Raw genomic sequence first — 178769 nt, forward strand, 5'->3', positions numbered from 1 at the left:
TACACCAGCAATCATGATGTGATTGCCGATCCGAAAACCGGCGCGTTGAAAGGCTTTGCCCTGCACGCCGTCGACGCGACTGCACTCGTTCACGCCTTGCTGCTTCGGATTCAAGCTCTGCTGCTGCCGATCAAGACGCTGGTGTTAAGCGGTCACTGAAGGGCGCGAACAGGGAGACGGCATATGAAACCGGACTGTAAGCTTCGCGCAATCGTGGTGACGGGCATGATCTTCGGATTGCCGGGTTACGCGCACGCTTTCGATCTCACGGGCGCCTGGGCCACGAGCGCCGAGCAATGCCGAAAGGTGTTCGCCCACAAGGGCAGGGCGAACCAGCTGACCTTCACGAACTTCTCAGGCGTCTATGGCGGCGGATTCATCGCCGAGCCCGATCGCCTCCGGAGCAAGTTCGAGAACTGCAAGATCAAATCGCGCAAGGACGACGGCCAGACCATCAACATCATCGTCGGCTGCGCGTCCGGAATCATGGTATCGAATGTGCAGTTCTTCCTTAAGGCCGTCGACGACGATACCATTACGCGCCAGTTCCCGGGCATCGAGGGGATGGAGGTCAACTATCATCGTTGCAAGATCTAGAGGCGTCCGCTCCCCGCGCTGGCTCAGCGCCGCCGGACCGTTGTCGGCTGACGCCGGACCGATTGGGTAGCGCGCCGTGGATCCGAGCAGGTTGCCGAGGTCATTCCGCATCGCCCTGGTGGCCGGCCTCACCCTTTTGGTTGGGGGCGCAGGTTTGCTGGCCTATCGCTGGTATGAGCGGCCGACGACCTTGACGATCGCAGTCGGGTCGCTGGACGGCGAGGCCGGGAGGCTGGTCTCGGCGATCGCCGGAAAGTTCGCCCAGTCGAAAGCGCCAGTCCGGCTCAGCCTGGTCCAGACGCCGGGACCGCTCGAGTCCGCCAAGGCGTTTGCTTCCGGGAAAGTGGACCTCGCGGTCGTCCGTGGAGACGTCGGCGATCTCTCGCAGGCCCAGGCCGTTATCGTGTTGGCCCACGCCACCGTCCTGTTGGTCGCGCCGCCCGGCGCTGCGATATCCGACGTAGCGGAGCTGAAACGCGCCGCGATCGGCGTGATCGGCGCCGAAGCCAATCAGAAGCTGATCAAGGTGCTGACCGACGAGTACGATCTGACGCGCGCGGGCGTGACGTTCAAGCCGCTCGCCCCCGCGGACGCGCGCCGGGCGCTCGACACCAAGGAGGTACGGGCGATCCTGCTCGTCATGCCTTTGACCGAAAAATATCTTTCGCTGCTGCGCAACGTTTTCTCGCACACCACGCGAGCCGGCCCGGTGATGATCGCCATCGAGTCCGCCGGAGCGATCGCCGAAAAAGAGCGCGCCTATGAAAGCTTCGACGTACCGAAGGGGACCTTGCGCGGCTCGCCACCGGTTCCTGCTGACGACCTGACGACGCTGCAGACGTCGTTCTATCTGGTGGCACAGAAGAAGCTCGGGAATGACCTGATCGGCGACCTGACGCAGTCGATCATGAATGCGCGACGGGATTTGCTTGCCGAGCTGCCGGCACTCTCCCAGATCGCTACGCCCGATACCGACGCAGGCGCCTACATCCCCGTGCACCCGGGGGCGGCGGCGGTCTATGAGGGGACCAGGGAGAGTTTTCTCGACCAGTGGGGCAATGCGATCTTCCTGGCGCCGATGATCGCCGGCGGACTTGCGTCCGTGCTTGCGGCAGCGTGGAAATTCCTCCGACCGGTCGAGACACCGAGCCGCGAGGAGGCGCTCGACACGCTCTATGCTCTGGGGCCTCGGGTCCGCGCGGCCGGGCGTGAGTCGGAGCTGGAAGAGATCGAGCGCGAAATCGACCAAGTGCTGCGAACGCAGCGCGACCAGCCTGTGGAGGACGACAAGGCCGAGCGCGCCGTCACGGCGGTGAACGTTGCGGCCCATCGGCTCGAGAACCTGATTCACGATCGCCGCATCCACCTCGCGTCACGACAGCCGGGCCAAGCCGAAAGCCAAGTCGAAAGCCGAGCCGAAAGCTGAACGGAAGGGCCGTTTCCTTGATCTTGATCAAGGAGGGGACGGGACTGCGGCCGATGCTGTCGACCGTTGGTGTCGATGGAGGTCGCGATGTTCCGTTGGGGCAAGACTCTGCTTGCGGTTGTGCTGGTTTCGGTGACGTCCGTTGCCGCAACCGCGCAGACTGCTGACAAGCCGCCGGCCCAGGCCAGCCAGCCGGCCGCGGCAACAACGCAGCCTGCCGATCAGCTCCTGAAGCCGGAACAGCTGGAAGCCCTGGTGGCGCCGATCGCGCTGTACCCGGACTCGCTGCTCGCCAACGTGCTGGCGGCGTCGACCTATCCGCTCGAGGTCGTGCAGGCCGATCGCTGGCTCAAGGAGCGCAAGAGCTTGAAAGGGGATGCGCTGAAGGCCGAGGTCGACAAGCAGGCCTGGGATGACAGCGTGAAGGCGCTCGCGAGCACCGCCGACGTGCTCGCGATGATGAGCGACAAGATCGATTGGACGAAGAATCTGGGCGATGCCGTGCTGGCGCAGCAGCCCGACGTCATGGATGCGATCCAGCGGCTGCGCAGCAAGGCGCAGGCCAACAACAAGCTGGTGACGACCAAGCAGCAGAAGGTCAGCGTCCAGACTCAGGAGAGCAAGCAGGTCATCGTCATCGAGCAGACCGATCCGAACACGGTCTACGTGCCCTATTACGATCCCGCGACGGTCTATGGCGCGTGGCCCTATGCAGACTATCCGCCGTATTATTTCGGCTATCCGTCCTATATCGGCGCCGGGGTGATCGCGGCAGGTCTTGCCTTCGGCGCCGGATGGGCGATCGGACGCTGGGGTAATTATTGGGGCGGTGGCTTCAACTGGGGTAATCGCAACGTCTATGTGAACAATTTCAACAGGGTCAATAATATCGGGAACAGCTGGCAGCATAATCCGGCGCATCGCCAGGGCGTCCGCTACAACAACAGCAACGTCCAGCAGCGCTTCGGCGGCAACGCCAATCGGGCCGGTGCCGGCGATCGGATGGATTTTCGCGGCCGCGATGGTCAGCAGGTTCTCAAGCCCGGCGGCGATCGCCCGGGCGCAGATCGCGCCGGTGACCGGGCAGGAGACCTCGGTGATCGCGCCGGAGATCGGGCGGGAGATCGGGCCGGAGACCGTGGAGGCGACCGCGGCGGAGACCGTGCGGGCGATCGCGGCAAAGGTGGTGACCGTGCCGGTGCCGCCGATCGCGCCAAGGGCGGCGACCGCGCCGGTGCCGGCAACAAGGCCAAGGGCGGCGGCGATCGCGCAAAGGCCGCCAACCGCGGCAATGCCGGTAACCGCGCAGCTGCGGCGAATCGTGGCGGTGGCAGTCGCGGTGGCGCCATGAACGTATCGTCCGGACGGGCAGCTGCGGCGGCATCGGCGCGCGGGCGGTCGAGTATGGCCAGCATGCCGCGCGGAGGCGGCGCAAGCTTCGCCGGCCGCGGTGGTGGTGGAATGGGCGGGGGCGGCTTCCATGGCGGCGGCGGAGGCGGCTTCCGCGGTGGTGGCGGCGGTGGACGACGCTCCGACATCGCGCTCAAGCACGACATCGAGCTGCTTGGACATCTCGCCAACGGCCTCGGCTACTATCGCTTCAGCTATCTCGGCAGCGACAAGAGCTATGTCGGCGTGATGGCGCAGGAGGTCGAGCAGGTCATGCCGGCGGCGGTGACGCGCGGCGCCGACGGCTATCTCAGGGTCTATTACGACAAGCTCGGACTCAAGTTCCGCAGCTACAACGACTGGCTTGCCGCAGGCGCGAAGATTCCATCCCCGTCGGAGGCATCACGATGACAGGCCCCTCGTACTCGCGACTGGATCGTATTGCCTCCATCGGCGTGGCCGCGGCAACAGCACTTGCTCTGCTGCTGTCTCCTGCGTGCGCCCAGCAAGGTTTTCCCAATCCGGAAGACGCGGCGTCTGCCTTGGCAACCGCGGTCAAAGCCGGCACCAGTCGGGCCATGCTGAAGGTGCTGGGCCGCGATGCCGCCGATATCATCGAGTCGGGCGACGATGTTGCCGACGCCAATGCGCGAGAGAGCTTTCTTTCTGCCTACGACGCCAAGCATTCGATCAAGGCTGACGACAACAAGAAAGCCACCTTGATTCTGGGGAGGGACGATTTCCCGTTCCCGATCCCGATCGTCAACAACAAGGACGGCTGGAGTTTCGACGCGGCCGCGGGGCGGCGCGAAATCCTCTACCGCAGGATCGGCCGCAATGAGCTGGCCGCGATCCAGACCAGTCTTGCCTATGTCGACGCACAGAACGAATACGCAGAGAAGGATCGCGGCGAGGGTGTGGGCGCCTATGCGCAGCGCATCGTCAGCAGGCCGGGCAAGACGGACGGGTTGTTCTGGCGCGACGACAAGGATCCAAGCCCGCTCGGCGAGCTGGCGGCCCAGGCCGCTGCGGAAGGCTACAAGGTTGGCGAGCAGAGCATGCCGTACCACGGCTACTACTATCGGATCCTGAAGGCACAGGGCTCCGACGCCCCGGGCGGCGCGCTAAACTACGTTGTGAAGGGCAAGATGATCGGTGGATTCGCCCTGGTCGCCTATCCCGCCGAATACGGTAATTCCGGCGTCATGACCTTCCTGGTCAACCACGCAGGCACGGTCTATCAAAAGGATCTCGGCCCACGAACCGATTTCCTCGCCAAGCGCATGATCGTTTTCGATCCCGATCACACCTGGAAGAAAGTGGACCCGACAAATCCCTGAGCGAGGAGGGGGCGCAGTGACGCGATCCATGATCCGTTCCGTCATACTGGCGCTTGCGGCGATGGTCCTGTTGGTCGCGCCATGCTTCGCGCAGGCCGTGGGCCACGTCCAGGTCAAGTTCGTGAAGGCGGCGCTCGTCGTGGGCGGCGGCGGCGGCAGCGGCACGTTGACCTACCGCGGGCGGCACTATCGGTTCATCGCGTCCGGCTTCAGCCTCGGCGTGACTGCCGGTGCGTCGGTGACCTGGCTGGAAGGCACCGCCTCAGGCATCAGGGACGTCAACGATTTCGCCGGCAGCTACACGCTGGTCGGAGCCGGTGGCGCATGGGCTGGGGGCGTAGGCGGGGTGAGCCTGCGAAATGAACAGGGCGTTGTGCTCATGCTCAAGGGACCGAAAGCAGGATTGGAATTCGCCGCCAATCTGGGCGGACTCACGATTTCGCTGCGGTGAACCCGCGGTCGATTCGCCTGCCTCAGATGGGCCGCAGGTGAAAGGCGGCTCCGCCGAGCGACGATCAGCGTCCGGGGTGCGGCGCTGAGCGTGGATTGATCTATCTCAAGGCCAGGTCCGAGGCTCAGGTTCAGCTTGCATTTGGCGGGCGGCGATACGTCGTCCATATAACCGGGAGGTGAAGGCATGTACCGGCACATTCTCATTCCGACAGATGGGTCGGAACTGGCGGAGCAAGGGGTGAAGCAGGGGTTGGCGCTGGCGAAATCCGTCGGAGCCAAAGTATCGGTCATCTTCGTCGTTGAGCCGCTCTCGGAAATAGGAGGGCGGTACCGTGATCTGCTCGCGAGATTTGCCGAGATACGCAAGGAAGAGGCCACGAGCGCGCTGGATCGCGCCGCACACGCGGCCAGGGAGGCCGGCGTTCCCTGCGAGACAAGCCAAGTCGAGAGCGGGCAACCCCATCAAGCCATCATCGCAGCAGCCGAGGATAAGGGCTGCGATCTCATCGTTATGTCATCGCACGGGCGCAGCGGACTCTCCAAGCTTCTCATCGGCAGCGTGACAAACAAGGTGCTGGCGCAAGCAAAGACTCCGGTCCTTGTCTGTCAGTGAGGGCGCAGATCGCCGGATAGAAATCACTGTGCACGGAGCTTGGGAGAAATCGAATGAACAAAATCACTGTGTGCCTGGCTCTTGCCGGTGCGGCGTTGTCGGGCCCACTGCAAGCGCAGACGAGCGTCGATATGGCGCGGATAACTTGCTCGCAGTACCTCGCCATGTCCCCGGGCGATTCTTCCGTATTTTCTGCCTGGATGAGCGGCTGGTTCAATCAAAAGAAGGGATACGCCTTTGTCGATCTCAACGCGTACGCGCGAAACGTCGCAAGCGTGAAGGCGTGGTGCGCGACCAATCCCACTCAGACCGTGATGGCCGGCCTTGAGCGCTCTACGGACGGCCAGTGATCAAACAGGGTTGGAAGATAACAATGAAACCATCGATTCCTGCCATTGCGACCGTTGTACTCCTCGCCACGAGCGTCGTGGCCAAAGCGCAGGTCGTCGTCGATCTGTCCCTCATTACCTGCAAGCAATTGCTGGAGGCGGACCAGGAAAGACAAACGCTGATCAGCTCCTGGATGTCGGGCTATTTCAGCGCATCGAAGAACCTGACCGTCGTCGATTTTCGCTACGTTGAGCGAAACGGCAAGGTAATCGGCAAGTACTGCAAGTCGCACAAGGCAGACACCGTAATGAATGCGATGCAAAAGAACTGGCGCTGATCATCGTCCTTGCGAACGCGCAGGCATTGGACGGCATCCTTGTCCTTCTCGGGTCGGAGGTGAAGCCCGCGAGCCTACGGTCGGCAGGCTCGTCGCGGTTCACTCGCGCTTCTGATCGAACCGCTTCTCCCTCAACTCGGGCCGCGGCGCCCGTATTTTTACGGTCCGGGCCCTTGACCAAGGTCAAGGCGCGGCCGCTGGCCAGATGGTGTGTCGCTAGGGCTGTTCGCTCTCGCCCGGTGTCGCGGTGTCGGCCATCTGGTATGTCACTTATGAAATTCGCCGACGTGGTCTGTTGGCTCGAAGGGCGCGCAGCCCTCGCGAGACCAGGACATTTGCAAGCGAATCGGAAGCCAAGGCGTTCGCGCGATCAAAACTGGACGAAGGGCTGGTCGTGTTTGCCGGCACCATCAATCCGCACCTCCCCAGGCAATTGATCCCCTCGCAGAACATTGCCGATTGGCTCGTCGAACAGTGAGCCGGCTCGGCGCTGCCTCTCCGGCAGAACGAGCTTCGTGCTGCACCGAAGTTGAAAGCAGAGCCCGAGCATGGTGTTCGTTTGCCCTTGAGTGTTGCCATTTTGGCACGCGCCTATTCGTGACTCACATCTAGGCTTCGACCACTGCCCCGATTGGGCGAGCGCAAGGACTGCTTTTCTCGATTAACGCGAAGAGACCCGGAGATCATTCCATGAAGAGATTTTTGCTTACTGTCGCCGCGATTGTCGGCATGGCCACGCCGGCGTTGTCTGCTGACATGGCCGTCAAGGCGGCGCCTGTGCCGGTCCCTCCGCCGGTCTACAACTGGACCGGCTTCTATATCGGTGCGAATGGCGGTTGGGGTGAGAGCCGCACCTGCTGGGATTTCCTCCCCGCCCTCGGAGGTGTCGTGGCCGACGGATGCAGTTCGCGCTCGGGTGGCGTTTTCGGCGGACAACTCGGCTATCGCTGGCAGGCCGGCCAGTTCGTGTTCGGGCTGGAAGGACAGGGTGATTGGGCGGACCTGAAGAGCTCGCGCCTCAGCCTGATCGATCCGAGGTTCTCGACGACAACGAAGACCGATGGACTGGGTCTCTTCACCGGCCAGCTCGGCTGGGCCTGGGATGCCGCGCTGTTCTACGTGAAGGGCGGTGCAGCGGTCACCAGCAATCGCTATGACATCTGGACCACGGTCGGGGGAATTGGGGTCGCGTCGGCGACATCGACCCGTTGGGGCGGCACGGTCGGCGTCGGCTTCGAATACGGCTTCACCCCGAACTGGTCCGTCGGGCTCGAATACGACCGTCTGTTCATGGGCGATGCGAACAACACGTTCTCGGTCGTCAATCCCATCGTGGCGGGTGCTGCCAACCGTATCGGACAAGACGTGGATCTGCTGACGATACGCCTGAACTATCGGTTCGGCGGACCGGTCGTCGCGAGATACTGATCTTCGTGAGCCCATGTAATTTGAGCCCCGGCACCATCGCCGGGGCTCTTCCTTTGCTTCAGCGCTGCCGGATCAGACGCTCGATGCGCGGCAAGCGCCGCTGTCAGCGCTTTGCGGCTCCGCCCTTTGCCGCTTCGTAGGCGTCGCGATAGCCTCTGGCGATCGTCCGAACGCCGCGTCCGATGTCGTCATAGACATCGTCAGCGAGGTTCGCGAGCGACACGCGAAGCGACCATTCGGGCGCATCGAATCCGCCGCCGTTCAACAGCACGATCCCGTGGGCTTCGGCCAGCCTGAACGCGAGGTCCAGCGGATGGACGTTCTTCTTCAGATATTCAACCGCATCGTCGCCGATGTTCTTTCGGGCCCAGAACTCGAAATCGATCAGGGCGTAGTAGGCATCGTAGTTCGGATTTGGGCTCAGCTTGTCGGCCAGACCGAGCCCGTCGAGCAGCGACCACAGCCGCTTGTTGACGATCTCCATGCAGGCCGCCTGATAGGCCTTTTTCACGTCCATCATCTCCGCGAGCGAGAACAGGCTCATCATCACCTGCTGCGGCAACGACAATCCCGCGGTGTGATTGAGCGCCACGTCGCGGCTGTCGGCGACGATGCGGTCGATCAGCTTGAGCTTGCGCGGTTCGAGCGTGAGCGGCCCGTAGCGCTTGTCGAGCGCCTTCACGGCATCGTCCGGAAGCTTGGCGATCATCTTGTCGAAGATGTTGTCCTCGTTGATGGCGATGGCCCCCAGCCGCCAGCCCGTGCAGCCGAAATACTTCGAATAGGAGTAGACGCCGATGGTGTTGTGCGGCAGTTCGCCCAGCAGCGAACGGAAGCCGTGCACGAAGGTGCCATAGACATCGTCGGTGAGGATCATCAGGTCGGGGCGCTTGGTCCTGACCAGATTGGCCAGCTTGGCAACCGTCTCCTTGCTCAACGCCATCCCCGGAGGGTTGGACGGATTGACCACGAAGAAGGCCTTGATCTTCGGATCCTCCAGCTTCTTGATTTCCTCGTCGGTGAACTGGAATTTGTTCTCTTGCGGAGCCCTGATCTGAACCACCTTCAGGTCGTAGTCTTCCAGGTGCGTCATCTCGATGTAGGGTGTGAAAATCGGCGTCGCCAGCGCGATCGTATCGCCAGGCACCAGCAGCCGGTTGGCTTTCAGCGACTTGAACAGGTAGCACATCGCCGCCGTGCCGCCCTCGACCGCATAGATGTCGAACTTCCCGGCCGGCCGGGGCTCGCCGCAAACCGCCCACATCAGGTATTCGTGCACGATCTTCTCGTTGTGCACCAGCATGCGGTCCGGCACCGGGTAATTGTCGCCGATGATCGAATCCACCAGCTCGTGGACGAAGGCGTCCGGGTCGAAGCCGAATTTCTTGACCGCAAACGGCAACATCTCGGTCAGGAAGCTCGCACCCGGCATGTCCTTGTGCTGTTTGAGCCAGGCCTCGAACCGGCCGGCGATGCCGTTTGCCTGGGGCATGCCGCCGATTCCCGCCGGGTGCTCCATGACCCGCTTGCTCTCGGTGATAGCGAACTGTCCGAGCAGGAAGAAACCTTCGCGCGGCGTCGTCGCCACCCAGTTCGGATTGCCCCGCCCGGCGTTCAGGAAAGGCATCTGGCTCCGCTTCGAATTGCTCTTCGCGAGGTTGATCAGCTCGTCCTTGATCTCGAAGGGGCTCAGCGCCTCGAATTTCTTCAGGGTCAGTAGATCGGCCATTTGACACTCCCGGGGCGATGCAAGCTGTTGGAATGGAGGCGACAGGCTCTGTTGCCTGCGCAGTCGCGCGCAGCATGATCGGCGGCCGGTGACGAGCCTTGATCTATGTCAACGGTCGCGCGCTAGCGATGCGATCGCTGCGACGGATTGCCGCTCACGATGCAATGTGCGCGGCACGCGCGTGGTGTCGGCAAGATCATGAAATCGCAAGGCTCTCGCAGCTGCGGTTGACATAGATCAACATCCTGCTCGCCAACCGCCATCTGATGTCGGCCGATACGGTTGCTCGCCCTTTTCGGCCACCCCTGCACGAGATCGAAGCGGGCGCACGCCGAAGCCCCGGGACAGCATGAACGGGTGACATCATGATCGATTGGCTCTTCCAGACGCTCCGCACCTATCCCGAAATTGCGATCTTCCTCTCGCTGGCCCTGGGCTACTATTTCGGTTCCTTCACCTACAAGGGTCTTGGACTGGGCGCGGTCACCGCGACACTGGTCGCCGCTGTCATCATCGGCCAGATCGGGATCACCATATCAGGGCCGCTGAAGCCGTTCTTCTTTCTGATGTTCCTGTTTGCAATCGGTTACGGTGTCGGACCGCAATTCGTGCGCGGCATCGCGCAGGACGGCGTTCCGCAGGCCGTTTTCGCGGCGGTGGTCTGCGTCTTCTGTCTGCTGTCTGCGTATCTCGGCGCCAAGCTCGCCGGTTACGACGTCGGATCGGCCATCGGGCTCTATGCTGGCTCGCAGACGATTTCCGCGTCTATGGGGCTCGCGACCGACGCCATCAATCGCCTTGGTCTGCCCGCAGACGAAGCCAAGAAGCTGCTCGATGCCATGCCGGTCGCCTATGCCGTGACCTATATTTTCGGCACGGTTGGGTCGGCGATCGTGCTGGCGCTGCTCGGGCCCGCGTTGCTCGGGATCGATCTCGAGACCGCATGCAAGAAATACGAGGAGGAGCATGGCGGCAAGAAGGAACTGGGCGGCCCGGGTACGGCCTGGCACCAGTTCGATTTGCGTGCCTACCGCGTCAGCGAGCGTGGGCCGGTCGTCGGCAAGACGGTCGAGCAGGCCGAGGCGCTGATTCCCGATCATCGCGTCTTCGTCCTCCGGCTTCGGCGGGGCGGCAAGATCGTGGAGGCAACCTCCGATACCGTGATTCATGCCGGCGATGTCGTCGCCGTCGCCGGGCGCCGCGATGTGCTGGTGCAGCTGATCGGCGAGCAGGCCGAGGAGGTTGACGACCGCGAGCTGCTGGCAGTGCCGATCGAAGGCGTCGATGTCTACGTGACCAGCAAGGACGTCGACGGCAAGACGCTGGAGCAACTGGCGAAGGAACCGGGCGCTCGCGGCGTATTCCTGCGCAGGATCGCCCGGGGCGCGATCGCGACCGAGATTCCGATCCTGCCGAACACCAAGATCAATCGGGGCGACATCCTCACCTTGGTCGGCCGCACGTCCGATGTCGCCGCGACCACGAAGCTGCTGGGCCGGCCGGATCGGGCGACCGACGTTGCCGACGTCGCGTTCATCGGCGCCGCCATCGCGATCGGCGCCCTGGTCGGCGCGTTCGTCTACAAGATCGGAAGCGTGCCGCTGACGCTGTCCACCTCCGGCGGCGCACTGATCTCCGGTTTGTTCTTCGGCTGGCTCCGGTCCGTGCATCCGACCTTCGGCCGCATCCCGTCACCCACCGTGTGGTTCATGAACTCGGTCGGCCTGAACGTCTTCATTGCCGTGGTCGGAATCTCCTCGGGCCCGGGATTTGTCGCCGGCCTGCAAAAGCTCGGCTTCAGCCTGTTCCTCTGGGGCGTCGTCGTGACCACCGTGCCGCTGATCCTGGCGATGTTTGTCGGCAAATACGTTTTCCGCTTCCATGACGCGATCCTGCTCGGATGCTGCTCCGGCGCGCGCACCACGACCGCTTCGCTGGGCATGATCAACGACCGCGCGAAGAGCCAGATTCCCGGTCTTGGCTACACCGTCACCTACGCGGTCGGAAACACGCTGCTGACGATCTGGGGCATGGTGCTGGTGATGATGATGACATAGCCGCGGCGCGGGACCGTGTTGAGACGATGTTGACCTGGCTGGCGCAATTTCTCGTTCGTTATCCGGAGCTCGCGCTGTTCCTGGTGATCGCGGCGGGCTACTGGATCGGGAGCTTCAGGATCGGCGCTTTCAGCCTTGGCCCGGTGACGGGCGCGCTGTTCGCAGGACTCGCGGTCGGCGATTTCGCGCATGTGCCCGTCTCAAGCATGACCAAATCGTTCCTGTTCCTGCTGTTCCTGTTCGGGGTCGGCTATTCGGTCGGTCCGCAATTCGTGCTGGCGATGAAGCGCGACGGGCTGAAGCCGATGCTGATGGCCGTTGTCGTGAGCCTCACCGGCCTTGCGGCAGCGATCGTCGTGGCACGCGTGCTGCGGCTCGACCCCGGCTTTGCCGCCGGGCTCATGTCGGGCGCGCTCAGCCAGAGCGCTGCAATGGGTACGGCGACCGACGCGGTCAATTCCCTGCCAGTGTCCGAGGCACAGCGCGCGCTGTTTGTCTCGCACATCGCGGTGGCGGATGCGGTCTGCTACATCTTCGGTTATGCCGGCGTGATCACGTTCTGCACGATCGTCGTTCCGGCGCTGCTGAAGATCGATCTGAAGACGGAAGCGCTCAAACTGGAACAGGCCCTGGGCATCACGCGCGCCAAGCCCGGCCTGGCGTCGGCCTGGCGCAAGTTCGAACTGCGCGCCTACCGGCTGGATGCTCACGCTGCGATCGTCGGGCTGACAGTTGCGGCCGCCGAAGCTCGCGTGCCCGGGCAACGTGTATTCATCCACCGTATCCGTCGCGGCGAGCGCATCCTCGAGGCGGAGCCTGCAACGGTGCTCGCGGCAGGCGACGTGATCGCGCTGTCGGCGCCGCGCCTGATCATCGTCGAACTGATCGGACCGCGCGGCGAAGAGGTCGAGGACCGGGAGCTCCTCGATATCCCGCTGATCTCGGCTGACGTGTTCCTGATCAACGCGAAGCTCGCAGGCAGCAGTCTCCAGCAGGCGTCGGAACAAGACTGGACGCGCGGCCTTTATCTGCGCTCGGTGAGCCGGGGCGATGAAGCGCTTCCGATCGCTGCCGGCACGGTTCTGGAGCGCGGCGATATGCTGCGTATCGTGGGTCCTGAAGCTGTGGTGCAGAATGCCGCCAGGAGCATCGGCGTCATCGTTGCGCCGAGTGCCACGATCGATTTCGTGGTGCTCGGGCTCGCGATTTTCCTCGGCGGCCTGCTTGGCGTTCTCGTGAGTTTTTCGGTTGGTGGCGTCACGATCTCGCTGAGCACCAGCGTCGGTACGCTGCTCGCCGGACTTCTGGTCGGCTATCTCCGCACACGTCTGCCGTATTTCGGCCGGATCCCCGACGGCGCCATCAGCCTGATGACGTCGCTCGGACTGGCGGCGTTCGTCGGCCTGACCGGGATTCATGCCGGGCCGATCTTCCTTTCCGCGATACGCGAGTCGGGCATCGGGCTGCTGCTGGGTGGCATGATCGTCACCCTGTTGCCGCAGATCGTCGGCTTCTGCTTCGGCCATTTCGTGTTGCGCATGAATCCGATCCTCCTGCTCGGTGCACTGACTGGAGCACAGACGGTCACGGCCGCGATGGCGGCCATTCAGGAGCGCTCGGGCAGCTCCGTGGTGGTGCTTGGCTACACGCCCGCCTATCCGATCTCCAATATTCTGCTGACAACCTGGGGATCGATCATGGTCGTCGTGTTCGCTGGATAACGGGGCAGGGACGGCCCTCGCTTACCTCGCCATTGAGAGTCGCGCATAAGCGAGCCTCCCCCGGATCCGGACGGCCGTATTCCGCTTGTTTCGAACTGAACTACGGTTTCCAACGAGTCCCTGCGGCTGAAGGGTCAGCGCGACCGGTGGGGCGCATCTTGAGGTCCGGATCGATGTCTTGATGAAGTCGCTCCGCTGGCCGCGTGGCCTAGATTGCGCCGATGTTGCAGGGGACTAATGCGCATTTCGGAGCGAAACATGAAGATGAATGCTGAGGCCGATGAGTAGCCCAGCCGCAACGCGATCTCCGTGATCGGCAGGTCGCTGCCCAACAATTCGATAGCCTTGAGCAGGCGGAGACGCTGACGCCATGCGCGCAGGCTCATGCCGACTTCGCGCTCGAAGTGCCGCGTCAAGGTTCGCGGCGACATGCCGATCTCACGCCCCCATCTCTCGGCATGGCGCGGATTCGCTGGATCGGCGTAGAGGGTCTCACAGAGGGCCAGCAGGCCCGGGTGGGTGGGCCAAGGTAACGCTGCCGAGATCGGCGTCGCCCGCCGCAACTGATCGAGGATGAGCGCGATAACGCGAGCGGCGTAGCGACGATCCTCGCTTTTCAGCGACGCGGCTTCCACGATGAGCGTCCGCAGGAGCGGGGACACATGGATGACGGTCGTGCCGGAAGTCATGCCTTGGCTGGCAGCATTGGCGACCCAGAGGCTCCGGAATTCCGCTCCCATCAGGGAGCCGACCGAATGCTTCGTACCGGCCGGCAGCCAGACGGCCTGTTCCGGAGAAATGACGACGCTCCGTTCATCCGCCTTCACGGTGAGCGCGCCTGAGATCGCGTAGACCAACTGATTCCAGCCGTGACAGTGTTCGGCGAAGTAGCTCCTCGCAGGAAGAGACTGCACCCGAACGATCAAAGGCTTCGGTGATCCGAGGCCGTGCGGGGCATCGACCGTCTTCCAGCCGGCATTCCTTGGCGAAATGTGACGTTTCATCGACATAAATTGGCAATCTGTAGAAGGAAAAGTCCAGCGATTTCTCCTTAACTCCAACGCGGTGATCCACGGCCCGCGGACCGGCCACCGGTCCGATCGTCGACGTCCCGTCGACGGACATCTAACGGCGGAGCAAGCCGCAGCGTGAACTTCAATTTTTCCGTTCCCAGCCATGAGGCGCCGACCGCTATTCGCCGCGAGCGCAACAATGTCGCAAGGCTGGCTGTCGCCCAGGCCCTCGCGGGCGCCAATTCCACGGTCGTCTACGCAACCGGGGCCGTGGTCGGCGACATGCTGGCGCCCACCAAGGCACTTGCGACGCTGCCGGTCTCGGTTTTTGTCGTCGGCATGGCTCTGTGCACGCTGCCGGCGGGCGTTGTCGCGCAGCGCTATGGCCGGCGCACGACATTCCTGCTTGGTGCCGGCAGCGGCGTCCTCGCGGGCTTGATTGCGCTCCTGGCGGTACTCAACGCGTCATTCCCGCTATTCTGCGCCGGGACCTTCTTTGGCGGCGTCTACGCGGCCGTGGTGCTCTCTTTCCGCTTTGCGGCGGCCGATTGCGCAGCACCTGAACGGCGTCCGCGCGCGCTCTCGGCCGTGATGGCTGGCGGTGTGTTCGCCGGTGTGATCGGTCCACAGCTTGTGACGCACACCATGAATCTGTGGGCGCCCTACCTCTTTGCTGCGACGTTTGTCGGCCAGGCGGTGGTTGCCGCGCTCTCCGCGGTTATTCTGGCGGGCGTTGAGCTTCCTCCGCTGACTGCAACGCATCTCAACGCCGGAAGGCCGCTCGCTGTCATTGCCCGGCAGCCGCGCTTTATCCTGGCCGTGATCTGCGGGGTCGTCTCCTATCTGCTCATGAATTTCCTCATGACCGCAGCCCCGCTGGCGATGAAGCTCTGCGGGCTGCCTCAGGAATCGGCCAATCTCGGTCTGCAGTGGCACGTCGTCGCGATGTACGCCCCGAGTTTCTGGACGGGCCGCCTGATCACGCGCTTCGGCGCATCCGCGATCGTCGCGGTCGGGCTGGTGCTGATTGCGGCCGCTTCGTCGGTGGGCCTGCTCGGGATCGATGTCGTGCATTTCTGGGCGACGCTGAGCCTGCTCGGGATCGGCTGGAACTTCGGCTTCATCGGCGCGTCGGCGATGGTTCTGGAGTGCCATCGCCCCGAGGAAAAGGCGCGCGTTCAGTCGCTCAATGACTTCGTGGTCTTCGGCACGATGACCGTCGGCTCCTTCCTTTCGGGCGGGCTGCTGTCGTCCTTCGGCTGGTCGACCGTCCTGCTGCTGTCGTTCGTACCATTGCTCGGCGCGTTGCTGGCACTCATCGGCTTTTCAATACCGGCCCGCCGCACGACCAAGTTAGCGTCTCGAGGAGAATCCACATGAGCGTAGCGGAAACCCCGGTTCAATATATGGAGCGAACGCGCCAATATTACCGTGCCCTTGGTTACGACAACGACTATGTCTGGGCGAGCTTTGATGATGTCCCTTTCACCAAACCTGCCAAACCATCATCGGACCTGCGTATCGCACTGATCACCACGGCCAGTCCGCCGGATTTTGACGGCGTGAAGCGGGTGTGGTCAGGTGTGGTTTCGCCGCCGCCCGGGAAGCTGTTTACCGACAACGTTGCTTGGGACAAGGAATCGACCCACACCAATGATCCGGGCAGCTTCTTGCCGGTAGAAGCCGCTTTCGGACTGGTCGGCGAAGGCGCCCTCGTCGGACTGACCCGGCACTTTCACGGCGTGCCGACAGAATACAGCCAACGGAAAACGAACGCGGAGGATGCACCTGAAATCCTGGCACGGGTTCGAAAAGACGGGGCGGATGCTGCGATCCTTTGCCCCCTTTGCCCCGTGTGTCATCAGACCGTAAGCTTGGTGGCCCGGCATCTGGAAGCGAACGGCATTCCGACGGTCATTATCGGTTCGGCGCAGGATGTCGTGGAGCACTGCGGCGTGCCACGGTTCTATTTCACGGATTTCCCGCTGGGCAATCCTTGCGGGCATCCCTGGCGACCGGACATGCAGCGCGAAATCATGCGCGAGGCGCTCGCCCTTTTTGACACGACGACGGCGCCGCGAACGACTGTGAAAGCGCCATTTGCGTGGAAGGAGGACGGTTCCCTCTGGCGGCCCCGCTATGGAAGAGTAAATCCGGAGGATCGAGAGCGGCTGCTCAAGCTGGGTGATGAGCGCCGCCGGCGGCAGGCGAAAGCCAAGCGGGTTTCCATGGAGGGAGTGTCATCAAAATGACCGAGAGTTCGATGGGAAATCGGGTGCGCGTTCTTGAAGACCGGTACGGTAACCCCTTGAGCACAAGGTCTGCCGCCGCCCGCGATGCATATGTCGCCGGCGTCGATAAGCTGCTCGCGGCCGGCTCGGGAATTGACCAGGCATTCCGCGACGCGATCGCCGCCGACGAAGGTTTTGCGCTGGCGCACGTCGCGCTTGCGCGAACCCTGCAACTGCTCGGTCGCGGCAACGAAGCCAAAGCGCCGCTCGAACGCGCGATCGCGCTGGCGCCGGCTACGACTTCGCGCGAGCAAGGTCATATTGCGATCTTTGCCAAGATCCTGAGTGGTCAAGGCGCTGCGGCGGTTTCGGCGATCGCCGAACATATGAAGCACTGGCCGCGCGATGCCATGGTGCTGGCACCGGCCACCGGTGTGTTCGGCTTGATCGGCTTCTCGGGCAAGTCCGGCCGCGAGATTGAGCAACTGGCGATGCTGGAGCCGCTTGCAACCCATTACGGCGATGACTGGTGGTTTCGAACGGTGCTCGCGTTTGCGGAAATCGAACTGCACAGGCTCGACAGTGGTTTCAGGAATATCGAGACCGCACTTCGTGGTTGTCCCCGCAACGCTCACGCTGCGCATATCAAGGCCCATCTGTTCTATGAGAAAGGACAGCGCGAGGAGGGGCTAGCTTACCTCGAGCAATGGAACGCCGTCTACCCACGCGAGGGGCAACTGCATTGCCATATCAGTTGGCATCTTGCCCTGTGGTCGCTGGAGACCGGCAGGCGGGATCAAGCCTGGAAGATCTATCGTGAGGCGCTGCATCCGGGCGGCTCGTGGGGGCCGCAAATCAATGTCCTCACCGATTGCGCGTCGTTCCTTGCGCGCGCGGAGATGGCAGGCGAGCCGCGACATCCGGAACTGTGGAGCGAGATCAGCCAGTATGCGGCGAAGTGGTTTCCCAACTCGGGGATCATCTTTGCCGACATGCACAGCGCGCTCGCCTTTGCAATGGCCGGCGATGCGGAGGCTCTGGCTGGCATCATTGAGAACCCGAAGGGACCCGCCGCGGACATGGTGGTGCCCATCGCGCGCGGCTTCGATGGTTTGGCCAAGGGCGACTGGGCACGGGTCGTCGATGAGCTAAGGCCCGTCCTGGCAACCCATGAAAGGGTTGGAGGCAGCCGCGCCCAGCGCGACCTGCTGGAATACTCGGTGACTTGCGCCTTGCTGCGCAGTGGTCGAGCCGACGAGGCGCGGCGGCTGATCGCGTCACGACGACCGCAGAATGCGGTGAGTGGCGTTCCGCTCGCGGGGATCTAAACCTGTCCTGGTTGAGGGACCTGCACTGGTCAAGCGATCTGAAATGGCAAAGCGGTGGGTTTTGGATGGTGCCACCTGAGGGAGAGTAACGATGCGCATCAACGATGATCTGTCGAAGCCCGTTATCGTTCACGCTTCGAAACTGGACTGGGTGGCCAGTCCGTCGGCCGGCGTGGATCGGCGCATGCTGTTCCGCATCGGCGGCGAAGTCGCGCGCGCCACCTCGATCGTGCGCTATGCTCCCGGTAGCGCCTTCCCGCGTCATACGCATGGCGGCGGAGAAGAGATTGTCGTCCTTGAAGGTATTTTTCAGGATGAGCATGGCGACTATCCCGCGGGCAGCTACTTCCGCAACCCTCCGGGGACGTCACACGTCCCCGCCTCGAAGGACGGCTGTACCATCTTCGTGCGGCTCTGGCAGTTCCGGGACGAGGACCGGACCCAGGTCGTGCGTCAGCCAGGTGAGGGCCAACAGGTTGCGCCGCGCCCCGGTGCAAGCAGCGTCAGCGTGCTATTTGACGACGGCCACGAGGAGGTCCGCCTTGAAGACTGGCGGCCGGGTGAAGTCATCAGCCTTGCGAACGCGCGCGGGCTCGAGTTCTTTGTTCTATCGGGGGGGCTGACGATCGGGGGCGAGACGCTGCAGCCGCAGGGTTGGGGTCGGCTACCCGCTGGCGTCGACCTGAAAGCGACGACTGGCCCGCAGGGCGCGAAAATCTGGATCAGGGAGGCGCCGCTGCTGCATCCGGATGTCTGTCGACTTCCCGGGTAGCCGGTACAATCCTGACCGCCTCTGCGCTGAGCTCCTCGTAATGGCGAAGCTACTTTGCATGGGGTTGTTTTCGATATTTTGGTTGGGCCGGGCCTGTTCCGCCGGGGCAGCGTTCCGAAACATCATGTTGCATCGAACCGATGTTACGGCTACGCAATTGAGATGACATGGAAATTTTCCGTCGCCCCGATGATGGATTGGAGCGAGAGTTCAAGTTTATCAATCGGTTAGTGTGTGGCGTGTGCACGACGTGTGCACCGGGAGATCAAGAAAAATCTTGAGACGGTCAACGCGAGCAGATTTGCATTAGTTATTGATGGGCCCGGAGGTGTACATGCCGATGTCGACATGCACCATTTGACGATGGGGCTCGATCTTTGCGAGCAGGTCGCGCCAAACTCCACGAAGGGGCAGCTCTATCACCGCACGCTGTGGCAATCCGCCACTCTCTTCCACCAGATGCTTAGTTCCTGGGTCGGTGATCGGGTTGAGCCAATTAGATTGCTTGCCTAACCGGACTAGGTCGCCGAAGGCAATCATTAAGTGACCGGTGCACGTCCGCGGAGGCCTGACCCATGGCGAGGCGCTCGTCCCCCCAACTGCGTCGGAAGTGGAGACGTTGCGCGAGTGAAACTCCCGGGTTGGTCGCCAATTGCCTCGTCAGACCCGCTCTACCGGAACGGCGAATACATATCCGACGCCGCGCTCGGTCTGGATCACGCGCGGCGCGCTCGGGTCGCGCTCGAGCTTGCGCCGCAGGCGAAGAATCTGCACATCAATGCTGCGGTCGAAAACATCTTCGTGAACGCGGGTCGCCTGCAATAGGTGCTCGCGGCTAAGCGGACGTTGTGGCGCTTCGAGAAAGGCCAGCAGCATCGCGTACTCGCCCTTTGTCAACGCGACGGGGGCACCAGCCGGGTCGGTAAGCTGCCGGATCCTGCGGTCGAGCTGCCAGCCAGAAAATCGAAATCGGCCGCGCTCTGGATCGCGCGCCGGCGTGGCCCTTCCGGCATCGAACCGGCGCAAGATCGCGCGAACACGCGCGAGCAATTCGCGCAGGTTGAATGGCTTCGTCAGATAATCGTCGGCGCCAAGCTCGAGACCGACCACGCGATCGATGTCGTCGCGGCGGTGACCCGTGATGATGATCACGGGCACTTCGGAGTTCAAGCGGATCTCCCGCAGAAGATCCAGTCCATCTTCTAATCCAAGCCGGAGATCAAGGATCACCAGATTTACCTCGGCACTGCCAAGCCGACTGACCATTTCCTGCCGATTACTTGCTGCCAGGGTCCGGATGTTGTTCTCCGCGAAATAGTTTAGGATCATGCGCTGCAAGGCAGGATCATCTTCCACGACGAGGACGCACACTTGGCGATCAGCGCTTCCGCGAGGACCCGGGTCATTCAGTGATGAGCCGATCATTGCATCCAGTTCCTTCAACGGCACCGCCGGTGACGACGGCAGCCGTGTACGGCTGCGGTTTCGCGTGTCTACTGCTGGCGCTCGTTTGTCCCAGCGCGTTCTCGCCGGCAAACGCTCAATCGCCGAGCTTCGAGGCGCGCGCCGACCGCGAGCCTATCACGCCAATTCCCATGCCACGTGCACAAGAACCACAGCGTGCCCTGCTCGGAGAACGATTGTTCGGCGACCGGCGTCTGTCTCATGATAATACACACAGTTGTTCATCATGCCACGATATAGCAACCAATGGGGCCAGCGCCAGGATCCACGATACGCGTGAAGGCCAACCGATCGCCCTCAATACGCCGACGGTTTTCAATGCGAGCCTGAACTTCCGCCTGAATTGGGAGGGAAATTTCCGCTCGTTGGAAGAAGGAATTGAGGGCAGTCTTCGCAATCCAGCGATTATGGCGTCGAGCGTTGACGAAGCCCTCGGCAAACTGCGTGCTGACCCCGAAATCGTGGGGCAGTTTCGTGATGCCTACGGAAGGGAGCCTGATGTCGCCGCCATACTGGATGCGATCGCGACATACGAGCGGACATTAGTTACGCCAGATAGCCGCTTCGACCGATGGCTTGCCGGGGAAACCACCGCCATGACGCCGGACGAGTTGTCGGGTTATCAGGTTTTCAAATCGCTCGGCTGCATCGCCTGCCATCAGGGTGTCAATGTTGGCGGCAATTTGTTTCAGCGGCACGGCATCTTCCATCCGTTGGGCTCGCCGGAGCCGGCATTGGTTCGCGTGCCCAGCTTGCGAAATGTGGCGACGACAGCGCCATACTTCCACGATGGCAGCGCGGCCACGTTGCCGGAGGCGGTCAAAGCGATGGGCGTCGCCCAACTCGACCGCATTTTAACCGATCAGCAAACTACCGCCATCGTCGCCTTCCTCAACACGCTGACCGGGACATATCGAGGTCGAGCCGTAAGGCCGGCCACGGCCACACAGCGCACTGGCTCGCCGATCCCATGAGGAATCTGCCGTTCATTCTCGGGGTTTCATTTCTGCTCGCGCTGCTAACCTGGCTTTTGTTGCGCGGCATAGATACCAACGCGTCCGCCTATGCAGTGACGCTCCAGACGCTCGACGAATATGCGCTTGCCGAGGCCTCGCTTCACCGCGACGTGCTTCAGGCGCGAGCTGGCCTGCTTCGTGACTACGATGCATTTACTGCCGATGCGCGAGCGATGGACGATGCGCTCAGTCGGCTCCGGTCTCACGCACGGGCCGAAGGTCTCGATACGAAGCCAATTGACCAGCTAGCGTCGGCGGTTGCCGAGCAGGAAGAGCTGCTGGAGCGTTTCAAGACCAGCAACGCATTGCTGCAGAATTCGCTCTCCTATGTGGGCCTGCTCAGCACGAGCCCGGCGTTCCTTGCCAACGACGTGCAACTCGCGCCGGCGACGGGCGCATTGGCGGCTGCGATCCTCCACCTGTCGCGAGACACTTCATCCGGCGCGATGCGAGCGCTCCAGGAAAGGATCGACCAGTTTGCGCAGCAAACGCCCACCACTGGACCGGACGCGGAATCAGCGCGCGCGATGCTGGCGCATGCACGGCTGCTCTATGAGCAGCTCCCAGCGGTCGATGAAACGCTGAAGGCCTTCATCGCCGTGGCAAGCACGCAAGCCTTGGAGAGAACTCGCGAGCTGTTTTCTCGCCATCGATCCGTGGTTGAGTCTGGAGAGCAGCGCTATCGGCTGCTGCTCTACGTTGCCTCCCTGCTGTTGCTCGTCATGCTCGTCATTCTCGGCCTTCGGCTGCGAGCTCGGGCGGTGGCGTTGCGTCGGCGGGCAGAATTCGAACACGTCATTGCCGAGAATTCGACGCATCTAATCAATTGCTCCCCGGCCGAAACCGGGACGCGATTGAAGCAGGTGCTGGCTGAATTCAGTCGGATCATCGACGCGGATCGCGCGTATGTGGTTTTGGACGAGAGGCCGATCCGGGTCCACGCATGGTCGAAGGACGGAGTGACGTTTCCGCCAGGTTGGCCTCGGCGGGCGTTGGCGGTAGCCGAGCAGCCCGGCGCAGGAGACGGCGTCACGATTGCCGACGCGAGCGCCTTGCCGCCCGGCGCTATCAGGGATGCATTGGCCGGTACCGGCGTGCGCGCGTGGGCCTGTTTGCCGCTGATTCGGCCAGGTCGGGTCCGGGGCATCATGGGTTTTGACCGCTTCCGCCCGATACGGAACAAGATCTCTCCTATCCCCCTCGCGAGGCTTGCCAGTGACGCCGTAGCTAATGCGCTCGAGCGCGAATTTCTGGAGCGCGAAAGGACCAAGCTTGCCGTGCGGCTGGAGCGTGCACGTCGCATGCAGATGATAGGATCGCTGGCCAGCGGGATCGCGCATAACTTCAACAATATCATCGGTGCCATCCTCGGCTATTCGGAGATGGCGGAGCCGCAAATTACCCGCGGTTCCAAACCGGCACAGCACATCGACGAGATACGCCGGGCCGCCGAGCGCGGTCGCAACCTCGTCGACAATATCCTGACCTTCGGCCGTCGGACCGACGGGCGTGCTCGTCCAGTTCAGGTGTGCACTTTGCTCGACGAGGCGGCCTCTTTGTTGCGTGCCTCGTTGCCGTCGGATGTAGAGCTTGTCTTCGAAGATGTTCCGGCCGACGTCGCCGTGTCCGGCGAACCGGCGCAGCTCCAGCAGGTCATCCTCAATCTCTGCACCAACGCTGCGCAAGCGACGAACGATGGCGGTTGTGTCCGCGTGGCCGTGAAACAAGAACAGATGGCCGCTTTCGTGGAGATGAGCGACGGTGGGCTCTCTCCGGGGCGCTACGTATGCGTTTCCGTCAGCGACAACGGGAGCGGAATCGATGAACGCGTGGCGCGGCGGATGTTCGAGCCGTTCTTCACGACACGCGTGGCAGGAACTGGCCTTGGTCTCGCAACGGTTCGCGAGATCGTCCGCGATCATGATGGCGCCATTAACGTTCAGAGCGAACCCGGCTGTGGAAGCCGGTTCGAAGTGTGGCTGCCCGCCGTGGCGGCGGACTCCATCGCGGCTGACGAGTTGCCGGCGCTTTCGCTTGGACGCGGCGAGACGGTGTTGATCGTCGAAAGCGAGCAAGATCGTTTGTTGCGCGATGAAGAGAAGCTGGCGGCGCTCGGGTACGAGCCGGTCGGGTTTGAGCTGGCGGCGGATGCCCTTGCGGCATGTCGTTCCGACCCCGCTCGATTCGATATCATCCTGGTCGGTCAGGCCTCGCGGCCCCAGGGCGGGGTGGAATTGGCGCGAGCCCTGCACGAGGTATCGCCGTTGCAGCCTGTGCTGCTTGCCGTCGCGACGGCCGCCGATGTCAGCGTCGATTTGCTGACGGACGCCGGCATCTCCGAAGTGCTGCACTGGCCACTGGATAACGCCGAACTTGCTGCGGCATTGGACCGCTGCCTGCGTACGCACGCCAGGTTACAGCCGTAACACGATTACCCTTGCCTGAAATACTTCCGTAGCGCAGGGCCGCCATTTCTGGTGGCCCGCAGCCGTGCATGCGCGCGTCAAGATTACGGAGGTGACAATGGCTACCAGATCGAGCGTTTTGCCCGGCCCATGCCTTCTGGGCGCCTTCCACGGTCTCCGCCGCGCTCACCCGCGTCGGGACAGGTGGAGACGCATACCACGACGAGAACAGATCCGTACGAAGCACCAACGAAACCACCACCCCAGGAATGAGCGTTCGCGCTGATTCATCAATTCCCGAAAGGACCGCTACGATGGCAATCACAGCCAGTTTTTCGGCAGGCTCCGGCGTGCTGACGGTGTTCGACGACGCCCTCGACAACTCCATCGTCGCCAGCCGCGATGCGGCCGGCAACATTCTCATCAACGGCGGCGCGGTGACCATCCTCGGCGGCCGACCGACGGTTGCCAACACCGCGACGATCCAGGTGTTCGGTCAGGCCGGAAACGACACGATCTCGGTCGACGAAGCCAATGGTGCGATGCCGGCCGTGCAACTATTCGGCGGCGCGGGTAACGACATCCTGATCGGGGGCTCGGGCACTGATCAGCTGTTCGGCGGCGCCGGCAACGATATCCTGCAAGGCAAGGGCGGGGACGATCTCCTGTTTGGTGGGGACGGCAACGACACCCTGACCGGCGGCACCGGCAACGACCAGATGTTCGGCGGGGCCGGCAACGACCGCATGATCTGGAACCCGGGCGAGGGCACCGACCTGATGGAAGGCGGCGACGGCATCGATACCGCCGAAGTCAATGGCGGCAACGGTGCCGAAGTCTTTTCGATCACGGCCAATGGCACACGCGTGCGCTTCGATCGGATTAGCCCTGCGCCGTTCTCGCTTGATATCGGAACCACCGAGAACTTCGTGCTTAACATGAGCGGCGGTGATGACGTTTTCACCGCAGGAAACGGCCTCGCCAACCTGATCCATCTCACCATCGACGGCGACGATGGCAACGACACCATTACCGGCGGTGACGGCATCGACACGCTGATCGGCGGAGCCGGTAACGACGTCATCATCGGCGGCCGCGGCAACGACAGCCTGCTCGGCGGTACCGGCGACGACACCTTCATCTGGAATCCGGGCGACGGCAGCGACACGGTCGAAGGCCAGGACGGCACCGATACGCTGGTCTTCAACGGCGCCAACGTCAACGAGAACATCAACATCACCGCCAACCATGGCCGGGCGAAGTTCAGCCGCGACGTCGCCAGTATCACGATGGATCTCAACGGCATCGAGCACATCGATTTCAACGCGGTCGGCGGCGCCGACAACATCAATGTCGGCGACCTCACCGGAACCGGCGTCACCCAGGTCGCGATCGATCTCGAGTCCACGCCTGGCAGTGGCGTGGGCGACGGCGCGGCCGATACCGTAACCGTCAATGGCACCAACGGCAGCGACAACATTCAGGTGGCGGGAGCGGGAGGCTCGGTCACGGTCGCCGGCCTGCCCGCAACGGTTACCCTTGCCGGATCAGAGGGGGCCAACGACCAGCTCATCGTCGAGGGTGGTGCTGGCAACGACGTCATCACCGCCGCTGGTCTTGCGGCAGGTGTCATCGGCCTCACCATCGATGGCGGTGTCGGGAACGACACCATCACCGGAAGCCCGGGCGACGACAGACTGATCGGCGGCGAGGGCAACGACACCGTGATCGGCGGTCGCGGCAACGATGTCGCGTCGCTTGGCAACGGTAACGACACCTTCGTCTGGAATCCGGGCGACGGCAGCGACACGGTCGATGGCGGGGCAGGCACCGATACGCTGGTGTTCGACGGCGCCAATGTCGGCGAGAACATCGACATCTCGGCTAATGGCTCGCGGGTGAGGCTGTTCCGAGATGTCGGCAACGTGACCATGGATCTTGGCGGCATCGAGCACATCCAGCTCGCTACCCTCGGCGGCGCCGACACGGTCACAGTCAATGACCTCTCCGGAACCGACGCCAAGCAGGTCGCAATCGACCTGTCGGCGACGCCGGGTAGCGGTCAGGGCGACGGCGTGGCCGACACCGTGAACGTCAATGGCACCGCCGGCGACGACCGCATCAGCGTCGTCAGCACGGGCTCGTCGGTCGCCGTCAACGGATTGGCGGCGCAAGTGAGGGTCAGCGGTATGGACGCTGGGCTCGATCGGCTTGTCGTCAATGGCGGCACCGGCAACGACATCATCAACGCTTCCGGAGTCCACGGCAGCCAGATCAGTCTCACCCTCAACGGCGGCGATGGCAACGACACCATCACCGGCAGCGTGGGCAACGACACCGTCATTGGCGGGCGCGGCAATGATCTGGCGAAAATGGGCGCCGGCGATGACACCTTCGTCTGGAACCCCGGCGATGGCAGCGACACCGTGGACGGAGAGGCCGGCAACGACACGTTGCTGTTCAACGGCGCCAACGTCAACGAGAGCATGGATATCTCGGCCAGTGGCAGCCATGCGATCCTCAGCCGCGACATCGGCGTCGTCACCATGGATCTCGATCACATCGAGAACATCGATGTCAACGCGCTGGGTGGTGCGGACACCATCGCGGTGGGCGACCTGTCCAAGACCGACGTGAAGCGCGTTGCGATCGACTTGTCCGCGCCTATCGGTAGCGGACAAGGCGACGGTCAAGTCGACACGGTCGTGATCAACGCCACCAATGGCGACGACGCGATCTCGATCAACGACAACAACGGCGTGATCACGGTGTCGGGTCTGGCTACCGACGTCACGATCACCGGCTTCGAGGCCAACGATCGCATCGTGATCAACGGCCTCGAAGGCGATGACGTCATCAACGCCTTCGGGCTCGGAGGGGCGATGCAGTTCATCGCCAATGGCGGCGACGGCAACGACATCCTGATCGGCAGCCGCGGCAGCGACACTCTGAGCGGGGGCGCAGGGGATGACACCCTGATTGGCAATGGCGGAACCGATGTTCTCGACGGTGGCACCGGCAACAACCTCCAATTCCAGGCGGTGATGCATCCCGGCAGTGCCATGAGTAACGCTTCGTCTATGGCGAGCGCTGCCCTGCTGGGCCAGTTCATGGCCTCAAGCCTGGTCTCGACGGGGGCTGCACTCGGCGGCATGCCGCTTGCCGATCCTACACCTGGCCAGCAGCCGCCGCTGACGCAGCCGCACGCGGCCTGACGCAACATCACCTGGAGAACATCCGTGAGCAACGAAACCAACAGCACGGGGCCGGTCGATCAAGGTCTCGAAGCCCTTGTGACGCTGCTGCATCTCCAGGGGATTGCGGCCGATGCCGGACAGATCGCGCATCGGTTGGGCACGGAGAAGATCAGCACACCGGAGATGCTCCGGTGTGCTAAAGGCCTCGGGCTCAAGGCACGTGCCTGCCGGACCGACTGGTCTCGGCTCGGCAGCACGCCCTTGCCCGCCATCGCGGCCCTGCGCAACGGCGGATTCCTGGTGGTCGCCAAGGCCGCCGAAGGCAAGGTTCTGGTGCAAGCGCCGGCGTCCCGCCCCGCACTGATGACGCGGGACGAACTGGTTTCGGTCTGGGACGGTCAACTGATCCTGATGACCCGTCGCGCCGGTCTGTCGGATATCACCCGCCGCTTCGACATCGCCTGGTTTCTGGGCGCGATTCACAAATATCGTCATCTGCTCGGTGAGGTGCTGGTCGGATCGCTTTTCCTGCAGCTGTTCGGCCTGGTTTCACCGCTGTTCTTCCAGGTGGTGATCGACAAGGTGCTGGTGCACCGGTCGCTAGCCACCCTCGACGTCCTGGTTCTCGGACTGGTGTCGATTTCGGTGTTCGAGACCGTGCTGGGGATCTTGCGCACTTATCTGTTTTCCCACACCACCAACCGGATCGACGTCGAACTCGGCGCACGCCTGTTTCACCATTTGCTGGCTTTGCCGCTGGCCTATTTCCAGGCCCGTCGTGTCGGAGATTCGGTGGCGCGGGTGCGCGAACTGGAGAACATCCGCAATTTTCTCACCAGCTCGGCGCTGACCCTGCTGATCGACCTGTTCTTCACGTTCGTCTTCCTGGGCGTGATGTACTTCTATTCGCCGCTGCTGACGTGGATCGTGATCGGCTCGTTCCCCTTCTATATCGCGATATCGGCCGGGGCGACGCCGCTGTTCCGGCGGCGGCTCGACGAGAAATTCCGGCGTGGTGCCGAGAACCAGGCGTTTCTGGTCGAGAGCGTCAGCGGCATCGAAACACTCAAGGCGATGGCGGTCGAGCCGCAGATGCAGCGCCGCTGGGAAGAGCAACTGGCCGGCTATGTGGCGGCAAGCTTCCGGGTCCTCAGTCTCGGCAACAGCGCGAGCCAGACGGTACAGCTGGTCAGCAAGATCGTCACGGCCAGCATCCTGTATTGCGGCGCCAAGCTCGTCATCGGCGGCGATCTCTCGGTCGGCGAACTCGTCGCCTTCAACATCCTGGCCGGCAGGGTGAGTGCACCGGTGCTGCGCCTGGCGCAGATCTGGCAGGATTTCCACCAGGCACGGTTGTCGATCGCGCGGCTCGGCGACATCCTCAACACCACCGCCGAGTCGACCTATTCGGCCGGGCGGGCGCGGCTGCCGTCGATCCGCGGCGACATCAAATTCGATCACGTCTCGTTTCGCTACCGCGTTGACGGACAGGAAGCGCTGCACGATGTCTCTTTCGAGGTGCCGGCCGGCCAGACCGTCGGCATCGTCGGACCCTCGGGCTCGGGCAAGAGCACGTTCGCCAAGCTGGTGCAGCGGCTCTACATCCCGGAGCGAGGGCGGGTGCTGGTGGACGGCATGGACCTCGCCATGGCCGATCCAGCGTGGCTGCGCCGCCAGATCGGCATCGTGCTGCAGGAGAACGTGCTGTTCAACCGTTCGGTGCGCGACAATATCGCGCTTGCCGATCCGGCGATGCCAATGGAACGTATCGTTGCGGCGGCGCGGCTCGCCGGCGCGCACGACTTCATCCTCGAACTTGCCGAGGGCTACGACACCGTGGTCGGCGAACGCGGCTCGACGCTTTCGGGCGGTCAGCGGCAGCGCATTGCCATCGCGCGGGCGCTGGTAGGCGACCCGCGCATCCTGATCTTCGACGAGGCGACCAGCGCGCTGGACTACGAGAGCGAGCGCATCGTTCAGCAGAACATGAAGGACATCGCCAAGGGGCGGACGGTGCTGGTGATCGCACACCGGCTCTCGACTGTCCGCGGGGCGGACCGCATCGTCACGCTCGATCGCGGTCGCCTGGTCGAGGACGGCAGCCACGACACGCTGATCAAGACCGGCGGCCGCTACGCGTCGCTGCACCGGTTGCAAGGAGGGTTCCATGAAGTCGTCTGAAGCGGCTGTTGCCGCCGGATCCGCGCCACGCGTGATCCCGTTCCGCCCTGCGCAACGCAGAAGCAGCGAGGAGCTGGCGTTCCTACCGGCGGCGCTCGAGATCGTAGAGACGCCGCCGTCGCCGGTCGGCCGGGCGACCGCGGCCAGCATCGCCCTGGTGTTTTGCGCGGCCTTGCTCTGGGCCTGGTGGGGCACCATCGACATCGTGGCTTCGGCGACCGGAAAAACCCTGCCGGGCGGCGGCACCAAGGTGGTGCAGCCGTTCGAGACCAGCGTCGTGCGGTCGATCAGGGTACAGGACGGGCAGGTGGTCAAGGCCGGCGACGTGCTGATCGAACTCGACCCGACCGTGAACGCGGCGGAGCGCGATCATTTGCGCAACGATCTGCTGGCCGAGCGGCTCAACATCGCGCGCGTGCGCGCCGCGCTCGCCGGCAGCGACGATCCCGCTGCCGACTTCATGCCGCCCACCGGTGCCGACCCGGAACTTGTTGCGACCCAGCGTCAGTTGTTGCTAAACCAGGTGACCGAGCATCGCGCCAAGATCGCGGCACTCCTGCGCCAGCAGGCGCAGAAGGAGGCCGAGCAAGCCACAGCATCGGCGACAATCCACAAGCTTGAGACGATCATTCCGGTGATCCAGTCGCGCGTCGACATTCGTAAGACGCTGGTCGAGAAGGAGCTGGGTTCGAAGCTCGGCTATTTCGAGGTGCTCCAGCTGCTGGTCGAGCAACAGGAAGAGTTCAACGTGCAGAATAGCCATCTGCATGAGACCGAGGCGGCGATCGCAGCGATCCGCGAGACCCGCGGGCAGGCGGTGGCGGAGTATCGGCATACGCTCTCCGACGAACTGGCCAAGTCCGAGCAGAAGGCGAACGGGCTCGCGCAGGACCTGATCAAGGCCGAGCAGAGGACCAGGCTCCAGCAGCTGACGGCTCCCGTCGACGGCGTGGTGCAGCAGCTCGCGATCCACACCATCGGCGGCGTGGTCACGCCGGCGCAGTCGCTGCTGGTGGTCGTACCGAGCGACAGCCGGCTGGAAATCGAAGCCATGGTGTCGAATCACGACATCGGCTTTGTCCATGCCGGGCAGCAAGCCGAGATCAAGATCGATACCTTCAATTTTACCCGCTATGGGCTCTTGCATGGTCAGGTGCTTTCGGTCTCGCAAGATGCTGTAGTCCGCGATCGCCAGCACGATCGCGCCAACGATCGGAGTCTGGTGACGCAGAGCGAAACCAGCGAGCCGAAGGGACAGGAACTGAACTACAGCGCGCGCATTTCGCTCGATCGCACCGAAATGCAGATCGACGACAGGGTCGTTAATCTGTCGCCCGGCATGGCGGTGACCGTGGAGATCAAGACGGGATCGCGGACGGTCCTGAGCTATCTGCTTTCGCCGCTGCTGCGCTATCGCCAGGAAGTTTTGCGCGAGCGCTAGACTAGGTCGGCGGGCGCACCGGCTTCGCCCCCGGCAGGCGACCCATACGATTACTGCAACCAAGTCGAGAAAACCGATGAAGATTTCCAAAGCGTTGTTCAACGCCGTTTCGTTTGCTGCCCTCTGGCCCGTCAGCAGGGCAGCGGCGCAAGAGCCGTTGGCGATTACGGTGCGCGACAGGACCGTCATCACTACTCTCCATGCCGAGGGAGCACAGGTCTACGAATGCAAGCCGGACGCTGGGAAATCCCAGTCGAGAGTTCGCGCGCTGACTTGGCAATTGCGCGAGCCGATTGCGACGCTCATGCTGGACGGAAAGTCGATTGGACGGCATTACGGTGGACCGAGTTGGGAGCTCTCGGACGGTAGTGCCGTGAAGGGCAAGGTCGTCGCTAGCGCGCCCGGCGCGACCTCGAACGACATTCCGTCGCTCGAGCTCAAAGTGATCGACCGGCATGGTAATGGCGTGCTATCGGCCGCGACCGTTGTCCAGCGCATCAACACCGAGGGCGGTGTCGCGCGGGGATCGTGCGAGAGCTGTCTCTTATACACATCTGACGCTGCCGACGAACTATGTGTATAAGAGACAGGAACTAGACTCGCCCTTTCTGGCGTGCACGGTTGGAGCATAGGTGCATCGGCGGCCGACCATTGATCGCCACATGTGAAATATGCAAGCTAGCTGGTCGAACCTGCGCGGGGCATCGCGCGCGACAAGGCGCCAGCGTTACGGCTTGCGGATCACTGAACTCGGGGGAGAACCTCGAATTCGTGGAACCTCGGCGGTGAGGACAGCGTCCATTCCAGCGTAGTCGCGCCGCTGCCCCACGGGTTGGCGGCCGCCCTTGACTTGCGGACGAAGGCGTAAACGGTGCCGACAAAGAACACGACGAGCCCGGCTGCGGAGATGTAGGCGCCGATTGAGGAAATCAGGTTCATTCCCGCGAAAGCGTCTGGATAATCGACGATGCGCCGCGGCATTCCCGACAGCCCGAGGAAATGCATCGGGAAGAAGGCGAGATTGACGCCGACGAACGTCAGCCAGAAGTGCAACTTGGCGTGCACTTCGGAATACATGTAGCCCGTAAATTTCGGAAACCAGTAATACCAGCCCGCGAAAATCGAGAACACGGCACCCAGCGACAGCACGTAATGGAAGTGCGCCACGACGTAGTAGGTATCCTGGAGCGATCGGTCGACGCCCGGATTGGCCAGGACCACGCCGGTCACGCCGCCGATCGTGAATACGAAGATGAAGCCGATCGCCCACAGCATCGGCGATTTGAACTCGATCGAGCCGCCCCACATCGTGGCGATCCAGGAGAAGATCTTCACGCCGGTCGGAACCGCGATCACCATGCTAGCGGCCGCAAAGTAGGCTTGAGCGCTGCTGGTCATGCCCACGGTGTACATGTGGTGCGCCCAGACGACGAAGCCGATGAATCCGATGGCCACGATCGCATATGCCATTCCGAGATAGCCGAACACGGGCTTTCGGCTGAAGGTCGAGACGATCTGGCTGACCATGCCGAAGCCGGGCAGAATCATGATGTAGACCTCCGGATGGCCGAAGAACCAGAAGAGATGTTGATACAGCACGGGATCGCCGCCACCCTCCGGCGCGAAGAACGTCGTCCCAAAGTTCCGATCGGTCAGAAGCATCGTGATTGCGCCCGCGAGCACCGGCAGCGACAGCAGCAACAGAAACGCGGTCACGAGCACCGACCAGCAGAAAAGCGGCATTTTGTGCAAGGTCATTCCGGGGGCGCGCATGTTGAAGATGGTGGTGATGAAATTGATCGCGCCGAGGATCGAGGACGCGCCAGCCAGGTGCAGGGACAGAATGACGAAATCGACGGCCGGACCAGGGTGGCCGGCGGTGGAGAGCGGCGCGTAGAGCGTCCAGCCCGTGCCAGCTCCGGACGAGCCGGGTTCTCCTTCGACGAACATCGAAATGATGAGCAACGCGAACGACGACGGAAGCAGCCAAAAAGACACGTTGTTCATGCGCGGGAAGGCCATGTCGGGTGCGCCGATCATCAGCGGCACGATCCAATTGCCGAAGCCGCCCATCATGGCCGGCATCAGTGTGAAGAAGATCATGATCAGGCCGTGCCCCGTCACGAAGACGTTGTAGGTATGGGGGTTGCTGAAGATCTGCAGTCCCGGTTCCTGCAGTTCGGCCCGGATCACCACCGATAGAATCCCGCCTATCAATCCCGCGCAGATTGCGAACACGAAGTACATCGTGCCGATGTCCTTGTGATTGGTCGAATAGAGATACCGCCGCCAGCTCGTTGGCAGGTTATGGGCATGCCCGTGGGAAGAGACATCCAGGGAAGCTGACATTTCGATCTTCCTTGAGGTTCAAGATGAGCCGAGCGGGTCTAATCCCAGTCTTTCGAGCCAGTTAGCGAGGTGATCCGGCTCATTGCCCGTGAAAGCGCGCTGCCTAGCAATGTCGTCCATGAGGCACGCGCGTCCATTGGAGCGCCGTCTTCCGGGTGGTCGTCCGATTTCGAATCCGACGTCGGAAAGGCGAGGGGCAACGATCCGAAGTAAGCCGGGTCGACCTCGTGCATGTAACAGGGGGGCGACGCGCATTCGTGTGGGGTATTGTGCTCGTCATCGTGTCGGTCGAAGCATCCGCGGTTTCTGGTCATCTTCCGGCCTCCGTCGCGATCAGGCGCCATCTGCTGCTTGGCAGGACGCAACCGAATGTCCAGACGTCGACCCTGTGCCGCCCTTCGCGCCTCCCGTGGTCACCTTCCGAAAGCTCGTAAGAGTCGGCGATGAAGCGGATGGAGATCTCGGCATGGGCGTCGTCGATGCGCGCGGCAACGACCTCAGGGGGCGTGACCAGAGCAAACACGGTGTCTGTCTTCTCGATCCGATCCTCTTTCGCCGCGATCGCGTCCGAAAATGCGGCATAGACCGCAGGGGAAACGTGTCTGAGAAGCGCCATCTGGTCGCCGGCGTCGAACGCCGCGACGATGGCCTCGTAGGCTGCAACTCTTTCGTCGAGGAACTCGTTGACGGCGAGCCCGCCGCAACGCGCGAGGATACGGGATGCCAACGCTTCGAGATTTGTGCAGCGTGCTGGCGTGCTCGGTGCCGACGCACAGGAGGACGAAATCGCTTGCCCCGATCTTTGTGCGGCTTTTGCCTTCGCAAGCGATGAAAAATGCACAAACCAGAAGGTGAATAACCCGTAGACCCAAAGCCCCCACAACAGTGCGACGATTTCCGAACCGTTGCCGTCCTCTGGCATAGCGACCTCCTGGTTGGCAGAAGCCTCGCTCCCCTCGTCCGGACAAACAAACGAATTTAATCGTCCATACGAACCACAAAAATTGCTATGAAGGTCGGGCGATTGCTGCGATCAGGCAGGCCGGGTGAACTAGCCAAGAGTCGAGGGTCGGCAGTCGCTGCGCCGGGTAGGGCGGAAGCGTCAGCCCACGGTCCGAGAAGGATAAGGCTGCCAACTGCTGGGTTCGATCGATGTGGCACGGAAACGTCAGTCTTTGGCGATCCTCGCGTTACTGCTGTTCCGCACGGGATCTGTTCTGATGGAGTAGCTCGTGGAGACGCCATCCGCCCTGTGGTGGTGATAGGTCGAGACGGCGGTTGCGAGCAGGAAGCCCCACCAAATCACGAGGCAAAAGAGCAGACGAAGGCTGATCTCCGAAGCCGGTGTGGAATTCGCGGTTCCCTTGAAGGACGGCAGCAGTCCGAGCAACCTCGACGCCACCTCCTCCTTCTGGGGACCGCTCCAGTTCTGTCCGGAGACTTTGTCGAGCACCGCAACGAAGCGCTTCCGTGCACGAGTCCCGGCCATTCCGTCGAGACACGCCGCTTCCTCCCAGGGATCGACATCGATTCGCGTCAATGCGGAAAGGACGCTGATCTGCATTCCGTTGCCGTCTTCGCAGATCACCGCGAACAGAAACTCGTCATATTTGGGCGACAATACGGAGGTTTTGCCGATCTCCATTTGATCCTCCCTTGTGCTCAAGTCGAAGGTGCCGGAGATGGATACATCGCGAAGGGCGTTCACCTCTTCCGGCCTAGCAACGCCATGGTTCGCGACGGACGATCGGGCTTTCGTCCCGCTCATTGCGCCTTCCTTCGCTCGTCTTTGGCAAACGATAAATTATGCCCGTTCATATCAAAGAAACGAACGCTGCGACTTCTCCACGACGCGTGGAATTCCCGACGAGCGATCAGATTTTCTGCTTCGAGCACGCAATATTTGTCGCTTGCCATGCCGGATCGAACGTCGCCAACTCTTAGGCAGCATGTGCCCTCCGGGAACGAGGACGAACGTGGTTTACGCAAAATCCGACCATTGGCTGTCGCCAGAATTGCCGCCGGTAATGATCTCGGAGACCGACCGGGCAAAGCTGATCTCCGTCGCCACTGCAGCATTGACCGACCGCTGGCGGTCCGCGGCCGCTTCAAATCTTCTGCGAGAACTCGCTCGCGCCACCATTGTCCCGGACGCCGAACTTCCGGCCAATGTCGTCGCCGTCCACTCCCGGGTGCGTTTGCGCGACAATATCAGCGGAAAAGAGAGCCAAATCACTCTCGTGCTTCCTGAAGAGAGGGTCACCAAACCGAATGCCCTTTCGGTGTTGACGCTCTTGGGAGCCGCCTTGATTGGCTTGTCCGAGGGCGCGTCTATCGATTGGTGCACTGCCAGCGGAGATCACAGCAGCAAAACGGTTCTTCGTTGCGAGTAGAGGGGCCGCACGGATGTCGAAGGGTCGGCTCCGACAGGGAGGCATGTCGCTCAAAACCCCGCCGAATCCATGCACCAGAAAACGATTTGATCACGAACTCTTCTGCTTCTCTTTGGTCTTGGGTCTCTCAAACGGCCTGACGCTGTCCGCGCGGTTCTCAGGCTTTACGGCGACGAGCACGCTGCAGGGCGGCTTATGCAGGATAGTTTCGCCAACCGAGCCGTTCAACCAGCGTGCAAGGGTTCCCTGATCGCGATGGCCGATCACGATCAAATCGGCGTTCATCTCCCTGGCGGCCAGAACGATCTGTTCGGATGGCCTGCCGTACCTCATGGCACCCATTGTTGCGCAGCCGGCTTGATGCAGGCGTCGCACACCCTCGTCGATCACTGCCTGGACCGCAAACCGCTGGGCATCGGAAACGACGAACGACATCGCCTCGCCGACTGGCATGCTTTCGGTTCTGTCGACGATCGCGAGGAGATGAACGGTGGCGCCGCATGACAACGCCAGGCCTTGGGTTTGAGCGAGCGCTTCGCGGCCATCCGCCGAGCCGTCAAAAGCCAATAGAATCCTCTGGTACATGCGCGATCTCCCTCTTTGCGAGCGGCCGTCTGCCGTCACGCCGAATGTGATGAACGACGAAAACCGCAGGTCGGCATCAACATATTCCGGAGGCTAACGGCGACAAACGAAAAGTCTCGTCATTTGACGGCAACATTATTGATAGCTGAGCCACCTGACCCAGGAAGATGAGGAGGACGAGAGCATTCTCTCCGGCGTCTCACATATCAACGTCATTGCTGAAAGCCGACAAATCTTCTCATTTGCAAACGACGCGCGGAAGTCGCCAAGTCAGGGTGGCCGGGACGCGCCGTCGATCGCGCAGTCTTGACGGCCAAATCCGCGTTTGAGGGAACGACATCATGAACAAAACCTCGTTGCAGGATGGCGTAAACAATGGCAGCGGCAAACTCGCATCATCAACCTATGGAATGAGCGATGGCGACCCCGCTTGCATCGGTTATTGGTCCAGGGGAGAAGTGCTGCTTTTTCTTCAAAAGCTTATCGAGGGCGAGCGTGCAGGCATTGGAGCCTTTGCATCTGTTGGCCGTTCCATCAAGCAGCATCTCGCAGACCTGATCTTCGAGTCCGAACTTGCGCAAGCTGCGATTTGCGTTCTGCTCAAGAAGGAAATGATCAGGAAAGGTGGTGCGCACATGGTTCGTCGGAGTAGGGCAGCCGTTGCGTCCGATCCGGGGAGTATCGTCGTCCGGAATGCCGTCGCATTCGCCCGCGCCCATCAGGCCGGGTTGGCGGATATGATCGAGAATGCCGTTGTGAACATTTTCGATTCAAAGCTGAACGCAAAGCTGATGTATCTGCTGCTGCTTCACCGCAAACAAGTCGAATTTCTCGATACGATCGGTCCCGGGGCCGCGAACGGAAGCCCCGATCCCTATGCGTGCGGTCATTGATGGTGACGCGAACTCCCGACGGCAAGCTCTCAAGGGACGACAGGTTGATGCTTACCGCTCCGACCTTGACATTCGTTCTCATCGCCGTTGCCGTCGGGCTTGCTGCTGCATTCGTTTGGCTTCTTTGGGAGGTCGACCGAGCATCCGATGCGCGGCGTGACGGGAAGCGTCACCGCCAGAAGGGCGGGTGATGTAGCCCTGGTCAACGACGGCGCAATCGGCGCGTCATGCTTGGGCGAGATGGTCGGCTCTTTCCGACCTCCAGCACTGCAATGCTTCGTTCCCGGCCGTGCTCTGTCCAGTGGAACGACTGTCCGGGACCAAGGCCAATAAGAGCGCTTCCAACCGAGGTCAGGATCGACAGGCAGTGGCGTCCGCTGGCCTGCTCCGGAACGACAAGACGGGCATGTCGGGCAAACGAATTTATGTGCTCGACGAATGTCACCTCAGATCCAAGTCTGACGACCGAATTCGGCGCGACGCCCTCCGGAACGATGTCGGCGCGATCGATCTCCTCGCGAAGAAGACGCGCGGTGTCTGTATCGATTGTTCGACCTCGAAGCAATCCAGACAGGATATCTCGATCCATTTCCGTAAGAATGATGGGCGGCCGTCCTTCAAGACGACGTTCCTTCGAGCAGGCCATGGCACTCCCTCCTAGCCGGCGCTTATGCCCTCCCGATTTTCGATACCTTCCGACAGGAATCGTTTGACACACGCTGTGCCACTATCTCGACGAATTGTACGTTGGGCAAACGAGTTAATTTGCTCAATTGATGCAAAAACGCGACTGCATATAACTCTCGGGGCTCCTATTTCTTCGCGACCGTCGCAGCACGCAAGGCGGCAAGCGCCACCTTCAGCGCGGCGGCATCAACGTTCGTGGAGTACGTTGCATAGACCGGGAAGGAAAACCGCGGTGCTCCCGGCACCAGATGAAGGTCTCCGGTCAGCAAGTAGGGTTGAATGGCGTGCATTCGAAAGTATCCGGAGCCTCCCTCCAAGAGGGTGTAGGACAGGGCAAACGGACCGAGATTGGTCAGCAGGCTCGGGACCGTATCCGGAAAGCTCATTGCATGATGAAGGGAGAACTCCGACCCCCATTCAACATGGACATACTGGAGATCGCCGTTGCGATGTTTCTCGGGATCGGTTGTCACGAGTACGAGTTCTTCTTCCATCAGCAGATCGACGCCGACTCCCGGTCGATGATGCGGAGCGTACATGATGGCGATATCCACCAGTCCTTCCGCAACGTGCGAGGCCAGATCTTGGGGAACGTCGACATGAACGCGAAGCGCGATCTCGGGATGGGAGCGCCGCATCATCCGGACCCAATCGACCAAAAGCGGTTGCCATAAGCTGACCTCGCTCCCGATCGTCAAAACGGCGCTGTGGCCATCGGGCACCGCCACTTGCTGCTTTGCACGTTGCCACAACTGCACGAAATTAGGGGCGAAGCGCAAGAATTGCTGACCGGCTGGAGTGAGGTTGGCGCCGGTCTTGTTTCGAACGAACAGAGGCCGCCCGAGTTGCTGCTCAAGGAGACGGATGCGTGCGCTGACCGTGGTCTGCGCTACATTCAGGCGATCGGCGGCCTTGATGAAGCTGCCGCTCGAGACGATCTCGACAAATGTTCTGGCGAGCTCGATATCCATGCAATGATAGCAAGATCTTTGCAGGGAAATGTCAATTCAATTCGCTTGCGTTGACCGCACCACCTTTGGCGTAATGCGAACAGAGGGTGAAGCGATCTATCGCCTGAATCAGCGTGTGCGCTTTCGCCGCAATGCCGAGCTCCGGACAACAGACTATGCTCGACAAAGGCCGTGACTTGGGTCGTCGAAATCTATCCACGCATCGCGTGCCGGTATCTCAACGCGGGCCGCCGTTTCGTAGGCCTTTTGCCGAGCCGCTACCTGCGTCGCTCGGGCTTTTTCACTCCTTAGAATCTTGGATGCCGGCTTCACTTTTAAAGCCGATCGATCTCGAGCGGAAGGAGGTCGCCGTGTTCTCTCTTCCGAAGGTTGCGTTGACAGCGTCGGACTATCCTCGCCTCGATCGGCTCGCGCGCGCGGCTTGGAATCGAGGGGATCTGGCCGCACTTTTCCTGATGGGCGAGGTCAATCGGGCGGAGATCGTGTCCGACGACGCAGAGGATGTCGGCTCGCTGGCGAGGATAGGATCATGGGTCACCTACCGAACGAACTGGGGCGGGTCGAGAAGGTCGGTTCAACTTGTCTGGCCTGAAGACCAATCTTGCGGTCGTGGCCGCATCTCCGTGTTGTCAGCACTAGGGGCCACGCTGATCGGCCTTAGGAGCGGTGACCGGATGCCTTACTTCGCCGCCGGTAGCCTGGACTTCATCTTGATCGAGAACGTGGAACGATCGCGTTCGAACGTTGTGCCGTTGTTCCGTGCCCCAACATTCGCAAAGGCAAGGACGTCGGATGACGATCCGGGCCCGGCAGCAGCATAACCGCAAGAGGGCACTCATGACGAACAAGGAGGCCCGCCTCTGGACAGAGGTGGAAACGCAGGCACCAATTTGAGAGGTATCGTCATGACGGGCCGCATGTGAGCTATCGTGACGAAAGCACAGGTGGCGTCCGTGAGGTGGTTTTCCCGTATCTGCACCGGGTGAACATCGAGACGAGCCGAATCTCGGTCTTGACGCCAGTCGGTGCTGCACGCACGCATTAGGCTATCGGTCGGACCACGGTGCCTAAGTATTGACGGCCGAAGCTGGTCTCCTATGGCTTCAGCCCATTCTTCCTGTTCGGCGCGATCCAGGCCGGTGTCATGATTCCGCCGTGGCTCGCCGTATTTGCCGGGGACATCTCGTTGCCAACGGCTTTCGCGCCGCTCGACTGGCACGTGCACGACATGCTGTTCGGCTTCGTCGGGTGCGGTGATCGCCGGCTTTCTGCTGACCGCGGTACGGAACTGGACGGTGCGGCTGCCAATCAATGATCCAGACTGGCGGTCCGGTTCTCGACATGGCTGGCGGGCCGTCTCGCCTTGAGCTTTTGCGAAGCGATCGGATGGAGGCAGCGATAGTGGCGGACGCGTTGTTTCTGTTTCCTCTTGTTCGCGCCGCGATGCATGGGATCGCAGCGGGCCCAGGTGCGGCAATCCGATGATCGTGGCTGATCGGCCTCGCGCGACGTCTGGTCTAGTCGGCCGATAGCGGGGCGCCGGTCAAGGACCAGCTTTCTCCGTCGAATGTCGCAATCCGCAGAGCTCTGAAGGGTGTGTAGTCTCCGGGCCGGGTGCTGATCGCGACGCCTGGGAGCATCATCGGCAATCGTTCGCCATTCAGCGAGGTGGCCTGCTTCATGAGGTTCTCGCGGGTCAGGTCGTCGCCGCATTTGCGCAACGCCAACTCCACGGCGTGCACGTTCATATAGGCAACGAGCACAGAATAGTCGTCCGGGTTGGCTGAAGGTGCGTACGCCTTCAGGAACTCCTTGTAGGCCTTGACCTCCTCATCATTGGCCCAGGCTGGGTCGCCCGGTTGCTTGAGGAATTGCGTTGTAACCAGTCCTTTCGATGCTTCGAGGCCTGCGGGCTTCAGGATCGTTTCGACCGATGCGGTCGAGCCGCCGATCACGTGCAGCGGCTTCCAGCCGAGCTCGTAAACCTTGCGGATCGATTGCGCGGCGGCCTTCGATGACGACTGCTCGATCAGGGTGTCGACGCCGGCGGCCTTCAGCTGCACGATCTGCGAGTCGATCGTCGGATCGGCGAGCTCGTAGGAGGCCTGGGCAACGATCAGCTCGGCCTTCGGACCGAGGCCGGCGCGGAGGCCCTTCAGGTAGTCCTTCCCATAGTCGTCATTCTGATAGAGGACGCCGATCCTGGCGTCCGGCTTTGCAGTCAGGATGTACTTGGCGACGACGCGGCCTTCGGTTTCGAAGTCGGGATAGAGCGGGATAGTCCAGGGAAATGCCTTGGGATCGTTGAAGCGGCGTCCGCCGGCCGTGATGAACAGCTGCGGCACCTGCTTGGCGTTCAGGTACTTCTGGATCGCGACGTTGGGCGCGGTGCCGATCGTGCCGACCTCGGCCAATATGCCGACGTCCTCGATCAGCTTGCGCGATTGTTCGACCGCTTTCGGCGCGCTGTAGGCATTGTCGAGCTGCGTGAAGTTGATCTTGCGGCCGTTGATGCCGCCTTTGGCGTTCAGCATCTCGAAGTAGCCGACCACCGCCCGCCCGGCGCCCGCGCCGAACGCGGATGCGGGGCCACTCAGCGGCGTCGATTGGCCGAGCTTGATCTCGGTATCGCTGGCACCGGGACCGTAGGCTTTCTGAGCATAAGCAGGTACCGCCAGCAGTGCTGAAAGCGCGCCGGCCATCAACGCCCGGTTCATGATATGGTTCAAGGTCGTCCCTCCCTGTAATTGTTTCTTCTTGAAATCGATCCGCGCTATCGCAGCAGCTCGCGGGCGATCACCACGCGCTGGATCTGGTTGGTGCCTTCAAAAATCTGGGTCAGCTTGGCATCGCGCATCATGCGTTCGACCGGATAGTCCATCGTGTAGCCATAGCCGCCGAAGATCTGGACGGCATCCGTCGTCACCTTCATGGCCATGTCGCTGCCGACGCATTTGGCCATGCTGGCGAGCACGTTGAGGCGCTTCCAGTCGCCAGCATCGCCGGCGCGGGCGCATTCGTAAACCAGTGCGCGGGCCGCCTCGATCTGCATGGCCATGTCGGCGAGCATGAACTGCACGCCCTGGAATTCGGCGATCGGCTTCTTGAATTGCTTGCGCTCCTTGGCGTAGGCGACGCAGGCATCCAGTGCGCCTTGCGCGAGGCCGACGGATTGCGCGCCGATGGTCGGTCGGTTGAGGTCGAGCGCGCGCATCGACGCGCGAAAACCCTTGCCTTCCTCACCGACGAGGTTTTCGGCCGGGACCCGGACATTGTCGAAGAAGATCGGCGTGTTGGGCGCGCCGCGAAAGCCCATCTTGCGCTCGTGGCGGCCGAACGTGATGCCCGGCATTATCTTCGGCTCGACGATGAAGGCGCTGATGCCGTCCGCACCGGCGCCGTCACTGGTTCGCGCCATGACCACGATGTAGTCGGCGGCGACACCATAGCTGCACCACTGCTTGCGGCCGTTCAGGACATAACTATCGCCGTCCTTGCGAGCGCGGGTGTTGAGCGCGGCGACGTCGGAGCCGGCCTGCGGCTCCGAGATCGCGATTGCCGTGACGACGCCGCCCTCGGCGATGATCGGCAGATACTTCTTGCGCTGCTCCTCAGAGCCGAAATGCAGCAGCGGCATGATGAACATGGTGTTGAGCGCGGCGATCGACGCACAGGCAGGGGAGACCTTCGAGATCTCCTCGCGCGCGATGCAGGCCATAGTCAGGTTGCCATTCGGGCCGCCATAGCGCTCCGGCACCCAGAGCTGCATCAGTCCCATCTCGCCGAACAGCTTGACCAGTTCGAGCGGGAAGCGGTCGGTTTCGTCGATCTCGGCGGCGATCGGCGCCACGTGCCTGGCGACCATTCTGCGCACGTTGTCGCGGAACGCGACCTGCTCCTCGGAAAAACTCATGCGAACTCCCGTTTCGTTTTCTTTGCCGGAAGCTAAAAAAGGGCTTCCATTGAATGGGTGATCCATTTAATAATTCACCGCATGAGCACCAAGTCAAGCCCTCGCGCGCCGCAGCGCTCCCGTGCCGCCTCGCCGAGCCGCCGGGAGCGGGCCACCGATCATCGTGCGGCCGGCTCCCCGGCCGCGCCGACATTCAAGCCAATTCACACCAGGCGGACGTTCGAGGAGATCTGCGAGCGCATTCGCGAGCAACTGGCGCTCGGCGTGCTGAAGCCCGGAGACAAGCTGCCGGCCGAGCGCGAACTGGCTCAGCAGCTCGGCGTCAGTCGGAATGTGCTGCGGGAAGCATTGCGCAGCCTCGAAATGGCCGGCGTGCTGCGGCTGCAGAAGGGCGTCAAGGGCGGGGCTTTCATCCAGCAAGGCGACACCCGCCGCATGAATGAGGTCATGCGCGACATGCTGAGCCTCGGGACGATTTCGGTGCGGGAATTGTCGGAGGCGCGGGTCCACGTCCTCGACCTCGTGGTGCAGTTGGCTTGTGCCAATGCCCGCCGGGCCGATCTCGATGCATTGGAAGCCAATATCGAGCGGACGGAGCTTGCGACGAAGGAGGGGCGGCTGCTCGACCGGGTCGAATGTTCGCGCGAGTTCTACAAGCTGCTGGCGGCCTCGACCGGCAACAAGGTGATTGCGATGATCGTGGACTCGGTCACCGAGATCCACATGCGCTTCGTCTACGCCAAGGTCGCTTCAAGCGGGGTCGCGATGGCACGGCTGGCCGAGAAGCGGCGGCAGTTCCTGGCGGCGCTCAGTGAGCGGAACGTGGCGCTGGCGAGCCGGCTGCTGCGGTCGCACCTGGAATCCGTGCAGCGCATGCTGGAACAGGACCCGGGGGCCATGTCGCTTCACGTCGCATTGGCTGACGTGCAGCCGGGCATGCGCCGGTAGCGCGAAGCTACGCGAACAAATCAGCACTCAAACAGCAATAACAATGGAGGCAAACGTGTCCAATTACGCCAAGTATGAATGCCTGACGGTCGAGGTCGCGGACAAGGTCGCGACCGTGACCTTGAACCGCCCGCAGGCGCGCAATGCCATCAATCAGAAGCTGATCCGCGAGTTGCGCACGATCTGGGACGACCTCGCCGACGATCACGCCGTTAATGCCGTGGTGCTGACCGGGGCGGGCGACTTCTTCAGCGTCGGTGGCGACGTCAAGGCGATGTCCGAGCGGCCCGGCGGCGACGTGCTCGAAGAGGGCGAGGTACACGATCCCATGATCAGCCGCCGCGGAGTCACCCGCCAGCTCGAGCTCGACAAGCCGATCATCGCGGCGATCAATGGCGATGCCATCGGCCTTGCGGCGACCCATGCGCTGCTTTGCGACATCACGGTGATGGCGGAAGACGCGCGGATCGGCGACACCCACGTCTCGCGTGTCGGCCTCGTCGCCGGCGACGGCGGCACAGTGATCTGGCCGCTGCTGGTTGGCATCAACAAGGCCAAGGAATTCCTGATCCGCGGCACGCTCCTGAAAGGAAATGAGGCGGAGCGGATCGGGCTGGTCAATCATGTCGCGCCGCGCGCGGAGGTGTTGGCCAAGGCCCGCGCGATCGCGGTCGAGCTCGCGAACGGTCCGACCTGGGCCATTCGCTGGACCAAGCTGTCGATCAACCAGATCGTCAAGGAGCGCGTCAACATGCTGCTGGAGGCGTCGATGGCGCTGGAGCAGGTGACGTTCGAGACTGCCGACCACAAGGAAGCGACTATGTCGTTCAAGGAGAAGCGGAAGCCCAGATTCGGCCGGGCATAGCGCGGGCCTCACCATGGCGGCGATCGAAGCGTCGAATGACGATGTCGCAGGAATGCTGCGCGTTTCCTTGCGCGGTTTCCTGGACGAGCATTGGCTTCCACTCGGTTTAACCGCATCGTCCTCGCCGGACGAGGTGTCGGCGATCTGGCGCAAGCTCGTTGGGCAGGGCGTCGCCGCGCTCGGTGCGAAGAGCTGTGAAGGCGGGCTCGCAGAAATCCTCGTCGTCATGGCGGAACTCGGCCGGGCCGGCTGCGCGGCGCCGATGTGGTCTGCGGCGCTCGCCAATCTTGCGATCTCCGGATCGCAGGTCGACGTCGCGGTGGATCTGCTGGAGCGGCTGCATTCCGGGGAGGCGACCGTCGCCTTCTCATTCGGTGCGCTGGATCCGGACGCCGGCACAGGAGCGGTTGAGGTCACGGACCTCAAGGCAAAGGGCGTGCTTCGTTTTGTCGAGGCTGCCGGAGGCGCGACGCATCTTCTGGTCGTTCTAGACCAGGCCCAGCTTGGGCTGATCAATCTTGACGGTCCCGGTGTCGAGTGCGTCGCAACCCGCGCGATGGGAGCGTGGGGGCTCTATGAGGTCCGACTGAACGAAGCGCCGCTCACGTGCATTCCCATAGATGCAGTCGATGTCGACCATCTCCGCATCAAGGGCAGAGCGATGTTGACCGCGCGCGCTCACGGCGCGGCGCGGCGTGCCTTTGAGCTCGCCGTGGACTACGCCAAGGAACGGCACCAGTTCGGGCAGCCGATCGGCAGGTTCCAGGCCATCCAGCACAAGCTGGCCGATTGCCTGATCGCGCTCGAAGGCGTCAGGTTGATCCTCGACCATGCCGCCAGACTGCATGACGGTGGCGAGGGCGGCTGGCGCTACTTCGCCGATTGCGCATCGGCGTTCTCCGGTCATGCGCTGCGGCAGGTGTCGCTGGAGGTCCAGCATACGTTCGGTGCGATCGGCTATGCCGAAGAGCACGAGGCGCCAATCCACTTCAAGCGCGTGCATCTCGATACGATCGCGCTCGGCGGCGCCTCGGATGCCAAGAGCAGGCTGGCAGCGCGGCTGCTGGATGCGGGCGGCGTCGGGCTGCCGCAATATGACATCGGGGCCGCTGGAAATGCGTTTCGCGAGCAGATCCGGCTCTGGCTCGAGCAAAACTGGACTGGAGATGCGAAGCTAGCATTCGACGGAAGGCCGTTCGCCAAGCGTGAGTTCGATGCGCCCTTCGCCCGCGACATCGGCGGGACCGGATGGATCGGGCTCGGATGGCCAGAGCAATTCGGCGGCCAGGCGCGCTCGCCGCTGGAGCAGATCGCCTTCATGGAGACGATGGAGCGGGGCGAGGCGCCGCGGATCGGTGCGGCGATCCAGGCCAATGCGCTGATGATGTTCGGCACGGCAGCGCAGCAGCAGAAATACCTTCCGGAAATCCTGCGTGGCGAAGCGATGCATGGCATGGGCTACAGCGAGCCGCAGGCAGGGTCGGACCTTGCGGCGCTGCGCACCAGTGCGGCCAGGGACGGCGATCACTGGGTGATCAACGGCCAGAAGATCTGGACCACCACCTGGTGGGGGAAATACATGTTCCTCGCCGCGCGGACCGACAAGGACGCGAAGCCGCCGCACGCGGGCATCAGCATGTTTATCGTGCCGATGGATGCGCCGGGCATCACCATCCGTCCGTCTGCGACCATGTACGATGGCACGTTTGCCAACATCTTCTACGACAACGTCCGCATCCCGTCCGAGAACCTCGTTGGCGAGGTCAATGGTGGTTGGAAAGTGTTGACCGGCGCGCTGGCCTTCGAGCGCGGGCTGGTTGGTGGCGGGATCGTCCTGAAGGTCGCGCATGCCTTCGAGCAGCTGCGTTCGCATGTGATGGCGAAGCAAGGCGATCGGTCTCTCGCTGATGATCCAATCATCCGCGACAGGATGGCGACCTTGGCGTCAGAGATCGAGATCGGCCGTCTCTTGATGATGCATTGCGCCGAACTTGCCGCCGACGGCGTGACGCCGCCGGAATATGGCGCGATCAGCAAGGTGTTCTCCAGTGAGCTGATGGAGCGCTTCGGCGAGACTGCGCTCGACATTCTTGGCATGCGTGCCGCGCTGTCCGAGCAGATGCCGGGCGCGATCGACAACGGTCGCTTCGAGCAAAACCTGCGGCATTCGCTGATGTGGGTCATCAGCATCGGGACCAACGAGATTCAGCGCAGTCTGATCGCGCAACGCGCGCTCGGGCTGCCGAGATAGGAGAGATTGGATGCAGAAGGATGGCGACAGGGCGCCGCTCGCCGGCGTGCGCGTGCTCGATTTCTCGATCATGGTGGCCGGGCCGTACTGCGCGCGGCTGCTCGCGGACGTCGGCGCCGAGGTCATCAAGATCGAGCCTCCGGAAGGCGACGACATGCGGCTGCGAACGCCGCTGCGCGAAGGCCACAGCACCTATTTCGGCCAGCTCAATGCCGGCAAGCGTAGCCTGGCGCTGGACCTGAAGAATGCCGACGCCATCAGGCTCGTGCATCGAATGGTCGCGGAGGCGGACATTCTCGTCGAGAATTTCCGCCCTGGCGTGATGGACCGCCTCGGTCTAGGCTACGAGACGCTCTGCGAGATCAACCCGCGCCTCATCTATTGCTCGATCTCGGGTTATGGCCAGTCAGGCCCAGCGGCCGAGCGCGCGGCCTATGCGATGATCGTCCATGCCGAGAGCGGATTCGATCACTCCCTGATGCGTTATGCCGGTGACCGGGAGCGTCCCGCGCCGGGCGCGATCTTTGTCGCCGATATCCTCGGCGGCATCTTCGGCTATTCCGCGATCCAGACCGCGATGGTCCAGCGAACGCGTACCGGGAAAGGACAGCGCGTCGATGTAGCCTTGATGGACTGCATGCTGAATCTGCTGGTCTATGAGCTTCAGGAAGCGCAATTCCCGATCCTTGCGCCGCGCCCGACCTATGGGCCGGTCCGCACGCGCGATGGCGATATCCTGATCGCCCCGGTCACGCCGCGTAATTTCGCGGCGCTGTGCGAGGTGACCGGGCAGGAAGAGCTGGTTAACGATCCGCGCTTTTCGACCATTCCAGCGCGCGGCGCCAATTGGACCGCCATGATGCAGGTGATCGAGAAATGGACCGAACGCCACACCGTTGCTGAATGCATCGCGGCGCTGGATCGCGCCGGTGTTCCCTGCGCCGAGTACCGGACGCCGGGCGCGGCGCTGACCGATGCCCATTTGCGCCAACGTGGGGTGTTTGGGACCGTCTCGGACGGGGCCGGTGACTTCGTCGGCGTCAATGCGCCATGGCAGATGTCCGGGGCCGATACGCCGATGGGACGTCAAGTTCCCGGGATCGGCGCGCAGCGGGACGATGTGCTGTCGCGGATCCTGGGCCTGTCGCCGGACGCAATCGCGACGCTTGCCGCTGCAGGTATGTTCGGGAAGGTGCAGGCCTAGGGCCGCTGGACGCCGGCGATTTCAGGTATCGGCCGGACTGTCCGGCGGCGGAGCCTTCGCGATCGCCAGCAGGCATTTCAGGAAATGCGCGCGGTCCTCCTTGCGAAGGGGGGCCAGCATGATGTTTTGCAGCTCGGCGGCGGCCGGAATGACGGCGAGAAGCGCATCCTCGCCTTTAGCCGTGATTTGCACCTGGAGCGAGCGGCGGTCGTCCGGATTGTCTTTCTTCGAGACCAGTCTGCGCGCAACCATGCGCTTCAGCATTTCGCTGAGCGTGTTGCGGTCGCAACTGATCCGGTCCGCTAGTACGGAGGGGGTTAGGGGACCTAACTGATACAGCGCCATCAGCACACCGAACTGCCGCGGCGTGATATCGCTCTGGCGCGTCATGCTTTGATAGAGCCCATCGTAGCGGGCCTCCAGCAGACGCAACAGGAATCCGACACCACCCTCGAGCTGCCAGTCGCGTGCAACGTCTGCCGCCGAGGTTGTCTGCTTGCCTTTATCGGCTGCCATGCCGTTGTCGGATCCCAGCTGCGTTCTGCGAATTGCGCCCTAGCCGTTAGCAGCTTGGCTGATCGTCCTCAACCCCGTGGCGAACCACGTCACCAGCCTCTTCTGAGGAAGACAGGGTCGCCCTCGGCTCTTGTCAGCCTTCCGATGATGTAGTACGTATACGTATCAAATGCCATGCGAAGACGTCGTTCAGGGAGGTTGAAACTTGGACCTGCGTGAGCTGCTGTCGATTCCCTATTTGCTTGAGGCGGAGGCGGTCGAAACCGAGCCGGGGCAGTGGCGGGTTCGCCTTGCCTATCCGGAGCTGCCGGGGTGCACGGCGGAAGCCGCCGTCGTCGAGGAGGCTCTGCGCGAGCTCGAGCGGCGGCGCATCGAATTGATCGTCGGCCTGGTGGAGGAGGGCAAGCAGCCTCCGATCCCACGCAAGCCGCTCACCGCATCCGATCCGCTTTGGACCGCTCACGATCTCGGACTGTCTGACCGTGTCGCCACGCTTCTCGGCGGCGCGGCGGGCCCGGCCACACGCAACTGAAGGAGGCAAACCCATGCTCTCGCGCGAAGACAATGAACGCCTGGTGAGGGTCGGCAAGGGCACGCCGCTCGGCGAGCTCTTTCGCCTGTACTGGATTCCCTTCCTGCCGTCGGCGGATCTTCCCAAGGACGGACAGCCGAAGCGTATCCGGCTGCTCGGCGAGGACCTGGTCGCTTTCCGCGATACCGAGGGGCGCGTCGGGTTGGTCGACCAGGCCTGCCCGCATCGCGGAGCGCCGCTGATTTTTGCGCGAAATGAGGATTGCGGGCTGCGCTGCGTCTATCACGGCTGGAAATTCGACGTCACCGGCGCCGTGACTGACATGCCGGCAGAGCCAGTGCGCAGCCGCCTCAAGGAGCGGGTGCGGATCAAGGCCTATCCCTGCAAGGAGCGCAACGGGATGATCTGGACCTATATGGGCCCCGACCAGGCCGAGCTCCCGCCGCTGCCGAACCTCGAATGGAATCTGGTGCCGGCCGAGCAGGTGCACATCTCGGTTCGCGTCCAGGAGTGCAATTGGCTGCAGGCGGTCGAGGGTGAGATCGATTCGGCGCACGCGCCGCTGCTTCATGGACGGCTGGATGCGCAGGGCACGACGAGCGCCTGGATCCAGAAGCGCGACCTGCGCCCGACCTTCGAATGCATCAAGCAGGATTTCGGCATGAGCATCGCCGCGCGGCGCAATTACGATGCCAACACGCTGTACTGGCGGGTCAACCAGTTCCTGCTGCCGTTCTATACGCTGGTGCCTCCGCTGTCGCCGTTCCCGGATTTGAGCGGGCACGCCTGGGTGCCGATCGATGACGAGAACACGCTCTGCATCATGTTCTCCTATCATCCCTCGGAGCCGCTGCTGGAGAAAACCCGGCAGGTCTTCGCCGAAGGGCACAAGGGCCGCGAGAGTGGTCATGCCAGCCGCCACGCGCTCGTCCAGCACCCGGTGACGGTCCCGTACGCAGGCTACTGGACGAAATATAATCCGAACAACGGCTTTCAGTTCGACTATGAGGCGCAGCGGACCACCTGGTTCTCGGGCCTGCCGGGGCTCTGGGTGCAGGACGGCGCCTGCCAAAGCGGCGTCTCTCCGATCTTTGATCGTACCAAGGAGACGCTCTGCTCAAGTGATACCGGCATCGCGATGACGCGACGTTTCATTCTTGAAGCGCTTGGCGCCTATCGTGATCACGCGATCAAACCCAAAGGAGTCTTGGACCCGGACGTGTTCATGGTGCGAGCGGTCTCGCTGCGGTTGCCGCCGGAGGATTCCTGGGTTGACGTCGGCGCGCCGTTCATGCGCGCGAAGCTTGGCGCCGATTTCGGGTACGAGCTGTGAGCGCATTCAAACATACGGCTGGTACGCTGGAGGTCCTGGTCAAGCGTATCGGATATGAGGCTGAGCGGATCAATTCGTATGAGCTGATTGCCCCGGCGGGCGGCGAACTGACGCCGTTCACGGCCGGGAGCCACATCGACCTGCATCTGCCGAACGGCATGATCCGCAGCTATTCGCTGGTAAACGACCAATGCGAGCGGCACCGGTATGTCATCGCGGTGAACAGGGATGGCGAGAGCCGGGGTGGATCCAGCTTCGTCCACGACACCGTCAGGGTCGGGAACATCATAAGGATCTCCGAGCCGCGGAATAACTTCGCGCTCCATGAGGAGGTCGACCATTCTGTCCTGATCGCCGGGGGCATCGGCATCACGCCGCTGCTGTCGATGATCCGACGGCTTGAGGCGCTTGGACGTCACTGGGAGCTGTTCTATGCCGCGAGGACGCGCGCCGCTGCCGCATTCCTCGACGAACTCGGCACGTATCGATCGAGGGTACATCTCGATTTCGACGACGAGCGATCGGGACGGGTGTTCGATCTCCCGGCGCTCGTCAGGAATGCTCCGCCTCGCGCGCATCTCTACTGTTGCGGTCCGGTGCCCATGCTCGAGGCGCTCGAGGCGGCGACGGCCGGTCGCCCGGCCGATCACGTACATGTCGAATATTTCAAGGCCCGGGAAGCGCCAGCCACCGAAGGTGGCTTCGACGTCAAGCTGGCGCGAAGCAACCGCACCATCGCGGTCGAGGCCGGCAAGACCATCCTCGATGCGCTGCTGGAGGCCGGGATAGCCGCGAACTATGCCTGCACCGAAGGTGTCTGCGGCACCTGCGAGACGCGCGTGCTCGAGGGCATACCCGATCATCGCGACCAGTTCCTGAGCAACGATGAGCAGGCGGCGAACAAGAGCGTCATGATCTGCTGCTCGGGCGCCAAGTCCCGAACGCTAGTGCTCGATCTCTAACACAACAACATACGACGGGTGGAAACAATGAAGTATCTTTCGCAGATAGCCGGAATAGCTCTCCTGGCCTTTTGTGCCGGTTCGCCGGCGTCGGCGGTCGCCGCGCGGTCCCTGAAAATCGGCGTACTCAACGACGCGTCCGGCCCTTACTCGGACAATGCCGGCGAAGGTTCGGTGACAGCGGCCAAAATGGCGGCCGAGGACTTCATGCGGCTTCATCCGGATTTCAAGGTCGACATCGTCTCGGCGGACCACCAGAACAAGGCAGATGTCGGCGCCGCCATCGCGCGCCGCTGGATCGATCAGGAGAAGGTCGATGCGGTCGCCGACGTGCCGAACTCGGCCGTTGGGCTGGCGGTCAACGAGGTCGTGCGCGGCACCAAAGCGGCGCTGATCGCATCGAGTGCGGCGTCGTCCGACCTGACCGGGAAATACTGCTCGCCCAATACGATTCAGTGGACCTTCGATACCTGGGCGGCCTCTCACACCATCGGCGCCTATCTCGTGCATCACGGCGGCAAGAAATGGTACTTCATCGCCACCGACAACGCGCTCGGCAAATCGATGGTGCGCGACGGGACGGCGGTGATCGGTGCCGGTGGCGGGACCGTTCTCGGATCGGTCAATGTGCCGATCAACAATGCGGACTATGCCTCGTTCATCCTGCAGGCCGAAGGCTCGGGCGCTGACGTGATCGCGTTCGCGACCGCCGGTGGCGACACCGTCAGCCTGATCAAGCAATCCGCCGAATTCGGGCTGAAGCAGAGCGGGCGTACCTTCGCCGCGTTATTGACCACCACCAACGATGTCGAGTCGAGCGGGCTTGCGGTCGGGGAGGGGCTGATCATCACGCAGCCGTTCTACTGGGACCTCGACGATGCCAGCCGCGCCTGGTCGGCCAAATTCAGCGAGCGGCAGCATGGGCAGTCGCCGACCGCCTTCCACGCCGGCGTCTATTCCTCCGTGCTGGCCTATCTGAACGCGGCGCTGGCGGCGGGAACCAATGACGCGCCGGCCGTGATCCAGAAGCTGAAGGAGAAGCCGATCGATGACGCATTGTTCGGGCCGGTCGTGGTGCGCGCCGACGGCCGCGCCATTCACAACATGTACATCCTGAAGGTGAAGAGCCCCAATGCGTCGAAGAGCAAGTGGGATCTCCTCGAGAAGGTCGGCGTGCTGTCCGGGCCGGAAGCCTTCCGACCGCTCGACCAGGGTGGTTGCTCGCTCGTCGACCCGCCGAAGAGCAATTGACGACGACGGCCGCGATCCTTGGATCAACACTTCTCAAATTTGACGGATATCCCGATGCTGGATCAGCTTGTAGCCGACTTCCCCGAGCACACGCCTCGTCCCGCTGGAGCGCCGGCGGCGCTCGAGGGGATCCGGGTGATCGATTTCTCGCATTTCATCGCGGGGCCGTTTGCGACCATGATCCTTGCCGACATGGGGGCCGAGGTGATCAAGATCGAAGCGCCGGGCCGCGGCGACGATCTGCGCCGTTATCCCCCGGTGCATCCCGATCTCAGACACGGCGCGCCGTTCCTGTGGACCAACCGCAACAAGCGCAGCATTGCCCTCGATCTCAAATCGGCCGAGGGTCTGAAGGTCGCGCGCGAGCTGATCGCGACGGCGGACGTCCTTGTCGAGAATTTTTCTGCGAGCGTGATGGCACGGCTGGGGCTCGACTACGAGAGCTGCCGCAAGATCAAACCCGAGATCATCTACTGCTCGGTGTCGGCCTATGGCCGCGACGGGGCATTTTCGGACCGGCTTGGCTTTGATCCGATCGCGCAGGTCGAGAGCGGCTTCGTGTCGATGAACGGCTATGCCGATCGCGAGGGCGTGCGCGCATTGTCGCCGGTGATGGATATCAGCACTGCAATGATGGCCAGCAATGCGATCCTTGGCGCCTTGTTCGCGCGCGAGCGTAGCGGGCACGGCCAGGCCATCGAGGTGTCGTTGTTCGAGGACGCCGTCCTGATGACCGGCTACGCGACCACGCAGTCGCTCTTTAGCGGTGCCGATCCGAAGCGAAGCGGCAACACCAGCCCGGACACGTGTCCGTCCGGTGTGTTCCAGGCCAGCGATTGCTCCTTCTATATCAACTGCGGCAATGACAAGATCTTCCAGCGCCTGATGGCGCAGGTTCTCGAGCGCGAGGATCTCGCGGGGGGCGAAATCTATGCAACCGGCCCCGATCGAATCCGCCGGCGCGAGGAGTTGTTCGCGATCCTCGGCGATGCCTTTGCCCGGCAGCCCTGGTCGCACTGGCAGTCGCGGATGCGGGCGGCCGGCGTGCCCTGCGGCCAGCTGCGCACCGTCGGCGAGGCGATCCGTTCGCCCGAGGCGAGGGAGCGCGGGATCGTCACCCGGATCCCGCATGAGACGGTGGGGTGGGTGCCGAACGTGAACCTGCCGATCCGGTATTCGCGGACACCGATCGTGGATCCCGTTGCGGCACCGGCAGTTGGGCAGCACACCGAGAACGTGCTGCTTGAGTTGCTCGGCTACGACAAGAGGGAGATCGCGCGCCTTGCCGGAGGCGGTGCGTTCGGCAGCGAGGCTTCGCGACAGGATGCCAAACCGTGACCGGGCGCGCGCGAGACGAGCGGACGCTGCGGGGGCGTGTGGCCGTGATCGGGATCGGTGAAACCGAATATTATCGTCATGGCGCTTCTCCCGATCCGGAATTCAAGCTCGCGCTGAAGGCGATCCTGGCGGCTTGCGAGGATGCCGCGCTCGATCCCCGCGAGATCGATGGCTTCTCGTCCTACAGCGACGATCGCAGCGAGGCGGCACGGCTGGCTGCGGCGCTGGGTACGCATCGACTGCGCTCCGCGACCATGCAATGGGGCGGGGGCGGCGGCGGTTGCAGCGCGGCGGTTGCCAATGCGGCCGCCTCGATCGTCGCGGGCCTTGCCGATTGTGTCGTGGTGTTCCGCTCGTTGGCGCAGGGCCAATATGGCCGTTTCGGACAGGCGGCCGGGATTCACACCGTTTCGGGCGAACGGTCCTATCTGATGCCCTATGGGGTGCTGGCTCCCCCGCAGCGCTTTGCCATGCGGGTGCAGCGCTACATGCACGAGCATGGCGTGCGACAGGAGGCTTTGCGCGCGATTGCGCTCGCCTCCTATCATCATGCCCAGGCCAACCCGCGCGCGGTGATGCGGGGCAAGCCGCTGGATGTCGAGAAATACGATGCCTCGCGCTGGATCGTGGAGCCCTTCCATCTTTACGATTGCTGCATGGAAAATGACGGCGCAGCGGCATTGGTGCTGGTATCGGCAGAGCGCGCCAGCGACTTCCGGCACAAGCCGGCCTATCTGCTCGGTGCGGCCTTCGGATCCGGGCATCGTGCGGCGGCAACGGCGCACAACGCGCCGCTGTACGCCACCGCGAACTTCGACACTGTCGCGCCCGATCTGTACCGCATGGCCGGGGTAGGGCCGTCAGATGTCGGTGTGGTCCAGGCGTACGAGAACTTCACCGGCGGTGTCGTGATGGCGCTGGCGGAGCACGGCTTCTTCAGGCCCGAGAAGGCCAACGACTTCCTGACTTTCGACAATTTGATCGCTCCATCCGGGAGGCTCCCGCTCAACACCAGTGGCGGCAACCTTGCCGAATGCTACATGCACGGCTTTGAGCTGGTGCTTGAAGCGGTTCGTCAGGTGCGTGGCGCGTCGGCGAGTCAGGCTCGCCGAAATGATGTGGCGCTCGTGATCGGCGGCCCGATGGTGACGCCGGCCAGCAACCTCATTCTGGGTTCAGAGGCGACGCTATGAGTGGGTCTTCACGTGCGCACTATCTTCCTGCCGGGTTGCCCATTCCGGTCAGTGACCCAGATGGGCTTTCGGCACCCTATTGGATGGGCCTGCGGGAAAACCGCCTGCTGGTGCAACGCTGCGCCGGCTGCCGTTCCTGGCAATTCGGCCCCGAATGGATTTGCCACAATTGTCATTCCTTTGACCTTACGTGGACTGACGTCGAGCCGACCGGCCGCATCTACAGTTGGGAACGCGTGTGGCATCCGTCGCACCCGGCGCTAAAGCAGCACGGCCCATATCTCGCGCTGCTCGTCGAGCTACCACACGCCGGTGGCGTGCGCATGGTGGGTAATCTGCTGGGCGACCCGCGCCAGACCGTGATCATCGGAACTGAGGTTGGAGGGGTCTTCGAACATCACCCGGAGTCCGATCCATCCTTTTCGTTGCTGCAATGGCGGCTGAAGCAAGGCGCTGACCGGGTGGGCGCTCACTCGACCGGCTAACAAGTTTTGTGGATCGGCAAGAATAATCCAGACGCAGACGAGCCGGACCTCGGTGTGTCGACGTTTATTCCTTGGTTTAAGCTAGCCCAAACAAGCGCACGATGGATGGCGCGAAAGTTCAAGTATTGCCGTGACTTAGAAGATCGCCTGAGCAGCGAGAGATCAAGATAATTCCATCGCCGGATAGACGACGTTGGATGCAGGACCGAAAGCGGGCAATCAATAGCGGCCACCGTCGCGCTTCTGCTGGGCGATCCAATCCGACAACGTCTTTTTCGGCGTCGGCGCTGAGGTCCGGCTTGGCGATGTTCTCGGATTCTCGCCCGCGCCCCTTGCCGAGCGGGCTCGCTGCTTATCCGTCCGGTTCAAGGCAGCACTCGAACTTTCTGCAGCTTCCTTCTCGAGACGCAGCTTTTTCAATCGCGCCATCTTGTCGCGTTCTGCATCTGCTTCGGGTCCCTCGGACAAGAGCGTCCTTTGCTGAGCATCCTCCGCCGAGACCACGATGCCCACAACCGTCGTCTCTCCAAGCGCCTTGCAAGCTTCGAGCCGCTGTAGTCCCTCGACCAGAACGAAGCGGTCTTCGTCGGGCCTGACGAGAATGGGGGTTTGTTGTCCGATTTCCAGAATGCTTCCAGCGATCTCCTCGACGACTTGAGGCTTGATTGCCTTCCTTCTTTTCACGGGAACGTAGATATTCTCGATTGGGAAGCTTTCCGGCTTGGGCATAACGTCTACTCCGCTGTACAGGCCCGTCCGAAACGCATGCCGGGGAGGCAGGATTTTAAGAATGAACCGCGCGGCTGCAATGGCAATCTTAGCGCGCCGAGGCTTGATCGGTGTGGGACCCGGGCGCATTCTGAGCGGTGCAGCGCCAACGCGTGATTGTCCGGCGAGCGGTTGCGGTGAGGGTAGGCTATGCCCCTTGTTTCCATCCAGGATCGCGACGCGGTCCGTGTCATCACCTATGCTAACGTCCCATTCGGCACCATGACGGCCGCCGGGGCGGCTGAGATGTTCGATGCGGTCGCCGCTGCAGGAATAGCCCCATCGGTCCGGGTCATTGTCATTACAGGGGGCCTACCCGGCATTTTCATCCGTCACTACGACGTTGCGGAACTCTCCGAGGCCGCAGATGCCATTGAGCGCGGAGCGTCTCGCGCCCCGTCGTCGCTTGGTCCTCGGCCACCTGGTTTCCACGCGCTGACGGATGCGATTGCAGCCGTCGACAAGCCGGTCATTGCGGCAATCAATGGCCTGTGCATGGGAGGTGGCTTCGAGCTTTCGCTGGCATGCGACCTGCGCATCGCCGGGAGCAGTGTTACGGCGATCGGACTTCCGGAAACGCGCATCGGCATCTTTCCGGGTGGTGGCGGTACACAGCGTTTGCCCAGGATCGTTGGAGAGGCCAGGGCGCTCGAGATGATCCTTCGTGGCCTGACAGTGACGGGACAGCGCGCGCACGAAATCGGAATTGTGCATGAGGTCGTCGCCGATCCGCTCGCGCGTTCCCTTGAGATCGGCGCTGAGCTGTCGGGCCGAGGTGCCGAAGGCCTGGCCTTTGCCAAGCGCCTTACCCGGTCAGCTCTCGACCGTCCGTTGGCCGAAGGCCTGGCTGACGAGCGCAAAAGCTTTTCCACCGTGATGAGGACAGCTTCGGCTCGGGAAGGCCTGCGGGCCGGCCGGCCACCAGCCGAAATCCAGAAGCTCTAATGTCACACGGCTCCGCTTGAGGTAGCCGGACGCCCGAACTCGAGGGCTTCCCGGTGAGCTTGAAACGTGGCCCATGAGGGCTGAAAGGTTTTAATCTCCCAGTGAGGGCACCTTGCAGCTATGCTTGAGCGGGGATGGCGCCATGGCGTAAGGGTAGACGACCATGCTCATGATGAGGTCAGTCCTCAGGTTCATGACGCGGCGTTATCTTCAGCGCAGGAGCTTCAAATTGCCCGTCAGCGACCGAACCCATTTTTCAGGCCCGTAGAAGCCCAAGCCGTCGATCGTCTCGTTCGAGAGCGCGCGCAGCGGAAATTCGGCGAGATAGTCCTCAAAGCGGTGGAGCCCCCTGGCGAATTGCGGGAAAGGTACCAAAACGGCGCCGCTCGCCAATGGCTGCGCGCGCGTCAGCAGTACGGACAGCGCTTCGGGCGAGGCTTGCAGAATTGGTACCGGACGGTTTGCGCTGGTCCGGACGGTGAGCCCGTTGCCGTCGGTCAAGAGGTTTCCTCCAAGGTCCGGCTCTGCTGCGCCGATACCGATGCTCAAGGCCGCAATTGTGTTCGCAATCAACCCAAGCGGCAAGGCTGGATTCACAATAATGGCGATGCGCGCGCTGGCGGTATTCATTCGGAAGCCATTCCTGCAGCCGGGTAAGTCCGAGTACCCCGATGCTTCCCTGCCGGGAAGCTTTCCCTGATCGTTGCTGCAGTCATTCGATCAAGATGTCTGGCGCAAGCTGGCTGGCAGGATCTATTGCATAGACCGACAGGTCGTCGACACCCTGCAAACGCAAAACCTCCTCGTCGATCAAGGTCTTGCCCGAGAATGCGCGGCTGTCTTGCGTAACGATGAAGTGTGCCGCATCGGCCATGATTGAAGGCGAGCGGCTGCGGCGATAATCCGACTGGTAATGCACGCGCACGGCGTCGGTTGCAATCATGGTCTTTGGCCAAAGAGCATTGGCGGCAATTCCAAACGATCGAAATTCCTCGGCCAGCGCCAGCGTGTACATCGTCATGCTGTACTTCGAGGTGGCGTACGCCGGATACTTGCCGAGCCAGATTGCCGACTTCGGCAGTGGCGGTGACAAGGTGAGAACGTGGGGATTTGACGACCGCTTCAGGTGCGGTACAGCATGATAGGCACAGATGTAGGTCGCCCTGCCGTTCACCGCACTCAGCAAATCGAACTTCCTGGCCGGCGTATCGAGCAGGCCGGTCGGACTGATGGCGCTGGCATTGTTCACGAGGATGTCCAATCCGCCGAATTCCTGAACCGTCCTTTCGATGGCGTTTGCGAGTGCGTCTGCGTCGCGCACATCGACACGGAGCGGAAGGGCGGCGGTACCGAGCTTACGGATCTCCTCGGCCACTGTATGGATAGTTCCGGAAAGGGTGGGATGGGGCTCGCTCGATTTGGCTGCGAGCGCAACTCGCGCTCCTTCCGATGCGAATTTGAGCGCGATCTCCCGGCCTATGCCGCGGCTCGCGCCTGTAATGAAAACGACCTTACCGTCCAGGGATCCCATCTTCTCACTCTCCTGCGAATATTGGCGGCCGCCTCTCGTTGAACGCCTTCATGCCCTCGCGAAAGTCCGCCGAGGAGGCGCAGTCGACGAATGAAGCTAGCTCGGCCGACAATTGTTCGTCGAACGTTGCGGTATCGGCGCTCCAGACCAGGGCTTTCACCGCACGGCTTGCGGCGGGTGAGTTATCGGCTAGCGCCCGCGCCATTCGGGTCAGCTCGGCCTCGAGCTCCTGCTCTGCACATACTCTCGTGATCAATCCGCGCGACAGTGCCTCGCTTGGGCTTGTGCGGTCAGAGAGGAGCATCAACTCCAGCGCTCGTCTTGGCCCCGCCAGGCGCGTCAGCGAGTGACTCATGCCGCCATCGGCGGGAACGCCCAGCCGCCGGTACGCCACTGAAAAATGTGCCGTGTCGGCGGCTAGAACGAAATCACAGGCCAACGCCAGGGACATTGCTCCACCGGCGCAAGCCCCGTGCACCGCGGCGATAGCCGGCTTTCCTGAGCGTCTCAGTGAAACGAGTGCGTCGTGGAAAGCAGTGATGATGTCCATTGCAAGCCGCGGGAAGGTGGCGCCGGCAGCGGAGAAAGCTCGAAGATCTCCGCCGACCGAGAAATTTGCTCCGCGGCCTCGGATGACGACGACCTTGACGCTGGCGTCACGTTCGAGGTCGAAGGCAGCTGCCCTGAGCGCAGCCGCCAGCCCGAGCTCGATCCCATTGCCTCGCTCCGGCCGGTTCAGCCAAATCGTCGCGATCATGTCGGCAACGACGAGTTCGATTGGAGATGATGCTGTGGTCACGAACTGATCGTCCTTCCGATGTTCGGCAATGATTTGCCTTACTTGTTTCCCAAAATCCGCCCGGCCAAGCAGTGGCCTTCGCTCGCTCTTTGCGCCGATCAGGTCGTTTCACTTCCTGAGAAGCGCGCACTTCGATTCGCTGACAGGCCGATAGGCGTCTTCACCCCGGATTGTCTTGACGATCTCGAGATAGTCCCACGGCTCCTTCGAATCTGATGGCTTCTTCACGCGCGCCAGGTACATGTCACGGATCACCCGCCCGTCCTCGCGCAGCCTGGCGCCATGTACGAAGGTGTCCTCGACCGGAAGTTCGCGCATCTTGGCCATGACCGCGGCGGGATCATCTGTGCCGGCGGCCTTGATCGCCTTGAGGTAGTGCAGCACAGAGCCGTAGACGCCGGTGTGAATCATGGTCGGCATGACGTTGGTCCGGGTGAAGAACCTCTTTGACCAGGCGCGGGTCTTGTCATCCATGTTCCAGTAGGAGGCCGTCGTCATGTAAGTGCCTTGTGCGGCCTGCAGGCCGACAGCGTGCACGTCGGTATCGAACATCAGCAGGCCAACAAGCTTCTGGCCGGCCTGAACCAGGCCGAATTCACCGGATTGCTTGATGGCATTGTCGGTGTCCTGGCCAGCATTGGCAAAGGCCACAACATCCGCCTTGGAGTTTTGCGCCTGCAGTACAAATGACGAGAAGTCGGCTGTGTTGGTCGGATGCCGCACGTTGCCGAGTACCTTGCCGTCCAGCTCCTTGATGAAACGCGTCGCGTCTTTCTCAAGTTGCTGGCCGAACGCGTAGTCGGCGGTGACAAAAAACCAGGACTTGCCACCCTCCTTGATAACAGCCGACGCCGTCACTTTGGATAGCGCGTAGGTGTCGTAAGAAAAATGTACGGTGTTGGGGCTGCACAATTCGTCGGTCAGGGAGCTCGCGCCCGGGCCGGACAGCAGCGCGATCTTGTTGCGCTCCCGCACCATATTGTGAACGGCGATCGCAATTCCCGAGTTCGGAATGTCCGCTACCGCGTCGACCTTGCCGTTGTCGAACCAGTCGCGAATAATCTGCAGGCCGACGTCGGTCTTCATCTGGTGGTCGGCGCTGACGATCTCGATTGGCTTTCCGAGCACTGTCGGGCCAAACTCCTCAACGGCCAATTTCGCCGCCTCGACCGAGCCGGGACCGCTGTTGTCGCGTCCCCAGCTTGACAGGTCGGTCAGCACGCCAATCCGGACCACGTCATTCGAGATTTGGGCGGAGGCGGCTGACGCCGTCGCAATCAGGATGGCCAAGGCCAGGAAGTTCCTCCTCACGTGTTCTCCCTCATTTTTTTATCGGACAGTGGAATGGTCGGCCGCCCAGATGTCTGCGCGATGATGTGGTCGGGCCCAACGCAGCCGCTACAGCTACGTCTTATCGAATCGCGGCTCGCGCTTTTCCCGGAATGCATTGATGCCTTCGCGTGCATCGGCGTGCATCAGCAGGAACGGAAACCCATCGATCGCATGGCGCATCTCGTTGCCGCCAAGACCGCGATTGTAAAAGGACTTGGCCATCTGCACGGCAAGGCGAGGCTGTGAGGCGATGCGTTGCGCGAACGCGATTGCGTCGACGAGAAGACGTTCGTCGGGAACGACGCGCGATACGAGTCCAAGACGACTTGCTTCCGCGGCGTCGACAGGGTCGCCGAGGATGCTCATTTCCTTGGCTTTTGCGCGCCCCACGATGTCCTGAAGCCGAACGATAGCGAAGCCGGGCAGCAGCCCGAGCTTGATCTCGGGTACGGCAAAGCGAGCGCTCTCGGCCGCCAGGATGAAGTCGGATGCAATGGCGAGCTCAAATCCACCGCCATAGGCTATTCCGTTGACCGCGGCGATCACCGGCTTGAGGGCCCGTTCGGGAGCGCTCAGGACCTCCATGGCGTCGATGAAGAACGCGCGGGCTTTCCCCGGATCGAAATCGAAGGTGCCGATATCGGCGCCAGCGCAGAATGCCTTGCCACCGGCGCCGGTGATGATGCTGACACGTACCGCATCGTCCTGGTCGGCGCGCTGTAGTCCTTCGCGGATGCCCATGCGAATGCCGCTGGTCAGTGCGTTCAGCTTGTTGGGTTCGTCGAGCGTCAGGATCGCGATGTTGCCCTGAACATCATAATTTACACTTCCCAATCGTAACATGTGCTTTCCTGAAGGGTTCGTGAGGTGGCTACTGCGCGATGAGGTCAGGCTCGACGACGGCGACGACGGCGTTTCGCTCGACGGTGTCGCCGGGTTTGAAGTGGACGGCGGTCACGACGCCGTCCACTTCGCTGGCAATGCGCAGTTCCATCTTCATGGATTCCATGACAACGGTCGGATCGCCTGCCTTCACGCGGCTACCGACCGTGACGTTGATCTTCAACACCACGCCGGTCATCGGGGCGCGCAGTTCGCCGCTGATCTCGGCGTCGGTGCTGATGTATCTGAGGTAGGGGATCGCGGTCATGGTATGGGCGCGACGCGGATCGTGCACGAAGATCGCCTGGTCTTTCTGTACGATCCGCACGGTCTCGCAGCGCGCGTTGGTTGCGGCTGCGAACATGTCATCGGCAAGCGGCGACAGCTGCACCCGAATCCTGTCATTGTCGACACCGATCAGCATCGAGCCATCTCGCTGCAAGGGCGCAAAGCGGATCTCCGCGCTGTCGCCTGCGGCCTCGAGGTGGAGAATGGGGATCGGTGACAAGCCGTCATCGGCTGCCGCCATCTGCCAGCCGGTCAAGCTGCTGGACTGCCAGGGGTTGCCGGAAGCGGCGGCGCGCTGGCGCATCATCCAGAAATACGCACCAACCGCCAGCGCCTCCGGGTCAATGTCGCCAGCGGTGGGCGCGAGCGCATCGATCCGTTCGTCGATCAGACGGGTATGAAAAGTCGCGGCCCGGGTCGCGGGCAAGGCGATCAATCGCCGGAGAAAATCCCGGTTGGTGACGACACCGAAGATCGAGGTTTCACCGAGCGCGCGATCGAGTTGGTCGAGCGTCTGATCGCGGGAGGCGGCATGAGCAATCAGCTTGGCGAGCATCGAGTCGTAATAGGGCGTAACGATCGACCCACTTTCGACGCCGGTCTCGACGCGAATGCCGCTGGACGGGAACCTGACATGGGCGAGCTCTCCAGTGGATGGCATGAAGCCGTCATTCGGATCTTCGGCGCAGATCCGCGCCTCGATCGCGTGGCCCTGGCACAACACTTCGCCCTGCTTCACCGGCAGGCCTTCGCCAGCGGCGATGCGGAGCATAGCCTCGACGATGTCGATGCCGGTAACCATCTCGGTTACGGGATGCTCGACCTGGAGCCGGGGATTGACCTCTAGGAAATAATGGTCGGTGCCGGTGACGATGAATTCGACCGTGCCGACGCCACGATATCTGAGCCTGCGTCCGAGCCGGACAGCATCGTCGAGGATACGCTGGCGTAAGGCGGGAGCCAGGTTGGCAGCTGGCGCTTCCTCGATGAGCTTCTGGTGGCGACGCTGCAGCGTGCATTCACGTTCGAACAGGTGGATCACGTTGTCGTCGCCGTCACCCGCGATTTGCACCTCGATGTGCCTGCCTTGCAGGATCAGTTTCTCTACGATCAGCCTTGCGTCGCCGAAAGCATTCCTTGCCTCACGCATCGCGGACTCGATTTCGTCGGCAAGTCCGTCATAGGTCGAGATCGCCCGCATTCCCTTGCCACCGCCGCCGGCCGCGGCCTTGAGCATGACCGGCAGTGCGAGCCGGCGGACGCTGCGTTCGACTTCGAGGCGATCCTCGCTCGGAGCTTCGCTTCCGGGTACTGTGGGGACACCGGCGGCGACGGCTTCCCGCTTCGCGGATGCCTTGTCGCCCAGCCGCTCGATGGTATCCGGCGTCGGTCCGATGAATACCAGTCCGGCTGCTTCGACCGCGCGGGCAAAGTCGGTGTTTTCCGCCAGGAAGCCGAAGCCAGGATGGATCGCCTCCGCGCCGGTGGTTTTCGCGGCGGCGATGACGGCATCGATCCGCAGATAGCTTTCCGATGCCGGCGCGCCGCCGATCCCGATGGATTCACCGATCACCCTGACGTGCAAGGCGTCGGCATCTGCGGTGGAGTGCACGGTGGAGACCGCAACGCCGAGCCGTTGGCAGGTGCGGGCGATGCGGCAGGCGATTTCGCCTCGATTGGCAATCAGAATTTTCCTGAACATGGCGGGCCCCTTCGTCTACATCCGGAACACGCCGAAATCGGTGTGCTGACGCGGGACGCGCCCGGCGAGGTCAAGCAACAGCGCCATCACGCTGCGGGTTTCGAGCGGATCGATCACCATGTCGCACCAGGTGTTGCGGGCGAAATTGTAGGCATTGGCGAAATCCTCGAACGTTCGCCGGGTCGGCGCCATGTAGGCCTCGCGCTCAGCGTCCGTCCAACTCGTGCCCTCGCGTTTGTGCACCTCGTCGCGAACCATCGCGAGCGTGGTCGCGGCCTGGTCGGGACCCATGATGGCGGAACGGGCATTTGGCCACATCATCATGGCGTTTGGCCGGAACGCCCGGCCGCACATCGCGAGGTAGCCCGCGCCGTAGGCATTACCCATGATGAGCGTGTATTTCGGGACATTGGCGCTTGCCATTGCCGTGATCATTTTTGCGCCGTTCTTGGTGATGCCGCCTTCCTCGGCTTCACGGCCAACCATGAAGCCCGTGACATCCGCCATGAACAGCAGCGGGATGTCGCGCTTGCAGCACAGCTCGATAAAGTGCGTCGCTTTCAGCGCGCTTTCGGAGAACAGCACGCCGTTGTTGCAGAGAATGCCGATCTCGAAGCCCATGATTCGCGCAAAGCCGGTCACCAGCGTATCGCCATAGAGCGGCTTGAACTCATGGAATTCACTGCCGTCGACGAGACGCGCAACGACATCGCGATTATTGGTGGGAATGCGCGGATCCGAACTGATCAGGCCGTAGATTTCGTTGGGGTCGAAGTGTGGCTCGCGCACCGGGGCGACGGTCCGGGTTTGCCGGGGAATCTCGCCGAGACTGGCGACGATCTCGCGCGTGATGGCAATTGCATGGGCGTCGTTTTCGGCGAGATGGTCAGTGACACCGCTCACGCGGCTATGCATCTCGCCGCCGCCGAGTGCCTCGATGCCGACCTCTTCGCGGGTCGCCGCATAGACCAGCTGCGGCCCGCCGAGGAACATGGCGCCCTGGTTTCTGATGATGACGGTCTCATCGCTCAACGCGGGAATGTAGGCGCCGCCCGCGGTAGAGGGACCGTGCACCACCGCAATTTGCGGGATGCCTTCAGCCGACATCCTGACCTGGTTGTAGAAGATCGAGCCAAACTGGCCATCGTCAGGGAAGATATTGGGCTGGTCGGGCAGGTTGGCGCCGCCGGATTGGACCAGGGTCACGCAGGGCAGGCGGTGCTGCCAGGCGAAGCGCTGCGCACGAACATGCTTCTTGCAGGTGATACCGTAATAGGTGCCGCCCTTTACGGTGGGCTCGTTGGCGATGATCATGCAGGGACGATCGGAGAGCATTCCAACGCCGGTAATGATGCTGCCGCCGGGCGGTACGCCTTCGTAAAGGCCGTCGCCGGCCAACTGACAGAATTCGAGGAACGGTGATCCGGGATCGATCAGCGCCGCGATCCGCTCGCGCGGGAGCAGCTGATCGCGTTCCTTGTGAAGCTTGCGTGCCCGTTCCGGGCCGCCCAGTGCTGCCGCGGCCCGGCGCCGCCTGAGATCCGCAACGCGTTCGGCGTAGGCGCTGCGGTTGCGGGCGTAGTCCTCGGTCGAGGTGACGACGTCCGATTTCATGATTGCCATTGCGGGTGGTCCTGGCGGCTGCGCGGCAAGTCCGTCGGTGACCTGCCGCTGGTGTAAATCGACCGGTGGGTCGGCGGTGCGAGCGCCACAAAATCGAGGTGCTGCAAAATTCTAACAATTGTTAGAATTGATCGCGCGCGGATGCAAGCAGAACTCATGCGGATCCCTCAGGCTTTCCGGAAGCGCGGCAGAGTTATGTCGTCAGAGACCTGGTCGAATGCGAGCTCGACCTCCATGTCGAAGGTGACGTCCGCCGGATCGCTCCCCGTCAGGGTGCTGATCATGCGCGGCCCTTCGTCGAGTTCGACGAGCAACACGGCAAAGGGGACATCCACCTTGAATGCGGGGCCGGGAGCCCGATAGACCACGCTGAAGGAGTGCACTTTGCCGCGGCCGGTCGCGGGCCTGTGCACGAGCTTATCGCCGCCGCACTCGCGACATGTGGTTTGCTGGTAGTACTGCACGTTCCGGCATCGGCGGCAGTGCTGCAGCAGGAGCTTGCCGTGGCGCAAGCCATGCCAGAATGCGGTCGTATCGGCATCCGGAGCGGGCAGGGGCTTTCGGGTGGAATTCTCGGATGCCATCACAGCGCTCCCTCAGTGCCCAGAATGGCCGTGGCATTGGTGGCGAATCCCGCTCCGAGGCTGTGCACCAGCCCGAGCGCGGCGCCGTCGACCTGCCGCTCGCCGCATTGGCCACGCAGCTGCGCGATCACCTCATGGAAGTGGAACAGGGCGCCAGGCATTCCGGAATGCGCGAATGACAGCAGGCCGCCATGGGTGTTGGAGGGTATTTGGCCGCCGTAGCTCATTTGTCCGTCGGCGACGAACGGGCCGCCTTCACCCTTCCGGCAGAAGCCGAGGTCCTCAAGCATCATCACCACGGTGCCCGTGAAGCAGTCATAGATGCCGGCGACATCCATATCGCGCGGCTGGTAGCCGGCCATTGCGTAGGCCCGCCGGCTGGATTCGACGGCACCGGTCGTGGTCAGGGACGGCATCAGGAAGATGTGTTCGTGGGTGTAGCATTCGCCGCAACCGAGGACGAAAATTGGCTTCTCGATCCCGAGGGCCTTCGCATGCTCGGCCGACGTGAGGACAAATGCCGCGCCACCGTCCGAGATCAGCGAACAGTCGAGCTTGTGATAGGGCGTGGTGACCATAGGCGAATTGAGCACGTCCGCTGCGGTGATCGGTGTCGTCTGCTGCGCGCCGGGGGTCCGCGCCGCGTGACGCCTGTGCACGACGGCGACCTCCGCCAACTGCTCGGGCGTGGTGCCGAACTCCCTCATATGCCGGTGCGCGGTCATTGCGAAAGTGTTGGCAACCGGAATGCCGAACGGCATCTCGTATTGCTGATCCCGGCTTTCTGTGAGCGAACGAAGCGCCAGATCAGGCGTCAGCCCCGTCATCAGACTGTCGGCCGCGACCAGCAGCACTACCTTGGCGAGGCCGCCGTGAACGGCGGCCGCACCAATGCTGAACATCGTTGCCGCCGTGGCGCCGGACACCTGCAACGTGTTCGAGAAGATCGGACGGATTCCAAAATATTCGCTGAAGGCAACGCTGAAGCGATGGAACGGGGAGGCGAAGGCATGGCTCGACAGTACGCCGTCCACCTGGCTCTTGGCGAGGCCGGCGTCGGCGAGTGCGTTTGCCGCGGCCTCTGCCGCAAGCGAGAGTGGACTGCGGCCTGGCACCTTGCCGACCGCCGACAATCCGATGCCGATGACGGCAACCTTTCCTCTCAGGCTGGTGTCGCTCATGTGGAAGCTTTCAACAGGCGTTCGAGTTCGTGGCGCTGGACCTTGCCACTTGTCGAGCGAGGGAATTCACCGAAGGCAATGAAACGGAATTCGCGCGGCCGCTTGTAGCTCGCCAGCTCGCGTCGGCACAGTTCGGTGAGCTCGGCTACCGTCATTGCAGCCCCTTCGCGGCACGCGACAAAGGCGACGGGGGCCTCTCCCCACCTCGGGTCGGCAGCGCGGACCACTGCGACTTCCGCGATCCGATCGTCGCCTAGCAGGACGCGTTCGATTTCGGCGGGATAGATATTCTCGCCGCCAGACTTGATCAGGTATTTGGCGCGGTCGACGAAATCGAGCGATCCGTCGGCGTTGCGCCTGAACACGTCGCCCATGTGAAACCAGCCGCCGCGGAAGTCGCGCGTGTTGGTCTCGTCCGCGCGCCAATAGCCGGAGAATAGTGTCGGGCTGCGGATAGCCAACTCGCCGGGCTCGCCGGGCGCGACCTCGTTGTCGGAGGTGTCCACCAGCTTGATTTGGCAGAACGCATTTTGCCGCTTGGACAGGCTGGCCGGCACATCGCCTGGCGCAATCAGCGCCCGCGTCGCCGGCGGCAGGCCGGTCTCGGTCGAGCCGAAGCTGTTGAGATAGGGGGCGCCGAGCATTTCGGTGACCTCGGCAATAGCGTGCGGGGCGACCAGATCCGCCATGGCTCCGCACACCCGCACTCCCTTCACCTTGGTGCGTTGTGCTTTCAGACCATCGATAAGCGCCTCTACCATGCCGGGAATTAGGACCAGCCAGCCGATGTCGTGTTGAGAAACGGCCGTCAGCAGCGGTTCAAGCTGGAAGCCGTCGATCACAACGACAATTCCGCCGCGCAGCAGGGTGGCGAGGGCATGATCGGTCGAGGCCATGTGGAACAGGGGGGCCCATGCGACGAATGTGTCGTGCGGAGCGATACCGAGTTCGGAGGAGAACACCAACGCCCGCATGACCATCGCGCGGTGCGAAATCACGGCACCTTTCGGCAGGCCGGTCGTTCCGCTGGTGTAGAGAATGACGAGCCCATCTTCCGGTTCGGCGACAGACGGGGATGCCCGTCCGTCTGCTCGCGTAAGCTCGCTTTCGTATTGAGATCCGATCTCCAGGATTGGATTTGCCTTCGCGGCCGGCGGGAGGCCTGCTGCGAGGTCGGCCTCGACCAGCAGCAGCTTGGGCGACACCAGTTCGATGCAATAGGAGAGTTCGCGCTCCGACAACCGCCAGTTAAGGCAAGCCGTGGTGATCCCGAGATTGGCGGCCGCCAACTCGATCTCGAGATATTCGGGACGGTTGCGCGACAGCAGGCCAAGCCGGTCGCCACGTTGCAGGCCCCGCGCGGCAAGCAGGACGGTCAACCGACGGACCCGGTCGCGCAACTCCCCATAAGTCACGTGCCGGCCGCGGTATTCGATCGCAGGCCTGTTGGCATGAAGCTCCGCACAGACCTCGAACAGTGCACCGACGGTTCCGATGCCGGATCCGCCGCCTGTCTGGATACTGAGCCCGGTTTCCATAAACGTTTCCTCGAGCGCTGTCTTTCGACATTCTTGTTTCGAGCCAGTGCTTGCGCCGGCCGACTACAAATTCTAACATCTGTTAGAAATAATTGGTAGCGCTTCTTAGGCGCCAAAAGCGGGAAGATCAATATGTCCAATCGGTACGCGGCCTATACGAAGTTGAAGCTCGACTATCCGGCTGAACGGATCCTTCGGATCACCTTCGACCGACCGGAGACCTATAACTCCGTCGACGCCGAGACCCATACACAGCTCACTCACATCTGGAGAGACATCGACAGCGATCCCGACATCAGCGCCGTGATTGTCACGGGGGCGGGCAAGGCATTCTCGGCGGGCGGCGATTTCGAGCTGATCAAGTCACTGCTCGACAATCCGGCCGCGCGGATGGCGACCTGGAAAGAGGCCAAGGATCTCGTCTACAACGTCATCAACTGCAACAAGCCAATCATCTCGGCGATCAATGGCGTCGCCGTGGGCGCCGGCCTCGTCGTCGGGATCCTTGCCGACGTGTCGATCTGTGGCAAATCGGCGCGGATCGTGGACGGCCACACCCGGCTCGGTGTCGCCGCTGGCGACGTCGCCTGTATCATCTGGCCGCTGCTCTGCGGACTGGCGAAGGCAAAGTACTATCTGCTCACGTGCAAGCCGCTGTCGGGTGAGGAAGCCGAGCGGATCGGCCTGGTTTCGCTGTGCGTCGAAGATGCGGAGCTGCAAGGCATCGCATTGGAAACGGCGCAGGATCTCGCCACCGGCGCACAGAGTGCGATCCGCTGGACCAAATATGCGTTGAACAACTGGCTTCGCGTCAACGGGCCGCTGTTCGACACGTCAACCGCCCTCGAAATCCTCGGCTTTGCCGGCAATGAGGCCCGCGAAGGCCTGGCCTCGCACCTTGAGAAGCGCAAGCCAGCTTTCCCCAAGGATTGCCCGATCTAGGATCGTCTGATCGACATCAAGGCAACCGACCTGAGTGGTTGCCTTGCTGTCTCACTTCACACCATGCGTCGTCGCCTGGTCCGGGCCAATCCGGGCCGGCAGCTATCCCTTGAGCTTCTGACGGATATGGTGGATCGCCTCGGGGTTGGCGAGCGCCGACAGATCGCCGGGGTCCTTGTCTTCGAAGACTGCGCGAAGCACGCGGCGCATGATCTTCATGTTACGCGTCTTCGGCAGGTCATCGACCAGCAATACCCTTTCCGGGCGGTACGAGGTGCCCATTCCGTGCACCAGGGCCTGGGCAAGCTCTTCCGACAGCGCGCGGGGGTCTTTCGCACCAGGACTCGGCACGCAAGCACAAACGATAGCGGAGCCTTTGACCGGATGCGGGACGCTGAAGACGGCAGCTTCCGCGACCTTGCCGGTTGCGGTCAGCACGCCCTCGAGCTCTGCCGGACCGACGCGCTTGCCCGAAATCTTGAGGGTGTCGTCCGAGCGGCCAAGAATGTAATAGAGACCGTCCTTGCCGCGCATGGCAAAGTCGCCATGCACCCAGATTCCCGGAATCGTCTTCCAGTAGCTCTCGAGATAGCGCTGGTCGTCCTTCCAAAGGCTCTTGGTGAGCCCGATCGATGCATGACGCAGCACCAGCTCGCCGACCTCGCCGTCGGGGACAGGGTTACCCGCCATGTCGACGATATCCGCGCCGACTCCGAGGGCAGGCCGGGAGAACGAACATGGGTTCATTGGATGGTTCGGGGTGCCGGTAAAGATGCAGCCGCCGACTTCCGTTCCGCCGGAAATATTGATGATTGGGATCTTTGACTTGCAGACGTGTTCGAAGAACCATCGCCACGGTGTCTCGGTCCAGGCCTCGCCGCCCGAAGCAGTCATTCGCAGGCTCGAGAGGTCGTACCGCTGGACCTCCTCGCCATGGCGCATCATGCCGCGCACGATGGTCGGTGAAACACCGAGATAGGTGACCTTGTGATCGGCGATCAGGCGCCAGAAGCGTCCCGTATCGGGATAATCGGGCGTCCCCTCGGCCACGAGGAGTCTGCCGCCAGCGAAGCTTGGAATGCAGGCGCACATCGCGCCCACCATCCATCCCATGTCGCTGAAGAAGAAAAACAGGTCCGTTGGCTTGAAGTCGCCGCAGATGATCATATCCCGCGTCACCATTGAGCCAATGAAGCTGATATGCGTCCACACGCAGCCCTTTGGTTCGCCGGTCGTACCCGACGTGTAGAGAAGGATGGCGGGATCTTCCGCGTCCATCTCGACGGTCGGGAAATTTGCTTCCTCCTTTGCGATCTCATCCCACCAGTGGTCGCGTCCCGCCTGGATGGGTGTGTCGATGCCGAGCCCGCCGCGGTTTGCCACGATCACATGCTGGACGGTTGGTGCGGTCTCCAGGGCCTCGTCGAGAACCGATTTAAGCGGAGCAGGAGCGCCCCGGCGCCAGGTACCGTTCGCTGTGATGACGGCCTTCGCCTCACCATGGTTGAGCCGCGCCCGGATCGGGTCGGGACCGAAGCCGGAGAACAGGGGCATCACGATCGCCCCGATCTTCAGGATTGCAAAGAAAGCCATAAAGGTTTCGGGCAGGTTGGGCATGTAGATCGCGACGACGTCGCCCTTGCCGATGCCGAGCTTGCGCAGGCCCGATGCCAGCCGTTCGACAGCGGATGCGAACTCGGCGTAGCTCAGTCGCCGCTGCTCGCGCCTGTCTTCGCCTTCCCAGACCAGGAATGTCTTGTCCCAGACTTCAGTTCCGCGGTGCTTGTCGATGCAATTGAGGACGATGTTCGTGGTCCCGCCAACGCACCAGCGCGCCCACGGTTCGCCCCGTGCAAGATCAAGGATCTTCTCGGGCTTGCGATAGAAGCGAACGTCACAGAACCCGAACACTTCCTGCGCGAGCCAGGCTGGATCGATGTCGGCCTTGGCCGCCAGCGTGTCGTAGTCCGGCTGCCCGGTGGCGCGAAGAAACGCGCTCAGGTTGCTCTGCTCCACCAGTTCCGCGGGGGGCGTCCAGAGATACGCCATCTTGCTTCCTCCTGCCTCAAGAGCTGCGCCATGTTCTTGCATCTGGCGTGCGGCGATGTATTCTAACAAATGTTAGAATTCAAGGAAGAAGATATCGTGGCTGAAAAAGAGCAAGTCCGCTATTCCGTCGAAGACGGCATCGCGACGGTGACCATCGACCGTCCCGAACGCAAGAACGCGCTCTCGGTCGAGGCGATGAACGGCCTGACCGACGCCTGGGACAGGGTCGAAACCGACGCCTCGGTCCGCGCGATCATCCTGACCTCAGCGGATTGCGGGGTATTCTGCGCAGGGCTGGATCTGAAGCAGGCCGCGGAAATCCGGGCGAGGGACGGGGTGGATATCCTGACGCTGATGCGTGATCCCATGCAGCACGCGATGCGGAAGGTCTCCAAGCCCATCATTGCTGCCATGACGGGATCTTTGATGGCCGGCGGGATGATGCTTGCGCTGAAGTGCGACTTGAGGATCGGGCTGCGCGGCACCCGTGCGGGAATAACCGAGGTCAAGATGGGGCGCGGGTCCCCGTGGGCGGTGCCGATGCTTTGGATGGTGCCGCAACCCCTACTGATGGAGATGGTTCTGACGGGCGAGACGATCGCGATCGAACGGCTCGCGGAGCATGGTTTCGTGAACTCGCTTGAGGATACACCAAAGGCCGTGCGCGAACGTGCGCTTGAGCTGGCGCGGAAAATCGTCGAGGGCGCGCCATTGTCGGTCAAGGCGGCCAAAGCGAGCATGCTTGCCGCGATGGACCTGGGGTTTGCGCAGGGCCTCGTCGCGGCCGAGCGCCTGCATGAGGAGGCCTATGCCAGTCTTGATGCGATCGAAGGGCCGAAAGCGTTCGCAGAGAAGCGCAAGCCGGTCTGGCAGGGCAGATAGATTGGGATCAGGGCTTATTGACGCCTTCGAAGATCAGCGTCTCCGTGCGACGGGCCAATTCAAGCACGGCATCCCTGTTTTCCAGCCTGAACCATTCGATTGTCCAGTTGAGAGCTCCGATCACGAACATACGCAATGGCACCACCTCCATGTCGGCGCGGATCTCGCCGGCGCGCCGGGCATCGATGAAGAGCTGGTCCCAATATTCCGCGTATGCGCGCCGCAGCGGCCGGTGCGGCTTCTTCAGTTGCTCCGGCAATTGCCCGTAGATTCGAATGTTGGCTGAAGTGAAATCGCTCGTCTCGAGGAGCGCGACGAGGTGGGCCTCGATCGCAAGACCGATCTTGCGCCGGTGCGATACTTTTCCGGCGCGCTCGACCGAGTTCTTCACCGTCTCGAACACGTGGCGGAGGCCGCGGTCCAGCACCTCGTCGAGAATCTGCTCCTTGGAGTCGAAATGGTAGTAGATGCTACCGGCCTTTATCTTGGCCCTGGTTGCGATCTGGCGCAGCGTCGTTGCCGAAAACCCCTGGCGGCGAAACAGCTGGGCCGCGGAATGCAGGATGAGGTCCCGCGACCGCTCTGACTTGGGCGTTGCGGCCGCAGAGCCTTTGTCGGACTCGGCCTTGCGTCCGCGGCTTGCGGACGGGGCTTTCGGCCGACGTCCCGCCGGCCTCGGGCCAGACCGGTCACCGGAACGCAAGGATGACCGCACCGTTTTCATACCTCCCGCAAGCTCCGTGTCGACATACCAGGCTGCCGGCTCGTGCAACCAATGATCGTTGTCGAAGCAGATTCCGCGGAGCATGGCAATATCCGGCAGGTAACAGCCCGATGGTACCTGACGGCATCAAAACACAGGGCCCGCAAGCCGCGCGGCTGTGGCGGCTCGCCTGGCAGGCGGCAGGCGACATTCGGCACAACCTCCGATGCCGCGGGAGTTGAGAAGTCATTCCTGGCTAAGCGGCGTTTCTGTCGCCGTCTCTTTCGCGTTCAGCTAAGTTCAACGTTGTCACTCACTTAAGATCGGCTTTTCACCATCCCGCGGTGGTGACCAGTTCCTGATGTCAGCGCATGGAGTGGCCGGCTCGGGGGCGGCTATCGCTTTGATGCACCTTTGGGCGTGCCGGCGTCAGGCTTCGGCGAGGCCCCCGATCGGTGCGGGAAATAGAACCGATATGAGATCAGCGCCTGCCGGCAAATTGATCGGGTGTGTGATTGGATCGATGATTTGCCCAACGGCAAAGAGAATATTTTCAAAGTTGGTTTTGGGGCATGGCAAAGATGGAGTAAGCTGGCCTCGTCGGGGTGCCCATGGCAAATGCACTTACGATAAGGAAGGATCACCTTCCAAAAGGTGACATGGAACGGCGAGCGGCGCAGTACGTTCGCATGTCTACCGAAAAGCAAGTCTACTCAATCGCAAACCAGATGGCAGTGATCGCGGCTTACGCCAGCGCGCACCGTCTGGCGATCGTCAAGACCTATGCGGACGAAGGCAAAAGCGGCCTTCAGATCAAGAACCGAGCAGGCCTTCGACGGTTGATAAGCGATGTCACAACAGGCGCAGCCGATTATGGTCAGCTTCTCGTATACGACGTGAGCCGGTGGGGGCGGTTTCAAGATCTAGACGAAGGTGCTCACTACGAGTTCCTCTGCCGGCAAGCCGGGGTGGAGGTCGAATATTGCGCCGAGGGATTCAAGAATGACTTCAGTTTGGCCTCTACCTTGGGAAAGTATCTCAAGCGAACGCAGGCCGCCGACTTCAGTCGCGATCTATCCGCCAGGGTGCATGCCTCCCACTCGCGGGTTATCCGGCAAGGGTTCTCGGTAGGTGCTCCGAAGACCTACGGTCTCAGACGCGAGCTGGTTGACCAGAAGCAGCGGCCGAAGATGTTTCTGGAGAAGGGCGAAGCCAAATTTTTGCAATCCGACCGCGTGAAGATCCGGCCGGGGCCTCCGGATCAGGTCACCATCGTCAAATGGATTTTCGCGCAATGTCTCAAGGGAAAATGCGATGCATGGATAGCGAGAGAGCTGAACCGCCGCAATGTGGAGACATCCACGGGGCACCCTTGGAATCCTGCGCTCATCTATCGCATTCTCAAAAACGAAGCCTTTATCGGAAACCTCCTTTACAATCGAGTCTCGCGCAAACTCAAGGGGCCAAGAGTCATCAATCCACCCGACCAGTGGATTCGCGTGGAACGGTGCATTGACCCGGTGATCAGCGTGTCCACCTTCGAACGCGTCCAAAAGATTCTTGCTAACCGGCGTGTCGAGGTATCAGAAACTGAAATGCTAGTTCGATTGCGCCGGACCCTCAAAAAAAGAGGACGGTTGAGCACCGGTATCATCAATAGCACTGTCGGATTGCCGAGCTTCTACACTTTCATTCGCCATTTCGGAACTATTCGAGAAGCTTACCGGTTGATCGGTTATACTTCCGAACGGGACCATACATACATTGATGCGAAAGAGCATTGGGCAGAGGAGATAGGAGCGCTGCGCCGGGAGATCGTGGCGGATCTCAAAGCGCTCGGCATAAAAGCAAACTCATCGGGCGACCAAGTCCTTATCGGAAGGGAGGTCTTGCTGGACTTTCGCGTTGCTCGCGCATACCGCTATCCCGGGTGTCTAAACCAGTACCGCATTCCATTCATTCGAAAGGTGATCGGCCGGTGGGTCGTCGTCATCAGGCTGACCAACGACGCCAAGTCGGTGCTCGACTACGTGCTGATCCCGAAAACAGGCTTGGTCAAACCAGATACGAGAGATGGCGTAAGAATAAGCGATGCCGCGCGAGACCGCCTTGGTTTTGAGATCTTCAAGTCGCCGCATACCCTGTCGATGGGGATACATCGAAAGCTTTCGCTTGGACGAACGGGAACTCGCAAGGTCAAATAGCTGGCGCCGCTTCCGGAGCGCTTGCCAACAGCAAGGCTCATGACGTAGCCGGGTCCTCGTTCCGTCCCCTGGTTCACAGTCGCAAAGCGTTTCGTCCCGCAAAGGTCGTTGCAGCGCTCTTGCCTCATCTCACGGCGTCGCATCCATACGTCGCGCTCCTCGTCTGTAGTGAGGACAACGGGCATGACCTAGAGGTGGATTGACTCAACGACAGCGTTCGCCGGCCTCGCCAAAAAGCCATAAACGTTGTGAGAACCTGGGATCGACTTTGACTTGGTGCCCGATCACCCCCTTGATCGTGGTCCAGACCGGCGAAGGCCGTCAGCTGCCGATCGTCGTCAAGCGCGAACCAAACCACGTCCTTTTTCTTGGTCTCCAGGTTCGGCTCCGGAGCACACCGAAGCTATTGAACGGCACTAGGGAGCGGTTCTCCGGCTTAAGCCAGCCCGCAGCACATCGCTCAAGCATGAGGCTTTCCGCCTTTGTCGTCGAGGGCCTTGTCGGCTACGCGACCTTCGGCCATTGCCTCGACAGCCTCGACAACGTTTCGCCGCGCGGCTCGATCCTTAATCGCGCGGAACGCCCGTAGCAGTCGGAAGATGTCTGCCGCGTCTCGAGCGAGTTGCTCCTTCGTCAAAGGTGAATCCCCGCAATGGCCGCTGAAACGGACCGTGGAATCGAAAAGGACCGTCCAAGGGGCGGTCCTTTCCGGCCGGCTGCAATGGGCCTGTAAAAACTCGAAAGGTGAAAAATGCTCTGCAAGTTACGATAACATCGGCAGGGATTGTATTACGGCCGTCCTGCCTCTCGCGAAATCCGGATCAATACGGTGTTCTGGCCGTCGAACGAGACGTGGCTGGGACAAGTGCAGTATGCGGCGATCCGACAGCTGCAGCCGCGGCGGCAGAAGCCTAACAGGCGCTTGGCGGGACCCTCACTGGAGGACCTTCGGTAGCACGACAACGACATCGATTTCCCGGCCGACGATCTGCGACGCAACGATTGCGATGGGCAGAACGAAATTGTCCTCGATTTCGGCTGCGCTCGATTCGTCTCTTGCGTAGACATACAGAAGATACCCGTCGATCTCCGCAAAGCGGATGCCGGCGAACACGCGGTCAAACGTTCCCGCGCCAACGATGAACGCCATTCTCGCCTGTATCGCGTAGTTCTGGATTTCGGTCAGGTCCATCTTGTTACCGTTAGGGATATTGCGTTGCTTGACATGATAGATGTTTACGCCTCCTGCTGGTGGCAAGGGCTGTTTTTCAGAATCGAGCCGAAGGGCGAGCTCCGGACTGGGTGAAGGCGGTCCGCTTTGAGTTACCAACGGAAGGGCTCCTGGCCTATAAGAGGATGAGGTCACCGGTTAAGCCCGGTTACCTTTGACCGTCTCATGGTTCAGCAAGGCGCGCAGAGTGAACAACCCAGAAGCCGTCGCCGCAATCGTGTCGGCCCTCCGGGAGGCTCACGGGGACAACGTTGCTCGCGCCTTCCTTGCTGATGGGGTAACCCTTGCGGCGCTTGTCGACGCAGTTTTCTCCCTCCCGATAAAGAATAGTGTGGCAGTCAGAACGATCGCCCGCGCGCTCGAATCCGGAGATTTTGTTATCTCACCCGACGTCGGGCCGCTTTGGCACGTCAGATATGTGTACAGCCACCCGGGCTCGATGACCGTCGTAGACATGGTGGTGCTGACACCCGAGAGGACGTTCACGAGCACCGAGATCTCGTTGCAGCTGCGCGGGTGATCCCCATTGCGGTTCGGGCCTCAAGGACTCTATCGCAATTCCTGGATATGGCCGGTGCTGTCGACGAGAATGGACCGTTCCTTCCCGTCCCGTGTGGCCTTGAACGTCTTGATCTTGCCAGATGGCACTTCGCGGATTTGCGAATAGCCAGCTGCTTCAAGCCTTGCCTTGATATTTTCCAAGGTGAGGGCAGATGCTGCCGCTGGGGCGTTGAAAACCGTCAGAAAGCCAAGGGCAGCGAGCTTTTGCGCTTTCATGTCCATTAGTCGATCTGAGTTGCCGATGATGCCGTCTCCTTGTCCCAGCAGAATTGGACCAATTCTGCCCACTGTCTAGCGAGAAATGCATGGAAAGCGCTTAAGATGATTCAATGGGAAGCGGCGGTCGTTCGATGGACTGAGCGCGGAAGGGGCCGGCGAGTTCTGCGTGAATGCTACCCATGAAATTTCGCCCGAAGGGCGGTTTTCGCTCGGTCAGGTCATCCGGGGCCGGCTTGCGCAGCAGGCGCGATCTGAAATTAGAGGTGCGTCTATCGAGAGTGCTAAATCGGGAGATCGAGTTGAGGTTCCGCTCGGTCTTGGTCATGGAGCGCTGACAGCGACACGCCCAGCAAGCGTACGGATTTTGGCAAGGGCATCTCGTGCCCTAACAGGTCGATAGCCAGACGCTCGAGGTCAGCGCGGTTAGATACCGGGCTAGACACCGATCTGCTGCGGGTAATGATCTCGAAATCGAAGAACTTGACCTTTAACGTCACCGTGCGCCCTCGGCTGCCGGTGCTCTCGCAATGCCGCCAGACTTTGTCGATGAGCGGCCGGAGCTCGACCGCCAGGGCGTCGAACGCTGTCAAATCGTTCGAGAATGTATTCTCTGCGCCGATGGACTTTCGTATCCGGTTCGCTCGAACCGGACGCTCGTCGACGCCGCGCGAGATCCAGTAGTAGTAGGCGCCCGATTTGCCGAAATTCGCGTTCATGAACTCGAGCGTCTGGTTGCGGATGTCGAGCCCGGTGAAGATGCCGAGGCCGTTGAACTTGGCTGTCGTCGCCGGGCCGATGCCGTGGAATCGGCCAACGGGGAGATTCTCCACGAAGGCAGGCCCCATCCTGGGTGTGATGACGAACTGGCCGTTGGGCTTACGATGGTCGGACGCGAGCTTCGCCAGGAACTTGTTGTAGGAGATTCCGGCAGAGGCCGTGAGGCCGGTTTCGGCGAGGATTTTGGCCCTGATAGCGGTAGCGATCTCGGTTGCGAGCGCGATCTTCTGAATGTTCTCGGTGACGTCGAGATATGCCTCGTCCAGCGACAGCGGCTCGATGATTTCCGTGTGCTCGGCGAAGATGTCCCGGATCTGCCGGCTGACGGCCTTGTAGACCTCGAAGCGCGGCTTGACGAAAACCAGCTCCGGACACTGACGCTTTGCGGTGACCGACGGCATTGCTGAGCGGACCCCGAACTTGCGGGCCTCATAGCTCGCTGCGGCCACGACGCCGCGTTCTGCGGAGCCACCGACGGCCAGTGGCTTGCCGCGCAAGTCGGGATTGTCCCGTTGCTCCACCGACGCGTAGAACGCGTCCATGTCGATATGAATGATCTTGCGCGGTCGGGCCTCGCCGCTGTCCCGCGCCTGGTCTGGCGAATTCATTCGGAGACAGTACTCGAGGCCGTCGCGCGCGGGAATGGCGGGGAAAACGGGGAAAAGTCCGGTTCCGAACTGGCCGGTCGGACGTCGTGAGCCTCATGTTACCAACTCGCTATTGGACTTCGGCGATATCGCCCAGGCTTGGACGTTTTGGCCTTCGCCCGGAGTGTTTGTCTTCATTTCGTTGCGAGCCTTTTCATGAAGCAGTTTGACGAGCGGACGACCGCTAACCTCGACGTTGTTCTGGATGAAGTCTGCCGCGATCTCCCGAACGGCGGTGGCGATCACGAAACCAGGAAGTTCATCGCGCGAAAGCTGGTGCGGGCCGCCCAGCAGGGGAAAAAGACGCTTGGGGCTCTTGGGCGCGTTGCTCGACAGGCCTTGCAGGGGATTCCGGAAGACCGTCCAGCGTAACGCGCTGGGCAGGGTCTGCTGCTTCGCAACCAGGCGTTGATTGGACTTTACGGCAAGTAAGCGGGGAATGTTATGTACGATGTTTATTTGAACAGGAGCAACGAGCTTCTGGTTGTTATTCGGGGTGGCTCTATCCCTTCGGCAATCGCCGGAAGGTGGCGCAAACAGAAGCGTGTCGTTCGATCTGTCAGCCACGGTATTCGCGACGACGTCCGGCAGCATGGTTATCATCATCGCAATCTGGCGAAGCGATTGGTCGCCTCGACGAGGGCGGGGCTGCAGTAGGGATTATATTGCGTCGCACGGTGGGTGCTTGATCTCACCACAGTTTCGGGCTGACGCTATTCGACTGGCGTCTCAGGCACGATCGGAGATTGCGCCAATCGCAGGGAGATAAACCACCAGGAATCGCGCCGGGAGAGCGGGCCAACTAGTAGTGATCAGGACCGAACGTTGCTGCGCCCGTGATTGATTTTTGCCGAGATCTCCCTGCGAGATGCCTCGCATGAGGCCGTCGCGAAAGATACCCAATCAGCGCCGGGCCTCTTGCTCCGACTTCGCTGAATTGCAGCCATAGCAACGAAACACATGGACCGCTTCGTACTTACCAACGGAGGGTAGTTCGGCCAACAGGGCCATATGGCGACCGCAAACGTCACATTTGCATGCGAGCGCTTCCGTCTCTTGCCTGGACAGTGTTGGCATAGCGAACGTCCCATGCGCTATCCGCCGAGGGTTCGATCATGGGCCTCAGAACACGCTCGTTGTATCCGTGCGAATACGGGCTCTTCGTTTCCGGCGACGCTCTCCGCGTCCTTGATGGACCTTATACGTTATTGTCATGCCCCAAATGGGCTAAGCCTCCGTCGCAGTCGCGGCGTGTGGAATGTTGGACATCAACATCGCATACTGAGTGGCATGACGACCAAGACGCCTCATTTTCAGCCGGAGAAGACAAAAGACGGTCGCTGGTTTGTAGCGGTCAAGACCGGCAATGGGCCGGATTCTCACATCGGAGATTTTGATACGGAAGCCGACGCGGAGCGCTGGATTGCAACCAAAGCGAAGTACTGGCCTGGCAGAGAGAGCTGAAGTGCCGGGCTCCACTCTCCTGCGAATGCAGGCAATGCTAGCCAAATACCGGAAAATGGTTTGCATCGTTCCTGAAGCTTAACGGGAAAAACCAACGTGGTTTTTGCGATCCGGCACCTTGCTTCAGCGCAAAAGCTCTCACATGGGCGCGGGTGCGAAATTGAATGGACATTCAAAGAAATTCGATGATTTAGTGTGCCCGGTGAGCCGGGAAGAGGAGATCGTTGCTTGCAGAAAGCGGAAAAACGGGCGCGGGGACGCCCGGTGGGATCGTCCGATCAGGAAGCAAAGCGACATGAGTTCGTGATCGCAGTCATGAAGGCGATCGCGGAGCGCGGCTACAAGGACGTGACAGTCGCGACCATTTGCGAGGCGGCCGGCTTTTCGCGCGGTCTGATCGGGCACTATTTTCCTGGGAAGGACGCGTTGTTGCTTCACGCGGTAGGGGAAGTGGCCAAGGATTTTGAACTGGCGACGAGAGCTGCGGCGGAGGCGGCCGGCCAAGATCCGCTTGACCGCTTGCACGCTATCGTCAGCGCAAGTTTTCGGGCGCCCGTGTTCACGCCGGAAAGGGTCCTGGTCTGGGTCGCTCTGGCCAGCACGTCGCGCTGGTCTCCTGATCTTGCCGAGATTTATCACAAGCTGAACCGGCCGTATCGCCGTGGCTTGGCCAACCTTATGCAGCGCGCCGCGAATGCGCGGGGTGCCAAAGTTAATCCCGACCGTCTTGCGATCACGCTCACTCAGCTTACCGAAGGTCTGTGGTCCGGCTGGGCTGCCGATCCAAGAACGATATCCGCCGCGGAGGGAGAAGCGGCTTGTCACGACCTTCTCGACGCGTTCTTTCCGCCAAGAAGAGTGGCAAACTGAGGAGCTTGTAGCTAACTGCGCTTCTTCATTCCGCGCAGGTCAATTGCGCCGGTGAGGGTCCGGGGATCCAAGCCGGGTGCGAAGATTTGCGCCTTGTTGATCTTCTGAGTAGCGGTGACTGGCATCCGATCGAGGAACAGAATCCATCCGGGAGCCTTGTAGTAGGCGAGCTGCTCCTTGCAATAGTTGGCGATGTCGTGCGCAAGCTGATAGTCGGCCATACGGTTCGGGGCAGGGACGACGCAGGCAAAGATCTCTTCTCCCGCCTTCTCGTCAGGGACAGCCAGAATCGCAATCTGATCAACCGCGGGGTGCCGGCAAAGTACGGTCTCCACTTCGGTGGCCGCAATGTTTTCGCCAGAGCGCCGGATCATGTTCTTGCGCCGATCGACGAAATAGATGATCCCGTCTTCGTCCTGGCGAACAATGTCGCCCGAATGCCACCAGCCTCCGCTCCACCCGGCCTCGGTTGCGGCCTCGTCATCGAGATAGCCGGCAAAGAAGCCTTTGCGAGGATTTTCGCCGGCCAGCCGGACGACAAGCTCGCCTTCGGCTCCTGCCGCAACGTCGCTGTTGTGTTCGCCGACGACCCTTGCCTCGAGTGGACCAACCGCACGCCCGATCGCCCGCACGCCGATTGGCCGCGGATCCTGATCGTTGGCCGTCCAGCGTCCAACCTCAGTCATGCCCCAGACCTCGAGATGAGGGATGCCAAAGCGTTCCTCGAATTCGCGGTGAATGGCAGGCTCCATTCCTGCGCCAAAGCCAAATCGGACGCCATGCGCACGTTCGTCCGGCGAACTGTCCAGGGCGACCAATGCCTGTGGTACGGCTCCGATGTAATGCACGATGGTCGCCCGGGTGGTTGATACCTCGTTCCACCAACGCTTCGCCGAAAAATACTCGGGACGGATTACGCATCCCTGCGACAGCAGCATCGGCATCAGGGCGACCACACCAGCATGGACGTGGAAGACCGGCATCGGGTTGAATAGGCGATCTTGGCCAGCCGCGATCGAAAAGCGGCCGCCGCTTCTTGCAAGAGTAAAGAACCATTCGCCGGCGGAGAGCCAATAGTCGTTTGTGGTCAGGCAGCCTTTCGGGCGGCCAGTCGTGCCGGATGTATAGAAAATCCCTGCCTCGGTTTTTCGATCGAGCGTGCCGGTGGCCGCAGGTCGTGCCGGCGAGGGCAGCCGTTCCGGCAAGCTGTCCACGGTGAGGACGACGAACTGACCTGCCAATTCGTCCGCAACTGCAGTCAGCCGTTCAACGTGATGGGGAAGGGCGACCGCAAGGACCACGCCGCTGTGCTGCATCTGATAGAGCAGTTCGGCGTGTCGGTGATCGGGGTTAACCGGTACCACGCTTGCTCCCACCGCATTGAGCGCTAACAAGTGCAGAAAATAGTCGGGTCTGTTCTCGACGAGCAAGGCGACGCGATGTCCAAGCCCGTATCCGGCGCGCCTGTAGCATTCGGTGAGAGCCGCCACGCGCCGCATGACATCTTGATAGGTCCACTCAATTCCATCGGGGGCGTAGGAGGTGCCGGCCGGCACGCAGATGAAGGCGTTGTCCGGCGCTGCGGCTGTACTCGCGCGAAATGCTTCGAAGATCGTCTCGGCCACTGTCGTCCTTCTCCCAGGCCATTGCGGGCAAGTTCGACCAGCCGCCGCTTGGGCCGGTCCCAGGCCGCGACTAGCCGCGATTTTGTCTACCGATCGGGCACGCCCGACTTGCGCGTTCCATGGCGGCAGGTCGCATCGATCGCCTTGTTCCGCTTCTTCTGGCTCCCAGAACGATCCTAAGGGGGCGGCGGAAGAAGGCAATAATAATTTTGTTGAACGTCCGACAAATTATGCCATCATGGCGATGGAAGCCCAATAATCAAACAACGGTGGGGAGGTGAGCATGCTTTGGAGATGGACCGGGATTGGGGTCATCGCGCTGCTGGTCGTGGGGCCGGTGGCCGCGCCGGCCAGCGAAGATACGCCTGTCAAGATCGGCGTTCTCGGCGACCAGTCGTCGGTTTATTCCGCTGCCGGGGGGCGAGGCAGCGTCGAGGCGGCAAAGCTCGCAGCCGAAGATGCCGGGCCGGTGCTCGGCAAGCCGGTCGAGATCGTCTCGGCGGATTTCCAACTGAAGGTCGATGTCGGCGTTGCGCTCGCGAGGAAGTGGTACGACGAGGAGAATGTGGACGCGATCATCGACGTACCGTTCTCGGGCCTTGCCTTGGCTATCGCCGACATGACCAAGAGCAAGAAAAAGCTCGCGCTGTTCAATGCGGCGGCTAGTTCGGAGCTTACCGGCACGAAATGCTCGCCCTATGTCGCGCAGTGGACTTACGACACGTATTCGTTGGGGCATGGGCCGACCACTGGTCTCGTCAGTCGCGGCGAGAATTCATGGTTCTTCCTGACCAACGACACCGTGTTCGGCGCGAGCCTTGAAGGCGATGCGTCCGCGGCGGTCAAGGCCGGCGGAGGCACGGTGATCGGCTCGGTGCGTACGCCGACAGGCGCGACGGACTTCTCGTCGTTCCTGCTGCAGGCGCAAGCATCCAAAGCGAAAGTGATCGGCGTCGTTGAGGCGGGTGCCGATCTTGCCACCGTTCTCAAGCAGGGCGAGGAGTTCGGCCTTAAATCACGGGGCCAGCGTCTCGCGGCGCTGATGGCCACGATCGACGCCATTCACGGCGTCGGTCTGAAGGATTCCCAGGGCATCATCGTTGCCGAAGCGTTTTACTGGGACCAGAACAACGAGACGCGCGCATTCGCCAAGCGGTTCTATGAGCGGATGAATGCCATGCCGACGCAAGTGCAGGCCGGCGCCTACAGCGTCGTCAATCACTATCTGAAGGCAGTCAAGGCCGTCGGCTCCAAGGATCCCGATAAGGTGATGGCCAAGATGCGGGAGATGCCCATCAACGACTTCATGTCGCACAATGCCAAGCTGCGGGCCGATGGCCGCGTACTCCGCGATCTCTACCTCTTCGAGGTGAAGTCGCCGAAGGAATCCAAGGCCGCCTGGGACTATTATAAGCAAATCGCCGTGATCCCCGCAGACAAAGCGGTGCGGCCGCTCGATCAGGGCGGTTGCCCGCTGGCAAGTCAATGACCCCGGATCAGCGCATGACCGCGACGCGTGATCCCGCCGAACTTGATCTCTTCCGTGAGACTGTTCGTCGCTTCCTTGCAGAGGAAGTCGCACCGAACGCGGATGCGTGGCGTGCGAGGGGATACATCGACCGCGATCTGTGGCGCAGGGCAGGCGCGCTCGGCCTGCTTTGCGCCAGCTCTCCGGAGGCATATGGCGGTGGCGGCGGCGATTTCTGGCACGAGGCCGTCATCATCGAGGAGCTGGCGCGGATCGCATTCCCCGATTTCAGCATACCGCTGCAGAATGTGATCCTGGCGCCTTATTTGACTCAGTACGGCACCGAGGAACAAAAGCGCCGCTGGTTGCCGCGCATGGCCAGCGGCGACCTTGTGGCGGCGCTCGCGATGAGTGAGCCGGGCGCCGGATCCGACGTCAGGGCCATCAGGACCCATGCGCGTCGGGACGGCGACGCGTATGTCGTCAACGGGCAGAAGACCTTTATCACGCACGGCCACACCGCGGATCTGATCTGCCTCGCCGTCAAGACCGATGCCGCTGACGACAACGGCGTTCGCGGCTTCAGCCTACTGGTCATCGAAACCGCGAACACGGCCGGATTCCAGCGCGGACGCCGGCTCGACAAGGTCGGCCTCAAGGCACAGGACACGGCCGAGCTGTTCTTCGATGATGCGCGCGTGCCGGTCGGCAATTTGCTTGGAGGCGTTGAGGGCCGCGGATTCTATCAGCTGATGGAGCAACTCGCCAAGGAGCGCATCAATATCGCCATGCAGGCGCTTGCCTTGAGCGAAGCTGCGCTGTCCGAAACCGTCACCTATGTCAAAGAGCGGAAGGTATTCGGCAAGCGTCTGATCGAATTCCAGAACACGCGGATGGTGCTCGCCGAAGCCAAGACTGCCGCTTCCGTTACGCGTACATTTCTCGAATCCTGCATCGAACGGTTGATCGCCGGAACACTCGACGCGGAAACCGCGGCGATGGCGAAATGGTGGGCGACCGAGAAACAGTGCGAGATCATAGACCAATGCGTGCAGCTGCACGGAGGTTACGGCTACATGCTGGAATATCCTGTCGCGAGGATGTGGTGCGACGGTCGTATCCAGAAGATTTGGGGCGGCTCCAACGAGGTCATGAAGGAATTGATTGCGCGGGCTTTGTAACCAGAACGACGGGACCAGACCCGGCCGCGCGAGAGATCAGAGAACAACCATCCTGATTGGAGTCGACGATGAACCAGTACGCCAAATATGAATGCCTGAAGGTAGAGGTTGCCGACAAGATCGCGACCGTGACGTTGAATCGGCCGCAAGCGCGCAATGCCATCAACCAAAGACTGATCCGCGAGCTGCGGACGATCTGGGACGACCTCGCCGACGATCATGCCGTCAATGTCGTGATACTGACAGGCGCCGGCGACTTCTTCAGCGTCGGCGGCGACGTGAAGGCGATGTCGCAGCGACCTGGCGGCGACGTGCTTGAGGAAGGCGAAGTGCATGACCCCATGATCAGCCGGCGCGGCGTTACCCGCCAGCTCGAGCTCGACAAGCCGATCATCGCGGCGATCAACGGCGATGCCATCGGGCTTGCGGCGACCCACGCGCTGCTCTGTGACATCACCGTGATGGCGGAGGATGCGCGGATCGGCGACACCCACGTCTCGCGTGTCGGCCTGGTCGCCGGCGACGGTGGCACCGTGATCTGGCCGCTGCTGGTCGGTATCAACAAAGCCAAGGAATTCCTGATCCGTGGCACGCTCCTGAAGGGCAGGGAAGCGGAACGGGTCGGGCTGGTCAACCATGTCGCGCCGCGCACCGAGGTATTGGCCATGGCCCGCGAGATCGCCGTCGAGCTTGCCAACGGGCCGACCTGGGCGATCCGCTGGACCAAACTGTCGATCAACCAGATCGTCAAGGATCGGGTGAACCTGCTGCTCGAGGCGTCGATGGCGCTTGAGCAGGTCACGTTCGAGACCGCCGACCACAAGGAGGCGACGATTTCGTTCAAAGAGAAGCGCAAGCCGAAGTTCGGTCAGGCTTGAACCGAACCTGCAACGCGTAGACTGGAGTGCCGATGCGCAACCGTATTACTGAAATGTTCGGGATCGAGGTCCCAATCTTCGGCTTTACGCACAAACCTGAGGTCGCGATCGAGGTGACCAATGCTGGAGGAATGGGCGCGCTGGCGGCCAGCTACTATCAGCCGGACGAGCTCGAACGCATCCTCACCGACATGGATGAGAAGACTGGCGGACGCCCTTATTGCATTGATGTTCTGTTCGCTAACAAGGTCGGGCAGGTCACACCAATGTCGGAACGGCTTAAGGCGCTGCCAAAGGAGCACATCGAGTTCGTCGAAAAGCTGTTGAACAACGCAGGAATCCCGCCATTGCCGCCGGAAGTCGAGGCGGAGATGCTACGCGAGAAGCCGCCGGGCCACGGGCACACCGAAGAGGGTGTTCTCGAGGTCCTGGAGATCGTGGTCCGGCATCCGCAGGCGAAGTTCGTGCTGAGCGCTATGGGCGCGCCGCCGGCCTATGTCGTCGATAGGCTGCACAGCCGCGGCATCAAAGTCGGTGCGATGGCCGGCAGCGCCGAACATGCGCTCAAGCATGTGCGGGCTGGCGTTGATCTGATCGTAGCGCAGGGAAGCGAAGCAGGAGGACACACCGGTACGATCTCCTCAATGGTACTTTGGCCGGAAGTGGTCGAAGCGGTCGCGCCGATTCCGGTGCTGGCCGCGGGGGGAGTCGGTAGCGGCCGGCATGTCGCAGCCGCGTTTGCGCTGGGAGCCGAGGGCGTGTGGTGCGGGACGATCTGGCTCGGCGCTTCCGAGAGTGAGCTGTCTCCCGACATGCGTAAGAGGTTCGTAGCGGCGCGCTCCCAAGACGCCATCCAGCGCAAATACGACACCGGGAAGCCGCTGCGCGGCTTGCGCAGCAAGTGGACAGACGCGTGGGATGCTCCTGACGCACCAGAGCCGCTGCCGCTTGCAGCGCAAAAGCTGCTTGTGGCACCTGCGCTCAAGCGGCTCGAACTGGCCAACGCGGTCGACTACATGGGTTACATGTCGGGGCAAATTGTCGGCAGCATCAAGGCTGAACGGCCCGTTCGCGATATCATGAAAAGCATGACATCCGAGTGCCTGGCCGTCCTGAAGACTTTAAGCTCAAAATCCCAGCTGTAGAATCTGCGCGGAATCGGCGTACGCCGCAGGCAGCAGCTAATATTGATCGCCGATGCGGATGGCTCCGAGCCATCTTGCGCTTGTGCGAAGCAAGGACTGCCCGGCCGTTTGCCGCAGCATCCTGTTGGCCGCGAATGCACGCTGGCCAACCGTTCGACGCTTCGAAGCTTGTTTCCCGTCGCCCATTTGGCGCCTCGGCAGTCCGAGCATGGTCCGAAAGGTGATCGAGTATCGCGGGGTCTCAACCGCCAGAAATGCTGTGTCCCATATCCGCCGAGCTTCACCGGCCAAGGTTGATCCCGTCGAGCGCGAGGAAGGCTCGCTCTTGAGCTACCACGTTGGCGCGAAGATCGGCCGCGGTTGGAGCAACGACTGATCAATGGGGCCGCAAGAAGCTCGCGGATGAGTCCTTCGCCAATTTCGCGCGAGCATTATAGCGGGACTGCCGGGCTGAACGCGCAGCAACGCGAGCAAGGAATTGTTAGCGCGCGCGACCCGATTTTGCGCCCCACATACAAAGGCTTGAGGGTTCGAAGCCGAACTGTCGAGGGCGGTGCGTCGCTTCGTCCTCGATCTCATCAACGCCGACTGAATATTCGAACACCATCCCGTCTGGGCCCTGGAAATACAGAAACCGCGCGCCCGAGGTCGGGTGGCGGCCCGGACCAAAGACGATCGGAACGCGCTGGCCAGACAGATGATAATATGACCTCAGCACATCGTCGTTGCTTTCGACCTGATGGTTGATGTGGTGGACACCCGGCCCCCGACCGGGGGCGAGCGCGACAGTGTGATGGATCGCGTTAACCCGCATCAGCGCGATGTCGCCGATGCGGTCGCTGACCCGCGCGTTACACACTTGGGTCCAGAACAGTTCGTCCCGCACGGGATCAGTCGTAAATAGTCCTACATGACTGAATCCGGTAATTCCCGCATCGCGGGTGGCGAAATATCGCTTGCCGCTGCGCTCGGGGCGCACCACCAGCTCGATCTGATTTCCGGTCGGATCCTTGAAACCGATGAAGGCCCTGACCTTGCGGAGCGCGCACTCATCCGGCGTACCGGCGCGGACGGCATGTCCCAACGAATCGAGGACCGCGCCGGCAGCGTTGAGCTTGTCTTCATCGGTGACTTCGAAAGCCACCGTCTGGTCCTGCGGATCGCCCTCGAAATAGCAGAGCGTGTGGGCCCGGTCGTCGGACCGCAGATAGAGCGCTGCCTTCGCCTGCTCGCCAACCTGCAGGCCGAGGCTCCTGGTTGCGAAACTTTGCGCGTCCTCGAGGTTGGAAGCGCCCAGCCGTACATAAGCGAGATCCCGCAATTCAATCATGTTGCGCCTCCATATCTCAGCGTACGTCAATCGCTAGCCAGCTGTATTTCGGGGATGCCCTGGCATGGACTGCCCCATTCGCAAAGCGAGGAGGGGTGCGCGGAGAACTGCCGTGGGTGGTGATCGGGATCGACGTCCTTGAGGCCGTGGGTGTAGGAAAACACATACCCCTCTGGCCCTTCAAATCTCAGAAAGATCTGTCCGGATGCGGGCTCGCGTCCGGGACCGTGCAGGATCTTGATCTGGCGTTCCTGCACGAAATAGTGGCCCTGCATGATCGCATCCAGGCTTTCGACGCCATAGCTGACATAGAGAATGCCGGCTCGATCAGACGGGTAGAGGGCAAGGCGGTGGTGCTTCCGGTCGAGCCTGAGGTAGGTCACGTCGCCGGCCCAATCGCTGATCCGGGCGCCAAGAATGGAACTCCAGAATTGCTGGTCGTCCTTCAATGTGAGACTGCGCAGTCCCACGCCCTGCAGTCCGGTAATGCCGGCGTCTCGGCTGGGAAAATAGCGGCGGCCGCTTTGCGCCGGCCGTAGCACCAGGTCGATCTCGTTGCCGCTGGCATCCCGCACGATGAGTGCATCGCGCACGAAGCGCTGCCTGCACTCGTCGGGGTCTGCCCGGCGCGCCGTGAAGCCGCTCTTCTGAAGTGCTTGCTCCACGCGATCGAGAGCAGCCTGACCGGAAACCTCGATGCCGACCGAGGATGATGCCGTCGCCGGCACAAGCGACAACGTGTGATAGCGGTCGTCCGATCGGAACAGCAGGGCCTGTTTGTCGGGCACCGGCTGCAGCCCCAGGATGTCGGCGGCGAATGCTGCCGCCGGCTGCGGCTCGCGGACGGCCAATCTGACGTAGCAGAGCCCGATCAGTGAATCGTGCGGCGTTCCTTCTGCCGAAACCCGTCCCGTCATGTCCGCTTTCTCGACTGCGTGGGCATCGCATCCTCGATGTACTGCCGGACGATCGTGCGCCAGACACCAAGAAGGCGCGAAAAGCGATCCGGATCCTTCTCGATCAGCATCCTGACCGAGAAGCCGCGAACCACGCTCAGGGTCAAGGCAAGTACATCCTTCGCGAGCTGCTCCGGAATTCCCGACGATATCAGCGTATCGAGCCAGGTTGCCTCGATCGAGAAGCGCGTCTGCCGGGCAAACTGGTGCGTCTCGCGCCTCAGCTGCCGGGTACTGTCATCGCTCATTGCGACAGCGAGCTCGATGAAGAAATAGTCACCGAAGAAGAAGTCCTGAGCGTCCTTGATGATGCCGTCGATCGGATCGCCGCCGTCGTGCCGCGCCGATTGCGCACGGCGCATGCTCTGGGTGAACGTGACCTCGTTGACATAGGCCAGCACAGCCACCACGAGCTCGTGCTTGCTGGGAAAGTGATGCATTAGTGCACCGCGCGAAACGCCGGCGAGGTCGGCAACTTCGATGGTGCGCAGGCCGCCGAGGCCGTTCCGGCGAATAAGCTTGACGGCGGCTTCCATCAGTTGCTTACGCGTAGTCTCGCTGCGCTCTGCCTGGGTTCGCCGAGGCGAGTATTTCGGCTCGGCCGTGCTGTCCCGGCGCGATCTCAGCTTTTGCCGGGGTGCAGGTGCCCTGGGTGCCTGGGGGCCCCGGCGAGAGGTCAGCTTGGAGTCTTCAGAGTTGGACATAGACGCCGTCTTCAATCACCTTGACCGTGAAGGTCTTCAAAGGAACCGTACACGGCATGCCGGTCGGCTCACCGCTGGTGACATCGAATGTACCAAAATGCCAGGGACATTCGACGATGTTTCCCGTCAGGATGCCTTCGTCGGATAGCGAGGCCTCGCCATGGGTGCACAGGTCTGCAGTGGCGTAGATCGCTCCGCCGACGTTGTAGATGGCGAGATTGGTACCGTCCGGCATCGCCGCGGGACGAATCTCCCCCTCAGGAAAGTCCTCAACCCTGCCGATGAGAATGCCGCTGGTCGTGATCGTCATAGCATCGTACTTCCGCCATTGACGCTGATAACCTGTCCAGTCACGAACGATGCCTCCTTCGAAGCCAGATAGCATACCATCGATGCCACTTCGTCCATCTCGGCCGCGCGTCCCATCGGCACCACGTCGATGAAGCGTTGCAGTGCCTTTGGCGCCTTGAGTGTAACTTGCCGCACCTGGGGGGTGTCGACGATGCAGGGGGCCACGACATTCACAGTGATGCCGTCCTTGGCAAATTCACGCGCGAGGCCGGTCGCCATCGCGTGCACGCCACCCTTCGCGGCATTGTAGGCGGCGTGATCCCAAAGCCCGTTGCGGACCGAGTCCGCTCCGATGTTGACGATGCGGCCGTAACCCTTGGCCTTCATGATCGGGACGGCGTGCCAGGTGCACCACAGCGTTGTCCAGAGATTGCGATCGATCGTGGTCCGCAACGTGGCCGGCGTGTGATCGAGGAACGGCTTGATAATCCCCCCGCCGGCGTTGTTCACGAGCACGTCGAGAGTTCCAAATGTCTCGACGGCAGCCTTGATGACGCCGCTTGCGACGTCCTCCCGCGAAAGGTCGCCGGCTCTTACGACCGGTCGCTGGACATCGCTCCTGGAGATGTCGTCGGCGACTGTCCCAAGGCGCTTCTCGTCAATATCCGAGAGCACGAGGTTGGCGCCGGCATCGGCAAAATGGCGAGCGATGACGACACCGATGCCGCTGGCAGCACCGGTGATCACGACCGTCTGTCCTTTGAAGCGGGAATTCATCTAATCTGACCTGTCAAAGAACGATACTGATGCGGCCGCTCGGCCGCAGGCCTTCGCCGCCGAGCAGGCAGCGCTTTTCCCGGATGCGAAAGCCTTCCCCTTGCAGCGCAAGGCGATATTTGTTCGTCCCGAAGTAGAGATCGGTGACGCCGTCCTTGGTCCGTAGCGTCTGGAACACGGCGCTGACGTCGAGCTCATCCTCATGTCGCGACTGAATGCGGACGTTGCCGACGATCCGGCTGGTCTTCGAATGCGGAAACTCCGCATGCGCGGTACGCTTCATCAGCCGTTTGACCCGCTCGCCAAGCCGCATGCGGTCGTCGGCGATGTAGAACAGACTGCTGTCCGACGATGCATCCGCCGGCAGGTCGGTGCAGGGCACTTCGTACCTGGCGTCCTCGGTGAAGAGTGTCAGCCATTCCGGCAATCGCCATTGATCGAGCAGCTCGGCCTCGTTGAACAGAAAATCTTCTACTTCGGTGCGGCTTACGGATTGCATTTCGTTCTCCTCAGGCCGCGACACTCTTGATGCCGGATGCCGGTGCGGGGAACATCTGCTTGTTCCACTGCGTCCAGAACGCACGCATCTGTAGCTCGTCGTCGTGATGGGCCTTGTCCTTGCCCATTCCCTTCGAGATGTCGTTCCAAAGAGCTTCCTTGGAGTTCTCGAAGCCACGTTGGCAATGCTCCAGCGCCTCGGCGTCGTCGGGCGTGGCAAAGCCGCCGGGGCCAAGGAACTCGAGAAAGTTATTGAGCCGATACTTTCGCGCCCACGCGGATTCGTCGTTTGGCGCTAACGCCCATGCATTGATGACCATGTAGTCGGGGGCCATTGGGTAATAGGTGCGCACGGTCAATGCCATGATGTCATTCACGACGAGATTTGGGAAAATGAAAAGGTTGCGGTTCTTGCGCGCGATCCGCTCGGCACGCGCCTCGCCGTGACGCTGGACGAGATCGGCGTAGATCCGATCGATCTCGGACTTGCCGGCTTCTCCCCAGCCGGGGATCCATTGTGCGACCGGCCGTCCCCACGGCGCACCATATTCAAGCACCGCGTGGCCATTGCCGAGATCGTAGCCATAGCCGCCGCCGCCCATTCCGGTGGCAAGATTATCGGTCGAGCTCATAAGGATGTCAAAGTACGTCGCGTGGGTTGTCGCGGCATGATAGCCGTCGATGCTGTTTTCGGTGAGCAGCTTCCAGTTGGCCCGGATCGAATATTCCTGGCTGCCCGCGACAATCGACATTCCGGCGTCGGTCTGATCGCAGATCACGTCGAGGTATTCCTTCGCGCCGGCGAGGTAGTCGACGAGCGGAATAATGTCGCTATCGAATGAGACGAAGTTGAAACCGCGGTAGGTCTCGAACCGCGGCACCGGTTGCATGTTCGAGGTGTCGCGGCCCTTGAAACCCTCGGGGTAGGAGGCCTCGCCCGGCTGGCTACGGAGCTTGCCGTCCGCGCCGAACACCCAGCCGTGATAGAAGCACTGGAATGACTTGGCATTGCCCTTGCGCTCGCGGCAAACCTGAGCGCCGCGATGCGGGCAGGTATTGAGCAGCGCACGCAGCTCTCCCTTGCTGTCCCGGGTGAACAGGATGCCCCGGCCGGCCACCTTGCGGGTAACGAAGTCGCCGGGCTTGGGAAGCTCGGACGAATGCCCGAGGTATAGCCACGAGCGGTCGAATATCTTTTCCTTCTCGGCCTTGAAGATCTCGGGATCGACGAAGTTGCGTCGCGCCACCTTGAAAATGCGATGGACCGGATCGACGAGCAGCGCGGGCTGCGGGTGTTCTGCGTTCATTGCGGTGTCCTCTTCCCTAGGCGGCGAGTAAGCGCTTCAGCTGAAAGGCGGGATTCTCAAGTTCGTTTTTTCGAACCGGCTTTCGTGCGGCGACGAGACGGCGCAGTACCGCCATGTCTCGCGCGGCATTGACGGTGGTGCCGCCGATGATCTCGTCATCGCGGACGCTGATCGTCGTGAAGCGCCCGGCGTCAACGTCGCCCCTGACTATCTCGTGTCCGCCGGCTGGATTGCCGACAACCTGGATGTTGGCGTCGTACTGGTCGGACCAGAACCAGGGCGGTGCGTCATAGGCGGTCTCTATTCCAGCCATGCACCTGGCGGTGGCGATCGCCTGGTTCTGGGCGTTTGCCCAGTTCTCGACGCGCATCCAGCGTTCATGGTTTCGGCTCCATTGCTCAGCGACGTCGCCTGCGGCAAAGATTCCATCGGCGGCGGTGGCGCCGGTCGGCGCGACGCGAATCCCGTGCTGGGACTCGAGGCCCAATTGGGCCGCAAGCTCGGTGACCGGTTCGACGCCGACTCCCACCAGGGCGATATCGACGGGAATGGTTCGGCCGTCGCCGAGCTCCAGTCCGTAAGACGTGGTTCGCACTACCACGGCGCCGCAGATAATCTCCGCACCCTTCGACGAATGGAGGTGGCGAAGAAATCGGCCGAGCGAGGGGGAGCCAATCTGAGGCAACAGGCCCTCGGCTCTCTCGATGATCGTGACCTGGCAACCCCGCCCAGTTGCGGCGGAGGCGACCTCGAGGCCGACGACCCCGCCGCCGACAAGCGCCACTCGCCGTCCCGGCTGCAATTCCCGGCGCAGAGCGAGCGCATCGCCGATGCCACGGAGATAGCGGACGGGAAGGGGGCCATTGTCGAGTTCGGGCAGTCGCCGCACCCGCGTCCCGGTCGCGAGCAGCAGTCGGTCGAACGAAAGCTCTTGCCCGTTTGCAAGGACGACAGCGCGCCGCTGTGCATCGGCGGCCACCACGCGCGACGAGGTGAGCAGGGCTATGTCGAGATCACGCCACTCCCGAGCCTGCCGGATCAGGGCCGGAACGGCTTCGCGGTCGATCAGCATGGCCTTCGACAGTTGCGGGCGCTCGTAGGGAAGATGCTCTTCTTCGCCGATCAGGCTGATCGGGCCGCGATGTCCGGCTGCACGCAATGCCTCGGCGGCCCGGGCACCGGCCTGTCCGGCTCCCACGATCACGATGCGCGCTTGCTGCGAATCCAACGTTGTTCGCTCCCTTAGCCGCTTCTCGGCTTGCGGCATTTTCGCTGCCGCTGCTTTGGCGTCTTGACAGTGAAGATAAAAACAATCATTCCTGTTTGTAAAGTGAATTCTGCCACCAGCCGGATGGCGCGGGCAGGGATCGCGACAACAAGCTCGCAAGCGGGCAACAGGGAGAGCGTGTTGGGCGCCGTGATCGATATTCACACGCATGTTGTGCCTGCGCGGCTCGCCGCGGACCCAAAGCGGGATCCACGCTGGCCGAGCATCGAGCATTCTACCGGCGATCAGGCGTCGGTGATGATTGCCGGGAAAGTCTTTCGAAGGATTGATACCAGATCGTGGGATGTGCAGCGGCGGCTTGCTGACATGATCGAAGATGGCACCGACATGCAGGTGCTCTCGCCGATGCCGGAGCTGCTGTCGCATTGGCTACCGCCTGACGACGCCGAGTATCTTGCGGCAGCCATGAACGATCAGATCGCGGGCATGATTGCGCAGTCGCCGCGCAATTTTGCGGGCATAGGCATGGTGTGCATGCAGGATGTGCCGCGCGCCGTCCAGCAGCTGGAGAAAATCAAGGCGCTCGGCTTCGCGGGGATCGAGATCGGAACGCACATCAACGGCGTGGCACTCGGTAGCGAAAGCCTGTTTCCGGTCTACGAGGCTGCCCAGTCGCTCGATCTCGGCATTTTCGTGCATCCGCTGCACCCGAGCGGCATGGAGCGCGTGGGCAGCAGCCCGGAATTCGCTGCCACAGCCGTGTTTCCGCTCGAGACGGCGCTTGCCTCGGTATCACTGCTGGCCGCCGGCGTTCCGGAAAGGTTTCCACGGCTCCGGATCCTGCTCAGCCATGGCGGTGGAGCGCTGACATGGATTTTGCCGCGAATGGATTTTGGCTGGTTGCTGGGCGCAAAAGGCAAGATGACGCGGACACCTTCCGAACTGGCCAGGCAATTCTGGTATGACACGCTTCTCTACGATCCGGCGTCGCTGTCGTTTCTCGGCAACGCGGTAGGCGAGAGTCGGATCGTCGTGGGATCCGACTATCCCTATACGATACGGCAGAAGCAGCCCGGCACGTTCGCCACGCGGGCGCTCGGCAGCGATGCCGTGCTTGCCGAGAATTCCTTCGGTTTCCTCGGCCGGCATTATGACGTGGCAGTGCTCCGAGCCACGGAAGCGCCAGGGACGAGCGAGGCGGGGCCAGCCCATGGCTGACTGTCGTTCACTGCCGCAGATGTGCCTGCTGGGTCCAATTCCGCCGAGAACTCCGGGCCGTAGCGATGCCCAGGTGCCATCTGACGCGGCGCGGGGCGCAAGCAAATACGGCCGTATCCCCTTCGTCTACTTCTATCAGACTGGCGCGGCGGCCGACCCGGCATTCGGCCTGCTCGACATCGAGGTCGCAGTGCAGCGCCGTGAACCGGGAAGCTTCGCGTGCGAAGTCTACGCCATCGGAGACGGCTATCAGGCTGGACGTGGCGCAAGCACACACGAACCGATGGTGTTCGAATTCCGAGGTCGCGGCCGGACGATCGCGAGAGCGGAATGGCACTACCCGACAATTCTCAGCGGCCACATGGATGCGTTGACTTTTTCAGTTCCGCTTGAGCTCACGGAGGATGAGTTCGCCCTGCTCGACAGCGTCTTGCTACCGCCAGCGCGTGCCGAGGTGACAGTGTGTTTGGAGTGAGTACGATGGCCGACAAGACGATCCTGATCGGAAATCGCTATGTTGCCCGCCAGGATCTGCTCGACCGCGGCAGCCGTGCCGCCACCGCGCTTGAGGCAGTCGGCGTCCGCGAAGGCGATGCGATCGCGCTCCTGATCCGCAACGATCCCTGCTATTTCGAGGTCCTGCACGCTGCCGCGCTGCTCGGCGCCTATGTCGTCCCCTTGAACTGGCATAGCAAAGCCGACGAAATAGCCTACATCCTGGCGGACTGCACGCCACGGGCCCTGATCGGACACCGCGATCTGATCGGGGCGGTCGCCCAAGCCGTTCCTGCGGCATTGCCGACCTTTGTCATCGACGACCCCGCCGCTTCTGTCGCGCCGTCGGCGCCATCGGCATCAAACAATCAGAATTGGCAGGCATTTCGCAATAAGGCTGCGCCTTGGGTGCAGCCGGCTCGCGCGCCGTGGGGCACGATGATCTATACGTCCGGCACGACGGGACATCCGAAAGGTGTACGGCGTGCGCCGATGACACCGGAGCAGATCAAGAAGAACGCGACGCTGCTTCGTGAGATTTACGGCATCGAAGCCGGCATGCGGGCTTTCGTCTGTGGTCCTCTCTACCACGCGTCGCCCGGTGCATTCGCGCGACAGGCCTTCCAGCACGCCGACCTCACGGTATTGCAACAGAGCTTCGATCCCGAAGATCTGCTGCGTGTCATTGCCGAACATCGGATTACGCATCTGACAATGGTGCCCACCATGTTCGTCCGCCTTCTACGGCTTAGCGACGCCGTTCGCAGCACCTACGACCTCTCGTCGATCCGCTGGGTGACGCACACCGGTGCTGCCTGTCCGCCCGACGTGAAGCGCGGAATGATCGAATGGTGGGGGCCGGTGATTCACGAGACCTACGGCGCGACGGAGACCGGCGCCGCGGTCGGCTGCAATACGGCAGAATGGCTCGCCCATCCAGGCACGGTCGGCCGGCCTATGACGGGGACCAAGCTCAGAATCTACGACGAGGAGGGGGGCGAGGTTGCTGCGGGCGGCGTCGGCGAGATTTATCTGCGGACTGAAGCCTATTCGGATTTTACCTATCACAGCCGCCCAGAGCAGCGCGCACAGGTCGATCGCGCAGGGCTCGTGACGTGCGGGGATATCGGCTATCTCGACGCCGACGGCTTCCTCTACATCTGCGATCGCAAGCGCGACATGGTGATTTCGGGCGGAGTTAACATCTACCCGGCCGAGATCGAGAACGTGCTGGTCAATTGCCCCGGAGTGCGGGACTGCGCAGTGTTTGGCGTGCCCGACGCTGAATTCGGCGAAAGCCTGATCGCGGCGATCGAAGCCGAGCCGGACGGCTGGCCCGCACCGGATGATGTCACGGCTTTCCTGGAGCAGCGCCTCGCACGCTTCAAGGTTCCCAAGCGGTTTGTTTTCCACGATGCCCTGCCGCGGGAGGCGAGCGGCAAGATCTTCAAGCGGAAACTGCGCGACCACTATCTTCAAACCGGCGTTCGGCCGGTCTGAGTACCTATTGCCAATTACAGGAGATGAAGCGTGGATCTGAGTGACAAGTTCATCGACGTCGGAGGGACCCGCACGCGCTATCATGACGTCGGGCAGGGTGAGCCGACGATACTGATTCATGGTGGCGGACCGGGTGCGTCGGGTCTCAGCAATTATCGTAAGAATGTCGAGCCGCTGGCAGCAAGCCGCCGGGTCATCGTCGTCGATCTCCCCGGCTTTGGCGAGACCGAAGGCAAGCTGCAGGACGGACCGATCTTCGCGGCCATGGGTGAGTTCGTCCGCAACTTCATGGATGCGATTGGCGTTCAGAAGGCAAGTTTCGTCGGCAATTCGCTCGGCGGCGCGACCTCGCTGATGGTCGCGCTTGAGGCTCCGGAGCGGGTCAACCGCCTTGTCCTGATGGGCACCGGAGGCAGCCAGGCGATCTTTACGCCGATGCCGACCGAGGGGCTGCGCCGAATGGCAATGTTCCATGGTGGCGATGGACCGTCAATGCAGAAGCTGAAAGGCGTCATCGAGCTTCTGGTGTTCGATTCGAAATCGATCACCGATGCGCTGCTAGAGGAGCGGTTGAAGGCCGCGATGCGCAAGGACGTTATCGACATTTTCAAGCGCCCGCCGCTCGATATCTGGCGCGAAAATCTCGCCCGGCTGAAGCATCGGACGCTGATCGTTTGGGGACGGGACGATCGCGTGGTTCCGCTCGACTCTGCCTTCATCCTGCTCAAGACAATGCCGAACGCCGAGCTCCACGTTTATCCCAAATGCGGTCATTGGGCGCAGTGGGAAAAGGCCGATGAGTTCAACGCGCTGGTCGCCGACTTCCTGGATCGGCCATGAACGCGATCGTTGATAACCTAGCAACGCGCCTGCAGGAAGCGGAATCGGCGCGGCGTCCGATCGACCCGATCGCGGCCGAGATCGGCACTGGCAATATCGAGATTGCCTATGCCGTGCAGTCCGAGGTGACCCGCCGTGGCCTGTCTGCCGGCAGACGGCTGGTCGGCCGAAAGATCGGCCTCACCTCGAAGGCGGTGCAGCGGCAGCTCGGCGTCGATCAACCCGATTATGGCGCTCTGTTCGCCGACATGGAAGTTCCGACCGGGGAGGCGATCGACACTACGCGGCTGATCCAGCCCCGCATCGAGGCGGAGATCGCACTCGTCCTGGAGCGCGACCTTTCCGGCGAGGACGTCACGCTCGGCGAATTGATGCGATCGACGGCCTACGCCGTTGCTGCGCTCGAAGTGGTCGACAGCCGGGTACGGGATTGGAGAATCAGTATTCTTGACACCGTTGCCGACAACGGCTCGAGCGCGCGGTACGTGCTCGGCGCATCGCCGCGCCGATTGACCGACCTGGATCTCGAGGGCTGCGGCATGACGATGACACGGAACGGTGTGATCGCATCCCTCGGCTGCGGCGCGGCCTGCCTCGGCCATCCCTTGCGTGCCGGGCTCTGGCTAGCCCGGGCGATGGCACGCGCTGGCCAGCCCCTGCGAGGTGGCGATGTCGTGCTGACGGGCGCGCTTGGTCCGGTATCACCGGTGTCGGCCGGCGAAGTTTACGAGGCGAAGATCTCCGGCTTCGGCCCAGTTTGCGTGACCTTCACATAGTCGCCGGGGATCAGGAGGCTATCAAGAGCCACTTCAAGACTTCAAATCACCAACAAACGATAATCGGGAGGATTGAACATGACGTTGATTTCGCGAAGATCCGCCATTGCGGGGTTGGGAGCGAGCGCGCTTGCAATTGGAAGTACGTCAAGGGCGCGCAGCGGAAACTATGGACCCGGCGTTACGGATACCGAAATCAAGCTTGGGACCACTGCACCTTACAGCGGCCCCGCGTCCGGATACGGCGTCTACGGGCAGGCGCAGACGGCCTATTTTCAGATGATCAACGACAATGGCGGTATCAACGGGAGGAAAGTCAACCTGATCTCGCTCGACAACGCGTTCTCGCCGCCGAAGGCCGTCGAGCAGACCCGAAAGCTCGTGGAATCGGAGGAGGTGTTTGCGATCGCTGGCTTCCTGGGAACGGCGGCAAATGCGGCCGTCATGAAATATCTCAACGCCAAGAAGGTGCCGAACCTGTTCCTGACCTCCGGGGCCGAACGCTTCAACGATCCCAAGGAATATCCCTGGATTGTGCCGTTCTATCCGATCTATGTCGCGCAGGGAGCCGCGCTGGGCGCACATATCGTGAGCGAGAAGCCCGATGCAAAGATTGCGATCCAGTATGTGAACGACGATCTTGGCAAGGACTTTCTCCGCGGCTTGAAAAAAGGTCTTGGTAGCAAGGCCGGCGCCGTCATCAAGGAAATCAGTCACGAGATCACCGAGCCGACCATCGACAACCAGGTCGCCGATTGCAAGGGAGCAGGTGCCGACGTCTTTGTGCAGTTGACCTACTCAAAATTTGCGGCGCAGGGCATTCGCAAGGTGGCCGCGCTTGGGTGGAAGCCGTTGCACATCATCAATTCGAACTGCAGCTCGATCGGAGGAACGTTGGCGCCAGCAGGGCTCGACAATGCGAAGGGGCTAGTCTCGGCGTGGTGGGAAGTCATAGCCACTGACCCACGCCAGCAGGACAAGCCTCGCGTCAAGGCCTATGTGGAGTTTATGAAGAAGTACATGCCGTCAGTCAGCATCGACGACAACACGGCAACGCCTGGCTACAACAATGCCTATATGATCGAGCAGGTCCTCAGGCGATGTGGCAATGAGCTCACGCGAGAGAATTTGCTCCGGCACGCGACCTCGCTGAAGGACGAGCAACCGCCGCTGTTTCTTGATGGCATCAAGGTCGGCAATTCGGCGACTGACTATCGCGCCGTCCACAACCTTCAAATCACCCGTTTTGACGGTGCCAACTGGGTCCCGATCGGTGACATGGTTGATCTCGACGGCATCGCGTCGTGATTGCAGTGGCGTCGGCCCAATGCGCGGACCGCGGGATCATAGACATTAGACGCTGAGGTCAGGCTCAGCTGCTACTTCGTCACCGGAGGCGCGCAAGGCCAAGAGGGGCAGCGTCATCACAACCGTTGAGTAGTCCTACTCGTCCGTCGACATCCGGACATACTTCGCTGCGCGCGATCCATTCGGCGTGGCCTTTCTCCAGTCGGGCGCTTCCCGCATGTCAGTGACCTTCAAGGGTAGCGGTAAGTTAGGGCTCAAAAGGTGGAGATTTCCTCTCTAAGGTGCCGAGGAATTAGGGTGAAATGCGAGCGAACGGAAGCGGGTGCCAACACTCGGCCGAATCGTAATGCTCCGAAGCTTATTGTCGGGTAAGACGGGGCAACTGCTTTCGGAATCGCCGGCTGATGGACTGCTAGCCTTGGGGCTTCATTCCCAGGCGTTGGCCGCAAATGCTGCCATACATGCCGACGACTCCACCGAGGCCATGTCCGGCATTCGAATCTTCGGTATTGAGTTGTTCGACAATTCCGGTCGGCGAGGCGATCACGCTTACCGTGCAATAGCGCGTGCTCGCGGTGCCCCAGCCTCGATCCGTTGCAATATCGGTCACGGCTGAGAGCTGCCAGACATAGGATGATTGGCCGCTGTTCATTCTGAATGTGCTGGTTGGCGGCCCGAACTGCACCACAAGTCTATCGATGTTCTGGCCGATGTATTGATCACCGAGCCTTGCTACGACGTCCTGCTTGGATGCGGCGCAGCCAGCAAGCACTGCGCAGGCGGCGGCGACACTCAAAAGTCTAATTCTTGATTTCCCCCAGCGATCGGGACACCAAGCGCGACCAGAGGGCGAGATCAATGCCGATGTGACTAAAGTCTTAGGGACGTCGTGGATCCCTGTTGGCGGACTCAGCCGCATCGCGCGATAAGCATGCGACCGCTTGAGCGGGGTAGAGGATCAGATCCTCGCGGAAAAGCGGTCGAACGCAGTCAGGATCTCGGTTCGGATTCCGGCGTCCCGTTGATAGATCGTTTCCTGCAAGTATTTGATTTCGGCAGCTTGATGGCCATCATCGACGTCGATGTACCAGGACCGCGGCCGGCCATCGGCACCATCGCTCCAGCGGTAGCCGCGCCGCTTGAGCTCGTCCTTGAGTTCGAAGGGCGACTGCTCGGCCCAGACCCGGACCGTCTTGCGGCGGGCGCGCTCGAGCAGCACCGAGAGCACGGTGCGATTGAGCTCGGGCAGGGCCATCGCCAGGATCTCGAGCAGCGCCTGGCAGTCGTCGACCGCCCGGTGCGCCTCATGAAACAGCCCGGCTTTCATCAAAAGATAGGACAGGCGCGATCCCTCAAAGCCGTGGCTGCGCCATTCGACCTCGCTGACCGAGCAGGCCCAGGCCTTGTGCGCGAACAAAGACGCGTAACGCTCCATGAACTTGCGATCGAAACCGGCATTGTGTGCGATGACGATGACCGCCTCGGAAGCGAACGCGTTGATGCGGTCCTCATCGAGACTGTGACCAGCAACCATCTCATCGGTGATGCCGGTCAGCGCGGTGATCTCGGCGGGAATTGCGATCGACGGTTGGTTGAAGCCGCTAAGGGTGTCGATGACCCGACCGATTCTGCCGTCGGCAAGATAGCTGAACTTGACCATCCCGAGCTCGATGATCTCGTCTTTGGTGGTATCGAGGCCGGTGGTTTCGACATCGAGCAGGATCGCGGTCTTCTCTGGCTGTCCGTGTGGCGTGAATTCGGCGCGTGGAACCAGCCGTCGCAGCACCCGGTAGTCGGGCGACTGTTCCAGCATGGCGGCGGTCTCAGCGAGGGTCGGTTGAACGGTCATTATCGAGCGTGATCGGGGTGGGGCCTTGTGGCGGCGGGCAAGCTTATCCGATCAAGCCGGAACCGGCATCGTTGCGCCTGTGGATAGGTCCCGGCTCACTGCCGGCACCCGGCAAAGAGAAGGCCTTGCGTGAAATTGGCCTGGTGATGGAGCAGTTTTGAGCGCCGGCGGATGCGGGCGGCTCTCGTGACCGTGCCGCTTCGCGTCACGGCCTAGCGGCTTTGATCTCTCGCGCAGCAACCGGGCGCGCCTCGATCACAAAATTCGGAAAAGACGAAATAAGACTCGACGAAACACCCAACTCACTTTTATCATGGTGCCTTCGGACGGTTAGGTGGTCGTGATGGCAGATCCGCAAGTCAGGTCTTCGGACCTCGTCGAAATCGCTCGCAGAAGCGGTGAGTTTCGCAAGCACTATGGTGTCGTGCTCGGAGCATTTCTGTACCTCAGTTCGATCAGCGCCGCGCGGCCGCGCTCGATCTGGTGGAGTGGAGTGCTGACGGCCTTGGTCGGTGCAATGGCCCTGTGGATCAAGAGCCGTAGCGGCGGTGGCTGACCTGCGGTCTAGAGTTCAAGGGGGCGGCCGTGACGTCCTCCTTATCAGGGCCACGCATTACGATCTGCAGCAGATCATCGGGCAGGGGGCGCTGCAGCGCCTTCGCCTCATCCCAGGAAGCGCGCATCCAGACATCACGCTGCTCCGCGGTGGTCAGGATGACAGGCATTGCCTTTGGATGGATCGGCTCGACAATCGCATTGGGCGACGTCGTCAGGAAGCCGTAGACGAGGTGAGGGCCGGGGATCGGCTTCGACTTGGTGCCGCGGTCGCCTCTGAACTCGGTCCAGATCCCGGCGAAACAGAACAGCGGCCGGCTTTGCTCGAGCGCGAACCAGACGACGTCTCTTTTCTTGGTCTCGGGATTTGGCTCGGGGGCGTACTCCGCGAAACTGTTCGCCGGCACGAGACAGCGATGCTCCGGCTTCAGCCAGCCGCGCCAGTGCGGCGAGGAGGTGTTGCGGATGTTGGTCACCGGCGGCCCCCCGGTCTTGGGTGGAGGAGGCATGCCCCAGCGCATCAGCATCATTTCCGCGGCGTCGCTGGCATTGCGGATCACCGGTGCAGGGTAGTCTGGAAACACACCGGGCATCGGCGCAAGATTGCCGACATAGCGATTCATGTGCCTGAACAGGCCGGCGATCGCCGCCTGGTTGGTCGTGATCGAATAGAGATTGCACATCCGGCGTCGTCTATCCCGTGTGGGTCCGAAACCGCCCCCGCGTGAAGGCGTGCGAAACTGCCTTTCTCAATTCTACAATCTCGGCTTCCAGGAAATTGTTCGCAACGATCTGGGCACGAATGGTCGCGCGCAGATCGCCGCCGCAAACAGCGATCGCCTGGTCGACGGCAGCCTCAAGTCCATCGTCCTGTTCGTTCGGCTTGGAAACCGAGGACATTGGTCTTGTTTCCGGGTTGACCGTCGATGGCTCATGTTCTTATTTTGTTCTCATGGAGTCAAGCGGTGCCGTCCGTATTTAAGCCCCGGTGTCCTAAGCTGATTTTGGGAGTGTCCTAGTTCGGATTAAGCGAACGGAAACCGTAGCTTGGCCGCTGTTCTCAATAGGACCACCGAGAGCGCCATTGGATGTTCTGGCCCCATCAGTTTCCATGGGACGCCATCCGTTCTTGATTTAGCTCAACGAGCGGAACAGCGACGGTGTCCGGGGTTCTCCGTGGGTGAACGGAGTGCCAGTCCCCCAGTTAGCGCGGTTTGTATACCGCGATGACTTGGTGGAATTCGTCGTCGTCGTCGACGGTCAATAGACCAACGACCATCCAGCCTGCGCACAAGCCGAAAACCATCAGCGCCATTTTTAGCCACGGTCTCATAAAGGCTAATATGCTCCGAGAACCAGCTATTTACCACCTCACGGCGCTTTGCCATGGCACAAATTGCACTAGCGGCCATCCGGCATTCGGGAATAGGATTTCAACCCCCAACCGTAGGGGTTGTGTCATGGGCAGTGACATACTTAAAGGCGCTTGCATTGTTCTGTTCGGACTAAGTCCACTCATCATCGTCGGCATAGTGATGTTCGCGCCGTGACGGCGCTGATACTGAGCCCGCGTGAAAAGAAGCTCCTGAGACGCATGGCTCTCGGGCGGCGCGATGCTGAGATTGCCGTGCAGATCGGCGGCACCGAAGCGCAGGTATCGGTTCAGCGCCTTCGCTTGCTTAGGAAGCTAGAAATCCACTCTCAAACTCAGATCGTGGACGCAGCGAAAAGATTGGCCAGTTGGCCAGCAGTAGCCTTTCACAAACCTGGCTCGGAGCATCGGGCTCGGTAGATGGCCCCAGCAACGGCCCCCATGCCCCCAAAGTTGCTGGGGCCGCTCAATAGTAAGGCCGCCTCAGTTGGCGGCCTCTTCGTCAGATCCGGTCATACCACGAGCGGGCAACGCCCTTAAGAGAAACGGCAAGTCGACGCCACCATGGCGCGAGCCCGGAATACCCCGCAATCGGCCTTAAGGGGCCGTCGAGCGGGTCAAGATGCTTGGGTTACCGACTGATACCAAAGTCACAGAGATTTCTGGGTGGTGCATACAGGGCACAGCTCCGCCAGCGCCATCATCGATGGCACGGACCCAAGCAACCACAGGCTAAAGAAAGCCGCCTAATCCGAAAGCCCGCCGCGATGGCGGGCATTTTCTTGCACCAAAGAAACGGCCCCAGCGAGGGCCAAATGAAAAGGGGCCGTGTCGCGAGACGGCCCCTCTACCGGAAATTTGAAAATTGCTTCGGAATGAAATCTAGCCCCGGCAAGAGCAAAGTTAGCGCCCAATGACGTAGAGGTGGATTCCGTAGAATCCCGGTGACGAGATGTCGCCCAAAGAAAAGGCCCTAGCGCCCGGGAGAGCGCTGAGACCAAGCTTGAGTCACATCCATGAGGTACGACAGTTCGGCCGATCAGAAGCCAGCCTAAGCTGACGATGAACGCGACGAGCGCATCCGTCTCCGGGGAATTGACGCGCCGGAGAGCAGCCAGCTCTGCCGCGGCGAGGACAGTCTTCAGTATCGCTGTGGCGCGCCGGCGGCAAACGACCTCGACGCCTGTATCGGCCGACGATCGGTCGACTGCATACCGCTCAGCCTCGATCCATATGGTCGGACGGTGGGGACCTGTTCGGTCGGCGGTGCCGATCTCGGGGAATGGCTTGTGCGCAGTGGCCTTGCACTGGATTGGCCTCGATACTCGAAGGGCAGATATGACGCAGCTCAGCAGGACGCAGAGCGCGCCGGTCGAGGTATCTGGAAGGGGAGCTATGTGGAGCCGTGGCTCTATCGCGCCTGCGTCCGGGCGAATGGTAAGCCGTCCTCCTGCTCGGACGATGCGAACGCGCATCCTTGATACAGGCGGACAATCCGGTTGTTGGCGGAAGTGACGCTGGCCTGGTTCGGGCGACTCACGTTACCAAATCGCCCTCGATTGCCTTCATTGCACGACGGGGACGACATGGTTGCAGCCACTCCTAAATTGCCAACTTCGGGTTACGGGCTCGAAGTGGATGGCCGGTTGAAAGTCGAATTCTCAACCCAGGCCGGCGCCAGGGCAGGTGGCGAAGAGCTCAAGAAGCGTTTTCCAAGGCTTCAGGTGAGAATCTATGACGCGGAAACCAAGGCTCGGGAGGAAATCCGGATTCCCTGAACCCCGCGTCTTCTCAGGATTTAGTTTGCGCGCGTGCGGCCGTCGCCGCGGCGGGCCCTCGTGAACCGAGCCGCGTGGCGTCTCGGCCATCCGGCTTCGATCCCCCGCGCGCCATCATGTGTCGCTCGCCGGAGGCACTCGCCCGCGGGCCCCGCCGTCTTGGCATGCCGGCGTCGTTATCACTGTCCCGCGCTCGGGTACCTTGTTGACCGGTCTTGCGACTGCAGTCGCCTCGGGGCCCGCGGCCATTGCATGCCCGCGTCGCTATCACTGCCCCGTCGGCGGCTGCCTTCCTTGGCTTTCTCACTCTCACCTTGAGTCCCAACCTCTGCCGAGCTGTCCAGCGTTCTCATCGATGAGAGGGAAGGGGCTCCGCCCCTCGCGCGCGCCAGGGTAGCGCGCCGGCTATGCCGGCGCCGCCCCGAGAGGTCTCCCCGGTCTTCCGCGCTTTGCTCATTTGCCGACCTTGGACGACGTGAGATGCGCTTGTGCAGACCCGCTCTTGCGAGCGGCCCTGTTCGGGCGGGCGAACCCCCTCCACTCGGGTCGCCCTGGCACTTGCTACCCCCGGTCTCGCCGACGGGCAGGGTTGCAGCGCAGTGCTGCGCTTCAACCTCAGTCCCTCAGGAGAATGACCGTGAACATGCTGAACCTTTCCCAGAGCGAACAGTCTACGTCAGGCGGCTTCCGCGTGGACGTATCGCGCGGCCAGCGGATTGGCCGCGTATCGTCCGAGTGGTTTGCGCGTCCGGATGACGAGCGGTTTCTAAATTTGCCGAACCTCTATGAGGTCGTGCGGAGCCGCGCCGAACGCGCGCAGGCGCGGACGGTGGAGACCCGGGCCATCCGGGTAGAGGCGAGGCGGGATAATTTGGAGCGGCTGGCCCTGACCGTGCCAGGAGGCGACGGGGCGGTGACGCCGACGCATTGGAGCTTTGGTCAGTTGTGCACGCTCGTTGGTGCGCCGACATCCTATCTGCGGCAGCTTCCTGCGGCGCTGGCAGCGATCAACCTGCAACACGGCTTGCTCTCGCACCGCGCCGAGCTCGTGAAAACCTTGGAGAGCAACAGCGGATGCGTCGAGCTTCGTGCTGTGACCGGGCCGGACTATGGCCGGATCTGGGACCACGAACTTGTCGCCGCGGTGATGACGATCGCGGGTAACGGCACAGGCGATACGCGGTGGAAGGTGCCGGGCGTGCTGGATTGGGCGACCATGACCCATAATCCCTTTGTAGACGTGACCAGGGACACGACGACGCTCTACGCCAGCGACCGCGACGTGTTCCTATTCCTGGTCGACGACACCAACCCGATCGAGGCGGGGCGTTTAGCGGACGGATCGCCGGATTTGTACTTCCGGGGATTCTATTGCTGGAACAGTGAAGTCGGCAGCAAGACGCTCGGGATTGCAAGCTTCTATCTCCGCGCCGTCTGCATGAACCGCAATCTATGGGGCGTGGAGAATTTCGAGGAAATCACGATCCGGCATTCGAAATTCGCCGCGCAACGCTTTGCGCGTGAAGCGGCACCCGCGCTGACGAACTTTGCCAATTCGTCGCCCGCGCCCTTCGTCGCAGGGATCAGGGCGGCCCGGGAGCGGATTGTTGCTCGCACTGACGAGGACCGGGCGAGCTTTCTGCGCAGAGGCGGGTTTTCCAGATCCGAAATCTCGAAAATCATCGAGACCGCCCTCGGCGAAGAAAATCGCAAGCCGGAAAGTATCTGTGATTTTGTGCAGGGCATCACCGCGCTTGCCCGCGGCAAGGCGCATCAGGATGCTCGGCTTGAACTGGAGGGCAAGGCAAGGCGCCTGATGGAACGCGCAATTTGACGACATGAGCTGCGCAACCAGTTGCCGGTTGCGTGGCCTTGTCGGCCTGGTGCATCGTCGCCGATTTCGGCAAGCCGGATCGACGACGATGACGTGTCCTCCGCGCCCGACGCTCGCCCGGCCTTCGGCCCGGCTCGCCGCCAACAGTGCCGCACTATCGGGCCCAGATTATCCATCGACCATGGCTCATGTTTGGCGCTTGAGAAGATCGGCTGCCCAGAGGCCATCAGACGGCGTTGTCTCGCGGAGTATTTCACCACGGAGACGTTCGGCGGATGGAAGTTGCACCGTGGTCGCTGATGATGAGTCAGCTGTGCGATCACACCTTCGAAGATTTCTGCAGGATATGCACGAAACCCGCGCTGCCCAGGCCAGCGTTTTGTTGGAGCCCGGTGCGAGCTCCTTCAACCTGGCGCCGACCAGCGATGCCGCGAAGCTGCCATGTGAGTTCCGCGATCTGGGCCAGTCCTGTAGCCCCGAGCGGATGGCCCTTGGACAGCAGGCCGCCGGACGGATTTACGACAATGTCTCCTCCATAGCTGCCCCGGCCTTCGATGATGAATCGTTCGATCTCGCCTTCGGAGCAAAAGCCAAGCGCTGAATACATCAGCGCCTCGTTGCTGGTGAAGCAGTCGTGCAGCTCGACGACGTCGATGTCCTTCGGCCCGACCCCGGCATTCTCATAGGCCTTATCTGCAGCGTCCCGACCGAGCGCACGGAACATAAGATCCAATGGATCGCCCGAAAAATGTTCAGTGCGATCGCTTATCCACCCAGATCCGATAACGCGCACATTTCTCTGCAAGCCGTGCCGCGCTGCGAACCTTGGCCCGCATAGGACCGCGGCCGCCGCGCCACAGCTTGGCGGACAAGCGAACAGCTTGCGCAGGCCTCGAAAGAGCAAAGGGCTCGCCAAGACGTCGTCTTCCTGTAACGGTGTCCGAAACAAGGCGTATGGATTGGCTGCGGCGTGACAGCGTGCCTTAACCGCAATCTTGGCCAGGGCTCGATCGTCGACGCCGCAACGCTGCTGCAGCAATTCGACCTGACAACCAAAGAGCTGGATCGCCGGCGGTTTTGCACGATCATCGACGGTCAGGTCCATCATTTCCGCCACACGGGCCAGGTGCGGGCCAACCGGATTGGGTCGATCAGCGAATACCACGTCCAGTGCGCCGGGAGCCATTTGCTCAAACCCCAGTGCCAGGATGCATGCGTCCGGCTGATTGCGGATCGTCTCGACCGCAAGCGCAAATGCGGTCGAGCCACTGGCGCAGTTATTGTTCACGTTGATGATCGGTATTCCAGTTGCGCCCAGGTGACCGAGCGCAGCTTGGCCGGCGCAGCTGTCACCATACACGTAACCCGCATAGGCCCGTTCAAGGTCGGCATATGCGATACCGGCGTCGTCCAGAGCGGCGCGCGCGGCTCCGGCACCCATAAGATCGTAACTTTGATTTTGACCGGGCTTGGCGAAGGGGATCATGCCAACCCCAGCGATCAGGACTTCAGCCATGCTGCTCCACCTCAATTCACTGCGCGTGTCCGCCCGTGCCAATAGGTTGCCCTCAGCTCGGTCTTGAGCACCTTCCCGGCCGCGCTGCGCGGCAGGTCCTCGACAAAATCCACGCTCTTGGGTGCCTTCACGCCGCCGAGGGTTCGCTTGACCAGGGCGATCAGCTCCGCTTCCGTTGCTTTGGCAGCAGGCTTGAGCTGAACCACAGCCTTCACGGCCTCGCCCCACTTATCGTCCGGTACTCCGATGACCGAACAGTCTTGCACGGCCGGATGAGCGGTCAGGACCTGCTCAATCTCGTTGGGAAAGATGTTGAAGCCCCCCGAAATGATCATGTCCTTCTTGCGGTCGACGATCGTGACATAGCCATGCTCGTCCATCACCCCGACATCACCGGTGTGATGCCAGCCAAACCGGCGGATAACTGCAGTCGACTCAGCGTCGTTGTAATAGCCGGGCGTAACCAGGGGCCCGCGCACGCAGATTTCACCGGCTCTCCCGCGCGGCAACTCTGCTCCAGCGTCGTCGAGAATGGCGACCCTGTTCCATACGCCGGGTCGTCCGACACTGTGCAGGCGGTCGATGTCGATTTCACCTCCGGCGCCCAGATAGTCCCATGGCGCCTTGAGGCAGATCGCAGCCGGACATTCGGCCTGACCGAACGTTTCCGACAACACCGGCCCGAATGCTCCTATGGCCTCCTTCAGTTTTTCAAGCGAGGAGGGCGCCGCCGCCACCAGCAGATGCCGCAGCGATCCATAGTCGTGCCGGCCAAGGTCGGGGTGAGCCAGCACCATGTAGAGCACCGTCGGCGGAAGGAAGAGATGGGTGATGCGGTGTTTTTGAATCGCCTCGAGAATGGCGCCGGCATCAGCCTTTGCCATGATGACGTTGCATCCACCCCGGCTAAAATGGAGGCAGCCGAGAATGCCGGCCGAATGCGTCATCGGAGCCACGACAAGATGCCGCGCGCCCTCGTAGTAACCGAAGTGGCTCATGAAATTACTGAACATTGCCGCGATATTGCCGTGAGTGATCATCACCCCCTTCGGCTGACCGGTTGTTCCGCCTGTTGGGAAGATCGCAAACATGTCATCCGGCGCGTATTCGCCGATGAGATCGCTCGCCTGCTCCTGACTCGTCCAGGCATCGAGCGAAGGACCCAGTAGGCTTTCGGCGTCGAGGCAGACAGTGGCGCGCAGTTCGGGGACTTCCGGAAGGATGTGTTGTGCGTCCCTCTCATGGATCTGGCTGAAGAACAACAGCTCACCATCGAAGCGTCGTAGAAGGTCAGCGTTAACCGCTGGCGGATTGCGGGGATTGAGCGGAAGCCAAGTTGCTTCGGCGCGCATCAGCCCGATCAGGGTCACGAATGCAATGCTGCTATTGGGCGCCAAGATGCCGATCTTGGCGCCCTTACCAAATCCATGTTCCCGAATTGCTGCCGCGATCCGGCGCGTCAGACGATCAGCCTCTCGATATGTCAACATCTCGCCGCTTGCGAGATCGTGGAAAGCGACCTCGTCGGGATGATAGGCGACGCCCTGATCGAAGTGATCGATGATTCGCATAAGAGCTCACTGCTTAAGGTCGACAAGATTGGTACCATATTGTGCTTACTGGTACCATCGGGGACTTGTCAACATGGCTCTGGGTTTTCCGCCGGGTGGCGCGCTATATCGGAAGACCTGCAACGAGGAGAGATATGGATGGGCCAAGGCACGCGCCGGAGCGAGGACCGCCAGCATGGGCGTCATAGGGAGATCCTGGATGGGCTCGAAGAGATATTCCTAACTGAGGGGTTTCAGACACCGACCGTTGCTGATCTTTGCGCGCGATTGCACTGCTCGAAGCGTTCGCTATACGAGATCGCGCCCACCAAGCCTGAGTTGTTTCTACTGATTCTGCGACGGGTGCTCGATCGTATCCGGCGACTCGGCATGCGCGGCGCGCTTGAGAAGGAAGATCCGCAGGCGCGTATCCTCGCTTATTTGCAGCCGGGCATCACCGAAAGCTCCCGAGCGACCCAACGCTTCAATGAGGATTTGAGAGCATTTGAAGCTGCGCGGGTGATGCTTGAGGAACACCAGAAGGAGCGGGTAGCGGTATTGCGCGATATAATTGAAGACGGCATCAAGAAGGGGCACTTCCGAACGTTGCATGCGCACTTGGCTGCCGAAATCTACTTGGCCGCGGCGAGACTAACCAACCAGCCCGAGGTACTTGCCGCTGCTGGACTCACCATGAGCGAAGCCTTTGCGGAGCTCCCGGACTTGCTCTTCCACGGGCTGTTCAAGCGCAACGACGACGCGCCTCGGCGCGCGGCGCCCAAAAGCCGTTAAGGTACCTTCAGCTTTCCGAATGCGGATATGGACGGCGGCGAGCTCGACTCGAGGGCCGCTGGCGGCCGATTTTTGCACGCCCTTGACCGATTTGCTGCGCTAGCCGCTTGACAGCGGGTTGGTACCGAATTATCGATTTTGGTACCAAGAATGCGTTGGGCAAGTGCGAGTCAACGTGACGATGGGGAGGCGGCGATCGCGGAACGGACGCGACCTCGTGTTGGTCATCCGCGCGCCGGAGCTCTCCTTACGCCTTGCCGGAAGAGAGGAGACACCATGAGGCGCTTTGTTGTTGGAAATGATGGGGGCGGAAGGTCAGATGTTCTGGCCGTTGATGATATTTCAGATCTGCCGCACCTCGGCTTTAACGTGTTCGGTCGTGATCTATGGATCACCCACGAGACTCCAGCAGATCTGTCCTGTTCGCGAGACCCCACGGTCGGCGCGACGATCCAGCACGAGCCCCCGGACGGAGGCACAGTTTTTCGCGTTGTTCGTTTCAGGCCCAATCCGGAGCCCCACTCGGCTGCGGAAGTCGAGGCAATGCATCGATCGATCCAAAGTGTGCATGTGCCGTCTCGCGAAGAGATCGAAAGGGCGAAGCACAGCTCCATGCACAAGACCGACACCCTCAACTATTTCATGATCGCCTCCGGACAGGTCTGGATGTTGACCGAAGGACGGGACGTTCTTCTTCAGGCCGGTGATGTGATCGTGCAAAACGGTGGGATGCATGGCTGGCGCAATGATGGTCCCGACGATTGCGTATTGGTCGGTGTACTCGTCGATGGAAAGGTCTCGGCATGAGGCTAGTCACCTTCAGCGTCCAGAGCAGGCGTTCAGTTGGGGCACTCCTGGCCAATGACAGGATTGTCGATCTTACCGCGTCAACCGCGGCGGATTCTCGAGCCTCGGGCTGGTTCAGATCGATGCAAGACATGATTGAGGGGGGCGCGGAGGCACTTAGCCTCGCGCGACAAATCATCAGCCACCCCTCTGCCGCGGCCATTGTGCCGATGGTCGAGGCGAAGCTGCTCGCGCCATTGCCGCGCCCCGCTCGTATGCGCGACTGCAACATGTTTACGGAGCATGTGGAACGTTTCTTTGAGCGCAAGGACCAACTCGAAGCCGAGGCCGCAGCCGGCTCGGATCAGGCGGCAGCTCAACTCGCCGTTGCCAAACGGCTACGCTTTGATCTGCTCCTTGAGCGGCTGACCTACTATACGGTAGACCCTTTGTCCGTATCGGGCCCGGATGAGGATATTCAATGGCCCACTTATTCGATGGCTGCGGACTTTGAGCTGGAGTGGGCCGTCGTCATCGGGACGCGGGGCAAGGATATTCCGCTGAATGCGGCGAGAGACCACGTCTTCGGGTACACGATCTTCAACGATTGGAGCGCCAGAGACGAACAACTGATCCACATGGAGATGGGGATTGGGCCCGGCGGCGGTAAAGATTTTGATGGAGCGGTAACTCTTGGGCCGTGCATCGCGACCTCAGACGAGTTTCGCGACATGTCCGACGTACGCATGATTGCGAGAGTTAACGGCGAGGAATGGACCAACCGGTCCTCCCGGAATATGCGGTTTACCTTCGAGCAAGCAATCGTCGAGATGAGCCGCTCCCGCACCATTTACCCTGGCGATATCTTCGCGTCCGGTACGGTTCTCGGAGGTAGCGGTGTCGATCACGGCCGCTCACTGAAGGACGGGGACGCAGTCGAGCTTGAGGTCGAGGGCATCGGTGTATTGCGAAATCGCGTGCGCATAGCGACGCGCGGCTCGGGCTGATCGGAGGCGATGAACTTCGAATGGGATGGACGCTCGAACTCCGCCAACCTTGGAGAGACGATATGGATTGATCAAATGGGTCCTGTTCCGAATTGCCATTCCAAAACTGTGATCTGACCTGCATCGCATCTTAGTCCGGAGCGTCGGTCGAACTCCGCAAGTTCGTTGCGATGTGAAGCACCGGGGCACATGATCAGCAGCACGTCTTGATCGTTGGCGAACGCGCCTATCTCTTGGGCTGCAACGCTCCAACCCGCCACCAACGCGAAGAGCCACCTCTCCGACGGTAGTTCCGTCGGCGAGGAGAGCTGCGCCGTTTTGTGAGATCTCAGCGCGAGCCAGCCTGGGTTCTCACGATAGGTGCGGCAACAATTTTGAGGTGTCTGCAAGAAGCAACGAAAAATACTTATCAGAGGGAGGATGGAATGAATCAACGTCTAGCAGTTTCCGGTGATCAAACTATAGCGCCGCCAAACCGGGATCAACTGCATCTGCGCCGGTATCGAGCACTTTGTCTGGGCTCGTTGAGTCTCGTTGCTCTCGCTGTGAGTGACGCGCCTGCTCGGGCAGATCTTGTCGAGCACAAGGCGAAGCCTGGCGAGATCATCACTAAGGGACAGAACGCACGCGCGGTTCCAGTCGGGAAAATGTCTGCCGATAATCGAAAGCGCGCATTGCGGCAAAAAGTTGCGTCGTCCGCGGACGGCAATGATCGGAAGATGGTTGAAGCGACTGCGCGCGGTCGTAAGGATCTTACCGAACTCAATAGGCGCTATGGAGTCAAGGGCTGGAATATTCCGTTCCCTTCCTACGGCGATTCGCTTCTGCGTGATGAAGGCGGCTGGCGCTCCGCATTGGCCTCAGCGGGCTTTGGTTTCCAAGCTTATAACATCGCGGTCTTTGAAGCCAATATGCTGGATACACCGCGGCAGGTGCCGAGCAATTATCCGCCTTGCACGTCACGCTATTCTCAAGCAACCGGCGCGATCTGCGCGGGCAACCAGACCTATTTCGGTCAACGTCCCAGCTATATCAATGAAACGATCGCTTGGCTTACCTACGATATGAGCCGCTGGGGTGTTCCCGACGGACAATTGATGGTGGCGGGGCTGTACAGCGCGGGCAACGATGTGGGGTACCTGCCAAATTCTCTCCAGCTCTATCAGCTCGCCTGGTATCAAACGTTCCTCGACAAAAAGCTGGAAATCAAGTTCGGCTATGTGACCAACACGACGGAGTTTATCGGCACCTTCGTTGGTTCGAATCTTGCCAGTACGTTCGGGCCCAGTGGCTCGATCCCCATCCAGCTGGGTATGTCGATTAGTCCGACCCCGAGTTTCAGGACAACCTGGCACGTCACGGATAAGATTTATAATCAAGCTGCTGTGCAACGCAGCCTGCCGATAAATAGCGTCACCGGGAACGTCATCTTTGATGAAGCGCTGACGAACCCGGCAGGCATCAACTGGAATGGACCAAAGGGCACCAGGGAGCTCTTCATCGATGAGCTCGGCTACAAACAGCCGGCAAGCCCGGGCAATCCCCAGACATGGCTGCGGCTCGACCTTCTCTACAACACTTCAACCTTCCGCGATTTTTCGCACCTACCGGCAAATCCGGGCGCAACGCGCGACGGCAACTTCGGCGTGACCTTTCTGGCCGATCGACAATTGTGGCAGCAGGACCACTCGTCACCATTAGCCGCCGCTCGCGGCCTGTATGCCGGCATATCGGTCATGTACGCACCGCCCGAAGCGACCGGTATTTCCCAATACTATGAGGGGCGGGCGTACTGGATTGGCCCATTTGACAACCGTCCGACCGACATGTTTTCCCTCGTCGCCGCTCGCAACGTTGTGAGCCACTATCTATCGGACGCAACCAACCGGTTCTCGGGGCTTACCGGAGTGTTTGCCGCCCGAACCTCCAATTCAGTCACGGCGACCTATACCGCGCATCTCATGCCCGGTCTCTGGGGTACGATTGGGGTAGGCTACACCGATCACCCAAGTCTCGCGTATTTCAAGACCGAGGGACCCTCATTCAACGTTCTCGCTTCTCTCCTCGTAAACATGTAGTGGCGCGTCATTTGATGCCATTGATTGGATCGCCAGATCTCGGGATCCAATCAATGGAAAACGTCGGCACCGTATGGCCAGGCCGGGCTGCGGAAACCATTGACGCAGCCCTGACGTGGAGTTGAGTGGGGCGATCGCCTGGCGGCCGGCGTTGCGCGATGGCGAAGGCCGCTTGCCGCCTGCCGATGGCGTGTCTCGTGTTTCAGCTGGGGACCTGACCGGGCCGATGGCTCAATGATGACAGCGGTCGATCGTTTATTTCAGGAGTTCGTCGATGCTATCTGGACGGTAGACGACGAGCAGGGGTTCGAAAAGGTCGCAAGACGCCTGACCCAGCGGCTTGGATTTCGATGGTTCGCCTATCTGCAAATTACCAACGACGCGCCAACGCTCGTCTCCTCCTATCCGAAGGCATGGACCGGGCGATACTTCGAACTTGGCTATCAGAGACTTGATCCCGTTGTGCGTCGAGCTCGTTCGGAAAATGAAGTTTTCTGCTGGGGTGACGGTGCACCCAAACCTGTCGGGACAAAGCAACAGCGTAGTTTCTTCGAAGAGGCCATGACGTTTGGCATCAGGTCTGGCGTCACAGTCCCGATTAAGGGCGGCTACGGACGGATGGCGGCGTTCACGTTGGCCACTGACGAGCCTGCCGCCTCAACGAGCCGGCTTGTCGCCGGTTCCAAGACCGCTGTTCACCTTGTTGGGCTTTATTTTCATGCCCACGCAGCCGCGCGTCTGAGAATGCCGACGCAAGGCACCACCACTCTTACCCAGCGCGAGCGTCAATGTCTTGCCTGGGTCGCCCGGGGCAAGACTGTCGCGGATATCGCCGTCCTCGTTCAGATCTCACCGCGTACGGTGGTGTTCCATCTCGAGAACGCTCGGCGCAAGCTGGACGCCGCAACGATCGCCCAATGCGTCGGCGAAGCGCTGCGCCGGGGGCTATTGCCCTGATTCACTGCGCGCGGTCGGGATCACGACCCACAATAAATCGAGTCTCTTCCTCACTTGAGGAAGGGCATCTTCGATTGCTGAAATTGGCTCATTCTTGATAAGAGTGGATCTAGCTTCGCCTGTATCGGCTTCACACCTGCAAGATTCGACAGGCGCGCGATCCGTTCGCCTCTGGCTTTGTGACTTCCTGTTCTCAACCAGGAGGTCCTCATGCAAGTCGTTGCTCTCCGCCATCATCAGTTCGGGCATCATCTCGATCTGCTTGCCGCAATGTTTCGCCTGCGCCGGCGCGTGTTCAAGGACCGCCTCGATTGGACAGTGTCGGTATCGGGCGAGTTCGAAATCGACGTCTATGACGCGCTCAACCCGACCTATCTGTTGATTACGACAGAGACCCGGGACGTCGTGGCATCCGTTCGGCTGCTACCAACCACGGGGCCCACCATGTTGACCGACACGTTTTCATCCCTGCTCGCAGGCCAGCCGGCACCACGAAGCGAGCAGATCCTCGAAAGCTCCCGGTTTTGCGTCGATACCGCCCGCGCTCCCGAGGCGACGGAGGGCGGGCTCAATCGCACGACGTTCTTGCTGTTTGCGGCTATGATCGAGGGCATGCGGGCCGCCCGAGCGGATGCGATCGCAACTGTTACCGACGTACGCATGGAGCGCATTCTCAGGCGCGCCGGATGGCCGCTGGAGCGGATCGCACCAGCGCAGCGGATCGGCCAAACCATGGCTCTGGCGGGCTTCCTGCGGAATTCCGATGCTGCGCTAGCCGCGATGTACCGACATGCAGCTGTCGAAGGCCCTGTGCTTCGGGACGAGCCGCTGCCTCTCGCTGCCGCCTGACTCCGACACCTTTCCGCTCTCTATCGGTCATTCGGTCCATTTCTCAAGTCAAAACGATGCTGGCAGATCCGCGGCAAAGTCGTCTGGTCCTGATCAATCCCGGGCGTAACATGCCCGGGACCCTATCGGTTGAACGCGCTGATGCTCGGCAGGAGAGCATGGCGCTCCTGCCGGCGGTGTTCGAGGTTTTTGGGGTCACGGCTAACGTGCTCGGTGAGCACGAACCGCCATGGGCCAGCCAGTTTCGCGGTCTTGCTGCGCTACCCGAGGCGGATCCTCTGGAGCTCTGGCGCAGCGACAGTTTCATGGCGAGCCTGACATCCGCAGACACGAGCCTGGTCTTGGTTGCCGGAGCGTGGCTGGAGGAGGACGTCCTGATCGCCGCGCTCGAGGGCACGAGGCTTGGTTACGAGGTGCGAGTGCTTGCGGATCTCTCCCTCTTCCGCCGCGAACAGGAGCACCTGCATGCTCTCGATCGCTTGGCGCTGCACGGAATTCCGGCAACGACGATTCGCCAGACCATGCTTGAATGGGCGGCGTGCCTTGGTTGTCCGAGCGCAATACAGAAGGTGCGGCAGCTTCTCGCCAGTCCGGAATGCGGACCGTCTTGAGCGCGTCCACTTACAGATGGCGCAATTGACGCGCGGGTCGATCGAACGGTGGCGCCCGAGGTTCATCGCGGTCATTGCGGCGAGCAGCTGCGCGGACTAGATGGCATCCCGCGAAGACCCCACGGGCCCAGCTCGGAGAGCGCTAAGAGTTTGCTCAGATGCAACCGGGCCTGCCGGTTCGGCCGCCGTGGGCTCTGTCGCTTGTCGGGAGCCCCGAGTCGTGAATCAAACCATAACGCTGCAGGAAATAAGCTTGCAGCGCAGGCTCTGCGACTCAGGCTATGAGTCCGGCTCGATCCACGGAAGGAACTGGACGGAGCCGGCCCATGCCAAATGCATTCAGCATCTTTGTTGACGGCGGTGCCATGGTGAAGCGGTGCGTTGCGCAGTGTGTGGTCGGAGGGGCGACATTGACCGCGACGCTGGTGATGCTGGTGCGGGTCGTTTCCTCGCTGACGGTCGGGACGCCTTAGGGGGCGGACCGGACATATGGATCGGCTATCCCAAAGGATCACGTCAGGGCAGGGCATGCCGCCGGAATTCGTCGCGGTGCGGTTGGACCGGATTTCGGGATGGCGACGGCTTGCGGGCCGCGCATTCGCATTGCTTGTGATCGCCGGGGCACCGGCCGACCAGGCGCGCGCCGGCGACGTCGCCGGCCAGGCAAGCGTGATCGATGGCGACACCATCGAAATCCATGGCACGCGCGTGCGTCTCTATGGGATCGACGCGCCGGAGCACGACCAGCTCTGCAGCGACCGGCACGGCGGCCGCTATCGCTGCGGGCAGGTGGCCGCAAACGCACTGGATGCCTTCATCGGCCGGCAGGCCGTGGCCTGCGTCGAGGTCGACCGCGACCGGTACGGGCGCTCGGTCGCGGTCTGTAGCGCCGGCAAGGTCGACCTTGCGGAGTGGCTGGTGCGCGGCGGGCTTGCGGTCGACTGGCCGCGCTACAGCAAGGGTGACTACGCTGCGGCCGAAGCCTGGGCGCGCGGCAAACAAAGCGGCATGTGGAGCGGACGATTTGTCGAGCCCTGGCGCTACCGCCAATGTATCGGCGCCGGGGGCCAGCCAAATGATTGCTCCGCCGAAGGGACGGGCGGACAGCGATAAGGCGAGGCGTCCAGGAGCTGATCGGCGGGACCGCCGCGAACGGCAGTCGCTGCAAAAGGACCGCCAGAGCAAAGAAACCGGACCCATGTGCATCAATCCATTGGCTGCTCGAGCCGTGTGCACATGGGGCCGGCCTGATCGTCGCCGCAGCCTCGCAAGAGCATCTTGCGATGCATCCGGTCGCCTCATCGCCATGATCGGCGCGACCGGCGATGCCGCGGCGGCCTGGGCGCGCGGAAAACCGCGCGCTTACTTCTTCATCTTCTTGGTCTTCTTGGCGACCTTCTTGGTCGCCTTCGCCGTCTTCTTCGCCTTCTTCGCTTTCTTGGCCATGTCGTCCTCTTGGTTTGGTTGGCTCGACGAATATGCGAACGCCGTGAATCTGCGCACGCACCATCAAGCTAATCTGAAACTAGCAAGATTGATACCACGTTGGGTTAACGCGTAGCCTGGCGTTGCGGACCGAGCAGCGATGCCCGCGTGCTGCTCTTGCTCCGCAGATGTTTTCATATTCCCTTGCCGGCGAGATGGCGCGCCGATTTGCCGACGAGCCGCAGGCCCGTCGAGCACGCCCCGCGTTCCGCATGCCAAGGCCCGGGAGCCGTGCTCTTGCCCCAATCGGCCGGAACGATCATAAGCGCAACCTCAAGGCGTGGTGGGCTCTCTTGAATATGTCGCATCACAGGCGAGCTCGGCGCGACGCCGGCGAAGCGGCTTCCGGTCAGGCCTGCTTCGACGCCGCCGACTGGGCGTGGGAGTTCCTGCGGCGTAACGCCGACTATGCCGCGGACTGGCGGCGCTCGGTCCCGCGTCGTCTTCCGTGCCTCGCGCTGACCGACGGCACGCAATTGCTGCGGCTGCCGCGCCGGTTCCCGCAGGCCGAAAAATGGGGGCTGCTGGCCTTCTCGGACCCTGCGGTCGCCGCGCGCGATGCGCCGGTGCTGTGGCATGCGCGCGCGTTGAAACGCGTGGCGCGGCTCAAGGCGTTGCCGGCGCGCGAGGGCGACGAGGAACCGCCGAACGTGCTCGCCGACTTCAAGGTCGAGCGCCATGCGGTCATCGACGCCGACGGCCGGCCGCTCGTGCTGTTGAAGGGCAGGGGTGTCCACGTCGCGGTTGAGCTCCATGATCTCACGGTTCTTACCCGCAGGTTCCGGCCGGTGTTCGAGCTCGAAAGACTGTCGGAGCTTGCGGCCCAGACCGAACTCTTGAAGCGCTTGCAACGCTTCATGGTCAAAGAGACGGCGCCGCCCGAAACATCATCCTTTGGCGCCGACGAGCGGCTGCGCCAGGCGCTACTTGCGCTGGACGAAAGCCTGAACGGCAAGACCTATCGGCAGATCGCGACCACGATCTTCGGTGCGAAAATGGTTGCCGATGAATGGCAGGGGCCGAGCCAGTTTCTCAAAGACCGGACACGGCGCCTGGTCGCCAAGGGCACCGAGCTGATGAGGGGCGGATACCGCGATCTGCTCGGCTGAGCGGGCGGCCTGCCTCACGCTGGACGAGACCTGCCCGCACGGGGTGGCAAACCGCGCTCGCTGATCTTCGCCACTCGGATTCCCGCGCGATCTGACGACGCTTCTTCTCGCATCCTGCGCGTTGCGCGGGCTCTCGCGAGAAGGAGTGCCGGACAACATGACGAAAATGGAAGACAAGCAGCCTGACAAGCCGTTCCTGAATACGGCGGAGGCGGCCGCCTGGCTCAGGCTCACCAAGAACACGCTGGAGAAAATGCGCGTGCAGGGGCGCGGACCGGCTTACCGAAAGCACGGCCGCTACGTCCGCTATCACATCGAGGACCTCGTCGAATTCTCGCAGGCCAGCAAGCGGAGGTCGACCTCAGATGCGGATTGATCCACGCCGTCGTTTCAGAAGGGCCGCGATCCTCGTAGTCATGTGCGGCGGCATCGTCACGCTGTGCATGGCCTTTGCCGACCGCGCGCCGCTTCTGATCTACAACGCCTCGGGCAGCGCGCCGCTCGGCTTCTACGCGCTCGAGCAGCGCTTGCCGGTGAGGGGCGAGCTTGCGGTGCTGAGGCCGCCGCCTTCGATCGAGCTTCTGATCGTGGCGCACGAGATCGCGCCTCAGGCGGTGCCGCTGCTCAAGCAGGTGGTTGCGCTCCGGGGCGATGAGGTCTGCCGCACAAAGGACCCGACGGACGCGATTTCGATGGGTGGCAAGGTCATTGCCGAAGTGCAGGAGAAGGACCATGCAGGCCGGCCGTTGCCGTCCTGGGAGGGCTGCATGCGGCTCGTCGACGGGGAGTATTTTCTGCTGCAGCCGCATCCTCTCTCGTTCGATTCCAGGTATTTCGGGCCGGTCCTGCGCTGCGATATTCTCGGCGTCGCTCGTCCGCTCTGGACGTGGAAGCCGGACGTTTGAGTGGCGGGTAACGGTGCGCGTTCCGACGGAGCGCGCGCCCTGCCTCCGTTTCTTTGGCCTGGCACGATCGGCGGCGTCCAGCCAGGCTCTTCCAAAGAGATCTCGCGCCGATCGTCTTGTTGAACGCTTCGCCATGGTGGATCGGATGGACCGCAAAATGCGGTTATCCAATCTCTGATCGTTTGTCGAAATCGAAGCCATCGAACTCGCCGGCTGAGCTTGACATCGAGCGGCGAGGTTAAATCCGGCACCTAGCTACTCGAATTAGCCAGTCTTGTTCAGAGTAATCGGAGGTTAACCTCTCTGGTCGAGACTTTGCACTCAGCCTGACCGGAGACGTGGAAGTTGTCCTTCCAGCTGACCGTCCTGAAAGTGCTGGCCGGCCAGCCCGCCGGGCGAGCCTCCGTTGCCGAAGTTCGGCACGCGGTGGAAATACTGATGAACAGCGGTAAAGACTGGACTGATCGCATGAAGCGATTGGCCGAACATGCGCCTGACCTGAATATCTTCTCGGCCAAATTTGTGGTTCGCGATGCGGAGGGTTGGGAGATCACGGAAGAGGGACGGCAATTCCTCGCCGCGCTTCAAACGGCGGTCGCTGTTCGAAGGTCGCCGCTTCGCCCAGTCGACGATCCGCCAACGAGCGAGCCCGCCGTAAGGAATGCGCTGAAATTGTCTGATCCTCCGCGCGGGCACCGGCGCAACGGGCCGCGGCGCCGTCGCGGGAAAGGTCGATCCAGTCGGCGTACAGCGTGAAGCATTACTCGCACAGCATCGATCTTATTTGCATTGGTTATTGATGGACATGGACATGAATGCTCTTCCGGACAGGCGAAAGTCCGTGCGTAATCCATCGCTAGACAATGCGTTGATCAGGTTTGGTGACCTGTCATTATGCTGTGTCGTGCGCGATATCACAGAGAGTGGCGCAGCGCTCAGGGCAGAAGATCCGCCATCCTCACTTCCCGAACAATTCACGCTTATCGTTCCGCCCAGCAGGACCTACTCGTGCAATGTCGTTTGGCGTAAAGGCGATTGGGTCGGCGTCGCGTTCGTTGTGTGACGACTACTTCCCAAATGCACGTGAACTGCGTGGAAAATCCAGGGCAATATGATCTACGTCACATTTGATCCTGCCTAATTGGCACTATCCTGCTGACTTCAGCGGGACGCCATGGACGACGACTTTTGCAAAGAGAGAGCGCGGACTGTGCGGGCGCTCGCCGAACAGGCTGATCCTGTCATCAGGAAGCGTCTGTTGCAGCTGGCCGATCACTACGAGCGGCGCCTCGTGATTCAGCCAGATGGCGCCGATCGCGCTCCAAGGCGAGACGCAGGACAGCGAACCACGTTCGCAGGCTGCGGAGCAGAACCGCAGGGACCACGTGACCGGCTCGGGTAGGCTCCAAGAACCGCGCGCCCGATGGAGCGCGGCCGATTTCATGGATACAAAGCGGCGACTCCCAACGTAAGCCCATCCTCCGATCAGGGGCGCGATCCGTCCGATCAACGCCGACTGCTGCAGCCCAGGGAGGCTGTGTCACGCCTCCAGTTGCATAGCCACGCGGCGAGGCCGGACGCTTCGATCGTCTCATGATGCCGCGCTTCGAGAGCGCGATCTGACGGATATTCTGGCGGTGCTGCCGGTTCATTCCCGCGAGAATGTGGCTGGGTTCCCCTTGCGTTGGTTCGGCTGCGTCCTCCCGGCGATTGATGCGCAGACATCGGCTTGTCTTCGGCCGATCCGGCCGTCTTCTGGTGCTGCGCGGGTGGCGGTTGCCATGGTCATCTCCGTCAGTTCCGTCATGAGCTCGCGTCCAACGCAGTCTCGATTGGGCTGATCAAGCCCGGGGGACGGCAAGGGCCTCGATCGCCTTCCCGCAACGGCTGCGCCTGCTTTTTTCCCCTGCCGCCAAGCCGCGGCATTCCTCGCGAAGGACAAAAAAGCAGGCTTATCGCCGTCCTCCGCTGGCGCTGCGGGCCTTTAAGGCTGCGGGCCGATCGCTCCCCGGGCAAGGGATCGCTATCGAGGCTGCGATGAGCGCGGCCCGAGCAAAACAGACGGAGATTATCATGGCGACCATCGGTACTTTCACCGCTTCGGACAACGGCTACACCGGCTCGATCAAGACGCTGACGCTCAACATCAAGGCAAAGCTCGTCGTATCCGAGAAGGACAACGACAAGGCTCCCGACTACCGGATCTTCGCAGGCGCAACCGAGTTCGGCGCCGCCTGGAAGAAGACCGCCCGCGAAAGCGGGCGCGAATATCTCTTGGTCAAGCTCGACGATCCGAGCTTCCCGGCCCCGATCTACGCCTCGCTGGTGAAGGTCGAAGGCGACGAGGGCTTCACCCTCATCTGGTCGCGCCGCAACGGCGACTGACCCAGACGGATCATCAGCCCCGCCTCCTCGGAGGCGGGGCTTTTTTGCGTTTCTTGCGCCGCCTTGGGAAGGGCAGAGCAGTATTTTCACGTTCAGAAGAGGGCTTTGCCGCCAGCCAAATACGATCAGCCGGACGGATTTCGTGCGCGGCGTTCTGCGCTGATTTCCCGGAATTCCATGTCGCTTCAGGCTCCGATTTTCGATCCCGGTGCGCGCTGTCTCGCCAGTTCGAACACCGGCCGCGCCCTGCGCGCGATTGCTCTCAGAGCCCGAATTGCTGGTCAGCCGATTGCTGAAGTCAAATCCCTCGTGTCACTTGCACCTTCGGACCCGTGGCGACTTGAGCAAAGTGAGAGACAGCAGGGCTGAGGACGGAGCAGGTGTGGCGTGAGGCAAGATTAAAGCACTGGCGTTCGACGAGCTCCAAGTCCTTGTCTGCACATCAAGGAGTTGGCGATACGACGCAACTGGATGTCGCCAATCGGGCTTCAAGGCGATGCCAGTGCTCGTCGTTTGCGTCTGCGACTTGGCGAGGGATCTTTGGCTTCACATATCCGCGGTCTTCTCAAGGGGGAGCCCGTGTCATGCATGGCATCGATGACGACGAACTCGAACCGAAGCTCGGCCGCATCGGCAACCGCAAGGCCAGAAGGCCGGCCGGATATCTTCGACGTGTTCGGCAGGCCGCGGAACGCGCCGGTCGCGCGGCTCATCACGCGTCGAACTTCTCGGGCGGCCGGATCGGCCGCGGATACGCGCAAGGTGCGGTGCTCGCCGACCGAGGCCGGAACAAGGGGCAGCGCCGGGTCGTGGTCAAGGCACGGATCGTGCGCATCAAGGCCGGCGACACAGGCGCCGTCCGCGCGCATCTGCGCTATGTGCAACGCGACGGCGTGACGCGAGCAGGTGAACCTGGCGAACTCTATGATGCAGCCAACGATCGCGCCGACGGCAAGGCGTTCACTGAACGAAGCGCCGGCGACCGCCACCAGTTTCGCTTCATCGTGGCACCGGAGGACAGCGCTGAACTCCCTGACCTGAAACCCTTTATCCGTGACCTGATGCGGCAGATGGAGAGTGACCTCGGCACCAGGCTCGACTGGGTCGCGGCGGATCATTTCAACACGGGGCATCCGCATAGCCATGTCGTGCTCCGCGGCAAAGATGACGCGGGGCATGACCTCGTGATTGCACGGGACTATATCGCCCACGGCCTTCGGACGCGGGCCTCCGACCTCGTCACCCGCGAGCTCGGCCCTGAGACCGAGATCGAGACCGCGCGCAAGCTTCAGCAGGAGGTCACGGCCGAGCGGTTCACGCGGATTGACCGGGCTATCCTGCGCGACGCCCGTGATGGTGTCCTTGAGCTTGCACAGGCCGCGCGGGATCCGGTTTGGCACACGATGCGCATGGGCCGGCTGCGGACGCTCGAGCGGATGGGATTGGCGGAGGAAGACAATCCCGGCCGCTGGCGCCTTGACGGGGAGCTCGAATTGAAGCTCCGGCGGATGGGCGAGCGCGGCGACATCATCAAGACCATGCATCGCGAACTGCGTGCGGCGGGCATCTCGCGGGCGGCAGCCAGCTATGCGATCTTCGATCCGCGGAGCGCGGGCCGGCGCCTGATCGGGCGGGTCGTTGGCGAAGGGTTTGCGGACGAGCTGACGGAACGCCGCTATGTGGTGATCGATGGGGTCGACGGGCTGACGCACTATGCCGAGGTCGGTGCTCTCGGCGCCAACGAAGAGCTGCCCGCGCGGAACACGATTCTGGAGCTTAGGCCGCGTTCGGCGGAGCTGCGCCCGGTGGATCGAACGATCGCCGAAGTGGCCGCGGCCAATGACGGCTCTTACAGCGAGCGCCTGCACCGGGAGCTGGATCCGCAAGCATCGGCCGAATATATCGGAACCCATGTCCGGCGACTGGAGGCGATGCGTCGGCAAGGGACGGTCAGCCGCCTTGCCGATGGCGGCTGGAAGGTCGGCCAGGACTATCTCGATCGGGCTTTTCGGTATGAGGAACTCGAGCGCTCGCGCAATCCGTTGCGCGTTGCGGTGTTGTCTTGGCAAAGGCTCGAAGAGCTGCCGCATGCAGTCGGTGCGACCTGGCTCGACCGGAAGCTCCTCGCAAGGGAATCCGATGGGCTCGCGCCAACCGGTTTCGGCGCGGAGGTCGAGACGGCATTGCGGGCGAGACGGCAGTGGCTGATCGAACAGGGGCTGGCGCGAGAAGAAGGAGGGTGGGCGCGCTATGCGCGGAACATGCTGCATATCCTTGAAGAGCGCGAGCTGGCGAAAACGGCGGCGGACATTTCCGCTCGCACGGGGCTCGAATATCGCAACGTCAGGGCCGGCGACAGCCTCAGCGGCGTCTACAAGCGGATGCTCACGCTCAGTAGCGGGCGGTACGCGCTGATCGAGCAGTCGCGCGAATTCGTCCTGGTGCCCTGGCGGCCGGTTCTGGAGCGCGCGCGTGGCCAACTCGTCAGCGGCAGCGTCGGCGGAGAGGGCATTTCCTGGTCGATCGGAATGAGGCGCGGCATCGGACGCTAGTCCAGAGCCTCCCGACTTCGACGGGGCTAGCCGGGTGCAAGCCCGACCCTGTACCGCTGCGCAAGGCGCCAGAACCAGTCCTGATCGAGGTCAGTCTGTCGATCGATTTCTCTGACCGAGCTGCGTGCGCGATCGAACAGCGCATAGCAGAGACCTTCGTCGTCGTGGCGGGCGTAATAGGCGATGCCGTCGGGATTGAGCGGATGGCTGAAAAGCGCCTTAGACCAGGCCTGCGGCACGTCGTAAGGCAGTCCGCCATGCACCACCTCGGCGGTCGCACCGAGAATGGCGAGCGAGGGGCCGGCCAGTCTGGCCAGCGAAAGATCTGATGTGATCTCGAGGCGAGCATAGGCCTTGCGACTGAGCAGGCGGGGATCGAGCAGGGTCCGTCCCGGCACGCGGAGGAACGTCTCTGCGAAGGCGCCAAAAGGCTCCCGGGCCGCATAGAGGACGCCATAGCTCCCGTCGGGTGCGTTCAGCCGGCCGAGACGCGAGGTGTCGAAGAAGATCGGATCGTACCCGGCGGTGTAGAACCGGTGAACGACCGTACCCGCCCGCAGCCGGACCCGGCGGGGACGGCGGCGATCGAGATCGTCCGGCGGCAGCGGAGCGGTCACGCGCCTTGCTGAGCCATGCGCCGGGCGGCCTCGACCACAAGTTCAACCTTGCCCTCCCTCAGCAGGTCGATCGGCTTGCGGCCACCCAACCGGTCGTCAGGCTGGGCCAGGAAGTTCAGAACTGTCCAAGGGTTGTTGGTCGGCAGCGCCTCCTGGACGGACTTGAGACCTTCGACGACGGTGCCGTCGACGTTGAACTGAAGCGTCGGAAAGCTCCGGTGGTTGCTGGGACCCGGTACCGCAAGGAGGCTACCTTCCTGCACGCGCTTGTCGACGGCCTGCCGGGAGATTCCCCGCAGGAGCGTTCTGACCTGGTCCAGATCATACGCGCCGCCGGATCGCCGAAGATCCTCCTGCGCAATGCGGACGCCCTCAAGGACGGCGAGCGCGCGGGCATCGGGCGCGAATGCGTCCTTGTTGACGACAGCGGTTTTCTTCGCCGCCTCGGAGAAGAACCGGAATGCTTGCCCCGTTAGTTGCTTGTTCTGCTCACGCACCTTCTGCAGTGCGGTCACGCTTTTGGAAACGATGGCGACCTGCGCGTCGGCAGGGAGCGCGAGGCTCTTCAGGGCCGCGGGTTTCTGCTTAAGTACCATCATCACGCCGTCCTCGTGGACGGACAGATCCTCGGTACCGGAGCGCTTTGATTGTGCTTTGGACATGAGCTGAACTCCGCCTTCAATATCGGGATTGTATGCAACTTTGTCAACTTTGACAAACGACGTTGCCGGTATTATCGTAGTATAGTTAGCCCCGTTTTGGATCTCTGGCAGCATTCCCCCCGCAATCGTGCGGAGAATAGAACCGCCAGTCTCCGCACGGGCGTGTCGCGCGAGATCGATGGCCATTGGGCAGCCCGTCGCGCGGCGATAGTGCTGTCGTCCCCGTGCGCCCTTTTTCAAGCTGGCGGTCGATGCGACGATCGACGTTGAAGGCACAAGCGGCCTTTGTTCGATTCGTTCATTCGCTGGGGTGTGCGCATGCGCGATCACCAATCCTGGGCAAGGCCGAACCAGAGATCCAGTTTGATCATGCCGTTCACCTTCAATTGAGGAGCTTCCTCACCCACGCCGAGACTGCCGCAGCAACGATCTTGCTTCGATGGGTTTGATCGAGTCGGATCTCGTTGCTGGCGGCGATTTTTATTCAGGTTGAATGCGAGCCGTCATCCCGCTTTTCATCTCGCCGCGCTCGTTGCGAGCGTCAAGTGGGGCGGATAATGTTTCCGGCAAAAATCTACGTCGGTCAGATCACGGTCGTCTTCGGCATCGTCATCGCGTCGACATGGGGAGCGACGCAATGGACGGCGGCGGCGCTTGGATTTCAGGCGCGGCTTGGCGCGCCGTGGTTCGCCATTAGCGGCTATCCGGTCTATCTGCCTTGGCGATTGTTCGAATGGTGGTTCGCCTATGAGGCCTATGCGCCCGAGATATTTGAGGAGGGCGGGGCAATCGCCGCGGCTGGCGGCATTGCGGGCGCGCTGTTTGCTATCATCAATTCGGTGTGGCGGGCGCGGCAAAACCAACTGGTCACGACCTACGGCTCCGCGCGCTGGGCCAATGTGAAGGAGATCCGCGCTGCCGGCCTGCTCGCGGGCAGGGGTGTGTTCCTCGGGCGATTTGAAAATTACTACCTGCGTCACGATGGACCCGAGCACGTCATGTGTTTTGCACCGACGCGGTCGGGCAAGGGCGTGGGGCTGGTGCTTCCGACACTGCTGTCGTGGACTTCATCGGCGGTCGTGCATGACATCAAGGGCGAGAACTGGGAGCTGACGTCCGGCTGGCGCTCGACCTTCTCGCACTGTCTGCTGTTCAATCCGACCGATCCAGCAAGCGCGCGCTACAATCCGCTGCTCGAGGTCCGCAAGGGCGCGGCCGAGGTCCGCGATGTCCAGAACATTGCCGACATCCTGGTTGACCCGGAAGGGGCGCTGGAGCGCCGAAGCCACTGGGAGAAGACCAGCCACTCGCTGCTCGTCGGCGTCATCCTCCACGTCCTCTATGCAGAGCAACAAAAGACGCTGACGCGGGTCACCGAGATCCTGGCTGACCCGGCGCAGTCCTTTGAGAAGACGCTGCGGATCATGCTCGCTACCAACCATCTCGGAACAGAGGCCGAGCCGAAGGTCCATCCCGTCGTCGCCGCGACCGCGCGGGAGCTGCTCAACAAGTCTGAAAATGAACGTTCCGGCGTGCTGTCCACCGCCGTGAGTTTCCTTAGCCTCTATCGCGATCCGGTTGTGAGCCGCAACACCGAGAGCTGTGACTGGCGTATCGCGGATCTCGTCGGTGCGGAGAGGCCGGTCACGCTTTACCTGGTCGTGCCGCCGTCAGACATCAGCCGCACCAAGCCGTTGATCCGGCTGATCCTCAATCAGATCGGCCGCCGATTGACCGAGTCCTTGAACATCAGGGCGGGTGATGCAAAGCATCGCCAGCTGCTCCTGATGCTGGACGAATTTCCAGCGCTCGGCCGGCTTGATTTCTTTGAGAGCGCGCTCGCCTTCATGGCCGGCTACGGCATCCGGGCCTATCTGATCGCCCAATCGCTCAATCAAATCGCCAAGGCCTATGGCGAGAACAACGCGATCCTGGACAATTGCCACGTCCGTATCGCCTTTGCGGCCAATGACGAGCGAACCGCGAAGCGCATTTCGGATGCGCTCGGCACCGCAACGGAACTTCGGGCACAGCGGAATTATGCCGGTCACCGGCTCGCTCCCTGGCTAGGCCATGTCATGGTCAGCCGCCAGGAAACCGCCCGGCCGCTGCTTACTCCAGGCGAGGTGATGCAGCTGCCCCAAGATCAGGCCATCGTGCTTGTCTCGGGGCTTGCGCCGGTGCGGGCTCGCAAGCTCAGGCACTACGAGGACTCAAATTTTGTGACGCGCTTGCGTCCGTCACCGCCCCTCGGCGCCGGCGAATACCGCGATCGCCCGGCTGCACGTCCGAGCGATTGGGGGCGCCAGATCCGGGCGGTCGATCTCAGGTTGGCAACGCTTCCATACCGCGACCTCATGCAGGCGGGCGCGGAGGAGGGCGGGCTCAAACAGCAACTGCCGCTGTTTGAGGAAACGGTGCCCCAAGCCGAGGCGACGCGGTTTGCCGAGGAGCGGCTGCTCGACGACGACGCAGATGTGGCGGCGGATCGCAACCAGATGCAGCGCGCGGCGAACGCCTCCAGCGCCATCCGCAGCGCTCATGCCGTCACGCGCGATGACGACGATCTCCTTCCTGCATTCTGAGGAGCACTCTCAATGAAACCAAAGCTATCCGCCTATGTCTCCGACAGCGTGGCGCAACGGCTCGAACTCGCGGCCAGGCGGCCGGGCACCAACAAGTCGGCGATCGTCGACGCCGCCCTCGACCGCTTTCTCAATCCGGAGCGGGATGCAAGCGGAGACGCAGCCCTGATCCGCAGGCTCGACCGGATGAGCCGGCAGCTCGATCGGGCAGACCGTGATCTCTCGATCATGGTGGAAACCATCGCACTGTTCGTTCGCTACTACCTGACGATTACGCCTCCGCTGCCCACCGGAGACCAGGACGCCGCGCGTGCGCTCGGGCGTGAGCGGTTCGAGATGTTCGTCGCGCAGGTCGGCAAGCGTATCGCCTCGGGCGGCCGGCTGGTTGCCGACGTCATGGAACAGGTCTCGACATCAAATCCGGACCTCTTCATGCGGCATCTGGAGGAGGGCGCGCCGCTCGGCGCCGGTGAGGCCCAGACCACGACAACAGAATCCCGCTCGCACCACGCGGCGGGCCAGCAGCCGGAGCCGTCTCCGGCTGGGCGAGAGGAGGTCGGCAATGTCTGACCTTCTCTCGCCCGAAACCCGCGAGCGCCGCCGCGGCATGCTGCGGACCGCGATGGGGCCGGCGATCGCGCTGGCGCTGGAAGAGGCCGAGGTTGTCGAGGTGATCGTCAACCCGGACGGCAGGCTCTGGCTTGAGCGGCACCGGTCCGGACGTACTGATACCGGCGTCATTCTGACGCCGCAGGAGTCGGAGCGGATCATCCGACTGGTCGCAAGCCATGTCCGGGCCGAGGCCAGTGCATCCTTCCCGATCGTCTCGGCCGAACTTCCCGAGACCGGCGAGAGGTTCGAAGGCGTGCTGCCGCCGGTCTCGCTCGCGCCGTGCTTTGCCATCCGCAAGCCCGCAACGACGACGTTTCTTCTCTCCGACTATGTCAGGGCGCAGATTGCCTCGCCCCTGATGGCCAAGGTGCTGGCGGCGGCCGTTGTCGAAGGCCGCAGCATCCTGGTTGCGGGCGGCACCGGATCGGGCAAGACCACACTCGCCAATGCGCTCCTGGCCGAGATTGCGCGCCTCGATGAGCGTATCGTCATCATCGAGGATACCCGCGAGCTGCGCTGCGAGGCCAAGGACGTCGTGACACTGCGCACCAAGCCGGGCGTCGCGAGCCTTGCCGATCTCGTGCGCTCAACGCTTCGCCTTCGACCTGATCGCATCATCGTGGGCGAGGTGAGGGGCGCCGAGGCCCTCGACATGCTGAAGGCCTGGAATACGGGCCATCCCGGTGGGATCGCCACGGTTCACGCCAACTCGGCGCGCGCCGCGCTCTATAGAATTGAGCAATTGATCCAGGAGGCTGTCGCCACCGTGCCGCGCCGGCTCATCGCCGAGGCGATCGACCTCGTCGTCTTCATCAGGGGACGGGGTCCTGCGCGCCGGATCGAGGCGATCGCCGAGCTCAAGGGCCTCGATCCTTCCGGCGATTACCTCCTGGAGAACCCGCCAGGCCTTCCAAACGCTTCGCATCGTCCCTGATCTACACGGAGAATACGACATGTCTGGTTTGCCCCGTTCAACGGCGCATTTCTGCTTTCGCCGAATTTACAAGCGTTTCCTCATCGAGCTGGGAGGAGGCCTCGCGTGCATGCTCCTAACGGGCCCGGCTGCGCACGCCGCAGGCTCGGGCATGCCGTGGGAAGCGCCGCTCGAGCGCATCCTGGAGTCGGTGCAGGGACCGGTCGCGAAGATCGTAGCCGTCATCATCATCACGGTAACCGGGATTTCGCTTGCGTTCGGCGACACCTCGGGTGGCTTCCGCAAGATGGTCCAGGTCGTCTTTGGCCTCTCCATCGCTTTCGCGGCGAGCTCTTTCTTCCTGTCGTTCTTCTCATTCGGCGGCGGAGCGCTGATCTGATGCGTCCCGACGGCTTTGAACTCGTGCTCCATCGCTCGTTGACCGAGCCCATTCTGCTCGGCGGTGCGCCGCGCTCTGCGGCCATCCTGATCGGCACCCTGTCGGCCGTGCTGGCGCTCGGGCTGCGGCTCTGGCTCGCAGGCGTCGTGCTCTGGATCGTCGGGCACGCCATCGCGGTGTGGCTTGCCAGGCGCGATCCCGCCTTTGTCGAGGTCGCAATCCGTCACACCAAACACAAGGGCTGGCTCGCATGCTGAATTTGAGAGAATTCCGTCCTCATGCCTATCGTCTGGCCGACTGGTTGCCCTGGGCGTGCCTCGTTGCGCCTGGCGTGATCTTGAACAAGGACGGCAGCTTTCAGCGCACCATCCGCTACCGGGGCCCGGATCTCGACAGCGCGACCGAGGCCGAGCTCATGAGCGTGACCTCGCGGGTGAACAACGTCTTAAAGCGCTTTGGCTCGGGTTGGGCCCTGTTCTTCGACGCTACGCGGATTCCAGCGTCGGAGTACCCGCGCTCACGTTTTCCGGACGCGGTGTCGTGGCTTGTCGATGAGGAGCGGCGGGCCGCCTTCGAAAGCCTGTCCGAGGCCTCCTGGGACGATCCGTCGCGTCCGCGCGGACAGCATTTTGAGAGCGCGTTGCATCTCACCTTGATGTACCTGCCGCCGGCCGAGCGCGTGTCGCGGCTGGAGGGACTATTCCTCGAGCGTTCGCGAGACGAGCAGGGCCAGGGACGGTCACGCCGTCAGCGGCATGCGCAGCATGCTTCCGAGGCTGATCCAAAAAGCGGCCGGCCGGACGATCCAGTCGCCACGTCGGCTCGTGAGACTGACCAGCCCCTGCCGTCGCGGGAGCACAGCTATCGTGATCATCTCGAGCGCTTTGTCCAGGAAACGGACCGGGCGATTGATCTTCTGTCTTCGGTCCTGCCCGAGATCTGGCCGCTCGATGACGAGGAGACACTGACCTACCTGCATAGTTGCATCTCGACCAAGCGACACCCGGTCGCCGTGCCCGAGATTCCAGCCTATCTCGATTGCTTCCTGAGCGACGAGCCGTTGACTGGTGGATTGTCGCCGGCGATCGGCCGAAGCCATCTTCGTGCGCTGACCGTGCTCGGCTTCCCGCACGTGACCTTTCCCGGATTGCTGGATGAGCTGAACCGGCTTAGCGTTGCCTATCGCTGGGCCACCCGATTTTTGCCGCTCGACCGCACGCAGGCGCATTCCTCGCTGTCGCGGTATCGCCGCCAATGGTTTGCCAAGCGCAAATCGCTGGGAGCAATCGTGAAGGAGGTCATGTTCAACGAGCAGGCGGCGCTCGTGGACACGGACGCCAGCAACAAGGCTGCCGACGCGGACACTGCGCTGACGGAGCTCGGCGATGATCTCGTCGCGTTCGGTTACATCACGACGACCGTCACTGTCAGCGACGAGGACGCGCGCGTCGCCGACGACAAGATCCGGCTCGTCGAACGCGTGATCAACAGCCGGGGTTTCACCACGATCCGGGAAAGCGTCAATGCGGTCGAGGCGTGGCTTGGCAGTCTGCCAGGACAAGCCTATGCGAATATCCGCCAACCCATCGTGCACACGCTCAATCTGGCGCATATGTGCCCGTTGTCGGCGGTGTGGGCTGGCCCAGCGCGATGCGAGCATCTCGATGGACCGCCGCTTCTGATCGCGAAGACCAAGGGCGCAACCCCCTTCCGGCTTTCACTGCACGCCGGTGACGTTGGGCATTGCATCGTTGTTGGGCCGACCGGCGCCGGCAAGTCTGTGCTGCTCTCGATGCTGGCCCTGCAGTTCCGGCGCTACCCGAATGCCCAGCTGATCACATTCGACAAGGGCCGCTCCGCGCGTGCGACAACGCTTGCGCTGTCGGGCGCGTGGTACGAGCTCGGCGCCAAGGGTGGCATCGCGTTCCAGCCCCTGAAGGATGTTGCGGAGGAGGGGGCGCGGCTTTGGGCGCTCGACTGGCTTTGCGGCGTCCTTGCCCACGAGCGGGTGAGCGTGACGCCGGAGGTCAAGGAAACCATCTGGTCGGCACTCAAGAGCCTGGGTACGGCGCCGGTGTCCCAGCGCACGATGACCGGGCTCGTGGCCTTGCTCACCCGAGACGCCCTGCGTCAGGCGCTCCAACCCTACACGCTGGAGGGACCTTACGGCCGCTTCCTCGATGCGGACGCCGACCGGCTTTCGAGCGCCGACGTCCTAACCTTCGAGATGGAGGAGTTGATGGCGCTGCCGGGGCTTGTCGCCCCCGTGCTCACCTATCTGTTCCACACTCTGGAGTCGCGTTTCGATGGGCGGCCGACCCTGCTGGTGCTCGACGAGGCCTGGGTGTTCCTCGACGACCCGCTGTTTTCGAGCCGGATTCGCGAATGGCTGAAGACGTTACGCAAGAGGAACGTGGCGGTGGTCTTTGCCACGCAGTCGCTTGCCGATATTGCGGACAGCGAAATCGCGCCCGCGATCATCGAGTCTTGTCCGAGCCGCATATTCCTGCCCAATCCCCGGGCCCTTGAGCCGACCCAGACCGAGACCTATCGGCGCTTCGGCCTGAACGACACGCAAGTGCGTCTGATCGCCGAAGCCTTTCCCAAGCGCGACTACTATCTGCAGTCTCGTGCCGGCAACCGCCTGTTCGAACTTGGCCTTGGACCGGTGGCGCTTGCGCTCGTCGGGGCATCCTCGCCGGACGATCAGCGCATCATTGACGATGTCCTGGCCCGTTCGGGGCCCCACCATTTTGCCGAACGCTATTTCGCTGAACGCGATCTGCACTGGGCGGCCAACCTGATCAGCACCTTTGAACAGGCCCACAAGGCCTGACCCGATCTCAATCTCCGGAGTCTTCCATGCTCGAATGTGTCGGCCTCTTGGGCGCGCGTACAACTACAAGAATTATCGTCACGGTAGCGCTATCTGTCGTCGTCGCTGTGAATGGATCGCGGCGGGTCGGGGCGTTCGACATCGTGTTCGACCCCTCGAACTACAGCCAGAATCTTCTGACTGCCGCTCGCGCGCTCGAGCAGATCAATAACCAGGTCAGAAGCCTCGAAAATCAGGCTCAGTCGCTTCTCAATCAGGCAAAGCATCTGGCAAGCCTCCCGACCAGTGTCGTCGGCCAGCTCACTTCGACCATAGGTCAGATGAACAGCCTCATTGCACAGGCAAAAGGCATCTCGTTCGACGTTCAAAAGACCCAGCAGGATTTTGCGCAGCTCTATCCTCAGCAGTATGGCGCCGCCACCTCCTCGGACAGGATGGTCCAGGATGCAACCGCACGCTGGAATAACAGCTATGAGGGGCTCAAGCAGGCTCTCACAATCCAGTCGGCCATCGTCAGCAACCTGGATCAGGACGGCCAGACGCTTCGCACACTTATGGCGAGTTCGTCAGCCGCGGCCGGCTCCTTGCAGGCCCAGCAGTCCGGCAACGAGCTGCTGGCTTTGCAGATCAAGCAGGCATTGCAGACGCAGGCGCTGCTGGCAACTCAAGCCCGCGCCGACACGTTGAGGGCGGCTGAGGAGCGCGCGTCGGCGGCGGCCGCCCAGGAGCGCTTTATCCGCTTCATCGGCGATGGCCATGCCTACGCCGGCGGCAGATAGGAGGGGGCCATGGCTGATCTCTCCGTCATCGATCGCTTCACCGAGACGTTTTCGCGCTACATCGATTCTGGCTTTGGTCTTCTGTCAGGCGAAGTCTCGTTCCTGAGTTCGACACTCGTCGTCATCGACCTCACGCTTGCCGGGCTTGCCTGGAGCGTGCGGTCCGACGACCAGATCCTGGTGACGCTTGCCAAGAAGATCCTCTACGTCGGTGCATTCGCCTTCATCATCGGCAACTTCAAGAGCCTTGCCGACATCATCTTCAACTCGTTTTCTGGCATCGGCCTGAAGGCGTCCGGCGGCACATTGAGCCCGGCTGATCTGGCCCGGCCGGGTTTTGTTGCCGCCGCTGGGTTCACTGCGGCGCATCCGCTTCTCGAGGAGGCGAGCCAGTTCTCGGGCTTCGATGTGCTGACGAACCTGCCGACGATCGTGATCCTCTTGTTCTGCTGGATCGTGATCGTACTCGCGTTCTTCGTGCTGTCGATCCAGCTGTTCGTGACCCTGATCGAGTTCAAGCTCACGACACTCGCGAGCTTCATCCTGGTGCCGTTCGCGCTCTGGGGCAAGACGGCCTTTCTTGCCGAAAAGACGCTCGGCAATGTCGTTGCCTCAGGCGTCAAGGTGATGGTGCTGGCGATTATCGTCGGCATCGGCTCGACTATCTTCGGTCAACTCGCGAGCACTTTGACACGGCCGGTCGATATTGCGTCGGCCATGAGCTTGCTACTTGCGGCGCTCGCTCTGTTTGGGCTTGGAATCTTCGGTCCGGGCATTGCTGCGGGTCTCGTGTCCGGTGCACCTCAACTGGGGGCCGGGTCGGCGGCGGGTACGGTGGCCGGTGCTGCTGCTGTCGCAATCGGAGGCGGAGCGGTCGCCATGGGCGGCCTTCGCATGGCCGCCGGCGGATCGATGACGGCGGTCCGTTCCGCGGCGTCGCTGAGTGCAGCATCGTCGATTGGCGACGGTGCGGCCCGCGCGGCCGCGGCCGAGCAGCCGGCAGGCGGAGGCGTTGGACGAGCGGGCGGAGCCGCGGCCGCCAGCCCTTCGCGCGCAACTGCGACCCCCGCCCGACACGCCAGGGAAGCCGCACAGATTACTGCCCATACCCTGAAGGAAGGGGACAAGGGCGGTCATTCCTCGGGTCCCAAGCTTGGGGAGGACTGAGATATGGCCGGTCATCCATTTCAACGCGTTTCGGTTCGGTACGGAGAAACGCCCGAGCCCGTGACGCCTTACCAGAAAGCGGGACAGGTCTGGGACGAGCGGCTGGGGTCCGCGCGAGTTCAGGCGAGTAATTGGCGGCTCGCTGCGCTGGGTGTCACTGCAGTGAGCGTTGTTCTCGGCTTGACCCTGCTTGCCGTGATCGGCCGTTCAGGGATCGTCCCCTATGTGGTCGAGGTCGACCGGTTGGGTGAGGTCCGCGCAGTTGGACCTGCGCTGGAGGCGTATCAGCCGTCGGATGCGCAGATCGCGCACTTCCTGGCGCGGTTCATCGAAAACGTGCGTTCGTTGTCGATCGATCCCGTGATCGTCCGCAGCAACTGGCTACGGGCCTACGACTTCGTCACCGATCGGGGCGCGCAAGTTCTGAACGACTACGCGCGCGAAACCGATCCGTTCGCGAAAATCGGGTCCAGGACGGTCACCGCAGAGGTGACCTCGGTGGTGCGTGCGTCCCACGACAGCTTCGAAATCCGCTGGAAGGAGAATTCTTTCGAGAACGGCTCGATTGCCAAGACCGAGCGGTTCACGGGTCTCGTAACCACGGTTCTCAAGCCGCCGGTGGACGCCGAGACGCTGCGAAAGAACCCGCTCGGCCTCTACGTCCATTCCCTCAACTGGTCGCGCGACCTCATCGGAGATGCGAAATGAATTCTACCGCCCCCGCCAAGCTTGCGTCGGCCAGCATCCTGACCCTGTCGCTCGTGCTCGGAGGATGCGCCACAAAGCTCAACCTCGAAGCGCCCTATGACGAGATGACATTCGAGCAGGCTCTCCCCGAGGCGGATCCGCCGAAGCCCGTCGAGATTGTTGAAAGGCCCAAGGTCTTGCCTCTGCCTGGCCAACTCAAGCCTTATCCAAAGAAGGGCGGCAAGGAAGAACAGCTGCCACCGGAGCAGGCGATCGCCAAGGCGAACAAGGCCGCGCGGATGGAGCCGACCCGGGCGGGCTACATCAATGCGATCCAGGTCTATCCATGGACCGAAGGAGCCCTCTATCGGCTCTATGCGAGCCCCGAGAAGGTCTCAACCATCGCGCTTCAGGCCGGCGAGGAATTGATCGATGTCTCGACAGGCGACACGGTTCGCTGGGTGGTCGGCGATACCTCGAGCGGTCAGGGTAGCAACCGGCGTGTCCATATCCTCGTCAAACCGACGCTGCCGGACATCCAGACCAATCTGGTGGTCCTGACCGACCGGCGCGCCTACCACCTCGAGTTGGTCTCAACCAAGCAGACCTACATGGCTTCGATCTCCTGGACGTACCCGACGGATACGCTGGTTGCACTTCACAAGCAGAATGCGATCGCCCAGGCAAACGAGGAGCGGGTCGCCGATCGCGGCGTGCGGCTCGATAGCCTGAACTTCCGCTACCGTATCGAAGGCGATGACCCACCATGGCGACCAGTGCGTGCGTTCGATGACGGCCGCAAGGTCTATATCCAGATGCCATCCGGCCTGTCGCAGGGCGAGGCGCCGCCCCTGTTCGTCGCGGGCGCCGATGGCCGTCCGAATCTGGTCAACTATCGCGTCAGGGGCTCCTACTACATCGTCGACCGCATGTTTGGCGCCGCCGAGCTCCGTCTCGGCGAGGATCCCCAGCGCATCGTCCGGATCATCCGCATCGATGCGCGGCCGGTGTCGCAGGCCGTCAGCAGTGGGAGCGCCTCATGACGAGTGGGGTGGATCGGGAGCCGCCGGAGCCTCTGGAGCTGCGGGCACGGCCGCGGTCCATCCGGCGGTTGAACAGGCGCGCGCTCATGATCGGCTGCGCTATCACTGCACTGTTCATCGCCGGAGCGACGATAGTTGCGCTCCAGCCGCTGCGGCCTTTGAAGCACGCCGACCGCGCAGAGCTCTTCAACACCGACCGGAAGCAAACGGCGGACGGCCTGAACAAGCTGCCGAGGTCCTACGAGGAACTTCCGCCGTCAACGCCACGGCTTGGACCGCCATCCCCGGGCGATATTGGACGAGCTTTTGCCGAGAACGAAAAGAAAGTCGGCATCGCGCCATCATTGGATCCAGCCTTCCGCAGCAACCCGGAAGAGGACGCAGAAAGGGCGGAGCGCATCCGGCAGGTGCGCATCGCGCAGCAGGCGAGGGAATCGGGCTTGTTCTTCCGACTGTCGGAAAAGCAGGACAAGCGAAAGCAGGCCGGTGTCACGGACGTGGCAGCCAGCCAGCCGTCCCCGTTTCGGCCGCCGGCGGCCGATTCCGGGCCGTCCGCAGCGGAACTTGCGAAAACCGCGCGGGCAATGGTCGATCGATCGGACGAGATCGTACCCTCGTCGCAGGCACGAAAGCTCGCCTTTGTGGGAGCGAAGGCCGACACCGAGACCACCAATCCGCACGCGGTCGTCGCCGCGCCCTCCAGCTATGCCGTGATGGCTGGGTCGATTATTCCAGCGAGCCTGGTGACGGGGCTGAATTCGGACCTGCCGGGAGCGACGATCGCTCAGGTCACGGAGAACGTCTATGACACGGTAACGGGCGAGCATCTGCTGATCCCACAAGGGACGCGGCTCGTGGGCAAGTACGACAGCGTCGTCGCCTTTGGCCAGAAGCGGGCACTGGTCGTCTGGACGCGACTGATCTTGCCGAACGGAAATTCGATCGTGATCGAGAACCTTCCGGCCACGGATGTTGCCGGCTATGCCGGGCTCGAGGATGAGGTGGATTTCCATACCTGGCAACTGCTCAAGGGCGTGGCTTTGGCGACGCTGATCGGGGTGGGTACACAGCTCTCGATCGGAAATGACGAGAGCGATCTCGTGAAGGCGTTGCGGGAAAGCACGCAGCAGACAACCAATCGTGCGGGCCAGCGCCTGGTGGAGCGCCAGCTCGACGTGCAGCCGACAATCACGGTCCGACCGGGATGGCCGCTACGGGTGATTGTTTCTAAGGATCTGGTGCTGAAGCCGTACGAGGACGTTCAGACGGTCGCGAAGGGCAGGTGAAATATGAAGCTTGCGAAACTGCCTGATCGAACACCCGTGAGGATGAATCTTGTATTGGCGCCGAGCTTAGCGAAGCGGCTGCGGGAGTATGCTGATTTTTATGCGGAGACTTACGGCAGCAAGGAGGAGGTTGCCGAACTGATCCCGTTCATGTTGGAGGCATTTCTCGATAGTGACGCGGATTACAAATCGAGGCAAAAGGATGACAAACGTAAAAAATCGAGCCGACTGGACTGCTTGCAGGGCTTGCGTGAACCGGCGAACGACTCGGCCTGAGGGTTTAGGTCGTCCTTGCGAGAGTAGTCAGAGCTGAGGCTCCGCCGGAGCCCGCGTCTCCGCTTGATTCAACCCCTGCTGATGGGTCACCTCCGCGCAGCTGTTGTAGTCGAGTCGGACCCGTAGCTAACGCGGAAAGGCCCGGCAGCGATGCCGGGCCTTTTTTTCTCTTGAGCGCTGAACGGTTGGGCTCAGAAGTCCATGCCACCCATCCCGCCGCCTGGGGGCATCGCGGGACCGCCGGCGTTCTTCTTCGGCAGCTCGGCGACCATCGCTTCCGTGGTGATCAGGAGCGCGGCAACCGAGGCAGCGTTCTGGATCGCGGTACGGACGACCTTGGTCGGGTCGATGATGCCCTTGCTGACGAGATTGACGTACTCACCGGTCTGACTGTCGAAGCCGAACGCGTACTGATCCTTCTCCAGGATCTTGCCGACGATGACGGAACCATCCTCGCCCGCGTTGATCGCGATCTGGCGAGCCGGAGCCGACAGCGCCTTGCGCACGATCTCGACGCCGGTCTTCTGGTCGTCGTTCTTGGTGCGGATGCCCTTGAGATGTTCGGAGGCCCGGAGCAGGGCGACGCCGCCGCCCGGCAGGATGCCTTCCTCGACAGCCGCGCGGGTCGCGTGCATCGCGTCATCAACGCGATCCTTGCGCTCCTTCACCTCGACCTCGGTCGCGCCGCCGACGCGGATCACCGCGACGCCGCCTGCGAGCTTGGCGAGACGCTCCTGCAGCTTCTCACGGTCGTAGTCCGAGGTGGTCTCCTCGATCTGCGCCTTGATCTGGGCAACGCGAGCGTCGATGTCGGCCTTCTTGCCGGCGCCGTTGACGATCGTGGTGTTCTCCTTGTCGATCATCACCTTCTTGGCGCGACCGAGCATCTGCAGCGTGACGTTCTCGAGCTTGATACCGAGGTCTTCCGAGATGGCCTGGCCGCCGGTCAGGATCGCGATGTCCTGCAGCATGGCCTTGCGGCGATCGCCGAAGCCCGGAGCCTTGACGGCCGCGACCTTCAGGCCGCCACGCAGGCGGTTGACGACGAGGGTGGCGAGGGCTTCACCTTCGACGTCTTCGGCGACGATGACCAGCGGCTTGCCGGTCTGCACCACGGCCTCGAGCAGCGGCAGCAGCTCGTTCAGCGAGGAGAGCTTCTTCTCGTATATCAAGATGTAGGCGTCGTCCATCTCAGCGCGCATCTTGTCGGCGTTGGTGACGAAGTAGGGCGAGATGTAACCGCGGTCGAACTGCATGCCCTCGACGACGTCGAGCTCGGTCTCGAGCGACTTGGCTTCCTCGACCGTGATCACGCCCTCGTTGCCGACCTTCTTCATGGCGTCGGCGAGGAACTTGCCGATCTCGGCATCGCCGTTGGCCGAAATGGTGCCGACCTGGGCGATCTCCTCGTTCGAAGTGACCTTCTTCGAGTTCTTCTGGAGGTCCGCAACGACGGCTTCGACCGCGAGGTCGATACCGCGCTTCAGATCCATCGGGTTCATGCCGGCGGCGACCGATTTAGCGCCTTCACGGACGATCGCGGCAGCCAGCACGGTCGCGGTGGTGGTGCCGTCGCCGGCAGCATCCGCCGCCTTCGACGCCACTTCGCGCACCATCTGGGCGCCCATGTTCTCGAACTTGTCCTCAAGCTCGATCTCCTTAGCGACGGCAACGCCGTCCTTGGTGATGCGGGGCGCGCCGAACGACTTCTCGAGGACGACGTTGCGGCCCTTCGGGCCGAGGGTGACCTTCACCGCATTGGCAAGGATGTCCACGCCGCGTAGCATGCGATCGCGGGCATCGACACCTAGTTTGACCTCTTTAGCTGACATGTTTGTCCTCCCTGAATTGAAATTCGTCTCTCACCTGCGAGGCAGCATCGGCAGGCGCTCCTCAGAGGTGAGCGTTTGCGGCGGTCAGCGTTAGGCCGCCTTCCTGGAGCCGGCCACGTTGGTGAGAACGCCCATGACGTCGCTCTCCTTCATGATCAGAAGCTCCTGGCCGTCGATCTTGACCTCGGTGCCGGACCACTTGCTGAACAGGACCCGGTCGCCTACCTTGAGGTCAATCGGGATCAGCTTGCCAGCTTCGTCGCGACCACCGGGACCGACGGCGATCACTTCCCCCTGGGAGGGCTTTTCCTTGGCAGTATCCGGAATGATGACGCCGCCAGCGGTCTTCTCTTCGGCGTCGATGCGCTTGACCACGACGCGGTCGTGAAGCGGACGGAATTTCATGCGATCCTCCTTGGCTTTTTGATTATTGCTGGGTTGGCAGTCGCAATGAGCGAGTGCTCACCGGTCCTCACATAAGTCCGTGACACTCCGGCGCAAGGGGACCCACGTCGCCTGTTGGTCTTGGTGTCGAACCGCGCCCCTCACTTTGACTACGGCTGTTCGCGGGAGATCGGACGTGGTTGCGGGCATACCAAATCGACGCGAGTGACCCGACGCGGAAGTCGGTCCTAGTACAACGCCGGCTCAATATGCTTTGATGCGCGGGTTAGGACTGAGATAGATGGGTGGCTGATGTACATGTTCATTCGAAAGTACACCAACGTTCGCTCGGTTGCTGACGCTGCTCGCCGCGCCAAAAGTGGCATCGGTCAGATCCTAAGGGAATCGCACGGATTCAGATCCTATTACGTATTGGATGGGGGCGATGGCGTCGGTGTAGCTGTGATGATATTCGAGGACCGCGAAAGCGCCAATGCCGCGAACGATAAAGTTCTGGATTTCGTTCAAGCAAGCCTGCATGACCTTAATCTTGGAGACCCTGAAATCATTGCCGGGGAAATTTTGGTGAAAATAGAATCTGATGCGTAAGTCTTCCGCGCGTCGGTTGTCGCGGGAGGATCGTGCGCGGCGGTGCTGACGGACAATGTATCCGATTGCATCATCGCGGCTGCGTTGGCCGCATCCCAATCCGCTAACGAGCTCGAGGTCGCTTTCGGAGACCAAATACGTATCTCCCGAACCAGACGGGGTATTCCATTGGTCTGTGTAGTCTATCGCAATTCAGCATGCCAAGCTCTCTCAAGGTGTCGCACGACGTCCACCCGCGCGGAAGGCGGACTGACATGTGGTCGCACCCCATGCGGGTAAGACTGAGTCGGGTGCGGTGGCCGCTGCGGCGCCGTTTGCTGAAGGAACTGTCCCGCCGCCGCCGTCTTTCATACTCCTTCTCGAAAGCGTATTGTTTCGATCAAACGAGCTCACTCTGCAGCGCGGTCGTTCAGAGTATCTTGTTCTTCGATTCAAGAAGCTCTCAGCAACGAAACGCGGGGAACGCTCATGACCGGCGCAAGGCTGAAACATTACGGCTGGGGACGGGAAGGCGAAGGCATGAGCGCGGAAGAGCGGGCGTTTGTCCTCGGCCGCTACCATGCCAAGTTTGGCGCCCGCGAATTCGACACGGTAACTGTTCCCGGCCTTGAAGAGCTATCCTTGCGGGAGCCGCGCGTGGTGCTGCCAGCTTCGCTCACGCCGTTCTGCACGACCGAACGCTACGACCGCGCCGCGCACACTTACGGCAAGTCCTATCCGGATTACGTCAGGGCCATGCTCGGCGATTACGGTTGCGCGCCCGATATCGTGGCCTATCCACGCAACGAGACGGAGATATCGGCTGTCATGGACTGGGCGGGGTCCGTCGGTGCTTCGCTGACGCCGTTCGGGGGCGGATCCAGCGTGTGCGGTGGCGTCGAGCCGCTGGCCGATGGCATCAAGCACAAGGCGGCCGTCACGTTAGACCTGCGCAATCTCTCCAAGGTCGTCGAAGTCGATCCGGTCTCGCGCGCCGCATTGATCGACGCCGGCACCTATGGGCCATCGCTGGAAAACCAGCTCAAGCCGCACGGCGTCACGCTGCGGCATTTTCCGCAGAGCTTTGAGTATTCGACCTTGGGCGGTTGGATCGCGACACGATCGGGCGGCCACTTCGCCAGTCTCTACACCCATATCGACGATTTCGTTGAAAGCCTGCGTGTCGTGACGCCGGTTGGCGTCGTGGAGACGCGCCGGCTTCCCGGCTCGGGCGCGGGGCCGAGCCCCGACCGCATGTTCATTGGCTCGGAAGGAATCTTAGGCGTGATCTCGCGCGCATGGATGCGATTGCAGCCGCGTCCAAAATTCCGCGCCGGCACATCGGTTCGCTTTCCCACTTTCTTCGATGCCGCGCGCTCGGTGCGTGCGGTGGCACAAGCCGGCCTCTATCCCTCCAATTGCCGCATCCTGGATCCGCAGGAGGCGTTCAACACCGGTGCGTCCGACGGCAGCTCCGCCATCATGGTGCTTGCATTCGAATCGGGCGATCATTCCCTGGACGCCTGGTTCAAGCGTGCGCTCGAATGCTGCGCCGACCACCGCGGGACACCGGAGCCCGCAGAGGCCGGCGACGCGCATCTCGAAGGCGCGGCAGGCATCTGGCGCAACGCGTTCATTCGCATGCCCTATGCGCGCGAATTCTTGGCGCCCGTTGCTATCATCAACGATACGTTCGAGACCGCCATCACCTGGGATCGGTTCGAAAGCTTTCACGATCAGGTCAAGGCGGGAACAGAACAGGCGATTCTGCAAGCGACCGGAGTGAAGGGTGAAGTTACCTGTCGCTTCACCCACGTCTACCCGGACGGGCCAGCGCCCTACTTCTCCTTCCACGCACGCGGTCGGCACGGTGCGCTGCTCGCGCAGTGGAAGGCCATCAAAGACGCGGCGAGCGACGTGCTAATCGCGGCAGGCGGCACCATCACGCATCACCATGCCGTCGGCCGCGATCACCGACCCTGGTACGACCGGCAGCGGCCACAGCTTTTTGCCGCCGCGTTGCGGGCCGCCAAGCGCGAACTGGATCCCCACGGCATGCTCAACCCGGGTGTCCTGATCGATCCTTAGGCGGGTGCCGTTGACGCGGGTGTGGTGACCTCAGGATCTACTTGGACGAGAGAGTTGGAAGGCAATTTTGATCGCCGTGCTAGGCGTGGATATTTTCGCCGAAGCGTGGCTCAAACGCTCGGTCCGTGGTTCGCTAAGGCCCGCAGTCTGTCGGCCTCACGCTGGCGCGTAGTCAGCGCCACGACTGCGCCAGTTGTGGCGAGGACCTGAATCGTGGCGACCCATCAGGAGTCGTTTGCGCGGGTCGGTTTCATCGGCAAGGAGATATCCGCATTGCATTGCTTGGCGCCTATAGCGGACATACCAGCCAGTCGGATTGATGTCCGCCTTCAGAGGCGAGCACACATCCTAGCTCGCAACCAGCGTAGCCATGAATTGATCTATTGAGGGCTGCGCAGCCTTTTGCATTTTATGCAGGTCTTCAGGTTTGAGATTCGTATAACGCCGGAGCATGCGCCAGTCCTTGTGGCCGGTCACCATAGCGACTTGCTGGATTGAAAATCCGGCTTCAAACAGTCGGCTCGTCCCTTCATGGCGGAGGTCGTGAAAGCACAGATCATCGATATCGATTGCCTTGCACGACCTGTGGAAGGCGGCACCAACCGATTTTGAATGGTGAGGAAATACTCGCCCAACGCCGCGCGTGACGATCCGTTGCTCAAGAACGAGTTGCCATGCGTCATACCCCGTCGAATTGAGTAACGGGACTTTCTGATGGTTTCCGTCCTTTCGTCGCGGATCCTTGCGGTCCCGAATAGTGACTGTTCGCTTCGTTAGATCGACGTCAGACCACTCTATCCGGCTAATCTCGGCTTGGCGCATTGCAGTCGCTATTGCGAAGCGAATAATTCGACCGAGCGGTAGAAATTGTTGAGGGTTAGACTCCGCATACCCGATCAATCGATCCAATTCGTCCTGCGTAGGGCGACGATCACGCTCGTTCGATTTTCCCACGAGATTGAGGTGTTTGAGCGCAGCTTTGGCCAGCTGAACGTTCTCAACGGAGACGTCGATGCCATGGACCGCCGCAGCGTGGAGGAGGATCGCTCGAATAAACGAGAAGTCGATCGCAAGAGTGGCTGGTCCAGCGCCTTGCGAGGCTCGCTTCCGTCCAAATTCGATCAATCTCTCACGGCTTAGGTCTCTCAGGTTAACGCGTCCAAGAGAAGTTTTGAGCGCCTTAAGCACCATCGACTTCGATCGTCGAACCGGCTTGCCAACCTGGGCAAGATCGTCGAGGTGCAATGCGATCAAGTCGGAAAAGATGCGCGGTTGCTCGCCAAACTTGGAACGTCGGACCGCGGTTCCCCGATCGATGGAACGCTCGGCTTCGATTGCCCACTCTTCAGCGTCGCGTCGCCTAATGAACGTATTTGCGATGTACTGGCGTTTTCTCCTGACCTGGACCCGCCAGCTTCCAGACCCCAGCTTCGTATAAGTCGGCATTTGCGTGTGCACTCCGTCCGTATTTCGTGTGCTCTACGTGTGCACCGCGAGGTCAAATGCGGTACAAACCAGCGCAAATTTGGCTAGTTTGGAGTGCACACAGAGGGGGTATGTTCCTCTTCTAGTCCTTTGAGAGTGTAGGATAACTTCTTGAATAATCAAGATTATCGGTTTTGTACCGCGCCCATGATGGACTGGACCGATCGGCATTGCCGGGTCTTCCATCGGCTGATGTCGCGGCGGGCGCGGCTTTATACGGAGATGCTGACGACCGGCGCCATCATCCATGGCGATCGGGCGCGGCTGCTCGGCTTCGACGCCAGCGAGCATCCGGTGGCGCTGCAGCTCGGCGGTTCCGATCCGCGCGATCTGGCGACCGCCGCAGAGATCGGCGAGGATTTCGGTTATGACGAGATCAATCTCAATGTCGGCTGTCCCTCCGATCGGGTGAAGGATGGCCGCTTCGGCGCTTGCCTGATGGCGGAGCCGGCGCTGGTCGCCGAAGGCGTTGCGGCGATGAAGCGTGCGGTGCGGATTCCCGTGACGGTGAAATGTCGGATCGGCATCGACGACCAGGATCCGGAAGTCGCGCTCGACACGCTGGCCCGCGGCGTGATTGCCGCGGGCGCGGATGCGCTTGTCGTGCACGCGCGCAAGGCCTGGCTCAACGGATTGTCGCCGAAGGAGAACCGCGACATCCCGCCGCTCGACTACGACCGGGTCTATCGCCTCAAGGCGGCGTTGCCGCACGTGCCCATCGTCATCAACGGCGGCATCACGAGTCTCGCCGAGGCAAAGCGGCATCTGGCGCATGTCGATGGCGTGATGCTGGGGCGGGCGGCCTATCAGGAGCCGTGGCGGCTGCTCACCGTCGATTCCGAGCTGTTCGGCGAGACGCCGCCGCACGCCACGATGAAGGACGTGTTCGCGGCGATGCTGCCCTATATCGAGCGGCAGCTGGCCGAGGGCACCCGGCTGCATTCGATCACGCGGCATTTCGTCGGCGCCTTCCATGGTGTCCCCGGTGCGCGTGCGTTCCGCAGGTATCTCGCGGAGAACGGCGTTCGGCCGGGGGCTGACATCGACGTGCTGCGCGAGGCGATCGCACGCGTTGACGATCGCGCGCCGGCGGCGGTCGCGGCCTGAGGGCTCTAGATTCCTTGTCTTGACGCGTTTTCTTCACGCGAACCGGTATCCACTTCGCTCGAAAACGCTCTAATGCTTGCGCTGACGCCGCGTGACGTCTTGTGCGACCTTCAGGAAATTGAACAGATGCGGCATCCGGTTGTCGCGCCGGTAGTTCAGCGACAGCGCAGTGCCCGGATTGTGTCCCTCATAGGCGCGGTAGGCGACGCCGGGCCGCTCCGCCTCCGAAACCGATTTCGGCACCAGCGCGATGCCGACGCCGACCGACACCAGGCTGATTGCGGTCTGATAGTCCTGCGCCAGCACCTGCGATTTCGGAATGAAACCTTCTTCGAGGCAGATGTTGAGGATGTGGTCGGCGAAGCTCGGGCGCGGCTTGCGTGGGTAGAGGACGAACGTCTCGGCCTTCAGCGCCGCCAGTCGCGGGACCTGCTGCTCGAGCAGGGGCGAAGTGTCTGAGAGCGCGAGGATCAGCGGCTCCTGCAGCAGCGGCTCCGACTTCAGCTCCTCGTCGTCGAGCGAGGGCCGGGCGATGGCGATGTCGATCTCGCGCTGGATCACCGCGCGCTTCTGCTCGGCGTTGTTCATCGCCGACAGCGCGAGCTCGACGTCGGGATAGGCCGAACGAAACGCCTGGATCACGCTCGGCAGCACGCCATAGGTCGCCGATCCGACGAAGGCGACGCGCAGGTGACCGGAAAAGCCTTCGCCGATCCGCTTGATCTCGCGGTGCGTCCGGTCGAGCCGCTCCAGCACGTCGCGCGCCCGCTCCAGCAGAACGCTGCCGGCCTGGGTCAGCCGGATCTGGCTTCGACTCCGGTCGATCAGCATGACGCCGAGATCGCTCTCGAGTTGCGCGATTTGCCGGCTGAGCGGCGGCTGCGCGATCGCAAGCCGCGACGCGGCACGGCCGAAATGCAATTCCTCGGCGACGGCGACGAAATAGACCAGCCGCCTGAGATCCATGACATCGTCGCGATCGGTCACGGCTAGCCGAACGCCTGTTCGCGCGCTTCCGGGGAAGCGGCCGGGACGGCTGGCCGGGTTCGATATCGCGTGGTCATCAGCGCACGATCGAGACGATGGTTCCAGCGCGAAGACTGGGCGTGGGTCCCTGGATTGTCAATTGCCCGCGGGAACGGCGCCATCCGGCTAGTCCTTCCGGGCAAAGGTGCGGATCTTGTCCTCGTCGACCTCTACGCCGAGACCGGGGCCATCAGGGACACAGATCTCGAATTCGTCGAATCTGATCGGGTTGACGACCAGATCTTCCACGAGGATTCGCGGACCGAAATGCTCGGTGCCCCATTCGAGCCTGGGCAGGGTGGCGAAGGCGGCAAGGTGCGCCGCCGCGCCGATGCTGCTCTCCAACAGGCAGCCGCCATAGAGCTCGAGCCCGTGCGCGGCCGCGACCGCAGCGGCGCGCTTCATCTCGAACAGGCCGCCGCTCTTCACGAGCTTCAGCGAGTAGACGCTGCCGCAGCCCATCGCGCCCGCGCGCGCGATGTCCTCCTTGGTGAAAGCCGCTTCGTCCACCAGCAATGGAATCGAGGTGCGGGCCGCGACACGCGCCATCGCTTCCAGTTGCAGCGCCGATACCGGTTGTTCGATCAGGGCAACATCCAGCTCCTCCAGCGCAGGCATGAAACGGATGCATTCGGCCTCGGTCCAGCCCTGGTTGACATCGACGATCAGGCGCACCTCGTCGCCGAGGCCGTCGCGCAATGCTTGCAACCGCTTCAGATCGGCCTGCGGCCGGTTGAAGCCGAACTTGATCTTGAACTGGCGGTGTTCGCGGCGCCGCAGCTTCTCTTTCGCTTCTTCCACCTCCTGGCCGCTGTCGCCCGAGGCCAGCGCCCAGATCACCTCCATGCGTTCGCGCACGGCGCCGCCGAGCAGCGCGCTGGCGGGCAGGCCGAGCGTCTTGCCGGCGGCGTCGAGCAGGGCGGATTCGATCGCGCCCTTGGCGGCGAAATTGCGGGTGGCAGCCTTGCTCATGCGCAAAGCATTGGCTTCGAAGGCGAGGGCAGGCTGTCCGAGCAGCGCCGGCGCCAGATAATTCGTGACCGCGGCCTTGATCGATTCCACGCTTTCCTCGGCCCAGCGCGGTCCGCCGAGCGTCGAGGCTTCGCCGATGCCCGTCACGCCGTTATCGAGCAGGACGCGCACCAGCACGTAACCCTGATGCGTGACTTCCGTGTTCGAGAGCTTGTGCCGGCGGCGGGTCGGCGCCTCCACGATGGTCGCGCGGATACTGCGGATCGCAGTGTCCTTTGCGTGAGCCTGCACTCGCTCCACGGGCTCGGCGATTTCGATCACGGCACGACTCATATGTCCTCGCAGGTCAGTTCAGAATGAGCCCTGCCAGGCTGGCGGAGCCTGGCAGGACGTAACGGGCATTATTCGGCGGCGACGAGCCGTTCGACGGCGGCTTTCTTGAGCTTGAAGTCGAAGTTGAGAACCAGATCGGTGTCGGCGCCGGCGGGGGCCTTGGCGAACTTGCCGATCAGGCTCTGCTTCACGGCGAACACCGAGTCGTTGTCGAGGTACTTGGTCTCGGAATCGTAGATCTGCGAGATCAGCGAATGATAGCCGTCCTTCGAAAGCATGAAGTGGATGTGGCCCGGACGCCAGGGATGGTGGCCCATATATTTCAGCAGCTCGCCGCCGGCGCCGTCATAGGGGATCGGGTAGGGCTCGGGGCGGAGCGCCACGAAGGCAAACTCGCCGTTGGCGTCGGTCGTGAAGCGTCCGCGCAGATTGTAGGCCGGCTGTTCCGGATCCTGCAGGTCGTAAAGGCCGTTCGGCGCGTCTTCCCAGACGTCGATCGTGACGCCCTCGATCGGGCGCCCCGCCGTGTCGCTGATGCGCCCGCTGACCTTGACGGTCTGCGCGTTGTCGAACGTCTTCTTGATGATGGAAGCGCCCTTGGCGAGCACCGGCGGATTTTCCCGATAGAACGGCCCCAGCACGGTGGATTCGCTCTCGCCGTCGGTGACCCGGTGGTCGAGCATGTCGACCAGCACCTCGACGCCGAGAATGTCGGCGATCAGGATGAACTCGTTGCGCTTCTCGTCCGAGATGTCGCCGGCGCGGCGCAGGAATTCGCATGCGGCGAACCACTCGGCGAAGGTCAGGTCGACCTCCTTGCAGAAGTCGTGCATGTGGCGGATCAGGCTCGTCATGATCTGACGGTTGCGATCCGGAATGTCCTTCGAGAGCGCGGCGATCACGTGGTCGGTGATGGTGTCCTTGTTGACGTTCAGCATGGTCGTTTCCTCCTTTTCTTGCAGTTTGCTCAAACTTGCATCCCCGTTTTCGGGAATATCGGTCGCTGGTCTCACCAGACAAATTCGTAAGCGGCATTCTCCAGCGTCGCGGGCGCAGGGTGCGGGTCGGCAAGGCCGCCGAAGCGGCCGCGGAAGAACAACAGCGGCTTCTTGCTGGGCTCCAGCGACATCTCGCGGACGTGGCCGAGGAAGATCGTGTGGTCTCCGGCGACGATCTCATCGGCGAGATCGGTCACGAAATATGCCGCCGCGTCGGCGATCACAGGCAGGTCGTTGCGGCGTTCGAAGACGTCGCAGAGGTCGAGCCTTGGCTTGCCGGCGAAATGCCAGGCGAAATCCTCCATGCCCTCGGCGAGGATGCTGACCGCAAAGCGGCCGGTCTTCTGGATGTTGCCGAGCATCTTCGCGCTTTTCGCGATCGAGATCGCGACCAGCGGCGGATCGAGCGAGACCGACATGAAGGCGTTGGCCGTCATGCCGTGATCGCGGCCCTCGCAATGCGTCGTGATGATGGTGACGCCGGTGCCGAACTGGCCACAGGCATTGCGCAACTCTCGCGGATCGATGGCGGTCATCGGCTTGCGACCTCGAGTTGGGCCAAACCGGATCGGTCGGCCGGTGGCGCGGTCACGATATCTCTCCAGTTCTCCAGCGTCGCCGCGGCGGCGGCAAGGCCGGATTGCCGCAAGCTCCGGATCCGGCTGCTGGAGACGATCTCGCCATTGCCACAGCGCACTGGCGGCAGGATGCGCGTGTTGAAGTGCTGCCGCAGCAGCAGGGCGGTGCCGCCCTTGCAGGACCCGAAGCGGAAATCCTCGCCGACGATCACCTCACGCGGTTGCAGCTTATGCAACTCGGCGAGGAAATCGAGCGCGGTGCGCCGGACATAGATCTGGTTGAAATCGGCGACGACGACGTGGTCAGGCGCGAATGTTGCGATGCGCTCGAGCTTTTCGCGAAGCGAAATCAGCGGCTCGGCCTGACCGAAATACACCTTTGGCGGCGGATCGAAGGTGTAGACCACGGCTGGAATGCCGCGGCGCCGCGCTGCCGCGATGGTCTGCCGCAGCAGTTCCTGATGGCCGCGGTGAACGCCGTCAAATGCACCGATGGTCACGACGCAGGCGTCGAGGGCCAATTCCCCATCGCGATGGAAAGCGACAGCAGCGCTGTCAAAACCCGTGCCTAAACCCGTGGCCATGGCTCGCTCCGGTTTCGCTCCCTTGCCGTGCTGCGCATGGCTGCGTCAGCTGCGGCGTGCGCCGGCCGAACGATCCTTGCCGTCCGGTCCGTGCCATCGAGTCATAGCCCGAGCCGGGCCGGTCCGCGCGGTATGGTGTGATACCTTTCGCCCGCTCCGGGTGAGCGCGTAGCGTTTCCTCCGATGTCACGCCGTCCAAGAGCGTGACGAGATGGTCTTGAGGCCGGCGTGACAACGCCGCCGGTCCAACGACACAAGCGGAGGAGAAACCCATGACTACTGCAGCAGCCCTGCGGGCCGACGTGCCTGCGCCAACCACCAGCGTCTATACCGGTGCGGAATTCCTGGACAGCATCCAGGACGGCCGGGAAATCTACATCTACGGCGAGCGCGTCAAGAACGTCACCCAGCATCCAGCCTTCCGCAATTCGGCGCGGATGGTGGCGCGTTGGTACGACCGCTTCCATGAGAAGAAGGATCAGATCGGCGTCCTGACCGACACCGGCTCGGGACAGCTGACCCATCCGTTCTTCCTCGGCTCGAAGACGGCTGACGACCTCGTCAAGGGCCGCGATGCGATCGCCGAATTGCAGAAGGTTTCTTTCGGCTGGATGGGCCGTTCGCCGGACTACAAGGCGTCGTTCCTCGGCACGCTGGGGGCGAATTCAAGCTTCTATGGCGACTACGCCGGTAATGCGAAAAAGTGGTACGCCCGGACCCAGGAGCGTCTCGACTTCTGGAATCATGCCATCGTCAATCCGCCGATCGATCGCGACCGCGCCATCGAGGAGGTGCGTGACGTCTTCATGCATGTCGAGAAGGAGACCGACGCCGGCCTGATAGTTTCGGGCGCGAAGGTGGTGGCGACCGGCTCGGCGCTGACGCACTACAATTTCATCGCCCACTACGGCATTCCGATCAAGGACAAGTCGTTCGCGCTGATCTTTACGGCGCCGATGGATGCCAAGGGCATCAAGCTGATTGCCCGCTCGTCCTACGAATTCACCGCGGCGGCGACCGGCTCGCCGTTCGACTATCCGCTGTCCAGCCGCTTCGACGAGAACGACTCGATTCTCGTGTTCGACAAGGTGCTGGTGCCCTGGGAGAATGTCTTCATCTATGGCGACGTCGACAAGATCAACCAGTTCTTCCCGGCCTCGGGCTTCATCCCGCGGTTCACGCTGCACGGCGTGACACGGCTTGCCGTCAAGCTCGACTTCATCGCCGGCCTGTTCTCGATGGCCGTCGAGGCGACCGGGTCGAAGGATTTTCGCGGCGTGCAGACGGCGGTGGGCGAGGTGATCGCCTGGCGCAATCTGTTCCACGGCATTGCCGATGCGATGGTGAAATCGCCGATCGCCTGGCAGGGGACCGATGGCTACAATCTGCCGAATCTGAACTACGGGCTGGCCTATCGCGTGTTCGCACCGATGGCCTATCCGCGGATCAAGGAATTGATCGAGCGTCATGTCGCAAGCGGCCTGATCTATCTGCCGTCGAGTTCGGCCGATCTGGAGAGCGAGGCCATCCGGCCCTATCTCGACCGCTTCGTGCGCGGCTCCAACGGTTATGCCGCGATCGACCGGATCAAGCTGCTGAAGCTGCTCTGGGACGCGGTCGGCTCCGAGTTCGGCGGCCGGCATGAGCTGTACGAGCGCAACTATGCGGGCAACTACGAGAACCTGCGCGTCGAGACGCTGATGGCCGCGAGCGCCACCGGCGACCTCGGTGCAATGCAGGATTTCGTCCGCAACTGCATGAGCGACTACGACGTCTCCGGCTGGACGGCGAAGGACCTCGTCAATCCCGACGACATCAACCTCGTCAGCCGCGGTCTGGTGCAAGGCTGACGACAAGGCTGAGCATCTGATAGTCCGATCAATGGAGCCGCCGCGATCTTGCGGCGGCTCCACGCCGTTTCACCCCATTGCTGAGAGAGTTCATCATCATGCTGTTCCACGTCGAAATGGATGTGCGGATTCCGCACGATCTCCCGGTCGAGAAGGTCGACGCGCTGAAGGCGGCGGAACGGGTCCGCGCCATGGAGCTCCAGCGTACCGGGGCCTGGCGCCATCTGTGGCGGGTGGCGGGGCGCTACGCCAATGTCAGCATCTTCGACGTGTCTGGCGCGCAGGAATTGCACGACATTCTGTCCAGCCTGCCGCTGTTTCCGTTCATGGAGATCCAGGTCACGCCGCTGTGCCGGCACCCGTCGTCGATCCACGACGACGATCGATAGCACCGGGTTGATGCCTCCGGAGCGATTGCGTCGGGTTGGCTCCCGTTCAGATCATCCAGGGCGGGAGCGGGAGATTCTTCTTGCGGAGGAAATCCGGATTGAAGAGTTTGGACTGGTAGCGCTGGCCACTGTCGGCAAGGATGGTGACGATGGTCTTGCCTGGACCGAGGTCGCGTGCAAGCCGCATCGCTCCCACGATGTTGATCGCGCTCGAGCCACCCAGAACCAACCCCTCATGCGCGACCAGGTCGAACAGGACGGGTAGCGCCTCCTCATCAGTGATCTGGTAGGCCATGTCGATCGGCGTGCCCTCGAGGTTCTTCGTCACGCGGACCTGGCCGATGCCTTCCGTAATCGACTCACCCTCTGTCGTCAGCTCGCCCTTTGTGAACCAGTTGTAGAGGGCGGCGCCCATCGGATCGCTGAGCCCGATCTTCACGTCGGGGTTTCGCTCCTTGAGGGCGAGCGCAATGCCACCCAACGTCCCGCCGCTGCCGACGGCGCAGGTGAAGCCATCGATCTTTCCATCCGTCTGGTGCCAGATCTCGGGGCCGGTCGTGCGATAGTGGCCGTCGCGGTTGGCGACGTTGTCGAACTGATTTGCCCAGAATGCGCCCAGTTCTTCGGCGAGGCGACCGGAATAGCGTGCATAGTGGTCCGGATGGGAAGATGGCACGGCGGGCATCAGGCGCAGATCGGCGCCGCACAGCCGCAGCATGTCTTTCTTTTCCTGACTTTGCGTATCGGGCATCACGATTACGGATCGATAACCGCGCGCATTGGCCACGAGCGCAATGCCGATGCCGACATTGCCGGCCGTGCCTTCCACGATGACACCGCCCGGCTTGAGCCGGCCGCGCTGCTCGGCGTCGTTGATGATGGCGAGGGCTGCACGATCCTTGATCGAGCCGCCCGGATTAAGAAATTCGGCCTTGCCGTAAATGTTGCAGCCCGTGCTCTCCGATGCCGCGCGCAGCCTGATCAACGGCGTGTTGCCAATGGAGTCCAGAAAACCGGATCGAACGTTCATGGTTGCCCCGCCTGGCCAAGACAGTAGCTTGATGCTGTTTTTCTCTTGATCTTGGAAATTTCCTTGCCGCGCGGCATACGGGATTGGAAATCCTAATCTCTGACCGTGTCGTCATCGGACACGTCGCGTGCCGACATGCTGGAGCAGATAGCGAAAGTCAGTAGAGCCAGTTTTCGTGCACCGTACAATCTTCGTTTCCACAGTGCGACTGCAGATCACTTATGCGGTTGGTTCGTTGCGTCATTTCACTGCGGAAGTTGATCCGCATCGCGCACGGATCGGACATCGAGCGGCCATCAGGTGCGATTTTTGGATCTGCGCCCCGGAGTGCCACGTGCTTGCGGAGGAGACGGCATCAAGCCGCCCCTGGCCTTCGTTGAGCGCTAGCGCAGCCTAGTCGACGGCCGTGCGCGGGCGCCGGTGGCGGCTTGAGGTGTTGATACTGCCGGTGACGTCGGGGTAGCCGGTCAGGCTCAGCGTGTCGGCGCGGACGCCCCAGCTCTCGAGCCGGTCGAGGAAGCTCATACCGAGCAGGTTGGTCTTCATCTGCCCGCGCTGCACCACCAGCGCCGGCACCGATTTCTCGACCAGCTTGCCGACTGCGAGCCGGTCGAGCGTCAGCCGCGCCGCCTTGGTGTGACCGCCGGCGGTCTCGAGGTCGACATTGTATTCGAGCATATCGATCGGCAGCCCGATCGCTTTCGCGGTTTCCCAGGTGAGCACGACCGAGGTCGCGCCGGTGTCGATCACCATCGGGGCGCTGACGCCGTTGATCTTGGCGCGGAACGCGAACTCGCCGCCCTGGCCGCGCGCAATCTGCACCGCGGGGGCGGAGCTGGGGGTGGAGGCTGAGGCGGTGATGCTGCGGCCGAAGATCTGGGTCAGATTCTCCCTGGCGCGGGCGATCTGCTCGGGGTCGCCATAGGCGACGACCGCGCCGGCGGTTGCCATCAGCAGCACGATGACGAGGAGGATACGGGTCACGGCGCAACTCCCGCCGCAACGCCGATCACGCGCGCTTCGGACGCGGCTCCATGCGCTCGAGCCCAGCCTCGGCCATGCGCGCCGGCAGCGTCGCCATCACCGACAGCCGCTCCGTGCGGTCCATCTTGTGCCAGCGCGCGATCTCCGGAAGCGTGCGGCCACAGCCGAAGCAGAGCTTCGTCCTGGGGTCCATCATGCAGACTGCGATACACGGCGTCTCTGAGCTCATTGTTCAAGTGTTGAACGGTTTCAGCGGCCGGTGCAAGCCGGCTGACGTGGGATGCTGCATCACGCCTCGGCTTTTTGTCGCGAGCATGGTCCCGGCGCGAACGCCTTGGGTTTATTGCCAACGCGTTTTCGAGCGAAGTGGAGACCGGTTCGCGTAAAGAAAACGCGTCAGAACCAAAGTCTAGAGCCCCGTTCCGAATCCATCGGAACGGAAAGGGCTCTGGCGATAACCGCGTCACGATCTTCCGCGACATGCTCTACAATCCGGTGCCGGCACTCATGATCGACTTGCGGCGCACGCGTTTCCGGTCGGCGCCCATCGTGGGCTCGACGGGCTCCGGCGGCTGCATCGGCGGCGCTTCTTCCGCCATCGGCGCCAGCGCGCTCATCACCCGTTCCGGCGGCAAGGTCACGATCACCTCGGTGCCGATGCGCAGCTTCGACTTCAGCGTGAAGGTGCCGCCATGCATGTCGATCAGGCTTTTCGCGATCGGCAGGCCGAGGCCCGCGCCCTGTTCCGCCGACTTGATCGAGTTGGAGCCCTGGCCGAAGGAGGCCAGCACGACCGGGATCTCGTCCTCGGCGATGCCGCTGCCGGTGTCCTTGACGCTCAGATATTGCCCGCCCGACGCGGTCCAGCCGACCTTGAGCCAGATTTCGCGGCCCTGCGGCGTGAACTTGATCGAGTTGGAGAGCAGGTTGAGCACGACCTGTCGGATGGCGCGCTCGTCGCCCCAGATCCTGGGCATGCCGTGCTCGAACACCTCGTGGATGGTGATGCCGCGGCTGGAGGCGCGCAGCTTCAACAGGTGGTGGCAGTCGGCGACGACATGCACCAGCGCCACGGCCTCTTCATTCAGCTCGTAGCGACCGGCCTCGATCCGCGACAGATCGAGGATCTCGTTGATGAGATTGAGCAGGTGCACGCCGGAATTATGGATGTCGGCGGAATATTCCTTGTAGACCGGCACGGTGTGCCCGCCGAAGATCTCGCTCTTCATCACCTCGGAGAAGCCGAGGATGGCGTTGAGCGGCGTGCGCAGCTCGTGGCTCATCTGGGCGAGGAAGCGCGACTTGGCGACGTTGGCGGATTCGGCACGGTGGCGCGCCTCGTCGGAGATCGCCTTGGCCTGCTCCAGTTCGCCGATCAGCGCATCCTTTTCGGCGCGGGCCTCCAGCGTCGCCAGCGTGGTCGAATGCAGGCGGTGCGCGAGCAGGGCAAAATAGCCTTCGGCGGCAAGCGCGAGCAGCGCCAGCACGTAATTGTCGAACGCGCCGTTGAGCACGAGGTCGAGCGCGATCCCGACCGTCACCGGAACGGTCGCCGCAAGGGCTGCGATCGGCAGGCTCGCGGCCAGCATGCTGGAGACCGCGATCACCAGCAGCATCAGGAACATCATCAGCGTGTTGGAGGCGAGATCGCGCCCGGCGGGGTGGATAAGGATCGCGGTCCAGCACAGGCCGTAGAGCAGGTCGAGCAGCACGAAGCGCGTCCGCCATTTGCGGGTGACCGCGACCGAGGTGGGTTCGGTGAGGAAGCGGGAACAGCTGCGGATGATGGCGAGATGGACGCAGAGGATGCCGACCGTCCAGGCGCCGGCCACGATCGGCTTCATCCAGAGGCCAAACAGCACGCCGGTTGCTACCACGAGCAGCATCACGACGTAGGACGCCGACATGCGGGTCTGGGCGTATTGGCGGAGCAGTTCGGCGTCGAACGCCGGGCGGGTTCCACTGGTTGACGTTAACCGATCCCGCGCCTCGCGCACCCGCTGCGCGGCGACGCGCCGGCTGTTCACCGGCACCGTCACCTGAGGTCCTGCCGGAAGCGCTACAACTTCAGGCTTTTCTGCGGGATTACTCATCAACAACACAAATCCTGCCAGCGAACCGCGCGGGCCTTTTGCATTGTCTATCTGTGACGCCAAATCATTAAGCGATGACTTAAAGAGCTAAGGAAAAGCGTAAACGGGGAGTTAAATTAACTTTTGCGCCGGGGGCGCGATGGCGGGCGCACACGCGCACGCCAGGTCCGACAATTCCATGTTGTCATGGCCAGGCTTGTCCCGGCCATTTACGTCTTGCTTCTCGTGGATCCAAAGACGTGGATGCCCGGGACAAGCCCGGGCATGACGAGATGGTGGGAAGCGTTAGCGCTGCAGACGGGCGAGTAGGCTCGACGTATCCCAGCGCTTGCCGCCCATCTTCTCGACCTCGGCATAGAACTGGTCGACCAGCGCGGTGGCGGGCAGGGTGGCGCCGTTGCGGCGGGCCTCCGCCAGCGCAATCGAGAGGTCCTTGCGCATCCACTCGACCGCGAAGCCGAAATCGTACTTGCCCTCGTTCATGGTCTTGTAGCGGTTTTCCATCTGCCAGGACTGCGCCGCGCCCTTGGAGATGGTCTCGATCACGGCGGCGACGTCGAGGCCGCTCTTCTTGGCGAAGTGGATGCCCTCCGACAGGCCCTGAACCAGGCCTGCGATGCAGATCTGGTTGACCATCTTGGTGAGCTGGCCGGCGCCGGCCGGGCCGAGCAATTTGCACATCCGCGCATAGGCGCCGGTGATGATCGGCTCCGCGCCTGCATAGGCGTCTTCGCTGCCGCCGCACATCACCGTCAGCACGCCGTTCTCGGCGCCGGCCTGGCCGCCCGACACCGGCGCGTCGACGAACTTGAAGCCGGCCTTGGTCGCGGCGGCATCGAGCTCGCGGGCGACCTCGGCGGAGGCGGTGGTGTGATCGACGAAGGTCGCGCCCTTCCTGACCCCGGCGAAGGCGCCGTCGGGGCCGATCGTGACCGCGCGCAGGTCGTTGTCATTGCCGACGCAGCACATCACGAAATCCTGACCTTCGGCGGCGGCCTTCGGGGTCGGCGCCGTCTTGCCGCCGAACTTGTCGGCCCATTCCTTCGCCTTCGCCGCGGTCCGGTTGTACACGGTGACCTCATGGCCGCCCTTTTTCACGAGGTGTCCCGCCATCGGGAAACCCATTACGCCGAGACCGAGGAAAGCGACTTTAGCCATGTCTGATACCTGTCTCTTATACACATCGTTCGTCGGCAGCGTCAGATGTGTATAAGAGACAGGTTTTGTGCTAGGATTGGCCCACCAACGAACTTCACAAAAAAGGGAGTATCTCGCATGGGCATGAGCGTCGGTGTGCTCGATCATTTCAATATCCGGACCCGGAATCTCTCCGCCACGGTGCGGTTCTACGAGGACATTCTGGGCCTGGAAAAGGGCGCGCGGCCGAACTTCGCGTTCCCCGGTGCGTGGATGTACAGCGAGGGCAAGGCGGTCGTGCATCTGGTCGATATTTCGGCGACCGACGAGGCACAAAAGCCTGACTCGGGCGTCGTCCATCACGTCGCCTTTGCCAGCCAGGGCTTCGATGGGATGAGGCAACGGCTTCAGTCCAAGGGCATGGAATTCGACTCGCGCCAGGTTCCCGGCGGCGATCTCTGGCAGATCTTCGTGAACGACCCCAACGGGGTCATGATCGAGCTGAACTACGAGGCGGCCAAGGAAGGCGGCTCGGCTGCGCCGGCCGAGCGGCGGGACGACGTCGGAGCGAGGTAGCCTTTTGCGCTGCAACGCTCTATGGGTCGTCTCTTGGGGCATGATCCGGAAAAGTGCGAAGCGGTTTTCCGAACAAGATCATGCCGACTAAAATGCCCAGGAGATGCGCGGTGAGCGTGACGCAGCAACAGGTTCTCGATTGCCTTGCCAAGGTGATGTCGCCACGCGGCACGGCCTTGACCAACGCCAATGTGCTGTCGGCGATCACGGTCACCGACGGCAAGGTGTTCTTCTCGATCAATGTCGACGCCGCGGAGGCCCGCGCCTGGGAGAGCGTGCGTGCGCAGGCCGAGAATGCCGTGCGTGCCATTCCCGGCGTCAGCGTCGCGATGATCGCGCTGACCGCCGAGCGCAAGGCGGGCGGCGCGGCGCCGGCGCCGCGGCCGGCCGGCGGCGTCCCGCCGGCGTCCGCCCATCGTCATCCGCATCCGCCCGGCGGGCAATCGCCGATGGCCCGGCAGGCCGAGATCCCCGGCATCTCCGCAGTCATCGCCGTCGCCTCCGGCAAGGGCGGCGTCGGCAAGTCGACCACGGCGCTCAACCTCGCGCTCGGCCTGCGCGACCTCGGCCTGCGCGTCGGGCTGCTCGACGCCGACATCTACGGCCCGTCGGTGCCGCGGCTGACCGGCATCCGCGAGAAGCCGCAGCTCAATGACGACAAGAAGATGGTCCCGCTGCAGCGCTTCGGCCTGTCGATCATGTCGATCGGCTTCCTGGTCGAGGAGGACACCGCGATGATCTGGCGCGGGCCGATGGTGATGTCGGCGATCACCCAGATGCTGCGCGACGTCGCCTGGGGTACGCTCGACGTGCTCGTGGTCGACATGCCGCCCGGCACCGGCGATGCCCAGCTCACGCTGGCGCAGAACGTCCCGCTCAAGGGCGCCGTCATCGTCTCGACCCCGCAGGACCTCTCGCTGATCGACGCCCGGCGCGGGCTTGCGATGTTCAAGAAGGTCAACGTGCCGGTGCTCGGCATCGTCGAGAACATGAGCTATTTCCAGTGCCCGCATTGCGGCACCCGCTCGGATATCTTCGGCCATGGCGGCGCCCGCCACGAGGCCGAGAAGCTGGGGGTGCCGTTCCTCGGCGAAATCCCCCTGCACATCGCGATCCGCACGGCCTCCGATTCCGGCAACCCGGTGGTCGAGAGCGAACCGGACGGCCCGCACGCAGCGATCTACCGCGCGATCGGGGGCAAGGTCCGCGAGCAGCTGCAAGGCGTCATCGCGGCAGCCTGAGCCCGCGCTGCCGTCGCGCTGGGCCGATCGGCCGCAAAGCGTCGGGAGCCCGGCTGGCCTTCTTCACAGGCCTGTGGCCCTTGGTGCCTTTGGACGATTGCTGAATCGGTTCCGGCCTGTATGTTTATGCAGGAGTGGCCGAATCGTACCACCCTTCGATCAGCGGAAGGCGGCCACGGGTGAAGCCAAAACTGCGGGAAGGGGCCGTGAGGCGACCATCGACATGGCAGCATCACGCGAAGCAAACAAACAGCACCGCAAACATCTGACGCGGGAGAAGCGCGCAGAGGCCTCCCGGCTGGCATTCAACATGGCCAAGAAATCCGACTCGATCGGCGAGGCTGCCGAGGTGATCGCCAAGACGTATGGCGTCAGCAAGACAACCGCGCAAAGCTGGATCCGGCGCGGGCGGTATTTGGCTGATCAAGCCAAGAAGGCGCGGGAAACGACGCGGCGCTGATTGCTCCGGCAACCCGATGGTTGAGCGCGGACCGGACGGCCCGCACGCGGCGATTTACCGCGCGGTCGGCGGCAGCTCCGCGGCCACCTGCCAGGCGTCATCGTCGCCGCCTGAAGGCGCATTTTCCGGCTGATTTCCAGCCTCATCAGACTTTCGTTTAATTGGCGCGGTCATGCCATTGTCGCGTTTCCGTGACGCCGCCTTCCGTGTTAAAGGGCCGACCCAGAGCGCCTCGGCAGGCCTTCACGCGCCTGCCGGAGAACTGCTTGCGGTCACTGGGAAACGCCCCTGAAGGAGAAGCCTTACGATGAAGCGTCGTGATTTTTTGAAAGTTTCTGCGGCCGGTGCTGCCGCGACGGCGGTTGCCGCGCCGGCGATCGCGCAGTCCTCGCCTGAAATCAAGTGGCGCCTGACCTCGAGCTTCCCGAAGTCGCTGGACACCATCTATGGCGGTGCCGTCGAGCTGTCGAAGTACGTCGCCGAAATGACCGACAACAAGTTCCAGATCCAGGTGTTCGCGGCGGGTGAAATCGTCCCCGGCCTGCAGGCGCTGGACGCGACCTCCAACGGCACGGTCGAGATGTCGCACACCGTCGCCTACTACTATGTCGGCAAGGACCCGACCTTCGCGATTTACGCCTCGGTGCCGTTCGGTCTCAATGCCCGCATGCAGAACTCCTGGTGGTATCAGGGCGGTGGCCAGGAGCTCGGCAACGAGTTCTTCAAGAAGTTCGGCGTGATCGGTTTCCCGACCGGCAACACCGGCACCCAGATGGGCGGCTGGTTCCGCAAGGAGATCAAGACCGTCGCCGACATGTCGGGCCTGAAGATGCGCATCGGCGGCATTGCCGGCCAGGTGCTGCAGAAGGTCGGCGTGGTGCCGCAGCAGCTCGCCGGCGGCGACATCTATCCGGCGCTCGAAAAGGGCACCATCGACGCGGCCGAGTGGGTCGGTCCCTATGACGACGAGAAGCTCGGCTTCCAGAAGGTCGCCAAGTACTACTACTACCCGGGCTTCTGGGAAGGCGGTCCGACCGTGCACTCCTTCGTCAACCTGGAGAAGTGGAACGCGCTGCCGAAGAACTACCAGGCGATCCTGGCCAACGGCGCCGCCAACGCCAACAGCTGGATGGCCGCGCGCTACGACATGCAGAACCCCTCCGCGCTGAAGCGGCTGGTTGCCGGCGGCACGCAGCTGCGTCCGTTCACCAACGAGGTGCTCGAGGCCTGCCTCAAGGCGACCAACGAGCTGTGGGGTGAAATCTCGGCCAAGAATGCCGACTTCAAGAAGTCGATCGATGCCATGCAGGCCTACCGCTCCGACCAGTATCTGTGGTGGCAGGTCGCCGAATACACCTTCGACAGCTTCATGATCCGCTCGCGCACCCGCGGCTGATCGGCACGGCGTTTCGGATGAGCGTTCGCGTAGAGAGAACGCAGGCAAACAAGAACCAAGGGCTTCGGTCCTAAGATCGAAGCCCGCCACGAGCTTCGAGCAAAAATAAACCCGGCCTCCGCAACGAGGCCGGGTTTTTTGCGTCTGGCATTCGGGAGGGGGATGCTCCATGCTCGCATCCGAAGCCTCGGCACGAAGGCGGCGTGTGATCGGTCACCGGTCATGACGGCAAAGAAAAGCGGCGCGACGATCGAAAGCAGTCGACGCTCGGACAACACAATCGAACAGGGCAGGATTCAAATGAAGCGAAGAGATTTCATCAAGGTCACGGGTCTGGGCGTCGCCGGCGCAGCCACGGTCGCAGCTCCCGCGATCGCGCAGTCGATGCCGGAGCTCAAGTGGCGCTTGACGACGAGCTGGCCGAAGTCGCTCGACACGCTGCACGGCGGCGCCGAGCTGATGGCGAAGGCAGTGGGTGAAGCCACCGACAACAAATTCCAGATCCAGACCTTTGCTGCGGGCGAGATCGTGCCGGGCCTGCAGGTGCTCGACGCCGTGCAGAACGGCACCGTCGAGATGGGGCACACCGCGCCATATTATTATTTCGGCAAGGACCCGACCTTCACCTTCGGCTCCGCGGTGCCGTTCGGACCCAACATGCGCCTCAACCAGGCCTGGTTCATGCTGGGCGGCGGCAAGGACCTGCTCAACGAGTTCTACAAGAGCTACAACGTCACCTCGCTGCTCGCCGGCAACACCGGCTGCCAGATGGGTGGTTGGTTTCGCAAGGAGATCAACAGCGTCGACGATCTCAAGGGCCTCAAATTTCGCATCGGCGGCTTTGCCGGCAAGGTGATGCAGAAGCTCGGCGCGGTGCCGCAGCAGCTCGCCGGCGGCGACATCTATCCGGCGCTGGAGAAGGGCACCATCGATGCGGCCGAGTGGGTCGGTCCCTACGACGACGAGAAGCTCGGCTTCTACAAGGTCGCGCCGAACTATTACTTCCCCGGCTGGTGGGAAGGCGGCCCCATGCTGGTGGCGATGATCAACCTCGACAAGTGGAACGCGCTGCCGAAGCATTATCAGTTCGTGCTCGAGCAGGCCGGCCATCTCGCCAACAACTGGATGATGGCGCGCTACGACCAGGCCAATCCGATCGCACTGAAGAAGCTGCTCGCGGTCGGCACCAAGCTGCGTCCGTTCCCGGCTGCGGTGATGGAGGCCTCCTTCAAGGCCGCCAAGGAGCTGCATGCCGAGGTTTCCGCGACCAATGCCAACTTCAAGAAGGTCTACGACTCGCTGACCTCGTTCTCCAACAACGGCTATCAATGGTTCCAGGTCGCCGAGGTCGGCTACGACAATTTCATGGCGCGCCACTCGCAGGCGTGACCGCTGCGAGTTGGACAGGAAATCGGCCTCGGAGCAAAAGCTCCGGGGCTTTTCCATGCCGCGATCACGGCTGCGGCGCGACGCGGCTTGCGAAGACGCATGACCGCCGGCTGGCCGTGGCGGCAGTTGCCAGTTCTCGATCTCCGGGCGCGAACGCGCAATCCGTTATGTTATCATGGCTAGCTGACGTCAGCCTTACGCGGGCGCAATCAAAGGCGCTTGGCGTGGATTTTGATTGCAGCGGGGAGGCGGTATCTGTTTTCAGAGCAGTAACACTAGCTGGAGCAACATACGCTTGTGTCGCCATCGAGACGTCACCTTCGCATGCGTCTTGTTTTGACGACAGCAAGCAGAAGATCGATTAAATGAAGTCAGGATTGCCGCGATGCGCCTTCTGATCGTCGAGGACAATGTCGAGCTCTCGCGGCTGCTCGCCAGCGGGCTGATGGCGGCGGGATACGAGTCCGATGTCGTCAACAGCGTTGCCGAGGCGCGCGATGCGCTGCGCAGCGTCAGCTATGCCGCCATGATCCTCGATCTCGGACTGCCGGACGGCGATGGCTTGTCGGTGCTGTCGGAGCTGCGCCGCAAGACCGATCCGCTGCCGGTCCTGGTGCTGACCGCGCGGGGCGGCCTGCAGGATCGGGTCAGCGGCCTGCGCAGCGGCGCGGACGACTATCTGGCGAAGCCGTTCGCGCTGGAAGAGCTGGTGGCGCGGCTCGAAGCCATCCTGCGTCGGCCAGGCCAGCTGCTCGGCTCCTCGCTGAAGCTCGCCAATCTGGTCTACGACACCGAGAGCAAGCAGGTGTTCGTCGACGGCGCTCCGCACGTGTTCTCCGCGCGCGAAACATCCGTGCTGGAGATCCTGCTGCGGCGGCAGGGGCGGGTGGTGCCGAAGAAGAATGTCGAGGACCACATCTTCGGCCTGTCCGGCGAGGTCGCCTCGAACGCGGTCGAGGTTTATGTGTCGCGGCTGCGCAAGCTGCTCACCGAGCACCGCGCCAGGGTCATCATCCACACCATTCGGGGCGTCGGTTATCTGATGGCGGAGGAGAAGTAGGCGTGTTCCGCTTCAAGTCGCTGACGTCGCGGATCGTGTTCCTGCACATCGTGGCGGTCGCGGTCGCGGCGATCTTCCTGCCGCTGCTGCTGCTGTGGCTGTTGAATTCGGAGATCAATCAGCTGCATCGCGAAGCGATGCGCGACCAGGCCGCCGATCTCGGCCAGAACCTCTCGGTCGATGGCACGGGCAAGGTGCAGCTCAACCTGCCGGACAGCCTGAGGGGGCTCTATTCCGACGCCTACGGCCGCTACCGCTACGACATCTACGATGCCGACGATCATCTGCTGTTTTCGTCGCATCGCGAGCCGCCGCGACTGCCGGCCTTGGCCAACCGGATTTCCGGGGCCAGCGTCACCAGGCTGCTCGGCGGCCAGACGTTGCGCATCCTGGTCGCCGAGGACCTGTCGCATCGTGACGTCATCATCGACGACATCGTCTCCAATTTCTTCCGGCGGGTTGGCTGGATCACCATCCCGATCCTTCTGATCCTGCTTGCCACCGACATCCTGATCTTCCGCCGCGCGGTGATTCCGCTGTTGCGGGCCTCGGAGGAGGCGAGAAGCATCGGGCCGGCAAGGACCGATATCCGTCTTCCGACGGAGGGGATTCCGAGCGAGATCCTGCCGCTGGTGACGGCCGTCAACCAGGCGTTCGATCGCCTTGAGGAAGGCTTTCACGTGCAGCGCCAGTTCACGGCCGATGCCGCGCATCAGCTGCGCACGCCGCTTGCGATCCTCAGGACCCGGATCGAGACGCTCGATGCGGCCAAGGGGACCAGGGAGCTGCATGCCGACATCGAGAGCATGAGCCGCATCGTCAGCCAGCTGCTCGAGATCGCCGAACTCGACACGCTGGTGCTGGATCCCGGCGAGACCGCGGATTTGCGCGCGGTGTGCGCCGAGGTGGTCGGCTCGATCGCGCCATATGCACTGGCGCAGCGGAAGGACATCGCGCTGCGCGGCACCGACAGTCCGGTGCAGGTCAGGGGCAATGCGGAGATGCTGCAGCGCGCGATCTTCAACCTGGCGGAGAACGCCATCAAGTATACCGCCGATGCGACCTCGGTCGATGTCGAGGTGCACGACAACGGTTCCGTGCAGGTGCGCGACTGCGGGCCGGGGATTGCGCCCGCCGAGCAGGGCCTGATCTTCCAGCGCTTCTGGCGTCGCGATCGCCAGCGCACCGACGGCGCGGGGCTCGGCCTCTCGATCGTGCGCGGCGTCGTCGAGGATCACGATGCGACGGTGCGGGTGGAGAACCTGCCGTCCGGCGGCGCCCAGTTCACGCTGAGCTTCCGCCTCGCGAAGCAAGAGCCGGCGGCGTCCTGAGCCGGCCCGCGAACGTGCCGCGGCCTTGCCGGTCTATTTCACCTTGCCGTCGGACAGATCCATGATCATGCGCGTGGTCAAATACAGGCGCGGCACGATACTGTTGATCTGCACGTATTCGGCATCGTTGGAGTGCGCGCCGAAGCCCGACAGGCCCATGCCTTCGACCACGGCCCCCTTGGTCTTGAGCGCGGCAAACGCCGCATCGGTGCCGCCGCCGGTGGCCCGCTCGGCGACGTTCAGAGACAGGCCCAGCTCCTGATAGATCGTCTTGCCGTGGCCGGCCACACGGCGCGAGGCGTCGCTCGCTTCGAGCGGCGGGCGGCGCACCTCGAATTTCACCTCCACCCTGGAGTCCGGCAGCAGGCGATTCTTGATCTTGTCCTGCAGGGCTTTCTCGAGCTCGTCGAAATCCGCCACCTTGAGCGCACGCGCGTCGGCCTGGGCGGTGGCTTCGGCGGGGATCACGTTGCGGTTGGTGCCGGACTTGGACACCGTCCAGTTCAGCTTCAGGCCCTGCTCCGGCTTGGACAGGTCCTTCATCTGCAGCACCTGGTGTGACAGCTCATAGAGCGCATTCACGCCACCTTCGGGCCTGGCGCCCGCATGCGAGGACTTGCCGTGCACCGTGAGGTAGGCCGAGCCGATGCCGCTGGTGGCGAGGCGCAGCGTACCGTCGGTGCCGCTGCCCTCGAACGAGAACACGGCATCCTGCTCCGCGGCGAGGCGGGTGATGGTGCTGCGCCAGCCGGGCGAAGAGATCTCCTCGTCGCCGTTGATCAGCACCGTGAGCGTACCGTATTCCCTGAAGTTCAGCTTCTGCAGCAGCGCGACGGCGTGGATAATGGTGGCGACGCCCTGCTTGTCGTCGGCAATGCCGAGCCCATAGGCCTTGTCGCCATCGATGCGGAAGGGTTGGTCCTTCAGCATGCCCTTGAGATACACCGTATCCATGTGCGCAATCAGCATGATCTTCGCGCCGCCGGAGCCCCTGAAGACGGCCTGCACGGCGGGGCCGATCTTCTCGGGCGTGTCGTCGAGGCGGTAGATATCCGTGGTCTGCAGGATATCGACCGCGCCGCCGAGCTGCTTGAGCTGGCCGGCGACGCGCTCGGCAAGCTGGTTCAGGCCGTCGATGTCCTTGCTGCCGGATTCGATCTGCACGAGGTCGCGCAGAGTGTCGAGCAGCGGCTGCTGCTCCTGTTGCGCCAGCGCGCGAACGTCAGCTGCATGCGCCGCGGGCGCGGCAAGCGCCAAACCAAACGATAGCATCAGCGGGCGAATGAGCGAGCGGGCGGGATGCAATTGGGGCATGGCGGCGATCTGTGAGTTGGAGGACGATCCGTATCCCCGTCTTCACAGGCCCCGCCGACGCCGTCAACAGCGGCGTGCCTCGCGCCCGCAAGCGCGTTTTCGAGCGAAATGGACGCCGGTTTACGTAAAGAAAACGCGACAAAACGAGAATCCAGAGCTTCGGTTCTGATTCAATCAGAACCGAAATGCTCTGGGCAAGCCGAATGCGCTGATGCCGGCTACTGCTTCGGCTGGCCGAAGTCGAGCGGCGGCAGCTCGATCTGCGGAACCTCGATCTTGACCTTGTTGAGGTCGACATCGAGCGGCTTGTCGAGCAGTCCGGTGACGACGACCGGGAACGCAATCACCAGCGCCACCATGATCGCCTGCAGGCCGATCCAGGGCATTGCGCCCCAGTAGATGTCCGAGCTCTTCACTTCCTTCGGCGCCACGCCACGCAGATAGAACAGCGCGAAGCCGAACGGCGGATGCAGGAACGAGGTCTGCATGTTGACGCAAAGCATCACGCCGAACCAGATCAGCGCGGCGTCGGGGCCGACCACCGGCGCCAGCACCTTCTGCGCGATCGGCGCGATCATCGGCAGGATGATGAACGCGATCTCGAAGAAGTCGAGGAAGAACGCCAGGAAGAAGATGAACAGGTTGATGAAGATCAGGAAGCCCCAGACGCCGCCGGGCAGCGAGGTCAGATGGTGCTCCAGCCAGGTGCCGCCGGACACGCCGAGGAACACCACCGAGAAGCAGGTCGAGCCGATCAGGATGAAGGTGACCATGCAGGTGATCCGCATGGTGGTCTCGTAGCCCTGCTTGATCAGGTCGCGCAGGTCCGGGATCTTGACGGCCTCGAGGCAGATCCAGACCACCGCGGCATAGGTGATCGCGAAGGCGAGCTTGAAGAGCAGGTTCTCGCTGTAAAGCATCGCGATGATGGTGCCGATGCCGCCGGCGATCACGCCTGCTATCAGCACCTTGTTGCCGGTGGCGCTGAAATCCTTGTGATGGATGGCGGCGAGCACGATGGCGCCGACTGCGCCCATGGCGCCGGCTTCCGTCGGGGTCGCAAGGCCCATCATCATGGTGCCGAGCACGACGAAGATCAGCACCGCCGAGGGGATGATGCCGAGCAGGCACTTCTTCCACAGCGCCCAGCCGGTCAGCGTGCGCGCCTCGACCGGCACCGCCGGCACATGGCTCGGCTTGAAGATGCCGAGCAGGAAGGTGTAGCCGGCGAACAGCAGGATCTGGAACACCGACGGGCCCCAGGCGCCGAGATACATGTCGCCGACCGACTTGCCGAGCTGGTCGGCAAGCACGATCAGGACGAGAGAGGGAGGGACAAGTTGCGTGATGGTGCCGGAGGCGGCGAGCACGCCCGTGATGTAGCGGATGTTGTAGCCGTAGCGGATCATCACCGGCATCGAGATCAGCGCCATCGCAATCACCTGCGCCGCCACCGTGCCGGTGATGGCGCCGAGGATGAAGCCGACGATGATCACGGAATAGCCGAGGCCGCCGCGGATCGGGCCGAACAACTGGCCCATCGAATCCAGCATGTCCTCGGCGAGCCCGCATCTCTCCAATATCGCGCCCATGAAGGTGAAGAACGGGATTGCCAGCAGCAGCTCGTTGGACAGCACGCTGCCGAAGATGCGGCCCGGGATCGCCTGCAGGAAGTTGAGGTCAAAGAAGCCGAGATAGATCGAGAGGAACCCGAACGACAGGCCGACCGCGGCGAGCGTGAACGCCACCGGATAACCGATCAGCATCGCTATGATCAGGCCGCCGAACATCAGTGGCGGCATCATCTCCAGCGTGATCATTGAGTCGGCCTCTCATACTTCGCGTCGATGGTCACGTAGCCCTGCAGCGCGGCGATCCGCTTGATCACCTCAGAGACGCCTTGCAGCGCAAGCATCACGAAGCCGGACGGGATAACGAACTTGATTGGCCAGCGTAAGAGGCCGCCGGCGTTGCCGCTCATCTCGCCGACCGCATAGGCCTGGTAGAAGAACGGCCAGGACAGATAGGCGAGCAGCAGGCAGGCCGGGATCAGGAAGAACAGCGTTCCGATCAGGTCGAGCCAGAGCTGGCCGCGTTCGGACAGCATCAGATACATGATCTCGACGCGGACATGCTCGTTGCGCTTGAAGGTGTAGGAGGCGCCGAACATCACGAGGATCGCGAACATGTACCACTGCGCCTCGAGCCAGCCGTTCGAGGAGTAGCTGAACGCGTAGCGGATCATGGCGTTGCCGGCACTGACCAGGCACGAGATCAGCACCAGCAGGTTGCAGATGTAGCCGATCTTCTCGTTGAGTTGGTCGATGGCCTGACTTAATGCCAACAATGGGCGCATCACGATCTCCACGGCCGCGCCATCCGCGCGCCGAATATCTCTTCAAGCATCATCTGGCCGCCGCGCGCATGCGCACGGAGCCACGGCTCACTTTCAGGAGCAGTTGCAAACGTTCGTCCTCCCCCGAAATCCGCTTCAGCCGTTCTTGGCTGCCGGGGGGCGTCGGCAGGAGCCGACGGAGGGCAGCGGCCTATGCTGGCCAGACTAGCGTGAAAGCTGATTCACCAAATCAGCGCCGTGGAACGCCGTCAATCGGAAAATGGACAAATTGACGCCGCGGCAAACTGTTGTCCCGCCTTGGTAATCGGGGGACAGGCCGCGCGTCGGGAGGGAGCTTGAAGACTAGCCGCCGGTCACGCTCATGTGGCGGCTGACGCTCGGACGGTTGTGGCGGCGGTCGATGATGAAATCGTGCCCCTTCGGCTTCAGTCCGATGGCCCGGTCGATGGCTGCCGCCAGCAAGTCGTTGTCGGCGGAGGCGCGCAGCGGCCGGCGCAGGTCGGAGGCGTCCTCGTGGCCGAGGCAGGTGTGCAGCGTGCCGGTGCAGGTGATCCGCACCCGGTTGCAGGATTCGCAGAAATTATGGGTCATCGGCGTGATGAAGCCGAGCTTGCCGCCGGTCTCGGCGACCCGGACGTAGCGGGCGGGGCCGCCGGTGTCGTCGGACAGATCGGTCAGCGTGTAGTGCTTCTCGAGCCGCGCACGCATCAAGGACAGCGGCACGTACTGATCGATCCGGCCTTCGCCGATGTCGCCCATCGGCATCACCTCGATCAAGGTCAGGCCCATGCCCTTGCCGTGCGCCCATTCCATCAGCGCGGGAATCTCGTCCTCGTTCATGTTCTTGAGCGCGACCGCGTTGATCTTGACGGCGAGTCCCGCCGACCGCGCCGCCTCGATGCCCGACAGCACCTTGTCGATGTCGCCCCAGCGGGTGATGGCCCGGAATTTTACGGGGTCGAGCGTGTCGAGCGAGACGTTGACGCGGCGCACGCCGCAATCGGCCAACTCCTGGGCGAAGCGCGCCAGCTGCGAACCGTTGGTGGTCAGCGTCAATTCGTCGAGTGCGCCTGTGGTCAGATGGCGCGATAGCGAACGCACCAGGCCCATCACGTTGCGGCGGACCAGCGGCTCGCCGCCGGTGAGGCGGATCTTGCGCACGCCCTTGGCGACGAATGCCGAGCAGAGCCGGTCGAGCTCTTCCAGCGTCAGCAGATCGGCCTTCGGCAGGAAGGTCATGTCCTCCGACATGCAGTAGAAGCAGCGCAGGTCGCAGCGGTCGGTGACGGAGACGCGCAAATAACGGATGGTCCGGCCGAACGGGTCGGTCATCGGACGAAACAGCGTGTCGGAATGCGCTTGCGTGGATCCGTTCATTCAGTTCGGGCCTTGCAATCTGTTTCCTGCCTGCCGCGCCGTGATCGGCTCCGGCATCCGCAATCTATGCATCTTGGCGCGTTGTCACAATGCGTCCCAAGGGATGATCGTATGGATGATCCGCAACATGCAAAGCGATAGGCGAGGCATATCGCGCGATGCATGATCGCAATCGCGGATGTGTCTCGACCAAATACAAAAACCCGGCTTTGGGCCGGGCTCTTGTGCAGTGCAAATCCGGTGCAGCCGCCCGCGCTAGCGCGACGGAGCGGCGGCCGGCGCCGGCGCAGCCGCGCTCGGGGCGGGGAACGCGGAGTCCGGAGCGGCGGCGGGCGCCGCAGCGGCAGCCGGCTTCGGCCTCTTCTTCCGCACCGGCTTCTTCGCCGCGCGCGGCGGCGGGCCGGCCGGCTGCAACTCGGCGAACACCGGACTCGGATCGAGCGTGGTGGTGGCCGGCGTGGTGAAGTCGCCGGGAACGCGGGTCACGGTGACCGGCACGGTCGCCGGCTGGAACTTCGGCATGTTGAAGGTGACGGAGAAGTTGGTCTCCGGCGCCGGGATCGACACGGTGCAGGGCGTCTTGCAGCCCGGCCCGAGCGACGTCACGGCGTCGGCGCCCGGCGGGTTCGAATCCAGCTGCACCGGCATCGGCGGCGGCGCCGACTTGAACGAATCCAATGAGAAGGAGGAGCAGCCGGCCAGGCTCAGCCCGGCGGCCGCAATCACGATGATACGACGCATGATCCACACTCTACTGCGGCAATCAGCCACAATCCCCGGAGCGGACCATAGGTGCGTCGAAACAGAGGCGCAACAGCGGGGGGCCTGTTCGTTAAAGGATGGTTAATGGCAGAATCGCATGGCTAAATATTGCCAAGCGATATCAGTATGTTGCGGAAAGTCTATGCCGCGCTCAGGCTGGCGACGGCGTCCGGCAGATCGCGCATATGGCTGATCAGCCGGTCCGGCTTCAGCTCGGTCATCGGAACGTCGGTATAGCCAAAATCGACGCCGATCACTGGAACCTGGGCGCGCCTTGCGACCCCGACATCGGGGCCGGCATCGCCGACCATGATGGCGCCCGGCAGCCGGCCGCCGGCGCGGGCCACTGTCTCGCGCAGGAACGTCGGATCGGGTTTTGCGATGCCGAAGGTATCGGCGCCGCAGATCGCGGCGAAGCGCTTGGTCAGGCCGAGCCGGTCGAGCAGCAGCTTCGACAGCCATTCCAGCTTGTTGGTGCACACCGCAAAGCGATGGCCCTTTGCCTCGAGCCGGTCGAGCGCGCCCTCGAGTCCGTCGAACGGCCGCGAGCCGTCGGCGATATGCTCGGCATAATAATCGACGAAATCGGCGGTCAAGCGATCGAGATCACCGACGCTGACCGCGCGTCCTTCCACCTCGAGCCCGCGTTCGAGCAGCTTGCGCGCGCCGGCGCCGATCATGTTGCGCGCGGCCGCCAGCGGCACCGGCCGCAAGCCCTCGCGGTCGAGCACATGGTTCAGCGCGGCGATCAGATCGGGCGCGGTGTCGACCAGCGTGCCGTCGAGATCGAATACGACGATGGGGGGAGAGGACGCGGACATGATGCTTTTGGCTATCGGGCCGGGCGCTGCGATGCAAGAGTAGATGTGGGCACGTCACGAAATAGGGGAGGCTGAGATGCGGGAACTTGCCGGAAAAGCCGCTTTTGTCACCGGCGCGGCCAGCGGAATCGGACTTGCGATGGCAACCGCCTTCGCTCGCGAGGGCATGAAGGTGATGCTCGCCGATATCGAAACCGGTCCGCTGGACAAGGCCGTCGATGCGCTGCGCGCCGGCGGCGCGGATGTCCATGGCGTGGTCTGCGACGTTGCCGATCCCTTGAGCGTCGATCGCGCGGCAGAAGCATCGTTCCGCGCCTTCGGCAAGGTTCATGTCCTCTGCAACAATGCCGGCGTCGCGGCCGGCGGCGGCATTGACCCGATCTCGGTCGACGACTGGCGCTGGGTGATCGACGTCAATTTGATGGGCGTCGTGCACGGCATCAGGAGCTTCCTGCCGCACATCCGCCGGCATGGCGAGGGCGGCCATATCGTCAACACGGCATCGATGGCCGGGATGAATGCCGGGCTTGGCCTGAGCCCGTATTCGGCGACCAAGTTCGCCGTCGTCAGCCTGTCCGAAGGGCTCGCCATGCAACTCAGGCCGCTCGGGATCGGCGTCAGCGTGCTCTGTCCGAGCTTTGTGCGGACCCGGATCGGCGAGAGCGGGCGCAACCGCCCGGAGCAGTACGGCCCGACCCGTCAGCTCGATCCCGCAAGCCCGATGGCCGCGGTCGTCGCCGAGATCGCGCGTCGCCTGGAGGCCGGTCTCGATCCGGCGTCGGTTGCGGGGCAGGTGCTGGCCGCGATCCGCGACGACCAGTTCTACATTTTCACCCACCCCGGGATGCGGGTCGAGGTCGAACAGCGCTTTTCGGCGATTTTGGCCGCGATGGACGCCGTTTCGGCCTAAAGACTGGTCCGCTTGCCGCTATTCCTGCCTGCAAAACGACGCTAGATATGCGCCCGCCGGGCCGCCCGATGGCGGCCCGTAACCGACAACCGAGGGCTATCGGCACGTGGACATGGACGCACTGAAACGCCAGGCGGCGGCGCGCGCGCTCGAAGAGGTGCGCGACGGCATGAAGCTCGGGCTCGGCACCGGATCGACCGCCAAGCATTTCGTCGAACTGCTCGGCGAGAAGGTCCGTGCGGGCATGAAGGTGATCGGCGTGCCGACCTCGGAAGCCACCCGCGCGGATGCGATCCGCTGCGGCGTTCCGCTGACCACGCTGGACGAGATCGACCACCTCGACCTCACCATCGACGGCGCCGACGAGATCGACCCGGCGCTCAACCTGATCAAGGGCGGCGGCGGTGCGCTGCTGCGCGAGAAGATCGTCGCTGCCGCCAGTGATCGCATGATCGTGATCGCCGACGACAGCAAATGGGTCGACGTGCTCGGCCGCTTTCCGCTGCCGGTCGAGGTGATCCCGTTCGGGCTCGCCGCGACCCAGGCCGCGATGGCGCGGGCATTCGCCGAGGCCGGCGTGTCAGGCGAAATGCTGATCCGGAAGGGCAAGGACGGTCACGTTTTTGTCACCGATGGCGGCCACTGGATCCTCGATGCCCATCTCGGCCGGATCGGCGATCCGCCGCGTCTTGCCGGTTTGCTCAGCGTGATTCCGGGCGTGGTCGAACACGGCCTGTTCATCGGGCTTGGCAGCGTCGCCGTGCTGGCCGGCGCGCAGGGAATTCGGGTTGTTGAACGGCCATGAGGCCGCAAGCAAGGAGACTTGGAATGAAGCGTTTTTCGGGACTTTTGTCGGCTGCGGCCCTGGCGGCTGGACTGGCGCTCGCACCGGCGATGGCGCAGCAGCCGCAGCTGCCCCCCATGCCCAAGGACGTCAAGCAGTCGACCCCCGCGGCGATCGGATACGCCAAGGAAATCCTGACGATGAAGAACGTCTCGGTGATGTATGCCGGCGCCGTTCCGGGCATTATCGAGAAGACCAAGACCGGCCTGCTGCAGCAGTACCTGAACTACCAGAAGGATCTCAACGAGGTTGCGCTGGTCATTGCCAAGAATCTGGCTGGCAGCGAGAAGGAAATCGGCGAGGGCATGGCGCAGCTTTATGCCGCCGAGTTCACCGAGCAGGAGCTCAAGGATCTCGTGATCTTCTACAAGACGCCGCTCGGTCAGAAGCTTTTGACCTCCGAGCCCAAGGCAATCAACGATTCGCTGAGATATATGCAGGAGTGGGCGCAGCAGTTTGGCGTGATCGTCAACGCCCAGTTCAAGGCCGAGATGAAGAAGCGCGGCAAGGATATCTGAGCGCGCGGCGCTATTGGACCCTCATGGTGAGGAGCGCGAAGCGCGTCTCGAACCATGAGGCCCCTCTGTGGCCTCCATCCTTCGAGACGCCCGCTTCGCGGGCTCCTCAGGATGAGGGGTACCAGTTGCAAGAGCCGATTTTCGGCGTGGTTGCCAAGGTTGGGTGCAAAAATGGCCGAGTTTGACGTCGACCTGTTTGTCATCGGTGGTGGTTCGGGCGGTGTTCGTGCCGCCCGCATCGCCGCCGGCTACGGCGCGAAGGTCATGGTCGCCGAAGAGTACCGGATGGGCGGCACCTGCGTGATCCGCGGCTGCGTGCCGAAGAAGCTGTTCGTGATCGGCAGCCACGTCCACGACGAGATCGAGGACGCGGCCGGCTTCGGCTGGAGCATCGGGCAGGTCTCGTTCGACTGGGCCACTCTCGTCGCCAACAAGGACAAGGAGATCGCCCGGCTCGAGGGCGCCTACACGACCAATGTCGAGAAGTCGGGCGCACGGATCGTGAAGACCCGCGCGGTGCTGGAGGATGCCCACACCATCAGACTCGCCACCGGCGAGAAGGTGACGGCAAAGTACATCCTGATCGCCACCGGCGGCGCGCCCAATCACGGGCCGATCGTGCCCGGCATCGAGCACGTGATCTCCTCCAACGAGGCGTTTCACCTCAAGGAGCTGCCGAAGCGGATCGTGATCCAGGGCGGCGGCTACATCGCGCTGGAATTCGCCGGCATCTTCGCCGGCTACGGCTCCGACGTCACCGTGGTCTACCGCGGCGATAACATCCTGCGCGGCTTCGACGAGGACGTGCGCAAGCATGTCCGCGCCGAGATGGAGAAGCGCGGCATCACCATCATCACCGGCTGCACGGTGGCGAAGATCGACAAGCACGGCCGTGACTTCACCACGCATCTGTCGAGCGGCTCGAGCATCGCCTCCGACCAGGTGATGTTCGCGATCGGCCGGCATCCCAATGTCGCCAATCTCGGGCTCGAGACCGCCGGCGTCGCCATCAATCCCGCCAATGGCGGCATCCAGGTCGACGGCTGGTCGAAGACCTCGGTCGATAACATCTACGCGGTCGGCGACGTCACCCACCGCACCAATCTGACTCCGGTTGCGATCCGCGAGGGCCATGCCTTCGCCGACACGGTGTTCGGCAAGCGCCCGGTCGAGGTCGACCACGCCACGATCCCGACCGCGGTGTTCTCGCAGCCGGAGGTCGGCACCGTTGGTCTGACGGAGGAAGAGGCGCGGGCGCAGTTCAGCCACGTCGACATCTACAAGACCGATTTCCGCCCGATCAAGGCGACGATGTCTGGCCGCGACACCCGCGTGCTGATGAAGCTCGTGGTCGACGGCGCGAGCGACCGCGTGCTCGGCTGCCACATCGTCGGCGATGGCGCCGCCGAAATCACCCAGGCCGTCGCGATCGCCGTCAAGATGAAGGCCACCAAGGCCGATTTCGACGCCACCATCGCGCTGCATCCGACCGCCTCCGAAGAGCTGGTGACGATGCGCACCCCGACCGCGCGCCATGTGCGCCAGGCGGCGGAGTAGGGAGCTACCCGCAGGCCGGCCTCGACCCTGGTGCCGTCCCGGCCAAGGCACGCGCAGATGGGAATTGGGAGCGATCGATCGGGAACAGGGAACGAGCCCTGGCTGACAGCCCAACGCCGCCCGCTTAAAATGCATGCGAGCGGCGCTGTCTCTAGCCCCAGGACGGTAACGGCAAAATCCTGATGAAGATAAGTCTGTACGAGCCCGCAAAGGTTTCATACCTCAGAAGGGGTAGCTTGCTTCCGTAAGACGACGCGCACCGCGGGAGCGCAACCCTCTGGCGCCCAATTTGTGCATCAAGGCCGATATCCCCATCACACGCGGTGAAGGGCCGTGCGGTGCACAGCATGGGCACCCGTGGCAGCGCGTCATGTCGCGCACCCTGGAACCTTGCGCTATGCTGGCAGTTCCACTCTCAAACAGTTTGAATTCACAAATTGAGGGAGCCGCGCATGCCAGGACCATCCGAGCAGGAGATTCGGACCCGAGCTTACGAATTGTGGAAGGACGCCGGCGAGCCACACGGCAACATGGATCAGTTGTGGTATCAGGCCGAAAAGGAACTGCTGGCGCGCAAGGCCGCCAACGGCGAAACGCCCTGCGACAAGAACGGCCATCGAGAGCCGACGACTTATCCGGAGAGATTAAGGGGCGTCCATTGAGCGCGTCGGAAGGCTGAGCTAACGAGTCCGGCAGGCTGGCCCGGACCCGGAGGCATCATGAACGGCGCGATCGACCTTTCGCAGAAACTGTCGACATTCTCCGATCACTGGTCGCCGCGCACCGTCGCGCAATTCAACGCCTGCGACGTCATGGTGGTGAAGGTGCAGGGCGAGTTCGTCTGGCACAAGCACGACGACACCGACGACTTCTTCCTCGTCCTGAAAGGCATCCTCGACATCGAGCTGCGCGATCGCACCGTGACGCTAAAGCGTGATGGCATTAAGTTCGATAGCCTGAATTTTTGAGGTAGTTGGCACATTCCTCGGAGGTGAAGGCGTCGAGCGCGTGGCCGATAGCGGCGCAGACTGCGTCGACGGTTCGCGCGGCGGCGTTGCGAAGCAGGTGTTTGAGCTTGGCAAAGACCTGTTCAATCGGGTTCAGATCGGGCGAGTATTTTGGCAGGAAGAAGAGCTTGGCGCCGACCGAGCGGATGAGCTGGCGAACTACCTTGCTCCTGTG

173 protein-coding genes and 1 pseudogene (1 of these 174 running past the window's edge) are annotated in these 178769 nt (G+C 62.4%); 107 read left to right on the plus strand and 67 right to left on the minus strand.

Annotation, left to right across the window (positions count from 1 at the left end):
- The 11 genes from IF803_RS07025 to IF803_RS07075 form a co-directional block, all read left to right on the plus strand.
- Positions 1-159, plus strand: the final stretch of a protein-coding gene (locus tag IF803_RS07025) for an HlyD family secretion protein (RefSeq protein ID WP_304499676.1). 1074 nt of this gene lie to the left of the window's left edge; the window shows 159 of its 1233 coding nt (coding positions 1075-1233); the start codon falls outside the window, past its left edge; the stop codon is at positions 157-159.
- A 24-nt stretch (positions 160-183) separates the two neighbouring features.
- Complete coding sequence (locus IF803_RS07030; RefSeq protein WP_304499677.1) at positions 184-597, plus strand: hypothetical protein; 414 nt, start codon at positions 184-186, stop codon at positions 595-597.
- Between the two features lie 115 nt (positions 598-712).
- Entirely contained in the window at positions 713-2023 is a 1311-nt protein-coding gene (locus IF803_RS07035) for a TAXI family TRAP transporter solute-binding subunit (RefSeq protein WP_461191794.1), read from the plus strand.
- 87 nt (positions 2024-2110) lie between these two features.
- Positions 2111-3823, plus strand: coding sequence for a DUF3300 domain-containing protein (locus IF803_RS07040; protein WP_461191699.1), 1713 nt, complete (start codon positions 2111-2113; stop codon positions 3821-3823).
- Positions 3820-4752: a DUF2950 domain-containing protein gene (locus tag IF803_RS07045; RefSeq protein ID WP_461191700.1), complete on the plus strand. Its 933-nt coding sequence runs from the start codon at positions 3820-3822 to the stop codon at positions 4750-4752. Before IF803_RS07040 ends, IF803_RS07045 begins: the two co-directional genes overlap by 4 nt.
- Before the next feature lie 28 nt (positions 4753-4780).
- Positions 4781-5203, plus strand: a complete 423-nt coding sequence (locus IF803_RS07050) for a hypothetical protein (protein ID WP_028345002.1) — start codon at positions 4781-4783, stop codon at positions 5201-5203.
- A gap of 186 nt (positions 5204-5389) precedes the next feature.
- On the plus strand, positions 5390-5818 hold the full coding sequence (locus IF803_RS07055; RefSeq protein ID WP_038385239.1) for a universal stress protein: 429 nt from the start codon (positions 5390-5392) through the stop codon (positions 5816-5818).
- 53 nt (positions 5819-5871) lie between these two features.
- Positions 5872-6168, plus strand: a complete 297-nt coding sequence (locus IF803_RS07060; RefSeq protein ID WP_461191701.1) for an HdeA/HdeB family chaperone — start codon at positions 5872-5874, stop codon at positions 6166-6168.
- Positions 6169-6191: 23 nt separating this feature from the next.
- Positions 6192-6485 (plus strand): HdeA/HdeB family chaperone, encoded by a 294-nt coding sequence (locus IF803_RS07065; RefSeq protein ID WP_461191702.1) that lies wholly within the window; start codon positions 6192-6194, stop codon positions 6483-6485.
- Between the two features lie 247 nt (positions 6486-6732).
- Positions 6733-6963 carry a hypothetical protein gene (locus IF803_RS07070; RefSeq protein ID WP_028344998.1) on the plus strand — a complete coding sequence of 77 codons (231 nt, stop codon included), beginning with the start codon at positions 6733-6735 and terminating at the stop codon, positions 6961-6963.
- A 212-nt stretch (positions 6964-7175) separates the two neighbouring features.
- Positions 7176-7913, plus strand: coding sequence for an outer membrane protein (locus tag IF803_RS07075; RefSeq protein ID WP_225646107.1), 738 nt, complete (start codon positions 7176-7178; stop codon positions 7911-7913).
- 103 nt (positions 7914-8016) lie between these two features.
- Here IF803_RS07075 and aspD read toward each other — a convergent pair whose 3' ends face one another.
- The gene (gene aspD, locus IF803_RS07080; RefSeq protein WP_461191703.1) at positions 8017-9642 is read right to left on the minus strand and encodes an aspartate 4-decarboxylase; all 1626 of its coding nucleotides are present in this window, start codon (positions 9640-9642) and stop codon (positions 8017-8019) included.
- Positions 9643-10007: 365 nt separating this feature from the next.
- Between aspD and aspT (IF803_RS07085) the strand changes: the two genes are divergently transcribed.
- Together aspT (IF803_RS07085) and aspT (IF803_RS07090) are read left to right on the plus strand one after the other, a co-directional pair.
- Complete coding sequence (gene aspT / locus IF803_RS07085; RefSeq protein ID WP_461191704.1) at positions 10008-11699, plus strand: aspartate-alanine antiporter; 1692 nt, start codon at positions 10008-10010, stop codon at positions 11697-11699.
- A 26-nt stretch (positions 11700-11725) separates the two neighbouring features.
- A complete protein-coding gene (aspT, locus tag IF803_RS07090) occupies positions 11726-13420 on the plus strand; it encodes an aspartate-alanine antiporter (protein WP_461191795.1) in 1695 nt (564 codons plus the stop codon).
- 134 nt (positions 13421-13554) lie between these two features.
- Here the strand turns inward: aspT (IF803_RS07090) and IF803_RS07095 are convergent, their stop codons facing one another.
- Entirely contained in the window at positions 13555-14430 is an 876-nt protein-coding gene (locus IF803_RS07095) for an AraC family transcriptional regulator (protein ID WP_461191705.1), read from the minus strand.
- 138 nt (positions 14431-14568) lie between these two features.
- On the opposite strand from IF803_RS07095, the gene IF803_RS07100 reads away from it, so the two are divergent.
- The 4 genes from IF803_RS07100 (at position 14569) to IF803_RS07115 (ending at position 18764) form a co-directional block, all read left to right on the plus strand.
- Positions 14569-15813, plus strand: coding sequence for an MFS transporter (locus IF803_RS07100; RefSeq protein ID WP_461191706.1), 1245 nt, complete (start codon positions 14569-14571; stop codon positions 15811-15813).
- On the plus strand, positions 15810-16685 hold the full coding sequence (locus IF803_RS07105) for a glycine reductase (protein ID WP_461191707.1): 876 nt from the start codon (positions 15810-15812) through the stop codon (positions 16683-16685). The genes IF803_RS07100 and IF803_RS07105 overlap by 4 nt, the downstream gene beginning before the upstream one ends.
- The gene (locus tag IF803_RS07110; RefSeq protein ID WP_461191708.1) at positions 16682-17992 is read left to right on the plus strand and encodes a tetratricopeptide repeat protein; all 1311 of its coding nucleotides are present in this window, start codon (positions 16682-16684) and stop codon (positions 17990-17992) included. Before IF803_RS07105 ends, IF803_RS07110 begins: the two co-directional genes overlap by 4 nt.
- A 91-nt stretch (positions 17993-18083) precedes the next feature.
- Positions 18084-18764 (plus strand): cupin domain-containing protein, encoded by a 681-nt coding sequence (locus tag IF803_RS07115; RefSeq protein WP_461191709.1) that lies wholly within the window; start codon positions 18084-18086, stop codon positions 18762-18764.
- A gap of 306 nt (positions 18765-19070) precedes the next feature.
- On the opposite strand, the gene IF803_RS07120 is transcribed toward IF803_RS07115, so the two are convergent.
- Both IF803_RS07120 and IF803_RS07125 read right to left on the minus strand, forming a co-directional pair.
- Complete coding sequence (locus tag IF803_RS07120) at positions 19071-19304, minus strand: hypothetical protein (RefSeq protein WP_461191710.1); 234 nt, start codon at positions 19302-19304, stop codon at positions 19071-19073.
- Positions 19305-19424: 120 nt separating this feature from the next.
- Positions 19425-20189, minus strand: a complete 765-nt coding sequence (locus IF803_RS07125) for a response regulator (protein ID WP_461191796.1) — start codon at positions 20187-20189, stop codon at positions 19425-19427.
- A 29-nt stretch (positions 20190-20218) separates the two neighbouring features.
- Here IF803_RS07125 and IF803_RS07130 point away from each other — a divergent pair, with 29 nt between their 5' ends.
- The 6 genes from IF803_RS07130 to IF803_RS07155 all read left to right on the plus strand — a co-directional run bounded on the left by IF803_RS07130 (position 20219) and on the right by IF803_RS07155 (position 31051).
- Positions 20219-21202 carry a cytochrome-c peroxidase gene (locus IF803_RS07130; protein WP_461191711.1) on the plus strand — a complete coding sequence of 328 codons (984 nt, stop codon included), beginning with the start codon at positions 20219-20221 and terminating at the stop codon, positions 21200-21202.
- A complete protein-coding gene (locus IF803_RS07135; protein ID WP_461191712.1) occupies positions 21199-23670 on the plus strand; it encodes a two-component system VirA-like sensor kinase in 2472 nt (823 codons plus the stop codon). The genes IF803_RS07130 and IF803_RS07135 overlap by 4 nt, the downstream gene beginning before the upstream one ends.
- Before the next feature lie 293 nt (positions 23671-23963).
- Positions 23964-26864, plus strand: a complete 2901-nt coding sequence (locus tag IF803_RS07140; RefSeq protein WP_461191713.1) for a beta strand repeat-containing protein — start codon at positions 23964-23966, stop codon at positions 26862-26864.
- A gap of 24 nt (positions 26865-26888) precedes the next feature.
- Positions 26889-29027 carry a type I secretion system permease/ATPase gene (locus tag IF803_RS07145; protein ID WP_461191714.1) on the plus strand — a complete coding sequence of 713 codons (2139 nt, stop codon included), beginning with the start codon at positions 26889-26891 and terminating at the stop codon, positions 29025-29027.
- Positions 29014-30468, plus strand: a complete 1455-nt coding sequence (locus IF803_RS07150; RefSeq protein WP_461191715.1) for an HlyD family type I secretion periplasmic adaptor subunit — start codon at positions 29014-29016, stop codon at positions 30466-30468. The genes IF803_RS07145 and IF803_RS07150 overlap by 14 nt, the downstream gene beginning before the upstream one ends.
- Positions 30469-30544: 76 nt before the next feature.
- Positions 30545-31051 carry a DUF3455 domain-containing protein gene (locus IF803_RS07155; protein WP_461191716.1) on the plus strand — a complete coding sequence of 169 codons (507 nt, stop codon included), beginning with the start codon at positions 30545-30547 and terminating at the stop codon, positions 31049-31051.
- Positions 31052-31209: 158 nt separating this feature from the next.
- Here the strand turns inward: IF803_RS07155 and ctaD are convergent, their stop codons facing one another.
- The 3 genes from ctaD to IF803_RS07170 all read right to left on the minus strand — a co-directional run bounded on the left by ctaD (position 31210) and on the right by IF803_RS07170 (position 34585).
- Positions 31210-32817 carry a cytochrome c oxidase subunit I gene (gene ctaD, locus IF803_RS07160; protein WP_461191717.1) on the minus strand — a complete coding sequence of 536 codons (1608 nt, stop codon included), beginning with the start codon at positions 32815-32817 and terminating at the stop codon, positions 31210-31212.
- A gap of 310 nt (positions 32818-33127) precedes the next feature.
- The gene (locus IF803_RS07165) at positions 33128-33739 is read right to left on the minus strand and encodes a TIM44-like domain-containing protein (RefSeq protein ID WP_461191718.1); all 612 of its coding nucleotides are present in this window, start codon (positions 33737-33739) and stop codon (positions 33128-33130) included.
- 246 nt (positions 33740-33985) lie between these two features.
- Positions 33986-34585, minus strand: a complete 600-nt coding sequence (locus IF803_RS07170) for a hypothetical protein (protein ID WP_461191719.1) — start codon at positions 34583-34585, stop codon at positions 33986-33988.
- 208 nt (positions 34586-34793) lie between these two features.
- Between IF803_RS07170 and IF803_RS07175 the strand changes: the two genes are divergently transcribed.
- Positions 34794-35210, plus strand: a complete 417-nt coding sequence (locus IF803_RS07175; RefSeq protein ID WP_461191720.1) for a GreA/GreB family elongation factor — start codon at positions 34794-34796, stop codon at positions 35208-35210.
- Between the two features lie 90 nt (positions 35211-35300).
- On the opposite strand, the gene IF803_RS07180 is transcribed toward IF803_RS07175, so the two are convergent.
- A complete protein-coding gene (locus IF803_RS07180) occupies positions 35301-35795 on the minus strand; it encodes a universal stress protein (RefSeq protein WP_461191721.1) in 495 nt (164 codons plus the stop codon).
- Positions 35796-36136: 341 nt separating this feature from the next.
- On the opposite strand from IF803_RS07180, the gene IF803_RS07185 reads away from it, so the two are divergent.
- A complete protein-coding gene (locus IF803_RS07185; RefSeq protein ID WP_461191722.1) occupies positions 36137-36688 on the plus strand; it encodes a hypothetical protein in 552 nt (183 codons plus the stop codon).
- A 202-nt stretch (positions 36689-36890) separates the two neighbouring features.
- On the opposite strand, the gene IF803_RS07190 is transcribed toward IF803_RS07185, so the two are convergent.
- Complete coding sequence (locus IF803_RS07190; protein ID WP_461191723.1) at positions 36891-37334, minus strand: GreA/GreB family elongation factor; 444 nt, start codon at positions 37332-37334, stop codon at positions 36891-36893.
- 166 nt (positions 37335-37500) lie between these two features.
- Positions 37501-38346 carry a LysR family transcriptional regulator gene (locus IF803_RS07195; RefSeq protein WP_461191724.1) on the minus strand — a complete coding sequence of 282 codons (846 nt, stop codon included), beginning with the start codon at positions 38344-38346 and terminating at the stop codon, positions 37501-37503.
- Positions 38347-38501: 155 nt separating this feature from the next.
- On the opposite strand from IF803_RS07195, the gene IF803_RS07200 reads away from it, so the two are divergent.
- Complete coding sequence (locus tag IF803_RS07200) at positions 38502-39167, plus strand: GreA/GreB family elongation factor (protein ID WP_461191725.1); 666 nt, start codon at positions 38502-38504, stop codon at positions 39165-39167.
- Between the two features lie 323 nt (positions 39168-39490).
- Positions 39491-39661, plus strand: a complete 171-nt coding sequence (locus IF803_RS07205; protein ID WP_461191726.1) for a hypothetical protein — start codon at positions 39491-39493, stop codon at positions 39659-39661.
- 202 nt (positions 39662-39863) lie between these two features.
- On the opposite strand, the gene IF803_RS07210 is transcribed toward IF803_RS07205, so the two are convergent.
- Together IF803_RS07210 and IF803_RS07215 are read right to left on the minus strand one after the other, a co-directional pair.
- Positions 39864-41063: an ABC transporter substrate-binding protein gene (locus IF803_RS07210; protein ID WP_209911532.1), complete on the minus strand. Its 1200-nt coding sequence runs from the start codon at positions 41061-41063 to the stop codon at positions 39864-39866.
- 56 nt (positions 41064-41119) lie between these two features.
- On the minus strand, positions 41120-42259 hold the full coding sequence (locus IF803_RS07215; protein ID WP_461191727.1) for an acyl-CoA dehydrogenase family protein: 1140 nt from the start codon (positions 42257-42259) through the stop codon (positions 41120-41122).
- Between the two features lie 81 nt (positions 42260-42340).
- Between IF803_RS07215 and IF803_RS07220 the strand changes: the two genes are divergently transcribed.
- Genes IF803_RS07220 through IF803_RS07235 form a run of 4 tightly spaced genes read left to right on the plus strand, consistent with a single transcriptional unit; the run spans position 42341 to position 47527 of the window.
- Positions 42341-43207, plus strand: a complete 867-nt coding sequence (locus IF803_RS07220; RefSeq protein WP_461191728.1) for a FadR/GntR family transcriptional regulator — start codon at positions 42341-42343, stop codon at positions 43205-43207.
- A 55-nt stretch (positions 43208-43262) separates the two neighbouring features.
- On the plus strand, positions 43263-44072 hold the full coding sequence (locus tag IF803_RS07225; protein WP_245288821.1) for an enoyl-CoA hydratase/isomerase family protein: 810 nt from the start codon (positions 43263-43265) through the stop codon (positions 44070-44072).
- A gap of 52 nt (positions 44073-44124) precedes the next feature.
- The gene (locus IF803_RS07230; protein ID WP_461191729.1) at positions 44125-46323 is read left to right on the plus strand and encodes an acyl-CoA dehydrogenase family protein; all 2199 of its coding nucleotides are present in this window, start codon (positions 44125-44127) and stop codon (positions 46321-46323) included.
- A gap of 10 nt (positions 46324-46333) precedes the next feature.
- Positions 46334-47527, plus strand: coding sequence for a CaiB/BaiF CoA transferase family protein (locus IF803_RS07235; RefSeq protein WP_461191730.1), 1194 nt, complete (start codon positions 46334-46336; stop codon positions 47525-47527).
- A gap of 21 nt (positions 47528-47548) precedes the next feature.
- Here the strand turns inward: IF803_RS07235 and IF803_RS07240 are convergent, their stop codons facing one another.
- Entirely contained in the window at positions 47549-48043 is a 495-nt protein-coding gene (locus IF803_RS07240; protein ID WP_028342819.1) for a MarR family winged helix-turn-helix transcriptional regulator, read from the minus strand.
- 205 nt (positions 48044-48248) lie between these two features.
- Here IF803_RS07240 and IF803_RS07245 point away from each other — a divergent pair, with 205 nt between their 5' ends.
- From IF803_RS07245 to IF803_RS07275, 7 genes are all read left to right on the plus strand, one after another.
- Positions 48249-48575 (plus strand): type II toxin-antitoxin system HicB family antitoxin, encoded by a 327-nt coding sequence (locus IF803_RS07245; RefSeq protein WP_028342818.1) that lies wholly within the window; start codon positions 48249-48251, stop codon positions 48573-48575.
- 13 nt (positions 48576-48588) lie between these two features.
- Positions 48589-49908, plus strand: a complete 1320-nt coding sequence (locus tag IF803_RS07250; RefSeq protein WP_038381893.1) for a Rieske 2Fe-2S domain-containing protein — start codon at positions 48589-48591, stop codon at positions 49906-49908.
- Positions 49905-50870, plus strand: a complete 966-nt coding sequence (locus IF803_RS07255) for a PDR/VanB family oxidoreductase (protein ID WP_461191731.1) — start codon at positions 49905-49907, stop codon at positions 50868-50870. The genes IF803_RS07250 and IF803_RS07255 overlap by 4 nt, the downstream gene beginning before the upstream one ends.
- A 27-nt stretch (positions 50871-50897) precedes the next feature.
- Positions 50898-52121, plus strand: a complete 1224-nt coding sequence (locus IF803_RS07260; RefSeq protein ID WP_461191732.1) for an ABC transporter substrate-binding protein — start codon at positions 50898-50900, stop codon at positions 52119-52121.
- A gap of 54 nt (positions 52122-52175) precedes the next feature.
- Entirely contained in the window at positions 52176-53459 is a 1284-nt protein-coding gene (locus tag IF803_RS07265; RefSeq protein ID WP_461191733.1) for a CaiB/BaiF CoA transferase family protein, read from the plus strand.
- Complete coding sequence (locus IF803_RS07270) at positions 53456-54652, plus strand: thiolase C-terminal domain-containing protein (RefSeq protein WP_461191734.1); 1197 nt, start codon at positions 53456-53458, stop codon at positions 54650-54652. Before IF803_RS07265 ends, IF803_RS07270 begins: the two co-directional genes overlap by 4 nt.
- An 83-nt stretch (positions 54653-54735) precedes the next feature.
- Complete coding sequence (locus tag IF803_RS07275; protein ID WP_461191735.1) at positions 54736-55137, plus strand: Zn-ribbon domain-containing OB-fold protein; 402 nt, start codon at positions 54736-54738, stop codon at positions 55135-55137.
- A gap of 219 nt (positions 55138-55356) precedes the next feature.
- Here IF803_RS07275 and IF803_RS07280 read toward each other — a convergent pair whose 3' ends face one another.
- Positions 55357-55866, minus strand: coding sequence for a ParB N-terminal domain-containing protein (locus IF803_RS07280; RefSeq protein ID WP_461191736.1), 510 nt, complete (start codon positions 55864-55866; stop codon positions 55357-55359).
- A gap of 189 nt (positions 55867-56055) precedes the next feature.
- On the opposite strand from IF803_RS07280, the gene IF803_RS07285 reads away from it, so the two are divergent.
- Positions 56056-56850: an enoyl-CoA hydratase/isomerase family protein gene (locus IF803_RS07285; RefSeq protein ID WP_461191737.1), complete on the plus strand. Its 795-nt coding sequence runs from the start codon at positions 56056-56058 to the stop codon at positions 56848-56850.
- A gap of 210 nt (positions 56851-57060) precedes the next feature.
- Here IF803_RS07285 and IF803_RS07290 read toward each other — a convergent pair whose 3' ends face one another.
- The 10 genes from IF803_RS07290 to IF803_RS07335 form a co-directional block, all read right to left on the minus strand.
- On the minus strand, positions 57061-57480 hold the full coding sequence (locus IF803_RS07290) for a DUF2000 domain-containing protein (RefSeq protein WP_461191738.1): 420 nt from the start codon (positions 57478-57480) through the stop codon (positions 57061-57063).
- Between the two features lie 82 nt (positions 57481-57562).
- Positions 57563-58381: an SDR family oxidoreductase gene (locus IF803_RS07295; RefSeq protein WP_038381887.1), complete on the minus strand. Its 819-nt coding sequence runs from the start codon at positions 58379-58381 to the stop codon at positions 57563-57565.
- A gap of 4 nt (positions 58382-58385) precedes the next feature.
- Complete coding sequence (locus IF803_RS07300) at positions 58386-59180, minus strand: enoyl-CoA hydratase/isomerase family protein (RefSeq protein ID WP_461191739.1); 795 nt, start codon at positions 59178-59180, stop codon at positions 58386-58388.
- A 108-nt stretch (positions 59181-59288) separates the two neighbouring features.
- A complete protein-coding gene (locus tag IF803_RS07305; RefSeq protein ID WP_461191740.1) occupies positions 59289-60491 on the minus strand; it encodes an ABC transporter substrate-binding protein in 1203 nt (400 codons plus the stop codon).
- A gap of 93 nt (positions 60492-60584) precedes the next feature.
- The gene (locus tag IF803_RS07310; protein ID WP_461191741.1) at positions 60585-61355 is read right to left on the minus strand and encodes an enoyl-CoA hydratase/isomerase family protein; all 771 of its coding nucleotides are present in this window, start codon (positions 61353-61355) and stop codon (positions 60585-60587) included.
- Between the two features lie 28 nt (positions 61356-61383).
- Positions 61384-63384, minus strand: a complete 2001-nt coding sequence (locus IF803_RS07315) for an acetyl/propionyl/methylcrotonyl-CoA carboxylase subunit alpha (protein ID WP_461191742.1) — start codon at positions 63382-63384, stop codon at positions 61384-61386.
- 15 nt (positions 63385-63399) lie between these two features.
- Positions 63400-65007, minus strand: a complete 1608-nt coding sequence (locus IF803_RS07320) for a carboxyl transferase domain-containing protein (RefSeq protein WP_461191743.1) — start codon at positions 65005-65007, stop codon at positions 63400-63402.
- Positions 65008-65174: 167 nt separating this feature from the next.
- The gene (locus IF803_RS07325; RefSeq protein ID WP_461191744.1) at positions 65175-65591 is read right to left on the minus strand and encodes a Zn-ribbon domain-containing OB-fold protein; all 417 of its coding nucleotides are present in this window, start codon (positions 65589-65591) and stop codon (positions 65175-65177) included.
- Positions 65591-66772 (minus strand): thiolase C-terminal domain-containing protein, encoded by a 1182-nt coding sequence (locus IF803_RS07330; RefSeq protein ID WP_461191745.1) that lies wholly within the window; start codon positions 66770-66772, stop codon positions 65591-65593. Before IF803_RS07330 ends, IF803_RS07325 begins: the two co-directional genes overlap by 1 nt.
- Positions 66769-68310 (minus strand): class I adenylate-forming enzyme family protein, encoded by a 1542-nt coding sequence (locus IF803_RS07335; protein ID WP_461191746.1) that lies wholly within the window; start codon positions 68308-68310, stop codon positions 66769-66771. The genes IF803_RS07330 and IF803_RS07335 overlap by 4 nt, the downstream gene beginning before the upstream one ends.
- Positions 68311-68442: 132 nt before the next feature.
- Between IF803_RS07335 and IF803_RS07340 the strand changes: the two genes are divergently transcribed.
- On the plus strand, positions 68443-69252 hold the full coding sequence (locus IF803_RS07340) for an enoyl-CoA hydratase/isomerase family protein (protein ID WP_461191747.1): 810 nt from the start codon (positions 68443-68445) through the stop codon (positions 69250-69252).
- Between the two features lie 102 nt (positions 69253-69354).
- Here IF803_RS07340 and IF803_RS07345 read toward each other — a convergent pair whose 3' ends face one another.
- A complete protein-coding gene (locus tag IF803_RS07345) occupies positions 69355-71301 on the minus strand; it encodes an AMP-binding protein (RefSeq protein ID WP_461191748.1) in 1947 nt (648 codons plus the stop codon).
- A 69-nt stretch (positions 71302-71370) separates the two neighbouring features.
- Between IF803_RS07345 and IF803_RS07350 the strand changes: the two genes are divergently transcribed.
- Positions 71371-72183, plus strand: a complete 813-nt coding sequence (locus tag IF803_RS07350; protein ID WP_461191749.1) for an enoyl-CoA hydratase/isomerase family protein — start codon at positions 71371-71373, stop codon at positions 72181-72183.
- Positions 72184-72190: 7 nt separating this feature from the next.
- On the opposite strand, the gene IF803_RS07355 is transcribed toward IF803_RS07350, so the two are convergent.
- Positions 72191-72991: a TetR/AcrR family transcriptional regulator gene (locus tag IF803_RS07355; RefSeq protein ID WP_461191750.1), complete on the minus strand. Its 801-nt coding sequence runs from the start codon at positions 72989-72991 to the stop codon at positions 72191-72193.
- A 506-nt stretch (positions 72992-73497) separates the two neighbouring features.
- Here IF803_RS07355 and IF803_RS07360 point away from each other — a divergent pair.
- Positions 73498-75090 (plus strand): recombinase family protein, encoded by a 1593-nt coding sequence (locus tag IF803_RS07360; protein WP_461191751.1) that lies wholly within the window; start codon positions 73498-73500, stop codon positions 75088-75090.
- A gap of 292 nt (positions 75091-75382) precedes the next feature.
- Positions 75383-75679, plus strand: a complete 297-nt coding sequence (locus IF803_RS07365; RefSeq protein ID WP_461191752.1) for a hypothetical protein — start codon at positions 75383-75385, stop codon at positions 75677-75679.
- Positions 75680-76024: 345 nt separating this feature from the next.
- Here IF803_RS07365 and IF803_RS07370 read toward each other — a convergent pair whose 3' ends face one another.
- Positions 76025-76282, minus strand: a complete 258-nt coding sequence (locus tag IF803_RS07370; protein ID WP_028342797.1) for a hypothetical protein — start codon at positions 76280-76282, stop codon at positions 76025-76027.
- 226 nt (positions 76283-76508) lie between these two features.
- Here IF803_RS07370 and IF803_RS07375 point away from each other — a divergent pair, with 226 nt between their 5' ends.
- A complete protein-coding gene (locus IF803_RS07375; protein ID WP_225162473.1) occupies positions 76509-76841 on the plus strand; it encodes a hypothetical protein in 333 nt (110 codons plus the stop codon).
- Positions 76842-76870: 29 nt separating this feature from the next.
- On the opposite strand, the gene IF803_RS07380 is transcribed toward IF803_RS07375, so the two are convergent.
- The 3 genes from IF803_RS07380 to IF803_RS07390 all read right to left on the minus strand — a co-directional run bounded on the left by IF803_RS07380 (position 76871) and on the right by IF803_RS07390 (position 79119).
- On the minus strand, positions 76871-77104 hold the full coding sequence (locus IF803_RS07380) for a hypothetical protein (RefSeq protein WP_461191753.1): 234 nt from the start codon (positions 77102-77104) through the stop codon (positions 76871-76873).
- Between the two features lie 278 nt (positions 77105-77382).
- On the minus strand, positions 77383-78486 hold the full coding sequence (gene dinB / locus IF803_RS07385) for a DNA polymerase IV (RefSeq protein WP_461191754.1): 1104 nt from the start codon (positions 78484-78486) through the stop codon (positions 77383-77385).
- Positions 78487-78579: 93 nt separating this feature from the next.
- The gene (locus tag IF803_RS07390) at positions 78580-79119 is read right to left on the minus strand and encodes a hypothetical protein (RefSeq protein WP_461191755.1); all 540 of its coding nucleotides are present in this window, start codon (positions 79117-79119) and stop codon (positions 78580-78582) included.
- Between the two features lie 696 nt (positions 79120-79815).
- On the opposite strand from IF803_RS07390, the gene IF803_RS07395 reads away from it, so the two are divergent.
- Complete coding sequence (locus tag IF803_RS07395; protein ID WP_155258656.1) at positions 79816-79989, plus strand: hypothetical protein; 174 nt, start codon at positions 79816-79818, stop codon at positions 79987-79989.
- A gap of 228 nt (positions 79990-80217) precedes the next feature.
- Positions 80218-80859, plus strand: a complete 642-nt coding sequence (locus IF803_RS07400; RefSeq protein ID WP_225162469.1) for a TetR family transcriptional regulator C-terminal domain-containing protein — start codon at positions 80218-80220, stop codon at positions 80857-80859.
- Positions 80860-80870: 11 nt separating this feature from the next.
- On the opposite strand, the gene IF803_RS07405 is transcribed toward IF803_RS07400, so the two are convergent.
- Positions 80871-82484 carry an AMP-binding protein gene (locus tag IF803_RS07405; RefSeq protein WP_461191756.1) on the minus strand — a complete coding sequence of 538 codons (1614 nt, stop codon included), beginning with the start codon at positions 82482-82484 and terminating at the stop codon, positions 80871-80873.
- A gap of 283 nt (positions 82485-82767) precedes the next feature.
- On the opposite strand from IF803_RS07405, the gene IF803_RS07410 reads away from it, so the two are divergent.
- The 4 genes from IF803_RS07410 (at position 82768) to IF803_RS07425 (ending at position 87156) form a co-directional block, all read left to right on the plus strand.
- Positions 82768-83973 (plus strand): ABC transporter substrate-binding protein, encoded by a 1206-nt coding sequence (locus tag IF803_RS07410; protein ID WP_461191757.1) that lies wholly within the window; start codon positions 82768-82770, stop codon positions 83971-83973.
- Positions 83974-83987: 14 nt separating this feature from the next.
- Positions 83988-85133, plus strand: a complete 1146-nt coding sequence (locus IF803_RS07415; RefSeq protein ID WP_461191758.1) for an acyl-CoA dehydrogenase family protein — start codon at positions 83988-83990, stop codon at positions 85131-85133.
- Between the two features lie 68 nt (positions 85134-85201).
- Entirely contained in the window at positions 85202-86011 is an 810-nt protein-coding gene (locus tag IF803_RS07420; RefSeq protein WP_461191759.1) for an enoyl-CoA hydratase/isomerase family protein, read from the plus strand.
- A gap of 32 nt (positions 86012-86043) precedes the next feature.
- On the plus strand, positions 86044-87156 hold the full coding sequence (locus tag IF803_RS07425) for an NAD(P)H-dependent flavin oxidoreductase (RefSeq protein ID WP_461191760.1): 1113 nt from the start codon (positions 86044-86046) through the stop codon (positions 87154-87156).
- Between the two features lie 481 nt (positions 87157-87637).
- Here the strand turns inward: IF803_RS07425 and IF803_RS07430 are convergent, their stop codons facing one another.
- From IF803_RS07430 to IF803_RS07465, 8 genes are read right to left on the minus strand one after another with little or no spacing between them, the layout of a single operon-like run.
- Positions 87638-88486, minus strand: coding sequence for a VOC family protein (locus IF803_RS07430; RefSeq protein ID WP_461191761.1), 849 nt, complete (start codon positions 88484-88486; stop codon positions 87638-87640).
- 26 nt (positions 88487-88512) lie between these two features.
- Complete coding sequence (locus IF803_RS07435) at positions 88513-89403, minus strand: VOC family protein (protein ID WP_461191762.1); 891 nt, start codon at positions 89401-89403, stop codon at positions 88513-88515.
- Positions 89400-90161, minus strand: coding sequence for a TetR/AcrR family transcriptional regulator (locus tag IF803_RS07440; protein ID WP_461191763.1), 762 nt, complete (start codon positions 90159-90161; stop codon positions 89400-89402). Before IF803_RS07440 ends, IF803_RS07435 begins: the two co-directional genes overlap by 4 nt.
- Positions 90133-90456 (minus strand): non-heme iron oxygenase ferredoxin subunit, encoded by a 324-nt coding sequence (locus tag IF803_RS07445; protein ID WP_069277405.1) that lies wholly within the window; start codon positions 90454-90456, stop codon positions 90133-90135. Before IF803_RS07445 ends, IF803_RS07440 begins: the two co-directional genes overlap by 29 nt.
- A complete protein-coding gene (locus IF803_RS07450; protein ID WP_028342782.1) occupies positions 90453-91214 on the minus strand; it encodes an SDR family NAD(P)-dependent oxidoreductase in 762 nt (253 codons plus the stop codon). The genes IF803_RS07445 and IF803_RS07450 overlap by 4 nt, the downstream gene beginning before the upstream one ends.
- A gap of 13 nt (positions 91215-91227) precedes the next feature.
- The gene (locus IF803_RS07455; RefSeq protein ID WP_038381873.1) at positions 91228-91713 is read right to left on the minus strand and encodes an aromatic-ring-hydroxylating dioxygenase subunit beta; all 486 of its coding nucleotides are present in this window, start codon (positions 91711-91713) and stop codon (positions 91228-91230) included.
- A gap of 10 nt (positions 91714-91723) precedes the next feature.
- Positions 91724-93019 (minus strand): aromatic ring-hydroxylating oxygenase subunit alpha, encoded by a 1296-nt coding sequence (locus tag IF803_RS07460; protein WP_461191764.1) that lies wholly within the window; start codon positions 93017-93019, stop codon positions 91724-91726.
- A 16-nt stretch (positions 93020-93035) separates the two neighbouring features.
- Positions 93036-94247: an NAD(P)/FAD-dependent oxidoreductase gene (locus IF803_RS07465; RefSeq protein ID WP_461191765.1), complete on the minus strand. Its 1212-nt coding sequence runs from the start codon at positions 94245-94247 to the stop codon at positions 93036-93038.
- A gap of 189 nt (positions 94248-94436) precedes the next feature.
- Between IF803_RS07465 and IF803_RS07470 the strand changes: the two genes are divergently transcribed.
- The 6 genes from IF803_RS07470 to IF803_RS07495 all read left to right on the plus strand — a co-directional run bounded on the left by IF803_RS07470 (position 94437) and on the right by IF803_RS07495 (position 100384).
- Complete coding sequence (locus IF803_RS07470; RefSeq protein WP_461191797.1) at positions 94437-95465, plus strand: amidohydrolase family protein; 1029 nt, start codon at positions 94437-94439, stop codon at positions 95463-95465.
- Positions 95458-95940, plus strand: coding sequence for a hypothetical protein (locus IF803_RS07475; protein ID WP_461191766.1), 483 nt, complete (start codon positions 95458-95460; stop codon positions 95938-95940). Before IF803_RS07470 ends, IF803_RS07475 begins: the two co-directional genes overlap by 8 nt.
- A 5-nt stretch (positions 95941-95945) precedes the next feature.
- On the plus strand, positions 95946-97460 hold the full coding sequence (locus IF803_RS07480) for an AMP-binding protein (RefSeq protein ID WP_461191767.1): 1515 nt from the start codon (positions 95946-95948) through the stop codon (positions 97458-97460).
- A gap of 30 nt (positions 97461-97490) precedes the next feature.
- Complete coding sequence (locus tag IF803_RS07485) at positions 97491-98300, plus strand: alpha/beta fold hydrolase (protein ID WP_461191768.1); 810 nt, start codon at positions 97491-97493, stop codon at positions 98298-98300.
- A complete protein-coding gene (locus tag IF803_RS07490; RefSeq protein WP_461191769.1) occupies positions 98297-99076 on the plus strand; it encodes a 2-keto-4-pentenoate hydratase in 780 nt (259 codons plus the stop codon). Before IF803_RS07485 ends, IF803_RS07490 begins: the two co-directional genes overlap by 4 nt.
- 78 nt (positions 99077-99154) lie before the next feature.
- On the plus strand, positions 99155-100384 hold the full coding sequence (locus tag IF803_RS07495) for an ABC transporter substrate-binding protein (RefSeq protein WP_461191770.1): 1230 nt from the start codon (positions 99155-99157) through the stop codon (positions 100382-100384).
- 412 nt (positions 100385-100796) lie between these two features.
- Here the strand turns inward: IF803_RS07495 and IF803_RS07500 are convergent, their stop codons facing one another.
- The 4 genes from IF803_RS07500 to IF803_RS07515 all read right to left on the minus strand — a co-directional run bounded on the left by IF803_RS07500 (position 100797) and on the right by IF803_RS07515 (position 103688).
- Positions 100797-101180 carry a hypothetical protein gene (locus IF803_RS07500; RefSeq protein WP_245288819.1) on the minus strand — a complete coding sequence of 128 codons (384 nt, stop codon included), beginning with the start codon at positions 101178-101180 and terminating at the stop codon, positions 100797-100799.
- 162 nt (positions 101181-101342) lie between these two features.
- The gene (locus tag IF803_RS07505) at positions 101343-102233 is read right to left on the minus strand and encodes a 3'-5' exonuclease (protein ID WP_028342772.1); all 891 of its coding nucleotides are present in this window, start codon (positions 102231-102233) and stop codon (positions 101343-101345) included.
- A gap of 530 nt (positions 102234-102763) precedes the next feature.
- A complete protein-coding gene (locus tag IF803_RS07510) occupies positions 102764-103471 on the minus strand; it encodes an SOS response-associated peptidase (protein WP_051448013.1) in 708 nt (235 codons plus the stop codon).
- A 10-nt stretch (positions 103472-103481) separates the two neighbouring features.
- Complete coding sequence (locus tag IF803_RS07515; RefSeq protein WP_028342771.1) at positions 103482-103688, minus strand: hypothetical protein; 207 nt, start codon at positions 103686-103688, stop codon at positions 103482-103484.
- A gap of 646 nt (positions 103689-104334) precedes the next feature.
- Between IF803_RS07515 and IF803_RS07520 the strand changes: the two genes are divergently transcribed.
- The 4 genes from IF803_RS07520 to IF803_RS07535 all read left to right on the plus strand — a co-directional run bounded on the left by IF803_RS07520 (position 104335) and on the right by IF803_RS07535 (position 107772).
- Positions 104335-104580 carry a LuxR C-terminal-related transcriptional regulator gene (locus tag IF803_RS07520; RefSeq protein ID WP_038381845.1) on the plus strand — a complete coding sequence of 82 codons (246 nt, stop codon included), beginning with the start codon at positions 104335-104337 and terminating at the stop codon, positions 104578-104580.
- Positions 104581-105239: 659 nt separating this feature from the next.
- The gene (locus IF803_RS07525; protein WP_080583171.1) at positions 105240-105641 is read left to right on the plus strand and encodes a thermonuclease family protein; all 402 of its coding nucleotides are present in this window, start codon (positions 105240-105242) and stop codon (positions 105639-105641) included.
- A 30-nt stretch (positions 105642-105671) separates the two neighbouring features.
- Entirely contained in the window at positions 105672-105938 is a 267-nt protein-coding gene (locus tag IF803_RS07530; RefSeq protein WP_244435628.1) for a hypothetical protein, read from the plus strand.
- Between the two features lie 643 nt (positions 105939-106581).
- Positions 106582-107772 carry a DUF932 domain-containing protein gene (locus tag IF803_RS07535; protein ID WP_461191798.1) on the plus strand — a complete coding sequence of 397 codons (1191 nt, stop codon included), beginning with the start codon at positions 106582-106584 and terminating at the stop codon, positions 107770-107772.
- Between the two features lie 319 nt (positions 107773-108091).
- Here IF803_RS07535 and IF803_RS07540 read toward each other — a convergent pair whose 3' ends face one another.
- On the minus strand, positions 108092-109288 hold the full coding sequence (locus IF803_RS07540; RefSeq protein WP_461191771.1) for a thiolase C-terminal domain-containing protein: 1197 nt from the start codon (positions 109286-109288) through the stop codon (positions 108092-108094).
- Positions 109289-109299: 11 nt separating this feature from the next.
- Positions 109300-110859, minus strand: coding sequence for a class I adenylate-forming enzyme family protein (locus tag IF803_RS07545; RefSeq protein WP_461191772.1), 1560 nt, complete (start codon positions 110857-110859; stop codon positions 109300-109302).
- A gap of 138 nt (positions 110860-110997) precedes the next feature.
- On the opposite strand from IF803_RS07545, the gene IF803_RS07550 reads away from it, so the two are divergent.
- From IF803_RS07550 to rlxS, 17 genes are all read left to right on the plus strand, one after another.
- Entirely contained in the window at positions 110998-111630 is a 633-nt protein-coding gene (locus tag IF803_RS07550; protein ID WP_461191773.1) for a TetR/AcrR family transcriptional regulator, read from the plus strand.
- A gap of 276 nt (positions 111631-111906) precedes the next feature.
- Positions 111907-112437 (plus strand): cupin domain-containing protein, encoded by a 531-nt coding sequence (locus IF803_RS07555; RefSeq protein ID WP_461191774.1) that lies wholly within the window; start codon positions 111907-111909, stop codon positions 112435-112437.
- A 122-nt stretch (positions 112438-112559) separates the two neighbouring features.
- Positions 112560-113423: a fumarylacetoacetate hydrolase family protein gene (locus IF803_RS07560; protein WP_461191775.1), complete on the plus strand. Its 864-nt coding sequence runs from the start codon at positions 112560-112562 to the stop codon at positions 113421-113423.
- A gap of 425 nt (positions 113424-113848) precedes the next feature.
- Positions 113849-115501 carry a carbohydrate porin gene (locus IF803_RS07565; protein ID WP_080686934.1) on the plus strand — a complete coding sequence of 551 codons (1653 nt, stop codon included), beginning with the start codon at positions 113849-113851 and terminating at the stop codon, positions 115499-115501.
- Positions 115502-115735: 234 nt separating this feature from the next.
- The gene (locus IF803_RS07570) at positions 115736-116458 is read left to right on the plus strand and encodes an autoinducer binding domain-containing protein (protein ID WP_461191776.1); all 723 of its coding nucleotides are present in this window, start codon (positions 115736-115738) and stop codon (positions 116456-116458) included.
- A 270-nt stretch (positions 116459-116728) separates the two neighbouring features.
- Complete coding sequence (locus IF803_RS07575; RefSeq protein ID WP_461191777.1) at positions 116729-117307, plus strand: acyl-homoserine-lactone synthase; 579 nt, start codon at positions 116729-116731, stop codon at positions 117305-117307.
- A gap of 158 nt (positions 117308-117465) precedes the next feature.
- Positions 117466-117918, plus strand: coding sequence for a cysteine hydrolase family protein (locus IF803_RS07580; RefSeq protein ID WP_461191778.1), 453 nt, complete (start codon positions 117466-117468; stop codon positions 117916-117918).
- 326 nt (positions 117919-118244) lie between these two features.
- Positions 118245-118391, plus strand: a complete 147-nt coding sequence (locus IF803_RS07585; protein ID WP_155258737.1) for a hypothetical protein — start codon at positions 118245-118247, stop codon at positions 118389-118391.
- 16 nt (positions 118392-118407) lie between these two features.
- Positions 118408-119031: a thermonuclease family protein gene (locus IF803_RS07590; RefSeq protein WP_245288880.1), complete on the plus strand. Its 624-nt coding sequence runs from the start codon at positions 118408-118410 to the stop codon at positions 119029-119031.
- Positions 119032-119224: 193 nt separating this feature from the next.
- The gene (locus tag IF803_RS07595) at positions 119225-119479 is read left to right on the plus strand and encodes a hypothetical protein (protein ID WP_210162024.1); all 255 of its coding nucleotides are present in this window, start codon (positions 119225-119227) and stop codon (positions 119477-119479) included.
- A 223-nt stretch (positions 119480-119702) separates the two neighbouring features.
- The gene (locus IF803_RS07600) at positions 119703-120512 is read left to right on the plus strand and encodes a DUF2285 domain-containing protein (RefSeq protein WP_028343936.1); all 810 of its coding nucleotides are present in this window, start codon (positions 119703-119705) and stop codon (positions 120510-120512) included.
- Between the two features lie 157 nt (positions 120513-120669).
- Positions 120670-120888, plus strand: coding sequence for a helix-turn-helix domain-containing protein (locus IF803_RS07605; RefSeq protein WP_035633119.1), 219 nt, complete (start codon positions 120670-120672; stop codon positions 120886-120888).
- Positions 120878-121417 carry a S26 family signal peptidase gene (locus IF803_RS07610; RefSeq protein ID WP_051448108.1) on the plus strand — a complete coding sequence of 180 codons (540 nt, stop codon included), beginning with the start codon at positions 120878-120880 and terminating at the stop codon, positions 121415-121417. The genes IF803_RS07605 and IF803_RS07610 overlap by 11 nt, the downstream gene beginning before the upstream one ends.
- A 345-nt stretch (positions 121418-121762) precedes the next feature.
- A complete protein-coding gene (locus tag IF803_RS07615; protein ID WP_155258738.1) occupies positions 121763-122173 on the plus strand; it encodes a hypothetical protein in 411 nt (136 codons plus the stop codon).
- Positions 122174-122228: 55 nt separating this feature from the next.
- Positions 122229-122480, plus strand: coding sequence for a PilZ domain-containing protein (locus IF803_RS07620; protein WP_196238232.1), 252 nt, complete (start codon positions 122229-122231; stop codon positions 122478-122480).
- A 1010-nt stretch (positions 122481-123490) separates the two neighbouring features.
- Entirely contained in the window at positions 123491-123802 is a 312-nt protein-coding gene (locus IF803_RS07625) for a DUF736 domain-containing protein (RefSeq protein ID WP_028343939.1), read from the plus strand.
- A 584-nt stretch (positions 123803-124386) separates the two neighbouring features.
- Entirely contained in the window at positions 124387-126354 is a 1968-nt protein-coding gene (gene rlxS, locus IF803_RS07630) for a relaxase/mobilization nuclease RlxS (protein WP_155258739.1), read from the plus strand.
- Between the two features lie 26 nt (positions 126355-126380).
- On the opposite strand, the gene IF803_RS07635 is transcribed toward rlxS, so the two are convergent.
- Complete coding sequence (locus IF803_RS07635; protein ID WP_028343941.1) at positions 126381-126971, minus strand: RES family NAD+ phosphorylase; 591 nt, start codon at positions 126969-126971, stop codon at positions 126381-126383.
- Positions 126968-127633, minus strand: a complete 666-nt coding sequence (locus IF803_RS07640) for a hypothetical protein (protein WP_028343942.1) — start codon at positions 127631-127633, stop codon at positions 126968-126970. The genes IF803_RS07635 and IF803_RS07640 overlap by 4 nt, the downstream gene beginning before the upstream one ends.
- A gap of 557 nt (positions 127634-128190) precedes the next feature.
- On the opposite strand from IF803_RS07640, the gene IF803_RS07645 reads away from it, so the two are divergent.
- The 12 genes from IF803_RS07645 to IF803_RS07700 all read left to right on the plus strand — a co-directional run bounded on the left by IF803_RS07645 (position 128191) and on the right by IF803_RS07700 (position 140217).
- On the plus strand, positions 128191-130218 hold the full coding sequence (locus tag IF803_RS07645) for a conjugal transfer protein TraG (protein ID WP_461191799.1): 2028 nt from the start codon (positions 128191-128193) through the stop codon (positions 130216-130218).
- Positions 130219-130230: 12 nt separating this feature from the next.
- Positions 130231-130788, plus strand: a complete 558-nt coding sequence (locus IF803_RS07650; RefSeq protein ID WP_461191779.1) for a CopG family transcriptional regulator — start codon at positions 130231-130233, stop codon at positions 130786-130788.
- Positions 130781-131764 (plus strand): P-type conjugative transfer ATPase TrbB, encoded by a 984-nt coding sequence (trbB, locus tag IF803_RS07655; RefSeq protein ID WP_028343944.1) that lies wholly within the window; start codon positions 130781-130783, stop codon positions 131762-131764. The genes IF803_RS07650 and trbB overlap by 8 nt, the downstream gene beginning before the upstream one ends.
- Positions 131765-131873: 109 nt before the next feature.
- Entirely contained in the window at positions 131874-132143 is a 270-nt protein-coding gene (locus IF803_RS07660; RefSeq protein WP_035633115.1) for a TrbC/VirB2 family type IV secretion system protein, read from the plus strand.
- A complete protein-coding gene (locus tag IF803_RS07665) occupies positions 132143-132400 on the plus strand; it encodes a VirB3 family type IV secretion system protein (protein ID WP_028343946.1) in 258 nt (85 codons plus the stop codon). Before IF803_RS07660 ends, IF803_RS07665 begins: the two co-directional genes overlap by 1 nt.
- Positions 132394-134979 carry a conjugal transfer protein TrbE gene (trbE, locus tag IF803_RS07670; RefSeq protein ID WP_461191780.1) on the plus strand — a complete coding sequence of 862 codons (2586 nt, stop codon included), beginning with the start codon at positions 132394-132396 and terminating at the stop codon, positions 134977-134979. Before IF803_RS07665 ends, trbE begins: the two co-directional genes overlap by 7 nt.
- Before the next feature lie 26 nt (positions 134980-135005).
- Positions 135006-135758 (plus strand): P-type conjugative transfer protein TrbJ, encoded by a 753-nt coding sequence (trbJ, locus tag IF803_RS07675; protein ID WP_051448110.1) that lies wholly within the window; start codon positions 135006-135008, stop codon positions 135756-135758.
- Positions 135759-135767: 9 nt separating this feature from the next.
- The gene (gene trbL / locus IF803_RS07680) at positions 135768-136925 is read left to right on the plus strand and encodes a P-type conjugative transfer protein TrbL (protein WP_028343948.1); all 1158 of its coding nucleotides are present in this window, start codon (positions 135768-135770) and stop codon (positions 136923-136925) included.
- 3 nt (positions 136926-136928) lie between these two features.
- Positions 136929-137633, plus strand: coding sequence for a conjugal transfer protein TrbF (trbF, locus tag IF803_RS07685; protein WP_028343949.1), 705 nt, complete (start codon positions 136929-136931; stop codon positions 137631-137633).
- A complete protein-coding gene (gene trbG, locus IF803_RS07690; RefSeq protein ID WP_028343950.1) occupies positions 137630-138655 on the plus strand; it encodes a P-type conjugative transfer protein TrbG in 1026 nt (341 codons plus the stop codon). The genes trbF and trbG overlap by 4 nt, the downstream gene beginning before the upstream one ends.
- Positions 138652-139941 (plus strand): TraB/TrbI/VirB10 family type IV secretion system protein, encoded by a 1290-nt coding sequence (locus tag IF803_RS07695; protein WP_028343951.1) that lies wholly within the window; start codon positions 138652-138654, stop codon positions 139939-139941. The genes trbG and IF803_RS07695 overlap by 4 nt, the downstream gene beginning before the upstream one ends.
- Before the next feature lie 3 nt (positions 139942-139944).
- Positions 139945-140217: a DUF2274 domain-containing protein gene (locus IF803_RS07700; protein WP_051003395.1), complete on the plus strand. Its 273-nt coding sequence runs from the start codon at positions 139945-139947 to the stop codon at positions 140215-140217.
- A 191-nt stretch (positions 140218-140408) separates the two neighbouring features.
- On the opposite strand, the gene groL is transcribed toward IF803_RS07700, so the two are convergent.
- Positions 140409-142049: a chaperonin GroEL gene (gene groL, locus IF803_RS07705; RefSeq protein ID WP_259244160.1), complete on the minus strand. Its 1641-nt coding sequence runs from the start codon at positions 142047-142049 to the stop codon at positions 140409-140411.
- Positions 142050-142139: 90 nt separating this feature from the next.
- On the minus strand, positions 142140-142454 hold the full coding sequence (locus IF803_RS07710; protein ID WP_028344525.1) for a co-chaperone GroES: 315 nt from the start codon (positions 142452-142454) through the stop codon (positions 142140-142142).
- A 291-nt stretch (positions 142455-142745) separates the two neighbouring features.
- Here IF803_RS07710 and IF803_RS07715 point away from each other — a divergent pair, with 291 nt between their 5' ends.
- Together IF803_RS07715 and IF803_RS07720 are read left to right on the plus strand one after the other, a co-directional pair.
- Positions 142746-143042, plus strand: a complete 297-nt coding sequence (locus IF803_RS07715; RefSeq protein ID WP_028344526.1) for a hypothetical protein — start codon at positions 142746-142748, stop codon at positions 143040-143042.
- Between the two features lie 468 nt (positions 143043-143510).
- On the plus strand, positions 143511-145109 hold the full coding sequence (locus tag IF803_RS07720; protein WP_038384009.1) for an FAD-binding oxidoreductase: 1599 nt from the start codon (positions 143511-143513) through the stop codon (positions 145107-145109).
- 348 nt (positions 145110-145457) lie between these two features.
- Here IF803_RS07720 and IF803_RS07725 read toward each other — a convergent pair whose 3' ends face one another.
- Positions 145458-146555 (minus strand): integrase, encoded by a 1098-nt coding sequence (locus IF803_RS07725; RefSeq protein WP_028344528.1) that lies wholly within the window; start codon positions 146553-146555, stop codon positions 145458-145460.
- Between the two features lie 150 nt (positions 146556-146705).
- On the opposite strand from IF803_RS07725, the gene dusA reads away from it, so the two are divergent.
- Positions 146706-147701: a tRNA dihydrouridine(20/20a) synthase DusA gene (gene dusA, locus IF803_RS07730; protein ID WP_461191781.1), complete on the plus strand. Its 996-nt coding sequence runs from the start codon at positions 146706-146708 to the stop codon at positions 147699-147701.
- A gap of 69 nt (positions 147702-147770) precedes the next feature.
- Here the strand turns inward: dusA and IF803_RS07735 are convergent, their stop codons facing one another.
- From IF803_RS07735 to IF803_RS07755, 5 genes are all read right to left on the minus strand, one after another.
- Positions 147771-148688 carry a LysR family transcriptional regulator gene (locus tag IF803_RS07735; RefSeq protein ID WP_461191782.1) on the minus strand — a complete coding sequence of 306 codons (918 nt, stop codon included), beginning with the start codon at positions 148686-148688 and terminating at the stop codon, positions 147771-147773.
- Positions 148689-148853: 165 nt separating this feature from the next.
- Positions 148854-149990, minus strand: a complete 1137-nt coding sequence (locus IF803_RS07740) for a muconate/chloromuconate family cycloisomerase (RefSeq protein ID WP_461191783.1) — start codon at positions 149988-149990, stop codon at positions 148854-148856.
- A 110-nt stretch (positions 149991-150100) separates the two neighbouring features.
- On the minus strand, positions 150101-150970 hold the full coding sequence (locus tag IF803_RS07745; protein ID WP_461191800.1) for an intradiol ring-cleavage dioxygenase: 870 nt from the start codon (positions 150968-150970) through the stop codon (positions 150101-150103).
- Positions 150971-151041: 71 nt separating this feature from the next.
- Positions 151042-151566 (minus strand): flavin reductase family protein, encoded by a 525-nt coding sequence (locus tag IF803_RS07750; protein WP_461191784.1) that lies wholly within the window; start codon positions 151564-151566, stop codon positions 151042-151044.
- Positions 151563-152192 carry an FAD synthetase gene (locus IF803_RS07755; protein WP_461191785.1) on the minus strand — a complete coding sequence of 210 codons (630 nt, stop codon included), beginning with the start codon at positions 152190-152192 and terminating at the stop codon, positions 151563-151565. The genes IF803_RS07750 and IF803_RS07755 overlap by 4 nt, the downstream gene beginning before the upstream one ends.
- 272 nt (positions 152193-152464) lie before the next feature.
- On the opposite strand from IF803_RS07755, the gene IF803_RS07760 reads away from it, so the two are divergent.
- Together IF803_RS07760 and catC are read left to right on the plus strand one after the other, a co-directional pair.
- Positions 152465-154042 (plus strand): 4-hydroxyphenylacetate 3-hydroxylase N-terminal domain-containing protein, encoded by a 1578-nt coding sequence (locus IF803_RS07760; protein WP_461191786.1) that lies wholly within the window; start codon positions 152465-152467, stop codon positions 154040-154042.
- A 98-nt stretch (positions 154043-154140) separates the two neighbouring features.
- Positions 154141-154431, plus strand: coding sequence for a muconolactone Delta-isomerase (gene catC / locus IF803_RS07765; protein ID WP_026192617.1), 291 nt, complete (start codon positions 154141-154143; stop codon positions 154429-154431).
- A 46-nt stretch (positions 154432-154477) separates the two neighbouring features.
- Here catC and IF803_RS07770 read toward each other — a convergent pair whose 3' ends face one another.
- From IF803_RS07770 to IF803_RS07790, 5 genes are all read right to left on the minus strand, one after another.
- Positions 154478-155461 carry a cysteine synthase A gene (locus IF803_RS07770; protein WP_461191787.1) on the minus strand — a complete coding sequence of 328 codons (984 nt, stop codon included), beginning with the start codon at positions 155459-155461 and terminating at the stop codon, positions 154478-154480.
- Positions 155462-155854: 393 nt separating this feature from the next.
- Complete coding sequence (locus IF803_RS07775) at positions 155855-156445, minus strand: TIGR02281 family clan AA aspartic protease (protein WP_018271055.1); 591 nt, start codon at positions 156443-156445, stop codon at positions 155855-155857.
- 25 nt (positions 156446-156470) lie between these two features.
- A complete protein-coding gene (locus IF803_RS07780; protein WP_026192618.1) occupies positions 156471-156674 on the minus strand; it encodes a DUF1289 domain-containing protein in 204 nt (67 codons plus the stop codon).
- 256 nt (positions 156675-156930) lie between these two features.
- Positions 156931-158538 carry a sensor histidine kinase gene (locus tag IF803_RS07785; RefSeq protein WP_461191788.1) on the minus strand — a complete coding sequence of 536 codons (1608 nt, stop codon included), beginning with the start codon at positions 158536-158538 and terminating at the stop codon, positions 156931-156933.
- Between the two features lie 285 nt (positions 158539-158823).
- Positions 158824-159696, minus strand: coding sequence for an NAD(P)-dependent oxidoreductase (locus tag IF803_RS07790; RefSeq protein WP_304499696.1), 873 nt, complete (start codon positions 159694-159696; stop codon positions 158824-158826).
- Positions 159697-159813: 117 nt separating this feature from the next.
- Here IF803_RS07790 and IF803_RS07795 point away from each other — a divergent pair, with 117 nt between their 5' ends.
- The 7 genes from IF803_RS07795 to IF803_RS07825 all read left to right on the plus strand — a co-directional run bounded on the left by IF803_RS07795 (position 159814) and on the right by IF803_RS07825 (position 167128).
- Positions 159814-160251: a VOC family protein gene (locus IF803_RS07795; protein WP_016843272.1), complete on the plus strand. Its 438-nt coding sequence runs from the start codon at positions 159814-159816 to the stop codon at positions 160249-160251.
- A gap of 110 nt (positions 160252-160361) precedes the next feature.
- Positions 160362-161492 (plus strand): Mrp/NBP35 family ATP-binding protein, encoded by a 1131-nt coding sequence (locus tag IF803_RS07800; RefSeq protein ID WP_411783276.1) that lies wholly within the window; start codon positions 160362-160364, stop codon positions 161490-161492.
- 223 nt (positions 161493-161715) lie between these two features.
- Positions 161716-161952, plus strand: coding sequence for a hypothetical protein (locus IF803_RS07805; RefSeq protein WP_028334236.1), 237 nt, complete (start codon positions 161716-161718; stop codon positions 161950-161952).
- Positions 161953-162259: 307 nt separating this feature from the next.
- The gene (locus tag IF803_RS07810) at positions 162260-163348 is read left to right on the plus strand and encodes a TRAP transporter substrate-binding protein (protein WP_028344542.1); all 1089 of its coding nucleotides are present in this window, start codon (positions 162260-162262) and stop codon (positions 163346-163348) included.
- 300 nt (positions 163349-163648) lie between these two features.
- Positions 163649-164737, plus strand: coding sequence for a TRAP transporter substrate-binding protein (locus IF803_RS07815; RefSeq protein ID WP_411783275.1), 1089 nt, complete (start codon positions 163649-163651; stop codon positions 164735-164737).
- Positions 164738-165122: 385 nt separating this feature from the next.
- Entirely contained in the window at positions 165123-165797 is a 675-nt protein-coding gene (locus IF803_RS07820) for a response regulator transcription factor (protein ID WP_028344544.1), read from the plus strand.
- A 2-nt stretch (positions 165798-165799) separates the two neighbouring features.
- Positions 165800-167128, plus strand: a complete 1329-nt coding sequence (locus IF803_RS07825; RefSeq protein ID WP_461191789.1) for a sensor histidine kinase — start codon at positions 165800-165802, stop codon at positions 167126-167128.
- A gap of 33 nt (positions 167129-167161) precedes the next feature.
- On the opposite strand, the gene IF803_RS07830 is transcribed toward IF803_RS07825, so the two are convergent.
- The 6 genes from IF803_RS07830 to IF803_RS07855 form a co-directional block, all read right to left on the minus strand.
- The gene (locus IF803_RS07830) at positions 167162-168442 is read right to left on the minus strand and encodes a M20/M25/M40 family metallo-hydrolase (RefSeq protein ID WP_461191790.1); all 1281 of its coding nucleotides are present in this window, start codon (positions 168440-168442) and stop codon (positions 167162-167164) included.
- 218 nt (positions 168443-168660) lie between these two features.
- Complete coding sequence (locus IF803_RS07835) at positions 168661-170262, minus strand: TRAP transporter large permease (protein ID WP_411783272.1); 1602 nt, start codon at positions 170260-170262, stop codon at positions 168661-168663.
- Positions 170259-170798 (minus strand): TRAP transporter small permease subunit, encoded by a 540-nt coding sequence (locus IF803_RS07840; RefSeq protein ID WP_028334243.1) that lies wholly within the window; start codon positions 170796-170798, stop codon positions 170259-170261. The genes IF803_RS07835 and IF803_RS07840 overlap by 4 nt, the downstream gene beginning before the upstream one ends.
- A gap of 342 nt (positions 170799-171140) precedes the next feature.
- A complete protein-coding gene (gene moaA / locus IF803_RS07845; RefSeq protein ID WP_016844402.1) occupies positions 171141-172175 on the minus strand; it encodes a GTP 3',8-cyclase MoaA in 1035 nt (344 codons plus the stop codon).
- 255 nt (positions 172176-172430) lie between these two features.
- Entirely contained in the window at positions 172431-172916 is a 486-nt protein-coding gene (locus tag IF803_RS07850) for a PEGA domain-containing protein (RefSeq protein WP_028344549.1), read from the minus strand.
- 161 nt (positions 172917-173077) lie between these two features.
- On the minus strand, positions 173078-173758 hold the full coding sequence (locus IF803_RS07855) for an HAD hydrolase-like protein (protein ID WP_461191791.1): 681 nt from the start codon (positions 173756-173758) through the stop codon (positions 173078-173080).
- A 76-nt stretch (positions 173759-173834) separates the two neighbouring features.
- On the opposite strand from IF803_RS07855, the gene IF803_RS07860 reads away from it, so the two are divergent.
- The 6 genes and pseudogenes from IF803_RS07860 to IF803_RS07885 all read left to right on the plus strand — a co-directional run.
- Positions 173835-174668: an SDR family NAD(P)-dependent oxidoreductase gene (locus IF803_RS07860; protein ID WP_461191792.1), complete on the plus strand. Its 834-nt coding sequence runs from the start codon at positions 173835-173837 to the stop codon at positions 174666-174668.
- A 106-nt stretch (positions 174669-174774) separates the two neighbouring features.
- On the plus strand, positions 174775-175473 hold the full coding sequence (gene rpiA / locus IF803_RS07865; protein ID WP_304499705.1) for a ribose-5-phosphate isomerase RpiA: 699 nt from the start codon (positions 174775-174777) through the stop codon (positions 175471-175473).
- 23 nt (positions 175474-175496) lie between these two features.
- Positions 175497-176030, plus strand: a complete 534-nt coding sequence (locus IF803_RS07870) for a DUF2059 domain-containing protein (protein WP_028344553.1) — start codon at positions 175497-175499, stop codon at positions 176028-176030.
- Positions 176031-176201: 171 nt separating this feature from the next.
- Complete coding sequence (gor, locus tag IF803_RS07875) at positions 176202-177587, plus strand: glutathione-disulfide reductase (protein WP_304499706.1); 1386 nt, start codon at positions 176202-176204, stop codon at positions 177585-177587.
- Between the two features lie 452 nt (positions 177588-178039).
- Positions 178040-178249 carry a DUF2934 domain-containing protein gene (locus IF803_RS07880; protein WP_035633945.1) on the plus strand — a complete coding sequence of 70 codons (210 nt, stop codon included), beginning with the start codon at positions 178040-178042 and terminating at the stop codon, positions 178247-178249.
- Between the two features lie 57 nt (positions 178250-178306).
- A pseudogene (locus IF803_RS07885) lies at positions 178307-178516 on the plus strand (cupin domain-containing protein); the annotation flags it as partial.
- A gap of 13 nt (positions 178517-178529) precedes the next feature.
- Here IF803_RS07885 and IF803_RS07890 read toward each other — a convergent pair.
- Positions 178530-178769, minus strand: a 240-nt coding sequence (locus IF803_RS07890) for a transposase (protein ID WP_461191793.1), incomplete at its 5' end; no start/stop codon positions are given.

This window comes from Bradyrhizobium sp. UFLA06-06 (assembly GCF_054820065.1).

Bases quoted from the DNA above. Each gene is read 5' to 3' on its own strand.
- IF803_RS07030 (WP_304499677.1), top strand. From the start codon at position 184: ATGAAACCGGACTGTAAGCTTCGCGCAATCGTGGTGACGGGCATGATC.
- IF803_RS07040 (WP_461191699.1), top strand. From the start codon at position 2,111: ATGTTCCGTTGGGGCAAGACTCTGCTTGCGGTTGTGCTGGTTTCGGTG.
- IF803_RS07045 (WP_461191700.1), top strand. From the start codon at position 3,820: ATGACAGGCCCCTCGTACTCGCGACTGGATCGTATTGCCTCCATCGGC.
- IF803_RS07050 (WP_028345002.1), top strand. From the start codon at position 4,781: ATGATCCGTTCCGTCATACTGGCGCTTGCGGCGATGGTCCTGTTGGTC.
- IF803_RS07055 (WP_038385239.1), top strand. From the start codon at position 5,390: ATGTACCGGCACATTCTCATTCCGACAGATGGGTCGGAACTGGCGGAG.
- IF803_RS07060 (WP_461191701.1), top strand. From the start codon at position 5,872: ATGAACAAAATCACTGTGTGCCTGGCTCTTGCCGGTGCGGCGTTGTCG.
- IF803_RS07065 (WP_461191702.1), top strand. From the start codon at position 6,192: ATGAAACCATCGATTCCTGCCATTGCGACCGTTGTACTCCTCGCCACG.
- IF803_RS07075 (WP_225646107.1), top strand. From the start codon at position 7,176: ATGAAGAGATTTTTGCTTACTGTCGCCGCGATTGTCGGCATGGCCACG.
- aspD (WP_461191703.1), bottom strand. From the start codon at position 9,642: ATGGCCGATCTACTGACCCTGAAGAAATTCGAGGCGCTGAGCCCCTTC.
- aspT (WP_461191704.1), top strand. From the start codon at position 10,008: ATGATCGATTGGCTCTTCCAGACGCTCCGCACCTATCCCGAAATTGCG.
- aspT (WP_461191795.1), top strand. From the start codon at position 11,726: ATGTTGACCTGGCTGGCGCAATTTCTCGTTCGTTATCCGGAGCTCGCG.
- IF803_RS07095 (WP_461191705.1), bottom strand. From the start codon at position 14,430: ATGTCGATGAAACGTCACATTTCGCCAAGGAATGCCGGCTGGAAGACG.
- IF803_RS07105 (WP_461191707.1), top strand. From the start codon at position 15,810: ATGAGCGTAGCGGAAACCCCGGTTCAATATATGGAGCGAACGCGCCAA.
- IF803_RS07110 (WP_461191708.1), top strand. From the start codon at position 16,682: ATGACCGAGAGTTCGATGGGAAATCGGGTGCGCGTTCTTGAAGACCGG.
- IF803_RS07115 (WP_461191709.1), top strand. From the start codon at position 18,084: ATGCGCATCAACGATGATCTGTCGAAGCCCGTTATCGTTCACGCTTCG.
- IF803_RS07120 (WP_461191710.1), bottom strand. From the start codon at position 19,304: ATGATTGCCTTCGGCGACCTAGTCCGGTTAGGCAAGCAATCTAATTGG.
- IF803_RS07125 (WP_461191796.1), bottom strand. From the start codon at position 20,189: ATGATCGGCTCATCACTGAATGACCCGGGTCCTCGCGGAAGCGCTGAT.
- IF803_RS07135 (WP_461191712.1), top strand. From the start codon at position 21,199: ATGAGGAATCTGCCGTTCATTCTCGGGGTTTCATTTCTGCTCGCGCTG.
- IF803_RS07140 (WP_461191713.1), top strand. From the start codon at position 23,964: ATGGCAATCACAGCCAGTTTTTCGGCAGGCTCCGGCGTGCTGACGGTG.
- IF803_RS07150 (WP_461191715.1), top strand. From the start codon at position 29,014: ATGAAGTCGTCTGAAGCGGCTGTTGCCGCCGGATCCGCGCCACGCGTG.
- IF803_RS07155 (WP_461191716.1), top strand. From the start codon at position 30,545: ATGAAGATTTCCAAAGCGTTGTTCAACGCCGTTTCGTTTGCTGCCCTC.
- ctaD (WP_461191717.1), bottom strand. From the start codon at position 32,817: ATGTCAGCTTCCCTGGATGTCTCTTCCCACGGGCATGCCCATAACCTG.
- IF803_RS07165 (WP_461191718.1), bottom strand. From the start codon at position 33,739: ATGCCAGAGGACGGCAACGGTTCGGAAATCGTCGCACTGTTGTGGGGG.
- IF803_RS07170 (WP_461191719.1), bottom strand. From the start codon at position 34,585: ATGAGCGGGACGAAAGCCCGATCGTCCGTCGCGAACCATGGCGTTGCT.
- IF803_RS07180 (WP_461191721.1), bottom strand. From the start codon at position 35,795: ATGTACCAGAGGATTCTATTGGCTTTTGACGGCTCGGCGGATGGCCGC.
- IF803_RS07185 (WP_461191722.1), top strand. From the start codon at position 36,137: ATGAACAAAACCTCGTTGCAGGATGGCGTAAACAATGGCAGCGGCAAA.
- IF803_RS07190 (WP_461191723.1), bottom strand. From the start codon at position 37,334: ATGGCCTGCTCGAAGGAACGTCGTCTTGAAGGACGGCCGCCCATCATT.
- IF803_RS07195 (WP_461191724.1), bottom strand. From the start codon at position 38,346: ATGGATATCGAGCTCGCCAGAACATTTGTCGAGATCGTCTCGAGCGGC.
- IF803_RS07200 (WP_461191725.1), top strand. From the start codon at position 38,502: ATGCTCGACAAAGGCCGTGACTTGGGTCGTCGAAATCTATCCACGCAT.
- IF803_RS07205 (WP_461191726.1), top strand. From the start codon at position 39,491: ATGATTCCGCCGTGGCTCGCCGTATTTGCCGGGGACATCTCGTTGCCA.
- IF803_RS07210 (WP_209911532.1), bottom strand. From the start codon at position 41,063: ATGAACCGGGCGTTGATGGCCGGCGCGCTTTCAGCACTGCTGGCGGTA.
- IF803_RS07215 (WP_461191727.1), bottom strand. From the start codon at position 42,259: ATGAGTTTTTCCGAGGAGCAGGTCGCGTTCCGCGACAACGTGCGCAGA.
- IF803_RS07220 (WP_461191728.1), top strand. From the start codon at position 42,341: ATGAGCACCAAGTCAAGCCCTCGCGCGCCGCAGCGCTCCCGTGCCGCC.
- IF803_RS07230 (WP_461191729.1), top strand. From the start codon at position 44,125: ATGCTGCGCGTTTCCTTGCGCGGTTTCCTGGACGAGCATTGGCTTCCA.
- IF803_RS07235 (WP_461191730.1), top strand. From the start codon at position 46,334: ATGCAGAAGGATGGCGACAGGGCGCCGCTCGCCGGCGTGCGCGTGCTC.
- IF803_RS07240 (WP_028342819.1), bottom strand. From the start codon at position 48,043: ATGGCAGCCGATAAAGGCAAGCAGACAACCTCGGCGGCAGACGTTGCA.
- IF803_RS07250 (WP_038381893.1), top strand. From the start codon at position 48,589: ATGCTCTCGCGCGAAGACAATGAACGCCTGGTGAGGGTCGGCAAGGGC.
- IF803_RS07260 (WP_461191732.1), top strand. From the start codon at position 50,898: ATGAAGTATCTTTCGCAGATAGCCGGAATAGCTCTCCTGGCCTTTTGT.
- IF803_RS07265 (WP_461191733.1), top strand. From the start codon at position 52,176: ATGCTGGATCAGCTTGTAGCCGACTTCCCCGAGCACACGCCTCGTCCC.
- IF803_RS07275 (WP_461191735.1), top strand. From the start codon at position 54,736: ATGGGCCTGCGGGAAAACCGCCTGCTGGTGCAACGCTGCGCCGGCTGC.
- IF803_RS07280 (WP_461191736.1), bottom strand. From the start codon at position 55,866: ATGCCCAAGCCGGAAAGCTTCCCAATCGAGAATATCTACGTTCCCGTG.
- IF803_RS07285 (WP_461191737.1), top strand. From the start codon at position 56,056: ATGCCCCTTGTTTCCATCCAGGATCGCGACGCGGTCCGTGTCATCACC.
- IF803_RS07290 (WP_461191738.1), bottom strand. From the start codon at position 57,480: ATGAATACCGCCAGCGCGCGCATCGCCATTATTGTGAATCCAGCCTTG.
- IF803_RS07295 (WP_038381887.1), bottom strand. From the start codon at position 58,381: ATGGGATCCCTGGACGGTAAGGTCGTTTTCATTACAGGCGCGAGCCGC.
- IF803_RS07310 (WP_461191741.1), bottom strand. From the start codon at position 61,355: ATGTTACGATTGGGAAGTGTAAATTATGATGTTCAGGGCAACATCGCG.
- IF803_RS07315 (WP_461191742.1), bottom strand. From the start codon at position 63,384: ATGTTCAGGAAAATTCTGATTGCCAATCGAGGCGAAATCGCCTGCCGC.
- IF803_RS07320 (WP_461191743.1), bottom strand. From the start codon at position 65,007: ATGGCAATCATGAAATCGGACGTCGTCACCTCGACCGAGGACTACGCC.
- IF803_RS07325 (WP_461191744.1), bottom strand. From the start codon at position 65,591: ATGGCATCCGAGAATTCCACCCGAAAGCCCCTGCCCGCTCCGGATGCC.
- IF803_RS07330 (WP_461191745.1), bottom strand. From the start codon at position 66,772: ATGAGCGACACCAGCCTGAGAGGAAAGGTTGCCGTCATCGGCATCGGA.
- IF803_RS07335 (WP_461191746.1), bottom strand. From the start codon at position 68,310: ATGGAAACCGGGCTCAGTATCCAGACAGGCGGCGGATCCGGCATCGGA.
- IF803_RS07340 (WP_461191747.1), top strand. From the start codon at position 68,443: ATGTCCAATCGGTACGCGGCCTATACGAAGTTGAAGCTCGACTATCCG.
- IF803_RS07345 (WP_461191748.1), bottom strand. From the start codon at position 71,301: ATGGCGTATCTCTGGACGCCCCCCGCGGAACTGGTGGAGCAGAGCAAC.
- IF803_RS07350 (WP_461191749.1), top strand. From the start codon at position 71,371: ATGTTAGAATTCAAGGAAGAAGATATCGTGGCTGAAAAAGAGCAAGTC.
- IF803_RS07355 (WP_461191750.1), bottom strand. From the start codon at position 72,991: ATGCTCCGCGGAATCTGCTTCGACAACGATCATTGGTTGCACGAGCCG.
- IF803_RS07360 (WP_461191751.1), top strand. From the start codon at position 73,498: ATGGCAAATGCACTTACGATAAGGAAGGATCACCTTCCAAAAGGTGAC.
- IF803_RS07370 (WP_028342797.1), bottom strand. From the start codon at position 76,282: ATGGACCTGACCGAAATCCAGAACTACGCGATACAGGCGAGAATGGCG.
- IF803_RS07380 (WP_461191753.1), bottom strand. From the start codon at position 77,104: ATGGACATGAAAGCGCAAAAGCTCGCTGCCCTTGGCTTTCTGACGGTT.
- dinB (WP_461191754.1), bottom strand. From the start codon at position 78,486: ATGAATTCGCCAGACCAGGCGCGGGACAGCGGCGAGGCCCGACCGCGC.
- IF803_RS07390 (WP_461191755.1), bottom strand. From the start codon at position 79,119: ATGCTGCCGGACGTCGTCGCGAATACCGTGGCTGACAGATCGAACGAC.
- IF803_RS07395 (WP_155258656.1), top strand. From the start codon at position 79,816: ATGACGACCAAGACGCCTCATTTTCAGCCGGAGAAGACAAAAGACGGT.
- IF803_RS07410 (WP_461191757.1), top strand. From the start codon at position 82,768: ATGCTTTGGAGATGGACCGGGATTGGGGTCATCGCGCTGCTGGTCGTG.
- IF803_RS07415 (WP_461191758.1), top strand. From the start codon at position 83,988: ATGACCGCGACGCGTGATCCCGCCGAACTTGATCTCTTCCGTGAGACT.
- IF803_RS07420 (WP_461191759.1), top strand. From the start codon at position 85,202: ATGAACCAGTACGCCAAATATGAATGCCTGAAGGTAGAGGTTGCCGAC.
- IF803_RS07425 (WP_461191760.1), top strand. From the start codon at position 86,044: ATGCGCAACCGTATTACTGAAATGTTCGGGATCGAGGTCCCAATCTTC.
- IF803_RS07430 (WP_461191761.1), bottom strand. From the start codon at position 88,486: ATGATTGAATTGCGGGATCTCGCTTATGTACGGCTGGGCGCTTCCAAC.
- IF803_RS07435 (WP_461191762.1), bottom strand. From the start codon at position 89,403: ATGACGGGACGGGTTTCGGCAGAAGGAACGCCGCACGATTCACTGATC.
- IF803_RS07445 (WP_069277405.1), bottom strand. From the start codon at position 90,456: ATGACGATCACGACCAGCGGCATTCTCATCGGCAGGGTTGAGGACTTT.
- IF803_RS07450 (WP_028342782.1), bottom strand. From the start codon at position 91,214: ATGAATTCCCGCTTCAAAGGACAGACGGTCGTGATCACCGGTGCTGCC.
- IF803_RS07455 (WP_038381873.1), bottom strand. From the start codon at position 91,713: ATGCAATCCGTAAGCCGCACCGAAGTAGAAGATTTTCTGTTCAACGAG.
- IF803_RS07460 (WP_461191764.1), bottom strand. From the start codon at position 93,019: ATGAACGCAGAACACCCGCAGCCCGCGCTGCTCGTCGATCCGGTCCAT.
- IF803_RS07475 (WP_461191766.1), top strand. From the start codon at position 95,458: ATGGCTGACTGTCGTTCACTGCCGCAGATGTGCCTGCTGGGTCCAATT.
- IF803_RS07480 (WP_461191767.1), top strand. From the start codon at position 95,946: ATGGCCGACAAGACGATCCTGATCGGAAATCGCTATGTTGCCCGCCAG.
- IF803_RS07490 (WP_461191769.1), top strand. From the start codon at position 98,297: ATGAACGCGATCGTTGATAACCTAGCAACGCGCCTGCAGGAAGCGGAA.
- IF803_RS07495 (WP_461191770.1), top strand. From the start codon at position 99,155: ATGACGTTGATTTCGCGAAGATCCGCCATTGCGGGGTTGGGAGCGAGC.
- IF803_RS07505 (WP_028342772.1), bottom strand. From the start codon at position 102,233: ATGACCGTTCAACCGACCCTCGCTGAGACCGCCGCCATGCTGGAACAG.
- IF803_RS07510 (WP_051448013.1), bottom strand. From the start codon at position 103,471: ATGTGCAATCTCTATTCGATCACGACCAACCAGGCGGCGATCGCCGGC.
- IF803_RS07515 (WP_028342771.1), bottom strand. From the start codon at position 103,688: ATGTCCTCGGTTTCCAAGCCGAACGAACAGGACGATGGACTTGAGGCT.
- IF803_RS07535 (WP_461191798.1), top strand. From the start codon at position 106,582: ATGCTGAACCTTTCCCAGAGCGAACAGTCTACGTCAGGCGGCTTCCGC.
- IF803_RS07540 (WP_461191771.1), bottom strand. From the start codon at position 109,288: ATGGCTGAAGTCCTGATCGCTGGGGTTGGCATGATCCCCTTCGCCAAG.
- IF803_RS07545 (WP_461191772.1), bottom strand. From the start codon at position 110,859: ATGCGAATCATCGATCACTTCGATCAGGGCGTCGCCTATCATCCCGAC.
- IF803_RS07550 (WP_461191773.1), top strand. From the start codon at position 110,998: ATGGGCCAAGGCACGCGCCGGAGCGAGGACCGCCAGCATGGGCGTCAT.
- IF803_RS07555 (WP_461191774.1), top strand. From the start codon at position 111,907: ATGAGGCGCTTTGTTGTTGGAAATGATGGGGGCGGAAGGTCAGATGTT.
- IF803_RS07560 (WP_461191775.1), top strand. From the start codon at position 112,560: ATGCAAGACATGATTGAGGGGGGCGCGGAGGCACTTAGCCTCGCGCGA.
- IF803_RS07565 (WP_080686934.1), top strand. From the start codon at position 113,849: ATGAATCAACGTCTAGCAGTTTCCGGTGATCAAACTATAGCGCCGCCA.
- IF803_RS07570 (WP_461191776.1), top strand. From the start codon at position 115,736: ATGATGACAGCGGTCGATCGTTTATTTCAGGAGTTCGTCGATGCTATC.
- IF803_RS07575 (WP_461191777.1), top strand. From the start codon at position 116,729: ATGTTTCGCCTGCGCCGGCGCGTGTTCAAGGACCGCCTCGATTGGACA.
- IF803_RS07580 (WP_461191778.1), top strand. From the start codon at position 117,466: ATGGCGCTCCTGCCGGCGGTGTTCGAGGTTTTTGGGGTCACGGCTAAC.
- IF803_RS07585 (WP_155258737.1), top strand. From the start codon at position 118,245: ATGCCAAATGCATTCAGCATCTTTGTTGACGGCGGTGCCATGGTGAAG.
- IF803_RS07590 (WP_245288880.1), top strand. From the start codon at position 118,408: ATGGATCGGCTATCCCAAAGGATCACGTCAGGGCAGGGCATGCCGCCG.
- IF803_RS07595 (WP_210162024.1), top strand. From the start codon at position 119,225: ATGATCGGCGCGACCGGCGATGCCGCGGCGGCCTGGGCGCGCGGAAAA.
- IF803_RS07600 (WP_028343936.1), top strand. From the start codon at position 119,703: ATGTCGCATCACAGGCGAGCTCGGCGCGACGCCGGCGAAGCGGCTTCC.
- IF803_RS07605 (WP_035633119.1), top strand. From the start codon at position 120,670: ATGACGAAAATGGAAGACAAGCAGCCTGACAAGCCGTTCCTGAATACG.
- IF803_RS07610 (WP_051448108.1), top strand. From the start codon at position 120,878: ATGCGGATTGATCCACGCCGTCGTTTCAGAAGGGCCGCGATCCTCGTA.
- IF803_RS07620 (WP_196238232.1), top strand. From the start codon at position 122,229: ATGAATGCTCTTCCGGACAGGCGAAAGTCCGTGCGTAATCCATCGCTA.
- IF803_RS07625 (WP_028343939.1), top strand. From the start codon at position 123,491: ATGGCGACCATCGGTACTTTCACCGCTTCGGACAACGGCTACACCGGC.
- rlxS (WP_155258739.1), top strand. From the start codon at position 124,387: ATGCATGGCATCGATGACGACGAACTCGAACCGAAGCTCGGCCGCATC.
- IF803_RS07640 (WP_028343942.1), bottom strand. From the start codon at position 127,633: ATGTCCAAAGCACAATCAAAGCGCTCCGGTACCGAGGATCTGTCCGTC.
- IF803_RS07645 (WP_461191799.1), top strand. From the start codon at position 128,191: ATGTTTCCGGCAAAAATCTACGTCGGTCAGATCACGGTCGTCTTCGGC.
- IF803_RS07650 (WP_461191779.1), top strand. From the start codon at position 130,231: ATGAAACCAAAGCTATCCGCCTATGTCTCCGACAGCGTGGCGCAACGG.
- trbB (WP_028343944.1), top strand. From the start codon at position 130,781: ATGTCTGACCTTCTCTCGCCCGAAACCCGCGAGCGCCGCCGCGGCATG.
- IF803_RS07660 (WP_035633115.1), top strand. From the start codon at position 131,874: ATGCTCCTAACGGGCCCGGCTGCGCACGCCGCAGGCTCGGGCATGCCG.
- IF803_RS07665 (WP_028343946.1), top strand. From the start codon at position 132,143: ATGCGTCCCGACGGCTTTGAACTCGTGCTCCATCGCTCGTTGACCGAG.
- trbE (WP_461191780.1), top strand. From the start codon at position 132,394: ATGCTGAATTTGAGAGAATTCCGTCCTCATGCCTATCGTCTGGCCGAC.
- trbJ (WP_051448110.1), top strand. From the start codon at position 135,006: ATGCTCGAATGTGTCGGCCTCTTGGGCGCGCGTACAACTACAAGAATT.
- trbL (WP_028343948.1), top strand. From the start codon at position 135,768: ATGGCTGATCTCTCCGTCATCGATCGCTTCACCGAGACGTTTTCGCGC.
- trbF (WP_028343949.1), top strand. From the start codon at position 136,929: ATGGCCGGTCATCCATTTCAACGCGTTTCGGTTCGGTACGGAGAAACG.
- trbG (WP_028343950.1), top strand. From the start codon at position 137,630: ATGAATTCTACCGCCCCCGCCAAGCTTGCGTCGGCCAGCATCCTGACC.
- IF803_RS07695 (WP_028343951.1), top strand. From the start codon at position 138,652: ATGACGAGTGGGGTGGATCGGGAGCCGCCGGAGCCTCTGGAGCTGCGG.
- IF803_RS07700 (WP_051003395.1), top strand. From the start codon at position 139,945: ATGAAGCTTGCGAAACTGCCTGATCGAACACCCGTGAGGATGAATCTT.
- groL (WP_259244160.1), bottom strand. From the start codon at position 142,049: ATGTCAGCTAAAGAGGTCAAACTAGGTGTCGATGCCCGCGATCGCATG.
- IF803_RS07710 (WP_028344525.1), bottom strand. From the start codon at position 142,454: ATGAAATTCCGTCCGCTTCACGACCGCGTCGTGGTCAAGCGCATCGAC.
- IF803_RS07715 (WP_028344526.1), top strand. From the start codon at position 142,746: ATGTACATGTTCATTCGAAAGTACACCAACGTTCGCTCGGTTGCTGAC.
- IF803_RS07720 (WP_038384009.1), top strand. From the start codon at position 143,511: ATGACCGGCGCAAGGCTGAAACATTACGGCTGGGGACGGGAAGGCGAA.
- IF803_RS07725 (WP_028344528.1), bottom strand. From the start codon at position 146,555: ATGCCGACTTATACGAAGCTGGGGTCTGGAAGCTGGCGGGTCCAGGTC.
- IF803_RS07745 (WP_461191800.1), bottom strand. From the start codon at position 150,970: ATGCTGAACGTCAACAAGGACACCATCACCGACCACGTGATCGCCGCG.
- IF803_RS07750 (WP_461191784.1), bottom strand. From the start codon at position 151,566: ATGACCGCCATCGATCCGCGAGAGTTGCGCAATGCCTGTGGCCAGTTC.
- IF803_RS07755 (WP_461191785.1), bottom strand. From the start codon at position 152,192: ATGGCCACGGGTTTAGGCACGGGTTTTGACAGCGCTGCTGTCGCTTTC.
- IF803_RS07760 (WP_461191786.1), top strand. From the start codon at position 152,465: ATGACTACTGCAGCAGCCCTGCGGGCCGACGTGCCTGCGCCAACCACC.
- catC (WP_026192617.1), top strand. From the start codon at position 154,141: ATGCTGTTCCACGTCGAAATGGATGTGCGGATTCCGCACGATCTCCCG.
- IF803_RS07770 (WP_461191787.1), bottom strand. From the start codon at position 155,461: ATGAACGTTCGATCCGGTTTTCTGGACTCCATTGGCAACACGCCGTTG.
- IF803_RS07780 (WP_026192618.1), bottom strand. From the start codon at position 156,674: ATGAGCTCAGAGACGCCGTGTATCGCAGTCTGCATGATGGACCCCAGG.
- IF803_RS07785 (WP_461191788.1), bottom strand. From the start codon at position 158,538: ATGAGTAATCCCGCAGAAAAGCCTGAAGTTGTAGCGCTTCCGGCAGGA.
- IF803_RS07790 (WP_304499696.1), bottom strand. From the start codon at position 159,696: ATGGCTAAAGTCGCTTTCCTCGGTCTCGGCGTAATGGGTTTCCCGATG.
- IF803_RS07795 (WP_016843272.1), top strand. From the start codon at position 159,814: ATGGGCATGAGCGTCGGTGTGCTCGATCATTTCAATATCCGGACCCGG.
- IF803_RS07805 (WP_028334236.1), top strand. From the start codon at position 161,716: ATGGCAGCATCACGCGAAGCAAACAAACAGCACCGCAAACATCTGACG.
- IF803_RS07810 (WP_028344542.1), top strand. From the start codon at position 162,260: ATGAAGCGTCGTGATTTTTTGAAAGTTTCTGCGGCCGGTGCTGCCGCG.
- IF803_RS07815 (WP_411783275.1), top strand. From the start codon at position 163,649: ATGAAGCGAAGAGATTTCATCAAGGTCACGGGTCTGGGCGTCGCCGGC.
- IF803_RS07820 (WP_028344544.1), top strand. From the start codon at position 165,123: ATGCGCCTTCTGATCGTCGAGGACAATGTCGAGCTCTCGCGGCTGCTC.
- IF803_RS07830 (WP_461191790.1), bottom strand. From the start codon at position 168,442: ATGCCCCAATTGCATCCCGCCCGCTCGCTCATTCGCCCGCTGATGCTA.
- IF803_RS07835 (WP_411783272.1), bottom strand. From the start codon at position 170,262: ATGATCACGCTGGAGATGATGCCGCCACTGATGTTCGGCGGCCTGATC.
- IF803_RS07840 (WP_028334243.1), bottom strand. From the start codon at position 170,798: ATGCGCCCATTGTTGGCATTAAGTCAGGCCATCGACCAACTCAACGAG.
- moaA (WP_016844402.1), bottom strand. From the start codon at position 172,175: ATGAACGGATCCACGCAAGCGCATTCCGACACGCTGTTTCGTCCGATG.
- IF803_RS07850 (WP_028344549.1), bottom strand. From the start codon at position 172,916: ATGCGTCGTATCATCGTGATTGCGGCCGCCGGGCTGAGCCTGGCCGGC.
- IF803_RS07855 (WP_461191791.1), bottom strand. From the start codon at position 173,758: ATGTCCGCGTCCTCTCCCCCCATCGTCGTATTCGATCTCGACGGCACG.
- IF803_RS07860 (WP_461191792.1), top strand. From the start codon at position 173,835: ATGCGGGAACTTGCCGGAAAAGCCGCTTTTGTCACCGGCGCGGCCAGC.
- IF803_RS07870 (WP_028344553.1), top strand. From the start codon at position 175,497: ATGAAGCGTTTTTCGGGACTTTTGTCGGCTGCGGCCCTGGCGGCTGGA.
- gor (WP_304499706.1), top strand. From the start codon at position 176,202: ATGGCCGAGTTTGACGTCGACCTGTTTGTCATCGGTGGTGGTTCGGGC.
- IF803_RS07880 (WP_035633945.1), top strand. From the start codon at position 178,040: ATGCCAGGACCATCCGAGCAGGAGATTCGGACCCGAGCTTACGAATTG.